The 226,736-nt window shown below is 71.8% G+C and carries 217 protein-coding genes, 1 pseudogene and 1 riboswitch (2 of these 219 only partly in view); of the genes and pseudogenes, 93 read left to right on the top strand and 125 right to left on the bottom strand.

What is annotated here, in order from left to right; genetic code table 11:
• Window positions 1–191, bottom strand: the 5' end (the start) of a protein-coding gene (locus tag HUO13_RS20770) for a GNAT family N-acetyltransferase (RefSeq protein WP_211896786.1). The gene continues 373 nt to the left of window position 1, outside the view; the window shows 191 of its 564 coding nt (coding positions 1–191); its start codon is at window positions 189–191; its stop codon lies beyond the left edge, outside the window.
• Window positions 192–377: 186 nt separating this feature from the next.
• Between HUO13_RS20770 and HUO13_RS20765 the strand changes: the two genes are divergently transcribed.
• Window positions 378–944, top strand: coding sequence for a TetR/AcrR family transcriptional regulator (locus HUO13_RS20765; protein ID WP_211896785.1), 567 nt, complete (start codon window positions 378–380; stop codon window positions 942–944).
• Window positions 945–1,002: 58 nt separating this feature from the next.
• A complete protein-coding gene (locus tag HUO13_RS20760) occupies window positions 1,003–1,893 on the top strand; it encodes a class I SAM-dependent methyltransferase (RefSeq protein WP_211896784.1) in 891 nt (296 codons plus the stop codon).
• 3 nt (window positions 1,894–1,896) lie between these two features.
• Here the strand turns inward: HUO13_RS20760 and HUO13_RS37590 are convergent, their stop codons facing one another.
• From HUO13_RS37590 to HUO13_RS20745, 3 genes are all read right to left on the bottom strand, one after another.
• Window positions 1,897–2,175: a VOC family protein gene (locus HUO13_RS37590; protein ID WP_432757759.1), complete on the bottom strand. Its 279-nt coding sequence runs from the start codon at window positions 2,173–2,175 to the stop codon at window positions 1,897–1,899.
• A gap of 231 nt (window positions 2,176–2,406) precedes the next feature.
• Window positions 2,407–2,835 carry a hypothetical protein gene (locus HUO13_RS20750; RefSeq protein ID WP_211896783.1) on the bottom strand — a complete coding sequence of 143 codons (429 nt, stop codon included), beginning with the start codon at window positions 2,833–2,835 and terminating at the stop codon, window positions 2,407–2,409.
• A gap of 129 nt (window positions 2,836–2,964) precedes the next feature.
• Window positions 2,965–3,726 (bottom strand): IclR family transcriptional regulator, encoded by a 762-nt coding sequence (locus HUO13_RS20745; RefSeq protein ID WP_211896782.1) that lies wholly within the window; start codon window positions 3,724–3,726, stop codon window positions 2,965–2,967.
• Window positions 3,727–3,803: 77 nt separating this feature from the next.
• On the opposite strand from HUO13_RS20745, the gene HUO13_RS20740 reads away from it, so the two are divergent.
• From HUO13_RS20740 to HUO13_RS20730, 3 genes are all read left to right on the top strand, one after another.
• Window positions 3,804–4,985 carry a pyridoxal-phosphate-dependent aminotransferase family protein gene (locus HUO13_RS20740; protein WP_282973970.1) on the top strand — a complete coding sequence of 394 codons (1,182 nt, stop codon included), beginning with the start codon at window positions 3,804–3,806 and terminating at the stop codon, window positions 4,983–4,985.
• A 90-nt stretch (window positions 4,986–5,075) separates the two neighbouring features.
• Window positions 5,076–8,024, top strand: a complete 2,949-nt coding sequence (locus HUO13_RS20735; RefSeq protein WP_211896780.1) for an FAD-binding and (Fe-S)-binding domain-containing protein — start codon at window positions 5,076–5,078, stop codon at window positions 8,022–8,024.
• Between the two features lie 144 nt (window positions 8,025–8,168).
• The gene (locus HUO13_RS20730) at window positions 8,169–9,479 is read left to right on the top strand and encodes an SLC13 family permease (protein ID WP_211896779.1); all 1,311 of its coding nucleotides are present in this window, start codon (window positions 8,169–8,171) and stop codon (window positions 9,477–9,479) included.
• Window positions 9,480–9,568: 89 nt separating this feature from the next.
• Here the strand turns inward: HUO13_RS20730 and HUO13_RS20725 are convergent, their stop codons facing one another.
• Both HUO13_RS20725 and HUO13_RS38115 read right to left on the bottom strand, forming a co-directional pair.
• Entirely contained in the window at window positions 9,569–10,786 is a 1,218-nt protein-coding gene (locus tag HUO13_RS20725; protein ID WP_211896778.1) for a cytochrome P450, read from the bottom strand.
• 177 nt (window positions 10,787–10,963) lie between these two features.
• Window positions 10,964–12,556 carry a tyrosine-type recombinase/integrase gene (locus tag HUO13_RS38115; protein ID WP_211896777.1) on the bottom strand — a complete coding sequence of 531 codons (1,593 nt, stop codon included), beginning with the start codon at window positions 12,554–12,556 and terminating at the stop codon, window positions 10,964–10,966.
• A 234-nt stretch (window positions 12,557–12,790) separates the two neighbouring features.
• Between HUO13_RS38115 and HUO13_RS20715 the strand changes: the two genes are divergently transcribed.
• On the top strand, window positions 12,791–13,912 hold the full coding sequence (locus HUO13_RS20715) for a hypothetical protein (protein WP_211896776.1): 1,122 nt from the start codon (window positions 12,791–12,793) through the stop codon (window positions 13,910–13,912).
• Between the two features lie 308 nt (window positions 13,913–14,220).
• Here HUO13_RS20715 and thrS read toward each other — a convergent pair whose 3' ends face one another.
• Window positions 14,221–15,438, bottom strand: a complete 1,218-nt coding sequence (gene thrS, locus HUO13_RS20710; protein ID WP_211896775.1) for a threonine--tRNA ligase — start codon at window positions 15,436–15,438, stop codon at window positions 14,221–14,223.
• Window positions 15,439–15,628: 190 nt separating this feature from the next.
• Complete coding sequence (locus HUO13_RS20705; protein WP_211896774.1) at window positions 15,629–16,258, bottom strand: TetR/AcrR family transcriptional regulator; 630 nt, start codon at window positions 16,256–16,258, stop codon at window positions 15,629–15,631.
• Window positions 16,259–16,340: 82 nt separating this feature from the next.
• Here HUO13_RS20705 and HUO13_RS20700 point away from each other — a divergent pair, with 82 nt between their 5' ends.
• The 3 genes from HUO13_RS20700 (at window position 16,341) to HUO13_RS20690 (ending at window position 18,338) form a co-directional block, all read left to right on the top strand.
• Window positions 16,341–16,976, top strand: coding sequence for an NAD(P)-dependent oxidoreductase (locus tag HUO13_RS20700; RefSeq protein ID WP_211896773.1), 636 nt, complete (start codon window positions 16,341–16,343; stop codon window positions 16,974–16,976).
• A 101-nt stretch (window positions 16,977–17,077) separates the two neighbouring features.
• The gene (locus HUO13_RS20695) at window positions 17,078–17,563 is read left to right on the top strand and encodes a GyrI-like domain-containing protein (RefSeq protein ID WP_211896772.1); all 486 of its coding nucleotides are present in this window, start codon (window positions 17,078–17,080) and stop codon (window positions 17,561–17,563) included.
• 103 nt (window positions 17,564–17,666) lie between these two features.
• Complete coding sequence (locus HUO13_RS20690; protein ID WP_211896771.1) at window positions 17,667–18,338, top strand: class I SAM-dependent methyltransferase; 672 nt, start codon at window positions 17,667–17,669, stop codon at window positions 18,336–18,338.
• Here the strand turns inward: HUO13_RS20690 and HUO13_RS20685 are convergent.
• On the bottom strand, window positions 18,311–19,486 hold the full coding sequence (locus tag HUO13_RS20685; RefSeq protein ID WP_211896770.1) for a glycosyltransferase family 9 protein: 1,176 nt from the start codon (window positions 19,484–19,486) through the stop codon (window positions 18,311–18,313). The two genes, HUO13_RS20690 and HUO13_RS20685, sit on opposite strands and share 28 nt — an antisense overlap.
• Window positions 19,487–19,585: 99 nt before the next feature.
• Between HUO13_RS20685 and HUO13_RS20680 the strand changes: the two genes are divergently transcribed.
• From HUO13_RS20680 to HUO13_RS20670, 3 genes are all read left to right on the top strand, one after another.
• Entirely contained in the window at window positions 19,586–20,224 is a 639-nt protein-coding gene (locus HUO13_RS20680) for a GNAT family N-acetyltransferase (protein ID WP_249123902.1), read from the top strand.
• Window positions 20,225–20,464: 240 nt separating this feature from the next.
• The gene (locus tag HUO13_RS20675; RefSeq protein ID WP_211896769.1) at window positions 20,465–21,337 is read left to right on the top strand and encodes a helix-turn-helix domain-containing protein; all 873 of its coding nucleotides are present in this window, start codon (window positions 20,465–20,467) and stop codon (window positions 21,335–21,337) included.
• Window positions 21,338–21,656: 319 nt separating this feature from the next.
• Window positions 21,657–22,547, top strand: a complete 891-nt coding sequence (locus HUO13_RS20670) for an NmrA family NAD(P)-binding protein (RefSeq protein ID WP_211896768.1) — start codon at window positions 21,657–21,659, stop codon at window positions 22,545–22,547.
• 33 nt (window positions 22,548–22,580) lie between these two features.
• Here the strand turns inward: HUO13_RS20670 and HUO13_RS20665 are convergent, their stop codons facing one another.
• The 4 genes from HUO13_RS20665 to HUO13_RS20650 form a co-directional block, all read right to left on the bottom strand.
• Window positions 22,581–25,715: a UvrD-helicase domain-containing protein gene (locus HUO13_RS20665; protein WP_249123901.1), complete on the bottom strand. Its 3,135-nt coding sequence runs from the start codon at window positions 25,713–25,715 to the stop codon at window positions 22,581–22,583.
• Window positions 25,716–25,735: 20 nt separating this feature from the next.
• Complete coding sequence (locus HUO13_RS20660; RefSeq protein ID WP_211896766.1) at window positions 25,736–27,154, bottom strand: carboxylesterase/lipase family protein; 1,419 nt, start codon at window positions 27,152–27,154, stop codon at window positions 25,736–25,738.
• A gap of 183 nt (window positions 27,155–27,337) precedes the next feature.
• A complete protein-coding gene (locus HUO13_RS20655; RefSeq protein ID WP_211896765.1) occupies window positions 27,338–27,688 on the bottom strand; it encodes a MerR family transcriptional regulator in 351 nt (116 codons plus the stop codon).
• 81 nt (window positions 27,689–27,769) lie between these two features.
• Window positions 27,770–28,210, bottom strand: coding sequence for an Hsp20/alpha crystallin family protein (locus HUO13_RS20650; RefSeq protein ID WP_009946872.1), 441 nt, complete (start codon window positions 28,208–28,210; stop codon window positions 27,770–27,772).
• Window positions 28,211–28,472: 262 nt separating this feature from the next.
• Between HUO13_RS20650 and HUO13_RS20645 the strand changes: the two genes are divergently transcribed.
• Window positions 28,473–29,138 (top strand): hypothetical protein, encoded by a 666-nt coding sequence (locus tag HUO13_RS20645; protein ID WP_211896764.1) that lies wholly within the window; start codon window positions 28,473–28,475, stop codon window positions 29,136–29,138.
• On the opposite strand, the gene HUO13_RS20640 is transcribed toward HUO13_RS20645, so the two are convergent.
• Entirely contained in the window at window positions 29,135–29,539 is a 405-nt protein-coding gene (locus HUO13_RS20640; protein WP_211896763.1) for a RidA family protein, read from the bottom strand. The two genes, HUO13_RS20645 and HUO13_RS20640, sit on opposite strands and share 4 nt — an antisense overlap.
• 148 nt (window positions 29,540–29,687) lie before the next feature.
• Between HUO13_RS20640 and HUO13_RS20635 the strand changes: the two genes are divergently transcribed.
• The 3 genes from HUO13_RS20635 to HUO13_RS20625 all read left to right on the top strand — a co-directional run bounded on the left by HUO13_RS20635 (window position 29,688) and on the right by HUO13_RS20625 (window position 31,915).
• Complete coding sequence (locus HUO13_RS20635; protein WP_249123900.1) at window positions 29,688–30,752, top strand: serine hydrolase domain-containing protein; 1,065 nt, start codon at window positions 29,688–29,690, stop codon at window positions 30,750–30,752.
• A gap of 123 nt (window positions 30,753–30,875) precedes the next feature.
• On the top strand, window positions 30,876–31,736 hold the full coding sequence (locus HUO13_RS20630; RefSeq protein WP_211896761.1) for a helix-turn-helix domain-containing protein: 861 nt from the start codon (window positions 30,876–30,878) through the stop codon (window positions 31,734–31,736).
• Window positions 31,733–31,915 (top strand): DUF397 domain-containing protein, encoded by a 183-nt coding sequence (locus tag HUO13_RS20625; protein ID WP_211896760.1) that lies wholly within the window; start codon window positions 31,733–31,735, stop codon window positions 31,913–31,915. Before HUO13_RS20630 ends, HUO13_RS20625 begins: the two co-directional genes overlap by 4 nt.
• A 19-nt stretch (window positions 31,916–31,934) precedes the next feature.
• Here HUO13_RS20625 and HUO13_RS20620 read toward each other — a convergent pair whose 3' ends face one another.
• Together HUO13_RS20620 and HUO13_RS20615 are read right to left on the bottom strand one after the other, a co-directional pair.
• On the bottom strand, window positions 31,935–33,143 hold the full coding sequence (locus HUO13_RS20620; protein WP_211896759.1) for a glycosyltransferase: 1,209 nt from the start codon (window positions 33,141–33,143) through the stop codon (window positions 31,935–31,937).
• A gap of 115 nt (window positions 33,144–33,258) precedes the next feature.
• Complete coding sequence (locus HUO13_RS20615; protein WP_211896758.1) at window positions 33,259–33,807, bottom strand: GNAT family N-acetyltransferase; 549 nt, start codon at window positions 33,805–33,807, stop codon at window positions 33,259–33,261.
• A 181-nt stretch (window positions 33,808–33,988) separates the two neighbouring features.
• On the opposite strand from HUO13_RS20615, the gene HUO13_RS20610 reads away from it, so the two are divergent.
• Genes HUO13_RS20610 through HUO13_RS20600 form a run of 3 tightly spaced genes read left to right on the top strand, consistent with a single transcriptional unit; the run spans window position 33,989 to window position 36,871 of the window.
• On the top strand, window positions 33,989–35,050 hold the full coding sequence (locus HUO13_RS20610) for a CPBP family intramembrane glutamic endopeptidase (protein WP_211896757.1): 1,062 nt from the start codon (window positions 33,989–33,991) through the stop codon (window positions 35,048–35,050).
• A 16-nt stretch (window positions 35,051–35,066) separates the two neighbouring features.
• Window positions 35,067–36,269, top strand: a complete 1,203-nt coding sequence (locus HUO13_RS20605; RefSeq protein ID WP_249123899.1) for a sensor histidine kinase — start codon at window positions 35,067–35,069, stop codon at window positions 36,267–36,269.
• Window positions 36,266–36,871 carry a response regulator transcription factor gene (locus tag HUO13_RS20600; protein WP_211896756.1) on the top strand — a complete coding sequence of 202 codons (606 nt, stop codon included), beginning with the start codon at window positions 36,266–36,268 and terminating at the stop codon, window positions 36,869–36,871. Before HUO13_RS20605 ends, HUO13_RS20600 begins: the two co-directional genes overlap by 4 nt.
• A 134-nt stretch (window positions 36,872–37,005) precedes the next feature.
• Here HUO13_RS20600 and HUO13_RS20595 read toward each other — a convergent pair whose 3' ends face one another.
• Entirely contained in the window at window positions 37,006–37,911 is a 906-nt protein-coding gene (locus tag HUO13_RS20595) for a helix-turn-helix transcriptional regulator (RefSeq protein WP_211896755.1), read from the bottom strand.
• Window positions 37,912–38,049: 138 nt separating this feature from the next.
• Between HUO13_RS20595 and HUO13_RS20590 the strand changes: the two genes are divergently transcribed.
• Both HUO13_RS20590 and HUO13_RS20585 read left to right on the top strand, forming a co-directional pair.
• Window positions 38,050–38,967 carry an MBL fold metallo-hydrolase gene (locus HUO13_RS20590; protein WP_211896754.1) on the top strand — a complete coding sequence of 306 codons (918 nt, stop codon included), beginning with the start codon at window positions 38,050–38,052 and terminating at the stop codon, window positions 38,965–38,967.
• A 25-nt stretch (window positions 38,968–38,992) separates the two neighbouring features.
• Window positions 38,993–40,432 carry a carboxylesterase/lipase family protein gene (locus HUO13_RS20585; protein ID WP_211896753.1) on the top strand — a complete coding sequence of 480 codons (1,440 nt, stop codon included), beginning with the start codon at window positions 38,993–38,995 and terminating at the stop codon, window positions 40,430–40,432.
• Between the two features lie 126 nt (window positions 40,433–40,558).
• On the opposite strand, the gene HUO13_RS20580 is transcribed toward HUO13_RS20585, so the two are convergent.
• Window positions 40,559–41,959, bottom strand: a complete 1,401-nt coding sequence (locus HUO13_RS20580; RefSeq protein ID WP_211896752.1) for a phenylacetate--CoA ligase family protein — start codon at window positions 41,957–41,959, stop codon at window positions 40,559–40,561.
• A gap of 150 nt (window positions 41,960–42,109) precedes the next feature.
• Window positions 42,110–43,096: a malate dehydrogenase gene (locus HUO13_RS20575; protein WP_211896751.1), complete on the bottom strand. Its 987-nt coding sequence runs from the start codon at window positions 43,094–43,096 to the stop codon at window positions 42,110–42,112.
• 184 nt (window positions 43,097–43,280) lie between these two features.
• Between HUO13_RS20575 and HUO13_RS20570 the strand changes: the two genes are divergently transcribed.
• From HUO13_RS20570 to HUO13_RS20560, 3 genes are all read left to right on the top strand, one after another.
• The gene (locus HUO13_RS20570; protein WP_211896750.1) at window positions 43,281–43,799 is read left to right on the top strand and encodes a GNAT family N-acetyltransferase; all 519 of its coding nucleotides are present in this window, start codon (window positions 43,281–43,283) and stop codon (window positions 43,797–43,799) included.
• Between the two features lie 89 nt (window positions 43,800–43,888).
• Entirely contained in the window at window positions 43,889–45,355 is a 1,467-nt protein-coding gene (locus tag HUO13_RS20565) for an AlkA N-terminal domain-containing protein (protein ID WP_211896749.1), read from the top strand.
• A gap of 13 nt (window positions 45,356–45,368) precedes the next feature.
• On the top strand, window positions 45,369–45,860 hold the full coding sequence (locus HUO13_RS20560; protein WP_211896748.1) for a methylated-DNA--[protein]-cysteine S-methyltransferase: 492 nt from the start codon (window positions 45,369–45,371) through the stop codon (window positions 45,858–45,860).
• A 126-nt stretch (window positions 45,861–45,986) separates the two neighbouring features.
• Here HUO13_RS20560 and HUO13_RS20555 read toward each other — a convergent pair whose 3' ends face one another.
• The 5 genes from HUO13_RS20555 to HUO13_RS20535 form a co-directional block, all read right to left on the bottom strand.
• Entirely contained in the window at window positions 45,987–46,988 is a 1,002-nt protein-coding gene (locus HUO13_RS20555; RefSeq protein ID WP_211896747.1) for a TerC/Alx family metal homeostasis membrane protein, read from the bottom strand.
• Window positions 46,989–47,192: 204 nt separating this feature from the next.
• The gene (locus tag HUO13_RS20550; protein ID WP_211896746.1) at window positions 47,193–47,519 is read right to left on the bottom strand and encodes a DUF6204 family protein; all 327 of its coding nucleotides are present in this window, start codon (window positions 47,517–47,519) and stop codon (window positions 47,193–47,195) included.
• 77 nt (window positions 47,520–47,596) lie between these two features.
• A complete protein-coding gene (locus HUO13_RS20545) occupies window positions 47,597–48,421 on the bottom strand; it encodes an SDR family NAD(P)-dependent oxidoreductase (protein ID WP_211896745.1) in 825 nt (274 codons plus the stop codon).
• Window positions 48,418–49,308, bottom strand: coding sequence for an alpha/beta fold hydrolase (locus HUO13_RS20540; protein ID WP_211896744.1), 891 nt, complete (start codon window positions 49,306–49,308; stop codon window positions 48,418–48,420). Before HUO13_RS20540 ends, HUO13_RS20545 begins: the two co-directional genes overlap by 4 nt.
• A gap of 85 nt (window positions 49,309–49,393) precedes the next feature.
• Window positions 49,394–51,004 carry an ABC-F family ATP-binding cassette domain-containing protein gene (locus HUO13_RS20535; RefSeq protein ID WP_211903021.1) on the bottom strand — a complete coding sequence of 537 codons (1,611 nt, stop codon included), beginning with the start codon at window positions 51,002–51,004 and terminating at the stop codon, window positions 49,394–49,396.
• Between the two features lie 207 nt (window positions 51,005–51,211).
• Here HUO13_RS20535 and HUO13_RS20530 point away from each other — a divergent pair, with 207 nt between their 5' ends.
• Complete coding sequence (locus HUO13_RS20530; RefSeq protein ID WP_211896743.1) at window positions 51,212–51,748, top strand: MarR family winged helix-turn-helix transcriptional regulator; 537 nt, start codon at window positions 51,212–51,214, stop codon at window positions 51,746–51,748.
• Window positions 51,749–51,773: 25 nt separating this feature from the next.
• Here HUO13_RS20530 and HUO13_RS20525 read toward each other — a convergent pair whose 3' ends face one another.
• Complete coding sequence (locus tag HUO13_RS20525) at window positions 51,774–52,490, bottom strand: SDR family NAD(P)-dependent oxidoreductase (protein ID WP_211896742.1); 717 nt, start codon at window positions 52,488–52,490, stop codon at window positions 51,774–51,776.
• 182 nt (window positions 52,491–52,672) lie between these two features.
• Between HUO13_RS20525 and HUO13_RS20520 the strand changes: the two genes are divergently transcribed.
• The gene (locus tag HUO13_RS20520) at window positions 52,673–53,401 is read left to right on the top strand and encodes a GNAT family N-acetyltransferase (protein WP_249123897.1); all 729 of its coding nucleotides are present in this window, start codon (window positions 52,673–52,675) and stop codon (window positions 53,399–53,401) included.
• A 92-nt stretch (window positions 53,402–53,493) separates the two neighbouring features.
• Here the strand turns inward: HUO13_RS20520 and HUO13_RS20515 are convergent, their stop codons facing one another.
• The 3 genes from HUO13_RS20515 to HUO13_RS20505 form a co-directional block, all read right to left on the bottom strand.
• Complete coding sequence (locus tag HUO13_RS20515) at window positions 53,494–54,444, bottom strand: class I SAM-dependent methyltransferase (RefSeq protein WP_249123896.1); 951 nt, start codon at window positions 54,442–54,444, stop codon at window positions 53,494–53,496.
• Between the two features lie 77 nt (window positions 54,445–54,521).
• A complete protein-coding gene (locus HUO13_RS20510; RefSeq protein WP_211903019.1) occupies window positions 54,522–55,097 on the bottom strand; it encodes an ASCH domain-containing protein in 576 nt (191 codons plus the stop codon).
• A gap of 34 nt (window positions 55,098–55,131) precedes the next feature.
• Window positions 55,132–55,707 carry an orotate phosphoribosyltransferase gene (locus tag HUO13_RS20505; RefSeq protein ID WP_211896740.1) on the bottom strand — a complete coding sequence of 192 codons (576 nt, stop codon included), beginning with the start codon at window positions 55,705–55,707 and terminating at the stop codon, window positions 55,132–55,134.
• A gap of 120 nt (window positions 55,708–55,827) precedes the next feature.
• Between HUO13_RS20505 and HUO13_RS20500 the strand changes: the two genes are divergently transcribed.
• The 3 genes from HUO13_RS20500 to HUO13_RS20490 all read left to right on the top strand — a co-directional run bounded on the left by HUO13_RS20500 (window position 55,828) and on the right by HUO13_RS20490 (window position 57,955).
• Window positions 55,828–56,367, top strand: a complete 540-nt coding sequence (locus HUO13_RS20500) for a GNAT family N-acetyltransferase (RefSeq protein ID WP_211896739.1) — start codon at window positions 55,828–55,830, stop codon at window positions 56,365–56,367.
• A 105-nt stretch (window positions 56,368–56,472) separates the two neighbouring features.
• On the top strand, window positions 56,473–57,198 hold the full coding sequence (locus HUO13_RS20495; RefSeq protein WP_211896738.1) for a 3-keto-5-aminohexanoate cleavage protein: 726 nt from the start codon (window positions 56,473–56,475) through the stop codon (window positions 57,196–57,198).
• A 118-nt stretch (window positions 57,199–57,316) separates the two neighbouring features.
• Window positions 57,317–57,955: a LysE family translocator gene (locus HUO13_RS20490; RefSeq protein ID WP_211896737.1), complete on the top strand. Its 639-nt coding sequence runs from the start codon at window positions 57,317–57,319 to the stop codon at window positions 57,953–57,955.
• 21 nt (window positions 57,956–57,976) lie between these two features.
• Here the strand turns inward: HUO13_RS20490 and HUO13_RS20485 are convergent, their stop codons facing one another.
• On the bottom strand, window positions 57,977–58,834 hold the full coding sequence (locus tag HUO13_RS20485) for a LysR family transcriptional regulator (protein ID WP_211896736.1): 858 nt from the start codon (window positions 58,832–58,834) through the stop codon (window positions 57,977–57,979).
• A 69-nt stretch (window positions 58,835–58,903) separates the two neighbouring features.
• Here HUO13_RS20485 and HUO13_RS20480 point away from each other — a divergent pair, with 69 nt between their 5' ends.
• A complete protein-coding gene (locus tag HUO13_RS20480) occupies window positions 58,904–59,908 on the top strand; it encodes an EamA family transporter (RefSeq protein WP_249123895.1) in 1,005 nt (334 codons plus the stop codon).
• On the opposite strand, the gene HUO13_RS20475 is transcribed toward HUO13_RS20480, so the two are convergent.
• The gene (locus tag HUO13_RS20475; protein WP_211896734.1) at window positions 59,826–60,230 is read right to left on the bottom strand and encodes a VOC family protein; all 405 of its coding nucleotides are present in this window, start codon (window positions 60,228–60,230) and stop codon (window positions 59,826–59,828) included. The two genes, HUO13_RS20480 and HUO13_RS20475, sit on opposite strands and share 83 nt — an antisense overlap.
• A gap of 269 nt (window positions 60,231–60,499) precedes the next feature.
• Here HUO13_RS20475 and HUO13_RS20470 point away from each other — a divergent pair, with 269 nt between their 5' ends.
• On the top strand, window positions 60,500–61,324 hold the full coding sequence (locus HUO13_RS20470; RefSeq protein ID WP_211896733.1) for a putative protein N(5)-glutamine methyltransferase: 825 nt from the start codon (window positions 60,500–60,502) through the stop codon (window positions 61,322–61,324).
• Here HUO13_RS20470 and HUO13_RS20465 read toward each other — a convergent pair.
• The 8 genes and pseudogenes from HUO13_RS20465 to HUO13_RS20435 form a co-directional block, all read right to left on the bottom strand.
• On the bottom strand, window positions 61,312–61,605 hold the full coding sequence (locus tag HUO13_RS20465) for a DUF1540 domain-containing protein (protein WP_249123894.1): 294 nt from the start codon (window positions 61,603–61,605) through the stop codon (window positions 61,312–61,314). The two genes, HUO13_RS20470 and HUO13_RS20465, sit on opposite strands and share 13 nt — an antisense overlap.
• A gap of 98 nt (window positions 61,606–61,703) precedes the next feature.
• Complete coding sequence (gene otsB, locus HUO13_RS20460; RefSeq protein WP_211896732.1) at window positions 61,704–62,561, bottom strand: trehalose-phosphatase; 858 nt, start codon at window positions 62,559–62,561, stop codon at window positions 61,704–61,706.
• A 114-nt stretch (window positions 62,562–62,675) separates the two neighbouring features.
• The gene (locus HUO13_RS20455; protein ID WP_211896731.1) at window positions 62,676–65,081 is read right to left on the bottom strand and encodes an ATP-binding cassette domain-containing protein; all 2,406 of its coding nucleotides are present in this window, start codon (window positions 65,079–65,081) and stop codon (window positions 62,676–62,678) included.
• A 115-nt stretch (window positions 65,082–65,196) separates the two neighbouring features.
• The gene (locus HUO13_RS20450) at window positions 65,197–65,607 is read right to left on the bottom strand and encodes a VOC family protein (protein ID WP_211896730.1); all 411 of its coding nucleotides are present in this window, start codon (window positions 65,605–65,607) and stop codon (window positions 65,197–65,199) included.
• A gap of 10 nt (window positions 65,608–65,617) precedes the next feature.
• Window positions 65,618–66,061 (bottom strand): helix-turn-helix transcriptional regulator, encoded by a 444-nt coding sequence (locus HUO13_RS20445; protein WP_211896729.1) that lies wholly within the window; start codon window positions 66,059–66,061, stop codon window positions 65,618–65,620.
• A 164-nt stretch (window positions 66,062–66,225) separates the two neighbouring features.
• Window positions 66,226–66,906: an enoyl-CoA hydratase/isomerase family protein gene (locus HUO13_RS20440; protein ID WP_249123893.1), complete on the bottom strand. Its 681-nt coding sequence runs from the start codon at window positions 66,904–66,906 to the stop codon at window positions 66,226–66,228.
• 910 nt (window positions 66,907–67,816) lie between these two features.
• A pseudogene (locus HUO13_RS37575) lies at window positions 67,817–68,206 on the bottom strand (CoA-transferase); the annotation flags it as partial.
• A 99-nt stretch (window positions 68,207–68,305) separates the two neighbouring features.
• A complete protein-coding gene (locus HUO13_RS20435; protein WP_211896727.1) occupies window positions 68,306–68,467 on the bottom strand; it encodes a hypothetical protein in 162 nt (53 codons plus the stop codon).
• A gap of 1,958 nt (window positions 68,468–70,425) precedes the next feature.
• Here HUO13_RS20435 and HUO13_RS20430 point away from each other — a divergent pair.
• Entirely contained in the window at window positions 70,426–70,848 is a 423-nt protein-coding gene (locus HUO13_RS20430) for a PPOX class F420-dependent oxidoreductase (protein WP_211903017.1), read from the top strand.
• A 23-nt stretch (window positions 70,849–70,871) separates the two neighbouring features.
• Complete coding sequence (locus HUO13_RS20425; RefSeq protein ID WP_211896726.1) at window positions 70,872–71,894, top strand: ABC transporter substrate-binding protein; 1,023 nt, start codon at window positions 70,872–70,874, stop codon at window positions 71,892–71,894.
• Here HUO13_RS20425 and HUO13_RS20420 read toward each other — a convergent pair.
• Window positions 71,876–72,778, bottom strand: coding sequence for an alpha/beta fold hydrolase (locus HUO13_RS20420; RefSeq protein WP_211896725.1), 903 nt, complete (start codon window positions 72,776–72,778; stop codon window positions 71,876–71,878). The genes HUO13_RS20425 and HUO13_RS20420 overlap by 19 nt on opposite strands.
• Before the next feature lie 256 nt (window positions 72,779–73,034).
• A complete protein-coding gene (locus HUO13_RS20415; RefSeq protein WP_211896724.1) occupies window positions 73,035–73,295 on the bottom strand; it encodes a hypothetical protein in 261 nt (86 codons plus the stop codon).
• 115 nt (window positions 73,296–73,410) lie between these two features.
• On the opposite strand from HUO13_RS20415, the gene HUO13_RS20410 reads away from it, so the two are divergent.
• A complete protein-coding gene (locus HUO13_RS20410; RefSeq protein ID WP_211896723.1) occupies window positions 73,411–73,707 on the top strand; it encodes a Tn3 family transposase in 297 nt (98 codons plus the stop codon).
• 197 nt (window positions 73,708–73,904) lie between these two features.
• Here the strand turns inward: HUO13_RS20410 and HUO13_RS20405 are convergent, their stop codons facing one another.
• A complete protein-coding gene (locus tag HUO13_RS20405) occupies window positions 73,905–74,504 on the bottom strand; it encodes a TetR/AcrR family transcriptional regulator (RefSeq protein WP_211896722.1) in 600 nt (199 codons plus the stop codon).
• 97 nt (window positions 74,505–74,601) lie between these two features.
• On the opposite strand from HUO13_RS20405, the gene HUO13_RS20400 reads away from it, so the two are divergent.
• Together HUO13_RS20400 and HUO13_RS20395 are read left to right on the top strand one after the other, a co-directional pair.
• Window positions 74,602–76,092, top strand: coding sequence for a carboxylesterase/lipase family protein (locus tag HUO13_RS20400; RefSeq protein WP_211896721.1), 1,491 nt, complete (start codon window positions 74,602–74,604; stop codon window positions 76,090–76,092).
• A 224-nt stretch (window positions 76,093–76,316) separates the two neighbouring features.
• Window positions 76,317–77,042, top strand: coding sequence for a dienelactone hydrolase family protein (locus HUO13_RS20395; RefSeq protein WP_211896720.1), 726 nt, complete (start codon window positions 76,317–76,319; stop codon window positions 77,040–77,042).
• A gap of 529 nt (window positions 77,043–77,571) precedes the next feature.
• On the opposite strand, the gene HUO13_RS20385 is transcribed toward HUO13_RS20395, so the two are convergent.
• The 3 genes from HUO13_RS20385 to HUO13_RS20375 form a co-directional block, all read right to left on the bottom strand.
• A complete protein-coding gene (locus HUO13_RS20385; protein WP_249123892.1) occupies window positions 77,572–78,774 on the bottom strand; it encodes a S8 family peptidase in 1,203 nt (400 codons plus the stop codon).
• A gap of 282 nt (window positions 78,775–79,056) precedes the next feature.
• Window positions 79,057–79,683, bottom strand: coding sequence for an alpha/beta hydrolase (locus tag HUO13_RS20380; RefSeq protein WP_211896719.1), 627 nt, complete (start codon window positions 79,681–79,683; stop codon window positions 79,057–79,059).
• Entirely contained in the window at window positions 79,680–80,663 is a 984-nt protein-coding gene (locus HUO13_RS20375) for a ring-cleaving dioxygenase (protein WP_211896718.1), read from the bottom strand. The genes HUO13_RS20380 and HUO13_RS20375 overlap by 4 nt, the downstream gene beginning before the upstream one ends.
• 173 nt (window positions 80,664–80,836) lie before the next feature.
• Here HUO13_RS20375 and HUO13_RS20370 point away from each other — a divergent pair, with 173 nt between their 5' ends.
• Window positions 80,837–81,328, top strand: coding sequence for a MarR family winged helix-turn-helix transcriptional regulator (locus HUO13_RS20370; protein ID WP_211896717.1), 492 nt, complete (start codon window positions 80,837–80,839; stop codon window positions 81,326–81,328).
• Window positions 81,329–81,422: 94 nt separating this feature from the next.
• On the opposite strand, the gene HUO13_RS20365 is transcribed toward HUO13_RS20370, so the two are convergent.
• The 4 genes from HUO13_RS20365 to HUO13_RS20350 all read right to left on the bottom strand — a co-directional run bounded on the left by HUO13_RS20365 (window position 81,423) and on the right by HUO13_RS20350 (window position 86,091).
• Window positions 81,423–82,016 carry a TIGR03086 family metal-binding protein gene (locus tag HUO13_RS20365; RefSeq protein WP_211896716.1) on the bottom strand — a complete coding sequence of 198 codons (594 nt, stop codon included), beginning with the start codon at window positions 82,014–82,016 and terminating at the stop codon, window positions 81,423–81,425.
• An 86-nt stretch (window positions 82,017–82,102) separates the two neighbouring features.
• Window positions 82,103–83,962, bottom strand: coding sequence for a helix-turn-helix domain-containing protein (locus HUO13_RS20360; protein WP_211896715.1), 1,860 nt, complete (start codon window positions 83,960–83,962; stop codon window positions 82,103–82,105).
• 4 nt (window positions 83,963–83,966) lie between these two features.
• Window positions 83,967–85,319, bottom strand: a complete 1,353-nt coding sequence (locus HUO13_RS20355; protein WP_211896714.1) for an MFS transporter — start codon at window positions 85,317–85,319, stop codon at window positions 83,967–83,969.
• Between the two features lie 28 nt (window positions 85,320–85,347).
• The gene (locus HUO13_RS20350; RefSeq protein ID WP_211896713.1) at window positions 85,348–86,091 is read right to left on the bottom strand and encodes an SDR family NAD(P)-dependent oxidoreductase; all 744 of its coding nucleotides are present in this window, start codon (window positions 86,089–86,091) and stop codon (window positions 85,348–85,350) included.
• Between the two features lie 401 nt (window positions 86,092–86,492).
• Between HUO13_RS20350 and HUO13_RS20345 the strand changes: the two genes are divergently transcribed.
• The gene (locus tag HUO13_RS20345; protein WP_211896712.1) at window positions 86,493–87,521 is read left to right on the top strand and encodes an extracellular catalytic domain type 1 short-chain-length polyhydroxyalkanoate depolymerase; all 1,029 of its coding nucleotides are present in this window, start codon (window positions 86,493–86,495) and stop codon (window positions 87,519–87,521) included.
• A gap of 72 nt (window positions 87,522–87,593) precedes the next feature.
• Here the strand turns inward: HUO13_RS20345 and HUO13_RS20340 are convergent, their stop codons facing one another.
• Genes HUO13_RS20340 through HUO13_RS20330 form a run of 3 tightly spaced genes read right to left on the bottom strand, consistent with a single transcriptional unit; the run spans window position 87,594 to window position 90,927 of the window.
• Window positions 87,594–88,451 (bottom strand): geranyl diphosphate 2-C-methyltransferase, encoded by an 858-nt coding sequence (locus tag HUO13_RS20340; protein WP_211896711.1) that lies wholly within the window; start codon window positions 88,449–88,451, stop codon window positions 87,594–87,596.
• Window positions 88,452–88,465: 14 nt separating this feature from the next.
• Window positions 88,466–89,530, bottom strand: a complete 1,065-nt coding sequence (locus HUO13_RS20335) for a family 2 encapsulin nanocompartment cargo protein terpene cyclase (RefSeq protein ID WP_211896710.1) — start codon at window positions 89,528–89,530, stop codon at window positions 88,466–88,468.
• Window positions 89,530–90,927 (bottom strand): family 2B encapsulin nanocompartment shell protein, encoded by a 1,398-nt coding sequence (locus HUO13_RS20330; protein WP_282973928.1) that lies wholly within the window; start codon window positions 90,925–90,927, stop codon window positions 89,530–89,532. The genes HUO13_RS20335 and HUO13_RS20330 overlap by 1 nt, the downstream gene beginning before the upstream one ends.
• A gap of 317 nt (window positions 90,928–91,244) precedes the next feature.
• Here HUO13_RS20330 and HUO13_RS20325 point away from each other — a divergent pair, with 317 nt between their 5' ends.
• Entirely contained in the window at window positions 91,245–91,433 is a 189-nt protein-coding gene (locus HUO13_RS20325; protein WP_211896708.1) for a hypothetical protein, read from the top strand.
• Window positions 91,434–91,756: 323 nt separating this feature from the next.
• Here HUO13_RS20325 and HUO13_RS37570 read toward each other — a convergent pair whose 3' ends face one another.
• Genes HUO13_RS37570 through HUO13_RS20315 form a run of 3 tightly spaced genes read right to left on the bottom strand, consistent with a single transcriptional unit; the run spans window position 91,757 to window position 93,789 of the window.
• Complete coding sequence (locus HUO13_RS37570; RefSeq protein ID WP_249123891.1) at window positions 91,757–91,948, bottom strand: dihydrofolate reductase family protein; 192 nt, start codon at window positions 91,946–91,948, stop codon at window positions 91,757–91,759.
• Between the two features lie 2 nt (window positions 91,949–91,950).
• The gene (locus HUO13_RS20320; protein WP_249123890.1) at window positions 91,951–92,352 is read right to left on the bottom strand and encodes a dihydrofolate reductase family protein; all 402 of its coding nucleotides are present in this window, start codon (window positions 92,350–92,352) and stop codon (window positions 91,951–91,953) included.
• A gap of 27 nt (window positions 92,353–92,379) precedes the next feature.
• Window positions 92,380–93,789: a phytoene desaturase family protein gene (locus HUO13_RS20315; RefSeq protein ID WP_211896707.1), complete on the bottom strand. Its 1,410-nt coding sequence runs from the start codon at window positions 93,787–93,789 to the stop codon at window positions 92,380–92,382.
• Window positions 93,790–93,922: 133 nt separating this feature from the next.
• Here HUO13_RS20315 and HUO13_RS20310 point away from each other — a divergent pair, with 133 nt between their 5' ends.
• Window positions 93,923–94,735, top strand: coding sequence for a GNAT family N-acetyltransferase (locus HUO13_RS20310; RefSeq protein WP_211896706.1), 813 nt, complete (start codon window positions 93,923–93,925; stop codon window positions 94,733–94,735).
• A gap of 7 nt (window positions 94,736–94,742) precedes the next feature.
• Here HUO13_RS20310 and HUO13_RS20305 read toward each other — a convergent pair whose 3' ends face one another.
• On the bottom strand, window positions 94,743–95,051 hold the full coding sequence (locus tag HUO13_RS20305) for a DUF6221 family protein (RefSeq protein WP_211896705.1): 309 nt from the start codon (window positions 95,049–95,051) through the stop codon (window positions 94,743–94,745).
• A 125-nt stretch (window positions 95,052–95,176) separates the two neighbouring features.
• Window positions 95,177–96,007 (bottom strand): NAD-dependent epimerase/dehydratase family protein, encoded by an 831-nt coding sequence (locus HUO13_RS20300; protein ID WP_249123889.1) that lies wholly within the window; start codon window positions 96,005–96,007, stop codon window positions 95,177–95,179.
• Between the two features lie 201 nt (window positions 96,008–96,208).
• Here HUO13_RS20300 and HUO13_RS20295 point away from each other — a divergent pair, with 201 nt between their 5' ends.
• From HUO13_RS20295 to HUO13_RS20275, 5 genes are all read left to right on the top strand, one after another.
• Window positions 96,209–97,315 (top strand): peptidoglycan recognition protein family protein, encoded by a 1,107-nt coding sequence (locus HUO13_RS20295; protein WP_211896704.1) that lies wholly within the window; start codon window positions 96,209–96,211, stop codon window positions 97,313–97,315.
• A gap of 61 nt (window positions 97,316–97,376) precedes the next feature.
• Window positions 97,377–98,345, top strand: coding sequence for a helix-turn-helix domain-containing protein (locus HUO13_RS20290; protein WP_249123888.1), 969 nt, complete (start codon window positions 97,377–97,379; stop codon window positions 98,343–98,345).
• The gene (locus HUO13_RS20285) at window positions 98,342–98,527 is read left to right on the top strand and encodes a DUF397 domain-containing protein (protein ID WP_211896703.1); all 186 of its coding nucleotides are present in this window, start codon (window positions 98,342–98,344) and stop codon (window positions 98,525–98,527) included. Before HUO13_RS20290 ends, HUO13_RS20285 begins: the two co-directional genes overlap by 4 nt.
• A gap of 28 nt (window positions 98,528–98,555) precedes the next feature.
• Window positions 98,556–98,732: a DUF397 domain-containing protein gene (locus tag HUO13_RS20280; protein WP_211896702.1), complete on the top strand. Its 177-nt coding sequence runs from the start codon at window positions 98,556–98,558 to the stop codon at window positions 98,730–98,732.
• Window positions 98,733–98,758: 26 nt separating this feature from the next.
• Window positions 98,759–98,935, top strand: a complete 177-nt coding sequence (locus HUO13_RS20275; RefSeq protein ID WP_211896701.1) for a DUF397 domain-containing protein — start codon at window positions 98,759–98,761, stop codon at window positions 98,933–98,935.
• A 34-nt stretch (window positions 98,936–98,969) separates the two neighbouring features.
• On the opposite strand, the gene HUO13_RS20270 is transcribed toward HUO13_RS20275, so the two are convergent.
• Complete coding sequence (locus HUO13_RS20270; RefSeq protein ID WP_211903013.1) at window positions 98,970–99,932, bottom strand: zinc-binding dehydrogenase; 963 nt, start codon at window positions 99,930–99,932, stop codon at window positions 98,970–98,972.
• Between the two features lie 118 nt (window positions 99,933–100,050).
• On the opposite strand from HUO13_RS20270, the gene HUO13_RS20265 reads away from it, so the two are divergent.
• A complete protein-coding gene (locus tag HUO13_RS20265; RefSeq protein ID WP_211896700.1) occupies window positions 100,051–100,455 on the top strand; it encodes a hypothetical protein in 405 nt (134 codons plus the stop codon).
• Here HUO13_RS20265 and HUO13_RS20260 read toward each other — a convergent pair.
• Window positions 100,436–103,441, bottom strand: a complete 3,006-nt coding sequence (locus tag HUO13_RS20260) for an alpha-mannosidase (protein ID WP_211896699.1) — start codon at window positions 103,439–103,441, stop codon at window positions 100,436–100,438. The genes HUO13_RS20265 and HUO13_RS20260 overlap by 20 nt on opposite strands.
• Window positions 103,442–103,582: 141 nt before the next feature.
• Here HUO13_RS20260 and HUO13_RS20255 point away from each other — a divergent pair, with 141 nt between their 5' ends.
• A complete protein-coding gene (locus HUO13_RS20255; RefSeq protein ID WP_211896698.1) occupies window positions 103,583–103,843 on the top strand; it encodes a Prokaryotic metallothionein in 261 nt (86 codons plus the stop codon).
• 732 nt (window positions 103,844–104,575) lie between these two features.
• Here HUO13_RS20255 and HUO13_RS20250 read toward each other — a convergent pair.
• Together HUO13_RS20250 and HUO13_RS20245 are read right to left on the bottom strand one after the other, a co-directional pair.
• Complete coding sequence (locus HUO13_RS20250) at window positions 104,576–105,106, bottom strand: gamma carbonic anhydrase family protein (RefSeq protein WP_211896697.1); 531 nt, start codon at window positions 105,104–105,106, stop codon at window positions 104,576–104,578.
• Window positions 105,103–105,870: a GntR family transcriptional regulator gene (locus HUO13_RS20245; RefSeq protein ID WP_211896696.1), complete on the bottom strand. Its 768-nt coding sequence runs from the start codon at window positions 105,868–105,870 to the stop codon at window positions 105,103–105,105. The genes HUO13_RS20250 and HUO13_RS20245 overlap by 4 nt, the downstream gene beginning before the upstream one ends.
• Before the next feature lie 189 nt (window positions 105,871–106,059).
• Here HUO13_RS20245 and HUO13_RS20240 point away from each other — a divergent pair, with 189 nt between their 5' ends.
• Genes HUO13_RS20240 through HUO13_RS20220 form a run of 5 tightly spaced genes read left to right on the top strand, consistent with a single transcriptional unit; the run spans window position 106,060 to window position 111,017 of the window.
• Complete coding sequence (locus HUO13_RS20240; protein ID WP_211896695.1) at window positions 106,060–107,259, top strand: CaiB/BaiF CoA transferase family protein; 1,200 nt, start codon at window positions 106,060–106,062, stop codon at window positions 107,257–107,259.
• 34 nt (window positions 107,260–107,293) lie between these two features.
• Window positions 107,294–108,259: a tripartite tricarboxylate transporter substrate binding protein gene (locus tag HUO13_RS20235; protein ID WP_211896694.1), complete on the top strand. Its 966-nt coding sequence runs from the start codon at window positions 107,294–107,296 to the stop codon at window positions 108,257–108,259.
• A complete protein-coding gene (locus tag HUO13_RS20230) occupies window positions 108,256–108,741 on the top strand; it encodes a tripartite tricarboxylate transporter TctB family protein (protein WP_211896693.1) in 486 nt (161 codons plus the stop codon). The genes HUO13_RS20235 and HUO13_RS20230 overlap by 4 nt, the downstream gene beginning before the upstream one ends.
• A 19-nt stretch (window positions 108,742–108,760) precedes the next feature.
• A complete protein-coding gene (locus HUO13_RS20225; RefSeq protein WP_211896692.1) occupies window positions 108,761–110,257 on the top strand; it encodes a tripartite tricarboxylate transporter permease in 1,497 nt (498 codons plus the stop codon).
• Window positions 110,250–111,017, top strand: coding sequence for an enoyl-CoA hydratase/isomerase family protein (locus tag HUO13_RS20220; protein ID WP_211896691.1), 768 nt, complete (start codon window positions 110,250–110,252; stop codon window positions 111,015–111,017). The genes HUO13_RS20225 and HUO13_RS20220 overlap by 8 nt, the downstream gene beginning before the upstream one ends.
• 30 nt (window positions 111,018–111,047) lie before the next feature.
• Here HUO13_RS20220 and HUO13_RS20215 read toward each other — a convergent pair whose 3' ends face one another.
• Window positions 111,048–112,268 (bottom strand): MFS transporter, encoded by a 1,221-nt coding sequence (locus HUO13_RS20215; protein ID WP_211896690.1) that lies wholly within the window; start codon window positions 112,266–112,268, stop codon window positions 111,048–111,050.
• 85 nt (window positions 112,269–112,353) lie between these two features.
• On the opposite strand from HUO13_RS20215, the gene HUO13_RS20210 reads away from it, so the two are divergent.
• Window positions 112,354–112,806 (top strand): winged helix-turn-helix transcriptional regulator, encoded by a 453-nt coding sequence (locus tag HUO13_RS20210; RefSeq protein WP_211896689.1) that lies wholly within the window; start codon window positions 112,354–112,356, stop codon window positions 112,804–112,806.
• Between the two features lie 98 nt (window positions 112,807–112,904).
• Here the strand turns inward: HUO13_RS20210 and HUO13_RS20205 are convergent, their stop codons facing one another.
• Both HUO13_RS20205 and HUO13_RS20200 read right to left on the bottom strand, forming a co-directional pair.
• Entirely contained in the window at window positions 112,905–113,738 is an 834-nt protein-coding gene (locus HUO13_RS20205; RefSeq protein WP_211896688.1) for a MerR family DNA-binding transcriptional regulator, read from the bottom strand.
• A 49-nt stretch (window positions 113,739–113,787) separates the two neighbouring features.
• Window positions 113,788–114,696, bottom strand: a complete 909-nt coding sequence (locus HUO13_RS20200; RefSeq protein WP_211896687.1) for an SDR family oxidoreductase — start codon at window positions 114,694–114,696, stop codon at window positions 113,788–113,790.
• Between the two features lie 73 nt (window positions 114,697–114,769).
• On the opposite strand from HUO13_RS20200, the gene HUO13_RS20195 reads away from it, so the two are divergent.
• Window positions 114,770–115,360, top strand: a complete 591-nt coding sequence (locus HUO13_RS20195; RefSeq protein ID WP_211896686.1) for a TetR/AcrR family transcriptional regulator — start codon at window positions 114,770–114,772, stop codon at window positions 115,358–115,360.
• 21 nt (window positions 115,361–115,381) lie between these two features.
• Here the strand turns inward: HUO13_RS20195 and HUO13_RS20190 are convergent, their stop codons facing one another.
• On the bottom strand, window positions 115,382–115,918 hold the full coding sequence (locus HUO13_RS20190; RefSeq protein ID WP_211896685.1) for a DUF1697 domain-containing protein: 537 nt from the start codon (window positions 115,916–115,918) through the stop codon (window positions 115,382–115,384).
• A gap of 133 nt (window positions 115,919–116,051) precedes the next feature.
• On the opposite strand from HUO13_RS20190, the gene HUO13_RS20185 reads away from it, so the two are divergent.
• Window positions 116,052–117,209, top strand: coding sequence for a glycoside hydrolase family 5 protein (locus HUO13_RS20185; RefSeq protein ID WP_211896684.1), 1,158 nt, complete (start codon window positions 116,052–116,054; stop codon window positions 117,207–117,209).
• A 15-nt stretch (window positions 117,210–117,224) separates the two neighbouring features.
• Here the strand turns inward: HUO13_RS20185 and HUO13_RS20180 are convergent, their stop codons facing one another.
• Both HUO13_RS20180 and HUO13_RS20175 read right to left on the bottom strand, forming a co-directional pair.
• The gene (locus HUO13_RS20180; RefSeq protein ID WP_249123887.1) at window positions 117,225–117,578 is read right to left on the bottom strand and encodes an STAS domain-containing protein; all 354 of its coding nucleotides are present in this window, start codon (window positions 117,576–117,578) and stop codon (window positions 117,225–117,227) included.
• 288 nt (window positions 117,579–117,866) lie between these two features.
• On the bottom strand, window positions 117,867–119,801 hold the full coding sequence (locus HUO13_RS20175; protein WP_211896682.1) for an aconitate hydratase: 1,935 nt from the start codon (window positions 119,799–119,801) through the stop codon (window positions 117,867–117,869).
• Between the two features lie 131 nt (window positions 119,802–119,932).
• On the opposite strand from HUO13_RS20175, the gene HUO13_RS20170 reads away from it, so the two are divergent.
• Entirely contained in the window at window positions 119,933–120,277 is a 345-nt protein-coding gene (locus tag HUO13_RS20170) for a metalloregulator ArsR/SmtB family transcription factor (RefSeq protein WP_211896681.1), read from the top strand.
• Here HUO13_RS20170 and HUO13_RS37565 read toward each other — a convergent pair.
• The 6 genes from HUO13_RS37565 to HUO13_RS20140 form a co-directional block, all read right to left on the bottom strand.
• Entirely contained in the window at window positions 120,218–120,529 is a 312-nt protein-coding gene (locus HUO13_RS37565) for a hypothetical protein (protein ID WP_249123886.1), read from the bottom strand. The genes HUO13_RS20170 and HUO13_RS37565 overlap by 60 nt on opposite strands.
• Before the next feature lie 237 nt (window positions 120,530–120,766).
• Window positions 120,767–123,157 (bottom strand): ATP-dependent Clp protease ATP-binding subunit, encoded by a 2,391-nt coding sequence (locus HUO13_RS20160; RefSeq protein WP_249123885.1) that lies wholly within the window; start codon window positions 123,155–123,157, stop codon window positions 120,767–120,769.
• Window positions 123,158–123,243: 86 nt separating this feature from the next.
• Window positions 123,244–124,653 (bottom strand): MFS transporter, encoded by a 1,410-nt coding sequence (locus tag HUO13_RS20155; protein ID WP_211896680.1) that lies wholly within the window; start codon window positions 124,651–124,653, stop codon window positions 123,244–123,246.
• Window positions 124,654–124,731: 78 nt separating this feature from the next.
• Entirely contained in the window at window positions 124,732–125,142 is a 411-nt protein-coding gene (locus HUO13_RS20150) for a hypothetical protein (RefSeq protein ID WP_211896679.1), read from the bottom strand.
• Between the two features lie 607 nt (window positions 125,143–125,749).
• The gene (locus tag HUO13_RS20145) at window positions 125,750–126,418 is read right to left on the bottom strand and encodes a phosphoribosyltransferase (protein ID WP_211896678.1); all 669 of its coding nucleotides are present in this window, start codon (window positions 126,416–126,418) and stop codon (window positions 125,750–125,752) included.
• A 98-nt stretch (window positions 126,419–126,516) separates the two neighbouring features.
• A complete protein-coding gene (locus tag HUO13_RS20140; RefSeq protein WP_249123884.1) occupies window positions 126,517–128,241 on the bottom strand; it encodes an ABC-ATPase domain-containing protein in 1,725 nt (574 codons plus the stop codon).
• 170 nt (window positions 128,242–128,411) lie between these two features.
• Between HUO13_RS20140 and HUO13_RS20135 the strand changes: the two genes are divergently transcribed.
• Complete coding sequence (locus HUO13_RS20135) at window positions 128,412–129,074, top strand: class I SAM-dependent methyltransferase (RefSeq protein ID WP_211896677.1); 663 nt, start codon at window positions 128,412–128,414, stop codon at window positions 129,072–129,074.
• A 15-nt stretch (window positions 129,075–129,089) separates the two neighbouring features.
• On the opposite strand, the gene HUO13_RS20130 is transcribed toward HUO13_RS20135, so the two are convergent.
• On the bottom strand, window positions 129,090–129,497 hold the full coding sequence (locus HUO13_RS20130) for a YybH family protein (RefSeq protein WP_211896676.1): 408 nt from the start codon (window positions 129,495–129,497) through the stop codon (window positions 129,090–129,092).
• Window positions 129,498–129,901: 404 nt separating this feature from the next.
• On the opposite strand from HUO13_RS20130, the gene HUO13_RS20125 reads away from it, so the two are divergent.
• Window positions 129,902–130,741 (top strand): lysozyme, encoded by an 840-nt coding sequence (locus HUO13_RS20125; RefSeq protein ID WP_211896675.1) that lies wholly within the window; start codon window positions 129,902–129,904, stop codon window positions 130,739–130,741.
• A gap of 60 nt (window positions 130,742–130,801) precedes the next feature.
• On the opposite strand, the gene HUO13_RS20120 is transcribed toward HUO13_RS20125, so the two are convergent.
• Complete coding sequence (locus tag HUO13_RS20120; protein WP_211896674.1) at window positions 130,802–131,956, bottom strand: LCP family protein; 1,155 nt, start codon at window positions 131,954–131,956, stop codon at window positions 130,802–130,804.
• Window positions 131,957–132,177: 221 nt separating this feature from the next.
• Window positions 132,178–133,434, bottom strand: a complete 1,257-nt coding sequence (locus tag HUO13_RS20115) for an aspartate aminotransferase family protein (protein ID WP_211896673.1) — start codon at window positions 133,432–133,434, stop codon at window positions 132,178–132,180.
• Window positions 133,435–133,564: 130 nt separating this feature from the next.
• Here HUO13_RS20115 and HUO13_RS20110 point away from each other — a divergent pair, with 130 nt between their 5' ends.
• Window positions 133,565–135,046, top strand: coding sequence for an NAD-dependent succinate-semialdehyde dehydrogenase (locus tag HUO13_RS20110; RefSeq protein ID WP_211896672.1), 1,482 nt, complete (start codon window positions 133,565–133,567; stop codon window positions 135,044–135,046).
• 327 nt (window positions 135,047–135,373) lie between these two features.
• Here the strand turns inward: HUO13_RS20110 and HUO13_RS20105 are convergent, their stop codons facing one another.
• The 4 genes from HUO13_RS20105 to HUO13_RS20090 form a co-directional block, all read right to left on the bottom strand.
• Entirely contained in the window at window positions 135,374–136,063 is a 690-nt protein-coding gene (locus HUO13_RS20105; protein ID WP_249123883.1) for a GntR family transcriptional regulator, read from the bottom strand.
• Between the two features lie 14 nt (window positions 136,064–136,077).
• Window positions 136,078–136,860 carry a maleate cis-trans isomerase family protein gene (locus tag HUO13_RS20100; RefSeq protein ID WP_211896671.1) on the bottom strand — a complete coding sequence of 261 codons (783 nt, stop codon included), beginning with the start codon at window positions 136,858–136,860 and terminating at the stop codon, window positions 136,078–136,080.
• Window positions 136,861–137,068: 208 nt separating this feature from the next.
• A complete protein-coding gene (locus HUO13_RS20095) occupies window positions 137,069–137,827 on the bottom strand; it encodes a maleate cis-trans isomerase family protein (protein WP_211896670.1) in 759 nt (252 codons plus the stop codon).
• 13 nt (window positions 137,828–137,840) lie between these two features.
• Window positions 137,841–138,335 (bottom strand): DUF3830 family protein, encoded by a 495-nt coding sequence (locus HUO13_RS20090; RefSeq protein ID WP_211896669.1) that lies wholly within the window; start codon window positions 138,333–138,335, stop codon window positions 137,841–137,843.
• A gap of 254 nt (window positions 138,336–138,589) precedes the next feature.
• Between HUO13_RS20090 and HUO13_RS20085 the strand changes: the two genes are divergently transcribed.
• Entirely contained in the window at window positions 138,590–139,567 is a 978-nt protein-coding gene (locus tag HUO13_RS20085) for a D-2-hydroxyacid dehydrogenase (RefSeq protein ID WP_211896668.1), read from the top strand.
• Window positions 139,567–140,970, top strand: coding sequence for an amidase (locus HUO13_RS20080; RefSeq protein WP_211896667.1), 1,404 nt, complete (start codon window positions 139,567–139,569; stop codon window positions 140,968–140,970). Before HUO13_RS20085 ends, HUO13_RS20080 begins: the two co-directional genes overlap by 1 nt.
• Window positions 140,971–141,003: 33 nt before the next feature.
• Here HUO13_RS20080 and HUO13_RS20075 read toward each other — a convergent pair whose 3' ends face one another.
• A complete protein-coding gene (locus HUO13_RS20075) occupies window positions 141,004–142,083 on the bottom strand; it encodes a YeiH family protein (protein ID WP_249125149.1) in 1,080 nt (359 codons plus the stop codon).
• 54 nt (window positions 142,084–142,137) lie between these two features.
• Here HUO13_RS20075 and HUO13_RS20070 point away from each other — a divergent pair, with 54 nt between their 5' ends.
• Window positions 142,138–143,037 (top strand): LysR family transcriptional regulator, encoded by a 900-nt coding sequence (locus HUO13_RS20070; RefSeq protein ID WP_211896666.1) that lies wholly within the window; start codon window positions 142,138–142,140, stop codon window positions 143,035–143,037.
• A 7-nt stretch (window positions 143,038–143,044) separates the two neighbouring features.
• Here the strand turns inward: HUO13_RS20070 and HUO13_RS20065 are convergent, their stop codons facing one another.
• Window positions 143,045–144,481 (bottom strand): gamma-aminobutyraldehyde dehydrogenase, encoded by a 1,437-nt coding sequence (locus HUO13_RS20065; RefSeq protein ID WP_211896665.1) that lies wholly within the window; start codon window positions 144,479–144,481, stop codon window positions 143,045–143,047.
• Window positions 144,482–144,584: 103 nt separating this feature from the next.
• The gene (locus HUO13_RS20060; protein WP_211896664.1) at window positions 144,585–145,862 is read right to left on the bottom strand and encodes an MFS transporter; all 1,278 of its coding nucleotides are present in this window, start codon (window positions 145,860–145,862) and stop codon (window positions 144,585–144,587) included.
• A gap of 92 nt (window positions 145,863–145,954) precedes the next feature.
• Between HUO13_RS20060 and HUO13_RS20055 the strand changes: the two genes are divergently transcribed.
• The 3 genes from HUO13_RS20055 (at window position 145,955) to HUO13_RS20045 (ending at window position 147,633) form a co-directional block, all read left to right on the top strand.
• Window positions 145,955–146,638, top strand: a complete 684-nt coding sequence (locus tag HUO13_RS20055; protein WP_211896663.1) for a GntR family transcriptional regulator — start codon at window positions 145,955–145,957, stop codon at window positions 146,636–146,638.
• 138 nt (window positions 146,639–146,776) lie between these two features.
• The gene (locus tag HUO13_RS20050; protein ID WP_211896662.1) at window positions 146,777–147,085 is read left to right on the top strand and encodes an ArsR/SmtB family transcription factor; all 309 of its coding nucleotides are present in this window, start codon (window positions 146,777–146,779) and stop codon (window positions 147,083–147,085) included.
• Window positions 147,082–147,633: an SRPBCC family protein gene (locus tag HUO13_RS20045; protein ID WP_211896661.1), complete on the top strand. Its 552-nt coding sequence runs from the start codon at window positions 147,082–147,084 to the stop codon at window positions 147,631–147,633. Before HUO13_RS20050 ends, HUO13_RS20045 begins: the two co-directional genes overlap by 4 nt.
• 57 nt (window positions 147,634–147,690) lie before the next feature.
• Here HUO13_RS20045 and HUO13_RS20040 read toward each other — a convergent pair whose 3' ends face one another.
• From HUO13_RS20040 to HUO13_RS20030, 3 genes are all read right to left on the bottom strand, one after another.
• Window positions 147,691–148,947 carry an SPFH domain-containing protein gene (locus tag HUO13_RS20040; protein ID WP_211896660.1) on the bottom strand — a complete coding sequence of 419 codons (1,257 nt, stop codon included), beginning with the start codon at window positions 148,945–148,947 and terminating at the stop codon, window positions 147,691–147,693.
• Between the two features lie 39 nt (window positions 148,948–148,986).
• On the bottom strand, window positions 148,987–149,418 hold the full coding sequence (locus tag HUO13_RS20035) for an NfeD family protein (protein WP_211896659.1): 432 nt from the start codon (window positions 149,416–149,418) through the stop codon (window positions 148,987–148,989).
• Window positions 149,419–149,492: 74 nt separating this feature from the next.
• The gene (locus tag HUO13_RS20030; protein WP_211896658.1) at window positions 149,493–150,296 is read right to left on the bottom strand and encodes a DUF3097 domain-containing protein; all 804 of its coding nucleotides are present in this window, start codon (window positions 150,294–150,296) and stop codon (window positions 149,493–149,495) included.
• 213 nt (window positions 150,297–150,509) lie between these two features.
• On the opposite strand from HUO13_RS20030, the gene HUO13_RS20025 reads away from it, so the two are divergent.
• Entirely contained in the window at window positions 150,510–151,286 is a 777-nt protein-coding gene (locus HUO13_RS20025) for a hypothetical protein (protein ID WP_211896657.1), read from the top strand.
• A gap of 164 nt (window positions 151,287–151,450) precedes the next feature.
• Here the strand turns inward: HUO13_RS20025 and HUO13_RS20020 are convergent, their stop codons facing one another.
• The 3 genes from HUO13_RS20020 to fabG all read right to left on the bottom strand — a co-directional run bounded on the left by HUO13_RS20020 (window position 151,451) and on the right by fabG (window position 154,126).
• Window positions 151,451–152,473, bottom strand: coding sequence for a ferrochelatase (locus HUO13_RS20020; RefSeq protein ID WP_211896656.1), 1,023 nt, complete (start codon window positions 152,471–152,473; stop codon window positions 151,451–151,453).
• 117 nt (window positions 152,474–152,590) lie between these two features.
• Window positions 152,591–153,358 carry an enoyl-ACP reductase FabI gene (gene fabI, locus HUO13_RS20015; RefSeq protein WP_211896655.1) on the bottom strand — a complete coding sequence of 256 codons (768 nt, stop codon included), beginning with the start codon at window positions 153,356–153,358 and terminating at the stop codon, window positions 152,591–152,593.
• Between the two features lie 63 nt (window positions 153,359–153,421).
• Window positions 153,422–154,126 (bottom strand): 3-oxoacyl-ACP reductase FabG, encoded by a 705-nt coding sequence (fabG, locus tag HUO13_RS20010; protein ID WP_282973874.1) that lies wholly within the window; start codon window positions 154,124–154,126, stop codon window positions 153,422–153,424.
• Window positions 154,127–154,320: 194 nt separating this feature from the next.
• Here fabG and HUO13_RS20005 point away from each other — a divergent pair, with 194 nt between their 5' ends.
• The gene (locus HUO13_RS20005) at window positions 154,321–157,191 is read left to right on the top strand and encodes an FAD-binding and (Fe-S)-binding domain-containing protein (protein ID WP_211896653.1); all 2,871 of its coding nucleotides are present in this window, start codon (window positions 154,321–154,323) and stop codon (window positions 157,189–157,191) included.
• On the opposite strand, the gene HUO13_RS20000 is transcribed toward HUO13_RS20005, so the two are convergent.
• Both HUO13_RS20000 and HUO13_RS19995 read right to left on the bottom strand, forming a co-directional pair.
• The gene (locus HUO13_RS20000; protein ID WP_211896652.1) at window positions 157,166–158,068 is read right to left on the bottom strand and encodes an SMP-30/gluconolactonase/LRE family protein; all 903 of its coding nucleotides are present in this window, start codon (window positions 158,066–158,068) and stop codon (window positions 157,166–157,168) included. The genes HUO13_RS20005 and HUO13_RS20000 overlap by 26 nt on opposite strands.
• Before the next feature lie 277 nt (window positions 158,069–158,345).
• The gene (locus tag HUO13_RS19995; RefSeq protein WP_211896651.1) at window positions 158,346–159,068 is read right to left on the bottom strand and encodes an MgtC/SapB family protein; all 723 of its coding nucleotides are present in this window, start codon (window positions 159,066–159,068) and stop codon (window positions 158,346–158,348) included.
• A gap of 257 nt (window positions 159,069–159,325) precedes the next feature.
• On the opposite strand from HUO13_RS19995, the gene HUO13_RS19990 reads away from it, so the two are divergent.
• On the top strand, window positions 159,326–159,577 hold the full coding sequence (locus HUO13_RS19990; protein ID WP_249123882.1) for a VOC family protein: 252 nt from the start codon (window positions 159,326–159,328) through the stop codon (window positions 159,575–159,577).
• A 13-nt stretch (window positions 159,578–159,590) separates the two neighbouring features.
• Here the strand turns inward: HUO13_RS19990 and HUO13_RS19985 are convergent, their stop codons facing one another.
• The 7 genes from HUO13_RS19985 to HUO13_RS19955 form a co-directional block, all read right to left on the bottom strand.
• Entirely contained in the window at window positions 159,591–160,187 is a 597-nt protein-coding gene (locus HUO13_RS19985) for a class I SAM-dependent methyltransferase (protein WP_211896650.1), read from the bottom strand.
• Between the two features lie 33 nt (window positions 160,188–160,220).
• Complete coding sequence (locus HUO13_RS19980) at window positions 160,221–161,201, bottom strand: VWA domain-containing protein (protein WP_211903008.1); 981 nt, start codon at window positions 161,199–161,201, stop codon at window positions 160,221–160,223.
• Between the two features lie 2 nt (window positions 161,202–161,203).
• A complete protein-coding gene (locus tag HUO13_RS19975) occupies window positions 161,204–162,151 on the bottom strand; it encodes a DUF58 domain-containing protein (RefSeq protein WP_211896649.1) in 948 nt (315 codons plus the stop codon).
• 14 nt (window positions 162,152–162,165) lie between these two features.
• Window positions 162,166–163,332, bottom strand: a complete 1,167-nt coding sequence (locus HUO13_RS19970; protein ID WP_211896648.1) for an AAA family ATPase — start codon at window positions 163,330–163,332, stop codon at window positions 162,166–162,168.
• A 513-nt stretch (window positions 163,333–163,845) separates the two neighbouring features.
• Entirely contained in the window at window positions 163,846–164,415 is a 570-nt protein-coding gene (gene mobA / locus HUO13_RS19965) for a molybdenum cofactor guanylyltransferase (protein WP_211896647.1), read from the bottom strand.
• 71 nt (window positions 164,416–164,486) lie between these two features.
• A complete protein-coding gene (locus tag HUO13_RS19960; RefSeq protein WP_211896646.1) occupies window positions 164,487–165,737 on the bottom strand; it encodes an NlpC/P60 family protein in 1,251 nt (416 codons plus the stop codon).
• A gap of 172 nt (window positions 165,738–165,909) precedes the next feature.
• Window positions 165,910–166,689, bottom strand: coding sequence for an SIR2 family NAD-dependent protein deacylase (locus HUO13_RS19955; RefSeq protein WP_211903007.1), 780 nt, complete (start codon window positions 166,687–166,689; stop codon window positions 165,910–165,912).
• 228 nt (window positions 166,690–166,917) lie between these two features.
• Here HUO13_RS19955 and HUO13_RS19950 point away from each other — a divergent pair, with 228 nt between their 5' ends.
• The 7 genes from HUO13_RS19950 to HUO13_RS19920 are packed head-to-tail and all read left to right on the top strand — an operon-like array spanning window position 166,918 to window position 176,399.
• Entirely contained in the window at window positions 166,918–168,309 is a 1,392-nt protein-coding gene (locus HUO13_RS19950; protein ID WP_211896645.1) for a nitrate/nitrite transporter, read from the top strand.
• Complete coding sequence (locus tag HUO13_RS19945; protein WP_211896644.1) at window positions 168,302–170,371, top strand: molybdopterin oxidoreductase family protein; 2,070 nt, start codon at window positions 168,302–168,304, stop codon at window positions 170,369–170,371. Before HUO13_RS19950 ends, HUO13_RS19945 begins: the two co-directional genes overlap by 8 nt.
• Window positions 170,368–171,750 (top strand): FAD-dependent oxidoreductase, encoded by a 1,383-nt coding sequence (locus HUO13_RS19940; protein WP_211896643.1) that lies wholly within the window; start codon window positions 170,368–170,370, stop codon window positions 171,748–171,750. The genes HUO13_RS19945 and HUO13_RS19940 overlap by 4 nt, the downstream gene beginning before the upstream one ends.
• Window positions 171,747–174,257: a nitrite reductase large subunit NirB gene (nirB, locus tag HUO13_RS19935; RefSeq protein WP_211896642.1), complete on the top strand. Its 2,511-nt coding sequence runs from the start codon at window positions 171,747–171,749 to the stop codon at window positions 174,255–174,257. The genes HUO13_RS19940 and nirB overlap by 4 nt, the downstream gene beginning before the upstream one ends.
• Window positions 174,254–174,577 (top strand): nitrite reductase small subunit NirD, encoded by a 324-nt coding sequence (gene nirD / locus HUO13_RS19930; protein ID WP_211896641.1) that lies wholly within the window; start codon window positions 174,254–174,256, stop codon window positions 174,575–174,577. Before nirB ends, nirD begins: the two co-directional genes overlap by 4 nt.
• Entirely contained in the window at window positions 174,574–175,731 is a 1,158-nt protein-coding gene (locus HUO13_RS19925) for a uroporphyrinogen-III synthase (protein WP_211896640.1), read from the top strand. Before nirD ends, HUO13_RS19925 begins: the two co-directional genes overlap by 4 nt.
• Window positions 175,710–176,399 (top strand): sirohydrochlorin chelatase, encoded by a 690-nt coding sequence (locus tag HUO13_RS19920; RefSeq protein ID WP_211896639.1) that lies wholly within the window; start codon window positions 175,710–175,712, stop codon window positions 176,397–176,399. The genes HUO13_RS19925 and HUO13_RS19920 overlap by 22 nt, the downstream gene beginning before the upstream one ends.
• Before the next feature lie 62 nt (window positions 176,400–176,461).
• Here the strand turns inward: HUO13_RS19920 and HUO13_RS37560 are convergent, their stop codons facing one another.
• Both HUO13_RS37560 and HUO13_RS37555 read right to left on the bottom strand, forming a co-directional pair.
• Window positions 176,462–176,629, bottom strand: a complete 168-nt coding sequence (locus HUO13_RS37560; protein ID WP_249123881.1) for a hypothetical protein — start codon at window positions 176,627–176,629, stop codon at window positions 176,462–176,464.
• Between the two features lie 48 nt (window positions 176,630–176,677).
• Window positions 176,678–176,929: a hypothetical protein gene (locus HUO13_RS37555; RefSeq protein WP_249123880.1), complete on the bottom strand. Its 252-nt coding sequence runs from the start codon at window positions 176,927–176,929 to the stop codon at window positions 176,678–176,680.
• Between the two features lie 28 nt (window positions 176,930–176,957).
• Between HUO13_RS37555 and HUO13_RS19910 the strand changes: the two genes are divergently transcribed.
• Together HUO13_RS19910 and HUO13_RS19905 are read left to right on the top strand one after the other, a co-directional pair.
• Window positions 176,958–177,146, top strand: coding sequence for a hypothetical protein (locus HUO13_RS19910; protein ID WP_211896638.1), 189 nt, complete (start codon window positions 176,958–176,960; stop codon window positions 177,144–177,146).
• Window positions 177,147–177,224: 78 nt separating this feature from the next.
• Window positions 177,225–181,595, top strand: coding sequence for a cation-translocating P-type ATPase (locus HUO13_RS19905; protein ID WP_211896637.1), 4,371 nt, complete (start codon window positions 177,225–177,227; stop codon window positions 181,593–181,595).
• A gap of 246 nt (window positions 181,596–181,841) precedes the next feature.
• On the opposite strand, the gene HUO13_RS19900 is transcribed toward HUO13_RS19905, so the two are convergent.
• Window positions 181,842–182,783, bottom strand: a complete 942-nt coding sequence (locus HUO13_RS19900; protein WP_211896636.1) for an EamA family transporter — start codon at window positions 182,781–182,783, stop codon at window positions 181,842–181,844.
• A gap of 313 nt (window positions 182,784–183,096) precedes the next feature.
• On the opposite strand from HUO13_RS19900, the gene HUO13_RS19895 reads away from it, so the two are divergent.
• Window positions 183,097–185,910, top strand: a complete 2,814-nt coding sequence (locus tag HUO13_RS19895) for an aconitate hydratase (RefSeq protein ID WP_249123879.1) — start codon at window positions 183,097–183,099, stop codon at window positions 185,908–185,910.
• Between the two features lie 113 nt (window positions 185,911–186,023).
• Here the strand turns inward: HUO13_RS19895 and HUO13_RS19890 are convergent, their stop codons facing one another.
• Entirely contained in the window at window positions 186,024–186,467 is a 444-nt protein-coding gene (locus tag HUO13_RS19890; protein WP_211896634.1) for an NUDIX hydrolase, read from the bottom strand.
• 73 nt (window positions 186,468–186,540) lie between these two features.
• Entirely contained in the window at window positions 186,541–187,560 is a 1,020-nt protein-coding gene (locus tag HUO13_RS19885) for a DNA polymerase IV (protein WP_211896633.1), read from the bottom strand.
• Window positions 187,561–187,648: 88 nt separating this feature from the next.
• Between HUO13_RS19885 and HUO13_RS19880 the strand changes: the two genes are divergently transcribed.
• A complete protein-coding gene (locus tag HUO13_RS19880) occupies window positions 187,649–188,113 on the top strand; it encodes an NUDIX domain-containing protein (protein ID WP_211896632.1) in 465 nt (154 codons plus the stop codon).
• A gap of 103 nt (window positions 188,114–188,216) precedes the next feature.
• Here the strand turns inward: HUO13_RS19880 and HUO13_RS19875 are convergent, their stop codons facing one another.
• On the bottom strand, window positions 188,217–188,876 hold the full coding sequence (locus HUO13_RS19875) for a response regulator transcription factor (protein ID WP_211896631.1): 660 nt from the start codon (window positions 188,874–188,876) through the stop codon (window positions 188,217–188,219).
• Window positions 188,877–188,917: 41 nt separating this feature from the next.
• Entirely contained in the window at window positions 188,918–190,111 is a 1,194-nt protein-coding gene (locus HUO13_RS19870) for a sensor histidine kinase (protein WP_211896630.1), read from the bottom strand.
• Between the two features lie 154 nt (window positions 190,112–190,265).
• Here HUO13_RS19870 and HUO13_RS19865 point away from each other — a divergent pair, with 154 nt between their 5' ends.
• Entirely contained in the window at window positions 190,266–191,711 is a 1,446-nt protein-coding gene (locus tag HUO13_RS19865; RefSeq protein WP_249123878.1) for an ArnT family glycosyltransferase, read from the top strand.
• Here HUO13_RS19865 and HUO13_RS19860 read toward each other — a convergent pair.
• Window positions 191,657–192,895 carry an MFS transporter gene (locus HUO13_RS19860; RefSeq protein ID WP_211896629.1) on the bottom strand — a complete coding sequence of 413 codons (1,239 nt, stop codon included), beginning with the start codon at window positions 192,893–192,895 and terminating at the stop codon, window positions 191,657–191,659. The two genes, HUO13_RS19865 and HUO13_RS19860, sit on opposite strands and share 55 nt — an antisense overlap.
• Before the next feature lie 149 nt (window positions 192,896–193,044).
• A complete protein-coding gene (locus HUO13_RS19855; protein ID WP_211896628.1) occupies window positions 193,045–194,040 on the bottom strand; it encodes a LacI family DNA-binding transcriptional regulator in 996 nt (331 codons plus the stop codon).
• A 163-nt stretch (window positions 194,041–194,203) separates the two neighbouring features.
• On the opposite strand from HUO13_RS19855, the gene HUO13_RS19850 reads away from it, so the two are divergent.
• The 4 genes from HUO13_RS19850 (at window position 194,204) to HUO13_RS19835 (ending at window position 197,204) form a co-directional block, all read left to right on the top strand.
• On the top strand, window positions 194,204–194,920 hold the full coding sequence (locus HUO13_RS19850; protein ID WP_211896627.1) for a TSUP family transporter: 717 nt from the start codon (window positions 194,204–194,206) through the stop codon (window positions 194,918–194,920).
• Window positions 194,921–195,276: 356 nt separating this feature from the next.
• Window positions 195,277–195,525, top strand: coding sequence for a hypothetical protein (locus tag HUO13_RS19845; RefSeq protein WP_211896626.1), 249 nt, complete (start codon window positions 195,277–195,279; stop codon window positions 195,523–195,525).
• Window positions 195,526–195,569: 44 nt separating this feature from the next.
• Window positions 195,570–196,286, top strand: a complete 717-nt coding sequence (locus tag HUO13_RS19840) for an SAM-dependent methyltransferase (RefSeq protein ID WP_211896625.1) — start codon at window positions 195,570–195,572, stop codon at window positions 196,284–196,286.
• 48 nt (window positions 196,287–196,334) lie between these two features.
• Window positions 196,335–197,204: a hypothetical protein gene (locus HUO13_RS19835; RefSeq protein ID WP_211896624.1), complete on the top strand. Its 870-nt coding sequence runs from the start codon at window positions 196,335–196,337 to the stop codon at window positions 197,202–197,204.
• Window positions 197,205–197,207: 3 nt separating this feature from the next.
• Here the strand turns inward: HUO13_RS19835 and HUO13_RS19830 are convergent, their stop codons facing one another.
• The 5 genes from HUO13_RS19830 to egtA form a co-directional block, all read right to left on the bottom strand.
• On the bottom strand, window positions 197,208–197,684 hold the full coding sequence (locus HUO13_RS19830) for a nitroreductase family deazaflavin-dependent oxidoreductase (RefSeq protein WP_249123877.1): 477 nt from the start codon (window positions 197,682–197,684) through the stop codon (window positions 197,208–197,210).
• A 64-nt stretch (window positions 197,685–197,748) separates the two neighbouring features.
• Window positions 197,749–198,720: an L-histidine N(alpha)-methyltransferase gene (gene egtD, locus HUO13_RS19825; protein ID WP_211896623.1), complete on the bottom strand. Its 972-nt coding sequence runs from the start codon at window positions 198,718–198,720 to the stop codon at window positions 197,749–197,751.
• Window positions 198,721–198,826: 106 nt separating this feature from the next.
• Window positions 198,827–199,585, bottom strand: a complete 759-nt coding sequence (gene egtC, locus HUO13_RS19820; RefSeq protein WP_211896622.1) for an ergothioneine biosynthesis protein EgtC — start codon at window positions 199,583–199,585, stop codon at window positions 198,827–198,829.
• Between the two features lie 10 nt (window positions 199,586–199,595).
• Window positions 199,596–200,912: an ergothioneine biosynthesis protein EgtB gene (egtB, locus tag HUO13_RS19815; protein ID WP_211903004.1), complete on the bottom strand. Its 1,317-nt coding sequence runs from the start codon at window positions 200,910–200,912 to the stop codon at window positions 199,596–199,598.
• A 44-nt stretch (window positions 200,913–200,956) separates the two neighbouring features.
• Window positions 200,957–202,189, bottom strand: a complete 1,233-nt coding sequence (gene egtA / locus HUO13_RS19810; RefSeq protein WP_211896621.1) for an ergothioneine biosynthesis glutamate--cysteine ligase EgtA — start codon at window positions 202,187–202,189, stop codon at window positions 200,957–200,959.
• 165 nt (window positions 202,190–202,354) lie between these two features.
• Between egtA and HUO13_RS19805 the strand changes: the two genes are divergently transcribed.
• The 3 genes from HUO13_RS19805 (at window position 202,355) to HUO13_RS19795 (ending at window position 206,128) form a co-directional block, all read left to right on the top strand.
• Window positions 202,355–202,945 carry a TetR/AcrR family transcriptional regulator gene (locus HUO13_RS19805; protein ID WP_211896620.1) on the top strand — a complete coding sequence of 197 codons (591 nt, stop codon included), beginning with the start codon at window positions 202,355–202,357 and terminating at the stop codon, window positions 202,943–202,945.
• Window positions 202,946–203,063: 118 nt separating this feature from the next.
• Window positions 203,064–204,449, top strand: coding sequence for a pyridoxal phosphate-dependent decarboxylase family protein (locus HUO13_RS19800; RefSeq protein ID WP_211896619.1), 1,386 nt, complete (start codon window positions 203,064–203,066; stop codon window positions 204,447–204,449).
• A 170-nt stretch (window positions 204,450–204,619) separates the two neighbouring features.
• Entirely contained in the window at window positions 204,620–206,128 is a 1,509-nt protein-coding gene (locus tag HUO13_RS19795) for an alpha/beta hydrolase (protein ID WP_211896618.1), read from the top strand.
• A 140-nt stretch (window positions 206,129–206,268) separates the two neighbouring features.
• Here HUO13_RS19795 and HUO13_RS19790 read toward each other — a convergent pair whose 3' ends face one another.
• The gene (locus tag HUO13_RS19790; protein ID WP_211896617.1) at window positions 206,269–207,750 is read right to left on the bottom strand and encodes a peptide MFS transporter; all 1,482 of its coding nucleotides are present in this window, start codon (window positions 207,748–207,750) and stop codon (window positions 206,269–206,271) included.
• A 245-nt stretch (window positions 207,751–207,995) separates the two neighbouring features.
• Here HUO13_RS19790 and HUO13_RS19785 point away from each other — a divergent pair, with 245 nt between their 5' ends.
• From HUO13_RS19785 to HUO13_RS19765, 5 genes are all read left to right on the top strand, one after another.
• On the top strand, window positions 207,996–208,583 hold the full coding sequence (locus HUO13_RS19785) for a TIGR03086 family metal-binding protein (RefSeq protein WP_211896616.1): 588 nt from the start codon (window positions 207,996–207,998) through the stop codon (window positions 208,581–208,583).
• A gap of 183 nt (window positions 208,584–208,766) precedes the next feature.
• Complete coding sequence (locus HUO13_RS19780) at window positions 208,767–210,098, top strand: hemolysin family protein (protein ID WP_211896615.1); 1,332 nt, start codon at window positions 208,767–208,769, stop codon at window positions 210,096–210,098.
• Window positions 210,095–211,144 (top strand): hemolysin family protein, encoded by a 1,050-nt coding sequence (locus tag HUO13_RS19775; protein ID WP_211896614.1) that lies wholly within the window; start codon window positions 210,095–210,097, stop codon window positions 211,142–211,144. Before HUO13_RS19780 ends, HUO13_RS19775 begins: the two co-directional genes overlap by 4 nt.
• A gap of 117 nt (window positions 211,145–211,261) precedes the next feature.
• A complete protein-coding gene (locus tag HUO13_RS19770; protein ID WP_211896613.1) occupies window positions 211,262–212,848 on the top strand; it encodes a protein kinase domain-containing protein in 1,587 nt (528 codons plus the stop codon).
• Between the two features lie 63 nt (window positions 212,849–212,911).
• The gene (locus tag HUO13_RS19765; protein WP_211896612.1) at window positions 212,912–213,826 is read left to right on the top strand and encodes a 3-methyladenine DNA glycosylase; all 915 of its coding nucleotides are present in this window, start codon (window positions 212,912–212,914) and stop codon (window positions 213,824–213,826) included.
• Between the two features lie 59 nt (window positions 213,827–213,885).
• Here HUO13_RS19765 and HUO13_RS19760 read toward each other — a convergent pair whose 3' ends face one another.
• The 12 genes from HUO13_RS19760 to HUO13_RS19705 all read right to left on the bottom strand — a co-directional run bounded on the left by HUO13_RS19760 (window position 213,886) and on the right by HUO13_RS19705 (window position 224,109).
• A complete protein-coding gene (locus HUO13_RS19760; protein ID WP_211896611.1) occupies window positions 213,886–214,653 on the bottom strand; it encodes an energy-coupling factor ABC transporter ATP-binding protein in 768 nt (255 codons plus the stop codon).
• Window positions 214,641–215,405, bottom strand: coding sequence for a cobalt ECF transporter T component CbiQ (gene cbiQ / locus HUO13_RS19755; RefSeq protein ID WP_211896610.1), 765 nt, complete (start codon window positions 215,403–215,405; stop codon window positions 214,641–214,643). The genes HUO13_RS19760 and cbiQ overlap by 13 nt, the downstream gene beginning before the upstream one ends.
• Entirely contained in the window at window positions 215,406–215,792 is a 387-nt protein-coding gene (locus HUO13_RS19750) for a PDGLE domain-containing protein (RefSeq protein WP_211896609.1), read from the bottom strand.
• A complete protein-coding gene (locus HUO13_RS19745; RefSeq protein ID WP_211896608.1) occupies window positions 215,789–216,484 on the bottom strand; it encodes an energy-coupling factor ABC transporter permease in 696 nt (231 codons plus the stop codon). Before HUO13_RS19745 ends, HUO13_RS19750 begins: the two co-directional genes overlap by 4 nt.
• Window positions 216,485–216,657: 173 nt before the next feature.
• A complete protein-coding gene (locus HUO13_RS19740; protein WP_211896607.1) occupies window positions 216,658–216,927 on the bottom strand; it encodes a HesB/YadR/YfhF-family protein in 270 nt (89 codons plus the stop codon).
• A gap of 68 nt (window positions 216,928–216,995) precedes the next feature.
• Complete coding sequence (gene gcvP / locus HUO13_RS19735; RefSeq protein ID WP_211896606.1) at window positions 216,996–219,893, bottom strand: aminomethyl-transferring glycine dehydrogenase; 2,898 nt, start codon at window positions 219,891–219,893, stop codon at window positions 216,996–216,998.
• 173 nt (window positions 219,894–220,066) lie between these two features.
• A riboswitch (glycine riboswitch) is annotated at window positions 220,067–220,170 on the bottom strand.
• A 105-nt stretch (window positions 220,171–220,275) separates the two neighbouring features.
• Window positions 220,276–220,842, bottom strand: a complete 567-nt coding sequence (locus HUO13_RS19730; protein ID WP_211896605.1) for a MerR family transcriptional regulator — start codon at window positions 220,840–220,842, stop codon at window positions 220,276–220,278.
• A 244-nt stretch (window positions 220,843–221,086) separates the two neighbouring features.
• Window positions 221,087–221,563 (bottom strand): bifunctional nuclease family protein, encoded by a 477-nt coding sequence (locus HUO13_RS19725; protein ID WP_011874172.1) that lies wholly within the window; start codon window positions 221,561–221,563, stop codon window positions 221,087–221,089.
• Between the two features lie 391 nt (window positions 221,564–221,954).
• Window positions 221,955–222,419, bottom strand: coding sequence for a glycogen accumulation regulator GarA (garA, locus tag HUO13_RS19720; protein ID WP_009947913.1), 465 nt, complete (start codon window positions 222,417–222,419; stop codon window positions 221,955–221,957).
• A gap of 116 nt (window positions 222,420–222,535) precedes the next feature.
• Complete coding sequence (gene gcvH / locus HUO13_RS19715; RefSeq protein WP_211896604.1) at window positions 222,536–222,922, bottom strand: glycine cleavage system protein GcvH; 387 nt, start codon at window positions 222,920–222,922, stop codon at window positions 222,536–222,538.
• Between the two features lie 112 nt (window positions 222,923–223,034).
• Entirely contained in the window at window positions 223,035–223,754 is a 720-nt protein-coding gene (locus HUO13_RS19710; protein WP_211896603.1) for a CDP-alcohol phosphatidyltransferase family protein, read from the bottom strand.
• A 133-nt stretch (window positions 223,755–223,887) separates the two neighbouring features.
• On the bottom strand, window positions 223,888–224,109 hold the full coding sequence (locus tag HUO13_RS19705) for a hypothetical protein (RefSeq protein WP_211896602.1): 222 nt from the start codon (window positions 224,107–224,109) through the stop codon (window positions 223,888–223,890).
• Between the two features lie 315 nt (window positions 224,110–224,424).
• Here HUO13_RS19705 and HUO13_RS19700 point away from each other — a divergent pair, with 315 nt between their 5' ends.
• Entirely contained in the window at window positions 224,425–226,305 is a 1,881-nt protein-coding gene (locus HUO13_RS19700) for a propionyl-CoA synthetase (protein WP_211896601.1), read from the top strand.
• Window positions 226,306–226,370: 65 nt separating this feature from the next.
• Here the strand turns inward: HUO13_RS19700 and HUO13_RS19695 are convergent, their stop codons facing one another.
• Window positions 226,371–226,736, bottom strand: partial view of a LysR family transcriptional regulator gene (locus HUO13_RS19695; RefSeq protein WP_211896600.1) — the final stretch only. It continues 540 nt past the right edge of the window; only the last 366 of its 906 coding nucleotides appear in the window; the start codon falls outside the window, past its right edge; its stop codon occupies window positions 226,371–226,373.

The following is a 226,736-nucleotide window of genomic DNA, read 5'->3' as shown; positions in this document are numbered from 1 at the left end:
GACTCGGCCACCCAGCACGCCTCGGGCTGTGCGTCGAAATGCGCGGCCACGCTCGACAACGACCACGAGGTGTAGGGCATCGCGGACACGTCGAAAGCCCGGAAACCCAGGTCCAGGACGCCTTCCAAGTGCGACATGCGCATCGGCACCACGCCGATCGAGCCTTCCGCGACGGCTACAGCGCCGTTCATCGTCCCACTCCCTTTCGCACCCGCCAGTAAACCAGCGACCCCGCACCCACCGCCGCGCCCCGACCTGGCCGGCACGGTTCCCGCGCCACACGACCACCGCAACCGCACGGCCGCCCCGCGCACACCCCGGCGGCTACCCTGATCGCGGGACACCGCAAGCCGATCCGGCGACGACAGGAGCGACGCATGGCGCGAGCCGGCCTGACGACCGAACGGGTGGTGCAGGCGGCCGCGGAACTGGCCGACGAGGTCGGATTCGACAACCTCACCGTCTCCGCGCTCGCCCGCCGCTTCGGCGTCAAGGACGCAAGCCTGTACTCCCACGTCCGCAGCCTGCGCGACCTGCGCACCCAGGTCGCGGTGCTGGCCGCGCGCGAGAAGACCGACCGCATCGCCGACGCCGTCGCGGGCCGCGCGGGACGCGACGCCCTGGCCGCCTTCGCCCACGCCTACCGCGAATACGCGCTGGAACACCCCGGCCGCTACGCGGCGACCCAGAGCCCGTTGGACCCCGACGCCGTCGCCATTTCCAGCGGTCACCGGCGGGCCGTGGAGATCTCCTACGCCGTGCTGCGCGGCTACGGACTCGCCGAACCCGACGCGACCGACGCGGTGCGGCTGCTGCGCAGCACCCTCCACGGCTACATCAGCCTGGAAACCAACGGCGGCTTCGCCCATGCCCGCGATCCCGCCGCCACGTGGGAACGCGTCATCGACGCCCTGCACAACGCCCTGCAGCACTGGCCTTCCTGACATTCCCGGGCCGGGAAGTCAGTGGCCCCCGCAGGCGCGCCTGGCTAGCCTCACGCCGGTGACTTACGAACACCCGCTGGCCTACCTGCTGGGCCTGGAAGGCATCGCCCTGCTTCGCGCGTTCACCGGGGAGCACGACCGCGGCTTCGTGGACGCCCGGCTCGCCGAGATCCGCCGCCTGCTCGACGATCCGGCACTGGCCCACGCCGGTGTCCAGGTCGAGCACGTCGACACCGTCGAGGGCTACCGGTTGTGGGCGCGCTCCTACGACGATCCGGCCAACGCCGCCTTCGCCCTGGACCAGCCGGTGGTCGAAAACATCATCAGCGCGCTGCCCGCGGGAACGGCTCTGGACGCCGCCTGCGGAACCGGACGCTACGCGCGGCGCCTGGCCGAGCTCGGCCACCACGTCATCGGCGTGGACAGCTCGCCCGACATGCTCGCCCTGGCTCGCAAGCACCTGCCGCACACCGACTTCCGCCACGGCGACCTGCATCGGCTGCCGGTGGACGACGCCGGCACCGACCTGGTCGTGTGCGCGCTTGCCTTGACCCACGTTGCCGACCTCACCACGGTGCTGGCCGAGTTCGCCCGTGTCCTGCGCCCCGGCGGATCCGTGGTGATCGCAGACGTGCACCCCGAAGCGGTCGCCCGCGGCTCCATCCCGGCCCTGCGCACCTGCGGTGGACAACCGGCCCGCCTGGTCACCCACCGCCACCTGGTCGGCGACTACCTGCGCGCCGCCCTGCCGACCGGGCTGCAACCGCGGCGCTGCGAAGAACCCCGCTTCACCAACACCTCACGCTCCCGACCCGACGAGCCCGGCACCCTGGACCCGTGGGAGCTGTGGCCGTGGTCCCTCACCGACCTCGTGCCCGAGGCCGCCGAGGCCGCCAACGCCGGGGTGCCGGCCATGCTCATCTGGCACTTCCAGCTCCCCGCCCGCTGACCATCAGCCGGACGGCGCGCGGCTCAGGTCGACGACGCAGAACACGTTGCCGTCCGGGTCGGCGAGCACGACGAAATCCGGGTTCGGCGGGTAGAGGCCCCAGTCGACCCGGCTCGCCCCGAGCGCCACCAGCCGCTCGACCTCGGCCTCCTGCTCCTCGGTGGTGTCGACCAACAGATCCAGGTGGATGCGCGGACGCGCCTCGGCCGGCGACTCGCTGCGCATCAGCGCCAACGCCCGACCCCGACCCGTCGGCGTGCTCGAGCGTCCGCCAGTTCTCACTGGCCCACTCCTGGCTTGCCACCAGATCCAACGCCGAAGTCCAGAACCGCACAGCGCGGGCGAGGTCGCCCACCCCGACCACCGCGAACCCGAGCCTCACCATCCGCCGAGCGTAGGGACCAACCGCCTCCGTGACTGCGCGCCTGCGGCGGAGTCATCGTTCGACACGCCGAGCCGGCCACCGCAGAACGTCGCGGGCGAGCGCGATCCTGGCGTCGCGAATCGGCTGTATCAGCGGGAACGCAGATGCCCGTACCGCTCGGCCACATCCGCCTGTTCCACACCCGAGTAGGCGGACTCCCAGGGGATGGGGCAGGGGGAGCGGTGTTCCGGATCGGGGCACACGACTCGCGTGAGCGCCTCACGCACGGAGTCCATCTCCGTCTGGGACGCATGGAGACCGACCTGGATCTCGAAGAAGTCGCGCGCACCGGCATCGGCATCGGGGTGCGTGAGCTTCCACTGGTGAGCCAGATCCGCATAGCGTTGCGCCAGCGGCATCCGCTCGTGCTCCGCGTCCTGCTCCCGGCCGACGAGGCGAAGGTCATGCGGCAGCGACCGCTCGTCGAGCAGTCGAGCGCAGCCGCTGAGCAGCCCCGCGACGTCGTCGCCGGTCGCATAGACCCCGAGCTGGATCTCGAACAGATGCGTAGAGGTCACACGTGCTCCAGGTCAGAGGCCGCTGAGCGCCCGCAGACATCAGCGGGCGCCGAAGGCGGCCACGATAGCCGGTCCGCTCAGACCCGATCAGCACATTTTTTCCGTGGTCCCGGATGAGAACGCGCCCACCTATCCGGTCAGCTCGGGACCGGCGCGGCCGTGCATCGCGCTGAGCTTGGCCGCCGCCTCGCTCACCGCCAGGCCGTAGACCTCCTCGGCGTCCCCGGCCAGCCGGCTCATCGGGATGTTCACGCTGAGGCTGGCGACCGGTTTCCCCGGCGCCTCCAGGACCGCGGCCGCGACCGAACCGACGTCGATCCTCCATTCCCCGCGGTTGACCGCGTACCCGCGTTCCCGGACCCGAGCCAGCTCGGCCTGCAGCCGGTCCGGGTCGGTGACGGTGTTGTCGGTGTAGCGCGGCAGTTCGCCTGCGAGCAGGCGGACGAGGACCTCCTGACCGCTGTTGGCCAGGACCGCCTTGCCGTTGGCCGAGGCGTGCAACGGAAGCGCGTGGCCCAGGGCCATGCTGATGCGCACCGGTTTGGAGGTCTCCAGCCGCTCGATCAGCACGACCTTGCCCTCCTCGGGAACCGTGAGGTGGATGGTCTCCTCGGTGCGCTGCCGCAGGTCCTCCATGATCGGCACGGCGGCGTCGCGCAGGCCGAGGTCAGCGCTCGCGCGGCCGCCGACCGCCAACGCCTTGGTCGTCACCACCCACCGCCGGGACTCGCCCGAGGCGGGCCGGATCCACCCTGCGGTGTTGAGCGTGACCAGCGCCCGCTGGACCGAGCTCTTGGGCATCTGCACGGCCCGGGCCAGCTCGCCGACGCCGATCGGCTGCCGTGCGGCGACCTCCTCCAGCACCCGGAGCGTGTTCACAACGTTGCGCACTGCCTTGACTCCTCCACGACCGGTCCTTACCCTCGCTGCGCTTTTATGCGGCACAGCGTGCCATATCACGGCACAGAATGGGGCTGGGTTCAGTGACCGCTCACAGTGGACGGCATTTCCTGCAGATCCCCGGACCGACGAACTTGCCCGACAGGGTGTTGCGGGCCATGGCCCGGCCCACGATCGACCACCGCGGGCCCGACTTCGCCGACATGGCACTGGACCTGCTGCAACGGGTCAGGCCCGTGTTCGCCACCAGCGGTCCCGTCCTCATCTACCCCTCCTCGGGCACCGGAGCCTGGGAGGCGGCACTGGTCAACACCCTCTCGCCCGGCGACCGCGTGCTGGCCTTCGAGACCGGCCACTTCGCGACCCTGTGGCGCGACATGGCAGAAGGACTAGGCCTGGTCGTCGACTTCGTCCCCGGCGACTGGCGCAGGGGTGTGGACCCAGCTCTCGTCGCCGAACGGCTCGCCGCCGACCCCGACCACGACATCGCGGCGGTGATGGTGGTCCACAACGAGACCTCGACCGGAGTCACCAGCCGGATCGCCGAGATCCGGGCGGCCATCGACGAGGCCGCCCACCCCGCACTGCTGCTGGTCGACACGATCTCCTCGCTGGCCTCCATCGACTACCGCCACGACGAGTGGGGCGTGGACGTCACGGTGAGCTGCTCGCAGAAAGGCCTGATGCTGCCCCCGGGCCTGGGCTTCAACGCGGTCAGCGACAAAGCCCTCGCCGCCGCGCAAAAAGCGCGGTTGCCCAAGTCGTACTGGGACTGGACGCCCATCCTGGAAGCCAACCGCCGCGGCTACTTCCCGTACACACCCGCGACGAACCTGCTCTACGGCCTGCGCGAAGCGCTGGACCTGCTCGACGAGGAGGGACTGCCCGCGGTGTTCGCGCGCCACGACCGGCACGCCGCGGCGACCAGGGCCGCCGTGTGCGGATGGGGCCTGGAGGTCCTGTGCGCCGACGAACGCGAGTACTCCAGCTCCCTGACCGCCGTGCTGCTGGGGGAGGGCCACGACGCCGACGAGGTCCGCCGGATCATCCTCGAGCGCTTCGACATGTCGCTGGGCACCGGGCTGGGCAAGCTCGCCGGACACGTGTTCCGGATCGGCCACCTCGGCGACATCAACGACCTCACGCTGGCCGGCACCCTCGCCGGCGTCCAGATGGGACTCGAGCTGGCAGGGGTGCGCGTCGACCCCGCCGGGCTCCAAGCCGCCCTGCAGGTGTTGCGCACCGAGTGAGACGCGGTGCCACGGCATCCGACGACGAGGCCGACGACCCGGCGCCGCCGACGCGCCGGCCGCGGCACGACAACGGCCGGAAGGACTTCCATGACCGCCCCCACCTCCGACGCAGCCCCCACCCACGACACCGTCAGCCCACGCCTGGAACAAGCGCTGCGTAGCGCATTGGACGGCGAGGTCGCCTTCGACGACTACACCCGCCACCTCTTCTCGCGCGATGCCAGCATGTACTCGATCACCCCGCTCGGCGTCGTGTTCCCGCGCCACGCCGGCGACGTCGCCGCGGCGGTGAAGACCGCCGGGCAGCTGGGCGTGCCGATCGTGCCCCGGGGCGCGGGCACGAGCCTGGTCGGCCAGACCGTCGGCCCCGGCCTGGTGCTCGACCTGTCCCGGCACATGAACCAGATCATCGACATCGACCCGGTCGAGCGCACGGCACTGGTGGAGGTCGGCGTCGTGCAGGACCAGCTCAACCAGGCCGCCGCGGCCCACGGGCTGATGTTCGGCCCGGACACCTCCACCAGCAACCGCGCCACGATCGGCGGGATGATCGGCAACAACTCCGCAGGCAGCGGCTCGCTGACCTACGGCATGACCATCGACCACGTGCGGGCCCTGGACGTGGTGCTCTCCGACGGATCACGAGCCCGGCTGGAACCCGTCGACGAGCAAGAACGGCAACGCCGGGCCGCCGCCGACACCCTCGAGGGCCGCATCTACCGGGAGCTTCCGCACCTGGTCACCGGCAACGAGGACACCATCACCTCCCGGATGCCGGCGTTCTGGCGCCGAGCCTGCGGCTACCGGCTCGACCGGCTGGCGGACTCCGGCACACCGTTCGACCTGGCCAAGTTCGTCGTGGGAGCCGAAGGCACGCTGGTCGTCGCCACCCGCGCCCTGGTCGACCTGGTGCCCAAACCCGCGCGCACCGTCTACGCCGTCGGCCACTTCACCGACACCGCGGGCGCCATCTCGGCCACCACCGACGCGTTGAGCTGCCACCCCCACCAGGTCGAGCTCATGGACCGCACCATCCTGGAACTGTCGCGGCAGAAGATCGAGTTCGCCGAGCTCGGCGACGTCCTGGTCGGCGACCCGGGCGCACTGCTGTTCGTGTCCTTCACCGGCGACGACGAAGCGGAGCTGACCGCACAGCTCGACCGGCTCGACGCCCTGTGGCAGAGCAACGGCCACGGATACCACACGCTGCGCGCCGTCACACCCGCCGAACAGGCAGCGCTGCTCAAGGTCCGCAAGTCCAGCCTCGGCCTGCTGATGGCCGCCGGCGAGGGCACCCGCCGCCCGCTGGCCTTCGTCGAGGACACCGCCGTCGACCCGCGGCACCTCGCCGAGTACACCGAGCGGTTCAGCAAGATCCTCGACGAGCACCGGATGGAGGCCGGCTTCTACGGCCACTGCTCGGTCGGCTGCCTGCACATCCGCCCCTTCGTCGACCTCACCGACCCCGACCAGGTCGAGCGGATGCGCGCCGTCGCCGAAGCCGTCAAGGACCTCGTCGCCGAATACGGCGGGGTGAACTCCAGCGAGCACGGCGACGGCCTGGCCCGCAGCGAGTTCAACCGGCAGATCTTCGGCGACGACCTCTACGAGCTGATGCGCGCGGTCAAGCGCCTGTTCGACCCCCGCGACGTCATGAACCCGGGCAAGATCGTCAACGCGCCCCCGATGACCGACAACCTGCGCGACCGCGACGCCCTGCCACCCGCCGCGCCGCTTCGCACGACCCTGGACTTCGAGGTCGTCGGAGGCATGCGCGCCGCCGCCGACCGATGCATGAACATCGGCGCCTGCCGCAAGTCCACCTCGGGCGTGATGTGCCCGTCCTACATCGCGACCAGAAACGAGGAGCACTCCACCCGCGGCCGCGCCAACGCGCTGGTCAAGGCGCTGTCCGAACCGGACCCGCACGCAGCCCTGGGCGACGAGCGGCTGCACGGGATCCTCGACCTGTGCCTGATGTGCAAGGCATGCAAGAGCGAATGCCCGATGAGCGTCGACATGTCCTCGCTCAAAGCCGAAACCCTCGCGCACCACCACCAGATCCACGGCGTGCCGCTGCGCTCACGCCTGTTCGCCTCGATCCGCCTGCTCAACCGGATCGGCTCGGCCACCGCTCCGCTGTCGAACCTGCCCGGACGCACCGGATTCCTGCGCCGGCTCATGCAGCGAGCCCTCGGCATCACCGCCGCCCGCCCGCTGCCGACGTTCCAGCGGGCCAGCCTGCTGCGGTGGTTCCGCCGCCACCAGCGCAACGACGCCCCGGCACCGCTGGGCACGGTCACCTGGCTCGCCGACTCGTTCACCACCTTCACCGAGCCGCACATCGGCCAGGCGGCCATCGAACTGCTGGAGCACTCCGGCTGGCGCGTCGAGCTCGCCGGAGGCGGCTGCTGCGGACGGTCCAGCCTGTCCAAAGGCATGCTGGACGACGCGAAGAAGAAGGCCGCGGCGCTGGTCGGCTCGCTTGCCACCGACACCGGACCGGACTCACCGATCGTCGGCTGCGAACCGTCGTGCGTGTTCATGCTGCGCGACGAGCACGCCGCCCTGCTGCCCGGCACCGAGGCGGCACACGCCGTCGCGGCTCGGGTCAAACAGGTCGAGGAACTGCTCACCGACGCCGTCGACACAGGACGGCTGCCCCTGCGCGCCGACTCCTGGCTCGCCGGGCGGCGCATCGTCTTCCATGGTCACTGCCACCAGAAAGCCGAGGTCGGCACGGCCGCCACGCTCGCCCTGCTGCGCCGGATCCCGGGAGCGCAGGTCGTCGAGATCGACGCGGGCTGCTGCGGGATGGCCGGCTCGTTCGGCTTCGAGGCCGAGCACTACGAGACGTCCATGACCATCGGCCGGGACCGCCTGCTCCCGGCGCTGGCCGCCGAACCGGCGGACACGATCGTGGCCGCGACCGGCGTGTCGTGCCGGCAGCAGATCTTCCACGGCGCGGGACGCACCGCGTGGCACCCCGTGGAGCTGCTGCGCGAAGCGCTGGCCACCCGCAACGCACCGTCGTAACGCCGCCGCACCCAGGAGAACCGATCCCGCAAGCGGTGGACAGCAGCACAAGCCGGATGCCCGGCAGAACCCGCCGCCACCGCCAGACACATCCGGCCAAACCCATCAAGCCCTGCGAGCCAACGTCTGCCTCGAGGAGCCTCGATGTCCACCCAAATCATCTCGATCATCGGCCTGGTTCTCATCTTCCTCTGCGCCACCCTGCGCTCGGTGAACATGGGCGCGGTCGCCTTCCTCGGCACCTTCCTGCTCGGCACGTTCGTGTTCGGCACCTCCGAGGACGACGTGTTCGCAGGCTTCCCCGGTGACCTGTTCGTCGTACTGGTCGGCGTCACCCTGCTGTTCGCCATCGCCAAGTACAACGGCACCGTCGACTGGCTGGTCCACACCGGAGTACGCGCCGTTCGAGGACGCATCGCCCTGATCCCCTGGGTGATGTTCCTGGTCACCGGCCTGCTGACGATGGTGGGCGCGGTGGTGCCCGGCGCGGTGGCGATGATGGCACCGATCGGGCTGAACTTCGCCGCCCGCTACCGCATCAGCCCGATGCTGATGGGACTGCTCATCATCAACGGCGCCAGCGCGGGCGGCTTCTCACCCATCAGCATCTTCGGCAGCATCACCAACGGTGTCGTGGAACGCAGCGGACTGCCCGGAAACCCCGTCCTGCTGTGGATCAGCTCCCTGCTGTTCAACACGCTGCTGAGCATCGTGGTGTTCTTCCTGTTCGGCGGCAGGAAACTGCTCGACCGGCGCGTCACCACCGAAGCGCTGCCGCAGGACGAGCACACCGGCGAACCAGGCGGCACGACCACCACCGCCCGCACCGGCACCGCGGTGCTGACCGAGGTCACCACCCTCAACACGCAGCGGAGCGCGACCCTCGCCGGACTTCTCGTGCTCGCCGTCGGCGCGCTGGTGCTGGAGTTCGACGTGGGCCTGCTGTCGATGAGCATCGCCACCGTCATGATCCTGCTGTGGCCGCAGACCACCAAGAAGTGCGTCGCCGAGGTCGCCTGGCCCACCGTGCTGCTGATCTGCGGCGTGGTCACCTACGTGGGCCTGATGGAAAGCGTGGGCACCATCGACCACCTCGGCAACAGCGTCGCGGGCATCGGCATCCCGCTGCTGGCCGCGTTCGTCATCTGCCTCATCGGCAGCGGGGTCTCCGCCTTCGCCTCCACCACCGGCATCCTCGGCGCCCTCATCCCGCTCGCCGTGCCCTTCCTGCACACCGGCCAGGTCGGCGCGGTCGGCCTGATCATCGCCCTGGCGATCTCCTCCTCGGTGGTCGACTCCTCACCGTTCTCCACCAGCGGCGCGCTCGTCGTGGCCAGCACCCCGGAGGACGACCGCGACGCGACGTTCAAGGGACTCATGGTGTGGGGCATGAGCATGATCCTGGTCGCGCCGGTGCTGTCGTTCACCCTCTTCGTACTACCCGGCTGGCTCTGACCGCGTCCCCGGCAGTGAACCGGCTCCTGGGCCGTTCACTGCCAGTCGTGCCGAGGCGACACGACGCGGTCGGCGCCGCCGCGTTGTGCTCAGGCCACCGGGGTGAACCGCACCGGCACGCTCGCCGGTCCGCGAGTGAACACGCCCTGCTCGACAGGGGTGGCACCCGGCTCCAGGACCGCGTCGGGCATCACGTCCAGCAGGTGGTTCACGCCGACCTCGACCTCGGTCTTGGCCAGCAGCGCGCCGACGCAGAAGTGCCTGCCCAGTGCGAACGCCAGGTGGTCGGCGGCGGCGGAGAACGCGGTCTTGGTGGGCAGATCCGTGCGGAACAGGTCGAAGCTGTCGGGGTTGGCATAGCGCTGCGGGTCGCGGTTGGCCGCCGCGATCAGGCACGTCACGGTGCTGCCCGCGGGCACCGCTCCGCCGGAGAGCTCGACGTCCTCGGCGGGCTGGCGCATGATCATGTGCACCGGCGGGGAGAAGCGCAGGGTCTCGGCGAAGGCCTGCGGGATCAGGTCACGGTCCTTGCGCACGGCGGCCATCTGCTCGGGGTGGTTCAGCAGGTTGAGCATCAGACTGGCGATGGCCTTGTCGGTCGTCTCACCGCCCGCGGCCAGCAGCAGGCTGCAGAAGGCCTTGATGTCCTCGTCGCTCATCGACGTGCCGTCGATCTCGGCCCGGCACAGGGTGGAAAGCAGATCGTCGCCGAGGTTGTTCCGGCGTTCCCGGATCACCGGGATCATGTACTCGGCGAACTCCCGCTGGGTCCGCAGGCCCGCCTCGGTCACCTCCGGGTCCTGGCTCAGGTTCGCCAGGAACGCGATGATCGAGGTGTACCAGCCGCGGAACCGGCCGCGGTCCTGCGCGCGCAGCCCGAGCATGTCGGCGATGACGTTGATCGGGAACCGGGTCGCGTAGTCGGCGACGATGTCCACGCGGCCCTGAGCACGGAAGGTGTCGATGAGCTGACGCGAGTTGCGCTCGATCACCGGCAGGAACTTCTCGTCCAGCTCCCTGCCCCTGAACGCCGGTGCCACCAGTGCGCGGCGCACGGCGTGCTCGCGGCCGTCCATCTGCAGGATCGTGCGGCCGTGCACCGGCTCCAGCTGCCAGTCGTAGTTCCGCGTGGTGAACGCGGGCTCGCGGAACGCGCGCTGAACGTCCTCGTAGCGGGAGACGACGTAGGACTGCATCGGTTCGTGCCACAACAACGGAAACTCATCACGCAGCACGCGGTACGAGGAATAGGGGTCGGCGGCGAACTCCGGTGACAGGATGTCGGGGGCTTCCGGTGCCCTGGCCATGCGGCTCCCTTTAATGGCGCGGTCCGAACCCGGTCAGGCTAGGCAACGGCTCCGAACCCGGTCCACCCGATCACCGTCGCGCCCCCCGGAGAGCCTAATCAACCCCTGTCTTGCCCCGAACGTGCCGGTGGTTGCTGCGCTCGTCGTCCAGCGCAGCGCTTCCACCCCGCTTCTCCACTAGTGCGACGACGTTGTCTCCCGGAGTCTGCGCAGCGCCTGGTGCACGCGGGGGTGCAGACCATCGGTCTCAGCCAGTCGGCCGGCCAGCGCGGTGCGGAGCTCGGCCGCGAGGGCCGGATGGTCGCTGGCGTGGCGGGCCAGCGCGTGGGCTGCGTCGAGTTGTTCCAGGGGATCGGGATCCGACAGCCGGGCCAGATCGGCGGCGAACCTGTCGGTCTCGGCGGAGGTCGGGGTGCCGGCGGCGGTGATGGCATCGGCCACGAGGTCGACAGCGCTGCGGGCGGGGGAGCGGGTGGCGTGGTCGTAGCTGCGCTGGGTGACCTCGGTGCTGGCGTGGGCGACGTCGGCGCTGACCACGTCGATGGGGGCACCGGACTCCAGGGCGGTGGTGACGTAGAAGTGGCGCAGCGCGTGCGGGTGCAGCGCGTCGGCGAGGTCGGCCAGCTCGGGGCCGGCGGTGGCGGCCAGGCGGCGTAGCAACGCCCACACGTCGCGTCGGTCGAGGAAGCCGCCGTCGCGGGTGGCCAGCAGCGGGGTGCGGCCGGCATGGACCTGGCCGGGCCGCGCGGGCAGGGCGTCGCCGGTGTCCCGGTCGCGGGCGGCGAGGTAGTCGGTGAGGGCGTCGGCGGCCAGCGCGGTGAGGTAGACGGTGTGGGCCTTGCCGCCCTTGCCCGTGTAGCGCAGGGCGCGGCGGCCGTGGGTGGTGTGCAGCGCGTCGCGGGTCAGGCCGGTGAGCTCGGAGACACGCATGCCCAGCGTGAACAGGGCGACCAGAGCCCTTGTCCGCAGCGTGTGCAGCGGGCTCTGACCTCGACGACCACGGCCGGCGGCGGCCAGCAGCGCGTGCACCTGCCGCGGAGTGAGCACGAGCGGCTTGCGGGTCTTGTGCTGCAATCCGGACAGGCCCAGCTGCGTGCGCTGGGCGCGGCTCAGCGCGGCGGGGTTGGTCGGCAGCAGCTCGCGGTCGACGAGGAAGCCGTAGAAGCTCTTGGCCGCCTTGAGCCATTTGTCCCGGGTGGCCGCGGTCATCCCGGCGCGGGTGAGCTCGATCTGCCACCGGGTGATGTCGGCGTTGATCACCCGCAACGGGTCGCGCTGCGACGCGCGGCACCAGCGCAGCCAGGCCAGGTGCCGGTAGGCACCCGGCCGTCCGGACGGGCCGCGGTCGCCCGCGGTGGGGGTGCGGTCCAGACCGAGCGCGTCGCCGTAGGCGAGGCGGGTACCGACGTTGCTGTAGGTCGTCTCCAACCAGCCCCGCACCAGCGTCTGCAACCGGTGATCACCGGAGCCGCCAGGGACCACCGCTGCGGTCTCGCACACGAACTCCGCCTCCACAGCGGAGTCGTCCGGAGGGACGGTCAGACGGAAGCGGGGAGAGGGCCGTCCTCGCCGTGGAGCCGGGACCGCATCGGCCTGCTCCGCCCACCCGGCGGCCACCAGCGTACGCAGCAACCGTCGCGCCCAATCGGCACCGACGCCGAGGTGGGCGGCCAGCTCAGCGGGAGTGAAAGCGCGGTCGGCCTGGTCCCGCCCCAGCTCGGCCAAGCGTGCCAGGTGCTCCGGGCGCACCCCGGCGACGGAATCGGACACCGAACCTTGCCTCCTGCGTCACGTGACGAAATTCAGCTGGGCTTCCTGTGCGCCATCGACTCATCTGAAGCCGGGGCGGCAGGGGTCCATGTTTTCACGGGGCGATCATGGCCGTAATTCTGGGGTTGCGGACGGACTGTCTGTTCCGTCAGCAACCCCAGAATACAAAACCCGAAATAATGGGTTTGCGTTCAAACTTGAAACTCGAAGATCGGGTTATGCTAGGATGATCACGTGACTGTTGAGGGAGAAGTTGCTGGTCAGGGCGTGATGCAGCGCGGGTGGCGAGTCTGCGAGGCGCCGGGATGCGACCGGGTCGTGCGCCGCAAAGGCTCCCGTGGGCCGGTGCCGTCCTACTGCGACCCGGCGGAATTCACCTGGCCGGACGGGCAGAGCTGCAAGGCCAAGGCCGCCGCGGACCGCGCGGCACGCCAGGCCGAGGACGACGAGCCCGGCCTGGAAGCCCTCCGCCGCAGCCAGCACGACCTCGACGCGACACTGCAGGAGTGGACCCAGCCGCTGGCCGAACTGACCCAGGCGCTCACCGCCGCTCGTGAGGAGCAGGCCGCGGTGCGTGACGGGCTGCTGGAGCGGGTCGCCGCCGCCGAACGGGACGCCCGGAACGCCCGGGACGAACGAGAGGCGGCTCTGGCAGCGCAGGCCGAGCAGACCCAGCTCGCCGCGGACGCCACCGCCGAGGCCGAACAGGCGCGCCGCGACCGAGACTCGGCGGTGGCCGAGCGCACCGAAGCCCATCGGGAAGCGGCGCGGGACCGCAGCGCTCGGGAACGGATGCAGGGCACGCTCGAGGAGGTCCGGCAGCGCGCCAGCGCCGCCGAGGCCCGCGCCGCGCAGGCCGAGCTCGACGCGGCGCAGCAAGTCGCCAAAGCCGACGCCCGCGCCACCGCCGCCGAGCGCAAGCTCACCGTGCAACGCGCCACGAGTCGCCGGCTGCAACAGCAGGTGGACGAGCTCACCGCGCGCACGGCCGCCGAGCAGCGGCGAACCCGCCGGGACGCCGAGACGACGATCAACGCGATGCGCACCCAGGCCGACCAGGCCGTCGCGGCGGCACGGGAAGAAACCCGGCGAGTGCAAGACGCGGCAGAACAACGGGCCGAACGTCAGCGTGAGCGCGACGCCGAATTCGGCAAGCTCACCGAGCGGCTCGCCGGCACCACCGAACGACTCCAACAGACCGCCCGACAGCTCGAGTCGGAGCAGGAACACAACCGCACGCTGCGGGCCGCGGTGCTTCAAGCACTCCACGGCCTCCGCGAAGGTCGGCACGATGCGGGGCAGGCCATGGCGGGTCTCGAGAAACTGCTGTACTACGCCGACGACGCGGCAACCTGACCCGGGACACCACGGGACTGTCGCGTGGATGCCGGGGCCGGTCCGTGCGGGGACCAAACTGTAGGGGCAGATGCGCTGCTGGCCGGAGCCCACACCCACGACCTGTCTCCGGCCCTGCATCGCGGCTTTCCCGCGACTGAAACCAGCCGTGAGTGCGTACACCGGCACATTTCGACGCGATCACGCACATCCAGTCACTCCGACGATCTTCGTCACGGTGACGAAATGATCAAAGCCTGGGGCGAGCCGTGCACCGCTCCTGCTGGGGGTGGCCGGGGGATCACAGCGCCCCAGCAGGAGCCGAGCCTTTACACCTGCCAGAGATCGGTGCTGAGCGCACCGACGAGGTCACCGATGCGCGCGAGCACCTCCGCCGCAGGCAGGGAATCCAGGCGGCGCCCGTCACGCAGCCGAAGTGCGACCTCGTCCACCGCGGCTTCCCTCGCGCCGATCACCGCCTGGTACGGCACGGTCCGGGCTGCGCGGATGCGCGCTGCGAGGCTTCCTCGCTCGGGACCGGCCACCTCCGCGCGCAGTCCCCGCTCCTGGCAGCGCCGCACGAGTGCGCGGGCCTGCTCGGCTTCGGCTTCCGACACCGGCAGCACCACCAGCTGGGTCGGGGCGAGCCAGGCGGGAAACGCGCCGCCGTGCAGCTCGACGAGGTGCGCCACCACCCGTTCCACGCTGCCGATGATGCTGCGGTGCACCATGATCGGCCGGTGCCGGTCGCCGTCGGCGCCGACGTAGTGCAGGTCGAACCGCTCGGGCTGGTGGAAGTCGACCTGCACGGTCGACAGGGTCGCCTCCCGGCCTGCGCTGTCGGCGACCTGGACGTCGATCTTGGGTCCGTAGAACGCGGCCTCGCCCTCGACGGACTCGTAGATCACGCCACACCGGTCGAGCACTTCGACCAGCAGCGCCGCCGCGCGCTGCCACATCCGCGGGGCGGCGACGTACTTTCCGCCCGCACCGGGCAGGGAAAGCCGGTAGCGGGCGGCCCGGATGCCCAGCGCGTCGTAGGCGCGGCGGATCAGCTCCAGGGCGGCCGCGGCCTCCTCGGCGACCTGCTCCAGGGTGCAGAAGATGTGCGCGTCGTTGAGGTGAATGGCCCGGACCCGGGTCAGCCCGCCGAGCACTCCCGACAGCTCCGAGCGGTACATCCCGCCCAGCTCGGCCATCCGCAGCGGCAGTTCGCGGTAGCTGTGGGAGCGGGAGCGGTAGATCAGCGCGTGGTGCGGGCACAGGCTGGGACGCAGGACGACCTGCTCGGCGCCCAGCCGCATGGGCGGGAACATGTCGTCGCGGTAGTGGTCCCAGTGCCCGGAGATCTCGTAGAGCTCCCGCTTGCCCAGCACGGGTGAGTACACGTGCCGGTAGCCGGCGCGACGCTCGGCGTCGCGGATGTACTCCTCGAGGGTGTGGCGCACGAGCGCGCCATCGGGCAGCCAGTAGGGCAGTCCCGCGCCGATCAGCGGGTCGCTGTCGAACAGTCCGAGCTCGCGGCCGAGCTTGCGGTGGTCGGGCATCGTGGTCTCCTCACAAGGGGCGGGTGACCACAGGCCGAAGCCCCGGGGCACTCGCCCCGGGGCTTCGGATACGAACAGTTCAGCGCGCCGGGACACTCTCCGGCGTCGTCGTCATGCCAGCGCGCTGCATGGCGGCGACAGTAGCGGGACGCCCCGCCATCGTGCACCCGAATTTCCGCCGCACACCCGCTCAGCTGTTGTCCGCGGCGATGCCGTCGAGCGCCGCGTGCACGATGTCGGCGGCGAACTGCTCGTCGTCCTGCGCGGCGGAGCTGAAGAACAGGTCGAGGAACGCACGGTGGAAGCACGCGCCGATGAGCAGCGTCGCCGCCGCGTCCGCGTTGACGTCGGCCGCGACCCGCCCCAGGCGCTGCTCCGCGCGCAGGTAGTCGGCCAGGTGCCGGGTCGGGACCTCGGGGCCGGTGCCCGGCGCGAGCTTGCGCCGGTGGGCGGCCAGCAGCTCCGGGCTGGCGAACAGCGAGGCCGCCATCGGGAACGACTCGCGGTAGAAGCCCACGGCGATCCCGACGACCTCCCGCAGGTGCCCGGCCACGTCCCCGTCGCCGGCGCGACCCGGCAGCTCGGTGACCGCCTGGGCCAGGCGCGGTGCGCGTTCGTGCAGCACCCGCACGAAGATCTCTTCCTTGTCCTGAAAGTGCTTGTACAGCGCCGCTTCCGAGCATCCCGCCGCACGCGCGATCTCCTTGGTCGTGGTGCGCACGATCCCCGCGGTGCTCATCAGCCGGGCGGCCGCGTCGAGGATGCGCGACCGCGTCAGCGCACCGCCGGTCAGCGCGGGCACAGCGGCGTCGTCAGTCATGCCCGCAACCCTACCTTGACAGGTGAGCGAACACTCACCCATAGTGGGTGAGTACTTACTCACCCTTGTGGAGCGACCTCCGATGAAGATCACCGTGCTCGGTGCGACCGGCGGCGTCGGGCAGCACCTGCTCACCCACGCCCTGTCCGACGGTCACCAGGTCACCGCCGCCGTCCGCAACCCCGCCAAGGTGGCCACCCGGCACGCCGGCCTGACCGTGGTGCGCACCGACGCCCTCGACGCCGACTCGGTGAAGTCGGCCATCGCCGGCGCCGACGCCGTGGTCTCCGGCATCGGCGCGGCCGGACGCCGCGACCCGCTCAAACCGGCCTCCACCTCGGCGCGGGCGGTGGTGGAGGCGATGACCGCGACGGAGGTCAGGCGGCTGGTCGTCGTCAGCGCCGCCCCGCTCAACCGATCGGGTGCCGGTCAGACGTGGCTCGCCCGTCGCGTGTTCTCGCCGCTGCTGTGGGCGGTCCTCGACGACCTCTACCGCGACCTGGAACGGATGGAGCAGGTGCTGCGCGACAGCGGCCTGGACTGGACGTCCGTGCGACCGCCGAAGCTGACCGACAACCCCGGCCGCGGCCACTACCGCCACACCGTCGAGACCGGCCCGCCCGGCAACGAGATCGCCCGGGCCGACGTCGCGCGCGCGATGCTGGACTTCCTCGGTGAGCCCGCCACCATCGGCCACGCGGTCGGGGTGAGCGCGTGAGGGTGCCGCGTCTTGCGCTCGGGTGGCATCTGTAGTTGCGTGGGCGGGACGGGCCGACGGCCCTGCCCGCCCACCATCGTCCCGGGGGAACGGAAAAAGCCATGTCCGAGGTCAACGCCGCCACCGAGCCGGAACTGCTCGTCGTCGAACCGGTGACCACCGCCGCGATCCGCGATGTCGTGGCGATGAGCGCGATCCGGGACTTCTTCGACAACTCCTTCAGCACCATCGCCGGTGTGCTGGCCGCCCAGTCCGTGGCTCCGACGGGCGCGGCGTTCGGCCTCTACCACCAGCCTCCGGGCGACATCCTCGACATCGAGGTCGGGTTCCCCACCGACCGCGCCGTGCAGCCCGAGGGCCCGGTCTTCGTCGGCACCCTGCCCGGCGGCCGGGTCGCCCGCACCATCCACGTGGGCGGTTTCGACGGCCTGGGCTCCTCGTGGGAGCGCCTGCGCGACTGGATCCAGCGGCAGGGCCTGACCCCCGGCCCGGTGATGTGGGAGGTCTACCTGGTCGAACCCGCCCCGGACATGGATCCCAGCGCACTGCGCACCGAGCTCAACTGGACGCTGGCCGACCAGTCCTGAGCCCGCCGGGCGCCGGGTGCCGCGCTGATAGCGTGCCGATCATGACCGAGCCGCCAGTGCCCACCGGGGCGACCGAATCCCGTGCGCTGGACCGGCGGATGCGATGACCGGCGCGCTTCTGAGGGCACTGGACCACTTCAACGCCGCACATCCGTGGGACCACAACGCCCACCACCACGCCTGGATCCTGCGGCGGCTGCCCGCGATGTTCTCCCGCGCGCTCGACGTGGGGTGCGGCAGCGGCGATCTCGCCCGGCTGCTCGCCGGGCGTGCCGACGAGGTGCTGGCGGTGGACCGGGACCCCTCGATCGTCGAACACGCCCGCAGCCTGTCCCGCGAATACACCAACATCGACTTCGTCGCCGACGACGTCACCGAGCTCGAACTCCCCGGCGACCAAGACGTGATCACGTGCGTCGCCACCCTGCACCACCTGCCGTTCACCACGACGCTGCGCCGGTTCCGCAACGCACTCGCGCCCGGCGGCACGCTGGTCGTGCTGGGCGTCTACCGCGAGCGGACAGCGGGCGACCGGATGCTGAGCGCGGCAGCGGCTCCGGCGAACCTGGTGGTGGGGTGGCTGAAAACCCGGGCACGGCGGCGTCGCGGCGAGACGGGACGCCCTGCCTCGATGACGGCCCCGACGAAACCGGCGTCGATGACCTTCACCGAGATCACCGAGCAGGCGCGGGCAGAACTGCCCGGGGCAGTGCTGCGCCGGCACCTGTTCTGGCGGTACTCGCTGGTCTACCGGGCGCCCTCGGCCGCGCGGTGACCGGATTCGGGCAGGTAGCGCACATGCACGTTGTCCACGCTGTACATGACATCGGTGCGGCCCTTGAACATGCGGTGGATGCGCGCGAAGTGGTCGGTCATGGCCGTGTCGAAGTCGGCCTCGCCGCTGAGCAGCCAGCTCGCGCCCGCCACCAGCTCGTCGAGGTCGGCCTCGATGCGTTCGGCCGACATGCTCGGTGAACGCGGTCCGTCGTCCTGCACCGGCTCGGGGTCGTTGCCGAGCATGACGTAGCACGGGAAGCGGTCGATGTCGGGAAGCACCGAGTAGAACGGCACTCCCGGGTTGAAGTAGTACTCCGCCCACTTGTTGCCGGCCAGCGCCAGCCACGGCGTCCCGACCGCCATCGCCGCGAACGCGAAACCGGTGTGCGGAGACAGCAGCAGATCGCAGCGTTGCACCGCCGCGAGCTGCTCGGCCAGCGGCACGTCCACGGCCGAACCGGTGGTCGGCACCACCGCGCTCAACTCGTCGAACTCCTCGCGGCTGAACCCCGTGGTGCTGCGCCCGTCGTCGACGAGCTTGCCCACGAAGCAGAACCGCGCCTCGGGGTGGCGCCGGGCCAGGGCCGACAGCATCCGCTTCCACGACTCCAGCGACGGATACATCCACCGCTGGTCGCTGCCGGCGGGCAGGACGGCGATGGTGGGCGAGCCGTGGGGCATCCGTGCGGCCGCGGCCGCACGGGCTTCGGCGGGCAGCTGCAACTCCAGCCGGTTGCCGGGCGTGTACGCGGGCCGGGGTGCGCCGACGACGAGGTGCTCCCGGGCGGCGCGGAAGTGCTGGGCCGCACGGTCGTAGTAGGAGGCCAGACCGGGGAAGAACTCGCGCTGCCAGTCCATGCGACCGCGCGGGTCGTCGAGCACCCAGTCCCAGTCACGCGGTACGTGTGCGAGGACGTCGGGGGACGGCTCGCCGAACACGTCGACGTCGACGGTGTAGACCTCGTCGATGAACGGGCACCACTCGGCCAGATCGACCGCGGTGTCGGCCTTGAGCACCACACCGATTCGGCGCGACGGATCGGCCCGGCGGAACCCGAGGCAGTGCTGCAACGCCTCCACCGCATGCCCGACCGGGTGGCAGTAGACGAAGTTGACCAGGACGGACTCCGCGGCATTCGCATTCATCACCGCGACTTTACGAGGCCGCGCCACCGCTTTTCGCCGATCGTGCGCAGGGAACTGCAAGACTGTGCGCGTCCGACGAGGAAGGGAGTGCCGGGCGTGATGGAGATTCGTGCTTTCGCCGAGTCCGACCGTGCGGAGCTGCGGGAGCTGTTCGGCCGCGCCGGCGAGGGGGCACCGTCGGCGTCGCTGTGGGGACACCAGGAGTCCGAGGCGGCGGTCTACCTCGACCCCTACATGGATCTGGAGCCGGAGTCGCTGCTGGTCGCCACCGCCGACGGGGCGTTGGCCGGCTACCTGGCGGGCTGCCTGGACACCGCGGCCTTTCCCAGCGAGAGCAAGCGCATGGACCAGGCCATCAGGAACCACCGGCTGATGCTGCGCCCCGCGACCGCGGGCTTCTTCGGCCGCGCACTGGTGGACATGGCCTCGGCGGCGATCCGCCGCCGGCCCACCGCAGGCGATTTCCACGACCCGCGGTGGCCTGCGCACCTGCACATCAACGTCGCACCCCTGGCACGGGGGACCGGCGCCGCCGACGGGCTGATGCACCGCTGGTTCGACCGGCTCCGCGAGACCGGCTCGCCCGGTTGCCACCTGCAGACGCTGAGCGAGAACACCCGAGCGGTCCGGTTCTTCGAACGCATGGGCTTCACCCGGCACGGACCGACACCGCTGGTGCCCGGCGTGCGCCACCACGGCGCCCGACTGCACCAGCAGACGATGGTCTGGAACCCCTGAGGGCCCTGCCCGGTCATCGGAGGTGGCTGCCCGGGATGTCAGCGGTGGCGAACTCGAGCCGCGTGCACAAGAAGCCGGAGAACGTCCGCCGCCACGAACCGTGAGAAGTGGACTGGCAGCGAGCGTCGTTGCTGCTCATACCTGGCCCTGGCCGAGTGGACGATCTGTCTGGTTGTCGGGTCGATGGGGTGGGTGTTGTGCTCCTACCCGGGGGCCGGGTGAGCTGCCTACGGTGGGTTCATGGACTCATGGGAGGCGAAGGAGCTGGACAACCCGCTGGGCGTGTTCCTGCGGGCGCGGCGCCAGCAGGTGCGTCCGGAGCAGCAGTGCATCGTGCCGGGCGGAGCCCGGCAGGTGGCGGGGCTGCGGCGCGATGAGGTCGCGATGCTGGCGGGGATCAGCACGGACTACTACGCGCGGATGGAGCAGGGCCGGGAGCGGCACCCTTCGCGCAAGGTGGTGGACGCGCTGTCGGCGGCTTTGCTGCTGGACCGCGCCTCGTCGCGGTTTCTGCGCGAACTCGCCGCGGGCGACGACGACGCCGCGGTAGGTGATCCTCTTGCAGCGGGGCGGCTGGATGCGGTCCGGCCGTTGCTCGGCTCGTTGACCGTCCCCGCGATCCTGGTGGACCGCTGGCTCAACATCGTGGCCGCCAACGCGTTGGGCGAGGTGCTTCACGAGGGACTGGAGCACCGGGAGAACTACGCCCGGATGGTGTTCCTGTCGCCGGGGGCCCAGGAGTTCTTCGCCGACTGGTCGGAGCTGGCCCGCTGCATGGTGGCGGCGTTGCGCGCCGGCGCCGGTTCCGCGGCGGGTTCGGCCCGGTTGGAGCGGCTGGTGGGGGAGCTCGCCGTGGCCAGCGAGGTGTTCAGCACCGCCTGGGCGCAGCACGACGTGTACGAGAAGGCCGTCGACCGCAAGCGGTTCCGGCACCCGCTGGTCGGCGCGCTGGTGTTCAACCAGCACGTGCTGGAACTCCCCGACAGCGACGGTCACCAGATCTGGGCTTACCACCCCACCGACGACGCCACGGAAGAAGCGCTGGTGCGTCTCGGGTCGCTTGCCACGTTGTCGGCTTCCACGTTCACCACCCGAGAAGTACGCACATCATGACGCCTCGGCGAACCGCCCTTTGGCGCACGGCACCTGGGCTCGCTGGTGGTATCGGAATAGAACTTCGCGAACAGCAAGCGGAACGTGCGGCAACTCGTCCGGGCTCGCCGCACGTCACGGAGCGACACCTTGCGCAGCTCGCGCTCGCCTGGATCTCCCATCAGGGCGATCACGTCGTCTCTCCCCGGCACCAAACGGCGTGCCTACTCGCAGGACACCCTCGCAGCCATCGGAATCAGTCTTTCCCCGGACGATCTCGCCGAGATCTCTGCAATAGCCGCACCTGATGCGGGAAACCGCTACTGACACAGGAAGAATCATGTACGTCATCACCGGAGCCAGCGGCCGCACCGGCCGCGCGGCGGCATCGCACCTGCTGGAAAACGGCCACAACGTGCGAGCAGTCGGCCGCAATCCGCGCAACCTCGCGCACCTCGCCGACCACGGAGTCCAGATCCACCAGGCCGACCAATCCGACCCCACCGCGATGACCAGCGCTCTCCGCGGAGCAGATGCCGCCTACTTGGTCATCCAACCCAACTACATCCCCGACCACCCCGACTTCGCCGCCTTCCAGGACCACGCGGCAGCCGCCCTCACCGACGCTGTCACCCAATCCGGGGTGCCCCGTGTCGTAGCGCTGAGCAGCTGGGGAGCACAACACACCAGCGGAACCGGCCCCGTTGCAGGCTTGCACCGCTTCGAGAACCGTCTTTCGAGCATTCCCGGAGTGGACATCACGTGGCTGCGCGCGGGCTACTACATGGAAAACCTCCTCGACCACCTCGACTCCGTGCGTACCCGACGTCGGATCATCGCGCCGTTCGACCCCGACGTGCCACTGCCGCTGATCACCACGACCGACGTCGGCATCGCCGCGGCCGAGGAACTGACACGACCACAGACCGGGACACTAATCCGGGAACTGCACGGTGAACGAGACGTGAGCATGAACGAGGTCGCACGGGCGATCGCAACAGCGATCGACGCACCCGTGACCTACGAACGCTGCACTGTGGAGACTTTCCACGAGCAACTGCGCGAAGCCGGTGTGTCGGACAACGTCGCCGCGATGATGGCGGAAGTCCCGCACGCTGTGAACACCGGTCACCTGCGCATGACCCAGCCGCGAACCCCGGAGACAGCCACCCCGACATCGCTGGAGACATTCATCAAGACCGAATTCGTGCCTGCACTCAACGCCTTCTGAACAGCCCTGCGAAGACGGCAGCGCCGTGCCCGGTCACAGCAGGCTCAGCTGGGTCGCGCGAGTGCGACGGCGGGCGGGCGCGGCGATGCGCTCGACGATGTCCTCGCCCAGGCCCGCCAGGAACGGCGAGGGGCGGCTGTCGCGTTCGGTGCCGTGCCGGGTGCGGCGGGCCGCGCGGGTGAGGTAGAGGTGGTCCTGGGCGCGGGTCATCCCGACGAAGAACAGCCGGCGTTCCTCGGCGATGTCGTCGTCCCCTGGTGTGGAGCCCGGCCAGTGCAGCGGCAGCAGACCGTCCTCGCAGCCCACGACGAACACCACCGGGAACTCCAATCCCTTGGCCGCGTGCAGGGTGAGCAGCGAGATGGCGTCGGCGCGCGGGTCCAGCGCGTCGACCTCGGCGCCGAGCATCAGTTCGCGGCGGAAGCGCTGCACGTCGTCGCCGCAGCGCTGCGCCAGCGGTGTGAGCAGTTCGGCGGCCGCGTGGATTTCGGCGGTCTGCTCCTGGCCGGCATCGGGCATCGCGGTCAGCACCGCCTCGGCGGCCCACCGCACCCGCTCGGGCACCGAGCCCTCCCGCGCCGGCATCAGTGCGAGCTCACGCATGAGGTGGTCGACGCCGGGGCGGGCCGAGAGCGGGTCGTGCGAGCGCTTCTGCACCGGCAGGCCGCAGCGCACCAGTTCGTCGAGCACGGCCCGCGACTGCGAGTCCGTGCGGTAGAGGACCGCGATGTCGGCGAAGCCGATGCCGCCGGGCCCGTCGCCGTCGACGCGGCCGCTGTCGAGGGAGTGGAACGAGGCGCCGCCGAGCAGCCGGTCGATGCTGCGGGCCACGAACGCGGCTTCGGCGTGCTCGTCGGCGGCCTCGTGCACGGTGATGCGCTGCGCCGGCCGGTCACCGGCGGGCAGCAGGACGCGGTCGGGCACCAGCGTGCTGGGTCGGATGGCCCGCACCGCGCCGTCGAGGATGTGTCGTCCGCTGCGGTAGTTGCGGGTCAGCTGCACCACCGGAGCCTGCGGCCAGTCCTTTTGGAAACGCAGGAAGAACCCGACGTCGGCACCGCGGAAGGAGTAGATCGCCTGGTCGGGGTCGCCGATGGCGGTCAGGTTCGCCGCGGCGGGGGCGAGTTGGCGCAGCAGCCGGTACTGCATCTCGTCGACGTCCTGGTACTCGTCGACGGTGATCCAGCGGAACCGGTCGCGGTAGGCCGCACGCAGATCGCCGTCGGACTCCAGCAGCCGCACCGGCAGCACGATCAGGTCGTCGAAGTCGATCAGGTTCCGCTCGCGCAGTGCGGTGGTGTAGCGGTGCAGGGCGGACGCGGTGTCCTCATCGGTGTCGCCGCCTCGGCGGGCGCGCGACAGCTCAGAGCGCAGCGCCCGCGCGGCGCGCTCGTCACCGGCGACCTCGGTGAGGACCTCGTGCTGCACGCTCGCGTCGGCCAGTCCGAAGTCGGCGCTGAGCCCTGCCTTGTCGTGGTGGTCGCGCAGGAGCTGGAGGCCGAAGGAGTGGAAGGTGGCCACGGTCAGCTCTGCGGCGGTGGGACCGGCCAGCGCGTGCAGCCGCTCGGTCATCTCCTCCGCGGCGCGCCGGGTGAAGGTGATGGCCAGGCACTCCCGCGCCGGGACCTGCCTTTCCAGCACCAGGTGCGCGATGCGGTGGGTCACGGTGCGGGTCTTGCCGGTTCCGGGGCCGGCGACGATCAGCAGCGGTCCGGACTCGACCGAGGCCGCGGCGCGCTGGTCGGGGTCGAGCCCGGCGAGCACACCGTCGGCGGCGTCCGGCCGGGCCGCGGGTGTTTGCGGCTCGTCGGCGGGTTCCGGTGGGTTCGGCTCGACCGTTGCGGGCCGGGTCGGCGCGGGTCGGGCCGGGGTGAACAGCGCGTCGTCGAAGAGGGCTGAGGCGTGGCCGCTGCGAAGCCGATGGAGCTCGCCCGGCTCGAACAGCCGGATCACGCCGTACTCGCCGTCGTAGCCGGACTCGCGGATGACCTGGCCGCGCCGCAACCGGTCGACCGCCTCGGCCAGCGGCTCCGAGCTGCGGCGCAGCTCGTCGAGCGGCACCTGTTCCAGGATGGACAGTTCCGGTCCGTGCGCCGCGGTGAGCCGGTCGATCTCGCTGCGGACCTTCTTGCTCTTCGGGCCCACGCCCAGGATCTCGCCGACGATCTCCGGCAGCGGGATGAGGTTGCGGTATCCGGCGGCGCCGTCCGGGCGGACCCCCGCGGGCCGGTCGGCCAGCGCGTCGACGCGGTGCAGCACCCCGACGGTCAGCGGCTTGCCGCAGCTCGGGCACCGCCCGCCGTGGGCGCGGGTGTCGCCGGGTTCCATCCGCACGTCGCACTTGCGGTGCCCGTCGAGGTGGTACTTGCCCTCCTCGGGGAAGAACTCCACGGTGCCCTCGTAGCCGGCACCGGTGCGCAGCGCGTCGCGCACGGCGAAGTAGTCGAGGTCGGTGTCGAAGACGCTGGCCTCGCGCCCCAGCATCGGCGGGGAGTGCGCGTCGGAGTGGCTGACCAGCGTGTAGCGGTCCAGCATCGACACCCGCCAGTTCATCTCCGGGTCGCTGGACAGGCCGGTCTCCAGGGCGAAGATGTACTCGGAGAGGTCGCGGTAGCACTCCTCGATGCTGTTGAACCCGGCCTTGGAGCCCAGCACCGCGAACCACGGCGTCCAGATGTGGGCGGGCACCAGGTAGGCGCCGTCGCCGCTTTCCAGCGTGATCTCCAGCAGGTCGCGGGAGTCCAGGCCCAGGATCGGCCTGCCGTCGGAACCGAGGTTGCCGATGCGCCCCAGCCGCTGGTTGAACTTCTCGGCCGCGGCGAAGTCCGGCATGTAGCACAGGTGGTGGACCTTGCGGGTGAAGTCGCCGTACTTGTAGATGGTGGAGATCTCGACCGAGAGCATGAACCGGACGTCGCCGGAGCAGGTCGGCGGCATGGTGCGGGAGAACTCGCGGTCGTGTTCCGGGCGCAGCCGGAACACCCCGGGCTCGGCGGGTTCCAGCACCTCGCGCAGGTGCGCGAACCACGCCGGGTGGGTGAAGTCGCCGGTGCCCACCAGGCTGATCCCCTTGCGCCGCGCCCACCACGTCAGGTGCTCGATGTCGCAGTCCTTGCTGCACGCGCGGGAGTACTTCGAGTGGATGTGCAGATCGGCGTAATAGCGCACCGGGCGATCCTGCCAGGAGATCACCGGAACCAGAGATCCAGGGGCGGCGCCAGGATCCGCTGCGGGTCGGCGTTGTCGACGTCCCACACCCGGACCGGTCGCGCTGCCGCGCCGAGCGGACGCCAGCCCGGGTCACCGGTCGCGGCGAAGTCCGCCCACGCCCGCATCATGCGCTGCGACAGCGCGCGGTCGGCGTCGTCGGGCGGGCCGCCGATGAGGAACTCCGCCTCGGGTGCCTCGATGTTGCCGAAGCAGAAAGGCACGTCCGCGCAATGCCACGGGTGCACCGCAGATCCGTCCGGGCGGCGGCGTTGCCGCGCGAAGCGCGCCAGGTAGGTCTGCCCGCCCGCCTCGGCGTGGCGCAACGCCAGCCGCGTGCTGTGGGCGCCGAAGATCCGGTCGCCGAACAGCGCGAGGTAGAGCTCGCGCACGGTCGCCCCGGGCATCGCATCGCGGTAGCCGGCCAGCACGGACGCGGGAATGTCGAGCGCACGGGCGAAGTCGGCGAGCGCGTCGTCGTCCTGCACGCGGGCGAGGCCGCCGACCTCGTCGAACAACCAGTACTCCCGCGTGGTGTGGCAGACCAGCAGCTCCACGGCCGGGTCGGGGCGCGGGTCGTGGTCCAGGACCGGGCCGTAGAGCACCGGGTCGTAGCCGCGACGGCCCGGCGCGGTGCCGAGCGAGGCCGCCGCGACCCGGTCGGAGGCGGCCACGAGCTGCCTCGGCGAAGTCAGGGCCGGTGCGACACCGGCCTGCGCCGCCACCTCCTGCGCGATCGTGGCGGCGAAGTCCGAGGAGAAGCAGGCGTCCGGGACGCTGTGAAGGATCGCGCGCTGGAACAGCCCCGGCGCGAGATCCATCGCGTGGTCCATCAGGCAGACGATCGAACCCGCTCCCGAGGACTGCCCGCAGACGGTGACCGCGGCAGGATCACCGCCGAAGCCCGCGATGTTGTCGCGGACCCAGCGCAGCGCAGCGGCCTGGTCGAGCAGCCCGCGGTTGTCCGGGAAGTCTTCCAGGCGCCCGAAACCATCGAAGCCGAGCCGGAAGTTGCACGTCACCACGACGAGCCCGGCTCGCGCGAGCGCGGCGCCGTCGAAGTCCGGCTGCGCTGAGGACCCGAAGCTGTAAGCGCCACCGTGGATCCACACCAGCACCGGCAGTCGCTCGGCTGGCTGCGGCGTCCACACGTTGAGGGTGAGCACGTCCTCGTCCCGCGGCGACCACACCGGTGCACCGGGAAGCCGCGCCGACTGCGGTGCGACCGGCCCGAAGCGGTGGCAGTCGCGTACCCCGGACCACGGCCGCGCGGGCCGTGGGGGCAGGAAGCGGCGAGGGCCGAACGGTGGCGTGGCGTAGGGGATGCCGAGGAACGCGGTCACGCCGGCGACCGGCCTGCCCCGCACGCGCCCTGACTCGGTGATCGTCTCCAGGTCCACTGGCGTAGCACTCTGCGCCGGGAGTGCCTGCGGCGCAAGCGGATTGCGGCACCGGACATCGGTGTCCTGGCCAGTGAGTCGAGTACCAGCCGAGGTCGAGGTGAGGACGGCCGGTGACGGGTCTGCGTCCATGCAGAACATCGCGACCGCAGTGCACTGGGAAGCAGACGCGGAGACCGAGCTTCACCGCGGCACGCGCTGGTTGTGGTCGCCGCCGCTGTCCAGTTCGGCGAGACGGGCGTGGGCGGCGGCCAGGTCGCGTTCCAGCTCGGCGATCCGGCACGCCGCGGACAGCACGGTGTGGCCCGCGTCGAGCAGCTCCCGCACCCGGGCGGCCAGGGTCAGCTCGGTGCGGCTGTAGCGGCGGTGCCCGCCGTCGGAGCGCTCGGGGGCCAGCAGCCCCGCTGCGTCCAGGCTGCGCAGGAAGTCGGGGGTGACACCGAGCATCTCGGCGGCGCGGCCCATCGTGTAGGCGGGGTAGTCGGCGTCGTCGAACGCCCTGGATGCCCGGCTGGTCGTGCGGTTTTCGGTCATACCCCGTCCTGCCTGTCGCGAACGAATGAGCGCGGGCCCAGGACCGGGAGGGAGAACGGTCCTCGGGCCCGCGCGGGATGGTCAGCCGCTGGAGCCTTCGATCACCCTGCGGCCGCCACCGTGGCCGACCTCGATCCGCCGGGGCTTGGCGCGCTCGGCCACCGGCAGGGTCACCGTCAGCACGCCGTCGGTGTAGTCGGCGCTGATGTGCTCCAGGTCGAGACCCGTGCCCAGCGACAGCTGCCGGGAGAACGCACCCCGGGGACGTTCGGTCATCAGATAGCTGACCTCGCCCTCACCGGCGGGGCGGGCGCGCCGCTCGGCCCGCACGGTCAGGGTGTTGTTCTCGGCGTCGACCTGCAGCGAGTCCGGGTCGATGCCGGGCAGGTCGAACTCCACCACGTAGTTCTCCCCGTCCCGGTAGGCGTCCATGGCCATCGCCTGCGGCGCGCGGGAGCTGCCGAGCACCTCGGTGGCCAGCCGGTTGAGATCGCGGAAGAACGGGTCGAACGCCAGCGTCATCACCCACCACTTCCTTCCAGGTGTTCGCGGACGACCAACGTGGTCGGCGCGGGCTCATCCGATGCCCGGACGCCCGCGCACCGTGTCGCGGCACTGCTGTCGACAGCCACCCCACCTCCCTGTTGTTGCTGGTAGAAGACTTGGCAGCAGGTCGGACACCACTTATTCTGTGACTGCCACCACAGATTTTCAAGCGTGGTCCGCCATGCAAATGTCACCCGTCGGTGGCGGAAGTCTTCGTCGGTGAGAGGTGGTGCCGAAGATGGCAGCGCGGCACGTGGTGTACCGGTGCGAACTGGACCGGCGGCCCCGGTGGTCGGGCTATGCGCCCGGCTGTGAAGACCTGTCCGTCCGCGCCGACACGCTCGGACGGGCCCAGCAGCTCATGGCGTCGGCGATCCCGTGCTCGCACCGGTGCGAGCACACCGAGCACTCCACCTGGGAAGGGTTGTGGGTTCGCGAGGCGCTCGATGACCGAGCCCTGGAGCGCGAGCACACCACCCGGGTGCTGCTGGAGGCCCTGGCCGATGCCCGGCTGCGTGCCCGGCTCGCGGCCCTGCCCGCTTGCCCGGCGGGCGGCGTGCCGGTGGTCGTCGGCGTACCCGGCGACAGCGTGGACTGGATCGTGAGCCAGCACGGCGGATGCGGAGCGCTGGTCGTGGCCGCGGCGCTGACCAACCACCGGCTGTGGTGGAACGCCCTGCTGCCGGCTGACCGCGCGGCCGGCACCGGACTGCGGGTCCGCGGCGACCTGGCCGGGCTCGGCCTGGACACCGCCGAAGCCACCCTCGACGACTGGATGGCCGCAAGCGACTGCGGGAACGCGACACTGCTGCTGGAACAACCCGCCGTCACCACGCCGGCAGCGATGACCGGCCCCGGCCGCCCCGTCGCTGAGCCGGCTCAGCGGCACCACGCAGGCCGCTAGTGGCCTACGGCGATCGCCTCGACCTCCACGAGCTGGTCGTCGTAGCCCAGCACGCTCACGCCGAGCAGCGTGTTCGGCGGTTCGTGCGCACCGAAGGCCTCGCGCACCACTTCCCACACCGCGACCAGGTCTTCCTGGCGCTGGGAGACCACGTACACGGTGCACTTGACGACATCGTCCAGTTCCGCGCCCGCGTCGCGCAGCGCCACCCGCAGGTTGGCCATCACCTGCCGGGCCTGGCCGACGTGGTCGCCGACGGCGACGGTGGCGCCCTCGGTGTCCAGCGGGCAGGCGCCCGCAGCGAAAACCAGGCGCGCGGTGGGGTCGACCCGCGCGGCGTAGGCGTACTCGGCTACATCGGACAGTTCGCGGCTGCGGACGAGGCTGAAGGAATCGGACACCTCCTCGACGCTACACAAGATCGACGTGCGGTGTCGGAAAGGAAATCCGCTTGATGAGCCCGGATAGCCTCGATGCGGCGAGCGGCGCTGATGGATGGCAGTCGCACGCCCCGTCGTGGACAGGGGGACGATGCAACCGCGAGGAACCGTGGAACCGCGCTTCGACCGCGTGCGCGAGGTGTTCGCCGAACTGCTGGACTCCGGCCAGGAAACCGGCGCCGGACTGTCGGTGTGGTTCGAGGGCAGGCGGGTCGTGGACCTGCACGGCGGATGGGCCGACACTGCGCGGACACGTCCGTGGCAGTCCGACACGCTCGTGCACACCTTCTCGGTGAGCAAACCGTTCGCCGCGCTGGCGACGCTGGTGGTCCTGGCCCGCAACGGCATCGCCCTGGATACTCCGGTCGCCGACCTGTGGCCGGACTACGCCGCCGCGGGCAAGGCCGCCACGACCCTGCGGCAGGTGCTCAGCCACCAGGCCGGCCAGCCCACCTTCCCCGCCACGACTGCGGGGCTGTTCGACGACGAAGAACTGCGCGCGGCGCTGGCGGCGGCCCCGCCGGAGTGGGAGCCCGGCACGGCCATCGCCGAGCACGCCCTCACCTACGGGCACCTGCTCGACGGTGTCGTGCGGGCGGTCACCGGCCGGTCCCTCGGCGCGGTCTGGCGCGACGACGTCGCCGGACCGCTGCGGATGGACGCCCACTTCGGCGTCCCGGAATCCGGCCTCGCGCGCGTCGCGGACCTCGAACCGGCCGACCCGGAGAGCTGGCGTTTCGGCAGTGACGGCAACCCCGTCGACCGCGCGCTGTCGGTGCCGCCGGACGCGCGGGAGGTGTGGGTGCTCAACAGCGAGCGGTGGCGGCGCGCGGAGTTCCCCGCGATCGGCCTGCACGCCCGCGCCGACGCGCTCGCGCGGTTCTTCGCCGACCTGCCGAGCCCGGACGGCCCGGTGGCCGCCCTGCTGGGCCGCGAACTGCACGAGGAGTTCCTGGCACCGCAGGTCAGCGGGCGCGACCTCTTCCTCGGCTACGACCTCACCTGGACGCTGGGCCTGCAACGCAGCGACACCGAGATCGCCATGGGCGGCCTCGGCGGCTGCGTGGCGTGGGTGTCGCTGCGGCACGGCTACTCGTGCGCCTACCTCACCCGCTACCTCAGCGGCCCGCACCGCATGATGGCGCTGGAGGAAGCCATCGAGTCGGCGTTCTGAGTCGTTGCGGGCCCGGCAACACGTCGTGCCTTGGGGTGGTCGGGTGCGAAATCCGGTGACGGAGGTGGATTCGGCGGCTCGGAGGCCGGGAACATGGCGGCTCCGACTCACCGCGGGAGCACCATGTCCGAACCAGACCCCACCGTCCGAGGCCAGGAACTGGGGGAAGAACTGCGCGGGCTGCGCGAGGCGAGCGGCCTGAGCCTGGCCGATGCCGCCAAGCGGATCGACGCCTCGGCCAGCAAGCTCAGCCGCCTGGAAACCGGGCGCCGCGCCATCGCGGTGGAGGACGTCGCCGCGCTGCTGGCCATCTACGGCGTCAACGGCACGCAGCGCCGGGAACTGCTGGCGCTGGCCCGCGAAGCACAGCGACGCGGGTGGTGGCAGCGCGACCGCCCGGGCTTCGCCGAACGCCAGCGCACCCTGGTCTCGCTGGAAGCCAAAGCCGACCGCATCGTCAACTTCGAGGGCATGGTCATCCCCGGCCTGCTCCAGACCGGCGAGTACACCCGGGCACTGCTGGCGGCTCGCGGGGAACTGGGCGATGAGGAGATCGAACGGCGAATGGTGGTGCGGCTTCAGCGGCACGCTGTGTTGCGCGGCGAGTTCGCGCCCCGGCTGTTGGCGGTTGTCGACGAACTCGCGCTGCACCGGATCGTCGGTGGGCGCGACGTTCTGCGCCGACAGCTGGAACACTTGGTGGAGAGCACACTGCGGCCCAACATCTCCGTGCGCGTGGTGCCGAACATCGGCACACCCGCCGCTTCGGCGAAGGCTTTCCAGATCCTGGAGCGGGCCGGCGCGCCGACCGTGGTGTTCCTGGAGAACCTGGGCTCCAGCCTGTTCCTCGAGGAGCGGCACGAGATCGAGATGTACGGCTCGCTTCTGCGCGGACTGTTGGACGTCGCCCTGGATGAGCCAGAATCGGTGACGTTCATCGCCGAGTTGGCGCGAGGTCTGGGCAGGGAAGCGAGCACCGCATGAACCGCGAGAAGCCGGAGTCTCTGAGCTGGCGCAAGAGTTCCTGGAGCACGGAGGAGAACTGCGTCGAGGTGGCGTTCGCCTCGGACCGGGTGGCGCTGCGCGATTCCAAGGACCCGCACGGTCCGGTGCTGACGGTGCAGGCAGCGGTGTTCGCCCGCTTCGTCCGCGGCCTTCGCTGAGCGCGAGACCGACCGCGGGTCAGCCCGCCGTGCGGTGTTCCTCGACGAGACCGGCCAGGTCGTCGGCCGCTGTGGTGACGTCGGGCAGGGCGAGCATGGCGCGTTGGGCGTGCCGGACGGTCGCCTGGATCTTGTCGTCTGCGAGGAGTTGTTCGCAGGCCGCGGTGATGTCGTCGGCGTCGGGTTCGCAGCGGCGGCCCAGGCCGAGGTCGGTGACGCGGTCGGCGTTGTGGGGCTGGTCGCCGAACTGGGGCAGGACCGCCATGGGGACTCCGGCGCGCACGGCTTCGCGGATGCCGTTGTAGCCGCCGTGGGTGAGGAACAGGTCGGTGGATTGCAGCAGGAGCGGTTGCGGGACGCGGTCGGTGACGTGGATGTGCGGCGGGGCGGTGACCGGTCCGGGGTCGATGCCGCCGGTGACGACGATGGCCTCGCAGCTCACCCGGGACAGCGCGGTGATGATCGTGCGTAGGAGTGTGGCGGGGTCGCTGAGGTGGTCGGGCAGTTCGACGCCGTGGTGGCGCAGTTCGGTGAGCATGGGCAGTGCGGTGCCCAGGGCCGCCAGCACCAGTGGCCGGTCGGCGGGCAGCTCGGTGACCCAGGCGGGCAGTAGCTCGTCGCGGCTGACGAGGTCGGGTTGCCGGTAGCGGCGTGCGTCGGGCATGCCGGGTTCGGTGAAGGAGTAGGCGGCGGGGATGCAGTCCAGGCGCCCGTAGCGGTAGATGGCTTCGGGTTCGACGGGGGTGGCCAGGGCGGCTTCGGCGCGTCGCCGGTCCACTGCCGGGGCCAGGCGTTCGGGGGTGAGCAGGTTGGCGTTGCCGGAGGGCACCGGCAGGTGCGGGATACCGCGGTCCTCGGCGACGAGGAAGCCGCCGAGTTCGGCGCCGTCGCGCAGCACGAGGTCCGGGGCGAAGTCCTCGGCCAGCGGCAGCAGGGCTCGTGCGGCTCCGGTGGCGTGCGGGCCGGCGGCCAGGGCGATGAGCAGTTCGGTGTGCGCGGTACGCGGGTCGGCGGAGCCCTCTTGCACCAAGTGCATCAGTTCGCGTGCTGTGGCCGCCATGTCGGGCAGCACCGCGGTGGTGCGCAGCGGTTCGCCGTCGAAGACGTGGGTCAGGTGGGCAGGGGTGGCCACCAGGACGTGGTGTCCTCGGGTGGCGAGCGCGCGGGCGAAGGGCAGCACGGCTCGGGCGTGCGAGGGCGATCCCATCGCGGTGCACAGAACGCGCACGGGGACTCCTGTCAGGACGGTGGGGACCGCGGGGTCCCGCAGGTTGCTCGTCGGAGGCCGACGCTAGCGTCCCTCGACCGGACTCGGTCGGGTGATCACCGGCGGGGAGGCTGTTTCAGGTGAGTGCGTCGGGGTTTCTGCGCTCCCACACGACCTCGACGCCGCTTTGGGAGGGGCGTTCGGGGTCTTTGGTCCGGTGCTCGGTCTCGGTGAAGCCCAGGCGCCGGGGGATACCGCTGCTGGCGGTGTTGGCGCGGTCGTGGCGGATCTGCAGGTGGTCCACGTAAGGCAGCGCGAACGCCTCGTCGACGAGTGCGGCGACCGCGCGGGTGATGATGCCCTGGCCGGTGTGGTCGGGGTGCAGCCAGTAGCCGATCTCCACGCCGCCGGGGCCGATGCGGCGCATCAGTCCGACGCCGCCGACGATGGCGCCGTCGATGGTGACGGCGTAGTCGAACTCCTCGCCGCTTTTCCAGCCGGCTTCGGCGTGGGCGAGGAACTGCTCGGCGGCGTCGAGGTCGTAGCCGTTGGCGACCCAGGGCAGCCAGGGGCGCAGGGTGTGGATGGCTTCGTTGACCGCGCGGTGCAGCCGGTCGCGGTCATCGGCGCGCCAGCGGCGCAGCGTCACCGGGCCGGTGGCCAGTTCCTCCCTCGGATGCTCCACCGGGCCATGCTCCCGCGCGGAAACGACGAGCGGCAACCGAGTTCCGTTCGGTCCACCAGGACGGATTGGGGCTTGAGCCTGGCACCCATGACATCTGTCATGCCTGACCCGTGCGGGGCACGGGGAAAACCCATGATCGGTGACACTCTGTCACGAACCCGCTCCGCCTTAGGTTCGGAGCATGAACCCCAACTACGACCGTTTCCCTTCGTCTCCGACCTCGCGATCGGCCGACGCGTTCCGCACGGCCCCGGACGTGGGAGCGGTGCGGACATCTCCGCACGCACCGGCCGATCCGGCCGTGCCGCACCCGCGCCGTCGCGGTCCGCGGCCGCTCCCGCCGGGTGTGGAGTACCACCGCGTGCTCGCCGGTGAGAAGCGCCGCATAGGGCGCGGCATCCTCGCGATCGTGCTCCTGGTGGCCGGGATGTTCGTCTTCAGCTTCATCATCGCCCAGGCGGCCGCTTCCATCGACACGCGGATGGGCAGGACCAATCCGACCCTGGGCGGCACCGACTTCACACCCCTGTACCAAGGCGCGGGTCTGTTCTCGGTCGCCCTGCTCATTCCGTGGAGCATGCTCATCCAGCGGTGGCTCTACGGCGTGCGGGGCGCCTCGATGCACTCCGTGGTATCGCGCTTCCGGTTGGACGTGTTCGGCCGGGCGCTTTTGTTCATCGGCCCCGTCTGGCTGGTCAATTCGGTCTTCCTGGCCGTCGCCATGCCCGGCAAGCAGACCTACTGGTCGTTCGCCGACCTGGTCGGCATGGTCGCCGTCACCCTCCTGCTGACGCCCGTGCAGGCGGCCGGCGAGGAGTACGGCTTTCGCGGACTCGTCTTCCGGGTCGCCGGGAGCTGGGGCCGCGGGCCGCGCACGGCGCTGATCATCGGCGTCCTCACCTCGAGCCTGGTGTTCATGGCCGTTCACCTCTCGACCGACCCGTGGCTCAACCTCTGGTACTTCACCCTCGGTGCCGGTCCGGCCGTCATCACCTGGCGCACCGGCGGCATCGAGACCGGGGTCGTCGTCCACGCGCTGAACAACACGCTCAGCCTCCTTCTCGCCACCGCCGTGCACGTCGACCTCGTCGCCCCTCTTCTGGACCGGTCGGCGGGTGCCGGGTCGCCCGCCCTGCTCATCCCCTGCCTCACCCTCGTCTCGATCACGGCGGTGGTGTGGCTGCGCACACGCACGACGGGACCCGCCCTGACCCCCGTGGACCCACGGTCCGTGCGGGTGTGACGGGACAATGACGGCCATGAGTGATTCGCCGCTGGTGGGCGCGCGCAAGTTCGAGGCATACGTGCGCTGGTCGACTTACAGCGCCGTCACGTTCCCGGTCACCACCCTCCTCGGCGCCGCGCTGATGGCCGGGCGCAGCACCGGAGCGCACGCCGCGGCACCGGCGGCGGCGCTCGGGCTCGTCCTCGCCCTGACAGCCGGGAACATCGTCGTCGTCAACTGGAGCATCGACCATATCGTCGGCCGCGCACGGCGGTTTCCCGTCGGGACGGTCGCCGTGTGGGCGCTCACGCTGGCGGCGTTCGTCGTCGTGGCCCCGCGAATCCCCCTGCCCGCGATGGGCCTGGCGGTCGCAGCGGCGATCGCCTCGGCCGCCGCGAGCTTCGTACCCGCACTCGACGCACGCCGGGCGCTCCTGCTCAACGCGGCGATTCTGGTGACGGTCGCGCTGCTCACGGGGGGCTCCGAGGTTCCGGCACTGGTGACCGGCGCGATCGTGATCAGCGCCGTCCTGTGGGCCTGCTGGTCGAGCGCGTGGATGCTACGGGTGCTACGCGAACTGCAGGCGGCGCACGAGATGCGTGCCGAGCTCGCGCTCGCGAACGAACGCCTGCGCATCTCACGCGACCTCCACGACGTGTTCGGGCGGACCCTGGCGACGATCGCGGTCAAGAGCTCATTGGCGTCGGAACTCGTCCGCCGCCGCCACGATGAACGGGCCGCGGCCGAGATCACCGCGGTGCGGCAGCTCGCCGAGGAGGCGGGCACCGAGGTCCGCCACATCGTGCGCGGCGAGCTGCGCACGACCTGGGACGGCGAGGTGTCGGGCGCGCGATCGCTGCTGGAGTCCGCCGGCATCCGCTGCACGGTGACCGGCGACCCCGTCCCCCAGGAGTGCGCGGAGGCTCTCGCGTGGGTCGTGCGCGAGGGCGTCACGAACCTGCTGCGCCACTCCGCGGCGAACCAGGTCACCCTCGCGACCGCGAACCAGGACGGGGAGGTACTCCTCACGATCGCCAACGACGGGGCCCGTCCCGCAGGCTCCGCGCAGACCAGCGAGGCCGGCGGGCCCGTTGCCGCCGACATCGGCGAGGGAATGGGGCTGCGCTCGATGTCCGAGCGGATCCGCGCGCTCGGCGGGCACGTCACCGCGCGCCGCGACGGCACCTGGTTCCTGCTCGAGGCCACGATCCCGCTTGCGAAGGAAGAGCCCGCATGACCCGCATCCTCGTCGCCGACGACGAACACCTCATCCGAAACGCCATCGCCGGGCTGCTCGAGCTCGAGGACGGCTTCGAGGTCGTCGGCCAGGCCGCGTCCGGTGACGAGGCGCTGGCCACGGCCCTGCGGGTCCGTCCCGACGTGGCCCTGCTCGACCTGCAGCTGCCCGGGCCCGACGGCATCGAGGTCGCCCGGCGGCTCGCGGCGCAGCTGCCGGAGTGCCGGAGCATCATCGTGACCTCGCACGGCCGGCCCGGGTATCTGAAGTCGGCACTCGCGGCGGGCGCGCGAGGCTTCCTGCCCAAGACCGTGTCCCCTCGGACCCTCGCGCAGGTCGTCCGCACGGTCGTGGGCGGCGGCCGCCACGTCGACCCCGAGCTCGCGGCGGAGGCGATCAGCGCGGGCGACTCCCCGCTCAGCCCGCGCGAGGCCGACGTGCTCGCCCTGGCGCGCGACGGCGCGCCCGTCGAAGAGATCGCCCGGCGCGTCTCGCTCTCCCGGGGGACCGTGCGCAACCACCTCGCGGCCGCCATCGCCAAGCTCGACGCCGCGAACCGGCACGAGGCCGCGCGCATCGCCGCCGGGCACGGCTGGATCTGAGTGAAGCCGTCCCATGGTCCAAGGATGCTCGCGGGCCGACCAGGGGCGTGGTGGTTCCGGTCGCCTCCGGCCTCGATCAGGATGCGGGGCCAGTGTCGGGGAGTCCGGTGGGAACCCGTCGGTAGTCGTCGCGGTCATCGCCAGCTCGCCGCGATGGGAGCACTGACGTTGTCGGTGCAAGGCGCTTGGCCGCTGCTCGTCTGTCGGAGTAGTGCGAGAGCCGCCTCGGAGGGGGAGTCGGCGGGGGTCGTGCACACGATCAGCACTTGTTCCGGTGAGCGGGCGATCGACAGTGTCTGCTGTGTCACGGTCACCGGGCCGACGACGGGGTGGTGCAGTTCGTAGGACGCGGCGTCGCAGGGTGCCACGCGGTGGTCGCCCCAGAGTGCGACGAACTCCGGGCTCTTCATCGTCAGTTCGCCGATCAGCTCCGCGAGCGGTGGGTCCTGCGGGTGCCTGCCGACGGTGATCCGCAGGTTGCCGACCACCGCGCGGGCCTTGCGCTTCCAGTCCGTGTACAGCTCCCGGCAGTGTGGGTCCAGGAACAGCATCCGGCTCATGTTCGGCCGCTCCGCCAGGTTGTCCGGGCTGTGGAAGTCCAGGTGGCCGGCCAGCAGGGCGTGCCCGAGGGTGTTCCACGCCAGCACGTCCGTACGCCGGCCGAGCACCAGCGCCGGGACGCCGTCCACGGCGCGCAGGAGGTCCCGCGTCTCGTCGGCGAGCTTCTCGGGCCGGGGGCGGCGGGCGCGGGGCGTGCGGCGGGCGGCCTCGGCGAGCCGGTTGAGGTGCTCGCGCTCGTGGTCGTCGAGCAGCAGGGCGCGGCCGATCGCCTCGAGCACCTCGGCCGAGGCCCCGCGGGACAAGCCCTGTTCCAACCTCGTGTAGTACGAAACGCTGACGCCCGCCAGCTGGGCCAGTTCCTCGCGCCGGAGCCCGGCCACCCGCCTGCGGGGTCCGAGGTCGCGCAGACCGACGTCTTGCGGTCGCAGCAACGCCCGTCTGGCCTGCAGGAAATCGCCGAGTGGGCCAGGTCCGTCCATGTCCTCAGTATCCGGGCCACGGCCCGGTCCCAGCCACACCCTGCGAGGGGTAGGACAACGCGGGAGTGGTTCGTGCGCGCCCGCGTGTCCAGGCTCGGTCTCATTCGGACACGTGCCTCGAACCCAAGGACGGACCACATGGAGCAGAACCCCGAGCAGATCACCCTGGGCGATGTCACCGTCACCCGCATCAAGGAGTTCTACGGCTCGGTCGAGATGACTCCGGGTGAGTTCTTCCCGGACAGTCCTGACGGCTCGTGGGACGAGCACCGTGGCTGGCTGGCGCCCGACTTCTGGAATCCTGAGGCGGACGAGTGCCATTCGGCGATCCAGTCCTGGCTGCTGCGCAGCGAGGGGCGCACGATCCTCGTCGACACCGGCGTGGGCAACCACAAGGACCGGCCGTACTCGCCGGTGTGGAGCCGTCTGGACACGAGCTACCTCGACACCCTCGCCGCCGCCGGGGTGCGGCCCGAGGATGTCGACATCGTGGTCAACACGCACCTGCACGTCGACCACGTCGGCTGGAACACCCGGCTCGACGGCCGTAGCTGGGTGCCGACCTTCCCGAACGCCACGTACCTGATGACGCGGCGGGACTTCGAGTTCTGGGACCCGTCCAACGAGAACAAGTCCGTGCTGGGCCGCGGGAACCAGAACGTCTTCGAGGACAGCGTCGCGCCGGTCCACCGGGCCGGTCTGACCCGGCTGTGGGAGGGGTCGTACCGGATCGACAAGAACCTGCGGCTCGATCTCGCTCCCGGGCATACCCCCGGCTCGTCCGTGCTCGCCCTGGAGTCCGGCGGCGACCGGGCCCTGTTCGTCGGGGACCTGGTGCACACCGCGCTGCAGATCGCGGAGCCGGAGACCAACTCCTGCTTCTGCGAGGCCCCGGCCGAGTCCCGGGCCACCCGGCACAAGCTGCTCGGCCACGCCGCCGAGAACAACGCGCTCGTGTTCCCCGCGCACTTCGGCGGCCATGGCGCCGCGGAGGTCGAGCGCAACGGGTCGAGGTTCGCGATCAAGCAGTGGGCGGCCTTCTCCCGCCTGTCCTGATACTCCCGGAAAGGAAGCGTCTCCCGTGATCCAGCATGCAGACCCGGTCGTCGAAACCTCGGCGGGCGCCGTGCGCGGCATCCTCGACGACTCCGGCGAGTTCTACCGTGCCATCCCCTACGCGGCAGCGCCGGTCGGCGCCCGCCGTTTCGCCCCGCCCGCGCCGCACCCGGGCTGGTCCGGCGTCCGCGACGGCACGCGACCCTCGCCGACAGCTCCCCAACCGGTCCGCGACTTCGGCAGGCTCGACATGGTCCCCTACTTCGGGCCGGGCTGGGTGCGGGGCGAGGAGTATCTGACCGTCGACGTCCGCACGCCTGCCACCGACGGCGGCAAGCGCCCCGTCATGGTCTTCGTGCACGGCGGCGGATTCGTCACCGGCTCAACCCGCGCCGCGCTCTATGACGGCAGCGCGTTCGCCCGCGACGGCATCGTCCTGGTGACGGTGAACTACCGCCTCGGCATCCCCGGTTTCCTCGACCTGCAGGGCGCTCCGGCCAACCGCGGGCTGCTCGACGTGCTCGCCGCGCTCGGCTGGGTGCGCGCCACAGTCGCGGCGTTCGGTGGTGATCCGGACAACGTCACGATCTTCGGCCAGTCCGCGGGCGCCACACTCGTCGGAGCGCTACTCGCGACGCCGGAGGCCAAAGGCCTGTTCCGGCGGGCGATCATCCAGAGCGGCAGCGGCACCGGCGCCTTCACCCCGGAACAGGCGCAGCGGGTCACCGCCAGGGCGGCCGCGACGCTGGGCGTCGAACCGACCGACGAAGCATTCGCCGCGATCCCGGACGAGCGCTTCCTGGAGATCCTGCCCGCACTGGCCGGACTCGACCTGCGCACCAGCACCGCCACGGACCCGCTGGCCGGCCTCAGCCCGTTCAGCCTGGTCCTCGCGGTCCAGCCCGCCGACGGTCTCGCCGATGGCCCGGCCTGCGACGTCGACCTGCTGATCGGGACCAACACCGAAGAGGGGCACCTCTATCTCGTGCCGCAGGGCAACCTGGAGTCCTCCACGACGGCAGACGTGCTCGCCATCGCCGCCAAGGTGTACGCGGACCCGGAGACCCAGGTCGCCGCGCACCGCGTGGCCCTGTCGAACGCGACACCGGGCGAACTGCGCTCTGCGGTGCTCGGGGAGGCCCTGTTCGGGGCCGGTACGGCCCGCATGGCCCAAGCCCACGCACAGATCTCGGGCGGCCGCACACACGTCTACTCGTTCGGGTATCGCTCGACGGCCCTGAACGGACGACTCGGCGCCACCCACACCGTGGAGCTTCCATTCGTCTTCGACATCGCCGACGAGCCGTGGCTGCACGGTGACACAGGCCTGCTCGGCCCCGACCCCGCCCCGGGCGGCCTCGCGGGCCGGATGCACACCGCCTGGGTCGCGTTCGCCGGCACCGGAGACCCGGGCTGGGCCGCCTACGACCCGCGACAGCCCGTGGCGGAGATCCTCGGAAGCTGAGCCTCCCCACCGGATACTCGTCCTCGGGCAGCGCGTGCGGGTGATCACCGGCTAATCGCCCCGACAGCGGGAATTCGCCCACGCACTCAGCATTTCCGAGCACTGGTCGGAAATGTCGACGGTTGTTCAGTGCAGTGCGATGAACCGACGCAGCTTTCCGGTCGCCTCGTGGCGTGCGAGGTGGTCGACCGTGCGGATGCGGACCTGCGGGTCGGGCAGTCCGTGGTGGCGCAGTGCGGCTTCGACCGAGGAGGTCAGCGCGGTCGCGTCGGGTGAGCCGACGGCGAGGATCTCGGCTCCGGCCGGGGTCTGGTGGACCTGGTACTCGGCGATGTGCGGGTCGGTGCCGAGGACGTGGCGGAACACGCTCGCGGGCACTGTGCACGCCGGGTAGTGGAAGTCGTCGTCGCGTCGTCCGGCGATGTCGGCCAGGCGTGCGAACCGGCTGCCGCACGGGCAGTCGCCGGGCAGGGGCGTGACCTCGTCGCCGAGGTCGTAGCGGATGAACGGGAACGTCCGGTTGGCCAGTCCGGTGGCCAGCGTCCGCGCTGCGGGTTCGTCGGGGGCGACCGGCGTGCCGGCTTCGTCGACCCGTTCGAGCACGACTTCGTCCTCGCACACGTGCAGTCCCTCGCCGTGTCCGCACCCGACGGCCTGGACGCCGATCTCGGTGGAGCCCCAGAGGTTGTGGACCGGCACGTTCCAGGCGTCGTGGATCGCCTGCCGGTCTTCCTCGAAGAGGGGCTCGGAGTTGGTGCTGACGCGGACCGGCTGGATGTCCAGTGCTCCTGCCGAGGCTGCGCGGGCGAGCCGTCCGATCACCGTGGCGTAGCCGACGAGGTGGGTGGGTCGGGCGGCGGCGACCGCCGCGAGGACGTCGTCGAAGGGCTCGCCGGCCGGTATCACGACGGTGTGCATGCCCGCCGCACTGGCTACGTCGAACAACGGTGTGCTGGCATGCGGTGGCTCGCCGGCTTCCAGCACGGCGAGCAGGGCCGGGCGCTGCCCACCGGCGCGGCGTTCTTCTCGTGCCTGCGTGCGCCAGGCGAGGCAGGCCAGGGACACGAACAGGTCCCAGTCCCACACGTAGACACCGCGCACGCCGGTCGATCCGCCGGAGCTGAAGATCTGCTGGCCGCCTGGGGTGTAGGAGAACCAGGGTTGTTCGGCCAGGGTGCGCTCGGCCTGGTCCCGGTCGAGGCCGGGAACGGTGACGATGGCGTCCCACTGCTCCTGGGCGTCCTGCTTGGTCATCACCGGAAGCCGAGCGAGGTCTGCGGTCGTGGCCGTGGACAGGTCCAGGCCGCGGGTTCGTGCCGCGTGGAACGGGGAGCGCTGCTGGGCGTAGGTGAGCAGGGCGCGCAGGCGCTGGTCGCGGTAGTGCTCGATCTGTTCCCGTGTCCAGTCCAGGCGCGCGGTGTGGTCTTCGAGTGCGGCGTGCACCGCGCTGAGGTGGCCGGTGCGCAGTCGCTCGTAGTCCGCTTTCGCGGTGCTGGCCTGGTCAGTGCCGCCGATGTGCTCAGACATTGCCGTCCTCCGAGCGTGAGAGGGGCGTTGTCGGGCTGGTGCGGTTCCGAGTCTTGCACGACCGGGCGGATCGGCCACTCGCGTCGGCACCGGCCGTGCACAGCACTGCGGGCCGCACCCGGTTCGGGTGCGGCCCGCAGGTCAGTGGGTTCAGAGCAGGCCGAGCTTGCGGACCGCGTCGCGCTCTTCGCTGAGCTCGTTGACCGAGGCGTCGATGCGCTGGCGGGAGAACTCGTCGATCTCCAGGCCCTGCACGATCTCGTACCGGCCGTCGCGGGCGACGACCGGGAAGGAGGAGATCAGGCCCTCGGGCACGCCGTAGGAGCCGTCGGAGACGACCGCGGCCGAGGTCCAGTCGCCCTCCGGGGTGCCGTTGACCCAGGTGTGGATGTGGTCGATGGCGGCGTTGGCGGCCGAGGCGGCCGAGGACGCGCCGCGGGCCTCGATGATGGCCGCGCCGCGCTTGGCCACGGTGGGGATGAAGGTGTCGGCCAGCCAGGCCTGGTCGACCTGCTCGGCGGCGATCTTGCCGTTGACCTCGGCGTGGAACAGGTCGGGGTACTGGGTGGCCGAGTGGTTGCCCCAGATCGTGAGCTTCTTGATGTCGTTGACCGACACGCTGAGCTTCTGCGCGAGCTGGGTCAGGGCGCGGTTGTGGTCCAGGCGCGTCATCGCGGTGAACCGCTCGGCGGGGACGTCGGGGGCGTGGGCCTGGGCGATCAGGGCGTTGGTGTTGGCGGGGTTGCCGACCACCAGCACGCGGACGTCGTCGGCGGCACCGGCGTTGATGGCCTCGCCCTGGGGCTTGAAGATGCCGCCGTTGGCCTCCAGCAGGTCACCGCGCTCCATGCCCTTGGTGCGGGGGCGCGCACCGACCAGCAGCGCGACGTTGGTGCCGTCGAAGGCCGTGCGGGCGTCGTCGGTGACCTCGATGCTCTGCAGCAGCGGGAACGCGCAGTCGTCGAGCTCCATGGCGGTGCCCTCGGCCGCCTTGACCGCCTGCGGGATCTCCAGCAGCCGCAGCCTGACCGGGGTGTCGGGCCCGATGAGCTGGCCGGAGGCGATCCGGAACAGCAGGGCGTAGCCGATCTGGCCTGCCGCGCCGGTGACGGTCACGGTGACGGGCGCTTGGGTCATCTGAATTTACTTCCTGCTCGCCGGGTGGTTGCCCTGGCGATGCTATCGGCCGTGGGCCGGTTGCCGCGCGTGCCCGCCACGGATCACAGTGGACGTGGTGCCGGACCGATTCAGCTCGAGAGCCGGGCCACACGACGGTGGCGGATTTCCGCCGCAGGGCTGCCCGGCGGGGGCCCGGGGCGCCATGATGTCGATCATGACGGTTCTGCGCTTGGGCGACCACGGAGACCTCCCGGCGATCCTGGGGATGTTCGACGAGGCCGTGGAGTGGCTGACCGGGCTGGGCAGGCAGGCCCAGTGGGGCAGCGTGCCGTGGTCGGGTGTGCCCGACCGGGTGCAGGGGGTGCGCTCGACCCTCGACAGCGGTGACCTGTGGATCGCCGAGGTCGACGGGGAGGTGGCGGGGGCGCTGGTGCTGGGCGAGCAGCCGCCGCCCTACGCGCCGGCCGCGACCGAGCCCGAGCTCTACGTGCGGCTGCTGCTGACCTCGCGGCGCTTGCGCGGGCGCGGTATCGGCACGGCGCTGCTGGAGCACGCGCGGGGGCAGGCGTCGCGGCGCCGGATCGGGCTGCTGCGGGTGGACTGCTGGGCGGGTGGTGACGGCAGGCTGGTGCGCTACTACGTCGATGCCGGGTTCAGGCCGACCGAGCGGTTCGACCGCGACGGCTGGCCGGGTCAGGTCCTCGAACAGCGCTTGGTCTGAGCCTGCGGGAGCGCGAAGAATCGCCTACGCGGGCCCATGATGTCGGATTTCTGCTAGACCGCGGTGCGCCGGCGGTGGATGCTTCTGGTGTGCATGATGATGTTGAGCGGTGCGTGCGGGCGGTGCGTTCCCGGGACGCGCGCTTCGACGGGTGGTTCTTCACCGCGGTGCTGACCACCGGGATCTACTGCAGGCCGAGCTGTCCGGTGGTGCCGCCCAAGGCGGAGAACATGCGGTTCTTCCCGACCTCGGCCGCGGCGCAGCAGGCCGGTTTCCGGGCGTGCAAGCGCTGCCGTCCCGACGCCAGCCCGGGCTCGCCGGAGTGGAACCAGCGCGCGGATCTCGTCGGGCGGGCCATGCGGTTGATCGCCGACGGCGTGGTGGACCGGGAGGGCGTGCCGGGGCTGGCCGCGCGGCTCGGCTACAGCGACCGGCAGGTCGAGCGGCAGTTGCTGGCCGAGGTCGGGGCGGGGCCGCTGGCGCTGGCCCGCGCGCAGCGGGCGCAGACCGCCCGGGTGCTGGTGGAGACGACCGCGCTGCCGATGGCCGAGGTGGCGCTGGCGGCGGGCTTCGGCAGCATCCGCGCGTTCAACGACACGGTGCGCGAGGTGTTCGCCGTGGCGCCGAGCGAGCTGCGGCGCTGTTCGCCGGGGGCGCCGGCGCCGTCGGGTCCGCTGTCGCTGCGGTTGCCCTTCCGCGCCCCGTTGTGCCCCGACAACCTCTTCGGGCACCTGGCGGCCACGGCGGTGCCGGGGGTGGAGGAGTGGCGCGACGGGTCCTACCGGCGCACGCTGCGCCTGCCGCACGGGCACGGTGTGGTCGCCCTGCGTCCGATGCCCGACCACGTCGGCTGCCGGCTTTCGCTGAGCGATCTGCGGGACCTGCCGGTGGCGATCAACCGCTGCCGCAGGCTGCTGGACCTCGACGCCGATCCGGTGGCCGTCGACGAGTTGCTGCGCTCGGATGCGCTGCTGCGGGAGCTGGTCGACAAGAATCCCGGCCGGCGGGTGCCGCGCACGGTGGACTCCGCCGAGTTCGCGGTGCGCACGGTGCTGGGCCAGCAGGTCTCCACCGCCGCGGCGCGCACGCTGGCCGCCCGCCTGGTGGTCGAGCACGGCACCGAGGTCGCCGACGCCGAAGGCGGGCTCACGCACCTGTTCCCCGAGCCCGAGGCGCTGGCGGCGGTGGATCCGGCGACGCTGGCGTTCCCGCGGTCGCGCCGCCGCGCGCTGCTGGCGCTGGTGAACGCGCTGGCCGAGGGCCAGGTCGATCTCGACGTCTCCGGTGACTGGCGGCGGGCCCGCGCGGGCCTGGCCGCGTTGCCGGGCATCGGGCCCTGGAGCGTGGAGTCGATCGCGATGCGCGCGCTGGGCGATCCGGACGCCTTCATCGCCACCGACCTGGGCGTGCGCCTGGCGGCCCGGCAGCTCGGCCTGCCGCGGACCCCGGCGGCGCTGACCGCCCGCGCGGCGGCCTGGCGGCCGTGGCGCGCCTATGCCGTGCAGTACCTGTGGGCCACCGGCGACCACGCGATCAACCGCTTGCCCGCGGCGTGAGGAGAGGAACCCCATGCGCACCCACACCGTGATCGACAGCCCTGTCGGCCCCTTGACGCTGGTGGCCACCGACGGGGTGCTCTGCGGGGTCTACATGGACCAGCAGCGCCACCGGCCCCCGCAGGAGACCTTCGGCGAACCCGACGCGGAGCCGTTCGGCGAATGCGTCCGGCAACTGGAGGGCTACTTCGCGGGGCAGCGCACGGAGTTCGACCTTCCGATGCGGTTCACGGGGACGCCGTTCCAGCAGGAAGTCTGGACCGCGCTGCGGTCGATCCCCTACGGCACCACGGTCTCCTACGGTGAGCTGGCCGAGCGCATCGGCAGGCCCGCGGCGGCGCGGGCGGTGGGCCTGGCCAACGGCAGGAACCCGATCGGGGTCGTCGTGCCGTGCCACCGCGTGGTCGGTTCCTCGGGTGCCCTGACCGGCTACGGCGGTGGGCTGGAGCGCAAGCGGCAGCTGCTGGACTTCGAGCGCGAGGTCGCCACCCGCGGCCGGCCCTGACCGGTCTGCTCTAGGGGCGGGGTCTGCGGGGCGGGTGTGCGTCGAGCAGGACCGCGCAGGTGACCAGCAGCGCGATGAGCACCAGTGCGGTGACGGCGGCTTCGACGAGCAGGGCGGTGAGCACGGTCAGCTCCCGGGGGTGGTTTCGGCGCGTCGGTTGGCGTAGAGGCTGGTGAGGGTGACCGCGGCCAGCACCAGCACGATGAACGCCAGCGACAGGAGGGTGGGGATCTCCGGCACGGCGGGCCAGATGCCGTGCGCCCAGTGCAGCACCAGCTTGACCCCGATGAAGGCCAGGATGACGGCCAGGCCGTGGTTGAGGTGGGTGAGTTTGGCCAGCGCGGTGTGCAGGACGAAGTACAGCGCGCGCAGGCCCAGCAGGGCGAAGGCGTTGGTGGTGAACACCAGGTAGGGGTCCTCGGTGATGCCGTAGACGGCGGGCACGGAGTCCACGGCGAAGACGACGTCGGTGGCGAAGACGGCCACGACCACGACGGTCAGCGGGGTCAGGGCGAGCCTGCCGTTCTGGCGGGCGGTGAGCCGGGTGTCCTGGTAGTCGTCGGTGACCGGCATCAGGCGGCGCAGCAGCCGCACCGAGCGCATCTGGGAGACGTCGCGGTCGAGTCCTTCGCCGCGCACGGCTTCGTACAGGATTTTGATCGCGGTGGCGAACAGGATGGCGCCGAAGACCAGGAACGCCCAGGTCCCGGCCTGCAGCAGGGCCGCGCCCGCGGCGATGAACACCCCGCGCAGCACCAGTGCGCCGACGATGCCGTAGAGCAGCACGCGTTGCTGGAGCTCGGCGGGGACGGCGAAGCCGGTCAGCAGGATCATGAACACGAACAGGTTGTCCACCGACAGCGACTTCTCGACCACGAAGCCGGTGATGAACTCCAGTGCCTGGTCGGTGCCGAACGCGATCCACAGCGCCGCCCCGAAAACCAGGGGCAGGGCGAGGTAGAACACCGACCAGCCCACGGCCTCGCGCAGGGAGACCTCGTGCGGGCGGCGGGTGACCACGAAGTCGACCACCAGCAGGGCGAGCAGCACGGCGATGCTGACCGCCCACAGCCAGGGGTTGCCGATCGACCCGGGTGCGGCTGCCTGCACCGAGGCGGGGGTGGGCATGGGGGCCTCCTCGAACACCGGTGGTGTCCGGGGTCTCCTCCGTCCGCGGTGGACGGTCTGCCGGGGACGCGTGCGGTGCGTCCGTCCTGACCGGGCAGACCCGTTGGAAGTACTCCCCCCGCTCCGCCGAGTATCGGCCACACCCGGCCGCTCGGCGATCCGGCGGTCAGACCCCCTGACGGTGGTTGCGGCGGCGGCGCGGGCTCAGCGTCTGCGGATTTTGATCCGGGCCATGTTGGTGGAGCTGAGCTCGAGGTCGCGGTGGCCGCAGCCGAAGGGGGCCAGCAGCGCGGTGAGCTTGGTCTCGGCGCGTCGGCGCAGGTCGTCGCGGCCGATGTCGTCGGGGGCGGGGAGCTCGCAGCGGAAGGTGAAACCCGCCAGCCGCCGGTCGTAGGTGAGGCTGCCGCGGTCGGTGAAGCGGGCGTCCAGCACGTCGTGGTCGTCGGCCTCGGCCAGCAGTGCCGAGCGGGCGTGCTGGTCGAGGCCGACGAACTTGCCGCGCAGGATCACCCGGTGCACCTGCTCCACCATCGTCGTCCCTCCTCGAAGTGGCGCATTCAGATTCAACACTGTATCTGAATACACCGCTGGTTTTCGCCGTGGCCGGGTCAGAACAGTCGTTTCCCGCCTCCGGCGAGGAGGGTCTGCCCGGTGATCCAGCGGCCCTGGTGCGAGGCCAGGAACACGGCGATGTCGGCGATGTCCTCGGGGGTGCCGACCCGGCCCAGGGGGCTGAAGGCGGCGAACTCGGTGTCCATGGCCTGGTCGATCCAGCCGGTCTGCACCGGGCCGGGAGCGATCGAGTTGACGGTGATGCCGGCCGGGCCCAGCTCCAGCGCCGCCGAGCGGCTGAGGCTTTCCAGGGCGTGTTTGCTGGCCCAGTAGGAGATCTCGCCCGGCGCGCCGGGGGCGGCGTCGGTGCTGATGTTGATCACGCGGCCCCAGTCGCCGCCGCGGCGCAGGTGACGGCGGTGCATCTCGGCCATCAGCAGCGCCGGGGCGCGGGTGTTGACCGCGTGGTGGGCGTCGATGCCCGCGGCGTCGACGGTGTCGCGGGAGCGGGTGTCGAAGGTGTCGGGCACGCAGTGGGCGGCGTTGTTGACCAGGATCTCCACCGACCCGAAGGCGGCTTCGGCGTGGTCGAACAGCCGCGGCAGCACGTCGGGGTCGGCCAGGTCGGCGGCGTGGAACTCGACGTGGGCGCCGTCGCCGCGCAGCGCGTCGCGCACCTGGCTGCCGTCGGTGGCCTTGGCCTCGGCGCAGGTGCGGGCGGCCGCGGACCCGGGGTGCTGCGGCGGCGTCTCGGGCAGGGCGGTCAGCAGCAGCCGCACGCCCTGGCGGGCCAGCGCGGCGGCGATGGCCGCGCCGATGCCCAGCGGGTTGTCGGCTCCGGTGACCAGGGCGACGCGGCCGTGCAGGCGGGGGTCGATCACGGGTGGGCTCCGATGTGGTCGGTCAGTGCGGTGACCAGCGCGGGGTGCAGTGCCGAGGGCAGGGCGTGGCCGAGTCCGGGGATCTGCACGCAGCGGGCGCCGGGGATGAGGGAGGCCAGGTGCTGCCCGTGCGGTGGCGGGTTGACGGGGTCCTCGGGCCCCTGCACCACCAGGGTGGGTGTGCTGACCCCGGCCAGTTCGCGGCCGCGGCTGGTCGGCACGGGGGTGGCGGCGGCGTGCGCGCCGGGCTGCTGGTGGGTGCCGGCGTGGTCGATGGCGGTGTTCTCCCAGCGGCGGAACTGCTCGGCGTGGAAGGGCAGTGCGGTTCCCGCGAGCAGGCGCCACTCCTCGACGCGGCGACGTAGCGCGGTTTCGCGGTCGGGTGCGGGATCGGCGCGGTGGGCCATGGCCCGCACGATCTCGGGGCTGGGTGTGGGCAGGTCGCCGGGGGCCGAGATGCCCTCGACCGCGCGGCGCATGGCGCCGGCGAAGTCGACGTCCAGTGCCGCGGTCTGCATCAGGGTGAGGCTGCGCAGCCGGTCGCGGTGGTCCAGGGCGAGCAACTGACCGAGGACACCGCCCAGAGACATGCCGGCGACGTGGGCGGTGCCGATGCCGTGGCCGTCGAGCACGGCTACGGCGTCCTCGGCCAGGTCGTGCACGCCGTAGCGGGTGGTGTCGTAGCGGGTGGAGCGGCCGGTGTCGCGGTGGTCGTAGCGCACGACGCGCAGTCCGTGCGCGGTGAGCAGGTCCACGAACTCCTGGGGCCAGCCCATCGCCGAGGCGTTGGCGCCCATGATCAGCAGCAGCGGGACACCGTCGGCAGGGCCGAGGGCCTGGGTCCACAGGCGGGTGCCGTCGGGGGTGGTGACCAGGCGTTCAGTCATCGAGCGGTCCCTCTTTGTCGGATCGGGCACGGTGGGCACGGGTCTCCTCGCAAACGGCAGTTCGATGGGAGGAGGGGTGCGTGGTTCAGGCGGTGATGCGGCCGTTGTCGACGGCCAAAGCGGGGCCGTCCCAGCGGCGCCGCAGCCAGCGGTCGTGGGTGGCGACCACGACCGCCCCGGGCGCGGTGCGCAGGGCGTCTTCGAGTTCCCCGGCCAGGGTCAGCGACAGGTGGTTGGTCGGCTCGTCCAGCAGCAGCACCTGCGGCGGGTCGGCGATCAGGGTGGCCAGGGCCAGTCGCCGCCGCTGGCCGACCGAGAGCGCGCCCACCGGCCGGTCGAGGTCGGCCGGGGCGAGCAGGCCGAGGTCGGTCAGTGCGGGCACGCCGGTGCGCTCGGCGGTGGCGGCCTCGTAGATCCGCCGCGGGGTGCGGGCGGGGTCGGGGAAGACCACGTCCTGTTCGAGCAGTCCCACCCGCACGCCGCCACGGCGCTGCACGCTGCCGGTGTCGGGGGCGAGGGTGCCTGCCAAGAGGTGCAGCAGGGTGGACTTGCCTGCGCCGTTGGGGCCGGTGACCAGCACCCGGCCGTCGCCCGCGAGGTCGAGTTCGCTGACGTGCAGCCGTTGCCGGATCGTGGCGTCGCGGATCTGCACCACGACCTCGGCGGTGTTGGTGGTGCTGGTGACCGCGGCGGCGAAGCGCAGCGGCTCGGGTGGTTTGCGCACCTGGTTGCGGGTGAGCTCCTCCAGGCGGTGGCGGGCGTTGCGCACGCGGCGGGAGATCTGCTTCTGCACCCGCGAGCCGGTGAAGTCGTAGGCCAGCTTGCTGGTGTTGCCGCGCGGGGCGAAGTGGCCGAGCTGGTGGGCGGTGACGGTGGCGGTGTGGCGCAGGTCGCGCAGCTCGTCCTGTTCGGTGGCGTAGCGCTGCTGCCAGCGCACGCGTTCGGCGTGCTTGGCGGTGAGGTAGTCGGAGAAGGTGCCGCCGTAGCGGGTGATGCCGTGCACGGCGGGGTCCAGGTCGACGATGTCGGTGCAGACCTCGTCGAGGAACACCCGGTCGTGGCTGGCCAGCACGACCACGCCCGGCAGCGCGCGCAGGTGGTCCTGCAGGAACCGGATCGCGGGTTCGTCGAGGTGGTTGGTCGGTTCGTCCAGCAGCAGCGCGCGGGGACGGCGCAGCAGCAGCACCGCCAGGCTCAGCCGCGCCCGCTGCCCGCCGGAGAGCTCGCCGACCCGCCGGTCGCGGGGCAGGCCGCCCAGGCCGAGCCCTTCGAGGACGATTTCGGCGCGGTGGTCGGCGTTCCACAGGTCGTGGTCGTGGGCCCACTCCAGCACCTCGCCGTAGTCGGCCAGCAGGGCGGTGTCGTCGGGGTGGCGGGACAGGGCCTCGGTGAGCTCGGTCAGCCGCGCTTCGGCGACGCGGATGTCGGCCAGGGCCTCGTCGAGCACCTCGCTGAGCGTGGCCCGGTCGGCGAACGGCGTTTCCTGGTGCAGGAACCCGAGGTCCGCGGGGGCGATGACCTCGCCGACGTCGGGGTCCTCGCGGCCGGCCAGCAGCCGCAGCAGCGTGGACTTGCCCGCGCCGTTCTCCCCGACCAGGCCGAGGCACTGGCCGGGAGAGGCGGTCAGCGAGACGCCGTCGAGGACGCGGCGGTCGCCGTAGGACTTGACGAGATCGCGTGCGAGCAGCGCGGAAATAGGACATCACCCACCGAGGAATTCGGAAACGATGCCCGCCGGGCACTTCGGGCGCGCGGAATGCGAGAGATCGGCGCGCGGGCCGCGGACGCGGGCGGTGCGTGATGTCAGTTCTTCATAGTGGCGCCGAGTATAGCCACAGCGCCCGCGAGGAGGTCCACCGGTTTTTCTCGGGATCGGCACGGGACGGGGTTAGGCTGAGTGACCATGTCGGACAGTGCGGTGCCGCCCGCCGAGGACGGGGTGGATCGGATCCAGCGGGCGTGGCAGCGGGAACGGCCCGGGATGCCGGTGGAGTCGATCGGGGTGATCACCCGGATCTGGCGGATCGCCAAGCTGCTCGACGACGAACGCCGCCGCACCGACGCGCGCATCGGCCTGGACGCGCCGACGCGCGACCTGCTGAGCACGTTGCGCCGCTCGGGGCCGCCCTACCGGCTCTCGGCCGGGGAGATCGCGCGGCAGTGCCTGGTCAGCGCGGGTGCGATCTCGCAGCGGCTGACCCGGGCCGAGCAGCGGGGGCTGGTGCGCCGCACGAAGGGCGGTGCCGACGGGCGTTCAGTGCAGGTCGAGCTGACCGAGCAGGGCCACCGGCTCATCGAGGACCGCGTCGATGACCTGCTGCGCCACGAGGAGACTCTGCTGACGTCGCTGGATGTGTCCCAGCGCGAGCAGCTGACGGGGTTGCTGCGGGTCCTGCTCAGCGACCTGACCGGGCGCTTCGGCGCCGACGACCGTCCGTGAGGGGTCGCCGGCGCCGCGGGGGCGCTCAGTGCCCGAGGTAGGCGCCGCCGTTGACGTGCAGGACCTGGCCGGTGATGTGCCCGGCCTGCGGTGAGGCCAGGAACCCGGTCAGCGCGGCGATGTCGGCCGGGGTGCCGGCGCGCTGGTTGCGGGTGGCGGCCACCAGTTCGTCGCGGCGCTGCTCGGGCAGGCCGTTCTGGAAGAACCCGGTGTGCTCGGTGAGCCCGGGTGCGACGACGTTGGCGGTGATGCCGCGGGGTCCGAGCTGTCCGGCCAGGTCGGCTGTCCAGGCTTCCACGGCGGCTTTGGCCGCGCCGTAGGAGCCCGCGCCCTGGCGGGCGGCGATCGAGCCGATGGTGACCACGCGGGCGCCGTCGGTCAGCCGCGGGGTCAGCGCGGCGGTGACCAGCACCGCCGAGAGGACGTTGGAGGCCAGGTTGGCCTCCCACTGCCGGGCCAGCGCGCGCAGCCCGTCGGGTTCGGGGCGTTCGAAGTCGGTGTTGGCGCCGGCGTTGTTGACCACGACGTCGACGTGGTCGGGCAGCGAGTCCAGTGCGGCCTCGACCGCGTCGGGGTCGGTGGCGTCGAAGGGCACCGCACGGGCGCCGAGGGTGTCGGCCGCGCGGTGCAGGACTTCGGCTCGACGCCCGGTGATGGTCACCGCATCACCGGAGGCGGCGAAGTGCTCGGCGATGGCGTATCCGATGCCGGTGCCCGCTCCGGTGACGACGATCTGTCGCACGAGAAATCTCCTTTAGCTCTAAAACAACTGGGTGTCACGGTAGCCCGCTCCGGGCGGCGGACGCAAGGACGCCGGCGGACCTGCAGGTCGGCCACATCGGACGGTGTTTGCCCGAAAGTGCTTGCGCGGCAGCGGCGGGTGATCCGAGAGTGTGCTGTTGTGAGCGGACCGGGAAACGCGTGGTGAGCGGCGAGCAGGTGTCGGTGCTGTCGGCCGGGGACACGACGGTGTCCTACGTCGGGGCTGGAGCCGGACGGGTGCGCATCGTGGCCGCCGACGGGCCCGCGGCGGCGGAGCTGGTGTGGTCACGGCTGGCCGACCACGCGGTCATCGCCCCGGTCGGGCTCGGCGAGGAACTGGTGGCACGCGGCGGCAGGCCGGGCAGGCGCGCGCACGGCATGCGCCGGGATCTGCGCGCCGATCCACCGCCGCCGCAGTGGGCGGATGCGACGCCGCGGCAGGGTCTGCGGCTGGTGGCCTGCGACCGTCCGGCCCACCGGCTGGTGGCGGCCTGGCGTGCGGCGTTCCCTCCCGGACATCCCGACGCCTACGTGGGAACCGACGAGCAGGTGGCGGGGATGATCGCCCCGCTGCTGGCCGGTCGGGTGCTGGGTCCGCTGCTGCCGTGCAGCGCGCTGGTCGTCGACGGCGGTGACCGGGTGGTGGCCGGCCTGGTGGTCAACGACCGTGACGGCACGCCGTGGGTCGGCGACGTTTTCCGCCTCCCGGGGCCGGAATGGGCCGGGCTCGGCGGACTGCTGCTGCGCCGCGCGATGGCCGAGCTCGCCCGCGACGGCCACGGCGCGGTCGGCCTGGCGGTGACCACGTCCAACCCGGCCCGCCACGTCTACCGCAAGCTGGGTTTCGAGATCACCGACACGTGGCTGACGGTGCTGCCGACCGGGCGCTGACCGTATGGACCGCTTTCCAGGCGGCGTTGGCGCAGGTCAGCGAGCAGACCACCACAGTCGTGGTCGTTGGCACCACGCGTGTGGTGGTCGGGTCAGTGGTGGGCTTCGACGACGTGGGCGGGTTGCCACCAGTAGTCGTGCAGCCGGTGTGCGGTGACCTCGGCGAATCCGGCGGCGCGCAGTTGTGCCGTCCAGTCCTGGATGGACTGTTCGTGGTTGGTGCGGTCGGTGGTGCCGAACTTGCCGAGCACGACGGGCAGGATGAAGCCGAGCCCGACCAGGTCGCGGTCGTCGTCGTATTCGCGCACGCCGCGCTCGACGCGCCGCAGGAACTCGCCGAACCAGTCCGGCGCCAGCGGTTCGGGGACCTCGGGTACGTCGAACTCGACCAGGACGAAGGTCCGGGTGTGCTGGGCGAGCCACTGCAGGATGGCGGGCCGTTGGTGGGGCGGGACGCTTTGCAGCGCGAACGTGGACTGCGCGAGGTCCCACTGCCGGTCGGGGTGGGCGGCGGCGAAGTCCTGGACGGTGCAGTTCCAGACCTGGTGGGAAATGCCCCGGCGGCGCAACGCATCGCGCGTGTGGGCGAGCAGGTCGGCGCTGGGTTCGACGACGTCGACGTGCGGTGCGTCGTCATCGAGGGCGGGCAGCAGGGCCAGGCCGTCGCCTGCGCCGATGTCGAGAAGCCGGTGCGGGCGGTGGCGCTGGTGGGCGTGGCGCAGTGCCGCGGAGGTCGCCTCGTAGAGCGCGATGTTGCCGCCGCCGCGGATGAAGGCCTGGAACGCCGCGGGGGAGTCGTAGACGTCGCCGGTGTCGGGCCCGGCGGTGAAGCGCACCAGCAGGCGGGCGAACTCGCTTGCGGGGTCGAGCTCCGCGGCCCGCACGGCGCAGGCGTGCGCGGTGTGCCGGTCGCCCACCGCATGGCTCCACACGGCCAGGTGCAGGGCGCTGTCGGCACCGGTGATGTGGCCGGTCATCCCGGCCGGGGTGGCGCCGTCGAGATATCCCCGGTAGATCGCGGCCATCGACTGGTCTTGCGGCACCGCCGCCTCCTCGCGTGTCGTCGGTCGTGGCTCAGCTTTGGGCGTCGGCAGGGGTGCGCACAAGATCGGCTGCGTGGTCAGGTGGGGGAGTCGAGGTAGCTGCGTCCTCGGGGCGAGAGGCGGTAGCCGACCTCCAGGCTCTCGGTCAGGCCGAGCTCCTTGAGCTTCCAGACGTCGGACTTGAACCGCGCCACGGGGCGGTTCTGCGTCGCCGCGAGCTCGGCGGCGCGCACGCCGGGGTTGTCGCGCAGCAGTTCCAGCATCCGGCGGGTCCAGGGGCCGCGCTGCGAGGAGGTGTCCATCCTGGCCAGTCGCCGATCGAGGTCGGCGCGCTCGGATGAGGACAGCTCGGCCTGCTCGCGCAGCGCGACGCGCGGGTCCGGGCCCGCGTAGCCGAGCTCGATGCGGTAGATCCGGCCGGTTCCGTGCTTGTCCAGCGAGCTGCGCAGTCCGGCGGCGGTGTCGAAACCGGCTTGCCGGGCCTCGTCGTCGGTGATCGTCTCGGGCTCGACCGCCTCGACCGCGCCGATGGCGATGACCCCGGCCGCGGTGCGCAGCCGCGAACCCGTCCTGGCCTGCGGACTGGCCCAGCGGCGGAAGGCCAGGGTGATCCGGCCGTCGACCACGCCGCGCAGGACCCGACTGCTCAACAACACCCGCCCACGCTAGCCGGTGGCCGCACGGGCCTCACTGCGGATCGGTCAGCGCCTCGCCCCGCGCGCACAGGGGGCACTGCTCGGCGCTCCACAACTCGTGCGGCCAGGTTTCGACCACCTCCAGCGGTACCGCGAGGTCCTCGGCGGTGCGCCGAGCCGCGTCGCCGAGGGCGAGCAGTCCTGCGGCGGCGACCACCTCGCCGCCGCGGTGGCGCAGTTCGCGGGTGGTCTTGGCGACCGCGGACCCGGCGTTGAGCACGTCGTCGACGACCGCGATCCGCTGCCCTGTGAGCTCGGCGTGCACACAGGCGGGGAGCCGGTAGGTGACGCGGTCGTGGTGCTGGTGGCGCTGCGCGGCGAAGAACCGCAGGTCCAGCGCCTCGGCGAGGTGCTGGGCGACGAAGGCGCCGCCGGTCAGCGGCCCGCACACCGCGGTGATGCCGTGCCGGGCGAGCCGCCCGGCCAGCGCGGCCGACAGCGGCCGCACCGCGGCGGGGCGGAGGAACAACCGGTCCAGATCCAGCCACAGCCGACCGTGGTGTCCGGACTCGAAGCGGAAGTGGCCTTCGCGCACGCTCAGCAGCTCGGCCAGTCGACTCGGTGCCATCGGCCGACCCTCGCCGCGCCGCGCCACGGCGGCAACCCGTTTTCTCGCACACGCACCTCGCGTCCGCCGCGGCGCGACTACCGTGTTGCGCCGTCACCAGCCCACCCCGAAAGGACCACCGTGGCGGTCACCCTCACCACCCCGCGGCTGCGACTGGCCGAGTGGAGCATCCACGACCACGACCTGCTGCGCACCCTGGCCGGTGACGACCGGATGGTGCGCTTCGTGGGCAACCGCCGGCCGTGGAGCCCCGAGGTGGTCGCCCGGCGCCACGCCGCGGCGCTGGCCCACTGGGCCGCGCACGGCATCGGCTGGCTGACCGTCGGCTTCCACGACCGGCCCGAGGCGGTGGGCCTGGTGTCGGTCACCCACCGCACGGCCGAGGAGTCGGCGCTCGGCGAGCCGGCGATCGAGCTGGGATGGTGGGTGGCTCCGACGGCGTGGGGCCGGGGCGTGGCCACCGAGGCGGTGCGCGCGGCCCGCGACGCCGCGTTCGGCCACACCGACCTGCTCTACGCCGCGTACCAGAGCGGCAACGACGCCTCCGGCAGGGTGATGACCAAGCTCGGGATGACCCACCGCCTGGACTTCACCGACGACGACGGCCACTCGTGCCACGTCCACGCCCTGACCCGCCAGGAGTGGCGCCGGCTGGGCTGAACCGCACCGTCGGCGCAGCCCAGGCCCCGGGCGATGATCACGAGACGCCAACGACCCCCTCCCGCGCAGTACCGCCCGGGGCCCGGATCGGGAGACAATCCGTACATGCTGCAGGTCTGCCTCAACGGCGCCCGGTCTCCCCGCGAGCACCACCACCTCCCGGTCCGCCCGGAGGAGCTCGCCGCAGCCGCCGCGGCCGCTGTCGCCGCCGGCGCCGAGGACGTCCACCTGCACCCCAAGGCGCCGGGCGGCTCCGATAGCCTCGACCCGCACATCGTGGCGGCCACGATGCGGGCGGTGCGCGCGGCGGCGCCGGGCACCCCGATCGGCATCACCACCGGCGCCTGGACCACGCCCGACCCGCAGGACCGCGTCCGCCTGATCCGTTCGTGGAGCGTGCTGCCCGACCACGCCTCGGTCAACTGGCACGAGCCCGGTGCCGAGCAGGTCGCCCAGGCGCTGCTGGACCGGGGTATCGCGGTGGAGGCCGGTATCTACTCCGGCACCGGGGCGGAGGAGCAGTTCCTGAACTCGCCGCTGCGCCACCACGTGCTGCGAGTGCTGGCCGAGGTCTCCGACCGCACCGCCCGCGGCGCCACGGGCACCGCGGAGGCCCTGCTGCGTCGGCTGCACCCCGCCCCGGCGCCGGTGCTGCTGCACGGCGAGGCCGCCGGGGCGTGGCCGGTGCTGGCGCTGGCGCTGCGCCGCGACCTGGACACCCGCATCGGCCTGGAGGACACCCTGCAGCTTCCCGACGGCCAGATCGCCGCCGACAACGCCGAACTCGTCACCGCCGCCGTCGAACGCATGCGCGCCCGCCAGTCCTCCTGAGCCTCTGTCTCCTGAAGACCGGACAGTGGCCAGGGCCGCTGGATTGGCCGTTTCCCACCCCCGTCCCCGGACCTAACGTCCTGCTCGTCCACGAAAACCACCGAACCGAGCAGGTGCGATGATCAGCATCGAGTCCCTGGCCGCGATCGCCCTGGTCGCCCTCGGCCTGGTCCTGACCCCGGGCCCCAACATGCTCTACCTCGTCTCGCGCACCCTCACCCAGGGACGCCGCGCCGGACTGGTCTCCCTGCTGGGCGTGGCCACCGGCTTCGCGGTCTACCTGGCCGCCGCGACCGCCGGGCTGGCCGCGGTGTTCAGCACCGTGCCCGCCCTGCACACCGCGCTGCGGCTCGCCGGAGCCGCCTACCTGCTGTGGCTGGCGTGGCAGGCGCTGCGCCCCGGCGGCAGCACCCCGTTCGCCCCGGCCACGCTGCCCGCCGAGCGCCCGGGCAGGCTGTTCGCGATGGGCCTGGTGACCAACCTGCTCAACCCCAAGATCGCCGTGCTCTACGTCTCGCTGCTGCCGCAGTTCATCGATCCCGCGCTCGGCGCGGTGGCCGTCCAGAGCCTGCTGCTCGGGCTGGTGCAGATCAGCGTCGCGCTCACCGTCAACGCCGCGATCGTGCTCACCGCGGGCGCCCTGGCGGCATTCCTCACCCGCCGGCCGGTCTGGCTGCGGGTGCAGCGCTACGTCATGGGCGGGGTGCTGGCCGGGCTGGCGGTGCACCTGGCCACCGACCGCGCCCGCCTCGCCTGAACCAGCCCCGCCCGATGCCGGTCAGTCCCGCTCGCGGTACAACTCGCTGAGCAGCGCCACCGCCGAGGTCGCCGCGGGATGCCGGTCGTCGCGCCACCAGATGACCCGCACGGGGATGCGCGCGGCGTCGCGCAGCGGCCGGAACACGATGCCCCGGCGCGAGTACTGGGTGACCGTGCTCTCGGTGGTGATGCCCACGCACCGCCCGGTGGCGATCACCGACAGCCAGTCCTCGACGTCCTGGGTGTGCTCGAGTCCGGGCCTGCTGCCCGGCGGCCACAGGTCCGTGGTGGTGGTGCCCGTGCGGCGGTCGATGACCAGCGTGCGGTCGCTGAACTCAGCCAGCCGGATCGAGCGCCTGCGAGCCCACGGGTCGTCGGCGGCCATCGCGCAGAACCGCCGTTCCAGTCCCACCACCACGCTTTCGAAGCGCCGCTCGTCGGGCGGCGTGCGCACCACGGCGATGTCGCAGGCCCCTTCGGCCAGGCCGCCGGTGGCCGAGTTGGTGCGCACCAGCCGCAGCTCCACGTCCGGGCGCTGCTGGGCCCACCGGCGCTGGAACTCCACGGTGTGGCGGCCCATCGCCGACCAGGCGTGCCCGATGCGCAGGCGGGCGTGCCCGCTGGCGGCCTCGCGCACCAGGTCGTCGACCTCGGCCAGCAGCCGCCGCGCCCGCGCCAGCACCTGCGTCCCGGCGGCGGTGGGCACGACCTCGCGGCTGGTGCGCCGCAGCAGCCGGACCCCCAGAGCCGACTCCAGCGAGGCCAGCGTCCGCGACACCGCGGCCTGCGAGACCCCCAGCTCGATGGCGGCGTCGGTGAACGTGCCGGTATCGACGATGGCCACCAGGCACCGCAGCTGCCGCAGCTCCAGATCCATGACTCCAGCGTATAGATGGAGCGTCTTATGCATTTTGCGGATGCACGGGCAGCCTGCACGCTCGCAGACATGCAGCAGACCCAGTGCGAGCCCCACACCCCGCACGCACGCCGCGACACCGCCCGCTCCGCCGGTGTCGCGCTGATGCTGGCCAGCGGATCGTGCAACCAGCTCGGCGCCGCCGTGGGAGCCCTGGCGTTTCCGGTGCTCGGCGCCGCCGGAGTGGTGGCCGTGCGCCAGTGGATCGCCGGCGCCGTGCTGCTGGCCGTCGGACGTCCCCGCCTGCGTTCGTTCACCTGGCGGCAGTGGCGGCCCGTGCTGCTGCTGGCGGCGGCGTTCGCCACCATGAACCTCTCGCTCTACTGCGCCGTGGACCGCATCGGGCTCGGCCTGGCCGTCACCCTGGAGTTCCTCGGCCCGCTGGCGGTGGCCCTGCTCTCCTCGCGCCGCGCACCGGACCTGGTCTGCGGACTGGTCGCCGCCGGCGGAGTGCTCGTCCTGACCCGCCCCCAACCCAGCACCGACTACGCGGGCATCGCACTGGCCCTGCTCGCGGCGACCTGCTGGGCCTGCTACATCCTGCTCAATCGCACCGTCGGGCACCGCCTGCCCGGCGCCGAGGGCTCGGCCGCGGCCGCAGGGGTCTCCGCGCTGCTCTACCTGCCGATCGGCATCACCCTGTTGGCGGTGCATCCGCCGACTCCGGCCGCACTGGCCTGCGCGGCCACCGCCGGCATGCTGTCCTCGGCGGTGCCGATGCTGACCGACATGCTCGCGCTGCGCCGGGTTCCGGCGCACTTCTTCGGGATCTTCATGAGCGTCAACCCGGTGCTGGCCGCCGGCGCCGGACTGGTGGTGCTGGGGCAGTCGCTGCACTGGAGCCAGTGGCTGGGCATCGCCGCCATCGTCATCGCCAACACCACCAGCGTGCTGCTGTCGCGCCCGCGCACCACGCAGACCGCCGTTCAACGCGGCGGCAGGGCACAGGCAGCTACTGGCCCGACCCGCTCATGTCCATGTGGACCACTTCCCACTGGTGACCGTCGAGGTCGCGAAAGCTCCGCGAGTACATGAACCCCTCGTCCATGACCTCACCCGCGGCCCGCCCGCCGGCGGCCAGCGCCGTGTCGACGAACTCGTCCACCTCGCTCCTGCTGCCCGCCGAGATCGCCATGATCACCTCGCTGGTCGCGGCGGTGTCGGCGATCTCGCGCTTGCTGAAGGACCTGAAGAACTCCTCCACCAGCAGCATCACGAACGCCTCGTCGCTGATGACCATGCACGTGGCGTTCTCGTCGGTGAAGTCGGGGTTGAACTCGAACCCCAGAGCGCTGAAGAACTCGATGGACTTGCGCAGGTCGCGCACCGGCATGTTCACGAAGGTCTGTCTGCTCATGCGGCGAAGCTAGCAGCGCCCACCGACACCGGCAGCGCGGCGAAACCGCAGCGCACAGCGGTCCCAGCGGCACGGAGCGCGAACGGCACCGGGGGAGCAGCACCCCGCGCGCCGAGCAGCGATATCGTGGCCGTGCCCGACACCGGACCGACCGAGGAGGTGAGACCCATCCCCGCACGTCCCGGCTGGGTGCTCACCACCCGCGGCCCCGCGACACGCTGACGCGGCCACCCGCAGAGCGCCCACATCGGCCATCCCGAAAGGCGCCCATGTCAGCATCCCCGCACGCCTGCACCCGCTCCGCCCTGATCACCCGCCTGCGCCACGCCGGATGCGTCTTCGCCGAAGACGAAGCCGACCTGCTGCTGGCCGCCGCACCCACCGCGGCCGACCTCGACGCGATGGCCGCCCGCCGCGCCGCCGGCCTCCCGCTCGAACACGTCCTGGGCTGGGCCGAGTTCTGCGGCCTGCGCATCGCCGTCGACCCCGGCGTGTTCGTACCCCGCCGCCGCACCCAGCACCTCGCCCGCCAAGCGGCGAACCTGACCCGCCCGCACGCCGTCGTGGCCGACCTGTGCTGCGGCACCGGCGCGGTCGGCGCCGCACTGGCCGCGACCCACCCCGGCATCCAGCTGCACGCCGCCGACATCGACCCCGCCGCCGTGCACTGCGCACGCCGCAACCTCGAACCCGCCGGGGGACAGGTCCACCACGGCGACCTCTACGAACCCCTGCCCCCCGCACTGCGCGGCCGCATCGACGTCCTGGTCGCCAACACGCCCTACGTGCCCACCGACGCGCTCGACCTGCTGCCACCGGAAGCACGCATCCACGAACCCCGCCTCGCCCTCGACGGCGGCGGCGACGGCCTCGACATCCAACGACGCGTCACCGCCCAGGCACCCGCGTGGCTGGCACCCGGTGGGCACCTGCTCATCGAAACCAGCACCGAGCAGGCACCCCACACCGCCGCCGCCTTCGCCCGCCACGGCCTCACACCACGCATCAGCCACTGCGACGAGCTGCACGCCACCGTCGTCATCGGCACCAAACCCGGCTCACCCGGCGGCGCCCACCCACCTCACGCGGGCTGATACGTCAGGCAGTCCACCGTGTTCTCGTGGAAACCCACGCTGATGCCGGGAGCCTGGCACTCCAGGTCCACGTTGTGCTGGCAGTCGCCCATGTGGCACGCACCGACATGCCCCGTCGCCGACGCGACCCCCGCACGCACCGAAGCGGTGGTGAACGTGTCGCACTGGGGATGGGTCGGCTCACCGACCGTGATCGCCAGCGCGTGACATGTGTGCTCCTGGTTGTACGCGCACGAGTCGGCAGTGCACTTGTTCACGATCGGCATGTCCGGCATGTCCATGGTGTCCTCCGCAGTCGGTTCGGTACTGGTCCCACCCTCACCAGCCCCGGAACCGACGACACGGCGGAGCCCGCACATCCACCCGATGGTGTCACCCGCTACCGCGCGGACCCGCGCACCAGCTCCACGACCCGGCCCAGCAACGCACCCAGCGACTCCGGCCCGGCCACCGCGTAGTGCGCCCACGTCGGCCGGTCACCGTGCTCACCGCTGCGCACCACCACACCCACACCGATCTCGCTGACGACGCGCAGCGCGTCCTCGTCGGTGAAGTCATCACCCACGAACACCGGCACGAACCCCTCTTCACCCACCGCGCCCAACTCATCCAGCAACCAGCTCAGCGCACGGCCCTTGTGCCAGTCCACATCCGGCAGCAACTCCGCCACGAGCCGCCCCTGCGTGATCCTCAGATGCGTCAGCTCCGCACCGACCCCGCGCACCACCGACACCACGTGATCGGCCATCCCCGGCTCGACCATCCGGTAGTGCACCGCCAACCCGAACCGCTTGCGATCGACCAGCACACCCGGCACCCCGGACAGGCTCTGCGACACCCGCCGCTGCGCCTCGTCCAGGTCACCCAGCGCCGCCTCACCCGCCGGATGCGCGAAGACCTGGTCCGCGGGCCCGGCGATCTCGAACCCGTGACTCCCGGCGTACCACAGCTCACCGATGCCGACCCGGCCACGCACGTCGTCGAGATCCCGCCCGCTCAGCACACCGGCAGGGCAGTGGCGGACGAGCTCCTCCAGGACCTCCCGAGTGCGCACCGGCAACGCCACCTCACCCGGGACATCGCCGATCGGGGCGAGGGTGCCGTCGAAGTCGAACAGCAGGACCACCCGCCCCCGCCGCAGCCGGGCAGCGAGCTCGTCCCACTGCTCCAGCGCATCGGGCACCTCCGACATCGGCCGCGCCCCCGGCTGCACACCACCGACCGAGATCTCCCGCAACGACCCCACCACCACATCAGCACCGGCACGCCACAACCGATCCTGCTCACCACCGGCCCCGACGACAAGCCCGAGACGGTGCTCATCCGGCAGACCGAACAGGGCAGCGGCCCCTCACGCGCCCACGTAAGCCGCGAGGTGCTGGCCGGTCAGAGTGGAACGGGCCGCGACGAGATCGGCGGGCGTGCCCTCGAAAACGATCCGCCCACCATCGTGACCAGCACCGGGCCCGAGGTCGATGATCCAGTCCGCGTGCGCCATGACCGCCTGGTGGTGCTCGATGACGATCACCGACTTGCCCGAGTCCACGAGCCGGTCCAGCAGACCGAGCAACTGCTCGACGTCGGCCAGGTGCAGGCCGGTCGTCGGCTCGTCCAGCACGTACACCCCGCCCTTGTCACCCATGTGGGTCGCCAGCTTGAGCCGCTGCCGCTCACCACCGGACAACGTCGTGAGCGGCTGGCCGAGGCTGAGGTAACCCAGCCCGACATCAGCCAGCCTTGCGAGGATGCGGTGCGCCGCAGGCGTGCGCGCCTCACCGCCACCGAAGAACTCCACCGCCTCGTCCACCGACATCGCCAGCACCTCACTGATGTCGCGACCGCCCAGGTGGTGCTCCAGCACCGACGACTCGAACCGCTTGCCCTCGCACTCCTCGCACGTGGTGGAGACGCCGGCCATCATCCCCAGATCGGTGTAGACCACACCCGCGCCGTTGCAGTTCGGGCAGGCCCCCTCGGAATTGGCGCTGAACAACCCCGGCTTCACCCCGTTGGCCTTCGCGAACGCCTTGCGGATCGGGTCGAGCAGCCCGGTGTAGGTCGCCGGGTTGCTCCGCCGCGAGCCGCGGATCGCGGTCTGGTCGATCGACACCACACCCTCACCCGCGGCCCCCGACTGCCGGCACAGCGACCCCTGCACCAGCGAACTCTTGCCCGACCCGGCCACACCGGTGACGACGACAAGCACCCCGAGCGGAATGTCGACATCGACATCGCGCAGGTTGTGCGTCGACGCACCACGGATCTCCAGCGCCCCGCCAGGCGTGCGCACCGCCCCCTTGAGAACCGCCCGATCGTCCAGATGGCGACCGGTGACGGTGCCGCTGGCCCGCAACCCCTCGACGGTCCCCTCGAAGCACACGGCACCACCCGCCGCACCGGCACCAGGACCGAGGTCCACGACGTGGTCCGCGATCGCGATCGTCTCCGGCTCGTGCTCCACGACCAGCACCGTGTTGCCCTTGTCCCGCAACCGCAGCAACAGATCGTTCATCCGCTGGATGTCATGCGGGTGCAGGCCCGTGGTGGGCTCGTCGAACACGTAGGTCGTGTCGGTGAGCGACGAACCGAGGTGCCGGATCATCTTGGTGCGCTGAGCCTCACCACCCGACAACGTCCCCGCGGGCCGATCGAGGCTCAGATACCCCAGCCCGATCTCCACGAACGAGTCGAGCGTGTGCCCCAACGCCGCCAGCAGCGGCGCGACCGACGGCTCCCGCAACCCCCGCACCCACTCCGCCAGGTCGTTGATCTGCATCGCACAGACGTCGGCGATGTTCACCCCGCCGATCTTCGACGACCTGGCCGCCTCGCTGAGCCGGGTCCCACCGCAGTCCGGGCACTCAGCGAAGGTCACCGCCCGCTCCACGAACGCCCGGATGTGCGGCTGCATCGCCTCCTTGTCCTTGGACAGGAACGACTTCTGGATCTTGGGAATCAGCCCCTCGAAGGTGAGGTTCACCCCCTCGACCTTCACCTTCGTCGGCTCCCGGTACAGGAAGTCCCGCATCTCCTTCTTCGTGAAGTCCCGAATCGGCTTGTGCGGATCCAGCAGCCCCGACTCGGCGTAGACCCGCACGGTCCAGAAGCTGTCGGACTTCCACCCCGGAATCGTGAACGCCCCCTCCGCGATCGACTTGGAGTCGTCGTAGAGCTGGGTCAGGTCGATGTCGGAAACCACACCCCGGCCCTCGCACCGCGGACACATGCCGCCGGTGCGGGTGAACGTCTGCTTCACGGTCCTGGCCGCACCCCGCTCGACCGTGATCGCACCACTGGCCCGGACCGACGGGACGTTGAAGGAGAACGCGTTCGGCGAACCGACGTGCGGCTGCCCGAGCCGGCTGAAGAGGATGCGCAGCATGGCGTTGGCGTCGGTGGCGGTACCGACCGTCGACCGAGGATCAGCACCCATCCGCTGCTGGTCGACGATGATCGCCGTCGTCAGCCCCTCCAGCACGTCAACCTCGGGCCGCGCCAGCGTCGGCATGAACCCCTGCAGGAACGCGCTGTAGGTCTCGTTGATCATCCGCTGCGACTCCGCGGCGATCGTGTCGAACACCAGCGAGCTCTTGCCCGAGCCCGAGACACCGGTGAACACCGTCAGCCGCCGCTTCGGGAGCTCGACGCTGACGTCCTTCAGGTTGTTCTCGCGGGCGCCCCGAACGCTGATCAGATCGTGGCTGTCAGCAGCGTGCAGCACAGGCGACTGCTCGTCGGTCCTCATGGCCTTGCTCATCGTCTCTCCATCTTGTGCGGCGAGGCCGCGTCCACGGCCCCGCCTGCATCGCGTGGCCCGATCCGACCAGATTCGAGCAGTATGTCCGGTAACCCCCGCGGTTCCGCGGGTCGACTCAGCGCAGCTCCTGGATTCGCAGCAGATTGCCCGCGGGATCGCGGACCGCGCAGTCACGCACACCGTACGGCTGCTCGGCAGGCTCCTGGACGACCTCGGCACTGCCGGCCTGCACCCGCTCGAACATGCCATCGAGGTCCTTGGTAGCCAGCAGAATGCCCGCGTAGGTCCCCTTCGCCATCATCTCGACGATCGTGCGGCGCTCATCATCGGTGATACCGGGGTCGACCGCCGGCGGGTGCAGGACGACGGACGTGCCCGGCTGCCCCGGCGGACCGACCGTGATCCAGTGCATCCCGCCGTACTCGACGTGCTTGCGGACCTCGAAACCGAGGATGTCGCGGTAGAACGCCAGAGCCGCGTCCGCGTCGTCGTGCGGGAGGAAGCTCGCGTGAATGGTGATGTCCATGACGGACACACTAGGTCCGGCCCGCTGACCGGGCTTCTCGATTCCTGACCGGTCTGGTCACCTGCTTCGACATGCACGACGGCATCCCCGCCGTCGCACCCACAGCGTCACGCCGGTAGACACTGGGCGGCACACCGACCAGCTCGGTGAAACGACTGCTGAAGGTGCCCAGCGACGCGCAGCCGACCGCGAAGCAGACCTCGGTGACGCTGAGGTCGCCACGGCGCAACAGCGCCATCGCACGCTCGATTCGCCGCGTCATCAGATACGAATACGGCGACTCTCCGTAAGCGATCCGGAACTGGCGGCTGAGGTGCCCCGCCGACATGTTCACGCCGCGGGAGAGCGCCTCGACGTCCAGCGGTTGCGCGTGCTCCCGGTCGATCCGGTCCCGGACACGACGCAGCCGCGCCAGGTCGCTCAGACGCTGGTCGGCAGCGGGTCTGCTGGTCACACGCGGGATCGTGCCACACGTCCGGACGCATTCGCCGAACCAGCGGGAGAGTGCGCCGCGCAGCGCGGGCGCGGCGGTGCCAGCGGGGCGTCAGCCGGACTGCCTGAATCGCCCCGTCGAACGGCTGCTCGGCGAGGCGATCCCGCGGGTTGGTCTCGGCAGGGCTACCGGCCCCGGAAATCCGGAACCGACTTGTTTGTGAATGCCCGGATTCCCCCGGCGAAGTCGTCTGTGCAGGAAGTGAAGCCGCTGGCGATCCCCTCGACGATGGCTGAGGGGGCGCCCGCCGCCGCAGCGTCGACGAGTTGTTTGGCCACCTGCTGGGCGATCGGCGCGGACCCGAGCAGGTCGCTGACGTACCGTTCGACCTCGGTGTCGAGTTCGTCGGCGGCGACGTCGTTGACCAGCCCCCACTTCTCGGCAGTGGTGGCGTCGATCTGGCGGCGGGTGAGAATCAGCTGCTTGGCCCGAGAGGCTCCGACGAGCTGGGTGAGGCGCTCGGTTCCTCCCCAGCCGGGGTTCGTGCCGAGTCCGACCTCGGGTAGGCCGAATCCGGCGTTGCGGCCGGCCAGGCGCATGTCGCAGGCGAGTGCGAGTTCCAGGCCGCCGCCCACGGCCAACCCGTCGACGACGGCGATGGTCGGCTGGCGCAGTCGGGCGAGCCGGTCGAACACCCGGTGCCCGTCACTGATCCAGCGACGCCACATGTCGGCGGGGGAGAGCTGGGAGAACGCGCTGATGTCGGCGCCGACGCAGAAGACCTTGGTGCCGCCGGTGCGTACCAGGACGACGCGCGCGGACGACACCGCGAGCTCGCCGAGCCGGCGTTCCAGCTCGTCGAGCATCTCCAGGGTCAGGGCATTGAGCTTCGCGGGCCGATCGATCGTGAGGGTCGCGACCAGCCCCTCGTGGCTGTGAGCAAGGGTCACCGCCCCGTTCGTCGAGGTCGGTTCCACAGCGGTTGAGGTGTCGATTCGGCCGGTCATCGGCGCTCCTGGGCGGTCGGGGCGGTCGCACCGTTGATGAGGGCAGCGACGCGCGCGTGCGGTGCGGCGGCGGCGAGGGTCGCAGCTCCAGCACGGCTCGCTCCGTCACGTAGGTGACCTTCTGGCCGTTGTCCACGGCTCGGCGTCCGGAGAAGGTCGGGGAGCTCACCTTCTTCACGAACTTGGTGTGGGAGCCGTCCTCGCGGATCTGCAGTGCCCCGTCGGCGATGCCGATATCGCGGCGCCCGGCGGTGAACGAGCCGAGGAACACGATCTCCGATGCGCAGGAGACGATGTCGGCGAACCCGCCGACTCCCGCCGTGACGTGGCGCCGCTTGGGCAGGTGGTGGACGTTCACCGAGCCGTTGGCGTCGATCTCGAGGAACGACAGCATGGTGCGGTGGAAACCGCCGCCCTGCAGCAGCGTGAACTGGTCGCTGCTCTGCATGATCGCGTCGGGGTTCTGAGCGACCCCGAAGACGAAGTCGAGCAACGGCACCCCATCGACCGCGCCCTGTTCGATCACCCAGCTGACCGAGCCGGCCAGGCCCTCCTCGACCAGGACGTGCGGCACGAGTGCCGAGATCCCGAACCCGAGGTTGACGATCTCGCCGGAGCGCAGCTCGCGGGTCGCGCGCCGCGCGGTGACCTTCTCCGGCGAGAACGGCACCGGATCGAGTGCGGACAGCGGACGGCGTAGCTGCCCGGAGATGGCCGGGTCGTAGACGGTCTGGGTGGTCTGGAGCTGGTGGGGGACCACGACCAGGGCGTCGACGAGGATGCCGGGCACCCGCACCGACTGCGGAGCGAGGCTGCCGCCCTGGGCCAGGCGCTTGACCTGGGCGATGACCACGCCTCCGTTGTTGTGCGCCGCGTAGGCGAGGTCGAGGGCCCCGGGTGGGGAGGCTTCGTCCTCGAAGGTCAGGTTGCCGTGCTCGTCGGCGGTGGTGGCGCGGATGATGGCCACGTTCGGGGTGATGGCCTGGAAGTAGAGCCACTCCTGCTTACGGGGGCCGGCGGTCTCGGCGAAGTGCTCACCGAGACCGGCCAGCACGGCGTCCGGGCATCCCAGCCCGGACGACGAGCTGACGGTGATCACGTCACCGTCGTTGATCAGGTCGGCCGCTCGGCGGGCGGTGAGGATCTGAGGTGTGTGCATGACGTGTGCTTCCTCGAAACGTCGTTGGTCTGCGGCGGGCCGTGTGCCCAGGCCGGCGTGCCGGTGCCGCGACGATGGTGGTGGTGGTGGGTCCGTCGGTCAGCCGGCGATCGGCGTGGACTCCGGGATGGCGGCCAGCGCAGCCGCGGCGGCCTGCGCGACCTGCTCGGGCGGCTGGGACCACCAGTGGTCGCTGAGCACCTCGACCTCGATCAGGCATTGATATCCCGCCCGGCGCGACAGCTCGACGAACCGCGCCATGTCGATGTGCCCCTGGGCCGGACCGCGCCAGCAACTGTCCGGGTCCGGTCTGGCATGACAAGACCGCTGGCGCGGAATCGAGACCAGCAGCCGAGTCCTCGGAACCCAGGCCACCCGCGTCGAGTCCGACGGCACCATCGAAACCAGCTACGACGCAGTCGACGACGAACAGCCCTCGCGTCGAACTCGGCCGCGTGGGATGGAGGTTGCTGCACGACAGCCTGCAAGGTCGCAGGTCCACGGAGAACTCGGTCCTCCTGCCGGCTCCGCTGATCACTCGTGCCTCAACCGGCCCTGCTCCGGCAGCATAAGAGCCTTGTCGCCCCGAGCAGGCCACAAGAGACGGTGAACAGGGGATAGGCGCCCACGCGCCTCATGAAACCCGGGTGATGGTGGTCAGCCGGCGGGACAGTGTCGCTGTGACATACGCCCACCTCTTTGCGGATTGGCCATCCGGCGAGACAGGGGAGGGATAGCGTCAGCAGCCGCCTCAGTCAAGAACACCGCCACCTCCGGGGATCCGCGGGCAATGGCGAACAACCTTGCGGCTCACACCACGCACTCCACCCAGCCCAGTCGGCCCGATATGCCCGCACCGTATTGGCCAGCAACGCCTGGTCGGCATAGGACAGCGCATAGGGACAGCAGGGGCAAGGGCCGAGGGAGTGACCGAACGAGTTACTTAACATAATGTACATTATCGGCACTCTGACGATCTGCTGAAACATCCCGGAGAGTGGCCGGCCGGCCGCCGTGTCGTCGTCGCTCGCAGCATTTGCATCGGCGCGACGCGCGGGCCGCCGCGCTGCCTGCCGAATGTCGACGCGACGTTCGCACCGGCCGGCGACGAACGACGGATGCCGTGATCCGAGCGCCGGCGCCGAGCGGTCCGGGCAGTCACCATGCGACGGCAGCGCGACCTCGGAGTCCGACCTGTGGCCAGCTTCCCCATGCAGGTCTGACGACCCGGCCGACCGCCCATTAACGTCACTGTGACGTATTGGAGCAGGGATATCCGGGGCGGTTTCCCTTGGTGCGCAAGAGCTTCGACGCGGACACGACACGTCGAAGTTGATGTTGATACCAGCCTGGGCGAAGCGCTCGTCCGGGCCGCGACCGCTCCGGACCGTGCCACGGCGACGACGATCCCAAAGCAGCACGCCGGAACGCGCCACAAGGGCGCACCGAGCTGGCGGCAAGGGTGGCGATTCAACGCCATCCCCCGGGAGTGGTCGCTACACTCCTTCGGAGACCTTTCTCCATTTGATGGATAATGCAGATTATCCATCAAACATCGTCAGCGGAGTCCACGCCGATCCGCACTAGTCGAATCGCCCTGGCTCTCTCGGCCCGCTCCGACCGTGCGGCGCCGCTTCTTCTCCGTCGCACGCTCGACGCTCTCCTGCCTCACCGCACACGATGTGTTGCCAGGCCGCCCACTCGTGCACCACTCCCCTGGGCGGTCGACTTTTCTCCCCACTGACCCGTGTCGCGGCGACGTTCAAGGACAGTTGGGCCAGCCCACCGTCGGGGGTTTCTGCCTGTGCGCCGCCGGGTAATCGGCGGGCGGTTGACGGCACTGGTCCCCCACGTCCGACGAGAGAATCACAGGTGAAGGTCGTCTGCGTCTCCTATCCCGGCGAGAGCGTTCGCGAGGAGCCCGGAGTGCTGTGGGCATGATCGGAGCGCGTACGGCGTTGCGGCTCAAGGAGTTCGACGTACGGCAACTTCAGGCACACCACGTTCGATCCGAGGCACGCGATGACGATCCACTGTTCGGGGATGACCGTCGAGGCGCGGCAGCGGATTGCGGCGGGGATCCGGGAGATGTTGGAGTCGTACCCGGCGGGTGAGCCGCTGCCGGGTGATTACGTGTTGGTGGACGGGTCCGGTAGTTGACCTGGATGTGGTTTCGCCGGGCGTTGTCCGGTGTCGACGTGCGATGAGGAGGTCTGGTGATGGCCAAGCCACCTGTGCCCGAGGAAGTCGGCCGGTTGCTGGACAAGGCGAATCCGGCGACGATCGCGACCGTCCGGCCGGATGGGCAGCCGGTGTCGGTGGCGACCTGGTACCTGTGGGAGAACGGCCGGGTGCTGGTCAACATGGATGAGGGGCGCAAACGGCTGGAGTATTTGCGGCGCGAGCCGCGGGTCACGCTGACCGTGCTTGATTCCGATGACTGGCACACCCATGTGAGCCTGCAGGGCCGGGTGGTGGAGATGGTGGACGACCCGGAGCTGGCCGATATCGACCGGTTGGCTCATCGCTACTTCGGCAAGCCCTACCCCGTGCGTGACCGCAAGCGTGTCAGCGCGTGGATCGAGGTGGAGCGCTGGCACGGGTGGGGTGCGATGGAGAACAAGGACGTCACCCACCACTGAGTGCCGGGTAGCGCGGGGGTTGGGTGGCGGTGAGCGTGCGGGCTGCTCTCGTGACGCCGTTGTCGGGGCCGTTGGCCGGGTTCGGCCGGGCGACAGCGATGGCGTTGCGGGTCTGGGCGGAGCGGTTCTCCGGTGCCGATGGGGTGGATCTGGAGGTCGTCGACGCGCATCCCGATGCGCGGATGGCGGTGCGGTCGGCTGAGCGGTCGCGGCCGGATTTGTTGTTCGGGCCGTATGGCAGTGGCCCGGCGGCCGCGGTGGTGTCGGCGACGTCTCGTCTGGTGTGGAACCACGGTGGGGCTCGTCTGGAGCCGAGGCCGAACGTGGTCAACGTGCTTGCGCCCGCGGCGAGCTATTTCCACGGTGCGTTGCGGGCGGTTCGGCGTGCTGATCGCGGTGCGCGGCGGGTGGTGCTTCTGCACTGTGCGACTGGGTTCGGTCGTGGTGTGGCGGCCGGGGCCGAGCAGGAGGCGGGGCGGCTGGGTTTCGTGGTCGAGCGTGCCGTGCTTCCCGCCGAACCGCCTGGTGGTGATGTGCTGCTGGTGGTCGGGCGGTTCGACGAGGAGGTTGCCGTCGCCCGGGGGTTGGGGCAGGGCGGATGGTCTGCGGTGGGTTTCGTCGGTGCTGGGGTCGAGGAGGTGCTGGCGGGACTGGGTGCCGGCCGCGAGGGACTGCTCGGGCCGGCCCAGTGGTTGCCCGCGACGGCGCCGCGCCCGGACGAGGGACCTGGTGCGCGGGAGTTCGTTGCCGCTTATCGCGGGTTGGCGGGCGGTGAGCCGCCCTACCCCGCTGCTCAGGCGTTCGCGGCGGGTGTTGTGGCGTTGCGTTGCCTGCGCGATGCGGGTGGTGCTGATGACGGGGCGTTGGCCGAGGCTGCGCGGGCGTTGGACTGCACGACGTTGTTCGGGCGTTTCCGGTTGTCTCCGGAGTCCGGGCAGCAGGTGGGGCATCAGGTGTTGACCGTGCAGTGGCAGGACGGTGTGCGGGTGGTGGTCTGGCCGCCGGAGCAGGCGGATGCGGGTTTGCGCTATCCGTTGGTGGGTTGAGTGGTCCTGTGGTGGTCGTCGGGTCGGCGGGTTTCGGCTGCATCGAGCGTCTCCCTCAGCCGGTCGGCGAAGGGCACGGGTTGTTCGGAAACGCCGATGTGTCCGCCCGGGAACTCGACGGGTTCGGTGCCGAGGTGGTGTGCGAGCGATGTCGCGGTGCGGTGCGGGAGCTCGTTGCGGGAGTGCTGTCCGGCGGCGAGGACGAGTTGGTGGGCGCGGGATCGCAGGGTGGGCAGGTCTGGGGTGTAGGCGGTGAACGGGCACAGGATGTGTTCCAGGAACAGGGGCAGGTTGGCGTGCATGCGGGTGAGCATCGCGTCGCGTTGGACTGGTAGTCCGGCGTCGGGTGGGATTTCCTGCTCGGCGGGTTGGCGGTCTATTGGGGCGAGACCTGCGGCGAGGGCGGCCATTGCCGGTGCGGTGCCCTGGTCGCGGTAGGTCTGGCGGACGTGGGCGAACATCGCTCGGTGCTGTGCGGCGTCGGGCAGGATTTCGACCGCGGGTGGTTCGTGGGCGATGACGGTGCCCAGCCGGTCGGGGTGCCGGGTGAGCAGGTCGAGTGCGACGAAGGCGCCGGAGCTGGTGCCGAGGACGTGTGCGGTCTCGCCCGGCGGGAGCAGTGCGTCGAGGAGGTGGTGGGCGTCGTCGCTGTGGGTCTGCACCTGCTGGTCGCCGACCGGAGTGTGGAGGTGGCTGCGGGAGAAGCCGCGGGGGTCGTAGCTGAGGACGGTGTAGCGGTCCGCCAGGTGGGTGGCGATGCCGCCGAAGATGGCGGCGTCGGCGGATCCGCCGGGGATGAGCAGCAACAGCGGGCCGGTTCCGCATGTTTCGTGGTGCAGCGTGGCGCCGGGTACCGGCAGGGTGCCGGTCGTGAACGCGGTCATGGTGGGTTTCTCCGCTCGGGGTGTTGCTGGTTGGTCAGCGGAGACAACCTAAACCTAGAGCCATTAGGTTTTCAGCTAGTTTTTCTAGATCGTTGAGTACGGGCAGGTCAGGCCCTCTTCTGGATCTTCTCGCGGCTGGCGGTCTTCTCGCGGCTGCTGCCGGAGCGGCGCCGTGACGCCGCGGGCTTGCGCCGGGAGGTGCGGGAGGACTGGGCCGGCCTCGGGGAACATCGGTACAGCGGTGCGCTGAGATTGATCATGGTCCGATCGGCGCGAGTGTGCTGACGCGGTGCTCGTACCCGCGGCGGGCCTTGCGCTGGGCCGGAACAGCCGGGACGCCCCGGCCGCCGTCGAGCGGCTGGCAGCGAGCGAGGAGCTGACGGTGCACGGCCGGGACGGCGGTGACGCGCAGGGTGTAGCCCTGGCCGCGCCGAACGGTCGTCCCTTGGCCGAGCGCGGCCCGCTCTGCGGGCTCCAGGTCGGCGGCACGGAGGAAGTCGGCGACCTTGCCCGGCATGTCGAGGGTGACCGGTAGTTCTGGGGCGGGGCGTCCGGGTCGGCGGCCGTGTGCTCGGGCAGGAGGTCGGCGACAGCCGTGCGGATGGCGCCGTGGTCGCGGGCAAGGGCAAGGTTTGGAGGATCAGCTGGGCAGTCTGGGTCTGGCGTTGAACGCGGTCATCTGGTGGAACAGCCTGTACCTGGATGCTGCTGTCAAGCACCTGCGCCAGCAGGGGTTCCCGGTCACCGATGAGATGTGCGCGCGGCTGTCGCCGATCCAGTACGACCACATCAACTTCCTGGGCGCTACGCCTTCTCCCGAGCTGATGTGGCCGGGGGTTTGCGTCCCTTCCACGACGGCGCCCACGAGAGCGGCTGAGCGTCAGTTCAGGGAACTGATCAGGAGGCCGCGCGAACATGGAGCTGGGTGAGGGTCAGTCGGTGGTTGACCGCCACGATGCATGGGGCTCGGTACGGCGGGCGTCGGCGCGGACGCTCAGGGCGTAGATGGGACGGTCGTTGCCGGGCGCGGTGCCGAGGTAGAGGTGGCCGGTCAGATGGCACCAGGCCGGGGAGCGGCCGGACTAGAGCTGATCTTGTCCCACCTGCCCCTGTGTCCGGGAGCAGGTCACCTACTCCTGAACAGCCGGTCCAGATGCACGTCGATCGCGGCGAGCGCGTCCTGGGGCTCGATCACGTCGAGTTCGATCAGGGAGGTGAAGCCGGTGAGGGCGAGGAGCAGGTTGGTCTCGGTCGCCGGGTCGCGGCCGGAGTCGATGTGCCCGTCGGCGATCGCCTGGTGGACCAGCCGCTCGACGAGGGCCCGCCCTTGGACGAGGCCGCGGCGCGCCTGCTCGTGCACGGCCTCGTCGTGCAGCGCCTCCAGGACGTAGGCGGCGCTCATCCGGCTGGTCGCGCGGGCGTCGGCATGCAGGGGGAGCATTTCCGCGAGCGTCAGTCGCAGCACGTCACGGGGGTGCGGACGGTCACCGAGCTTTTCGAGTCCCTGGTGTATGCGCACCGAGGTCTGCTCGGACGCGAAGTCCATGGCGAAGGAGAGCATGGCGGTCCGGGAGGCGAAGTAGTGCTGCAGCTGCCCGAGTGACATGCCCGCCTCCTGCGCCACCACGCGCATCGTCAGCTGTGTGACGCCGCGCTGCTCCACCACCCGCCACAGTGCGCGGGCGATCGCTTCGCGGCGTCCGCGGTGATCCACCTGTTTCGGCATCGCCGGCCCCTCCCTCGTACCCCGGGACTGTTCCAATACAGTTGACATAATACACCTGACCCATAATCCTGGGGTCCACTCGAGGGAAGGACTCGTCATGTCCGAACAGCCAAAGGTACGGACCACGGAAGGCGTGGTGCAGGGGCGCCGGCGGCAGAGGCACGCGGTGTTCCGCGGCATCCCCTACGCCCAGCCGCCGGTCGGAGCGCTCCGCTTCGCCGCGCCCGCGCCGCCGCACCGCTGGGAGGGGACGAGGCAGGCGGTCGAGTTCGGCCCCGTGGTGCCGCTGTCCCTGCCGATCGACGTGCCCCCGCAGGGCACCGACTGGCTGACGCTCAACGTCGGCACTCCGGATCCCGGCGCGGCGGGACTGCCGGTGCTGGTGTGGATCCCCGTGGGCGGCTACCTCTCGGCGGCGTCGAGCGACCCGATGTACGACCCGGCAGCGCTGGCCGAGGCGGGAGTCGTCGTGGTGACCATCAACTGCCGCGTGGGTGCGGAGGGATTCGCATTCCTCGACGACGCGCCGCCCAACCGCGGATTTCTCGACCAGATCGCGGCGCTGGAGTGGGTGCAGCGCAACATCGCCGCCTTCGGAGGCGACCCCGGCCGGGTCACCGTGGGCGGGGTGTCCGCCGGGGCGGGCTCGGTCGCCGCCCTGCTGACGATGAAGTCCGCGCGCGGCCTGTTCCGGCGGGCCATCGCCCATTCGGTGCCGGGGCTGCACAGCACCCCCGCGCTGGCACGGCAGGTCACCGCCGCGTTCGCGAATCGGCTCGGCGCGGCGGCCCCCACCGCCGAGGCCCTGCGCGACATCGACCCATGGCACCTGGCCGCCGAGCTCACCTTCTTCAACGCCGGCCTCCACGCGCATAGGGAGAGCTGGGGACGCCTCACGGACACCGGCACCGCGCTGTGCCCCGTCGTCGACGGCGAGGTCCTCCCGGAAACGCCCTGGCCCGCGCTGACCGGCGCGCGCGCGAGCGGGACCGAACTGCTCGTCGGCCACACCCGGGACGAATTCCGGTACTTCAGCGTCATGAGCGGACGGTACGGCACCTTCACCGAGCAGGACGCCCACGCAGCCCTGGAACTGCACGCCCCGCAGCCGGACGGCGCGCGGGCCTACCGTGCCGCGTTCCCGCAGGCAGGACCGGAGGAGCTGGTGGAGACGGTGTACTCCGACGCCCTCTTCCGCATGCCGTCACAGAAGCTGGCCGAGGCGAACGCCGCAGTCGGCGGCACCTCGTACCTGTTCGAACTGTGCTGGGTTGCCCCGGCCCTCGGCGGCATCCTGGGCGCCTGCCACAGCCTCGACGTGCCCCTGGCGTTCGGCACGTTGGACAGCCCCGTCGGCACCCAGCTCATCGGCGTGGAGCCCACTCCCGAGGCCGTCGCGCTCTCCCGCGAACTCCAGGAAGCATGGGTCCGCTTCGTCACCACCGGCGACGCGGGCTGGTCCGCCCACCGGCCCGGCGGGCACCTCACCCGCGTCCTGGACACCGAGTCGAAGAGTCTGCCCTACCCCGAACAGGCATCCCGCCAGATCTGGGAAGGCCACTCCCCCGCCCCCTTCGATCTCTCGTAATCGTTTGGGTCGGCTCCTACGACTGCGACGCCACCACTCACCTGCCCATCGGGGACAGCGCGAACACCCGGCCCGCCACCATGATCGCTCATGTACGTGATAAAGGTCTTCATCACGTACATGCCCTGCCCCTGGCTGCGGTACCCAGGTACCGAATGCAAGCCCTTCTCGCGTAGCGCCAGAATCCGGTCCGATTCTCCCCGAATGCATTACCGTCCAGTCGCATGACGACGGTCACAACCCGTACGGTCGAATACCCGGCCGACAACCTGACGATGATCGGATACCTCGCGCTCCCGGCCGGTGCCGAGCGCCGACCCGCGGTCCTGATCGGACCCGAGGGGGTGGGTCTCAGCGATGTCGAGCGCCGCCGGGCCGAGGCTCTGGCCGAGGTGGGGTACGTGGCGCTGGCTTTCGACCTCCACGGTGGACGCTATTTGGAAGACCCAGAGGAAATGTTGGCCCGTTGCATGCCGCTGCTCACCGACCCCGACCGGATGCGAGGAATCGGTCACGCCGCGCTCGACGTGTTGCGTGCCGAACCACGGGCCGACCCCGACCGGATCGCCGCCGTCGGCTACGGCACTGGGGGTGCGGTCGCACTGGAACTCGGTCGCGATGGTGTCGATTTGCGCGCGATTGGGACGGTCAACGCACTCACCACGGGCCGACCGGGCGAGGCGGCACGCATTCGCTGCCCGGTATGGGCCGGGGTCGGGTCGGAGGACCCGATGATGCCGCCCGCCCAACGGGACGCGTTCACCGCGGAGATGCAGGCTGCGGGCGTCGACTGGCGCCTCGTGGTTTACGGGGGAGCCCTTCACGCCTTCCACCATCCACCGGTCGACCACACCGTGCGTCCCGGCGTCGGCTACCACCCACGGCACGCACAGCGGGCCTGGCGTGACGTCGTCGCTCTGCTCGCCGAGTGCCTGCCCGTCACGGATTGATCCGATCGGCTCCTGATGCTTTGAGCGCCGTAGCGCGATCAGATCCCGGTCCGCATCGTCCAGGAAGAAGAACCGTTCCAGCTCGGGGCGGGTCGGCTCCTCGGCGAACTTCCCGTACGCCTCGGCCTGCTCATCAGTCAGAACTCCACCGGCACGAGGGGACCGTAGCCAGCGCCGCTACCTGCCCGGCGATCTTTCCGCGAACCCCGGCGGAGCCCTCAACCGGTGTGCTAGCTGACCATGATCGTTCTCAGCGGCAACGGCTGTACCGATGTTCCCCAAGGCCGTGGACCTCAGCCGCTCCCCTTTCCCCATCGTCTCGCGGTCCGGCTGCCTGGACACAGTGGACGGTGGATGGGTCAGTGCTGCGTGTTCGGGGTTGGGGCCCCTCTCCCCTGCCCGGAGTCGGGTCTGCTCGAGCAGGTCGATCAGGCCGTGGGCCAGCTCGTGGACGCGGCACACACCGTGGCCTACCCGGGGAGCCGGGTAGGCCACGGTGTGTGCCGCCAGGTGGTTCAGCGGGTGGTCGTCACCGGCCGAGCTGGGTGACGTTGAGCAGCACGTTGGGCGATCCGCTGCCCGGGCTGGTCACCACTCCCTGCTGGCCGCCGCGCACGAGGGCGTCGCGGACCTGCTGCGGCGTGGCGCTGGGGTGGGCGGCCAGGTGGATGGCGGCCGCGCCGGCCACGTGCGGGGTGGCCATCGAGGTGCCGCTCATCGAGGTGGAGCCGCCGCCGTTGCGGGTGGAGGTGATGTTGCTGCCGGGTGCGAACAGGTCCAGGCAGCGGCCGTAGTTGGAGAAGCTGGAGCGGCGGTCGGAGGAGTCGGTGGAGCCGACGGTGATCGCCTCGGCGACGCGGGCCGGGCTGGTGTTGCACGCGTCGCGGTTGTCGTTGCCCGCGGCCAGCGCGAAGCTGACGCCGGCCCGGATGGCGCCGCGGACGGCGTCGTCGACGGACTGGCTGGCGCCGCCGCCCAGGCTCATGTTGGCCACCGCGGGGGCCTCGGCGTTCTGGGCGACCCAGTCGATGCCGCCGATGACCTGGGACCACTGGCCCGAGCCCTGGCAGTTGAGCACCCGCACCGAGACGATGTCCGCCTTCTTGGCCACGCCGTACTCGCGGCTGGCGATGGTGCCCGCGACGTGGGTGCCGTGGCCCTGGCAGTCGGAGGCGTCGCTGTCGTTGTCGATGAAGTCGTGCCCGGAGCGGGCGCGGCCTTCGAAGCTGGTGTGGCGCAGGTCGACGCCGGTGTCGAGCACGTAGGCGGTGGCCCCGGCGCCGTCGTTGGGGTAGGTGTAGGCGCTGTCGCGGCGGCCGTCGATGCGGTCCAGGCCCCACGACGGCGGGTTCTGCTGGGTGCCTGCGACGTGGGCGATGCCGTCGGCCTCGACGTAGCGGACGTGGGGGTCGGCGGCCATGCGGCGGGCCTGCTGTTCGGTGGCGTTGACGGCGAAGCCCCGGAAGGAGGCCGAGTAGACGTCGCGCACCGTGGCCCCGTAGCGGTCGGCCAGGCCTTGGGCCTGGGCGCTGACCGCGGCTTCGGCCGTCGCCGACGGCGAGGCGGGGCCGGTGAGGGCGACGATGTACTGGCCGGCGACGGTGCCTGCCTGGCCGGCGTTGCGGATCTCGCCGAGGGTGTCCTGGCTCGCGGTGGCGGTGCCGGCGGCCAGGACGGTGGTGGCGACCGCGCCCAGGCACAACGCGGTGAAGCGGCTTCTGCCTGCTCTCATTCCTCTGCTCCTTGGCTTCGGGTGAACCCCTTTCCCCGTGCGGGGATGGGGTTTGTGGAGCCACCGCCGCGGTCGGGGGTTTGCTGGTCGCGGCGGTAATGCAGATCACTTTTGCGGGCGGTGGGAAGCCGAACAATCCGTGTATCGGTACGTATGGGTACTTATTCGAGGCGGGTTGCGGTGAAAGGCGTAGCGGCGGGCGTGGTCCTGGCTCGGTGGAATAGGACAGAAGGCCCCATGCCGGTGGGCATGGGGCCTGGCGGGTCCGGTGGGTGGGCGTGCTCAGGTGCGTTCGGCTGGTGCGGCCAGCCAGTTCTTCGCCGTCTCGATCGCATCCGCGGTGATCTGGTGTCCACCCGGATGGCGGTGCGTGGTGACCTCGGCGTTGCGGCGCTGGAGGGTATCGACGAGCGCCTCGGCCGATGGCAGGGGTGCCATCGGGTCCTGTTGTCCGTTGGAGAGCAGGACGCGGGTGCCGGTGAGGTCGTGGTCGGGCGGGTCCGGCAGCGGGAGCATGGCGGCGAAGGCGGCGGCCTCGCGCAGCGCGTCGGGGCGCAGCAGGGCGGTGGCGGCGGCGATGTTGGCGCCGTTGGAGAACCCGACGGCGACCAGGCGGCGCTGGTGCAGGCCGTAGTGGTCGCGGGCGGCCAGGACGAAGTCGGCGAGCTGGCCGGCGCGGGCGATGACGTCGTCGTGGTCGAAGACGCCTTCGCGCAGGCGGCGGAACCAGCGGGCCATGCCGTTCTCGCTGACCGGTCCCGCTGGGGCCAGCACGGGTGAGCCGGGGCTGAGGTGCGCGGCGAGGTCGAGCAGGTCGTCGGGGCCGCCGCCGGTGCCGTGCAGCAGCAGGAGCACGGGCTTGCCGGGTTCGTCGTCGATGAACTTGTGGTGCAGGGATGGGGTGTTCATCGGTTCTCCGCGAGTCGCTGGGCGAGTTCGGGGTTGTTCTCGTCGGGTAGGTCGAGCTGGGGCAGGGTGGCCTGGATCTGCTCGCGGTTGGGTTCCAGCCACGGCGGCAGCTTCAGCGCGCGGCCGAGTTCCAGCAGGGGTTCGTCGGCGGTGAAGCCGGGTTTGTCGGTGGCGATCTCCAGCAGGGTGCCGCCGGGTTCGCGGAAGTAGATCGAGCGGAAGTACTGGCGGTCCAGCACGGAGGTGACGCCGACGCCCTGGTCGGCCAGTTCGGCGCGCCAGGTGGCCTGGGTGGTCTCGTCGGGGGCGCGCCAGGCGACGTGGTGCACGGTGCCGGCGGCCACGAGTCCGGGCTGCGCACCGGGGGTGACCAGGACGTCGACGAACGCGCCGGGGCCGCCTTCGCCCGCGGCGAAGCGCAGTCGGTTGTCGTGCTGCTCGTGGGGGCGCAGTCCGAGGTCGGCGAGCATCGCGACGGTGGCGTCCTCGGCGGAGACCGACAGGGTCACCGAGTGCAGGCCCCGGATTCCGTGCTCGGCGGGCACGATGCCGTTGTCCCACGGTGCGCGGGGATCGCCCTGGGGGTGGGCGACGAGGCTGATCGCGAGTCCGTCGGGGTCGCGGAAGCCCAGCGCCCGCTCGCCGTCGCGTTCGGCGATCTCGGTGGTGTCCACGCCGAGGGTGTCGAGGTGCTGCTTCCACCAGCCCAGCGACTGTTCGGGGACCGAGAAGGCGGTGGTGGTGGCCTGTCCGGTGCCGCGGCGTCCGGCGGGTGCGCCCTTCCAGGGGAAGAAGGTGATGAGCGAGCCGGGGCGGCCCGCCTCGTCGCCGTAGTAGAGGTGGTAGGTGCCGGGGTCGTCGAAGTTGACGGTGGTCTTGACCATGCGCAGTCCGAGGGTGCGCAGGTAGAAGTCGGCGTTGCGCTGCGGGTCGCCCGCGATCGCGGTGACGTGGTGCAGGCCGCTGGTGGCGATGGTCATCGCGCGCTCCTTCACTGGCCGGTGCTGGCTCCTCGGTCGCCGAGCCCGGTGTGCCGCCCGACTTCCTCTTACCGGGAAGACACTACGCCCCAGTTCTCTTTCTCGCAAGAGGTTTCCTGGAAAGGGTTGCGGTGTACACTGGGCGCGCAGTCCGCACCGCGAGGAGAACGCTCTTGAGCAGCGACGCCACCAGCCCGGCAGCCGCCACCACCGACCCGCGTCCCGGCGACGACGAGATCATCACCTGGTGGGGCCTGGTCATCGAGGGCTACCACGCCACCCAGGACCGGCTGATGGGCGCGATCGCCGACCGCTTCGCGATCACCCCGGCCGCCTTCGACATCCTGCTGCGGCTGGTGCGCTCCCCCGACCACCGCATGCCCATGACCCGGCTGGCGCGCGAGGCCGCGCTCAGCAGCGGCGGGTTCACCAAGGTCGCCGACCGGATGGCCGCCGCCGGGCTCCTGCGCCGCGAACCCTGCCCGGCCGACCGCCGCGTCACCTACGCCGCGCTCACCGACCACGGTCGCACCGTCGCCGAGCAGGCCCGCGCCACCGGCGCGCAGGTCCTGCGCGACCGGGTGCTGGCTCCCCTGGGCACCGAGCAGGCCGCCGCCCTGGCCGAGGCGATGCGCACCCTGCGCGAGGCCAACACCGAGCAGTGATGCGCGGCGGCTCAAGCAGGAGTTCTTCGCATCGCCGGGGCATCCCCGGCTCAGGCCGCTGCTGACGCCCGAGTACGGCAGGGCCGTGATCGGCTCAGGCCGGTCGCCAGTCCGGGTCGCGGCCCGCCATCCCCAGCACCCGCTCCAGCTCCGGCCGGTCACGACCGACTTCCACGACCGGGCCGAACAGGCCCTGCCGGGACTCCTCCTGCCCCGGCGCCGACATGGCGGCGACGAACTCCCCGCACACCCGCAGCAGCTCCGGGTCGACGTCGAAGGGCTGCCCGCTGGCGCGGGCCAGGTCCCAGCCGTGCAGCACCAGTTCGTCGACCACCACCTGCCCGGCGACCTCACCGGGCAGGTCGATACCGCCGGCGCGGGTCATGCCCTCCCACGCCGCCGGCCGGCGCCAGGCCTGCGCCAGCGCGTCCAGGCGGCGCGGGATGCGCTCGCGCCAGTCCCGGCCCAGCCTGCTCGCGTCCGGCGAGGGCGCCCGGTCGAGCACGTCGCCGAAATCCTTGGCCGCGGCCAGGGTGAACGCCATCGCCAGGTCGTCGATGTGGCTGAGCAGATCACCCACGGTGTAGTCGCGGCACGGCGTCGGCCCGGCCAGTTGCTCGTCGCTGACAGCCCGCACCAGCCCGGCGAGCTGCCGGGTCGCGGGTTCCAGATCGGACTCGGCCGCCATGTCCCGTCCTCCCCTGTCACGAAAAGCCCGCTCCAGCCTGCGGCCACCACGCCCGGGCGGCAAGGCAGCCCAGCCGAACGGCCCCGCTAGCCGACCAGGGTGTGCAGGTGCAGCGCGAGCTGGATCTCCAGCGCGCGCTCGGGACGCTGCCAGTCCTCACCCAGCAGCGTCGCGATGCGTTCCATGCGCTGCACCACGGTGTTGACGTGCACGTGCAGCTTGTCCTTGGTGCGGCTGAGGTTCCCGCCGCAGGCGAAGTAGGCCGACAGCGTGTCGGCCAGCCGCGTCCCGCGCCGCCGGTCGTAGTCCAGCACCGGGCCGATCGTCGCCCGCACGTAGCCCGCCAGGTCGCTGCGGTCGCCCAGCAGGGTGCCGACGAACCCCAGCCCCGACATCGCCGCCCCGTGCCCGGCGCGCCCCAGCGCCAGCAGTGCCCGCAGGCAGCGCTGCGCCTCGGCGTGGGCGGCCTCCAGCGCCGCGGGCCCCCGCGCCGGACCCGCCGCCCCGACCGTGACCGCGCAGCCCAGGGCCGCGCCGAGGTCGGCGGCCAGCCGCTCGCCCAACGCGCCCGGATCGTCACCGGGAACCAGCAGCACCACCTCGTCGGCGTGCACCCCGGCCAGGCTCGCGGTGGGGATCAGCGGCGCGGTCGCCGAGGTCAGCCGACGCCGGCTGGTGCTGTCGGCGTGGGCGACCGCGACCAGGTGCGGTGCCGCCAGATCCACCCCGAGCCGCCTGCCGCGCGCCACCAGGCCGGCCGGGTCGCGCTCGGGCGCGGTGAGCAGGTCGGTGATCAGCTCACCCCGCAGCCGGTCCTCGGTCTCGGCCACCGAGCGGCGCAACAACAGCAGCAGCGCGGTGACCAGACTCGCGCGTTCGAACAACCGCTGGTCGGCCGCCGACAGCCCCGGGCGCCCGGTCAGAGCGATCCCGCCCAGCGGCTCCGGACCGGCCAGGATCGCGCACACCCACACCCCGCCCCGGCACACCGCGCGCCCGGTCGCGCGGGAGTCGGCCAGCAGCTCCGCCGACGGGGCCAGGGCCTCGCTGCCCGCACGAGCCAGCTCCGCGCCCGCAGCGTCGTGCACGACGATCCCCCCGCCCAGGATCGTGCCCAGCGCGGTGGCCACCTGCTGCACGTCACCGCCGCGCAGCACGAGGTCGGTCAGTCGGTCGTGGGCGTCCTGGGCGCGGGCCAACGCGTCGCTGTGGCCGCGGATGAGGTCGTTGGCGCGGTTGAGCTCGGCCAGCGCCCGCTGCGACTCCTCCAGCAGCCGGGCGGTGTCCAGCGCGATCGCGGCGTGGTTGGCCAGCGAGGTCAGCAGCGACACCTCGGCGGCGGAGAACTCCCGCGGCGAGCGGTTGGCGGCGAAGATCACCCCGATCACCGTGCCGCCCAGTTGCAGCGGCACCCCGAGGATGGCCACCAGGCCCTCCTCGCCGACGCCGGTGTCGATCGCGGTGGTGTGGCGGAAGCGCGGGTCGCGCGGGTAGTCGGCGGTGGCGTAGGGCAGGGCGGTCTGGGCGACCAGCCCGCCCAGGCCCTCGCCCATGCCCAGCCGCAGCTGCTGGAACACCGCCGAGGTCGACCCGTCGGTGACCCGCATGAAGGTCTGATCGGCCTCCGGGTCGTTGAGCGTGAGGTAGGCGGTGTCGGAATGCAGCAGCGTGCGGGCACGGCGCACGATCGAGCGCAGCACCGCATCGGTGTCGCGCAGCAGCGCCAGGTCGTTGGCGGTGTCGAACAGGGCGGTCAGCTCCGCCTCGCGGCGGTGGTGCTGGGAGAGCCTGCCGCGGATGCGCAACGCGGTCTCCACCGCCTGCTCGACCCCGTCGCACTCGCCCGCCCAGGTCGCGACCTGGGCGATGCGCTCCACCGGAGCACCCGAGTCCAGCAGGTCCAGCAGGTGCGCCATCGCCGAGTCCGCTGTCGTCACGGCGGTCATCGTGTCACGGAGCCGCCGGCTCGTCGGCCGGTCGCGGCGAGCTCAGCGCCCGGCCCCGCGTCTCGGCGGCCGCGGCCAGCGCCACCACCGTCAGCAGCGCTGCGCCCGCCACGTACAGCGAGACCGGCACCGACGAGCCGAAGGCGTCCAGCAGCGCGGTCGCGATCAGCGGCGCCAGACCCCCGGCCAGGATCGAGGCCAGCTGGTAGCCCACCGACGCCCCCGAGTAGCGCACCCGCGTGGAGAACAGCTCCGAGAAGAACGCCGCCTGCGGCCCGTACATCGCCGCGTGCAGCACCAGCGCCACCGTCGTGGCCACGATGATCGCCAGCGGCGAACGGGTGTCCAGCAGCGCGAAGAACGCGAAGACCCACCCGGCCATGCCCAGCGCCCCCAGCGCGTAGACGCGGCGGCGGCCGAAGCGGTCCGACAGCGCCCCGAACAGCGGCAGCGCGAAGAACTGCACCAGCGAGCCGATGAGCACCGCGTTCAGCGCGACCTGCTTGGGCAGCTGAAGCGACTGGGTCAGGTAGACCAGGATGAAGGAGGTGATGACGTAGTAGGAGACGTTCTCCCCCAGCCTCGCGCCCATCGCGATCAGCACCTGCCGCCACTGGGTGCGCAGCACCTCCACGATCGGCGCGCGTTCGGGCTCGGGCCGGTGGCGGGCGGCCTCGGCGGCGGCCTGGAACGCCGGGGTCTCGGCGATGCTGATGCGGATCCACAACCCGATGAGCACCAGCGCGCCGGAGAGCAGGAACGGGATCCGCCAGCCCCACGCCAGGAAGTCGGCCTCCGGCTGCACCGCCGCCAGCAGCGCCAGCACCGCGGTGGCCAGCAGGTTGCCGCCCGGAGCGCCGGCCTGCGGCCACGCGGCCCAGAACCCGCGGCGGCGGGCGTCGCCGTGTTCGGAGACGATCAGCACCGCCCCGCCCCACTCCCCGCCGAGCGCGAAGCCCTGCACCAGCCGCAGCAGCGTCAGCAGCAGCGGCGCGGCCATTCCGATCGTGGCGTAGGTGGGCAGCAGGCCCATCGCCACCGTCGAGCCGCCCATCAGCAGCAGGCTCAGCACCAGCAGCTTCTTGCGGCCCAGCCGGTCGCCGTAGTGGCCGAACACCAGGCCGCCGACCGGCCGGGCGACGAAGCCGATGGCGAAGGTCGCCAAGGCCAGCAGCGTGCCGGTGACCGGGTCGGCGGCGGGGAAGAACAGCGTGTTGAACACCAGCGCCGCGGCCGAGCCGTAGAGGAAGAAGTCGTACCACTCGATGGTGGTGCCGATGAGGCTGGCTGTGACCACGCGCGCGATCGACGTGCGCGGCGGGTTCTGCGCCGCAGTGGCGGCGGGGTTCTGGGTCATCTCGTGCACCTGTCTGACGAGGGGTGGGTCAGGAACTGCTCCAGGCCCCGTCCAGGGCCAGGGACGCGCCGGAGACGTAGCCGGAGTGCGGGCCGCACAGCCACCTCACCGCCGCGGCGACCTCGCGGGGCTCGATGAGGCGTTTGATCGCCGGGCGGGTCAGCAACACCCGCTCGACGACGTCGGCGGGGTCGGTGCCGTGCGCGGCGGCCTGGTCGGCGATCTGGTCGCGCACCAGCGCGGTGTCGACGTAGCCGGGGTTGACGCAGTTGCTGGTCACCCCGTGCGCGGCACCTTCCAGGGCGATGGTCTTGCTCAGCCCCTCCAGGCCGTGCTTGGCCGCCACGTAGGCCGACTTGCCGGTGCTGGCGCGCAGTCCGTGGACGCTGGAGATGTTGACCACCCGGCCCCAGCCGCGCCGGTACATGTGCGGCAGGCAGTGGCGGGCCAGCAGGAACGGGGCGGTCACCATCACCTGCTGCATCCGCACGAAGGTGTCCGGGTCGAACTCGTGCACCGGCGCGATGTGCTGCATCCCGGCGTTGTTGACCAGCACGTCGACCTCGCGCGGCAGCCCGTGCAGCTGGTCGGCCACGGCCAGGTCGGTCACGTGGGCGTGACCGCCGATCTCGGCGGCCACCGCACGGGCGGACTCGCCGTCGCGGTCCACCACGTGCACCACGGCCCCCGCCGCGGCCAGTTCCCGGGCGCAGGCCGCGCCGATCCCCGCACCGCCCCCGGTGACCAGTGCCGTGCGGTCGTCGAGATCCATCGCGTGCGCTCCTCCGCCTCGCTCCACCGACTGTGGCGGTCACGCTAATGTGATCGGCTCGACCGGAATATGTGGCACACGGCCACAAAAACCCGCACCACCATGGCGAACCCAGCTACCGGACGGGGCGTGCCGGTCACCGCGAGGACACCCGCACGACACCCCACCGGGCCTCGGCCGGCACCGAGGTGGCGCAGTTCGCCGCCACCGAAGACCTGCGCGGACGCACGCTGCCCTGACCCCCGCCGAGCGGCTGGCACCACGGCGGCACCGCAGATCCGCGGTGTTCCGGTCCACCACAGCGGTCCGCTGTTTCCTGGGGCCGGCGCACATGGCCGCCACGCGCACGAGCGTTCTAGCGTGACAACGGCCGGGGGGCTCTGCTCGACGAAAGGGACGCGATGACACCGCATCTCCCCTCGCCCACCGCGCTCGGCCGCCACCGCCGGCTCCTCGCGGCACTGGCCTGCGGACTGGCCCTGGCCGCCGCCCCACCGGCATACGCGGTCACCCCCGCGCCGGCGCAGACCGCGGTACCGCGCGCCGCGCTGACCCCCGTGCCGTCCTTCGGCGACAACCCCGGCGCCCTGAACATGTACGCCTACCTGCCCGACGGGCTGCCCGACGGCGCGCCGCTGGTGGTGCTGTTGCACGGCTGCACCCAGAACGCCACCGACTACTTCACCCACTCCGGATGGCCGGAATACGCCGACCAGCACAAGTTCGCGCTGGTGCTGGCCGAACAACCCGCCGCCAACAACCCGCGCCAGTGCTTCAACTGGTTCGAACCCGCCGACAGCGACCGCGACCGCGGCGAAGCCGCCTCAATCCGCCAGATGGTCGCCCACGCCCACGGCACCTACGGCACCGACCCCGCCCGCACCTACCTCTCCGGACTGTCGGCCGGCGCCGGCATGGCCGCCAACCTGCTCGCCGGCTACCCCGAGGTCTTCGCGGGCGGCGCACTGCACTCCGGACCACCCGCCAAGTGCGCCCGCACCGTCGCCCAGGCCTTCGGCTGCATGAGCAGCGACCAGCACAGGACACCGCAGCAGTGGGGCGAGCTCGTGCGCTCCTCCGCCCCCGGCCACAGCGGCCCGTGGCCGAAGGTCGCGATCTGGCAGGGCACCGCCGACACCACCGTCGCCCCGGTCAACGCCACCGAACTGCGCGACCAGTGGACCGACGTCCACGGCCTGTCCCAGACCCCGACCGAGACCACCACGCTGCCCGCGGGCACCACCCGCCGCACCTACGCCGACGCCCACGGCAGCACCCTGGTCGCCGAGTACTCCATCGCGGGCATGGGCCACGGCCTGCCCGTCGACCCCGGCAACGGCGAGGACCAGTGCGGCACCACCGCCACCTACTACCTCGACACCCTCTGCTCCACCCACCACACCGCCCGGTTCTGGGGCCTGACGCCCTGACCCCTGCGAACGCACGACAAGGGTTGTCCCCGGCGAGGTCCTCGCCGGGGACAACCCTTGTCGTGCGTTCGCCTAGACGCGGTCGGCGGCGATGAGCAGGTACTGAAAGCTGCCGCTGGTGTAGGCCTCGATGAAAGTCTCCTCGATACCCGTGGCCAGCGGCGACCTGGCGCGCAGGCGCCAGTACGGCACGGTCGCCTCGGTCAGGTCCACCACCGCGCACGGCACCAGCCGGTTGGCCGCCATCGCGCGGAAGTAACCCGAACGCGGATGGATGTCGCAGATGTAGTGCGCGTTGATCGTGGACACCGCCCGGGAAGGCAACCCGTAGACGTCGTTGTAGCAACCGGTGATCGTCACGTACCGGCCGCCGCGCGCCAGCAGCCGCGAGTGCTCGGCGAACAGGTCGTGCAGGTCGACGTACATGGTGGACTCGTTGTTCCAGATCGCCTGCATACCGGCGGTGTCGAACCCGGTGTCGAGCATGTTGAGCTGGTGGAAGGCGACCTTGTCGGCCACCGCGCGCTCGCGGGCCTGCGCGTTGGCGAAGTCGACCTGCTTGCGCGAGAGCGACACGCCCTCCACGCTGCAGCCGAACCGCTCGTGGGCCATGAACGACGAGCCGCCGCGTCCGCACCCGGCGTCCATGATCCGCTGCTCCGGCTCGACGTTGCCCAGGTGGTCGAGCAGGAACTCGGCCTGCAGCGTCTCCAGCCGGTGCAGCTCCCTGGTGGTGCGCTCGTGCGAGGTCGCGGCGTCGCCTTCGACCACCGACCAGTCGGGCTCACCGATGCCGTAGTGGTGGTGGAAGTAGCCGTCGACCTCGCCGAGCTCCAGGTTGACCGGATTGGCCTCCTGGTTCCAGTACTCGGCGATGCTGCCCTGGTAGACGCTGGCGGCGGTCCCGTTCTCGTGGATCGACTTGGTCATGGTCGTTGATCCCTTCATGCGCGGTGGCGTGCGGTGGTGAAGTGCCAGTGGCGGCTGCCCGCCAGCCATGACCACAGGCCCGTCAGGTAGCGGGTGAGAGCCGGGTCGGCCAGTGCGGCCGTGGCCTCTGCGGTGGCCTCTTCCAGGGCCTGGATCAGCTCGTTGTGGATCTCGCAGGCCTGGACGAACGCCTCGTCCAGAGCGATGCGCTGCTCGGCGGCGATCACCGCGGGCAGGTTGAACGGCAGGCCGTGTTCGCGGATCTCCCGCTCGCAGGAGGCCAGGTCGTTGTAGAGGGTGGCGATCAGCGTCGCCCGCGCGGTGCAGTCCTGCACCAGCGGGTGGGCGTAGAGCTGCGGCGCCAGCTCGTAGCCGTCGAGGGCGTCGGTGAGGTTCAGGCACGGGCGGAACGAGTTCATCTGCCGGTTGGCCAGGTACTGCCACACCGGCGGCAGCCGGTTGAGCAACCGCCACCCGTTCTCGGCGTTGTAGCCCAGGTAGAGCTGGGCGATGTCGTGGCGGATGCGCTGGGCCTGCGCCGGGCTGCCGATCCGCTCGAGGTCGTCGAACGCCTCGTGCTGGGCGCGCAGCACCGGGTGGTCGTCGCGGCACTTGTTCCACGACGCCTGCAGGTCCGGGGTCAGGCGCGGCGCGTCGATCGCCGACTGCGCCAGCGACAGGTTCGGCCCGATGGTCTGGTCGTTGGCGTCGCGGCGGCTGTTGGTCTCGCAGAAGTAGTCGTCCACCGCCGTCTCGGCCACGATCATCTTGCCCGCGGCCGTCATCCGCTCGACGTCCTGACTGCCGGGGTGGCACAACGTGATACCGCGACCCGGGTCGTGCTTGTAGACACCGGCGACGTTGTCCTCACCACCCAGGCCGAGCCCCTGCATCCACACCACCACGCGGCGGTTGATCTCGGCGGCGACCTCGGGGCGCTCGGGTGGCGGCGGCGGGCAGTACAGCACCGTCGTCCGCTCACCCACCCCCGGCGGAGTGCACGCGCTGGTCCCGCGCACCCCACCGGTGTGCTGCTGCTGGGAGGGAACCGGCGTCTCGTGGCCGACGAGCTCGATCATCAGGACGCCTCCCGCCCGATCTCCACGTGCTCCAGCAACCCGACCGCATCCGGCACCAGCGGCGCGACGCTGTAGTAGGCGGTCACCAGGTAGCGCAGGATCGCCTGCTCGGTGACGCCCATGAACCGCACGTTCAGACCGGGCTGCACCTCATCCGGCAACGAGGCCGGCCGCAGACCCACCACCCCCTGCTTGTCCTCGCCGCGGCGCATCGCGATGATCGAGGTGGTGTTGTGGTCGCTGACGCCGATCTTGCCCAGCGGGTAGACCGGCACGCCCCGCCACGTCAGCGCCTTGGACCCGTCGTCCAGCCGCCCGGCGTCCACGACCAGCCCACGCCGGTTGCACTCGCGCAGGAACGCCGCGATCGCCTTCGGATGCGCGAAGAACGCATCGGTCGAACGGCGCATCGACAGCAGGTCGTCCATGTCATCGGGCGTCGGCGGCCCGCCGCGGGTGGAGATCCGCTGGTCGTAGGAGGTGTTGTGCAGCAACCCGAACTCGCGGTTGTGCACCAGCTCGTGTTCCTGGGTCTCGCGGATCTCCTCCACCGCCAGCCGCAGCTGCTCCTCGACCTGGTCCATCGGGTCGTTGTAGAGATCGGCGACGCGGGTGTGCACCCGCAGGATCGTCTGGGTCAGCGACAGCTCGTACTCGCGCGGCTCGAGCTCGTAGTCGACGAAGGTCCCCGGGATCACCGCCTCGCCCTCATGACCCGCCGACAGGGCGACCTCGGCTTCACCCCGCCGGTTCTGCGGCAGCGCCCGGCGCCGCGCGAAGTCCTCCAGATGCGCACGCAGACCCGGCGCCTCGTCGAGAAGCCCGAGCAGGGCATCCCACTCCAGCACCATGACCGTGCCCGCCGTGGAACAGCGCAGCGTCGCCGACCAGCTCGGGTCGTCGACTCCCACGGCCTCGTCGCCGACCTGGTCGCCGTCGGCGATCACCCCCAGGTGGTCGACGGTGCCGTACTCCCCGGTCACCAGGCGTTCGATCCGGCCGTGCGCGACGACGAACACCTCCCGGATCCGATCGCCCTCCCTGGCCAGGACCTGCCCGGGCGTGACCTGGCGGGCCGTGAACAACCCCGCCAGCCGCTCCAGCACCTCGGTGTCGGTGTAGCCCCGCAACGCCGACAGCTCCGTGAGCGTGCCCGGGATGATGGCGACATCGGCGCCGTGCTGGAGGAACGACACCCGCCCCCGGCCCACCCTGATCTGCAGGCGCCGGTTCACCCGGTACGTGCCACTGGTGACACCGACCCACGGCAACTGCCTGAGCAGGTTGCGGGAACTGATGGACTGCATCTGCGGCGGCGTCTTCGTCGTGGTCGCCAGCAGACGAGCCGCTTGGGTTCGCAGGGACAACAACGGTTCGGCAGCGGGTGACGATGACACGTCACGAACCTCCCGGTCGATGAAACTTGCTGGTGTGCGGTGGGTTGTCACGAGTGGTCAGCAGCCGCTCGGCGATCCGGAAACGCGATCGCGGCACCGGCACCGGCGTCTGCTCACGCCGTGCGCGGCGGCTCCGGAGGAGAAGGACCGGCCGAGGATCGGCGGCGGAGACACCCGCTGCCCGCTGCTGGCGCAGGTGCCCCGCCGCCGACACCGCAGCCACGGCCCTCGGGCCGGCGGCTACGACCGGGCCCCCGATCGGCGCGCCCGCCGTCCGGCGCCTTCCGGCACATCCCGCGGACGTCGCATTCCCCGGCGTGGTTTCGGCGATTCCGACGCTGGTACCGTGCGGCGGATACCGGATCAGCGGAGACGGCCTGCCGCTGCATGAGCATGACGCGCTTTTCCTCGTCCGTTCGCAGGATGTCGATCATTCCGCTGCAGGAGTCTATGGGCCGACTTTTGCCGCCAATACAGATAAAAGGGTGGCCACCACAGGCGAGTGACCCCTCACCCGAAACGCGGCACCCCGAACAGCGCCCGCGTCCGGACACACGAGCTACTACGATTCCCCGGGCAATTTCGGTAATTCCGATAATTGTCGTTGATTCGGAGAGGCGCGATCAGTAAACGTGATCTTCCGCCCGCACGGCGGTGTCCGCATCCCCCGCCCATGCACGGGCACAAGCCCGCTCGAGTACCGGCCACGAGCCGAGCCCCGGCCGATGCAGGCCAAGAATGACCGCCACGAGCGGGTGAACACTCACCCGAACAGCCGCGCCCGAAACGGTGACGTCCCCGCCAAGTGTGCCATGGCGGGCGAAGCCGGCTATCGGACGGCGTAGGTGAGCTGCACCATGCCGTTGCCGAACCGGCGCTCGCGCGTGAGGGAAAGAGCGGTTCGAAACCCATCCGGCAGCACCGGTGTCCCCGCCCCGACGACGACGGGACAGAGCAGCAGCTCGATCACGTCGACGAGCCCGAGCCGAAGCGCACTGCGGGCCAAGGTCGGGCCCTCCACCGTCAGGTCCCCGGATGCCTCGGCCCCCGGGCGGTCTCGACCGCCTCGGCCGTCAGTTCCCGCTCCAGCCGAGTGCGCCGCGTCCACACCTCGGGCAGACCGGCCGAGAAGACGATCTTCTGAGCGGCCTGCCACGTGGTCGCGAACGCCGCCGACTCCGGCGACTGAGCAGCGACCGCCGGATCGGTCTCCCACCCCGCCATCGCCTCATACATCCGCCGCCCGTACAGGTACGTGCTCACCTCGCGGGCGTCGGCGTTGAGTGCGGCGATGACCTCCTCGTCGGGGAACGCCCAGGAGTAGTCGCCCTGGGCGTCGGTGTTGTAGCCGTCGAGAGACGACGCGACCGAGTAGATGACGCGATGCTTGGAACCACCCTTCCTGCCGGGTCCAGACGAGACCACAACGACACACCTGGACGCCTGGACTTCCTACAGCGCGCGCAGCGCCGAGCGGGCGGCGTTGAACCCGCACATGCCGTGCACTCCGGCACCGGGCGGAGTCGCCGCCGAGCACAGGTACACCCCCGGCACCCCGGTGCGGTAGGGATCCCACGTCACCCGCGGACGCAACACCGACTGCACCGGGGTGTTGGCGCCCATGATGATGTCGCCACCGGCGTAGTTGGGGTTGTAGCGGGCCATCTCCGCCGTCGAACGCGAACGCACCGCCACCACCCGCTCCCGCACTCCCGGCGCGAAGCGCTCCAGCTGCTCCAGCACCGCCGGGGTGGCGTCACCCGGATAGCCATAAGGCACGTGGGCGTAGGCCCACACCGGATGCAGGTCACCGCGGGACCGGCCCGGATCGGCCAGGTACTGCTGGGCCACCAGCACGACCGGCCGCGCCGGCATGCGTCCCCGCACGACCTCCCGCTCGGCGTGGGCGACCTCCTCCAGCGTCCCTCCCACGTGGACGAACCCGGCACGCCGGCAGTGCTCGTTGCGCCACGGCACCCCGCCCTCCACGACCAGGTCCACCTTGAACGCGCCCGGAGCACGCCGGAACCGCTCATAGGCGCGCCGCACCCGCACCGGCAGCCGGTCCCCGGCCAGCTCCGCGGCCGCCTGCGGTGACACGTCCAGCAGCACCGCCTCCGCCGCCGGCAGCTCCGCCAGCGACCGCACCCGCACCCCCGTCTCGATCCGGCCGCCGTGCGCACGCAGCATCCGCGCCAGCGCACCTGTCACCGCGCCCGACCCGCCCTCGGCCACCGGCCACCCGTAGCGGTGCCCGGCCGCGGTCATCATCAGCCCGATCGCCGCCGACACCGGCGCGTGCAGCGGGCGGAACGCGTGCGCCGCAGTCCCGGCGAACAGGGCCCGCGCCTGCGCGGTGTGCCAGCGGCGCGCGAGCACCGTCGCCGGTTGCACCGCGCGCAGCCCGAACCGCGCCAACGCCACCGGATGCGCAGGAAGGTGGGTCACCGGGCGCATGATGTCGGCGGCCACCGCGTCGAAGTCCGCCGCCAGCGGCTCGAACAACGCCCGCCACCTGCCTCCGTCGGCACCCAGCAGCGCGGCGGTGTCGGCGACCGAACGCAGCATCACCCCCGCGCTGCCGTCATCGAGCGGATGCGCCAGGTCGACCTCCGGCCACCGCCACCGCAGCCCGTACCGCTCCAGCGGCAGCATCCGCAGGAACGGCGAGCCCACACCTGTCGGGTGCGCGGCCGAGCAGTGGTCGTGCACCACCCCGGGCACGTCGAGCTCACCGGAGCGGGCACCGCCCCCGATCTCCTCGGCCGCTTCCAAAACCGTCACCGACACGCCCCGCAGCGCCAGCGCCACCGCGGCGGCCAGCCCGTTGGGACCGGAGCCGACCACGACCGCCTCGCTCATCCGCCGACCACCTCGCCCGTCGTCACCACCCGGCCATCCCCGCAGTACTACCCGCCCGACACGCCCGCACCGCGGTCCACCGCGGGTGAAAACCGCATGCCCGCAGCGGCTCGCGGTGCTGCAATGAACCACCATGACCCCACCGCAGGACAGCACCGCCGAGGCCGGACTGCCGGCCAGGATGGAGCAGAACCTCGCCGAACACGCCTGCCACCTGCACCGCCACTTACCGGACGCCACCGTCACCGACACCGGTGACCTGATCGTCGCCGACAGCGGCCTGCACGACGACACCTTCAACATCGTCGCCGCCACCCAGCTCACCCCCGCCACCGCCGCGACCAGGGTCGGCGAGACCGTGCGGGAGCTGACCGCCACCGCACGCCCGTTCTCCTGGTGGATCGGACCCGCCTCAACGCCACCGAAACTGCCCGCACACCTGCACGACGCGGGACTGTCCCCATCGGAAACCGAAACCGGCATGTGGGCCCACCTCGACCACGCACCATCGCCCGCACCCGTCCCGGACCTGCACATCCGGCAAGTCGGCACCCGCGCGGAACTCGCCGACTACGCCGCGATCCTGGCCGCCAACTGGGACCCGCCCGCGGCCACCGTCCACCGCTTCTACGCCGAAGCCGCCGGCGCGGCGCTGGCACCCGGCTGCCCCGCCCGCTACCTGGTCGGCTACGCGGCCGGACGCCCGGTCTGCACAGCAGAGGTGTTCCTGCACGCCGACGTCGCCGGCATCTACAACATCGCCACCCTGGCCACCGAGCGCCGCCGCGGCTACGGCGCGGCCATCACCCTGGCCGCCCTGCACACCGCCCGCGACGCCGGCCACCGCACGGCCGTCCTGCAGGCTTCCGCCGACGGGGAGCGCGTCTACCGGCGCCTGGGATTCCGCGCCTGCGGTCAGTTCACCGAGTACGCCATCAATCCCTGAGCTTCGCTCACGGGCGCCAGCGCTTGGCGTATCCGGGCCGGTCGGAATACGGCAGGCCCAGCAACGCGCGGGTCGTGCAGCCGCGTTCGTCCTCCGGCGGGAACGCGTCACCGACCTGGTCGCACGGCCCCGCCCCGGAACCGCACCACTGATGCGCCCGCAACAGCCGCGTCTTGAGCTCGCACTCCCGGAACCCCCGGATGACGCTGACATAGCAGCCGCGCTCGCTGCCCGCCTCGGCGTCCTCGCGGACCCAGCGCAGCAACTCGAGGTCGATGTCGATCTGCCGCCGCAGGAAGTCGGCGAATCGGTCCATGGGTCCCCATGCCCCTCACAGCCATCGCAATGCCGGATGTCTCCGCCAGTGGGACCCGGCCACGCTGCGGGCATGACGCCGTTGTGATCGCGTTGTTGCCTCGGCCATGAGGCGACCGCCGGCGCTCAGCCGTTGGCGTTGCCCGGTTCGTGGGTCCAACCCAGCACGCGACGCGCCTTGGAGCAGTCGTAGAACCCGTCGCGCCCGACCATGTCGGCGCGGATCGGCACCCCCGGGTAGTACTCGGCGGCCAGCGCCCGCGAGCCGACGTCCACGGCGGTGTCGGGGGCGACGATGTTGAACACCTCGTGGCCCCGCCACTCGGCCCGCAACGCCAGCACGAACGCCTGCGCGATCGCGTCCAGCCGCACATAACCCCACAGGTGGTTGACCGCGATCGCATCGCCGGGATCGGACACGCGGGCGGCGTCGCGGTCGGGCACCGCGCCGTGGATGCGCAGGCTCGACACCGTCAGCTGCGCGTACCGGCGCGCGAAGGAGTCGGCCTGGGCCTCGGCGATCCACTTCGACAGGCTGTAGGGATCCTCGTTGTAGGTCGGATGCGTCTCGTCGACGGGGAAGTAGTCGTAACGGGCGCGCCGCGAGAACGCCCCGCCCACCGCGTTGATGCTCGACGCCTGGCACACCTTCCAGATCCCGGCCTCCACCGCCGCCGACAGCGCGTTGAAACCGGCCGTGACGTTGGTGTTGTGCACGACGTGGCCCACGTCGTGCCACGGCGAGGGAACCGCGGCCAGATGCGCCAGACCCCGGCAGTCCTCCAGCGCGTCGCGCACCGCGTCGAAGTCGGTGACATCGGCGGCCACCGCCTCCACACCCGCCCGGGACTGCGGCAGCGAGCGGTCGATGGCCACCACCTCGTGCCCATCGCGCACCAGCGCGTCCACCACGACCCGGCCGATCCGGCCGTTCGCGCCGGTCACCGCAACCCTCACATCCGCCTCCGTCGATGATCGCCCGCGCTCACAGTAGCGCCGGGACCCGGCAGGCACTCCGCTCCGGCGCGTGATCAAGCAACCACTCGTTGGCGCTTTTTCGCCAACTATTTACTCACGCGGCCCTGGTACCTGCACGCTCTTGTTCCTAGGTTCGCCCCGACCCCGAACGTGATCAACCTGGCCGCATTGGAGACCTCCATGTCCCTTCGCCGCTCGCCGCTGGCACGCCGCTCGTTCCTCGTCGGCGGACTCACCGTCACCGCCGCCGGCACCCTCGGCCTCCCCGCACACGGCGCGCCGTTCAGGCCGGCCGCCCCGTCGATCTCCGGCTGCGACGAGTGGGGCGCGCGCGAGCCCACCAGCGCGATCGACGTCCTGGACAGCAAGCCCACCAAGATCATCGTCCACCACACCGCCTCGGCCAACGTCGACGACACCTCCCAGGCCCAGGCGTTCGCGCTCTCCCGCGCCATCCAGAACCACCACATGGACGGCAACGGCTGGAAGGACACCGGCCAGAACTTCACCAACAGCCGCGGCGGCTGGCTCACCGAAGGCAGGCACAAGAGCCTGTCGGTGCTCACCGCCGGGAGCCAGCACGTGCTCGGCGCCCACGCCGGCGACCAGAACTCGGTGTCGCTGGGCATCGAGAACGAAGGCACCTACACCAGCGCCGACGTCCCGGCCAAGCTCTGGACCACGCTGGTGGAGCTGTGCACCTACATGATCGCCCAGTACGGCATCAGCGCCAGCGCGATCTACGGCCACCGCGACTTCATGTCCACCGAATGCCCCGGCGAAGTGCTCTACGGGCGCTTACCCGAACTGCGCGAAGCCGTCGGAGCCGCCGTCGGACAACACGTCGTGCACCCGGTGACCTGGTTGCTGCTCAAGCCCGGCGCCACCGGCCCCGCCGTCACCGCCACCCAGTACCTGCTGCGCGCCCAGGGAGCCGCCGACGTGCCCGTCGACGGCGTCCACGGCCCCCAGACCCAGGCCGCCACCACGCGGTTCCTGCGCGACCACCACTTCGAGACCGCCACCTGCTACGCCACCCGAATCGAGGAACCCGGCCTGTTCGGCGGCACCGCCTGGACCGCGCTGGCACCGGTGCTCTCCGGCGACGGGCAGGGCGACGCCGTCCGCGCCCTGCAAACCCTGCTCACCTCGCGCGGGCACTACGTCCCCGCCGACGCCCACTACGCCGGCCGCACCGCCACCGCGGTCAGCGACTTCCAGGCCGCCAACGGCCTGCAGCCCACCGGCGTCGCCGACCACGAGGTGTGGAAGCGACTCCTGCGCTGAGGTAGCGCTACCGGGCGGTCGTGTCGGTGCTCGCTGCCGGCGCGACCGCCCGGTTTTTGCAGTGCTGGCAACGGTTCCTGCCTTGGGATGGTTGCTCGGCGCGGCGGCGCGACAGCGTCGGTTCGGGCGTGGTGACCATGATCAACCGACTCACCACGGGGACACCGACATGACAGACCCAGATCCCACCGTCCGAGGCCAGCAACTCGGCGACGAACTGCGCACCCTGCGCGAGACCAACGCCCTCAGCCTCGCCGACGCCGCCGAACGCATCGACGCCTCGGCCAGCAAGCTCAGCCGCTTCGAAACCGGCCGCCGCACGCTGCCCGTCGAGGACATCGCCTCACTGCTGGCCGTCTACGGCGTGAAAGGCACCCGGCGGCGCGAACTCCTCGCGCTCGCGCGAGAGGCCGAGCGCCGCGGCTGGTGGCAACGCAACCACCCGGACTTCGCCCAACGCCAACGCACCCTCATCGCCCTGGAAGCCAGAGCGGCTCGCGTCATCAACTTCGAAACGACCGTGGTGCCGGGCCTGCTGCAAACGGGCGAGTACACCAGAGCGCTCATGACCGAGTCGCAGGCCGTGCCGCCCGAAGCGGTCGAGCAGCACATGATCACACGCCTGAACCGCCACAAAGTACTGCTGCGCGAACGCCCGCCGAAGCTGCACGTCCTCATCCACGAGCTGGCGCTGCACCAGATGGTCGGTGGACGTGATGTCCTACGACGCCAGTTGGAGCATCTGCTCGAGTGCTCGGCGAGGCACAACATCAGCATCCGCGTGGTGGCCAACACCGGAGGCCACGTCGGCGCCAGCGGCGCGTTCACCCTGCTCCAGCAGCACGAAGGTCCCAGCGTGGTGTTCCTGGAGAACCTGACCTCGAGCCTGTTCGTCGAGGAACGCCACGAGGTCGACGTCTACCGCGACGCCCTCAGGAACCTGGCAGCCCGAGCCCTGTGTGAGGAACAATCAGGCGAGCTGATCGCCGAGATGGCACGACATCTGGACACGGAAGCGAGCCGGGAATGAGAGAGACCGAGCAGTCCGCCCTCACCTGGCGCAAGAGCAGCCGCAGTGGCGTCCGCGAGAACTGCGTGGAGGTCGCGTTCACCGCCACGGCGGTGGCGGTGCGGGACTCCAAGGACCCGAACGGCCCCACCCTCCGCGTAACACCGCGTGCGTTTCAGAAACTGCTTCGCGCCCTGCGTTGACACCACACCTCGTCATGGAGGAACCGGCATGCACGTGACCGACAAGCGGTCCTGGCGCAAAAGCAGCCGCAGCGTCCGCGAGAACTGCGTGGAGGTCGCGTTCCTCCCCACCGATGTAGCCCTGCGCGACTCCAAGCACCTCGGCGGGCCGATCCTGCGGGTGTCGCACAACGCGTTCAGGGCTTTTCTCCGCAAACTGCGGTGAACCCGCCCCCGACCCGGGAGTCCCAGATGACCACGACCGACCTCTCCTGGCGCAAGAGCAGCCGCAGTGGCCCGTCCGAGAACTGCGTCGAAGTCGGGTTCGCTCCGGGAACCGTTGCCGTGCGGGACTCCAAAGATCCCGACGGGCCGGTCCTTCGCCTCACCCCCGCCGTGTTCAGCGCGTTCGTGCGTTCCCTGCGCTGAACACGGCGGCGGGAGGCCCCGTCCCACGACGCTGTCAGGGCAGCAGCAGGGTTTTGCCGATGACGGCGCGGGATTCGATGGCAGCGTGGGCCTCGGCGGCCTGCTCCAGTGGGTAGGTCTGGCCGATGGTCGGGGTCAGGCGCCCCGCCGCGGCTTCGGCCAGGGCCCGCTGGACGCGGTCACGCATCCCGGTGCGCAAGGTGAACAGCTGGTCCAGCCCGAGCACGGTGACGCCGCGCCGCTGCGCTTCGCCGTCGCCGGGGGCGGTGATCGCGCCGCTGGCCGCGCCGTGGATGGAGAACCGGCCGCCCGGTGCCAGGCAGTCGAAGGCCGCGCGGCCGATCGCACCGCCCACGCCGTCGAAGACCAGCGTCGGGGGTGTGTCGCGCAGCCGCTCGGTCCAGTCCGGCTCGGAGTAGTCCACCACGACCTCGGCCCCGAGCCCGCTCACCACGTCGAGCTTGCGCTTTCCGCGCGCCGCACCGATGACGCGGGCTCCCGCCGCGCGGGCCAGCTGCACCAGCAGGCTGCCCAGTCCACCCGCCGCGGCCTCCACCAGCACCCACTCGCCCGCCTGGATCGAGGCGTTGTCGAACAGCCCGAGCGCGGTGCTGCCGTCGTGCAGCAGCGCCGCCGCCTCGGGCAGGCCCAGCCCGTCGGGCACCGACAGCAGGTCCTCCACGGCGGCCGGCGCCTGCTCGGCGTAGCCGCCGCTGTCGTCGACGGTCTCGGTGACCACCCGCTTGCCCCGCCACGCCGGGGCCACGCCCTCACCGGTGGCCATCACCCGCCCGGCGATGGCGTTGCCCGGGACGTAGGGCACCTCCGGCAGCGGCGGGCCGGGCGACTCGCCTCGGCGGATCTGGGTCTCCACGAAGGTGATCGAGACGGCCTCCACCGCCACCACCACCTGCCCGGGCCCGGCCACCGGCGCCTCGGCCCGCCCCGCCACCAGCACCTCCGGACCACCGAATCCGCTCGCCCACACCACGCGCATGTTCATCGCCTCCACGACCGCCTGCCGCCTCCGGCCGACGGTAGGACTTCCAGCGCACTGGAGATCAAGCCCGGAATCTGCGCGAGCGGTGGCCGATCCGGGCGGTTACCGTGCGGGCATGAGTGCGGTTCGGATCGATCTGGACATGCTCACCGACTTCTTCGCCGACTACGGCCAGGCGCTCAGCGACGGCGACGCGGCGACCATCGCCGGCTGCTACCGGGTCCCGGCGCTGGTGCTCTCCGACGCCGGCAGCGTGGCCATCTCGGCGGCCGAGGAGATCGAGGCCTACTTCGACGGCCACGCCGAACAGCACCGCGCCCGCGGCCTGGTCACCGCCCAGCCGTCGGTGCGCGGGCACTGGCCGCTGACCGGGCAGCTGGTGACCGTCGACGTCGTGTGGTCCTACCTCGACGCCGAGGGCACCACCCGCCAGCGCGAGGCCTACCGCTACCTCCTGCGCGTCACCGAGGACGAGGGGCCGCTGATCCAGGTCGTCGTCGTCACCGATCCCGCCTGGTGAACCGCAGCGTCACGATCTCGAACGGCCGCAGCCGCAGCTCCAGCGCGTCGGTGGCGCCCGACGGTTCGGCCACCGGACGTTCCAGCAGGTCGGTGCGGGTCACCGAGTCCGCGGCGAACGTCGTCGACAGCCGCGCCCTGGCCCGGCCTCCCCGCGACTCGTAGAGGCGGACCACCACATCACCGCTGCGGTCGTCGGCCAGCTTGACCGATTCCACCACCACCGCATCGTCGTCGACCTCCACCAGGGGCTCCACGGTGCGGGTGCCGGGCACGGTCCGCTCGGGCAGGTTGCGGCGGTAGCCCTCGCGCACCGCGTCGGCGATATCGGCGCCGACGACGAGGCTGTAGTGCAGGCGGTGCACGCCGTGGTCGGTGTCGGGGTCGGGGAACCGCGGCGCACGCAGCAGCGACAGCCGGACCGTGGTGGTCGTGCCCCCGTCGGGCCGGGTGTCGCGGGTGACGTCGTGGCCGTAGGTGGAGTCGTTGGTCACCGCGTGGCCGTAGCCGGGCTCGCCGACGTGGATCCAGCGGTGGGCGCAGATCTCGAACTTCGCCGCGTCCCAGGAGGTGTTGGTGTGGGTGGGGCGGTGGACGTGGCCGAACTGGATCTCCGACGCCGACCGGTCGGCGTGCACGTCCAGCGGGAAGGCGACCTTGAGCAGCTTCTCCGACTCGTGCCAGTCGACCTCGGTGTCGACGTCGACCCGCCGCACTCCGGCGGCCAGGCTGATCCGCTGGGTGATCGTGGAGCCTCCGAAGCTGCGGCGGATGACCACGCCGGTGTCGTCGAGGTCGATGGTGTCGAACTCGGTGAGGTCGCGGACCTGGTGGCGGTAGAACTCGTCGATGTCCCAGGCGTCCCACTCGTTGGGGTGGTCGGCGTGCAGTTGCAGCAGGTTGCCCGCCGCCCCCGGTGCCAGCGCCTCGCGTTCGGCGGTGCTGTCGTGCACCGAGGTCAGCAGGCCGCGGTGGTCGATGCTGGCGTGCACGAGGCCGTTGTCGAGCAGGATCGTGCCGTCGGGCTGGCGCGTCACGGTCGGGGCAGCACCTTCCTGCGCGGGTCCGGCGGCCATGCCCGGCACGCTGTTGCGGGCGTGCGGGGCGGCGTTGAAGGTGACCTGCTGTGCCCCTGCGGGACCGGCCAGCGCGCGCTGCGCGGCGCCGATGATCTCCTCCAGCTCCACCGCCACCTGCCGGTAGGCCGCCTCGGCCTCGCGGTGCACCCAGGCGATCGACGAGCCCGGCAGGATGTCGTGGAACTGGTGCAGCAGCACCGTCTTCCACAGCCCGTCCAGCTCGTCGTAGGGGTAGTCGTGGCCGGCGGCCACCGCGGCGGTGGCGCACCACAGCTCGGCCTCCCGCAGCAGGTGCTCGCTGCGCCGGTTGCCTTGCTTGGTGCGCGCCTGGGAGGTGTAGGTGCCGCGGTGGAACTCCAGGTACAGCTCGCCCGACCACACCGCGGGCGCGAGGTGGTCGGCGTGGGCGGCCTCGAAGAACTCCCGCGGGGAATCCAGGCGGACCTTCGGCGAGCCCTCCAGGTCGGCGGTGCGGTAGGCGCGCGCCAGCATCTCCCGGGTGGGCCCGCCGCCGCCGTCGCCGTGGCCGAAGGGCACCAGCGAGCGGGTGGCGTAGCCGTGCTCGGCGAAGTTGCGCACCGCGTGGGCCAGCTCGCCCCCGGACAGCTCGGAGTTGTAGGTGTCCACCGGCGGGAAGTGGGTGAACACCCGGGTGCCGTCGATGCCCTCCCACCAGAAGGTGTGGTGCGGGAACTTGTTGGTCCGGCTCCAGGAGATCTTCTGGGTCAGGAACCACCGCGACCCCGAGGCCGCCACCAGCTGCGGCAGGGCGGCGCTGTAGCCGAAGGAGTCGGGCAGCCACACCTCCTGGGTGTCGATGCCGAACTCCTCGAGGTAGAACCGCTTGCCGTGGACGAACTGCCGGGCCATCGCCTCCGAGCCGGGCATGTTGGTGTCGGACTCCACCCACATCCCGCCGACCGGCACGAACTGGCCGCCGCGCACGTGCTCGCGGACCCGCTCGAACAGTGCGGGGTGGTGGCGCTTGACCCAGTCCAGCTGCTGGGCCTGCGACATCGCGAAGCGGAACTCGGGGTGCTCGGGCATCAGGGCGGTGACATTGGCGACGGTGCGGGCGACCTTGCGCACCGTCTCCCGCAGCGGCCACAGCCACGCCGAGTCGATGTGGGCGTGGCCGACCGCCGACAGCACGTGGGCACTGGCGTGCGCCGGGCGCGCCAGCACCTCGGCGAGCTGGGAGCGGGCCGCCGCGGCGCTGCCGGACACGTCGTGCAAGTCCAGGGCGTCGAGCATGCGTTCCAGGGCGCGCAGGATCTCGTGGCGGCGGGGGCTGTCGGCGGGCAGCTCGCGCATGAGCTGGTCGAGGACCTCGGTGTCCTGCACCAGGTTCCACACCGTCTCGTCCAGCACCGCGAGATCGGCGCGCTCCAGCCGGTACAGCGGGTCGGGTCCGGCGGTGGCCGGGTCACCCAGGGGGGTGGGCCGGAACCCGTCGGGCCCCAGGATCAGCGGGTTGGCGGCGGCCTCGACGAACCAGGTGCGCGACTGCCCGGCGGCGTCGGGGCCCACGGGGATGAAGGTGTTGCGCGGGTTGAGCCCTTTCACCGGTGTGCCGTCCGGCAGGTGGACGAGTCCCTCGGACTGGAACCCGGCGCGGTCGTCGTCGAAACCCAGGTCGACCACGGCCTCCACGGCCAGCCCCGCCCACTGCTCGGGGACGGTGGCGCTGATGCGGAACCAGCTGGTGCCCCAGGCCGGGCCCCACCGGTCGCCGACCGCGGCGGGCTCGTAGTCGGCGGCCAGCGCTTCCTGCACCGGCACCGGTTCGCCCGGCACGTGCCACACCGCGACCTCGCACGGCGTGCTCGCGGTGTGCTGGGCCGGCCGCAGGCGTTCGGCGAGCACGCGTTCCAGTCGCTTTTCGACAATGCTGCGATCGTCGTGCATGGGCACTCCCGTGGTCGCGCTGAGAGCTCGCACGCTGCCAGGCGGGGCCGTGGCGATCAACTCCCGCCGCCGGTGCGGTTGCCGGGGCATGCACCCCACCGCATGCTTGGTTCTCCGGCGAAACTCGCAGGGAGGTCGACGATGGGCACGTGCGAAGTCTGCGGCAACGACTACTGGATGACCTTCGAGATTCACACCGTTGGCGGCGGGGTGCACACCTTCGACAGCTTCGAGTGCGCCGCGCAGCGCCTGGCGCCGCAGTGCGAGCACTGCGGGTGCCGCATCCTCGGGCACGGGGTGGAGGCCAGCGGCCGCTTCTTCTGCTGCGCGCACTGCGCGCGGCAGTCGGACATGTCGATGGCCGGGGAGCTGCGCGACACCGTCGGCGCGCACCCGGGCTGACGGCGGTGGCGTCCCCGGACTGATCGCACCGCAGTTCCGGGGATGTTTCGATCCAAGGACGATCTACGTCACACATTGGTCTGATCAGAGTCAGACGCAGGGCTGTTCGGCGGGGCGCGCATTCAACCGGCGCGCCCCGCCTTCTGCTGCGTTCAGCGCACTGTTTCAGAGAAGCAACCACTTCCGATCTTCCGTTATCTTTTCGTTATCTTTGGGTTGAAATACAGCGCCTACCAGTGGCGATGATGCGAGTGAGACCCTTCAACACCGGCGGGGCCAGCGGTCATGGGACCAAGACCCCTTAAGGCGGACGGTGGATCTCGAATTGGACCAATATGACGCAAGTGGAGGGCGCCGCAATGGCAGGTCTGGTTCGTTGGCTGGGAAGCATGGCACGTGAGATGGGACGGGCCCGCATGGTGATGCGGCACCCGGGATCCGCTGCCACCCAGAGCCGCGCGCAGGGCTGAAACACAGGCCCTGCTCACTCAGCGCCTCCCGACCGGGCGATCCCCTCGCGGAGGCGTGCTGAGCGTGGTCAACCGTCGGGTCGCGGCGCGGGGATTCCGCGCCGCCAACGCCGTGGTCCCACAACGGGGTTCGCCTCGGAAAGCTCCCTTCCCCGAGCGGAAGGGCTGTCACGTGCACAGTGCCGTGGCCACGTCTCGTGGTCACGGCACTGTCGTGTTTCGGGCCGCCACGTGTGGGTGACAGGCGGGCCCCGATCGGGTATTACCCGCCGAGGGCGTCGCGGTGGCGGGTCGCGTTCTGGACGTACTGCTGGGCCGAGATGCGCAGCCCGGCGCGTTCGTCGTCGGTGAGCTCGCGGCGCACCTTGCCCGGGGTGCCCGCCACCAGGGTTCCCGGCGGGACCTCGGTGCCTTCCAGCAGCACGGTCCCGGCGGCCACCAGCGACCCCTCGCCGACCTTGGAGCCGTTGAGCAGCACCGCGCCCATCCCGATCAGCGCGTGGTCGCCGACGGTGCAGCCGTGCAGCACCGCCCGGTGGCCCACGGTGACGCCGCTGCCCACGGTGGTGGGAAAGCCCGGGTCGGCGTGCACGACGCAGCCGTCCTGGATGTTGGTGTCGGCGCCGATGGTGATCCACTCGGTGTCGCCGCGCAGCACGGTGGAGTACCAGACGCTGGCTCCGGCGGCGAGCCGGACGCGCCCGATGAGGCTGGCGCCCGGAGCGGTCCAGGCGCCGGGGTCGATCTCGGGCTCGTGCCCGTCGATGGCCAGGGTGAAGATCTGCTGGGTCATCGTGTCTCCTGGTTCTCGCGTTGCTGCCGCAGCCACCGCAGCGCCACCTCGGTGTGGCCTTCCACTTCGGACTCGATGCCCTCCAGGAAGCTGCGGTCGCCGTGGCTGCCCAGTTCCCGCAGCACCGTATCCGGATCCCCGGTGTCCACCGCCTCCAGCAGCTGCCGGTGGCGGGCGATGTCCTCGCTCAGGGTCTCGGTGGGCTGGCGGGCCCGCCGGTTGAGCGCCATGGCCAGCATCATCTGCAGCTGCAGCGACCGGTAGGCGTCCTCCAGCCGCCGGTGGCCGGAGAGCCCGACGATGGAGACGTGGAACTCGAAGGCGCACTCGGCGTAGCGGGGTTCGTCGCCGGCGTCGGCGGCCTCGCCCATCGCGCGTAGCGCCTCGCTGCACCGCCGCAGCCTGGCCTGGTCGCGCACCGGCACTCCCAGACGCACCGCCAGCCGCTCGAACTCCGCGCGCAGCGTGAAGATCTCGTAGATGTCGTGCAGCGTCAGCGGCGTGACGATGACGCCCTTGCGGGGGACCTGGCGCACGAGACCTTCGCGCTCCAGCGTCCGCAACGCCTCCCGCAGCGGCGGCCGGCTGATACCCAGCTCGCGGGTGAGGCGGTTCTCCACGATCCGCTGACCGCAGAGCAGCTCGCCGCCGACGATCATGCGGCGCAGGGTGGCCGCGGCCAGATCCACCAGGCTCGGCGGGCCGACGATGCTGGGGGCGCGCACGCCGCTTGCGGTGCTGTCGTCCGAAGATCCGCTCACCATCGCAGTGTCCTCTCCCGCTCGCGTTCACCGCGGCGGTTTCCGGCGGATCGCGCCGCACCCCACGGTGCTCCGCCTGGAGCAACCTTGGCAGAAAAGCTGTTCACGTTCGCCTGACTGCTGTAGACAAAAGTCAGTGATCCCGATCACGTCGCAGCACCGGATGTTCCCCCTTCGTCCACGGAGCGGCGCATGACCAGTCCTTCTGCCCCACTGCACGGCGTGCGCGTGCTGGAGATCGGCGCGTTCATGGCCGCCCCCTTCGCCACGATGCAGCTGGCCGATCTCGGCGCCGACGTCGTCAAGATCGAGAACCCCGAGGGCGGTGACCCGGTGCGCCAGACCGGCCCGTTCCTCGACGGGCACTCCTCCCCGTTCGCCCGGCTCAACCGCAACAAGCGCTCGGTGGCGGTGGACCTCAAAACCGAGCAGGGCAAGGACGTGCTGCGGCGGCTGCTGGCCGAGGCCGACGTGCTGGTGGAGAACCTGCGCCCGGGGGCGCTGACGCGTCTGGGCTTCGGCTATCCCGAGGCTCGGGAGATCAACCCGGGGCTGGTCTACGTCTCGGCGTCGGGATGGGGCCAGGACGGTCCGCTGGCCGCCCAACCGGGCCTGGACATCATGGCGCAGGCCAGGTCGGGGCTGATGAGCATCACCGGCACCCCCGACGGCACGCCGACCAAGGTCGGGGTGCCGATGTGCGACCTGGTGTGCGCGCTGTACGGGGCGATGGCGGCGGTCGCCGCACTGCGGGCGCGCGAGCACACCGGTCAGGGCCAGCACATCGACGTCAACCTGCTGGAGTCCGGCGTGTCCTTCGCGGTGTGGGAGGCCGGGACCTACTTCGCCACCGGCGAGGTCGGCGCCCCGCTGGGCTCGGCGCACCAGACCACCGCGCCGTACCAGGCGGTGCGCAGCAGCGACGGCTGGGTCACCATCGGGGCCACCACGCCCAAGACCTGGCCGGCGTTCTGCCACGCGCTGGGACTGGACGAGCTGCTGGAGGACCCCCGCTACACCAACGCCTTCGACCGCCAGCGCCACCGCGACACCCTGATCCCGGCCATCGAAGCCACCACCAGCACGCGCAGCACCGAGTCGCTGGTGAAGGTGCTGGTGGAGGCCGGTGTGCCGTGCGCGCCGATCGCCACCATGGACCAGGTCTTCGGCGACGAGCACCTCAACCAGCGCGACTTCTTCTGGGACGCGCCGCATCCCGACCTCGGCGGGGTGCGCCAGATCGGCTCGCCGATGCGCTTCTCCGGCACCCCGGTCCGGCGCGGTGCGGCCGGACCGGTGCTGGGTGCCGACACCGCCGAGGTCCTCGGCGAGGCCGGTTTCGGTGCCGAGGACCTCGACCGGTTGCGCCGCGCCGGCGTGATCGGGCACTGACCACATCCGCGGCGAGGCGGCTCGAGGAGGAGCTATGCGCGAGTTGGTGCGGACGGCCGTGGCCGTCTCGTGCGCGGCCGCCCTGGCAGGGTGCGCGATGACCGAGCAGGTCGTCGGTGCGGGGGCACCGCGTCCCTCGGGGGACGTGACGATGGTCGTGCCCTTCGCCGCCGGCGGCGGCAGCGACATCGCCGGGCGGGCCATGGCGCGGGGCCTGGAGGCCGCCGAGCCGGGACTGCGTATCACTGTGGACAACCGCGACGGCGGGGCGGGCGCGGTCGGCTACTCCTACTTCCTGGCCAAGGCGGGCTCACCGGACTACCTGCTGGCCACCGAGACCTCGCTGATCTCGCTGCCCCGCAGCCAGGACGTCGCGTTCTCGCACCGCGACTTCACCCCGGTGTTCAAGCTCGGCGAGGACTACACGCTGCTGGTCGCGCGGCAGGACTCGCCGATGAACACCTGCGACCAGGCGGTGCGGCGCAGCAAGCAGCAACGGGTCCTGGCCGGGATCTCGGGCGCGGCGGGCCCGGACGCGATCGTCTTCGAGCTGATGCGGCGGCGCGAGGGCGCCGGGTTCGACCAGGTGCCCTACGAGTCCGGCGGGGAGACCCTGGCCGGACTGCTGGGCGGACAGGTCGAGCTGGCCTCGCTCAACCCCAGCGAGGTCGTCGGGCAGTTGCGGGCGGGCCGTCTCAAGGCGCTGTGCGTCTTCGCCGACACCCGCTACGACTACCCGGAGCTGGCCGCGATCCCCACCGCCGCCGAGCAGGGCGTGGAGGTCTCCTTCGCCCAGTTCCGCGGAGTGATCGCCGCGGGCCGTCTGGACCCGCGGGCGCGGGAGTTCTGGATCGCCGCCGCCCGCGAGTACGCCGCGTCACCCGGCTACGCCGAGTACGTGCACTCGGAGTACCTGCAACCGAAAACGGCGTTCGGCGTGGAGTTCGCCGAGTACCTGCGCGCCAACGACGCGCTGGTGGCGGAGGTGGTGGCGCGGTGAATCCGGCGCGACGACAGGAGATCGTGCTCTACGGCGGTCTGGTGGTGCTCGGCGTGGCCGTGGCGGTCGGCGCGGTGGGCTACGGCGTCCTGCTGCCCCGCGGCCGGGTCGGCCCGGGGTTCCTGCCGCTGGCGGCGGGCGGGCTGCTGGCGGTGCTCTCGGCGCTGCTGCTGCGGCAACGGCTGCGCGCGGCCCCACCGCCGCAGGAGCCGGAGGGCACCGACCAGCAGGGGCGTGACGCCCGGCAGCGCCGGCGCATCCTGCGCCGGGTCTTCGCACTGCTGCTGGGCGCCGTGCTGCTGATGCCGGTGCTGGGCATGGTCGTGTCCTTCGGGCTGCTGGTGCTGGTGATCTCCACCTGGCTGGAGGGCAGGCGCTGGCCGCAGGCGCTGGCCATGAGCGCCGGATGCGCGGTGGCCACCCACGTGGTGTTCGCGGTGCTGCTGCGGGTGCCGCTGCCCACCGGGCTGCTGGGTGTCTGAGAAGCCGCGAGGAGGCGTCGTGCTCGACAACCTGTGGCTGGGGCTGACCACCGCGTTCACCCCGCAGAACCTGCTGTGGTGCTTCGCCGGGGTGCTGCTGGGCACCGTCATCGGCCTGCTGCCGGGGATGGGCTCCAGCACCGGCATCGCGATCCTGATCCCGCTGACGCTGACCGTGGAGCCGGTGACCGCGCTGATCATGCTCGCCGGGATCTACTACGGCTCCCAGTACGGCGGCACGATCACCTCGGTGCTGCTGTCCACTCCCGGCGAGGCCGCCAGCGTGGTGACCACGATGGACGGATACCAGATGGCGCGGCAGGGCCGGGCCGGTGCGGCGCTGGCGATCGCGGCCATCGGCTCCTTCGCCGCGGCGATCCTGTCGCTGGTGCTGCTGGCCGCGCTGGCCCCGCCGTTCGCGGAGTTCGCCCTGCGCTTCGGCCCCGCCGAGAACCTCGCGGTGATGGTGCTGGCGCTGGTGACCATGGTGGCCTTCTCCACCGGGTCCAAGCTGCGCGCCGGCGCGATGGCCTGCGCGGGGGTGCTGCTGGCGTGCGTGGGCATCGACGCGGGCGGCGGGCAGGCCCGCTACACCTTCGGCAACGTCAACCTGCTGTCGGGCATCCCCTACGTCGAGGTCGTCATCGGCCTGTTCGCCGTCGGCGAGGTGCTGCACCAGATCCACGCCGGGGCCGCCGAACCGATCCGCGCCCGTTTCCGCGACCTGTCGCTGCGCCGCTCGGAGCTGCGGGAGTCGGCCGGTGCGATCGGCCGCGGCAGCGTCCTGGGTTTCCTGCTGGGCTGCCTGCCCGGCGCCGGGTCCACCCTGGCCTCCTTCATCGCCTACGGGGTGGAGAAGCGGGTGTCGAAGAACTCCGCGCGCTTCGGCCACGGCGCCATCCAGGGCGTGGCCGCGCCCGAGAGCGCCAACAACGCCGCCGCCAACGCCAACTTCATCCCGACCCTGACCCTGGGCATTCCCGGCGGGGCCACCACCGCGGTGCTGCTGGGCGCGCTGACCGTCTACGGCTTGCAGCCCGGTCCGCTGCTGTTCGCCGAGCAGCCGGAGCTGGTGTGGGGGCTGCTGGTGTCGTTCTTCATCGGCAACGTGATCCTGCTGGTGCTCAACCTGCCGCTGGCGCCGGTGTTCGCGCAGCTGCTGCGGATCCCCTACGGCTACCTGTACCCGATCATCCTGGTCACCAGCTTCGTCGGCGCCTTCGCCATCGACAACAACGTCTTCAGTGTGTGGCTGGTGCTGGTGTTCGGGGTCATCGGCTACGGGATGAAGCGCTTCGGGCTGCCGATGGCGCCGCTGGTGGTCGGCGTGGTGATCGGGGCGCTGTTCGAGAAGGCGCTGGTGCAGACTTCGGCGATCCAGGACGGCAACCTGTTGCTGGTGTTCACCCGGCCGATCGCGGTGGTGATCCTGGTGCTGGCCGCCGCGCTGGTGGCCGGGCCCGCCGTGCTGCGGCGCCTGCGTTCCCCGCGCACCGATGAGGAGATCCATGTCTGACGAGCTGATCATCACCCGCCAGGGCCCTGCCCTGCACGTGCTGTTCAACCGGCCCGCCCAGCGCAACGCCCTGACCTGGGCGATGTACGACGGGCTGGTGGAGGCCTGCGAACGCGCCGACGCCGACGAGCAGGTGCGCGTGCTGGTGCTGCGCGGTGCCGGGAACGACGCGTTCGTGGCCGGCACCGACATCGGCCAGTTCACCGAGTTCGGCTCCGGCGAGGACGGCATCGCCTACGAGCGGCGGGTCGAGCGGGTCCTGGACCGGTTGGAGACCACTCGGGTGCCCACGGTCGCGGCGATCTCGGGCTACTGCGTGGGCGGCGGGCTGGCCGTGGCCGCGGTGTGCGACCTGCGGGTGTCCACGCCGACGGGCCGCTTCGGGGTGCCGGTGGCCCGCACGCTGGGCAACTGCCTGGCGATGAACACCTACTCCCTGCTGGTGCACCACCTCGGGCCCGCCCGCGCGCTGGACGTGCTGCTGCGCGCCCGGATGCTCACCGCCGAGCAGGCCCACGCCGCGGGCTTCGTCGCCGAACTGACCGACGACCTCGATGCGACGGTCGAGGCCGTGGTGGGCCGCCTGGCCCAGCACGCGCCACTGACGATGTGGGCCGCCAAGCAGGCCGCGCGACGGCTGCGCCTGGCGAACCTGCCCGACGGCGACGACCTGGTGCGCGCGGTGTTCGGCAGCGAGGACTTCCGCCACGGGGTGCGCTGCTTCCTGGACAAGGAAAAGCCCCGCTGGACCGGCCGCTGAGCGGTAAGCGAGGCACTGGAGCACGCGACTTCAGAGGTCAGCGGACGTAGTTGATGCGGACGCACTCGGTTGTTGCGCACGCGGTAGGGCGTTGAAACGTCGGGTCGAGATGGCGACGAGGAGTCCGAGTGCGGCATAGGTTGCGCCGAGCAGGCTGGCGGCCGACCATCCCGCGGCGCTGTAGGCCCAGGTGGTGCTGATCGCACCGAGCGCGGAGCCGAGGGAGTAGAAGGCCATGTAGGCGCCGATCACACTGCTGTTCTGGTCCGGGTGGGCGGTGGTGAGCAGGTGCTGGCTGCTGACGTGGACGGCTTGCACGGCGAAGTCCAGGACGATGACGCCGATGATCAACAGCCACAGCGATGCCTCCGCTTGGACGATCAGCAGCCATGAGGCCGTGAGCAGGGCCAGCGACCAGCCGGTGACCGCGGGCGCCAGGCCGCGGTCGGCCCATCGGCCGGCCCGGGCCGCGCCCAGCGCCCCGGTCAGCCCGGCGAGTCCGAACAATCCGATCTCGGTGGTGCCCAAGTGCCACGGCGCGTCGCCGAGCGGGAGCGCCAGTCCGCTCCACAGCGTGCCGAACGAGGCGAACAGGAAGAACGCGACCAGCCCGCGACTCAGGAAGAGCCGGTCGCCGACGAGCAGACGACCCAGCGATGGCAGCAGCTGCCCGTACCGCGCTCGGGGGCGGCGGAGGTCGGCCTCGAGCGTGAACCGGGCGGCGAGCGCGAGCATCGCGCACAGCCCGGCGAGAACGAGGTAGACCATGCGCCAGCCGGTCAGCTCGCCCAGCGTGCCGCCGACCACCCGCACTCCGAGGATCCCGATGACCACGCCCGAGGTGACCGCCCCGATGTTGCGACCACGCTCGCCGGTCGGTGAGACGGCGGCGACGTAGGCCACCGTGACCTGCACGACCACGGCGAACAGTCCGGCCAGGGCCAGGCCCGCGATCGCGATGCCGGCACCGTGAGCGGCGGCGGCCACCCCCGCACCTGCCGCTGTGAGCAGCAAATGCACCGTGATGAGTTTGCGGCGGTCGAGCAGGTCACCAAGCGGGACCAGCAGCACCAGCCCCGCGAGATAGCCGATCTGGCCGGCGGCGACCAGCCACCCCAGTGCTCCTTCCCCCAGACCCAGGTCCTCGCCCGCGGCCTCGATGACCGGCTGGATGCCGTAGATGGTCGACACCGCCACCGCGCACACCAGCGCGAGCACACCCCGCTGCCTCCCGGTCAGTCCTGGCGGCATATCACCCTCCAATAGGTTTCAAAATAAAACCCATTGGAGGCTAGGGCATACTGGTTTCAGATTGCAACTCACCACGGAGGGGCCAGTGGACGTCTCACTCGCCGCAGGAAGCGCTTGGACCGACCCGGCCTGCCCGGTCGCACGGACCGTCGACCTGATCGGCGACCGGTGGAGCCTGCTGATCATCCGCGACGCGATAGACGGGGCGACGGCCTTCACCGAGTTCCACCAGCGGCTGGGCATCGCCCGCAACATCCTCACCGACCGGCTCCGCAAACTCGTCGAGCACGGCATCCTCGACAAGAGCGCCGCCACCGACGGCAGGCGACACACCTACCGGCTCACTGAAGCCGGGCAGGACCTGTTCACGGCCGTGGTCGCTCTCCGCCAATGGGGCGAGCGCCACGCCTTCGCCCCGGGCGAGCCGCGCTCCGTTCTCGTCGACGACCGGGGGCGGGAGCTTCCCGAACTCCACCCGCTCGACCACGACGGCGCGCCGCTTTCCGCCGAGGCGTCGCACGTTCGCAAAACCGCCTGAGCCCGGCCGCACAGAACCCGCCCCTCGGTGCCCCGCACTCCCCGCCGGTGACAATCACGGAGCGCGCACGGCAACGCGTCGTCAGCCATGTGCCCCGATCACGGCTGGAGGGCCAGCGGGATGCAGACCTCCACACCGACGTTCTCGCCGTCCTCGAGCAGGCCGCCCTGGCGCAGGCGGGTCACGTCGAGGTCCACCCCGCGCGCCTCGGCCCGCACCAGCAGGGCGAGCACGGCGGGGTGGGTGGCGCCGTCAATGGCGGGCACCGGGTCGTCGTGGCGCCAGCCGACCACGAGTTCGGGACCCGCGGGCAGCCGCCCGGTCTCGACGCGGTGCCCGGGAAGCGACCAGTCGTCGGGCAGCGGACGGGCGATCGGCCAGCAGCACAGCAGCTCGACGGCATCGGGCTCCTGCGGCGACACCCGCATCGAGGTCCAGAACGCGCCGGTCGGGGCGTTGCCCTCGGCGGCCAGAGCCCGCCACAGCGCGGCGAAGGTCTCGTTGGCGTGCTCGGTGGCGGCCTCCTCGTCCTCGGGTTCGCCGGTCTCGGTGAGCACCACCCCCACCCAGTACCGCGCCGGGGCGTGGCGCTGCTGGACGTCGAAGTCCTGGGCACCGCTTCGCAGCAGGGACTCGGCGGCCTCCAGCGCCTGGTCCTGGCGGCGTCGTTCGGCCTGCACCGCCTCGCGGTGTTCAGCCAGGACCTCGGCGGCCGCGGCCGGACCGGTCAGCGCGCGCTCGGCCTCGGCCAGCCCGACCCCGGCCGCGCGCAGCGCCTTGAGCCGCACCGCGGTGTCCAGTTGCGGCGCCGAGTACCGCCGGTAGCGCGACCATGGGTCGACCACGGCGGGCCGCAGCAGGCCCTGCTCGTCGTAGCGGCGCAACGCCTTGATGCTCAGACCCGTCAGCTGCGCGAATTCTCCGATGTTCATCACGCCGGCCAGTCTGCGGTCTCCCCCGGGGGCAGGGTCCAGCCGCGGCTCACAGCGGCTCGCCCAGCGGCCCAAACTCGTTCTGGAGAGCGACGGCCCAGTAGGCGGCGAAGTCGGGCTGGGTGCCGTCGGCGTCGGTGAAGCCGTACTCGGGGTAGAGGCCCGCGGTCGACAGCGCCCGGCCGCTCTTGTCCATCACCCGGGGGTCGGCGGCCAGCGCCGCCACGGCGCGTCCGAGGTAGGCGGGGGTTTCGGAGTGGGCGAAGTGCGGGTCCTGCGACACCGCGTCGCGCCAGTTGTCCTCGGTGACGCCGAAGTGGTCCAGCACGGCCTCCGAACGCAGGAACCCCGGTGTGATCGCCACCGCCGCGACCCCGTGCGGGCGCAGTTCGGCGGCCTGGGCCTGGGCGAGCCGGATGACCGAGGACTTGGCCAGGTCGTAGAACACCGTGCCCCGGTAGCGGGCGGTGTTGCCGTCGGTGACCTCCACGACCAGGCCGCGGCCGCGCGCCACCATCAGCGGCAGGGCGTGGCGGCTGGTGACGACGTGGGTTTCCACCGCCTGGCGCAGCAGCTTGATGCCGGTGTCGAGGTCCTGCTCCCACAGGGGGTGCTCCCAGTCCACCAGCGGGTCGCCGCCCCAGACGGCGTTGACCAGCACGTCGAGCCTGCCGTCCTGTTCGGTGGCGATGCGTTCGGCCAGGGCGCGCACCTGACTCCGGTCGCTGTGGTCCACCCGCACCGCGATGCCGGTGCCGCCGGCCGCGCTGACGCGGTCGGCGGTGTCCTCGATGGTCTCCGGGCGTGCCATCTCCGAGGCCCCGGCGCGGCTGGTGCGCCCGGTCACGTAGACCGTGGCGCCCGCGGCGCCCAGCTCGACGGCGATGCCGCGCCCGCCGCCCCGGGTGGCTCCGGCGACCAGTGCGATGTGGCCTTGCAACGGCTTGTCGGTGTTCACTTGCGCCCCTTCTCCGAGTTCGACCAGGGGATAGTAAATATGTGTTCATTTATTAACAAGTAGAGTGCGTCGCATGAGCCCACGCCCGCAGGCCTTCACCGACGACGAGCTGCTCGACGCCGCCGCCGCGACCGTCGACGACCTCGGCCCCACCCGGCTGACTCTGGCCGACGTGGCCGAGCGCACCGGCGCCTCCCCCGCCACCCTGGTCAAGCGCTTCGGGTCGAAGAAGGGACTGCTGGCCGCCCTGTCCGCCCGGGGCGCCGACGCGCTGCCCGAGGTGTTCGCCCGAGCCCGCGCCCGTCGGCAGCAGCCGCTGGAGGCGCTGGTCGAGGCGCTGTCGGAGCTGGCCGCGGGCATCCGCACCCACCAGCAGATGGCCCACCACGTCGCGTTCCTGCTGATGGACCTGTCCGACCCCGACCTGCTGGCCCGCGCCCGGGACTTCGCGGCCGGCCTGCGCACGGCAGTGGGCGGCCTGCTCGCCGAGGCCGCCGATACCGGGGACCTCCGCTGCGAGGACCTAGCCGGGCTGACCGCGGCGGTGGTCACCGCCTACCACGGCACGATGATCGCCTGGGCGATCGAACCCGAGGGCGTACCCGCGCAGCGCCTCGGCGAGCGGCTGCGCTTCACCCTCGCCCCCTACCGCACCACGCCATGAGCCCTGGGGTCGCTGGCCGGCTCAGGACGGGGCGGCCATCTCCGCCAGCGCCAGCACCGTCTTCCAGTTGCGCGCGGTCGCCGAGACCCCGAGCTGCTTTTCCAGGTAGGCGTTGGTGAAACGGCTGCGGCCGGCCCCGTCGGGGTAGTGCAGGTACAGCTCGCGCCCGGCGAAGCGGAACTGCTCGCGTCCCCCGCCGGGCACCTCGAGCCCGGCCTGCCGCCGGGATTCGGGCACGGCGTCGAGGAAGACCACGTGCAGCTTGACCAGGTCGGCTTCGCACTCCAGGAACGGATGCCCGGCGGCCACCCGCGCGATCTCCTCGGCCGAGCGGGTCTGCACGAGCGTGCTGACCCCGAGTCCGGCGGCGACGCGCTCGCGCACCTCGGCGGCGACCCCGTCGGGATCGTCGGCGGAGAATACGACGTTGCCGCTGCGCAGGTAGGTCGCCACGTGGTCGCAGCCCAGCTCCTGGAAGACCGCGCGCAGGTCGGCCATCGCGATATTGGTGCGTCCTCCCACGTTGATGCCGCGCAGCAGCGCGATGTGGGTGTTCATCCTCGTCGTCCCCCTCCTCAGGCGACTGCGCAGTGTAGAAGCGGCCCCCGACAGCGGCGGCGTGTGCCGTCACTCCCCCAATTACGCGAATCTTCTTCACATTCGTGGGGTGGGGTGGCTACGGTCCACGACGATGACCCTCCGGCGCTGGATCACCGCGTTCGCCGCGCTCGCCCTGCTGCTGGGACTCGCCACACCCGCGCAGGCAGCCCAGGACCCGCCCCCGCTGACCGACCTCGACGGCACCCCGCTGGTCCCGCGCGGGCTCAACAACGGCCACAGCGCCAAGGAGTCGGCCGACGCGATGGCCTGGACCGGGCCCGCCGACATCGCCGCCGAAGCCGGCAGGATCGGCTCCAACTCCACGCGGCTGCTGGTGTTCTGGTCCCGCCTGGAGCCCCGCCCCGGCCACTACGACGAGCACTACCTCGACGCCGTGGCCCAGCGCGTGGCCTGGTACGAACGAGCCGGCATGCGCGTCGTGCTCGACATGCACCAGGACATGTGGGGTCCGGCCGTGGCGGGCTCCTCGCCCAACAACGGCGCCCCGGTCTGGGCCACGCACTTCGACGGCCTGCCTGCCGGCGTGCAGGACCCGTGGCCGCTGACCTACCTGCAGCCCGGCGTGACCCGCGCGTTCGACCACTTCTGGGGCACCACGGGCCGCCACCCCGAGCTGCGCGAGCACTTCACCGCAGCCTGGCGCCACCTCGCCCAGCGCTTCGCCGCATCGCCCGCCGTGCTCGGCTACGACCTGTTCAACGAGCCCTGGGGTGGCAGCGTGCCGTGGCCGCTGTTCGAACGCGACCTGCTCGGCCCGCTCTACCAGCGCCTCATCACCGAGATCCGCGGCGTCGACCAGCAGCACTGGATCTTCGTCGAACCCCAGGCGCTCGGGGTCAACCAGGGACTGCCCTCGGCGCTGCCCGAGCTGCACGACCCCCGACCGGGCGCGCCGCGGATCGCCTACGCCCCGCACTTCTACCCGACCCTGCTCGGCGCCGGGCAGACCTACACCGGCGCCACCAAGACACTCGTGCGCAACACGATGCGCTGGTGGTTCGACGCCAACGCCGCCACCGCGCGACGGCTGGGAGCACCGATGGTGGTCGGCGAGTTCGGCCTGGACGCCACCCAGCCCGGAGCACTGGAGTTCGTCGACGACGTGCTGGCCGAGGCCCGCGGGCGGGGCGTGGGCTGGTGGTACTGGTCCAACGACCCCGGCGCCTGGGGACCCTACGCGCCGGGTGGCGGCTGGGCGCCGCTGGCCGACCACCTGGCCTCGGGCTGAGCCCGGCACCACCGCTCAGCGGCGGGCTTCGGCGACGGCCTCGGCGGCCGTGTCCCGGCAGGTGAAGTGCCCGAGCATGCCGGTGAGTCCCAGCAACCTGCGCACCGGTCCGGTGCCCGGCACCACGTACAGGTCGATGCCCCGGTGCTCGGCCCGGCGCTGGGCGTGGATGAGCAGCTCCAGGCCCGAGCTGCTGGAGTAGGTGACGCCGGAGAGGTCGAGCACCACCGCACGCAGCGATGCCGCGGTCATGCGCTGGCGGATCAGCTCGGTGAGGCGGGGCACGCAGGCCAGGTCGATCTCGCCGTGCATGGCCACCACCACGACGCCCGGCGACGGCCACTCCACCGACAGGCGCAGGGTCGCCATCGCGCAGCTGTGGCGCATCGGTGGGTCACTGGCCGAGCGAGGTGCGGCGATCAGTCCGAGACCGGGTGACCACCCGGCGGGCGAGCGAGGCGTGCCGGATCTGAAGACGATCACGCTACCTCCACGGATTCGGACTACCGCTGGCGCGGCTGCGGAGCGAGCCGCCCTGCTGGACTCCCGACCTCCCTCACCGCTTCCGCGACAGGGGTCCCTGCTCCGCTGCTGCCTCCCACCGTAGGAGCACCTACGACTCCCAACAAAGACTCGCCACTTTCGTGTGACACGCAGTCACGGCCGAGTGGCGATCAGCGGAATCACGCCTCCCGCGAGTACAGCCTCCACCTGCCGGGGTGACAACCGGTGCGAAGCACGGATGACCAGGTCGCGGCTGGTGTCGCGGATCGTGATCTCGTTGTCGGAGAGCCCGCGGCGCAGGTCCGACAGCTCCAGGACGTCGCCGACCTCGATCCGCTCGTACTCGCCCGGGTCGTCGAACTCCAGCGGCACGATGCCGAAGTTGGCCAGGTTCTGCCAGTGGATGCGCGCGAAGGACCGCGCCAGCACCACCCGCAGCCCCAGGTAGCGCGGGGCGATCGCGGCGTGCTCGCGCGAGGATCCCTGGCCGTAGTTGTCGCCGCCGACCACCGCGTGCCCGCCCACGGCCTCCCGCGCCCGCGCCGGGTAGTCGGAGTCGACACCGGCGAAGCTGAACTCCGCCAGCGCCGGGATGTTGGAACGAAGCGGCAGCGCCCGCGCCCCCGCCGGGGAGATCTCGTCGGTGGAGACGTCGTTTCCGGCCTTGAGCAGCACCGGCAGCTCCATCCGGTCGGGAAGCGCGTCGAACTCCGGCAACGCCGAGACGTTGGTGCCCTTGACCAGCTCCACCTCGCGAGCCTGCTCCTCCGGCAGCGGCGGCTCCAGCATCGCGGTGTTGACCGACGCCTTCTCCGGCAACACCGGCTCCGGGTACTCGATCCCCAGGTCGCGCGGGTCGGTGATGACACCCATCAACGCCGAGGCCGCAGCGGTCTCCGGCGAGCACAGCCACACCGAGTCCTCCCGCGTCCCCGAACGGCCGGGGAAGTTGCGCGGGAAGGTCCGCAGCGAGTTCTGCCCCACCGCGGGCGCCTGCCCCATCCCGATGCAGCCCATGCACCCCGCCTGGTGGATCCGAGCCCCGGCGCTGATCAGGTCGAACGTGGCCCCCATGCGGGTCAGGTCGGCCAGGATCTCCCGCGAGGTCGGGTTGACGTCGAAGCTCACCGCCGGATCGGTCTGCCTGCCGCGCACCATCGCCGCCGCGATCGCGAAGTCGCGCAACCCCGGATTGGCCGAGGACCCGATGACCACCTGCCCGATCGCGGTGCCGGCGACCTCGCGCACCGGCACCACCTTGTCCGGCGCCGACGGCTGGGCGATCAGCGGCTCGACCTCGCAGAGATCGATGGTCTCCTCGACGTCGTACTCGGCGCCGTCGTCGGCGGTGAGCACGGTGAAGTCCTGCTCACGCCCCTCGGCGCGCAGGAACTCCCACACCGCCGAATCCGACGGGAACACCGTCGTGGTGGCCCCCAGCTCGGCACCCATGTTGGCGATGACGTGGCGGTCCATCGCCGACAGCCCCGCCAGCCCCGGCCCGTGGTACTCGATGATGCGGTGCACCCCGCCGGAAACCCCGTGGCGGCGCAACATCTCCAGGATGACGTCCTTGGCCGACACCCACGGCCGCAGCGAACCGGTCAGCCGCACGCCCCACACCTGCGGCATCCGGATCCGCAGCGGACGTCCGGCGATCGCCATCGCCACCTCCAGCCCGCCGACCCCGATGGCCAGCATGCCCAGGCACCCCGCCGCGCAGGTGTGGGAGTCCGAACCGACCATGCTCGCCCCCGGCACCCCGAAGCGCTGCATGTGCGTGGGGTGCGAAACCCCGTTGCCCGCCTTGGAGAACCACAGCCCGTAGCGCCGGCAGGCCGAACGCAGGAACCGGTGGTCCTCGGCGTTCTTCTGGTCGGTCTGCAGCAGGTTGTGGTCGACGTACTGCACGCTGGTCCGAGTGCGCGCCCGGTCCAGCCCGAGCGCCTCCAGCTCCTGCATCACCAGCGTGCCCGTCGCGTCCTGGGTCAACGTCTGGTCGATGGCCAGGGCGATCTCGCGCCCCGGAACCATCTCGCCTTCCACCAGGTGCGCCCCGATGAGCTTGCGGGCGAGTGAACGCGGCATTCCCGGCCTCCCTGCAGCCGAACCAGTCCCCACTGCGAACTACCCGCGCCACCCCGCCCCGAAACGATCTGCCGGAGCCGACGCCAGAGAATCCTCCCCAAACGCGTAACCAGTAGGTTGCGGTTTCCGATGTGGACGAGGTTGCCGCCGCCATCGCCGACCCCGTGCGCAGGGAAATCCTGCTCCTGCTGCGCGACAACGACCTGACCGCCGGCCAGATCGCCGCGCACCTCCCGATCAGCCGGCCCGCGATCAGCCGCCACGTGCGAGTGCTGCGCGACAGCGGTCTGGTCCGCGACCAGCCCACCGGCCGAACCCGCGTCTACACCCTGCAAACCGCACCGCTGACCGAAATCGCGCACTGGATCGCCCGCTTCGACACCACCGCGGACTGGCAACCCCGCACTGGTCGGCCTCTACCGGACTTCGACGACTACGACCCCGCCCAGAAACCCCGCTTCGAACAACTGCGCTGACCTGCCCTCACCCGGCCGCCCGCGCGCGGACGAACACCTGCGGCTCCACCGCGAAGGCCGGTCGGACTCGCACACGACCTCCACCTCGCGCAGCTCCTCCACCACGAACCCCGCGCCGGAGACCACCTCGCCCAACGCGCGCGGCGAGTACGCCCTCACCGCGTCGAAATCACCGAGCCCGGCATCCAGCGTCCGCATGTCACCGCGCACCAGCCGGGCCCCGGGAACGCGCCGCGCAGCCAGCTCCAGCATCCGCGGCGACTCGTCGCCCCCCCACCACCTCGACACCGGCGCCGTCGAGCTGCTCAGCGGCCGGAAAACCCGTCCCGCACGCCAGATCCAGCACCCGCGCACCCGCGCGGGCAACCGGTCGATCACTCACTGCCCGGCCGGGCGCTGCTCGCGCAACTCCCGGGCCTCCTTCACATACCGCTCACCGAACGCATCGAAAGCAGCCTCCGCCACGGCTCCGGACTGCCGGCTCGCGGCTCAGCCGAACACGTGCTCACCCATCGGCGCGGCGTGCCGCCCGCCCGAGGACTCCCACTCCACCGACACCTCCAGCACGAGATCCTCGTCGACGGCGTCGACCAGCACCCGGTGGCCCGACGAGAGCTCCCCGTCGATCACCATCGCCGCCAGCCGGTTGTCCAGCTCCCGCTGGATCACCCGCCGCAACGGCCGCGCCCCGAACTCCGGCTGGTGGCCCCGCTCGGCCAGCCACGCCACCGCGGCCTCGGTGACCTCCATGCCGATGCCCCGGGCCAGCAGCTGCTCGTAGGTCCGCTCCAGCAGCAGCCCGGTGATCTCCCGCAACGCCGCCCGGCCCAGCGGCTGGAACACCGTCACGTCGTCGATGCGGTTGATGAACTCCGGGCGAAAGAACGACCTCAGCTCCTCCAGCAGCTCCAGCGCCGAGTCACCGGCCGCGCCACCGGCGTCGAGGATGCGGTCGGCACCGATGTTGGAGGTCATGATCACCACGACGTTGCGGAAATCAACGCTGCGCCCCTGCGCATCGCTCAACCGCCCCTCGTCGAGCAGCTGCAGCAACGTGTTGAACACGTCCGGGTGCGCCTTCTCCACCTCGTCCAGCAGCAACACCGAGTACGGCTGCCTGCGCACCCGGTCGGTCAGCTGCCCCGACTCGCCGTAGCCGACATAGCCCGGCGGCGCCCCGATCAGCCGCGACACCGTGTGCTTCTCCTGGAACTCGCCCATGTCGAAGCGGATCAACCGCTGCGCGTCACCGAACAGCGCCCGCGCCAGAGCCCGCGCGAGCTCGGTCTTGCCGACCCCGGTCGGCCCCAGGAACAGGAAACTGCCGATCGGCCGCTCCGGATCGGCCAGGCCCGCACGCGCCCGCCGCACCGCCTCGGCCACCGACCGCACCGCCGCGTCCTGCCCGATCACCTTCGACCGCAGTACCTTCTCCAACCCCAGCAACCGCTGCTTGTCCGCCGCGGTCAGATCCGACACCGGGATCCCCGTCCGCCGCGACACCACGTCGGCCACGTCGTCACGACCCACGCTCGGCTGGTCGTCGGCAGACGAACCCGGATCGCTCGGCGAACCACCCCGCAGCAACCGCACCCGCGAGCACGCCTGGTCCAGCAGGTCCACCGCCTTGTCCGGCAGGAACCGGTCGGCGATGTAGCGCTGCGACAACCGCGCGGCGGCCACCAGCGCGTCGTCGGCGATCACCACCCGGTGGTGCAGCTGGTAGCGATCCCGCAGCCCACGCAGCACCGCGACCGTGTCGCCCACCGAAGGCTCGGCCACCAGGATCGGCTGGAACCGCCGCTCCAGCGCCGGATCCTTCTCGATGTGCTTGCGGTACTCCTCCACCGTCGTCGCGCCGACCACCTGCACCTCGCCGCGCGCCAGCGCGGGCTTGAGCATCGTGCCCGCGTCCATCGTGCCCTCACCGGCGCCGACGATGCCGTGGATCTCGTCGATGAACACCAGCACCTCGTCGCGGTGCTGGCGGATCTCGTTCATCAGGTCCCGGAACCGCTGCTCGAACTCTCCGCGGTACTTGGCCCCGGCCACCATTCCGGCCAGGTCCAGCGACACGACCCGCCTGCCCGCCAGCGACCACGGCACCGCGCCGTCGACGATCCGCTGGGCCAGGCCCTCGACGATCGCCGTCTTGCCCACGCCCGGATCACCGATGAACACCGGGTTGTTCTTGGTGCGCCGCCCCAGCACCTCCACGGCCTGCTCGACCTCCTGCGAGCGGCCCACCACCGGATCGAGCCCGCCCGCCCTGGCCAGCTCGGTCATGTCCATGCCGAACTCGTCCAGCTTCGGCGTTGTACTCAGCACCGAGGGCCGCCCGTGCGGCCGCCCCCGCTCGCTGCGCTCCATCGCCCGCGCCAGCGCCCGCCCGGCCACCGAGTCCGCGTCGGTGGCCAGCCCGAGCAGCACGTGCCGCGCCCCCACCGCGTCGGCACCTTCGCTCAACGCCTGCTGGTGCGCCCCCAGCAGCGCCCGCCGCGCCGACGACGACAGCACCGGCTTGCCCTGCGCCTGACCGCCCAGCGCGTCGTAGGTGCCTGCCACCGTCCGCACCGCCGAGGCCAGCTCCTCCACGCGCACACCCGAGTCGGCCAGCATCCGCGCCGTCGGGCCCACCTGCGTCACCGCCCACAGCAGGTGAGCGCTGTCGAGCTCCCGGCTGCCCCACTCCACGGTCGCCCGGATCGCCTTCGACACCACCTCGTGGGCCTGCTCGTCCAGCAGGTTGCCCAGCTCCAGCCCGCCCGGCCCGGGCGCAGGCTGCGACACCGCCGGACCACCGGCGGAATGCACCTCGAACAACTCGCTGAGCAGCGAGTCGAAGGCGGCAGAGGAATCTCCGGCACTGCCGCGACTCACGACCTGACCTCCACGCACACCGCGGGCCGCGATCACCGCCGCCCGCGTCCGTCCACACCTGACGCGACCAGTGCGCCACCGGGAGGTCACCGCCGGACCCGGCCACCCGCCAGTCCGGCCAGCGCGCCCACCAGCAGCACCGCACTGATCACCGCCACGACGGTACCCAGCCGGTGCATGCCCGGGTCGGACGCCGTGCCCGCGAAGCACAGCTCGATCACCGCCGCCGCGATGTTGGCACCAACATACTGAGAGGTCCGGTACAGCCCGGAGGCGATCCCGGCATCGGCGGAGTCGGCCTGCCGGTACAGGGCCGTCTGGTTGCCGATGTTGTTGAACCCGTTGGGGATGCCCAGCACCGCCGCGACCAGCACCAGCACCGCCACCGCGCTGCCCGCGTGCAGCCCGGTCAGCAGCAGGCCCCCGACCAGCAGCGCCGCCGAACCGGCGAGCAGCACCGGCCAGTGCCCGATCCGGCGCAGCAGCCGCGCCGCACCGGCCACCGACACCATGGCCGTCAGCGCGATCGGCAGCACCACCAGCCCGACCTGCGCCGGATCCAGCCCTCGCGAGCTCTCCAGCCACATCGGGAAGCCGTAGAACACCACGTAGAAGGCCACGTAGGTCAGTGCCGTGCGCAGGTAGGTCCCGGTCAGCGGCCGGTTGCGACCCAGCACCCGCACGTCGACGAACGGCCTGGGCGCCCGCAGCTCGTAGGCGGCGAACCCGGCCGTCAGCAGCACCCACACCGCGAGCAGCCACCACCGCGGCTGCTCGGAGAGCGACAGCAGGAACAGCATCAGCACCGCGATGACCGCGGCGAACAGACCGGCACCGACCAGGTCCAGCCTGCGCAGCACCGACTCGCCGCGTGGTCCCGGCCGCTGGTCGCGCGGCAGCCACACCAGCGCCAGCACGACCCCGATCAGCCCCAGCGGCAGGTTGACCAGGAAGATCGCGGGCCAGCCCCAGTACTGCACGAGCACTCCGCCGATGACCGGGCCGGCGGCGATCATCACCTGCCCGCCGATGGCCAGCGCGCTCAGCGCGCCCGCGGGCAGCGGCAGGCCGAGCCGGTCGGCCTCCTGGCGCAGCAGCGCCACCCCCGCCGGGTAGGCCGCGCAGGTCCCGATGCCCAGCAGCACCCGGAACGCGATCAGCCACCCCAGGCTCGGCGAGAAGGGCGCGGCCACCGAGGCCAGCACGGTCAGCGCGAGGGAGCACAGGAACACCCGGCGCGGACCGAACAGGTCGGCCAGCCTGCCGGCGGTGGGCGAGCCGACCGCGGTGGCCAGGTAGAGGCCGGAGATCAGCCACGAGGTGGCCGCACCGGCCTGGAACTGCTCGCGGATGTCGACCATCGCCACGGCCATGGTCGAGGCGTTGAGCGCCTGCAGCATCGCACCGAAGGCGATGGTGAGCACCAGACCGCGCGAGAGCCGGGCCGCGCGCTGCCGCGGCGCGGTGTCCTGGGCACGGGAGAGGTCTGCGGTCACCTCGGCAGTCTATGTTGTTAGCTAAACTAACCTCAAAGGCCGTACGGAGGACCCCGCTCCTCCACGGGAGCCATCACTTCAGTTGGTGCTCTGCCGCGCCTGCTCGATCGCCTCGGCCAGCCTGGTCAGCTCCTTGCTGACGTGCGAGAGCCGGTCGGCCATGACGCTCGCGTGCCCGGACAGCGGGCCGACGTGCCCGGCCGCGCGCAGCCACTCGGTGACCCCGCCCATGCCCTCCGACATCCCGTCGGCCACCGCGGAGAACCCGCGCGCGACCTCCTCGATCTCGGCCACGGAGTGCGCCACCGCCGGATCGCCCAGCCGCGCGCCCAGCTGCGCGGCGGCCTCGCCGAGCTGTGCGGCGACCTCCGCGGAGTACCCGGACTCGGCCTCGCCGCCCTCGGCACTCCGTCTGGCACCGGCCCGTCGCGGCGGCGAGTGCCGTCCGGTGTTGGTCCGTTGCTTGTCGGAATGTCCAGCGGCAGTCATAACCAACCAGCCAACCCGAGTCCCATTCTCGTATCTACCCCGACTCGCCCAAAGCCGCTCGACCGGTGCGGAAAACCACCCGGTTACCGGCTCGTGGGCATTCTTGCTTGGCGAGGAGGCTATCGGCTCCGGAGCCGGAAGTGGAGGTTTTTGGTCTGGACTATTTATTTCGGTCAACACTGAAACAATAGACGGTAACAAAACAAGAGGTCGGTAGCGGTACCACCGCTGGAATGAGAGCCGCTGATCAGGATGTGGGATTTCGCACCGGCGCTGTCCGGCCTCCTCCGCGAGGCCGGACAGCAGAGCCGGCGCTGGCTCCGACGGCCACCCGCGTTCGGCGCTGTGGACCTCCCGCCGCTGGTCCGGTTGGTCGGCCGCGGCGCCCGCTCCCCTACCGGCCGGCTACCGGGTCCGCCATGAGCGGGTCAGCGCCACTCCACAGCTCGGCGGACTTTGAACCGTTCTGCCCCCTGGCCCGGCGCCCCGACATCGCTGCCTCATCGGCCGGCGCGCGGACCTGGCTCTGGCGGCATCGCCCGCCGGGGCCAGTGGTCACGACCCCACTCCCCCGCGGTCGGGATCTGAGCGCTCGGCGCCGGCCCGCTCAGCCGGTGCCGACCTCGTCCAGCGCCTGGAAGATCTCCTCGTCGGTGGTCGCGCGGAAGTTGCGGTACCACTGCCCCACCGCGGCGAAGGCGACCGGCTGGAGCACGCACACCACGGTGTCGGCCTCCCGCCGCAGCGCGGCCACCGCGTCGGGCGCTCCGACCGGGACGGCCAGCACCACCGAGCGCGGCGAGGACTCGCGCAGCATCCGGACCGCGGCGCGGGCCGTCGCGCCGGTGGCCAGCCCGTCGTCGACCAGCACGACATCGCGCCCGGCCAGCGGTAGCGGCTCGCCCTTCTGGTAGGCGCGCTCCCGCCTCCTGGCTTCCTCGCGTTCGCGTTCGCAGTCGGACCGCAAGGCCTGTTCGTCGAGGTGGAACGAGCGCAGCAGCCGCGGGTCGTAGGTGGCGGGCCCGTCCGCGGTCACCGCGCCCAGCGCCAGCTCCGGCTGGCCCGGCGCTCCGATCTTGCGGGCCACGGCCACCCGCAGCGGCGCGTCCAAGGCCGTGGCGACCTCCGCGGCCACAGGCACCCCTCCCCTGGCCAGGCCCAGCACCACGGGATCCACCATTTCCAGCTCCCGCAGCCGTTCCGCCAGCAGCCTGCCGGCGTGTCTGCGATCCTGGAATCCTTCCCGGGCCTGTGCGGCGAATCCGCTGCGTGACATCGCTGGCCTCCCTCCGCCGCGCGTGCGCACGCGCACGACGTCGAGTCGTGAGGGTCACCCCACCGAGATGCCCGCCTGCCGGGCGGCGCCAAACCCCGTCAGGCCAACCGCGACACGCGCAGTGTCCGCAGCCGGTTGAGGGCCGCGGCGAGCTCGAACGTCCGCGGCACGGCGAAATCGCCCACGTACCGGTCGTCGACGGCGTGCACGCCGCGCTCGGCGACCTCGGCGGCGAAGGCATCCAGCACCTCGGCCACCGTGCGATCGCCGTCGAGCAGACCACGGCGCACGCAGGTCACCAGCGCCAGCCCGATCCCGGTGACCTGCGAGGGGTCGACGATCTGCTCCACCGCGCGCAGTTCCACTGTGGATTCGCCGAGGGTCAGGGCGTCCACGCCCCGTGCCCGGACCTTGGGCCGCTCGGTGTCGACCGAACGCGGGTCGGGCACCCTGGCCCGCAGCGCCGGGAAGCCGTCGGCCTCCGAGTGGCGCCCGGTCGGGTTGGCCGCCAGCTCCCGCGCCCGCTCGGTGACGTCGAGCGCCCGGTAGGCGTCCATCATCAGCACCCGGTCGGCGACGTCCATGTAGTCGCCGGAACCGCCCATCACCAGCACCGTGGACACCCCGCGCTGGCGCGACAGCGGGCGGATGAGGTCCACGAACGGCGTCAGCGGTTCGGAGTCCTTGGCGACGAGCTCCTGCATCCGGGCGTCGCGGATCATGAGGTTGGTCGCCGCGGTGTCCTCGTCGACCAGCAGCACCCCGGCCCCGGCCTCCACCGACTCCGAGATCGCCGCGGCCTGCGAGGTGGAGCCCGAGGCGTTGTCGGTGGAGAAGTCGGCGGTGTCGGCGCCGGTGGGCAGGTGCGAGACGAACGGGCTGACGTCGACCCGGTGCACGCGGCGGCCGTCCTCGGCGCGGATCTTGACCGTGTCGTCGCGGCAGACCACCAGCTCGCGGCCGTCGCCGGGCACGTGGTCGTAGATGCCGTACTCCAGCGCCCTCAGCAGCGTGGACTTGCCGTGGAAACCACCGCCGACGATCAGCGTGATGCCCTCGGGCACGCCCATCCCCGTGACCTCGCCGCGGTTGGGCACCCGCATCGTCACGCGCAGCGACTCCGGTGACCGGAACGGCACCGCGTCGGTGAGCGGGTGGTCGTCCACGCCGCTGCGGCGCGGCAGGATCGAGCCGTCGGCGACGAAGGCCACCAGGCCGTGCTCGGTCAGTCCGCGCCGCAGGGCGTCGGTGTCCTCGATGGAGTCGACGAACTCCCGCAGCCGGGTCTGCTCGGCGGTGGCGAAGCGCAACGCCTGCTCCACCACCTCGGGCAGGTCCTCGCACAGCGCGCGCTCGGCCTGCGTGCCGTCGATGGTGCGGCCCCGGCCGGGCAGGTCGATGCCCAGGCGCAGCACGACCTCGCCGTCGACGACCTGGCAGGCGCTGCGGTCCAGCACCTGCTGGCGGCCCGCGTCGACCCGCAGCCTGCTGTCGCGCAGCCGCCGGTGCGCGGCGCGCACCAGGAACCCGGCCAGCGCGCGGGCGCGCACCTGGTTGTGCCACAGCTCCCGCGGGAAGTCGGCCACCTGCGCGGGCACCCGCACCTCGCAGCGGCTGGCGGGCGCGAACGGGTCGGGCTGAACCCGCTGGACCTCGAGGGTGAACCCGCCGAACGACCACGAGCCGCGCAGCGCCTTGTAGCGCCCGTAGCTCGTGCCGTGCATGTTCCTGAGCTCGTCGCGGAGCCCCTGCTCGTCCCGCCGCCCGCTTGCGGCCTGCGGTTGCCGCCGGTCGCCGCGGCGCGGCCCTGTTCGCTGTGCCATGTCCCGAGACGTACCCGACGTACCGGGGTTTCTCCACCCGGACATATCGGTCACCCTTGGTCGCGGTCGGCGAGCAACCGTTCCGGGAGACCGGCGCCACTCCGCGGCTAGGGCCCGCCGCCGGAGGGAGTCACGGCACGTCCTGCCCGGCCGGCCCGCCGCTGGTCGCTATGTTCGGGGACGTTCCTGCCCACCCACCGGACGAGGTGATCACACTGCGGGCGCACCGGTTCTTCGCCGCGGTCTACGACCGGATGATGAGTCCGCTGGAACGGCGGGCGCTGGCCGCGCACCGGTCGCGGCTGCTGGCCGAGCTGCCCGGTCAGGTCCTCGACGTCGGCTCGGGCACCGGGGCGAACCTGCCGTTCTACCGCCGTGCGGAGCGGGTCGTGGCCAGCGAGCCCGACCCCGCGATGCGCGAGCGCCTGGCCGCGCGGGCGGCGTCGGCGGAGGTGCCGGTCACCGTCAGCGACGCCTCCGCCGAGGCGCTGCCGTTCGATGCGCACAGCTTCGACACCGTGGTGTTCACCCTGGTGCTGTGCACGGTCGACGATCCCGACCGGGCGCTGCGCGAGGCGCGACGCGTGCTCAGACCGGGCGGGCGGCTGGCCGTGCTCGAACACGTGCGCAGCCCCGGCCGGCTCGGCCGCTGGCAGCAGCGGCTCACCCCGGTGTGGACCCGCGTCGCCGCGGGCTGCCACCTCGACCGCGACACGGGTGCAGCCGTCGAGCGGGCGGGTTTCCGGCTGGAGCACGTGGAGCGCTTCCGGCCGTTGCCCCGCATGGTGCCGGTGCGCGACTGGCTGCACGCCACCGCCGTCGCCGACGGCTGAGCGGCGCGCGGCGGTTCAGTCCGCGGCCACGGAGTGGTGCTCGTGCACGACGCTCCACTGCCCTCCTCGCCTGGCCAGCCCCATCGTGAGCCGCACGTCGAGCTGTTCGGCGGGATCGGCGTCCGGTCCGCTGCCCGCGCAGCGCACCACGCAGTGGCAGAAGGCCGTCTCGGGCCCCGCGGTGACCTCCAGCTCGTCGAGTTCGAAGAGGCCGGAGTCGCCGAACCAGGGGAAGAACTCCTCCCCCCACGACCGGCGGTAGGCGTCCAGTCCCCGGAAGCGGCCGGGCTCGGGGACGTCGTAGAACACCAGGTCCGGGCTGTGGTGAGCCAGGATGCCGTCCAGGTCGCGGTCGCGGACCGCCCTGGCCCAGCTCTCGACGAGCTCCCGGACCTGGGCGGTGTCGTCTGCCTGCTGCGCCATGAGCCCACTCCTCGCTGATCGGGGCGGCTGCGATCCTCCCAGGCTATGAGCGGTCCTCGCGACACGCCGTCCGGCGCGTTTCACGCCGCCTGGCGACACCTCCACGCGTGCGACGCGGCGCATCAACCCACTATCGGATGAGCGCGGAGCGCGACGGTGCACGCAGCGCGATTTCCTTGCCCCAGCGGGGGAAATTCGAATCACACTCATGCGATCACACTCCGGTGTGGTGGACGGAGCCGGGTGTGGCGTTGCGGATTCTTCGGGCCGCCGCGGAGGAACAGGATGGTCCCATGTGGACAGCACCGACGTGGCGACCGGATTATTCTGCGTTGCGCGCAAGACCGCTCACCCATGCCGTGCCGCGGGCTCGCGGCGCCGCCGTAGCGAGGAGGCGAACCGCAGTGGCCCCATCTCGCATCGCACGCTCTCACCGGTACCACCCGCGCAGGTTGCTGGTCTGCGCGCTGGCAACAGCGCTGACCGCGCTCGCTCCGGGCGCCTACGCCGCCACCGCGCAAACACCCCGGCTGGACGCCGGCGATCCGAACGGAGCGTGGGCCGGCTACAGCCTCGGCCGGAGCTCCGAAGGCTCCGCGCCGCGCTACGCCGCTCCCGCCGGGAGCGTTGCGGGCATGGACGTCAGCGGCCACCAGGGCGTGGTCGACTGGCGGGCGGCCTGGGATGCCGGGGCCCGCTTCGCCTACGTCAAGGCCAGCGAGGGCGTCGGCTTCCGCAACAAGCACTACCCCCAGCAGTACGACGGCTCGCGCGGCGTGGGCATGGTCCGCGGCGCGTACCACTTCGCGCTGCCCGACCGCTCCAGCGGCGCCGAGCAGGCCCACTTCTTCGTCGACAACGGCGGCGGGTGGGTGCCCGACGGCCACACCCTGCCCGGGGCGCTGGACGTCGAGCACAACCCCTACGGCGACGCCTGCTACGGGCTGCCGCCGGAGGGGATGTCGCGGTGGATCGCCGAGTTCAGCGACACCTACCGGGCGCGCACCGGCCGGTTCCCGGCGATCTACACCACGACCCGCTGGTGGCAGCAGTGCACCGGCGGCAACCCTTCCTTCGGGGCGAACAACCCGCTGTGGCTGGCCCGCTACGCACCCGAGCCCGGTCCGCTGCCCGCGGGCTGGACGTTCCAGACGATCTGGCAGTTCGCCGACCGCGGTGTGTTCCCCGGTGACCAGAACACCTTCAACGGCGGACCCGAGCAGTTGACCCGTTTCACCTCCTGACAACAGCGGGAAGGGGGCGTGCCGACCGTTCGGCACGCCCCCTTCCCTTGTGGAGGACCGCTAGTTGTCGAGGATCTCCGGGGGGATCGGCTGGTCCTTGGCGATCGCGTCGAACATCGCCGCGGCGCGCTCCTTGTCCCACTGGATCACCGACTGGCCGTTGACCTTGCCGAAGCCGCCGAAAGGCACGCTGGTGGTCACGCCCTGACCGCCGCTGAGATCGCCCATGGCCAGTCCCAGCGAAGCCAGGTGCCAGACGTGGTCGCCGTTGTTGACGGTGAAGGTCTTGCTGGCGCTGGAGGCCAGCGGCACCAGCCGGAACGGGTTGAACAGCGTGGCCGGACTGCTCGCCTTGTCCACCAGCGCGCCCAGCAGCTTGCGCTGGTTGGCCGCGCGGCCGATGTCGCCGTCGGCCAGCGCGTAGCGGGCCCGCACGAAGCCCAGCGCGTTGGGGCCGTCGAGCTCCTGGCACCCGGCGGGCAGGTCGATGTGGGCCATGTCGTCCTTGATCGGCTGGTCCAGGCACACGTCGACCCCGCCGACGGCGTCGACCAGGTCGGCGAAGCCGCCGAAGCCGATCTCGGCGTAGTGGTCGATGTGCACGCCGGTGACCCCTTCCAGGGTCTGGGCCAGCAGCTGCGGTCCGCCGTAGGAGAAGGCGGAGTTGAGCTTGTCGCGTCCGTGGCCAGGGATCGGCACCGAGGAGTCGCGGGGGAGGCTGATCATGGCGGGCTGGCCGCCGCTCTCGGGGATGTGGATCAGCATCATGCTGTCGGTGCGCCGCCCGGGGGCGTTGCCCGCCGAGAGTTCCTCGCGCTGCGAGTCGTCGAGTCCCTCGCGGCTGTCGGAGCCCACCAGCAGCCAGTTGGTGCCGGGGGTGTCCTTGGACTCCCGTCCCGGATAGTCCAGCGCGTCGGTGCGCTGCAGCATCGAGTCGAAGTAGAACACCAGACCGCCGGCCAGCACCACCAGCACGAGCAGCGCGATCCCGATGCGCCTGCCCCACCGCTTCGGCTTGCGCTGCGGGGGCAGGGGCCTGCCGCCGTCGTCGGACGGCCCGGGCCCGCCGGGACGCCTCGGCGGCGGCCCGGCCGGGGGCGGTCCCGGCGGACGGGGAGCGGCGGGCCGCTCGCGGCCGCCACCGTAGTAGTCGTAGGCGTCGCCACTCCGCGGCCTTCGGCCCTTCGGCGGTGGGCCCGCCGACCAATCACTCATGACCTCACACCTGCGCCAGTCGACTCACCGGTGCGCCCGGGCGCACCGGTCCCTTCGGCGTGCAGCATTCCAGACACCTGATCGGAAGGCACACAGCGCTACCGAACAGTGATCAGTCGTCACCTGTTCTGGTGCCCCGAGGTGCAGGACCGGCCACTCTGTGCGTCAAGAAGCGGTGGTGGCGGAGCGCGGTGCCGACCCCGCCACCACCGCTGTGGTGATCAGCCGGAGACGGCGTCCTTGACGGCTTCGGACCACAGCGAGACCGCCTCGTCGACCTGCTGGGAGCTGACCACCAGCGGCGGGATCATCCGCACCACGTTGCCGTGCGGACCGCAGGTCAGCAGCAGCAGACCGCGCTCGGCGGCGGCCTTGTGCGCCCGGGTCGCGGTGGCGGTGTCGGGCCGGCCGTCGCCGGTGGTGAACTCGTTGCCCACCATCAGCCCCAGGCCCCTGACATCGCCGATGACCGGGTGCTCGGCGGCGACCTTGGTCAGCCCCTCCTTCAAGCGGGCGCCCTGCTCGGCGGCGTTGTCGACGAGGTTTTCGTCACGTACGACGTCGAGGGTGGCCAGCGCGGCGGCCGCGGCCACGGCGTTGCCGCCGTAGGTGCCGCCCTGCGAGCCGGGCCAGGCCTTGCTCATCAGTTCCTGGCCCGCCGCGATCGCCGACAGCGGGAAGCCGCTGGCCAGGCCCTTGGCGGTGATGATGATGTCGGGGCGGATGCCGGCGTGGTCGTGGCCCCAGAACTTGCCGGTGCGCCCGACGCCGGTCTGCACCTCGTCGACGATGAGCAGGATGCCGTGGCGGTCGGCGCGCTCGCGCAGTCCCTCCAGGAACTCCGGCGGCGCCGGGATGTAGCCGCCCTCGCCCAGCACCGGCTCGATGATGAACGCCGCGGTGTCGGCGGGCGAGGTGACGGTGACCAGCAGCTGGTCGAGCTCGCTCAGCGCGAAGCGCACCGCCTCGGCCTGCGACCAGCCGTGCCGGTAGGTCTCCGGGAACGGGCTGAAGGCCACCCCGGGCATCATCGGCCCGAGGCCCGCGCGGATCTTGACCCCGGAGGAGGTCAGCGCGCCGGCGCCCATGGTGCGGCCGTGGAAGCCGCCCTCGAAGGCCACGATGTTCTGCCGCCCGGTGGCCTGGCGGGCCAGCCGCACCGAGGCCTCGACGGCCTCGCTGCCGGAGTTGACGTAGAAGACGCGGTCCAGCCCAGACGGGAGCACCTCGCCGAGCCGCTCGGTCAGCCGCAGCAGCGGCCGGTGCATCACCGTCGTGTACTGGCCGTGGATGAGGGTACCCACCTGGCGCTGGGCGGCTTCCACCACGCGCGGGTGGCAGTGGCCGGTGCTGGTCACCCCGATACCGGCGGTGAAGTCCAGGTAGCGGCGATCGTCCTCGTCGAAGAGGTAGACGCCTTCCCCTCGGGCGGCCAGCACGGGCGTGGCCTGCTTCAGCACCGGCGAGAGCTCAGCCATGATCGACTCCAAACGACGGGGGAGGAAAGATCCCGTTCAGGCTGTAGGATTGTTGACAATCTCGTGTGACATGCAACCATCACGCAGCGTCGGTGTCCACCGTCTCCAGACAGAAGGGTCTGCCACTGCCATGACTCGCTCAACCGAACAGAACCCACGCGAGAGCACCGTCGTCGAGGCGGCCCCCAAGCAACTGCTCATCGGCGGGAAGTGGCGCCCCGCCTCCGAGGACCGCACCTACGAGGTCGAGGACCCCTCCACCGGCAGGGCGCTGTGCCCGGTGGCCGACGCCTCCCCCGAGGACGGCCTGGCCGCGCTGGCCGCCGCCCACGAGGCCCAGCACGACTGGGCCAAGCACCCGCCCCGCGAGCGCGGTGAGATCCTGCGCCGCGCCTACGAGCTGATCACGCAGCGCCACGAGGACCTGTCGCTGCTGATGACGCTGGAGATGGGCAAGCCGCTGACGGAGTCGCGCGCCGAGGTCACCTACGCCGCGGAGTTCTTCCGCTGGTTCGCCGAGGAGGCCGTGCGCATCGGCGGCGACTACGCCGTCGCGCCCAACGGCAAGGGCCGGTTCCTGGTGATGCGCCAGCCCGTGGGGCCCGCGCTGCTGATCACGCCGTGGAACTTCCCGATGGCGATGGGTACCCGCAAGATCGGCCCGGCCATCGCCGCGGGCTGCACCTCGGTGATCAAGCCCGCCCACCAGACGCCGCTGTCGATGCTGGCGCTGGCCGACATCCTCATCGAGGCGGGGCTGCCCGACGGCGTGCTCAACGTCGTCACCTCGCGCAGCGCGGGCAAGCTGATGGAGCCGATGATCCGCGACGGCCGCGCCCGCAAGCTGTCTTTCACCGGCTCGACCCAGGTCGGGCGCAAGCTCATCGAGCAGTCGGCCGAGCAGGTGCTGAAGGTGTCGCTGGAGCTGGGCGGCAACGCCCCGTTCATCGTCTTCGACGACGCCGACCTCGACGCCGCCGTCGACGGCGCGATGCTGGCCAAGATGCGCAACATCGGCGAGGCCTGCACCGCGGCCAACCGCTTCTACGTCCACGCCGACGTGGCCGAGGAGTTCGGCAGGCGGCTGGCCGAGCGTATGGGGTCGCTGCGCATCGGCCGCGGCGTGACCGACGAGATCGAGGTCGGCCCGCTGATCGACTCCGACCAGCTGGGCAAGGTCACCGAGCTGGTGCAGGACGCCCTGGACCACGGCGCCGAGGTCGTCGTGGGCGGCTCGCCCCGCGAGGGCGACGGCTACTTCTACCAGCCGACCGTGCTGACCGGCGTGCCGGTGTCGGCGAGGCTCAACCGGGAGGAGATCTTCGGTCCGGTCGCCCCGATCACCACGTTCACCGACGAGCAGGCGGTCGTCGACCAGGCCAACGACACCGAGTACGGACTGGTCAGCTACCTCTACACCCGCGACCTGCAGCGGGCTCTGCGGGTGTCGGAGGCCCTGGAGTCGGGCATGATCGGGCTCAACCAGGGCATCGTGTCCAACCCGGCGGCCCCGTTCGGCGGGGTCAAGCACTCCGGCCTGGGCCGGGAAGGCGGCAAGGTCGGCATCGACGAGTTCCTGGAAACCAAGTACGTCGCTGTCGGCGGTCTGTGACCAACCGGGGTGGGTCCTCGCCGGCTCGGCGAGGACCCACCCCGTCAAATTCTTCGTTCGGAGCTGGTTTGCGGGTTGTCAGCGCCAACCCGTCGGCGCAGTTGTGCGGCGTGAGCCGGAACCAGCGGGCCGGCTCGACGGCGAAGGCGTGGTGTCGGTGCCCGGCGCCGCCAGCGGCGGGACGCAACACCTGCTCGCCGCACGCTGAACGAGAGCCCGGGAAGCGGTGACCGGGACGGCCGAGCGCACCGGCCCTCCGCGACCCGAACGGCTCCGGGCCCCTGCTCCGGTGGGGAGCAGGGGCCCGGGATGACGGTCAGCGGCCGCTCAGTGCGCCATCGAACCGTTGAGGCGTTCCAGCGCGTCGTTCATGTGCGCTTCCAGACGCGTCAGCAGCAGCGCCTCGTCGCCTGCCTCGATCGCGTCGACGATGCCGCGGTGCTCGTCCAGCAGCGCCTGGGCGTCGGCGTGGTACTTGTCCTGCAGCGCCGTCAGGCACATCCGCTTCTCCACCAGCAGGGTCTGGGCCATGCGCCGCAGCCGGGGGCTGCCGGAGGCCCGCACCAGCGTCTCGTGGAACTCCTGGTCGGCGTCGGCGAGCTCGATCGAGTCGCCCTTGGACACCGCGGCCACCATCCGACCCTGCGCCGCGGTGAGCTCGGCTACCGCCTCCAGCCGGTGGTGGCGCACGATCTGCTCGCAGGCCGCGCGCTCCACCGCCAGCCGCGCCAGGTAGATGTCGCGGACGTCGTCGGCGTCCAGCGTGGTGACGAAGAGCCCGCGATGCGGCTCGCTGCGCAACAGGCCTTCGGCCACCAGCCGCTGCATCGCCTCCCGCAGCGGACCCCGGCTCACCCCGAGCCGGGCGGCCAGCTCGGCCTCCCCCATCTGGCTGCCCGGTGCCAGCGAGCCGTACATGATCGCCGAGCGCAGCTGGTCGGCCACGATCGCCGCGGTCGACTTGCGCTGCACCGGCTCTAACTCACCGGGCTGGTTCTGCTCGTCCAGTCCGAGCACGACACACCATCTCCTCAGTTCGGGGAACTGCCGCGTTCCCCTCCCTCTTTCTCTCCAGCCTGCGCCGGTGCCTGCCGGAACAGGGTTCCCAATCCTTCTCGGGCCGCGCGGTCCCCGGCCAGGCGCAGCCCTTCCCACGCGCTGACCTGGTTGGCGGTGAGCACCGTCTTGCCGAGCCGCTGCTCCAGCTCGTCCAGCCACGCCACGCTGTGCAGCGCGGTGTCGGGCATCAGCAGCGCCTGCGCGCGGTCGTCGTCGTTGGCCGCGGCGAACTCCAGCACCTGCTCGCGACCCAGGGTGCCGACCTCGGCGGCGGTGATGATGCCCCGGCTGGAGAGCCGGACCACCTCGATGCCGGCCACGTGCAGGAACTCCACGAACCGCTCGGCCACGTCGGCCGGGTAGGTCGCGGCCACCGCCACCCGCCGCAGTCCGAGGCGGGCCGCGGCGTGCACGAACGCGAACGAGGTGCTGGAGGTCGGCAGGCCGGTGACGGCCTGCAGCTTCTCCACCTGGTCGCGCGCGCCGTCCCAGCCGAAGACGAAGCTGCCGCTGGTGCAGGCCCAGATCACCGACTGCACCTCGTGTTCGAGCAGCTTGCCTGCCCCTTCGGAGAGCACGTCCTCCGAGCCGACGTCCAGCAGGGCGTCGACGCGGTGGGCGTCCTCGCGCATGAGGGTGTGCACCAGCGGGAGGCGCACGCCTCCGCCGAGCAGGCCCTCCAGGGTCGGGTAGTCGTCTTCGGCGCTGTATCCGGGGTACAGGATTCCTGCGGTGTGCGACACCGGGGGCTCCATCCTTCGTCGTCGCCGGTGGCCGGGGCCACCGGATGTGCTCGGACCCGCGGGTGCGGGCAACGGCGTTCGGCGGACGGCGGTCGGCACCTCAACCCCGATGAGCGGACCCGGGCGGCACCCGGCCCGCCGATCATCGGTCGATTGTTGACAATGTTACCGCACGGTCCGCTGCGGACCGTTTCGTGCATGTGCATTCGTGACGCGATCGTCACGCGGCGGGCAGGTCGACGGCCTGCACCAGCCGCTGCTCCGGCGCGACCGCCTGCAGACCCATGGCCCGCAGCGCCGCCCAGATCGTGACCTGGTTGGCGGTGAGGACCGGTTTGCCCAGCTCGGCCTCCAGCGGGCCGATGATGTCGTAGGTGGGCAGGTTGGTGCAGCTGATGAACATCGCCTCGGCCTCGGGGCGGTCGGCCGAGCGCACGATGTCGATCACCTGCCGGTAGCCGACCTTCCAGATCTGCTCCTGCAGGCCGAGGCCGACGCTGGTGACCACCTCGACCCCGTGCTCGTCGAGGTAGGTGTGCAGCCGCTCGGTCACCGCCGCCACGTACGGCGTGGCGACCGCGACCCGGCCCACCCCGAGCGTCTCCAGGGCCTGCACCAGCGCGCCCGCGGTGGTGACCGCCGCGGGCGCCCCGGCCTCCTGCATGACCTCGATCAGCGCGCGCTCGCCGGTGGCGCCGTTGACGAAGCTGCCCGAGGTGCAGGCGTAGGCCACCACCTCCGGCTCGGGCACCAGCAGGTCGCGGGTGGCGCTGTGCACCGCGGCCTCGTCGCTGACCAGGTTGGCCATCTCCACCGTGACCGGAACGGGCACGAACGGCGTCCTGGTCAGGTAGAGCGAGACGCTGGCGGGTACCCAGCGCCACAGCTCGCGGTCGAGTGCGAGGTCGAACGGAACGATCAGGCCGACGCCGCGCTGCGGCTCCGGCCCCAGCACCGCCCCGAGGAAGTCAGGCGGCATCCGTCTCTCCCCGTCAACCGGCGTGGCGTTCGTAGACGAGACGCTCGCCGACGCTGCCCGAGCGCCAGATGTCGTTGCACGCCTCGGCCATCCGGTCCAGGCCCTCCACGATGGTGGCGTAGACGTTGCCGGGCACCCAGCCGACGTCGCCGTTGAGCAGCAGGTTGTTGCGCCCGTAGAAGATGGCCAGGTCGATCACGCCGGGCAGCTCGTGGATGTTCTTCTCCTCCTTGAACTCCCGGTCGAGCATGCCGCCGTGGAAGGAGAAGTACACGACGTCGCCGGGGATCGGGGTCACCGTCGGGTTCTCCTGCCCGGGTTCCCGGTCGGCGAAGTGCGGCACCATCGTGTAGATCTCGTTGCGCGCGTACTTGGCGTGGTGCACCGGCCCCGCCTGCGGCAGCGCCTGCCACACCGCCTCGCAGGTGCGCGGGGCGTCCTTGTCCAGCAGCTCGGCCACGCAGGAGACACCGCGCTTCTCCAGCGTGATCGACATGTACCTGGGCATCGTGAAGTCCGTTTCGCGTGAGGGGCTTGGAAGATGAACTGCGTTGCCACCGGCGGGTCCCGGCCCGTCACGCCACTCGAGCCAGGACGGCGCCGGTCGCGACCGGGCCGACCCGCCGGCCGGCGCACCCGCGGATTGTTGACAATCCTACGAGTGCTTCATAGCGTGTCAATGCTTCCTCCGGCGCTTGTTCTTGCATTCGTGTTACAGCGATCTCGGCACCGAACAACCCCTCATTCCCTCCAAGGCAGGTCATGACCAAGCAACCCACCGTCGTCGTCCTGCACGGCGGCACGACTCCGTCCGCGACGTCCGAGATCGAGCGGGTCGCCGAGGTCCGCTACGCCACCGGGGAGCAACTCGCCGACGCGCTGCCGGGCGCCGACGTGATGTTCGTCTGGAACTTCCGCTCCGACGCGGTGCGGGAGGCCTGGCCTGCCGCGGACTCGCTGCGCTGGATCCACGCCGCCAGCGCCGGGGTCGACCGGCTGCTGTTCCCCGAGATGCTGGACTCCGATGTCGTGCTCACCAACTCCCGCGGCGTCTTCGACCGCCCGATGGCCGAGTACGTGCTGGGCGCGGTGCTGTCGTTCGCCAAGGACCTGCACACCAGCGTCCGCTTCCAGGACCGCGAGCACTGGCAGCACCGCGAGACCGAGCGCATCGAGGACAAGAAGGTCCTGGTCGTGGGCACCGGGCCGATCGGGCGCACGATCGCCGGGCTGCTGGGCGCCGCGGGCATGGCCGTCAGCGGCGCGGGCCGGGTTGCCCGCAGCGGGGACCCCGACTTCGGCGACGTGCACGCCTCCTCCGAGCTGGCCGGGGTGCTCGGCGAGTTCGACTACGTCGTGCTCGCCGCTCCCCTGACCGAGCAGACCAACGGCCTGATCGACGCCGACGCGCTGGCCCGGTTCAAGCCGACCGCGCGCCTGATCAACGTCGGCCGCGGTGAGCTGGTCGTGCAGGACGACCTGGTGCGGGCGCTGCAGGACAAGCGGCTGGCAGGCGCCGCGCTGGACGTCTTCGAGACCGAGCCGCTGCCGGAGTCCTCCCCGCTGTGGGAGATGCCCAACGTGCTGGTCTCACCGCACATGTCCGGCGACACGGTGGGCTGGACCGACGAGCTCGTGCACCTGTTCCTGAGCAACCTGCGCGGCTACACCGAGGGCGGGCAGCTGCGCAACGTCGTGGACAAACAACGCGGCTACGTCAGCGGATCGGAGCGCAACTGATGGTCAACACCACCCGGACAGCAGCCGACCTCACCGCCACCGAGATGCTGGCCTCCTACGCCACCGGCGAGCTGTCGCCGGTGGAGGCGACCGAAGCCACCCTGCGCCGCATCGACGAGGCCGACGGCCCGGTCAACGCCTTCTGCCTGGTCGACGCCGACCGCGCGCTGGAGCAGGCGCGCGCCTCCGAGCGGCGCTGGCAGCGCGGTGAGCCGGTCGGCAGGCTCGACGGTGTTCCGGCCTCCATCAAGGACATCTTCCTCACCCGGGACTGGCCGACGCTGCGCGGCTCCCGCACCGTCGACCCCGACCAGCGCTGGAGCGTCGACGCCCCGACGGTGGCGCGGCTGCGCGAGCACAACGCGGTGTTCGTCGGCAAGACCACCACCCCGGAGCTGGCGTGGAAAGGCGTCACCGACAACACCCTCGACGGCATCACGCGCAACCCGTGGGACACCACCCGCACCCCGGGCGGCTCCAGCGGCGGCGCTGCGGCGGCGGTCGCGCTGGGCATGGCGCCGCTGGCCATCGGCACCGACGGCGGGGGCTCGGTGCGCATCCCGGCCTCCTTCTGCGGGATCTTCACGATCAAGCCCACCTACGGCCGCGTGCCGCACTTCCCCGCCAGCCCGTACGGCACGATGGCCCACGCGGGTCCGATGACCACGACGGTGGCCGAGACCGCGCTGATGATGGACGTGCTGTCCGAGCCGGACAGCCGCGACTGGTCGGCGCTGCAGCCGATGACCACCTCGTTCCTGGACGGCCTCGACGACGGGGTGCGCGGTCTGCGCATCGCGCTGAGCCCCGGGCTCGGCTTCGCCACCCTGGACCCCGAGATCGCCAAGTCGGTGTCGGCCGCGGCGAAGGTCTTCACCGACCTGGGCGCCATCGTCGAGGACGCCGATCCGGGCATCACCGACCCGGTGGAGGACTTCCACGTCCTGTGGTTCTCCGGGGCGGCCAAGTCCGTCGAGCACCTCACCGCCGAGCAGCGCGAACTGCTCGACCCGGGTCTGCACGAGATCGTCCGCCAGGGGCTGACCTACTCGGCGCAGGACTACCTGGAGGCCACCAACACCCGCATGCTGCTCGGCCAGCGCATGGGCGCCTTCCACGACACCTACGACCTGCTGCTGACCGCCACGGTGCCGATCCCGCCGTTCGAGGCGGGTGTGGAGGTGCCGTCGGGGTGGCCGCAGCCGCGCTGGACGAGCTGGACGCCGTTGACCTATCCGTTCAACATGACCCAGCAGCCCGCCGCCAGCGTCCCGTGCGGCTTCACCTCCGAGGGCCTGCCCATCGGGTTGCAGATCGTCGGGCCGCGCCACTCCGACGCGCGTGTGCTGCGGGCGGCCCGGGCCTTCGAGCAGGCCCGGCCGTGGAGCCGCCCGGCCCGCTGAGCCATCACCGCCGCGCTGACCTGGGCACCGCGTTCAGGTCAGCGCGAACATGCTCGCCAGCGCGACCGCGGTGACCAGTGCGGTCGAGCACGCGCCCAGCGCGAAGGCCCGCGGCCCGGTGCGCAGCAGCGCGCGCAACCGCACCGCGCTGCCCAGCGCGAACAGCGCGCCGGCCAGCAGCACCGTCGTCACCTGCCGGGCCACGTCGAGCACCGGCTCGGGAACCATCCCGATGCTGCGCACCGCCACCGCGGCCAGGAACCCGACGACGAACAGGGGCACCAGCGGCGGACGCGTGCCGGCGGCCTGGCCCGCCGCGCGGCGCCGCACGAGGCTGACCCCCGCCACCAGCGGTGCGAGCAGCACGACCCGGCTCAGCTTGACCACGACGGCCACCGCCACCGCCGCCGCACCCATCGGCGAGGCCGCCGCCACCACCTGGGCGACCTCGTGCACGCTGGCCCCGGCGATGCGCCCGTAGTCCGCCGGCGGCATGCCCGTCGCGGTGGCCAGCAGCGGGAGCAGCACCATCGAGGCACTGCCGAACACCGTCACCAGCGCCACCGCGGATGCCACGTCCTCGTCCTCGCGGTCGACCACGCCCTCCACCGCCGCGATCGCCGAGGCACCGCAGATCGAGAACCCGGTCGCCACCAGCAGCGACAGCCCCCGCGACACCCCCAGCCAGCGCCCCAGCACCAGCGTCCCGGCGAAGGTCAGCCCGACGACGAGCACCACCGCCACCACCGTGCCCGCGCCCAGGCCGAGCACTTGCCCCACCGCCAGTTGCAACCCCAGCAGCACGACACCCGCGCGCAGCAGCCTGCGTGTGGCCCAGGCCAGCCCGGGCCGCACCCGCGCCGGCACACCGGGCACGTTGCCCGCGACCACGCCCAGCACCACCGCCGAGGTCAACGCGCTCACCGACGGCACGAGCCCGGCCAGCGCCAGCGACAGCGCCACCCCGCCGCCGGTGAGCGCCAGCCCCGGCCACAACGAGCCCTCCACGAGCGCGTCGCGGTGTTGCAACGTCCCAGCCACGAACCCAGCCTCACCGCGATGACCGGCCGCGCGTAGCCGTCGACCGCGCAGGACGTCATAACCGCAGTGCATGCCGACGACCACTCGTGGCGGTTCCCAGTCCCCGCGGCGACCTATCCTCGGGGCATGACCCCGCCCGATCCCGAATCGCTGCGCCTGCTGGTGCTGGTCGCCGAACTCGGCAGCATCGGAGCGGCCGCGGTCGAACTGCGGGTCAGCCAGCCCTCGGCGAGCAAACGCCTCAGCAGCCTCGAACGCGGACTGGGGCTGGAACTGGTCGAACGCAGCAGGCAGGGCTGCACTCTCACCCCCGCCGGAGTCATCGTCGCCGACTGGGCCCGCCAGGTCCTGGCGCAGGTCGACGGGCTGATGAACGGCGTGCGCGCCCTGCGCGCCCAGCAGGAGCCGCGCCTGCGGGTCTCGGCGAGCATGACCGTCGCCGAGTACCTGGCCCCGGCCTGGATCAGCCGGCTGCGCCGCGCCCTGCCCGAGACCCACCTCGAGCTCGACGTCACCAACTCGCTGGCCGTGGCCGAGGCGGTCCGCCACGGCCACGCCGACCTCGGCTTCATCGAGACGCCCCTGGCACCCGAGGGCGTCTCGATCCGCCACGTCGCCCGCGACCGGATGGTCGTGGTCGTCCCGCCCGATCACCCCTGGGCCCGGCTGCGCAGGCCCCTGACCCCGGTCGAGCTCGCCGCCACGCCGCTCATCGTCCGAGAGGAGGGGTCGGGCACCCGCGAGACCCTCTACCGCGCGCTGGCCGAAGCCGGCGCCGACCCCGTCGCACCGCTGCTGGAGCTGCACTCCACCACCGCGGTGCGCAACTCCGTCGTGGCCGGCGCGGGCCCCGCGGTGCTGAGCACCCTGGCGGTGGGCACCGACCTGGCCGAGCAGCGGGTCACCGAGGTCGGCGTCACCGGGCTCGACCTGCGACGCCCCCTGCACGCCGTGTGGCGCTCGGGACTGCGGCTGACCGGCCCGGCCGCGGCGCTGCTGGCCATCGCGATGCGCACCCCGGACTGACCGGCCGTCATTCCTCCACGTAGGACATGACGTGCTTGATCCGGCTGTACTCCTCCAGCCCGTAGCGCCCGAAGTCGCGCGCCGAGGCCGAGTGCTTGAAACCGCTGTGCGGCATCTCCGCGGTGAAGGGGTGGTGGGTGTTGATCCACACCGTGCCCGTCTGCAGCTTGCGCGACAACCGCATCGCCCGCGAGTGGTCGCGGGTCCACACGCTGGCCACCAGCCCGTAGCGCACCCCGTTGGCCAGCTCGAGGGCCTCCTGCTCGGAGGCGAAGCTCTGCACCGTCAGCAGCGGCCCCAGCACCTCGTTCTGCACCAGCTCGTCGTCCTGCTCGGCCCCGGTGACCACGGTGGCCTCGAAGAAGTAGCCCCGCTCCCCCTTGCGCTGGCCACCGGCGGCGATCCGGGCGTGCTCGGGCAGCCGCTCCAGGTGCGCCTGCACCGACTCCAGCTGCCCGAGGCTGTTGAGCGGCCCGAAAGCCGCGTCCAGGTCCTGCGGCGGCCCCGGGCGCATCGCACCGGCGAGCTCGCACAACCGCTCCACGACCTCGTCGTGCACGTCGGCGCTGACCAGGACCCTGCTGGCCGCGGTGCAGCTCTGCCCGGCGTTGCCGAAGGCCGCCTCGGCGATGCCGCGCACCGCGCGGTCCAGGTCGGCGTCGTCGAACACCACCGCGGGCGCCTTGCCGCCCAGCTGCAGGTGCGCGCGCTTGAGGTCGGCGGCGGTCGACCCGGCGACCTCCATGCCCGAGCGCACGGTCCCGGTGATCGAGAACATCCCGGGCACCTCGTGGGCCACCATGGCCCGGCCGCTGTCGCGGTCTCCGCAGATCAGGTTGAACACCCCCGGTGGCAGCACCTCCGAGGCGATGTCGGCCAGCAGCGACGAGCTCAGCGGCGTGGTTTCGGCCGGTTTGAGCACCACCGTGTTGCCCGCGGCGATCGCGGGCGCGAACTTCGCCGCGGCCAGCAGCAGCGGGTGGGTCCAGGAGGTGACCTGCGCGCAGACCCCGATCGGCTCGCGCCGGGCAAAGGAGGTCCGCGACGGCTGGTACTCGGCGGCCGCACCGGTCTCCTGCACCCGGGCCGCCGCCGCGTAGAAGCGGATCAGGTCCACCGCCGTGGGCAGCTCGTCGTCGCGCACCACCGCCCGCGGTTTGCCGGTGTTGCGGCACTCGGCGGCCACCAGCTCCTCGGAGCGCTCCTCCATCGCGTCGGCGATGCGCAGCAGCAGCTGCTGGCGCCGCCGCGGCGTGGTCTGCGACCACGACTCGAACGCCGCCGCCGCGACGCCCATCACCGCATCGACGTCCATCCACCTGGTCAGCGGCGAAGTCCCGAACTCCTCGCCGGTGCTGGGGTCCACCAGCGGCAGCGAATCGCCCGCCAGGGTCCCCACCCGCTCGCCTCCGACGACGTTGTGCAGTTCCAGCGCCGTGGTCACAGAACCTCCATCGCGCCACCGGTGGGCCGGCCACCGGCCGAGCGTGTGCAACGTTGGTCCCGACCCTATCCGTCCCGCCGCGCTCGGGGAGACGGCTCGCCGGTCAGCTCGCGCGGTGCTGCCTGCGCGACGCCTGCGCGAGGGTTCCCAGCACCAGCAGCACCAGCACCGGCGCGAAAGCCCACCGGTAGGCCGCGGCGGCGGGCAGCCACGCCACCGCCTGCAACACCACGCCCACCAGCAGCTGGATCAGCACGGCCGCGGTGAACCCGCCCATGTTGACCACGCCCGAGGCCGCACCGGAGCGGTGCGTGGCGTTGGCCGCGCGCGCACCGTCGAAGGCCAGCATCGCCCCACCGCCACCGATCCCGATGACGACCAGCGCCGCCACCAGCACCGGCATCGGCAGCGTGCCCGGCCAGAGCACCAGCAGCGCCCACACCGCGACCACGGCCACCGACAGCCCCAGCGTGAAACGCTCCCGCCGCAGGTGGCGGCCGGCCATGTACTGGCCGGCGAACCAGGTTCCGGCGATGAAGCCGAACACGCACAGCATCAGCAGCGTGCCCACCTCGGACTCGCCGTGGCCCTGGGCGTCGGTGAGCCACGGCGAGCCCCACAGGGTCGTCACCGCCACGAACTGCGCCATCAGCACGAAGTGCACCCAGAACGAGTGCCTGGTACCGCGCTGGGCCACGACCACCTTCAGGGTGTGGCCGATGCCTTCGGCCTGTCCGGTCACCTCCGGTGCGTAACCGGCGGGGCGGTCCCGGATGACCAGCCACCCGGCCAGCGCCAGCACCAGCGTCAGCGCCGCCGCGCCGAGGAAGGTTCCCACCCAGCCGAAGGTGTGCAGCGAGGTGCCCAGCGGCAGCGTGGAGAACACCTGGCCGAGGCCACCCGCCAGGCCGGTCAGCGCCGCGACCCTGCCGAAGCGGTCGGCGGGGAACCACTGCGCGGCCAGCCGCAGGACGTTGGTGAACATGAACGCGTCGCCGAAGCCGATGAGCACCCGGCCCGCGATGCCGCCGAGCACCGAGCCGCTCACCGCGAACACCGCCGAGCCCACCGCCAGCGCCAGCACTCCCCCGGTGATCACCCGGCGCGGACCGAGGCGGTCGGCCAGCAGTCCGGAGGGCACCTGCAACGCCAGGTAGACCCCGAGCTGCAAGGCCGAGAACAGCGCCAGCACGGCCGGCCCCGTGTGGAAGCGGTCGAGCGCCTCCGGGGCGACCACGCCCAGACTCGCGCGGTGGAACAGCGCGGCGAAGTAGCACACCGCGGCCACGCCCCACACCAGCCACGCCGAGCGCAGCGGCCGTTGCCGCCGCTGAAGCCGCTGATCTCCGACCGGCTCCACCGCCGGCGCCGACACCTGCACACGAACCTCCAGAACAACGCTCGTATGCACCTTAGATACAAGACTGGCCCCAGTACGATGTGCGCGTGTCGAGCGCAACACCACACGAGCCCGTGTCTCCTGCCACAACGGCCGCCCCCGAGGCGCCGGCGGCCGATCGGGCCTACCGCCACGTCAAGACCGGCCTGCTGGACGGCTCCTTCCCCGACGGCCACCTGCTGTCGGAGGGCGAGATCGCCGGCGCGCTGCGGATGTCGCGCACCCCGGTCCGCGAAGCCTTCCTGCGCCTGCAGACCGAAGGCTTCCTCAAGCTCTACCCCAAGCGTGGTGCCCTGGTGGTCCCGGTGACGCCGACCGAGGCCCGCGCGCTGGTCGAGGCCCGGCTGGCGCTGGAGAGCTTCGCCATCGACAAGCTCGCCGCGCTGGGCACCGAGACGATGACCGAGGTCGGCGAGGAGCTCATCAAGCACCCCGCCTGCGATGCCGGCGGCCTCACCGACGCCGAACTGCACGAGGTCGACCGCGCCTTCCACGCCCGGCTGGTCGCCGCCTCCGGCAACCCCGTCGTCGACGACCTCTACAACGCGCTGCGCGACCGGCAGATGCGCATCACCGCCACCGCCCGCACCCACACCCGGCGCGCCCGCATCACCCACCAGCACGCACTGCTTGCCGAGGCCGTCCGCGACGGCAACGCCGAACTGGCCAAGTCCCGCCTGCGCGCGCACCTGCTCGACACGGTACGGGCGCTGGACGTCTCGGGCGGCCCCCTCTTGGAGCAGGCCGGCGAGAGCTGAGGCTCCGTGCTGTTTGTCTCGGTGTCTGCTCTACGGGCGTTGATTTCATTCAGCACTGAAGATTTTTCATATATTGATCGGATCGCGGACCACGCTAGATTCCTTGACAGGCATATAACCTTCGGGGAATATATCGGGGTGGATGCCTTCGCCGTGCTCGCCGAGCCGTCCCGACGCCGGATCCTCGACGAGCTGCGGCACCGCGAACGCACCGTCGGCGAGCTCGTGGCGGCGCTGGCGGCCAGCCAGCCCGCCGTCTCCAAGCACCTGAAGGTGCTGCGGGAGGCCGGGTTCATCTCGTGCCGGACCGACGCCCAACGCCGGGTCTACCGGATCGAGCCGGCGGCGCTGCAGGCCGTCGACGCGTGGCTGGCCCCCTACCGGCGACTGTGGACGCGGCATCTCGACGCCTTGGAAGACCACCTCGACACCGTGGAGGAACCATGAGCCCGCAGCCGTTCGAACCGAGCCCGCCCTCCGATGTGGACTGCGCCGCCGAGTCCGGGGGCTGGACCCTGGTCATGGTGCGCGAGTTGCGGCACTCACCGCACAAGGTGTGGGCCGCGCTGACCGATCCGGAGCAGCTGGCCGCGTGGGCGCCCTACACCGCTGACCGCGACCTCGGCAGCACCGGCGCGGCGACGCTGACGATGATCGACGGTGAGACCCCGCAGGACCTGCCGTCGACGGTGCGGCGGGCCGAGCCGCCGTGGCTGCTGGAGTACGCGTGGGGCACCGACCTGCTGCGCTGGGAACTGGCCGAGACCGCGACCGGCACCCGGCTGACGTTGCGCCATACCGTCGAGGACCGCGACTGGGTGCCCAAGGTCGCCGCGGGCTGGCACCTGTGCCTGGACGTGGCCGAGCACGTGTTGGCGGGCGAGCCGGTGGAGCCGATCCGGGGCGCGGATGCGATGAACCACGGCTGGGGCAGGCTCAACGACGCCTACGCCGAGAAGCTGGGCATTCCCAACACCGGTGCGCCGGAGCTGTGACAACGCGCGAGGCCCCGGCGCAGCCGTGCTGCCCCGGGGCCTCGCGGTGGTGGGATTTCAGCCGTTCTGCTCGGGTTCCTGCCGCTGCTGCTCGGGCCGCACGGCCGGCGGCTGACCGGAGGCGGGCGGCTGCGCCAGCGCGCCGGGCTCGCCCAGCGCCCCGACGTTGCCGGTGAGCGCTCCCGGCGTGCTCCCGCCGATGCTGGCGGGGCCGGGCACCTCCTTGCGCGCCACGGCCTCGGCGGCCCGCACTGCCTCGGCGACCTCGGGGTTGGTGGAGACGTCGAACCAGGACTGGACCGACTCCTCCTCGTCCTCCGGGCGGGCCGAAGGCGGCTCCTCCTGCGGCGGCTCGTAGCGGAACACGCCGTCCTCGCCGGGAGCGCCGAGCATCCGGGCGAAGCCTTCCAGGGACTTGCCGAAGTCGCTGGGAACGACCCAGACCTTGTTGGCGTCGCCCTGCGCCATCTGCGGCAGCGTCTGCAGGTACTGGTAGGCCAGCAGCTCCGGGGTGGGCTTGCCGCGCTTGACCGCGGCGAAGACCTTCTCGATCGCCTTGGCCTGGCCCTGCGCCTGCAGGTAGCGGCTGGCCCGCTCGCCCTGGGCGCGCAGGATGCTGGACTGGCGGTCGGCCTCGGCACCCAGGATCGCGGCCTGCTTGGAGCCCTCGGCGGCCAGGATCTGGGACTGCTTCTGGCCTTCGGCGGTCTTGATCGCCGCCTCCCGCTGGCCCTCGGCGTTGAGGATCATGGCGCGCTTCTCCCGGTCGGCGCGCATCTGCTTCTCCATGGAGTCCTGGATGGAGGGCGGCGGGTCGATGGCCTTGAGCTCCACCCGCGCGACGCGGATGCCCCAGCGCCCGGTCTCCTGGTCCAGCACCCCGCGCAGCTGGGTGTTGATCTGGTCGCGGGAGGTCAGCGTCTCCTCCAGGCTCATGCCGCCGACCACGTTGCGCAGCGTGGTGGTGGTGAGCTGCTCGACACCGACGATGTAGTTGGAGATCTCGTACACCGCCGAGCGGGAGTCGGTGACCTGGAAGTACACCACGGTGTCGATGGAGACGGTGAGGTTGTCCTGGGTGATGACCGGCTGCGGCGGGAACGACACGACCTGCTCGCGCAGGTCGATGCGGGCCCGCACCCGGTCCAGGAACGGCATCAGGAAGTTCAGCCCCGGCGAGGCGACGGTGCGGAACCGTCCCAGCCGCTCGATCACCGCCGCCTGCGCCTGCGGCACCACCAGCACGGACTTCACCGCGATCACGATCACCAGCAGTGCCACGACCGCCAGCACGATCAGTCCGGTCGGGTCCACATCAGCCTCCTAGGTTCCTGGCGGCGGGGCGGAGCCTCGTCACGGTTCCGCCCACACGACGGCGGTGGCGCCGGAGATCTCCATGACCGTCACCGTCTGGCCGCTGTGCATCACTTGCGTCTCGTCGAAGGCCCTCGCCGACCACAGCTCGCCGCCGATGCGCACCCGTCCACCGTGGGCATCCACAGTGGACTCGACGACGGCCTTGCGCCCGACAAGGGCGTCCACATTGGTCTTGAGCTCGCGCTCGACGCGCATCCGGCGTTTGAGCGCGGGGCGGGCCAGGAAGATCAGTCCCAGCGACAGCGCGGCGAACACCGCGGCGTCCAGTCCCAGCGGGACCCCCAGCGCGGACGCGCCCGCCGCCGCCAGCGCACCGGCACCGAGCATGACCAGCACGAAGTCTCCGGAGAGGACCTCGGCGGCGATCAGCACGACCCCGGCGATCAGCCACAGCAGGGCGGGAACCATGCCTCCATGGTGGCAGAACGGCCACCCCCGGTGGGGTGGATTCGCCGATGTGATCGACGTGTGACCAAGCCGCTTCAGTCCTGGTCGACGGTGACGAAGTCGATCAGCTGCTCGACCGCCGAGAGCAGCGGCGCCTCGATGTCGCGGAAGGTCGAGACCTTCGCCAGCACCCGCCGCCAGCCGTCGGCGGGTTCGCCCCAGCCCAGTTCGGCGCACACGCCCTGCTTCCAGTCCTGCCCGCGCGGCACACCCGGCCAGGCCGGGATGCCCAGCGCGGCGGGTTTGACCGCCTCCCAGATGTCGACGTAGGGGTGGCCGGTGACCATCACGTGGGGGTCGGTGATGCGCTCGACGAGCCGGGACTCCTTGCTGCCGGGGACCAGGTGGTCGACCAGCACGCCGACCTTGCGGCCGGGGCCCGGTGCGAACTCGGCGAGCATCCCGGCCAGGTCGTCCACGCCGTGCAGGGGTTCGACCACCACGCCCTCCACACGCAGGTCGTGGCCCCAGACCCGCTCGACGAGCTCGGCGTCGTGCACGCCCTCGACCCAGATGCGGCTGCCGCGGGCCTGGCGGGCGCGCAGCCCGTCGACGCGCAGCGAGCCGGAGGCGGAGCGGGCCGGCCGGGCGGGCTCGAGGGCGGCGGGCGCGACGAGCGTGGCGGGCTTGCCCTCGAACAGGAACGCCGCGGGGCGCATCGGGAACAACCGCTGCCTGCCGTGGCGGTCCTCCAGGACGACGTTGCCCTTCTCCAGCCGGATGACCGCGCCGCAGAAGCCGCTGGCCGGATCCTCGACGACCAGGCCGGGCTCGGCGGGCACCTCGGGAACCGCGCGGCGCCGCGGGCCGCCGGCGAGCACGTCCTTGCCGTAATGCATGTGTCTCTTCCTGCCTGCGCTGAGGTCGGGACCGCCGACGCTCCCGGCGAACCCGGTCCAACCTACCGGCCCGCGGGCACGCGACCGCAAGATCGGCGCCCGGTGGCGCACGGGCGGGTCGCGCTGGATCTGGATCACATCCACCGCACCCCCGCCCGCGCGGGCGCGCCCGAATCCGTACCCTTGTCAGCCGTGCCTTGCCCAAGCGCAACGATGGTCGTATGGACATCCGCGTGGCTGCATGGTGCGGCCGCCTCGGACGACGTGCTCGATGCCCTGCAACCCTGGGGCGAGTCGCACGAGGTGCGCGCCGCCGACCAGGACCTCGCGACCCGGCTGGACCTGCCCGGCCCCGATGAGCCCGCCGCGGGCCCCGCCCTGCTGCTGGCCGCGCTGCGCAGATCCGGCGCGTCCGGCGGCGAGCTGGTGCTGCCGGTGCCGGGCGACGTCCGCGGCCTCGGCGGCGCCAACCCCTTCGCGCGCCTGGCTCTGCGCACCGGGGAGGCCGCGGTGCTGCGCGAGGCGGGCCTGGGCCTGGTCCCCCAGAAGGTGGCCGAGGGCGTCGTGCGCTGGACGGTCTTCGAGCTCTCCGACGAGCTCGCGCCCGCCGAGCACCTGGCGATCGGGGAAGCCGAGCACGGCATGTCCTCGGCGATGCGCGAGGCCGCCAGCACCCTGGTCGACCTCGACATCGCCAAGCACCGCCCCGGGGTGCGCGAGGAGATCGCCAAGACCGTCTCCTCGCGCCCGCAGCCGCCGTGGCCGCAGGACGTCCCGCAGCGTCCACTGCGGATCCTGCAGCGCGCCTCGGAGGTCGAGGCGATCCTGTGGGTGGCCACCGACGACGCGCCCGGCGGGGCGCTGTCGGCGTCGGCGACCCGAGCCCGCACCGAGGCGCTGCGGCCGCTGTTCGACTCGGTGCGCGCCGCGCGCCAGGCTTCGGTGGCCGAGATGGTGCGTGTGCTGGCCGACCGCGCCGGCAAGCACTGAGGCACCGCCGGAAGAACTCCCCCGTCAACGACAGGAGGCGCCGCCCAGTTCGGGCGGCGCCTCCTTTGCCAGGTGGACGTTCATGCGGTCGGCGATCCCGGAGCCGGCAGGCTTTCGAGGTTCCGCCGCCCGCACCGCCACGCAAGTCACTCCCGGAACATTCCCTAGCAGCAGCCGGGCGCGCAGGTCTCGCCGTTGGTGCTGCAGCCGGCGGCGGCCAGCAGCGACAGCTTGCGCGGCGGCTGACCGCTGAGGTGCTCGGCGGCCAGCTCGACGATCATCTTCGCGAAGCGGGGGTCGGTGCCCGCGGTGTCGGCCCGCGCGAAGCCCATGCCCAGCTCGGCGGCCTTGTCCTTGGCCTCGTTGTCCAGGTCCCAGATGACCTCGAGGTGGTCGGAGACGAACCCGATCGGGCTGACCACGACCGCCGGGGTGCCCTGGCCGTGCAGCGCCTCGATGTGGTCGACGATGTCGGGCTCCAGCCACGGCACCTGCGGCGGGCCGGAGCGGGACTGCCACACCACGTCGTAGTCGGTGACGCCGGCCGCCTCGGCCACCAGCTTGGAGGCCTCGGCAACCTGGCGGGAGTACCACTGCGGCCTGCCGTCGGCGCCGGGCTGCTCGTCGGCCTTGAGCGGAACGGAGTGCGCGGTGAACACCAGCCGCGCCCGCTCGGCCTGGCCGGGCTCCAGCGCGGCCAGCGCGCGGCGCACGGCGTCGGCGTTGGCCGCCACGAACTCGGGGTGGTCGAAGAACTGCCGCAGCTTCACCAGCTCCGGAGCCCGCTCGCCGACCGACTCCCGGGCCCGCACGATGTCCTCGTGGTACTGCTTGCAGCCGGAGTAGCCGCCCCACGCCGAGGTGGCGAACACCAGTGCGCGGCCGACCCCGTCCTCGGCCATCCTCGCCACGGTGTCCTCGACCATGGGGTGCCAGTTGCGGTTGCCGAAGTACACCGGCAGCTCGATGCCGGCGTCGGCCAGCTCGGTCTCCAGCGCCTTGATCATGTCCCGGTTGAGCCGGTTGATCGGTGACACGCCGCCGAAGTGCAGGTAGTGCTCGGCGACCTCGTCGAGTCTCTCGGGCGGCACTCCCCTGCCCCTGGTGACGTTTTCCAGGAACGGCCGGACGTCCTCCGGGCCTTCCGGTCCTCCGAACGACAGGAACAGCAACGCGTCAAAGCTCACCGGTCCATCATGGCCCCGCAGCGCGGTGGCCGCGCAGCCGGGGTGCGCCAGTGCCCGGCCGCGGAAAAGCCCCCGCACCCGTGGGGATGCGGGGGCTTCGCGCGCAGGTCCGCGGGCTCACTCGCCCAGGGCGTGCACCCCGCCGTCGACCATGATCATCGAACCGGTGGTCTTGGGCAGCCAGTCCGACAGCACCGCGCACACCGAGCGCGCCACCGGCGTCGGGTCGTTGACGTCCCAGCCCAGCGGCGCCCGGGTGCCCCAGCTCTCCTCCAGGTCGCTGAAGCCCGGGATCGACTTGGCCGCCATCGTGCGCACCGGGCCGGCCGAGACCAGGTTGACCCGGATGCCCCTGGGGCCCAGCTCGCGGGAGAGGTAGCGGTTGGTCGACTCCAGCGCCGCCTTGGCCACGCCCATCCAGTTGTAGGCAGGCCAGGCCACCCGGGCGTCGAAGTCCATGCCCACGACCGAAGAGCCCTCGCCCAGCAGCGGCAGCGCCGCGGTCGTCAGCGACTTCAGCGAGTACGCCGAGACCTCCAGGGCCACCGAGACGTCCTGCCACGGCGCGTCCAGGAACGGCGCGCCCAGGCAGCTGGCGGGGGCGAAGCCGATGGAGTGCAGCACGCCGTCCAGTCCGTCGGCGTGCTCGCGCACCTTGTCGGCCAGCCCGTCCAGGTGCTCCTGGTTGGTGACGTCGAGCTCGATCACCGGCGCCGGCTCGGGCAGCCGCTTGGCGATACGCTCGACCAGCCCCAGCCTGCCGAACCCGGTCAGCACGACCTGGGCGCCCTGCTCCTGGGCGACCTTGGCGGCGTGGAAGGCGATCGAGGCGTCGGTGATCACACCGGTGATCAGCAGCCGCTTGCCTTCGAGCAATCCGGACACGTACATCCTCCGCTTGCGTTGGAAATCTCGAGAAGAAAGGTGTGAGAGAAGTGACCGGGGTGGTCAGTGCCCCATGCCCAGGCCGCCGTCGACCGGGATCACCGCACCGGTGACGTAGGCCGCCGCGTCGGAGGCCAGCCACTGGACGGTGCCCGCGACCTCGTCGGTGGAGGCGAACCGGCCCAGCGGGATCTGGCCGAGGATCTCCTTCTTGCGGTCCTCTTCCAGCACGTCGGTCATGTCGGTGGTGACGAAACCGGGCGCGACGACGTTGGCGGTGATGCTGCGCGAGCCCAGCTCGCGGGCGATGGAGCGCGCCAGGCCCACCAGGCCCGCCTTGCTCGCCGCGTAGTTGGCCTGGCCCGCGCCGCCGGAGAGCCCCACCACCGAGGAGATGAACACGATCCGGCCCCGGCGCAGCCGCAGCATGCTGCTCGCCGCCCGCTTGGCGACCCGGTAGGACCCGGCCAGGTTCGCCTCGATGACGCGGCCGAACTGCTCGTCGTCCATCCGCAGCAGCAGCCCGTCGTCGGTGATGCCCGCGTTGGCCACCAGCACCTCCACGCGGCCGTGCGCGGCCTCCACCTCGTCGAAGGCGGCCGTGACCTGCTCGGTGTCGGTGACGTCGCAGCGCACCCCCAGCAGCCCCTCCGGGGCACCCGATCCGCGGTGGGTGACCGCGACGTTGTCCCCGGCGGCCTGGAACGCCCTCGCGATGGCCAACCCGATGCCGCGGTTCCCGCCGGTCACCAGTACGGACCGTGCCACTGTCGATCTACCTCCACATGCGAGCCTGCGCGAATCCATGATTCGCTCTCAACCAGCCGCGACACTATCGGCTGAGCACCGGGCCGCTCTCATCGCACCCATACAGAAATCCGGCCCCCGTGTCGTGGTTCACCTACAGTGCCGATCACCGGCACACTGCGCGGTGCCGTACCCACCACGCCTCGGGAGCGCAGATGCAGACCACCACGCAGGACTTCGCCGCCGACCTGCGCGCGGCGCTGCGGGGCCCGGCCCGGTTCGACCCGGGCACCCGGGCCCTGTACTCCACCGACGCCTCCAACTACCGGCAGGTCCCGGTGGCGGTGGCCTACCCGCGCGACGAGGACGACGTCGCCGCCGCGGTGGCGGTGGCCCGCGCGCACCTGGTGCCGGTCACCGGCCGCGGCGCGGGCACCAGCATCGCGGGCAACGCCGTGGGCCCTGGCCTGGTGCTGGACTTCTCCAAGCACATGAACCGGATCCTCGAGCTCGACCCCGAGCGCCGCCTGGCGCGAGTGCAGCCCGGCGTAGTGCTGGACTCGCTGCGGGCGCAGGCGGCCCCGCACGGGCTGACCTTCGGCCCCGACCCCTCCACCCACAGCCGCTGCACGCTCGGCGGGATGATCGGCAACAACTCCTGCGGCACCCACTCGGTGGCCTGGGGCAAGACCGTCGACAACGTCCGCTCGCTGGACGTGCTCCTCTCCGACGGCACCCGCCTGCAGACCGGCCCCACCTCCGACGACGAGCTCACCGCGCTGTGCGCGCGGGGCGACCGCACCGGACGGCTCTACCAGGACCTGCGCGCCCTGCGCGACGACCTCGGCGAGCTGGTCCGCGGCTCCTTCCCCGACCTGCGGCGCCGGGTGTCGGGCTACAACCTCGACCAGCTCCTGCCCGAGAACGGCTTCGACCTCGCCCGCGCCCTGGTCGGCACCGAGGGCAGCTGCGCGACCGTGCTCGGCGCCACCGTCCCGCTGGTCGAGACACCGGGCGCCCGCGCCATGGCCGTCCTGGGCTTCCCCGACAGCTACGCCGCCGCCGACCAGGTCACCGACCTGCGCGGACTGGACGCGCTGGCCATCGAGGGCCTGAGCTCCGAGCTGGTCGAGGTCGTCGGCCAGCGCAACCCCTCCTCCCCCGCCCTTCGGCTACTGCCCGGCGGGCGCAGCTGGCTGCTGGTGGAGGTCGGCGGCGCCGACCGCGCCGAGGCCGAAGCCGCCGCGCAGCGCATCGCGCGCGCCATGGGCGAACGCGCCGAGACCGTCGTGCACGTCGAACCCGCCAGGATGGCCGCGCTGTGGAAGATCCGCGAGGAGGGCTCGGGCTACTCCACGCGGCTGGCCGACGGCACCGAACGCTGGTCGGGCTGGGAGGACGCCGCCGTGCCGCCCGAGCACCTGGGCACCTACCTGCGGGAGTTCGACGCGCTTCTGGAGCGCTTCGGCCGCCGCGGCGTCACCTACGGCCACTACGGCGACGGCTGCATCCACGTGCGCATCGACTTCGACCTGATGAGCACCTCCGGCGCGGCCGACTACCGGGCGTTCCTGGAAGCCGCGGCCGACCTCGTGGTCTCCCACGGCGGGTCGGTCTCCGGCGAGCACGGCGACGGCCAGGCCCGCTCGGAGCTGCTGTCACGGATGTACCCGCCGGAGATCATCCGCGGCTTCGAGCGCTTCAAAGCCGCGTTCGACCCCGACGACCTGTTCAACCCCGGCCAGATCGTGCGCCCTCGCCCGCTGGACTCCGACCTGCGCGTGCTGGTCGCGCCCCCGCGCATCCCGACCCGCACCACGCTCGCGCTGCACGCCGACGACGGCGACCTCGCACCGGCCTCCCGCCGCTGCGTGGGCATGGGCAAGTGCCTGAACACCACAGGTGGGGTGATGTGCCCGAGCTACCGCGCCACCCGCGAGGAGAAGCACTCCACCCGCGGCCGCGCCCACCTGCTGTTCGAGATGCTGGCCGGACGCCTCATCACCAGCGGCTGGCGCTCACCCGAGGTCCGCGAGGCCCTGGACCTGTGCCTGTCGTGCAAGGGCTGCAAGACCGACTGCCCGGTCGGGGTGGACATGGCCACCTACAAGGCCGAGTTCCTGCACCACCACTACCGGTACCGCCCCCGCCCCGCCTCGCACTACTCGATGGGCTTCCTCCCGCTGTGGCTGGCACTGGGCCAGCACACGCCCCGGCTGGCCAACCGGGTGCTCACCAGCAAGGCCGCGGGCCCGCTCAAGCGGGTCGGCGGCATCGCCCCCGAACGCGCCGTCCCGCCGCTGGCCGCGCAGACGCTGCGCGCCTGGTGGTTCGAGCGCGGCCGCCGCCTGGAACAACCGTCGGTGGTGCTGTTCCCCGACACCTTCACCAACCACTTCGACCCGCACGTCGGCCAGGACGCGGTGACCGCGATGGAGGCACTGGGCCACACCGTGGACCTGCCCCGGCGCCAGGTCTGCTGCGGCCTGACCTGGGCCTCCACCGGCCAGCTCGGCATCGCCCGGCGCATGGTCCGCCGCAGCGCCCGCGCCCTGCGCTCCCAGGTCCAGGCGGGACTGCCGGTGGTCGGCCTGGAACCCAGCTGCACGGCGTTCCTGCGCAACGACGCGCTCGAACTGGCCCCGCACGACCCCGACGTCACCGCGCTGGCCGAAGCGACCAGGACCTTCGCCGAATGGGTCGAGCCGACCCGCTCCCAGTGGACCCGCGAGGCCGGCAGCGCCCCGGAGTCACTGGTGCAGGTGCACTGCCACCAGTACAGCGAGCTCGGCTTCGACGCCGACCGCGCCGCCCTGGAGGCCACCGGCACCCGCGCCCGCGTGCTGGACTCCGGCTGCTGCGGCCTGGCGGGCAACTTCGGCTTCGAACGCGGCCACTACGAGGTGTCGATGGCCTGCGCCGAACACGCCCTGCTGCCCGCGGTGCGCGCCGCCGAACCCGGCACCGACATCGTCGCCGACGGCTTCAGCTGCCGTACCCAGCTGCGCCAGGCCACCGGCACCGAACCGGTGCACCTGGCCACACTGGTCGCCCGCGCGCTCACCGCGGATACGCCACCCCGTTGAAGTTGACCCGCAACGCATACACCGACGAGCTCGCCGTGATGAACAGGTGGTTGCGCTTGGGCCCGCCGAAGACCAGGTTCGACACCACCTCCGGCAACAGCAGCTTGCCCAGCGGCGTGCCGTCGGCGTCGAAGCAGTGCACGCCGTCGTGGGCCGCCGCCCACACCCGGCCCAGCGCGTCCAGCCGCAACCCGTCGAAGCTGCCCGCGTCGCAGGTGGCGAACACCTCGCCACCCGACAACGCGCCGTCGTCGGCGACGTCGAACAGCCGGATGTGCTTGCGCCGGGTGTCGGCGACGTAGAGGCATTGCTCGTCGGCAGAGAACGCCAGACCGTTGGGGCGGTCGAAGTCCTGCGCGACGGCACGCACCTCGCCGGTGGCCGGATCGACGCGGTAGACGTGGCAGGCACCGATCTCGCTCTCGGCGCGATGCCCCTCGTAGTGGCTGTCGATGCCGTAGCTGGGATCGGTGAACCACACCGACCCGTCCGCCCGCTCGACCACGTCGTTGGGACTGTTCAACCGCCTGCCGTTCCACCGCTCGGCCAGCACCGTCACCGAGCCGTCGTGCTCGGTGCGCGCGACCCGCCGGTGCCCCTGCTCGCAGCTGACCAGCCGGCCCCGCCGGTCGACGGTGTGGCCGTTGGTGTACCCGGCGGGCGCCCGGAACACCCCGACCGCGCCGGTGGTCTCGTCCCAGCGCAGCAACCGGTCGTTGGGGATGTCGCTGAACAGCAGGTAGCGGCCCGCCGCGAAGTACACCGGGCCCTCCGTCCAGCGGCAACCGGTGCACAGCCGCTCGACCAGCCCGTCCCCGCCAACCCCGGAAAAACGCTCGTCCAAGACCTCGAACCGCGCCTCGATGTACTCCGACAACGCACACGCCCCCGTTCCACCCGGCCACCGCTTCCGCGCCGATTCTTCCCGCACGCGACCCGCCGAACCAGGCGGTGACGGGTTCCGGTCACATCCGGCCGCGCAACCACCCGGCGAACGCCTCCAGCGCCGACCTGGGATCGCTGCACCCCGTGCGCGCCAGAAATCGGGCAAACGCGGTCACGACCGGTTCCTCCGGTCCGCCAGCCCCGACAACAACGCGTACACAGTGGACCGGCGCTGGATCACCTGTACAAGCTGGACGATCAGTCCAGGCTCAGAAGCCGGCCTCCACCGACTCCCCCGCCGCCGCGTGCAACACCCCCGGCAGCACACCCACCTCACCGACCAGCGACGACACCGGCTCCTTGCCGCTCACCCGGATCGCCACCACCGCCACCCGCTGCTGCTGGTCGTCGGTGTCCTCCCGCTCCACCTCCAGATCCAGCACCCGCCAGCCCCGGCTCGTGCACAAGGTCAGCACGCTGCGCAGCACGCCGTGCCCGTCGAGGTAGCCGATCCGCATCACCTGCGGCTCCCGCAACGACCGCCGCACCAGCCGCAGCAACCGCGGATAGCCCAGCACCACCGCGAAATGCGCCGCCGTCGTCGCCGCCGCCAGCAGGAACAGCCCACCACCGCAGGCCATCCCCACCGCGGCCACCACCCACACCGTCGCCGCCGTCGTCAGCCCCCGCACCGCATCCCGCCGCACGAAGATCAGCCCACCACCGATGAAACCGATCCCCGAAACGATCTGCGCCGCCACCCGCGACGGGTCGAACGACACCCGGTCGAACACCAGCAGATCCCCGAACGCGTACTTCGACACCAGCATGAACACCGCCGCACCCACACCGACCAGCGCATGCGTGCGCATCCCGGCACTCTTCGCCCGGATCTCCCGCTCCAGCCCGATCAGGCTCGACAGCAGCAGCGCCGCACCCAGCTCCACCAGCAGGGGCACCTCGCGAAACCCGGAGACCACGGCGTCAGGCATCCCCGCAACGTAACCCCGCCACCGAGGACACGACAATCAGCCGCCGCCCACCGCCGATGAGTCATCCACCACGCAACACCCGGAAAACCACTACACAATGGACAACCAGAACCACACCGGACAGCATGGCCGGACACGGACACACGAGGAGCCGACATGCCCATCCAACACCTGCTGGCCGTCGTCCCGGTGTCCGACATCGACACCGCCGAACCCTGGTACGAGCGCCTGTTCGACCGCCCCCCCACAACCGCCCCATGGACGGACTCGTCGAATGGCGGATCACCACCAACGGCTGGGTCCAGGTCTACCGCGACCCCACCCGCGCGGGCACCGCCCTGCTCAACTTCGCCGTCGACGACCTCGACCGGCACCGCACTGCACTCGACAGCCGCGGCCTGACCACCGGACCCGTCGAAACAGCCAGCAAGGACGTCCGGCTCTCCACCATCACCGACCCCGACGGCAACCGGATCACCTTCATCGGCAACTTCCGCACCGACTACTGACCCGGAACGGACCTCACCGCGGCCGGCGAGCCAGGTACACCAGCGCCGGCGGCACGTTGCGCCACACCGTCCGGCTGATCACCGTCTCCTCGAACGTCGCCCGCAGATCCCGCAACTGCCGCCGCGCAGGCGGCGCCCACCGCGTCCAGGTGTAGGCGAACTGCGTGAACGCCCCCTCCGGCACCAGCACATCAGCCACCAACCGCACCAGCGGCACCCCGTCCACCGCAGTGTGCGCAGCCCACGGCAGACCGCTGACAACCACATCCGCCCGCAACCCGCGCTCGGCCAACAGCTCCGGCAGCGCACGCGCGTCCGCGCACACCGTCTCCACATCCGGGAACCGCCGCCCGAGATCAGCCGCCCACCGGGCGTTGAGCTCCAACGCCAGATGACGACCACGACCACCCAACCGCTGCTGGATCGCCGCGGTGAACGCACCCGTCCCCGGCCCCAGCTCCACCACCACCGGCTCACCACGACCCGGCACCGGAGCCACCATCTGATCGGCGAGGAACCGCGAACTCGGCCCCACCGCCGCCGTCGTCGTCGGCGACTTCACGAACTCGCGCAGGAACTCCGCAGCGCCCGCAGGACCCGAACCGCGCACGGTCGACCACTCCCGGGTGTGTCGAGGCAGTGTCTAAGGAAGCCGGCGGCCCAGGAACAGACCCACCCCGGCCGCCACGATCGCGGCAAGAGTACCCAGCACCAACCACGGCTTGCTGGCATCTGTGTGCTTGATCTCGTAGCCGATCTGCTCCCCGAGCGTCGCGTAGACCTCCCGCAGCTGCTCGGCACTGGCCGCCTTGTGGAACTCCCCGCCCGACAACCGCGCGATCTCCTGCATCGCCTCGTCGTCGACCTCGACGAACTCCTGCTCACCCTCGATCTCGATGCTGCCGTGCTTGGTGCCGAACGAGATCGTCGAGATCGGGATGTTGGCCTTCTTCGCCTCCTGCGCCTTGGTGTAGGCACCCCGCGGCGCGTCCAGCTCCCTCGGAATCGTCTGACCGCCATCGGCCATCAGCACGATCCGCGCGGGCGGCGCACCCGACGGACCACCCACCATCTTCCCGAACGAGTCGATCGCCGACATCGCCGCGTTGATCCCGTCACCGGTCGCCGTCGCCTCCGACAACTTCAGGTTGTCGATGGCCTGCTTCACGCTCGCCCGGTCGGTCGTCGGCATCACCAGCACCGTCGCGGTACCCGCGAACGACACCAGACCCAGGTTGATACCCGGCGTCAGCTGGTCGGCGAACTCCTTGGCCGCCACCTTGGCCGCCTCCAACCGGTTCGGCTCCACATCGGTGGCCTTCATCGACAACGACACGTCCACCGTCAGCATCACCGTCGCCCGGTTGCGCGGAATCCGCTGCTCGGCCGTCGGCCCCGCCAACGCCACCGTCAGCAGGATCAACGCCACACCCAGCAACGCCGCGGGCACGTGCTTGGACCACCCCTGGCCCTTGCCCGCCACCCGGTCCAGCACCTCCAGATTGCTGAACCGCAGCGTGTCCTTGCGCCGCCGGCGCTGCGCCCACAGGTAGCCACCGACCAGACCGACGACGACCACCAGCAGCAGGAACCACCACGGGGCCGCGAAGCCCGACAAACTCAACATCAAGCCGCTCCCCCGGACCAACCCCGCTTGCGCGCCACCACGAACCGCACGACATCAGCGATCCAGTCCGAGTCCGTCCGCAACACCAGGTGCGCACAGCCCGCACGCCGCAGCGCAGCCGCCACCTCCTCGCGGTGCGCCGCCGCCGCGGCGGCGAACTCCTTGCGCAACACCGGCGTCGTCCGCACCTCTCGTTGCTTGCCCGTCTCCGGATCCGACAGCAGAACCGTGCCCACATCCGGCAGCTCCACATCCCGGGGATCGAGCACCTCGATCGCCAGCAGCGAATGCCGGGTACCCAGCCCCCGCAACGCCCGCTGCCACTCCAACGGCCCCAGGAAGTCCGAGATCACCACCGCCAGCCCGCGCCTGCGCGGCGGACGCCGCAGCGACTCCACCAACCGCGCCAGATCACCACGCGTGCCCTCCTCGGCCCGCGGCATCTCCACGACCTTCTTCAGCAACGCCCGCGCATACGCCGAACCACCACGCGCCGGCATCCGCGCCAGCCGCTCGCCGTTGTCGATCACGGCACCGATCCGGTTGCCGCCACCGCTGGTCAGGTGCGTCACCGCCGCCAGACCGGCCACCGCCAGCTCGCGCTTGTCGCACGCCGCCGAACCGAAGTCCAAGCTCGGCGACAGGTCCAGCGCCACCCACGTCTCCAGCTCCCGATCGGCGACCGTCTGCCGGATGTGCGGCTCGTTCATCCGCGCCGTGACCGCCCAGTCCATCCGGCGCACGTCGTCACCGGGCTGGTAGATCCGCGCCTCCCCCGGCTCGGTGCCGGGACCCGGCACCAGACCCAGGTGGTTGCCCTGAAGGAGCCCGTCGAGCCTGCCTCGCACGGTCAGCTCCAGCGACTTCAACGCGGCCTGCAACCGCCCGCTGTCCAGCGACGGCGGCGCCCAGCTGGGTCGCCCCTCGTCGCGGGCTGCCCCCGGCACGACCTGCCCTCCCCTCACTGGTGCTGGGTCGGACCGAGCGGCCCCTGCCCGTAGGCGGGCCCGCCACCGGGCGGCGGCACGTGACCGGGACCCGACGGCCCCTGCGCGTGCGCCCCCACCGGCGCGGGCGGACCGCCCTGCGGACGCGCGGAGACCTGCGGCAGCGGCACGGTCTGCAGCACCCGGTTCACGATGTGGTCGACCGGGATGCCGTCGGCCAGCGCGTCGTAGGACAGCACCAGGCGGTGCCGCAACACGTCGGGCACCACGTCCACCACGTCCTGCGGCAGCACGTAGTCGCGGCCGCGCACCAGCGCCAGGGCCCGCCCCGCGGCCACGATGCCCAGGCTGGCGCGGGGCGAGGCGCCGTAGGAGACCCAGCCCGCGATGTCGGAGAGCCCGTGGTCGTTGGGCGTCCGGGTCGCCAGCACCAGACGCACGACGTAGTCGACCAGCGCGTGGTGCACGAACACCTTCGAGGCGACGCCCTGCAACCTGGTCAGCTCGTCGGGGTCCAGCACCGGGTTCGGCTCCGGCGAGGCCACGCCCATCCGGTAGACGATCTCCCGCTCCTCCTCGGCCGAGGGGTACTCGACCTGCAGCTTGAACAGGAACCGGTCGCGCTGCGCCTCCGGCAGCGGGTAGACGCCCTCGTTCTCGATCGGGTTCTGGGTGGCCAGCACCAGGAACGGGTTCGGCATCGGGAAGCTCTCGCCGCCGATGGACACGTGGCGCTCGGCCATCACCTCCAGCAGCGCGGACTGCACCTTGGCCGGGGCGCGGTTGATCTCGTCGGCGAGCACGAAGTTGGCCAGCACCGGTCCCAGCTCGACGTCGAAGCGCTCGCTGCCCTGCCGGTAGATCCGGGTGCCGAGGATGTCGGCCGGCACCAGGTCGGGGGTGAACTGCAGCCGCGAGAAGGAACCGCCGACGACCCTGGCGAAGGTCTCCACCGCGAGGGTCTTGGCCACGCCGGGCACGCCTTCGAGCAGGATGTGGCCCTTGGCGAGCAGCCCCACCAGCACCCGCTCGACGAGCCGGTCCTGGCCGACGATCACCCGCTTGACCTCGAAGACGGTGCGCTCCAGCAGCTGCGCGTCGCGCGCGGGCGTGTTCACCTGCTCCGAGGCGCGAGCCGGCGCTCCCGCGGTCCCGCCCTCACCGTTGCCGGGCTCGGTCACTTCTGCAGCCTCCTGTTCTCGCCCGCGTCGTCGGCCCACGCACGGGCACCTCCGTCCGGCCGGTACGGCCGACCAAGATCCTGGCACGCCACCGCCCCGCCCACGCGCGGGGGCAACAGCCCGACCTCAGCCAATCGCACGGCCGGTGTGACCACTGTGAAGAACGCACGCCGCATCGGCACGGCGACCGGCGGGCCGGCAGCAACAGCGCCGATGGCCCACTCGCGCTCGATGGGCAGCCCGCCCAATCCCCGCCTGTCGGGTCCGGCCTCCGTCCTCGCCAGTCTGTTCGTCTTCCGCTCAGGCGATTCGTTTCGGTCTTCACTGAAATCACAGTCGTAATTCACTCGAAGAAGGCATCTTTTCCCAGGCCAAAGGCCCGTGGAACCGTGATCACCACGGCCGTGGTGATCACGGTTGGAGACTTGTGGTGATCACGGGCGTGGTGCCCAGGCGCATCCAGGCCGCGGCGACGCCGGTTCCGGCGTCAGGCCGGGCCCGCCCCAGGCCGGGTCAGGAACGGGTGCGGGTCCGGGCCCGGTGCAGGTCCTCGGGCGTGTCCACGTCCGACGCCTCGGCGCCGAGCGCGGGAACGAGCACCGGTCCCAACTCCTTGAACACCGCTCGCGCGGAAAGGTTGCGCACCTGCGCGGGCATCGCCGCGCGCAGGGCCGGCACCCGCCACACCCCCAGCAGCCACTGCGGCATGCCGTCGGCGTCGGTGAGCACCGCACCGTCCGCCGAGCCGATGGCGCCGAGCAGCCGCTCGACGGTCGCCGAGGTCAGATGCGGCTGATCACCTGCGAGCACGGCGACCAGCTCGACGCGCTCGGGCAACACGTGCAAACCCGCGCTCAGACCGGCCAGCGGTCCTCCGCCGGGCGGGTCCTCGCGTGCCCAGACCACCTCGGCCGCGGTGGCTCGGCGCGGCCCGACCACCACGAGCGGGTCGGCCTCCGCGACCGCGTCCAGCGTGCGGTCCAGCATCGAGCGGCCGCCGACGGCGAGGCCGAGCTTGTCCACTCCGCCGAGCCGCCGCGCGCTCCCACCGGCCAGCACCACCGCAGCGAACGCCAACGTCATGCCGCTGATGCTCGCAGCATCGCGGAAGCAGTGCCCAGCCCGGTCACGACAGCCCGGTCACGACGGCGCGGTCAGAACATCCGGACCGCGAACGGGGCGATGCCGCCGTAGCGGACGTCGGTGACGCGCACCCGGGCACCCGAGTACGGCGCCTCGACCATCCTGCCCCCGCCGAGGTAGAGCGCGACGTGGTGCGTGCTGGCACCGTCCTGCCAGAAGATCATGTCGCCGCGGCGCATCCTGTCCAGCGGAATCTTGCGCCCGGACTCGTACTGGTAGCCGCTGTAGTGGTCGAGCTCGACGCCGACCGCGGCGAACGCGTAGAGCATGAGGCCGGAGCAGTCGAAACCGACCTTGGCGAAGTCGCCGTTGGCGTCGGCCACGCCGCCGTCGCGGATGCCCTTGGTGGGGCCCGACGCGTTCCCGCCGCCCCACGCGTAGATCACGCCGAGCTGGGAAAGCGCCCGGCGGATCACCGCCTCCACCTTCGGGTCCGCCGTCTCGCCGTCGGCGTAGCCCTCCCCCAGCGCCATCCCGAGCGAAGCGGACCACCCGGCGTGCGCACCGAGCCGCCCGGCGAGTCCGGACGTCTGCGCCCGCGCGTCAACCAACTGCGCCTCGACGGCGGTCCGGTCGGCCACCAGCCGCTCCACCAGGCCCAGGTGCCTGGCCTGGGCCTGGATCGCGGTCCGCTCCGCGGCCTCGGCGGCGCGGCGCGCCCGCTCTGCGGCCGCCCGCTTGCGCTCGGCGTCGGCCGCCGCCCCGCGGGCCAGCGAGTCGCGGTTCACCTTGTCCGCCCGGACTCGTTCGAGGCGTTCCAGCACGCCCAGCTCCGAGCGGCTGATCACGTCGAGGAACTCCGCGCGGGCCAGCAACTCCTCCGGACTCCCGGTGCCCGCGAAGGCGGTCACCGAGCCGAGCGCGCTGCCCTGCCGGTAGCTGCTCGCGGCGAACTCGTCGATCCTGCGGCGCTGGCGCTCGATCCGCTCCGCGGCGGCGTCGGCCTCGGCCCGGGCGACCGCCGCCGCCCGCCGGGCATCGCGCGCGGCGCGCTCGGCGCGGGCCAGGTCGACCCGCGCCTTGTTGGCGTCCTCCATCTTGACCTCGACCTCGGCCGCCAGAGCCACCAGCTTGGCGTCGGCCGCCGCGAGCGTGCTGGCCAGCTCCCCCACCCGGCCCGCTTCCGATGTGGCCGCGGGCGGGCCGGGCGGAGGTTGTTCGGGGGCGGCCGCGGCGGGGCCGGGAACGGCCAGCACGAAGGCGGTCACCGCGGTGAGGACTCCGGCGCCGGCTCTGCTGGTCGCGCGGGACAGCTGCACCACGGCCACCTCCTCCTGCCGCCCTCGACGCGCCTGTTCGTACGAGGCGGCGAGCTGACTGGAGTCTCACCGCTCGGGGTGCAAGCTGCCACTTTTGCAACGGGAAGGCTCACACGTCCCACGTACAACACACCGGCGCGTCAGCCGGTGGTGGAAGGCGGCCGGCGGTGGCCGGTCAGCTCCAGGTGCTGGGGTCGCCCCAGGTCCGAAGGGGTCGCCGCGCGTCGTCCGAGGCGACGGCGGCCAGTTCCGGCAACACCTCGATCAGGGGACCCCGCAGGACGGCCGCGGCGAGGTCGTCGTAGGGGGTCGGTTCGGCGTTGCAGATGACCAGGTCGGCACCCGCCTTGGCGGCCAGCTCGGCGAACCCGGCGGCCGGGTACACCGTCAGCGAGGTGCCCGCGGCCAGGAACAGGTCGCAGTCCAGCGCGGCGCGGCGCCCCTCGCGGACGACGTCAGGGTCGAGCGCCTGCCCGAACGACACCGTGGTCGACTTGATGATGCCCCCGCAGGCTCGGCACGGCGGGTCCTCCTCGCCCTCGGCCACCCGTTCCAGCGCCGCCTTCATGGACCCGGTCGAACCGCAGTCCATGCACACCGTGCCGAACATCGAGCCGTGCAGCTCCAGCACCTTCTCCCCCGGCAGACCGGCGCGCTGGTGCAGCTCGTCGATGTTCTGGGTGAGCAGGACTCCGAGCCTGCCGGAGCCGGCGAGGTCGGCGAAGGCCCGGTGCGCGGCATTGGGCTCGGCGCTCCACGCCGGGTGCCGTGCCCGGTTCCGCCACGCCTGCCTGCGGACCTCGGGGTCGCCCAGGTAGCTGTCGATGTCGCTGAGCCGCTGGGCCTGCGGGTTCCTGGTCCACACCCCGTTGGGTCCCCGGAAGTCGGGGATGCCGGAGGCCGTCGAGACCCCGGCCCCGGTGAGGGCGGTGATCCGCCGTGCCGCGCCGAACAGCTCCCGCGCCCGCCGCCACTCCGCGGCGGCGTCGCCACCTCGTCCTGTCACCCCTCCACCGTCCCACACCCGTCGCCCGGCGCGGCGGGCGTGACCTGCGTCGCACGCCTCACACAGGCGGTCGCCGATCTTGTGAAGGCCGCTTTGCATCTCGGTAACGCGAGCGGCCGGTCCTGGAAACACCCCGTTCCTAAGGTCGGCCCAGCACGACGCGAGGAGGTACGCCAGGTGAGCACGACACGTTCCCCCGGAGCCGGTTCCAGACGCTGGATCGAGGGCTGGGACCCCGAGAACGAGGAGTTCTGGGAGCGCGAGGGCAAGTACGTGGCCCGCCGCAACCTGTGGCTGTCCATCCTGTCCGAGCACATCGGATTCTCCGTCTGGAGCATCTGGTCGGTCATGGTGCTGTTCATGTCGCCGGCCATCGGCCTGGGCTTCTCGCCGAGCGAGAAGTTCCTGCTGGTGACCACGCCCGCGGCGGTCGGCGCGCTGCTGCGGATCCCCTACAGCCAGGGCATCACCCGCTTCGGCGGTCGGAACTGGACGATCTTCTCCACCTCGATCCTGCTGGTGCCGACGGGACTGACGTTCTGGTTCGTGCAGCAGCCCGGGACGCCGCTGTGGGTGTTCCTGGTGATCGGCGCCCTGACCGGCGTCGGGGGCGGGAACTTCGCGTCCTCGATGACCAACATCACGACCTTCTTCCCGCAGCGCCACCAGGGCTGGGCGCTGGGGCTCAACGCAGGCGGCGGCAACATCGGGGTCGCGGTGATCCAGGTGGTCGGACTGCTCGTGATCGCGACGGTCGGCAGCACCAGCCCCGCCTACATCGCCGGCCTGTACCTGCCGCTGATCGTGGTCGCGGCCCTGCTCGCCGCACTGCGCATGGACAACGTCGACGCCGTCCGCCGGGAACCGGGAATGCTGCGCGCCGCCGCGGGCAACAAGCACACCTGGTGGATCTCGTTCCTCTACATCGGCACGTTCGGCTCGTTCATCGGATACGGCTTCGCGTTCGGCCTGGTACTGCAGAACCAGTTCGACTTCACCCCGCTGCAGGCGGCGACCTACACCTTCATCGGCCCGCTGCTCGGCTCGCTGTCGCGGCCCGTGGGCGGCTGGATGTCGGACCGCTGGGGCGGCGAGCGCGTGACGCTGTGGAACTTCATCGGCATGGCCGCGGGCACCGGGATGCTGCTGGTGGCCTCGTCGGTCGACTCGTTCCCGCTGTACCTGGGTTCGTTCGTGGTGCTGTTCGTGCTCACCGGCATCGGCAACGGCTCGGTGTACAAGATGATCCCGGCGGTGTTCGCCCGGCAGGCCGAGCAGACCATCACCGAGGGCGGCGACGCGGTCGAGGCTTTCGCCTGGGTCCGCAGGTTCTCCGGGACCGTGATGGGCATCGCCGGCGCGGTCGGCGCGCTCGGCGGGGTGTTCATCAACCTCACCTTCCGCGCCTCCTTCGGCGGTGCCGCAGCGAGCGGGGACGCCGCGCTGCTCACCTTCCTCGCCTTCTACGCGGCGTGCGTGGTCGTCACCTGGGCGGTGTACCTGCGTGGCGCGGCCGCCCGGGAGGCGTCGGCGACCCGGCTCCCGGCCAAGGTCGGCGCCGATGCCTGAGCTCCGCACCGTGGCGACTCACTGCCCGTACTGCGCCCTGCAATGCGGCACCCGGCTCTCCCGCGAACGCGCGGGTGTGACCGTGCGGCCGTCGGACTTCCCGGTCAACAACGGCGGGCTTTGCCAGAAGGGCTGGACCGCGCCGGCGCTGCTGGACACCCCCGACCGGCTGCGCAACCCGATGGTGCGCGGCACCGACGGCAGCCTCACCGCGGTCGACTGGGACACCGCGCTCGACGTGGTCGCCGGTGGGCTGCGGCGGATCCGGGACGAGCACGGACCGGACGCGGTCGGCGTCTTCGGCGGTGGCGGACTGACCAACGAGAAGGCCTACCTGCTGGGCAAGTTCGCCCGGCTCGCGCTGCGCACCAGCCAGATCGACTACAACGGCCGGTTCTGCATGTCGTCGGCCGCCGCGGCGGGCACGGCCGCCTTCGGCCTCGACCGCGGGCTGCCGTTCCCGGTCACCGACCTGGCCTCGGCCGACGTGGTGCTGCTGGCGGGGGCGAACCCGGCCGAGACCATGCCGCCGCTGATGCAGCACCTGCGGCAGGCGGAGCTGGTCGTCATCGACCCCCGCACCACCGCGACCGCCGAACAGGCCGCGCTGCACCTGCAGCCCGCTCCCGGCACCGACCTGGCGCTGGTGCTCGGGCTGCTGCACGTCGCGGTCGTCGACGGCTGGATCGACACCGACTACGTCCGCACCCGCACGACCGGCTTCGACGCCGCGTGGCAGCGGGCGCTGGCATGGTGGCCGGAGCGGGTCGAGCGGGTCACCGGTGTCGCGGTCAGCGCGCAGCGCACCGCGGTCCGCATGCTCGCGGAGGCCGGCCGCGCCTACGTGCTGACCGGTCGCGGCGCCGAGCAGCACAGCAAGGGCGTCGACACCGTCGCGGGCTTCGTCAACCTCGCGCTGGCGCTGGGCCTGCCCGGGACGGAGGGCAGCGGCTACGGCTGCCTGACCGGGCAGGGCAACGGGCAGGGCGGCCGGGAGCATGGCCAGAAGGCCGACCAGCTCCCCGGCTACCGGATGATCACCGACCCGGCGGCGCGAGAGCACGTCGCCGGCGTCTGGGGAGTGCCGCCGGAGTCGCTGCCGGGCCCCGGCCGCAGCGCGTACGAGCTGCTCGACGCCCTCGGCACCGACGGCGGTCCGCGTGCGCTGCTGGTGTTCGGGTCCAACCCTGCGGTCTCGGCACCCAACGCGGGCCACATCACCGAGCGGCTGTCCTCTTTGGACCTGCTGGTGGTGGCCGACTTCGTGCCGTCGGAGACCGCGCGGATGGCCGACGTGGTGCTGCCGGTGACCCAGTGGGCCGAGGAGGACGGCACCATGACCAACCTGGAGGGACGCGTCCTGCGCCGCCGCAGGCTGCAGGTCCCCCCGAGGCATGCGCGCAGCGACCTGGAGGTGCTGCACGGCCTGGCCACCCGCCTCGGTGAACCCGGCCACCGCTACCCCACCTCGCCGCGCGAGGTCTTCGACGAGCTGCGCCGCGCCTCGCGCGGTGGCCGCGCCGACTACTCCGGCATCAGCTACGAGCGCCTCGACAACGGCGAGGCCCTGCACTGGCCGTGCCCCGGCCCCGAGCACCCGGGCACCCCGCGGCTGTTCCTCGACGGCTTCGCGCACCCCGACGGCCGGGCGCGGTTCGGCGCGGTCGACCACCGCGACCCCGCCGAGACGCCGAGCGAGGACTACCCGCTGCGCGCCACCACGGGACGAGTCCTGGCCCAGTACCAGTCCGGCGCGCAGACCCGCCGGGTCCCCGACCTCAACGCCGCGGCACCGGAGTCGTTCGTGGAGATCCACCCCGACACCGCCGACCGGGCCGGGCTCAGCGACGGCGGTCTCGCCCGCGTCAGCTCGGCTCGCGGGCACACCGTGGCGCGCGTCCGCCTGGTCGGAACCATGCGCACCGACACGGTTTTCCTGCCCTTCCACTTCCCCGACCAGGCGCGGGCCAACCTCATCACCGGCGACGCGCTCGACCCGCGCAGCCGGATGCCCGAGTTCAAGGTCAGCGCCGTGCGCATCCAGCCGGAGGTGACCCGATGAGCCGCATCGTCGTCGTCGGCAACGGCCCCGCCGCGCACCGCTTCACCGAGCGGATGCGCCACCACGGTCACAGCGGGCCGATCACCGTGCTCGGCGCGGAGGGCCACGCCGCCTACAACCGCGTGCTGCTCGGCTCGGTGCTCGACGGCTCGCTCACCGCCGACGGCATCGCGCTGCCCCCGCTCGACGCCGACGTCCGGCTCGGGGTGAGCGCCACCGGCATCGACCGCGCCGGACGCGAGGTGCACACCGACACCGACGGTCCCCACCACTACGACGAGCTGGTCCTGGCCACCGGGGCGCGCCCGCGCCTACCCGACGTCCCCGGGCTGCGCGACTGCGGGAACGTCCGCACCCTGCGCACCCTCGCCGACTGCGCCGAGCTCCCCCGCGGGCGGGTCGCGGTGCTGGGCGGCGGGATCCTCGGCGTCGAGGCGGCGCGCGCGCTCGCCGGTCGTGGTGCCGAGGTCGTCCTGGTGCACCCGGGCAGGTATCCGATGGACCGCCAGCTCGACGCCACCGCGGGCAAGCTGCTCGCCGAACGGCTCGGCACGCTCGGCGTGGAGGCGCGGCTCGAGCGCAAGGCGGTCGAACGGCAGCCGGGCAAGCTCGTCCTCGACGACGGCGAGGTCCTGCCGGCCGACGAGGTCGTGGTCTGCGCAGGTGTCGAACCCGAGACCGGGCTCGCGCGGCGCGCCGGGCTGCGGGTCGAGCACGGCGTCGTGGTCGACGACGGCATGGCCACCAGCGACCCGAACGTCCACGCCATCGGCGACTGCGCCGAACACGGCGGAACGGTGTCCGGGCTCGTCGCCTCCGCCTGGGAGCAGGCCGAGGCGCTGGCTCAGCGGCTGACCGGTGCGCGCAGCCGGTACCGCGGCACCAAGACCGTCACACGGCTGAAGGCCCGCGGCATCGACCTGGTCTCGATCGGTTCCCGCGAAGCGCTGGCCAGCCTCGACGCCGAAGTCGTCACGCTGTCCGACCCGGCGCGCGGCCGCTACGCGCGGATCGCGCTGGCCGACGAACGCGTCGCGGGCGCGGTCCTGTTCGGCTTCCCGCAGGCGATCGCCTCGGTGACCCAGCTGCACGACGGCGACCTGCCGGTCCCGTCGGACCGGCTCGGTCTGCTGCTCGGCACGGCGGCGGCCACCCGCACGACCCCGGTCGAGCTGCCCGACGACGCCGTGGTCTGCCGCTGCAACAACGTCACGAAGAAGGCGCTGACCACCGCATGGCAGGGCGGAGCGCGCAGCGTGGCCGACATCGCCCAGGCCACTCGCGCGACCACCGGCTGCGGTGGCTGCGCCGACGACGTCCGCCGCATCTGCGGCTCACTACGCACCCGCACCGAAGAACAACAGGAGGGCGCCGCATGACCCGCACCCTGATCGTCGTCGGCCACGGCATGGTCGGTCACCGCCTCGTGGAGGAGGTCCGGGCTCGCGACGCGGCCGGGACCTGGCGGATCGTCGTGCTCGGCGAGGAGTCGCGCCCGGCCTACGACCGCGTCGCGCTGTCGTCCTACCTGGACGGCAAGAGCGCCGAGGACCTGAGCCTGGTCACCCACGAGTTCCTCGACGACCCGCTGGTCGACCTGCGGCTGGACACCGGCGCGGCGTCCGTCGACCGGCACGCCAGGACGGTGTCCACGACCGACGGCGCGGTGCTCGGCTACGACGCGCTGGTGCTGGCCACCGGATCGCGCCCGTTCGTCCCGCCGGTGCCCGGCCACGACCTCGACGGCTGCTTCGTCTACCGGACACTGGACGACCTGGACGAGATCCGCGACGCCGCGACCGAGGGCAAGCCCGGCGTGGTGATCGGCGGCGGTCTGCTCGGGCTGGAGGCGGCCAACGCGCTGCGGCTGCTCGGGATGCACCCGCACGTGGTCGAGATGGCACCGCGGCTGATGCCGTTGCAGGTCGACGAGGGCGGCGGGCAGGTGCTGTCGCGCCTGGTCGGCGACCTCGGGCTCACCGTGCACTGCGGCGCCGCGACGCAGTCCGTCGACGCCGACGAGCAGGGCCGGGTGCGCGGCGTGACGCTGGCCGACGGCACCACCATCGACACCGACGTGGTGGTGTTCTCCGCCGGCGTGCGGCCGCGCGACGAGCTCGCCGAACCGGCCGGGCTGGAGCGGGCCGAGCGCGGCGGGATCCTGGTCGACGACCGGTGCCGCACCAGCGACGAGCACATCTACGCCGTCGGCGAGTGCGCCGCGGTCGAGGGACGCTGCTACGGGCTGGTCGCGCCCGGTTACACGATGGCCGAAGTGGTCGCCGGACAGCTCGTGGACGCCGCCGGTGACGGCTTCCCGGGTGCCGACATGTCCACCAAGCTCAAGCTGCTCGGCGTCGACGTGGCCAGCTTCGGCGACGCCCACGGCACGACCGGGGGCGCGCTGGAGGTCGTCTACGCCAACAACGCGGCGGGCACCTACGCCAAGCTCGTGCTCAGCGACGACGCGCAGGTGCTGCTCGGCGGGGTGCTCGTCGGCGACGCCGGCGCCTACTCGGTGCTGCGGCCGCTGGTCGGGCGCGAGCTGCCCGCGCCGCCCGAGCAGCTCCTGCTGCCCGCGGGCAGCGGCGTCGACGCCGGCGCGCTGCCGGGCGATGCGATCGTCTGCTCCTGCAACAACGTGTCCAAACAGGACATCACCACCGCCATCACCGAGCAGGAGCTCACCGACGTCGCCGCCGTCAAGGGCTGCACCAAGGCGGGCACCAGCTGCGGCTCGTGCGTGCCGATGCTGAAGAACCTGCTCTCCGAATGCGGCGTCAGCACCTCCAACGCGCTGTGCGAGCACTTCCCGCAGTCCCGCTCGGAGCTGTTCGAGATCGTGCACGCCACCGGCATCCAGACCTTCTCGGAGCTGATCGGCAGGCACGGCAGCGGACGCGGGTGCGACATCTGCAAGCCGGCCGTGGCCTCGATCCTGGCCAGCCTCGGCCGCGGCCACGTCCTCGACGGCGAGCACGCCGGCCTGCAGGACACCAACGACCGGTTCCTGGCCAACCTCCAGCGCAACGGCACGTACTCGGTGGTGCCCAGGATCCCCGGCGGCGAGATCACCCCGGACAAGCTCATCACGATCGGCGAGGTCGCCAGGGACTTCGGCCTCTACACCAAGATCACCGGCGGTCAGCGCATCGACATGTTCGGCGCGCGGGTGGAGCAGCTGCCCGAGATCTGGCGGCGGCTGGTCGACGCCGGTTTCGAGTCCGGCCACGCCTACGGCAAGGCGCTGCGCACCGTGAAGTCCTGCGTCGGCAACGACTGGTGCCGCTACGGCGTGCAGGACTCGGTGGCCATGGCCATCCGGCTGGAGCTGCGCTACCGGGGCCTGCGCTCGCCGCACAAGCTCAAGTCCGGGGTGTCGGGTTGCGCGCGGGAGTGCGCCGAGGCCCGCTCGAAGGACTTCGGCGTGATCGCCACCGACAAGGGCTGGAACCTCTACGTCGGCGGCAACGGCGGGTTCACCCCGCGCCACGCCGAGCTGCTGGCCGCCGACCTCGACGACGACGGCCTGGTGCGGCTCATCGACCGGTTCCTCATGTTCTACGTGCGCACCGCCGACCGCCTGCAGCGCACCTCGGCCTGGATCGAGTCGCTCGAAGGCGGGCTGGAGCACGTGCGCGAGGTCGTGGTCGAGGACTCGCTGGGCATCGCCGCCGACCTGGAGGCGGCGATGGCCGCACACGTCGGCAACTACAGCGACGAGTGGGCCGGCGTGCTGCGCGACCCGCACAAGCTCGCGCGGTTCGTGTCGTTCGTCAACGCCCCGGACGCACCCGACCCGACCATCAGCTTCACCGAGGAGCGCGGGCAGATCCGCCCGGTCTCCCTCCCCATGCCGTCGATCCGACAGGAGGTCCGAGCGTGAAGTGGCAGCAGATCTGCGCGTACGAGTCGCTGAGCCCCGAGTACGGGGTGCCCGCGCTGCTGGGTGAGCACCCGGTCGCGTTGTTCCGCACCGGTGACGGCGAGCTGTTCGCCGTCGGCAACGTCGACCCGTACTGCGGTGCGGGCGTCATCAGCCGCGGCATCGTCGGCGACCGCGAGGGCGAGCCCACCGTCGCCTCCCCGATGCTCAAGCAGGTGTTCTCGCTGCGGACCGGCGAGTGCCTGGACGACCCCGGCACGCGGCTGCCGACGTTCGCGGTGCGCCGCAAGGACGACGTGGTGGAGATCGGGCTTCCGTGACCGCCTCGCTCGAACTGGCCGGGTTCACCGTCGGGGTGACCTCGGCCCGCCGCGCCGACGAGCTCGGCACCCTCCTCGAACGCCGCGGAGCGCGGGTGCTGCACGGCCCCGCGCTGCGCATCGTGCCGCTGGCCGACGACACCGAGCTGCGGCGCGCGACCGAGGAGTGCATCCAGGCACCACCCGACGTGGTGGTCGCCACGACGGGCATCGGCTTCCGCGGCTGGGCCGAGGCCGCCGAGGGCTGGGGCGTCGGCGAAGACCTGCGGAGCGCGCTGCACGGCGCGCGGATGCTGGCGCGCGGGCCGAAGGCCAGGGGCGCGATGCGCGCGGCGGGTCTGCCCGACCCCTGGTCACCGGAGTCGGAGTCCTCCGCGGGGGTGCTCGAGATGCTGCTCTCCGAGCCGCTGGCCGGACGGCGCGTCGCGGTGCAGCTGCACGGCAGACCGCTGCCGGAGTTCACCGCGGCGCTGCGCGCGGCGGGCGCGCACGTCGTGGAGCTGCCGGTCTACCGGTGGTCGGCGCCGACCGACGTGACCGGTCTGGAGAACCTGCTCGACGCCGCATGCGCGCACGAGCTCGACGCGGTCACCTTCACCAGCGCGCCCGCGGCGGGCAATCTGCTGGCGCTCGCGGGCGAACGAGGCCGCCTGGACCGCCTCGTGTCGGCGTTGCGCGGACCGGTGCTCGCGGCGTGCGTGGGACCGGCGACCGCCGCGCCGCTGGCCGAGCACCGCATCGCCGTGGTGATGCCGGAGCGCTACCGCCTCGGCGGACTGGTGCGCGCGCTGTGCGAGTCGTTGCCCGCACGGGCGCGTGTGCTGCCCGTCGCCGGGCGCCGGTTGCAGCTGCGAGGCCACGCGGCGGTGGTCGACGGCCAGCTCAAACCGCTCTCCCCCAGCGCGAAAACACTGCTGCGCGCTCTGATGGAGCAGCCCGGCCGGGTCATCGCGCGCCGCGACCTGGCCGGAACCCTCAACGCGGGCCAGCCCGCGCAACGCGCGCTCGACGAGCACGCCGTCGAACAGGCCATCGCCCGGTTGCGCGCCTCGCTCGGCGCGCCCGAGCTCGTGCAGACCGTGATCAAGCGCGGATACCGGATTCCGCTGGAGCCGACGGAGGACCAAGCACCATGCGCCCGACCGCGACCGTGAACACACCGCTGCTGCTGGTGGCCCACGGCACCAGGAACCCTTGCGGTCCCCGCGAAATCGACCGCATCGCGCAGGCAGCGCGCGAGGTCCTCGACGTACCGGTGCACGTGGCCTACGTCGACGTCATCGGACCGACAGTGGGCGAGGCACTGCGCGCCGTCGGCGGCCCGGCCGTCGTGCTGCCTGCGTTCCTGGCAGCCGGGTACCACGTCCGCACCGACCTGCCCGAGCAGCTCGGACCCGATGCCGAGGTGGCCGTCTGCCCTCCGTTGGGGCCCGCACCGGAACTCGCCGAGGCGATGCTCGACCGGCTCCGGGACGCCGGATGGCGGCGCGGCGACCGCGTGCTGTTCTCCGCCGCGGGTTCCTCCGACGCACGTGCACTCGACGACGTGCGCACCGCCGCGCAGCTGCTCGGCCGCCGGTGCGGTCAGCGGCTGCGACCCAGCTACGTCACCACGGCGCGCCCGCTGACCGCCGAGCTGTGCGGCGATGGCGCGCGCACGTTCGTCGCGCCGTACCTGCTGGCGCCGGGTCTATTCCACCGGACGCTCGCGGAGCTGCCGGTCGCGGGTGTCGCCGAACCGATCGGCGCGCATCCCCGCGTCGTCGAACTCGTCGCCCGCCGCTACCGCAACGCATTGGAACGCGACGCCAGCGCCGCATGACCGAACACGTCTGGAGCCCTCCACGTTCAGGAGAACATTGCTCCGAACGGTTCATCATCCGTTCACCCTCTCGTAGGCTTGGCATTACGAGTACCTGCGAAGGGGGTCCTGATGGCTACCACGACCAGCTCCAGGCAAACCAGGCAGTCCAGCACGCGGCGCGGCGGTTCGACCGCCAGGAAGTCCGGGCAGTCCCGGGGCAGCACCAGCAGTAGCAGTAGCAGCGGCACCAGTCAGTCGACCTCGCGCTCGAGCGCCGCCAGGAAGTCCGCCACGGGTCAGACCAGCACCTCGGGCGGGAGCAGCGCGCGCCGTTCCACCAGCACGCGCGCCAAGTCCACGTCCACGCGATCCCGCACCGGAGGATCCACGCGTTCGACGCGCTCGACCTCCGCGCGGTCCACTTCGGCGCGGTCCAGCGCTGCGCGGACGAGCACCGCCCAGACCAGTTCGGCACAGACGAGCACCGCGCGCGCCGGCGGCGGCAGCAGCACGGCGCACGGCGCGACCGTCAACCTGCCGTTCGTCACCGCGCGCTTCCACACCCCGGACGTGCACATGCCGACCCGGCAGGACGTCAGCTCCGCCGCCAGCACGGTGCGTTCGAAGCTGCCGTCCCCCGGCCAGGCCGCCTTCTACGGCGCGCTCGGCCTCGGCGCCGCGCTGTCGGTGATCGAGTGGCCGGTTGCGCTTGCCGTCGGTGCCGGCACCGCGCTGGTGCAACGCGGCAGGTCCGCGTCGAAGTAGGGGCTCCCGCGGCTCCCTATGACCGCTCTCCGTCGGTGAAACCTGCGATGCACCGCGAACTCGGCAGGAGTGTGATACATGGCGCTTGGCCGCCTGTTCTCAGCAGCTTCACAACTCGCGTGCCCGGTGTTGGACGCCGTCCGCACCGTGGTCGCCTCGCCTTCCCGGCGACGCATGTTCGCCGCGGAGGACCGCACGCACCTGGATGTCAGGGGTCTGCACCGTCCTGGCACCGACGCGCTCGCGGGAAAGCTGGAAGAACTGCTGCAGGGCATGCCCGGCGTCCGTTCCGCCGAAGTCAACGGGGTGCTGGGTCGCATCGCGATCACCTACGACCCCGAAGTGGTCACCCCGCACGAGCTCGCCGACGCCATCACCGACTTCGAACAGCGCCACGACCTCGACGGCCGCCCGGCCCACGGCGTCAAACACCCCGGTGACGCCGGGCTCCTGCTGCGCGAGGTCGGCGCTGCCGGCCTCGGCGTCGCGGGGCTCGGTTACGCCATGGCCACCTCCGCGCTGCCCGTGCGCGCCCTGCCGTCGCTGGTACCGGTCACCTTCTCACTCGTCGGCAGCGTGCCGTGGATGCGTTCGACGGCGGAGAAGGCAGTCGGCCGCACGTTCCTGGACACCTCCCTGACCGCGGCGGGCATCACCGCGCAGGCGCTGGCCCAGCGGCCGCTCAGCCTGTTCACCGACACCTGCGAGCGGGTGTGCACCGCGCGCGAGTACCTGGCCCGCCGCGAGGCGTGGCGGCGCTGGGAGCAGAACGCCGCCGCGGGTGCGCACCGCAGCGCACCGGTCGAGGTCGCACCGCGTCCGGTACCGCTGCCCGACGGCGCGGTGGAACGCGTCGCCAACAGCTCCGGTGCGCTCGCCCTCGGCGGCTTCGGAGCGGTGCTCGCGATCTCCCGGCTCCCCCAGCGCGCGTTGGCCACCCTCACCGCGGGCGTGCCCCGCGCGGGCTCGGCCGGGCGCGAGGCGTTCGCCGCGCAGATCGCGAGCGCCCTGTCGCACCGGGGAAACCTCGTGCTCGACCCCGACGCGCTGCGCCGGCTGGACCGGGTCGACGCGGTGGTCTTCGACGCGGCGGTGCTGCGCACCGGACGCGACGTCGTCGACACCGTGCTCGGCGTCGACCCCGACGCCGACATCACCACGTTCGTCGAACGCGCCAACGAACTCATCGACACCGCCGACCCCCGCGAACGCAAGCAAAGCGGCGCCTGGTCGACGATGCCGCTGGCCGACTGCAGAGCAGCGCTGCCGTCGCACGTCCGCGACGCCGCCCGCGAGGAGAACCGCCGCGGCGGCACCATCGTGGTGCTCCTGCACAACTCCGAACCGGTCGCCATCGCAAGCGTCGCCCCGGAGCTCGACCCGCTGGCCGAGGCGCTCCTCGACGCGGCGCGCGGGGTCGGCACCGTGGCCGTCGCCGGCATCGGCGGCAGGCTCGGGGAGCGGCTCGAAGCCGACCAGATCGTGGCGGGCGGCAACCGACTGGCGCAGTCGGTGCGCGACCTCCAGGCCGACGGGCGCGCCGTCGCGGTGGTCTCCGCTCGGGCGCATTCGGCGCTGCTCGCCTCCGACGTCGGCATCGGGCTGCCCGACGCCGAGGGCAGGGTGCCCTGGGGCGCGCACGTCTCCTGCGTCAACTCGGCCGAAGCGCACACCCTGCTGGCCGCGGTGCCCTACGCCCGCCGCGCGAGCAACTACAGCGCCGCGCTGTCGGTGGCCGGATCCTGCGCGGGAGCCGCGTTCGGTGCACTCGGCCCCGCCGCGACCGCCCCTTCCCGGGCGTCGATGCCCGTGCAGGCGGCCACGCTGTGCGCCCTGGGAACCGGGACGTGGACGGGCATCCAGGTCACGCACCTGCCCCCGCCGTCCGCGCGGGCGCGCACGCCCTGGCACGCCCTGCCCGTGCAGGCGGTGCTCGCGCTGCTGGGCACTTCGCCCCGCGGGCTCGACGAGCCGGAGGCGGCCCGCCGCAAGCAACCGGTGCAGGCCGACCACACCGAGGTGGGGGTCGCGACCGCGACCGTCGAAGGACTGATCAACCCGATGACCGCGGTGCTCGGTGTGGGTGCGGCGGTCTCGGCGGGGCTCGGCTCGTTCCTCGACGCCGGCATGATCATGTTCGTGCTCGGCGCCAGCGCGGTGGTCGACGGCGTGCAGCGGGTCAGCACCAACCGCGAGCTGTCCAAGCTGCTCTCGGCCGGGCAGCTGCCCGCGCGGTTGCGGCGCGACGGCACCACCCAGACCGTGCCCGCCGACCAGCTCGTGCCCGGTGACATCGTCGAGCTGCACGCCGGTGACGGTGTGCCCGCCGACTGCCGGGTGCTGGAGGCCGAGGGCGTCGAGCTCGACGAGTCCAGCCTCACCGGCGAGTCGCAGCTGGTCGCCAAGTCCCCGCAGGCCACCGGCGCGGCGATGATCGCCGACCGCACCTCCATGCTCTACCAGGGCACAGTGGTGGCCAGCGGCCGCGCAACGGCCGTCGTGGTCGCGACCGGCTCCCACACCGAGCTCGGCAGCACCACCGCCCAGGAGGACGGCGGCGCCGCCTCCGGCACCGGTGGCGTCGAGGCGAGGCTGAGCGCGCTGGCCAAACGCACGATCCCGATCTCGACGGGTGCCGGCGTGGCGCTGGCGGTGGCCGACATGGTGCGGGGCAACCCGGCGGGCCAGGCCATCAGCCGCGCCGTGGGGCTGGCCGTGGCCGCAGTACCGGAAGGCCTGCCGTTCGTGGCCACCGTCGCCGAGACCGCGGCGGCCCGGCGGCTGGCCGGCCGCGGCGTCCTCGTGCGCAGCCCGAAGACGATCGAGGCGCTGGGCCGGGTCGACGCGCTCTGCTTCGACAAGACGGGAACCCTCACCCAGGGCCGGATCAGCCTGCGGGAGGTCTCCGACGGCCGCTCCAGCCGCGCCGTCGAGCACCTCGACCCGTGGCTGCGCCAGGTCATCACCACCGCCGTGCACGCCAGCCCGGAGCAGGAGGACGACCGGCCGCTGGCGCACCCCACCGACCAGGCCGTCGTCGACGGCGCGCAGCGTGCCGGGATCGGCATCGCCAACGGTTTCAAGGTGCTGGCCGACCTGCCGTTCGAGCCCTCGCGCGGCTACCACGCGGTGCGCGCCGCCGGCCCCGAAGGCCACCGCGTCAGCGTCAAGGGCGCCCCGGAGGTCGTGCTCGACCGCTGCGTCCGGTGGCGGGGACAGGACGGGGAGCGGCCGTTCGACCGCGACGCGCGGGTGGAGATCGAAGACGAGGTCGAGCGGCTCGCCCAGCTCGGCTACCGGGTGCTGGCGGTCGCCGAACGCTCCGCGAGCACCAGGCCCGAGCTGGACGACGACGACGTCGCGGACCTGGACTTCTACGGCCTGCTCGCGCTGGCCGACCCGGTGCACCCCACCGCCGCCGAAGCGGTCGGCAGGCTCTCCCGCGCCGGCGTCGACGTCATCATGATCACCGGCGACCACCCCAGCACCGCGGAGGCGATCGCGGTCGAGCTGGACATGCTGCGGGGCAGGCGCGTGGTCAACGGCGCCGAACTCGAGGCGATGGACGACGACGACCTGACCTCCAACCTGCCCAAGATCGCGGTGTTCGCCCGGGTCAGCCCGGCGCAGAAGGCCCGCATCGTGCGCAGCCTGCGCCAGGGCGGCCGCGTGGTGGCGATGACCGGGGACGGCGCCAACGACGTCCCGGCGATCAAGCTCGCCCAGGTCGGCATCGCCCTCGGCTCGCGCGCCACGCCCGCCGCCAGGGAGGCCGCCGACCTGGTCATCGCCGACGACCGGATCGAGACGATCACCGACGCGATCGTCGAGGGCCGCGGGATGTGGGCCTCCGTGCACGACGCGCTGTCGATCCTGCTGGGCGGCAACCTGGGCGAGATCGGCTTCACCCTCGGGGCCGGGCTGCTGGGCACCGCCGCCGCGCCCAACACCCGCCAGCTGCTGGTGGTCAACCTGCTCACCGACGTGCTGCCCGCCCTGGCCATCGCCGTCCGCCCGCCGCCGGGCGCCACGCCCGAGCAGCTGCTGTCGGAGGGGCCGGAGGTGTCGCTGGGCGCCGCGCTGAACCGCGACGTCTACGTCCGCGCGGTTGCCACCGCCGGTGCCGCCGCGGGTGCGTGGATCCTCACGCGGCCGCTGGGCACCGCGGGGCAGGCCCGGACCGCGGGGCTGGTGGCCCTGGTGTCGGCCCAGCTCGGCCAGACCATGGCCATGCGCGGCAGGACACCGCTGGTGCTGCTGGCAGGCGCGGCGTCGATGGTCGTGCTCGCCGCGGTCGTGCAGGTGCCGGGTGTGAGCCAGTTCTTCGGCAGCAGCCCGCTGCTGGCCCACCAGTGGCTGGCCGCGCTCACCGCCGCGGCGGTGACGACGGTAGCGGTCTGGATCTGGCAGCTCCAGAACGGTGGCAAGGGGTCCGCAACCGGCCGGTGACACGGGCGTACCGCCTGCCGGAGACGACTGTTAGCAGGCGTTTTACCTGCCCGTCACGTTGCGCCCACCATCGGCTCACCTCGTCCGTTCACCGTCGACGGTGCAAGGTTGGTTCCCGAGCGAAGAGAACGAGCACCATGAGCTTCCTGACGACCGTTCTGACCGGTGTGGCCATCGCGCTGATCGAGACCCTGGTCATCAGCCTGGCCAAGTCCGCGTTCCGCCGCGTCGCCGCCTGAGCGGCCCTCACACGCCGAGCAGCTCCCGCTCGCCCGGCTTGTCCGGTGCGGTGCGCTGGGCGATGAACGCGCCGGCGAGGATCAGCGCGCCACCCACCAACTGCACCGGGCCGAGGTGTTCGGCCAGCAGCGACCACGCGAGCACGGTGGCCACCACCGGCTCCAGGAACGCCACCGCGCCCGCCACCGGCGCCGACAGCCGCCGCACCGCGACGATGCCGGTCAGGTAGGCCAGCACGGTGCCCACCAGCACCACCCACGCGGCGCAGACCAGCGCGGGAACCGCGTACCCGGCGAGCTGGACCTGGCCTGCCAGCCGCGACCACTCGATCTCCCACGGCCGCGCGATGACGGCCACCACCAGCGCGCCGACGAGCAGGCCGTAGGAGGTCAGCGCCCTGGGATCGGCCTCGGCACGGCTGTCGGAGAGCACGAAGTATGCGGCCTGGCAGGCAGCCGCGGCCAGCCCCAGCAGCAGGCCGAGCGGGTCGAAGGTCAGGCCGGACCAGACCTCCACCACGCACGCCAGCCCGGCCAGCGCGACGACCACGCCGACGGCGGCCGACCGGCTCACCGGCCGCCGCTGGACGAACCTGATCCAGCCCAGCACCAGCACCGGCCCGAGGAACTCGATCAGCAGCGCCACGCTGACCGGGATGCGGGCGATCGCGGCGAAGTAGCAGGCCTGCACGCCCGCGACGGCGAAGACGCCGTAGCCGAGCAGCAGCTTCGGCTCGCGGCGGACCACCGCGGCGTGGCGGACCGCGAACGGAAGCATCAGCAGCGCGCCGCCCGCCAGCCGCAGCCAGGCGACCTGCAGCGGCGGGATGCCGGCGTTGATCAGCGGCTTGGCGAACGGACCGGAACCGCCGAAGCAGAAAGCGGAGGCGACCGCGACGGCGAGGGCACCGGAGCGGGGATGCTGGAGGAGGCTGCGCACGGTCGACATGGAAGCATGTTGGCCTGACCAATTCCGAGCCGGTTTCCGGCCTTCACCGGCGCCACCGAGCGCGAGCCAGGTCAGGGCAAAGATCGACACCTTGCACGAAGTGATCCGCTTCCGCGCTTCATCTCCAGGAAATTCGGCATATCTTGCCTGGTGGAGAAGATGTGATCCAACTTTGTGCCCCCTGCCTTGAGGGCAAATACAGGACAAGCGTACTGTTAGTGACGAGACACCGGGTCCACGCGCATGCTCGGCCGACGTGCGCGAGACTCGCTGTCGTTCCCGAACTTGCGCCCGTCGCGAGATGGAGTTGAACGTGACTGCACCTGCGAGCAAGGACAGCTTCGGCGCCCGCGGCACGCTGAAGGTCGGTGACGCCTCCTACGAGGTGTTCCGGCTCAACGCGGTCGACGGGGCGCAGCGCCTGCCCTACAGCCTCAAGATCCTGCTGGAGAACCTGTTGCGCACCGAGGACGGTGCCAACATCACCGCCGAGCACGTGCGCGCCCTGGCCGGCTGGGAAGCCAAGGCCGAGCCCTCGACCGAGATCCAGTTCACGCCCGCGCGGGTCATCATGCAGGACTTCACCGGAGTCCCCTGCGTGGTCGACCTGGCCACCATGCGCGAGGCCGTGGCCGATCTCGGCGGTGACACCTCCAAGGTCAACCCGCTGGCCCCCGCCGAGCTGGTCATCGACCACTCGGTGATCATCGACGTGTTCGGCAAGCCCGACGCCTTCGAGCGCAACGTCGAGTTCGAGTACGGCCGCAACAAGGAGCGCTACCAGTTCCTGCGCTGGGGCCAGGGCGCCTTCGACGAGTTCAAGGTCGTCCCGCCCGGCACCGGCATCGTGCACCAGGTCAACATCGAGCACCTGGCCCGCACCGTGATGTCCCGCAACGGCCAGGCCTACCCCGACAGCTGCGTGGGCACCGACTCGCACACCACCATGGTCAACGGCCTGGGCGTGCTGGGCTGGGGCGTCGGCGGCATCGAGGCCGAGGCCGCGATGCTGGGCCAGCCGGTGTCGATGCTGATCCCGCGGGTGGTCGGCTTCAAGCTCACCGGGGAGATCCCGGCGGGCGCCACCGCCACCGACGTCGTGCTCACCATCACCGAGATGCTGCGCAAGCACGGCGTGGTCGGCAAGTTCGTCGAGTTCTACGGCTCGGGAGTGGCCTCGGTGCCGCTGGCCAACCGCGCCACGATCGGCAACATGAGCCCGGAGTTCGGCTCGACCTGCGCGATCTTCCCGATCGACGACGAGACGATCCGCTACCTCAAGCTGACCGGCCGCGACCAGGCCCAGGTCGACCTCGTCGAGGCCTACGCCAAGGAGCAGGGCCTCTGGCACGACCCGAGCGTCGAGCCGGACTACTCCGAGTACCTGGAACTGGACCTGTCCACCGTGGTCCCGTCCATCGCCGGCCCGAAGCGCCCGCAGGACCGCATCGCGGTCTCGGCGGCCAAGCCGTCGTTCCGCAAGTCGCTGACCGACTACGTCACCGACACCGGCACCGCTGACGACGCGGCGCTCGACGAGGCCGGCCGCGAGTCGTTCCCGGCCAGCGACGCCCCGTCGGTCACCCACCACGGCGAGGGCGACAAGCCGCTCGTGCACTCGGCGGCCAACGGCTCCAACGGCCGCCCGTCGAACCCGATCCTGGTGAAGTCCGAGGAGTACGGCGAGTTCGAGCTCGACCACGGCGCCGTGGTGATCGCCTCGATCACCTCCTGCACCAACACCTCCAACCCGTCGGTGATGCTGGGTGCGGCGCTGCTGGCCCGCAACGCCGTCGACAAGGGCCTGACCCGCAAGCCCTGGGTGAAGACCTCGATGGCCCCGGGTTCGCAGGTCGTCACCGACTACTACGAGAAGGCCGGTCTCTGGCCGTACCTGGAGAAGCTGGGCTTCCACCTGGTCGGCTACGGCTGCACCACCTGCATCGGCAACTCCGGTCCGCTGCCGGAGGAGATCTCGGCCGCGGTGCAGGAGAACGACCTGTCGGTGACCTCGGTGCTGTCGGGCAACCGGAACTTCGAGGGCCGGATCAACCCCGACGTCAAGATGAACTACCTGGCCTCGCCGCCGCTGGTCATCGCCTACGCCCTCGCGGGCACGATGGACTTCGACTTCGAAAACGACCCGCTGGGCGACGACACCGAGGGCAACCCGGTGTTCCTGCGCGACCTCTGGCCGTCGCCGCAGGAGGTCCAGCAGACCATCGACTCGGCGATCACGCAGGAGATGTTCACCAAGGACTACTCCGACGTGTTCAAGGGCGACGAGCGCTGGCGTTCGCTGCCCACCCCCGAGGGCGAGACCTTCGACTGGGACGCGGACTCCACCTACGTGCGCAAGCCCCCGTACTTCGAGGGCATGGGCATGGAGCCGGCGCCGGTCGAGGAGATCGCCGGCGCGCGGGTGCTGGCGCTGCTGGGCGACTCGGTCACCACCGACCACATCTCCCCTGCCGGTGCGATCAAGCCGGACTCGCCCGCGGGCAAGTACCTCAGCGAGCACGGCATCGAGCGCAAGGACTTCAACTCCTACGGTTCCCGCCGCGGCAACCACGAGGTGATGATCCGGGGCACCTTCGCCAACATCCGGCTGCGCAACCTCCTGCTGGACGACGTGCAGGGCGGCTACACCCGCGACTTCACCCAGGAGGGCGGCCCGCAGTCGTTCATCTACGACGCCGCGCAGAACTACGCCGCGCAGGGCACCCCGCTGGTGGTGCTGGGCGGCAAGGAGTACGGCTCCGGCTCCTCCCGCGACTGGGCGGCCAAGGGCACCCGGCTGCTGGGCGTGCGCGCCGTCATCGCCGAGTCCTTCGAGCGCATCCACCGCTCGAACCTCATCGGCATGGGCGTCATCCCGCTGCAGTTCCCCGAGGGCTCCTCGGCGAAGTCGCTGGGGCTGGACGGCACCGAGACCTACGACTTCTCCGGTATCACCGAGCTCAACGACGGTGAGACCCCGGAGACGGTGAAGGTCACCGCCCGCAAGGCCGACGGTTCCACTGTGGAGTTCGACGCCAAGGTGCGCATCGACACCCCCGGTGAGGCCGACTACTACCGCAACGGCGGCATCCTGCAGTACGTGCTGCGCAAGATGATCCGCTCCTGATCTCCCGCCGATCCGGCGGGGAACCGCGGACGGGGCCCGCGCGCCACAAGCGCGCGGGCCCCGTTCTTCTTTCGCGGACCGGGCAGCGCGAGCAGACGCCGGCGGATCCGGCCTCAGCCGAAGTGGGCGCTGATCAGCTTCTTCAGGTTGTCGCTGACCGGGTGATCCTGGTCGGCGCGCACCCAGGTGTAGGCGTCGTGCTCGGTGAGGCGCACGTCGTCGGTGCCGTCGACGGTGACCGACCAGGTGTGCTGGCGGTTGTGCCTGCCGGTTCGGGAGGTGTAGTCGAAGGCGCCGAGGTAGCCGGTGATCTTCGAGATCGTCAGCGCGGTCTCCTCGGCCACCTCCCGGTGCAGCGCGGTGATCAGGTCCTCGCCCGGCTCGACCTTGCCCGACGGGAACTCCCAGGCCCCGCCCCGGAAGTCGGCGGGCAGGCGCCGCAGCAGCAGGATCTCACCTCCGTGGTCGACGATCGCCCCGACGATCTGCTGCTGCACACCGTCCTCTGTGTCCTGCCGGGCCAGCTCGTGGACGTCGGGCAGATCGGGCAGATTCATGCGAACACCCCTCCTCGGTCGGCTCACCGCCGAATGTATCGGGCGCATCGCAGGCCCCAACCGGTGCGGGCGGTCACCGGATCTCGGCGCGGACGCCGAGCAGCCGGATCGGGCGGTCCAGGTCGAACGCCGACAGCGCGAGCAGCGCCGCGGCTTCGATCGCCTCGGGTTCCCGCGTCGGGAATTCCAGGCCCCGGCCATGGGTGTGCGTGCTGAACGGAGCGTGGCGCACCTTGACCACCACGCGGCGCGCGAGCTCCTCACCGGCGGCGAGGTCGGCCGCGACGCGGTGGGCGAGCCTGGTGATGTTCGCTCGCACCTCGCCGGGGTCCACGAGGTTTCGTTCGAAGGTCTCTTCCCTGCCGTGCGAACGGGCCAGGTACGGCTCGTCGGTCACCGGCGTGGGGTCGTAGCCGCGGGCGAGCGCGACCAGCCAGGGACCGGTGTTGGGGCCGAACCGCGCGGCCAGCGCCGCGGGGTCGGCGCCGGCCAGTTCGCGCACGGTCGAGATGCCGAACTCGGACAGGTACGCCGCGGTCTTCTTGCCGATGCCCCACAGCGCCTCCGGCGGACGTTCGCCCACGACCTCCCACCAGTTGTGGGTGTCGAGCCGGAAAACACCGGCCGGCTTGGCGAAGCCGGAGGCCAGCTTGGCGCGCAGCTTGTTGTCCCCGATGCCGACCGAGCACGCCAGGCCCGTCCGCTCCCGCACCGCGGCCTGCACCAGCAGCGCGCTCTGCCGCGCGTCGTCGGTGTCCAGCAGCATGAACGCCTCGTCCCAGCCCGCCTCCTCGACGATCCCGCCGCCGGTGCGGAGCACGTCGACGAACTCGGCCGACACCGCGAGGTAGGCGTCGCGGTCGAGCGGCAGGAAGACCGCGTCCGGGCACCGCGCGGCCGCCGTGCGCAACGGCGTGCCGGAGCGGACGCCGTGCTCGCGCGCCTCGTAGGACGCGCCCGCCACCACCCCGCGCCGCGTGGGATCGCCGACGCCACCGACCAGGACCGGACGCCCGCGCAGCTCGGGGCGCCGAAGCAGCTCGACCGCCACGATGAACTGGTCGAGGTCCACGTGCAGCACGATCCGCTCCACCCGCCCAGGGTCCCCGATCCCGCTCCGCGCGGCACTCCGGCGATCGCGCGACCTATCCTCAGGCCGTCGGCGAGACCGGGAGGCGCCAGTGGGCAAGCGCAGTGCGGGGGTAGTGCTGTACCGGGTCCGGGACGACGAGCTCGAAGTCCTGCTCGTGCATCCGGGCGGGCCTTTCTGGAAGAACAAGGACGAGGGCGCCTGGTCGATCCCCAAGGGCGAGTACGAGGAGGGCGACGACCCGCGAGCCGCCGCAATCCGCGAGCTGTGTGAGGAGACCGGACTGGTGCTGTCCGACGAGGAGCTCATCGAGCTCGGCACCGTCAGGCAGAAGTCCGGCAAGGTCGTGGTCGCGTGGGCTGCCGAGGGCGACTTCGACGTCTCGCGGCTGACCAGCAACGAGTTCGAGATGCAGTGGCCGCCCCGCTCCGGCAGGACCCAGCGCTTCCCCGAGGTCGACCGCGCGGAGTGGTTCGCCCCCGAGACCGCGCGCCGCAAGCTGGTCCCGGCACAGGCCGAGTTCCTCGACCGCCTCAGCAGTCGCGCGACGCGCTGACGGCACCGAGCTTGTCCGGTGCTGGTCGCGCAGCGCGTGCAAGCCAGCCTGCCGCTGCCTACCGCCGCACGTTCCAGGCGCGGTGAGCCCCTGACCGCGTCGGTCAGACCAGGCCGGCGTCGTGCACGAGCAGGGCGACCTGCACGCGGTTGTTCAGGTCGAGCTTGGCCAGCACCCGGGTGATGTGCGCCTTGACCGTGCCCACGCTCATGTACAGCTCGCCTGCGATCTCGGCGTTGGAGCGGCCCATCCCGATCGCGACCGCGACGTCGCGCTCCCGGTCGCTGAGCTGGTCGAGCCGTTCGCGGGCGCGTCGCCGCTGGTCGCGCACCGGCCCGCCGCTGACCTGGTCCATCAACCTGCGGGTCACCGCCGGGGACAGAGCCGGGTCGCCGCGCGCGACGCTACGGACCGCCTGCACGATCTCGGCGGGTGCGGTGTCCTTGAGCACGAAGCCGCTCGCTCCCGCGCGCAGGGCGCGCAGCACGTGCTCGTCGGCGTCGAAGGTGGTGAGCACGATGACCTCCGGGGCATCGGCCCTGGCGCGCAACGCCTCGGTCGCGGCCAGACCGTCCACTTTGGGCATCCGGATGTCCATCAGCACCACGTGCGGGCGGTGCCGGTCGACCGCGGCGCCGACCTCGCTGCCATCGGCGGCCTCGGCGACGATCGTGATGTCGTCCAGGCCACCCAGCATCATCGACAGGCCGGCGCGCACCAGCGCGTCGTCATCCACGACCAGCACCCTGATCGCCTCGGTCATCGCACTCCCCATCGGCCTCCGGCCGGTGCGGCCGGGTCCGGTCACGCCGGCGGATCGCCTTCGCCTTCCGCTTCCGGTGAACCGTCGAACGGCAGCCATGCCGACAGCCGGAACTCGCCGTCGGCGGTCACACCGTGCTCCAGACTGCCACCCGCCAGGTTCGCGCGTTCGGAGAGGCCGACCAGACCGGTGCCGGAGCCCGGTATCCCGCTCACCCGGCGCGCCACCGGATTGCGCACCTCGATCCGGATCCCCGGACCCGGCTCACCGCTGACCCGCAGCCGCACCGGTCGCCGCGGTGCGTGCTTGCGGGCGTTGGTGAGCGCCTCCTGGACGATCCGATAGGCGTTGCGGCCCACGGTGTCGGGCACCTCGCCGAGGTCGGCGAAGCGGAAGTCCTCGTCCACGCGGGCACCCGCTTCGCGGGCGCTGTCCACCAGCTCGCCGAGGTCGGCGAGTCCGGGTTGCGGGCGGTCGGGATTCTCGTCGAGATCTCCCTCCCGCAACACGGCCAGGACGTCGCGCAGGTCCCGCAACGCCTGGTGGGAGCTCCTGCGGATGACCCCCGCCGCCCGCGAGATGTCCTCGGCGGGCGCGTCCGGCCGGAACTCCAGGGCACCGGCGTGCATGCTCAGCAGGGAGATCCGGTGCGCGAGCGTGTCGTGCATCTCGCGGGCGATCCTGGTCCGCTCGCCGCGGCGGGCCTGCTCGATCCGCAGCCGCTGCTCGGACTCGGCGCGGCGGGCCCGCTCGGCCAGCGACTCCACCAGCTGGCGCCGGGCGCGCACCCACATCCCCCACGAGATCACCACGGCCGTCCCGAAGAGGGTGAACACCGGAGGCACCCACCACGGGTACCGTTCGTCGGGTTCGAACAGCATCCGGAGCAGCGGGGTGAGCAGGTTCACCACGGCGACCGCCGCGACGGTGCCTCCTCCCCGGTGCACGGCGACCGTGAAAAGCGCTGCGGCGCAGGCGGGATCGGCCGCGGGCGAGAACACCGAGATCGTGCTCAGCGCGACCGCGATGTGCACCGGCCAGCGCGTGCGCCACCACAGCGCCACGCATGCCGGCACGCCCAGCCCCAGGTCCAGGACGTGCGACCGCGTCATCGGCGCATCACCGCCGAACCAGCCGGAGCTCAGCACCGGCCCGGCGCCCAGGACCAGCACGAACAACACGGTGTCGACCACCCAGTCCCTGGTGGATCGTCCCGGCCGGCAAGCCCTGCGCATGCCCCGACACCAGGGCCGCCCGGCCGGCCGGGGCATCCGACCTCCGGCCGGCAGCGATCGACTTCGGTCCAGTCCTCCTCGCCGGTGGACCGATGTGCCGTCGCCGCCGGACCGGCCAGGCTCGGCCACCGGAGCCGAGGACGAGGAGATGGTGATGCGGTCGGTGGTGGAAACGTCCGGGATGCGGCGAGCGGAGCTGCCCGCGCCGGAACGTGTTCCGGTGCTCGCGATGGCGGGCGTGGTCGGGGTGGTGCTGCTGGCGACGAGCGCCGTCGGCGGCTACTGGTTCGACGAGCTGTACTTCGTGGCGGCCGGACGGCATGCGGCCTGGGGCTACGCCGACCAGCCGTGGCTGGTCCCGGTGCTGGCGGCGGGGTTGGACGCCCTGGTGCCGGACTCGCCGGTGCTGCTGCGCCTGCCGGCGACCCTCACCGCCGCGCTCGGCGTGGTGGTGACCGCGCAGATCGCCCGCGAGCTCGGCGGCGGCCGCCGGGCCCAGGTGCTCGCCGCGGGCGCGTACGCGGTCTCGCCGTGGCTGGTGTCCTCGGCTCACTGGCTGGCCACCTACACGCTGGACCCGTTCTGGTGGCTGGTCATCGGCTGGCTCGTCATCCGGTGGACCAGGTTGCGGGAGCAGGGCGCCGATGACGACCGCCCCCTGCTGTGGGCGGGGATCGTCACGGCGTTGGCGCTGCAGACCAAGTTCCTGGTGCCGCTGCTGTGGATCGGGCTCGGCGTGGCCGTTCTCGCGTGCGGACCGCGCGACCTGCTCCGGCGTCCGCTGCTGTGGGTCGGAGCCGGAATCGCCGTGCTGGTGACGGTTCCGACCCTGGTCTGGCAGGCGCTCAACGGGTGGCCGTACCTGGAGTTCACACAGGTCGTCGGCGCCGAGGCGAACCGGCTGGACCTCATCACCGCCATGCCGGTGCACGCGGGACTGGTCGGATCGTTCTTCCTCGGCTACGCGCTCTGGCGGCTGTCGCGTTCGGACACGCTGCGGCCGTACCGGTTCCTCGCCGTGGCGTTCGCCGCGGTCCTGGTGCTGTGCCTGGTCGTGGACGGGCGCTCCTACTACACCGCGGGGATGTTCGGCCCGCTGTTCGCGGTGGCCGCGGTGGAGCTCGCCCGCCGCGACCTCGCCAGGTGGTGGCGGTGGGTCGCGTGGCCCTGCTACGCGCTTTCCGCGGCAGCCACCGCCGGGATGCTCGCCCTGATCGTCGCCAGCAGCGGTGCGGTCACCACGCGCCCGGCGGTGGAACCGGTCGCGGCCGCCTACCACGCGCTGCCACCGCAGACGCGCGACCGCACGGCCATCGTCACCGAGATCTACCCGACCGCCGCGACTCTCGACCACTACGCCGAGGAGCTCGGCCTGCCCGGCTCCTACAGCCCGCACCGCGGGTACTGGTACTTCGGGGCTCCACCGGAGAGCGCCGAGAACGTCCTCTACGCATCGGCAGGCGACGCCGACCGGCTCCGCCCCTACTTCGCCCGGTCTCGTCCGGTGGACCCGGCCGTGCAGCTGTGGCTGTTCGAGGACCGCACTCAGCCCTGGTCGGTGGTGTGGCCGCAGGTCCGCTTCGGTCTGTCGACCAACTGAGCACCGGGCCGCGGGCGACGGACGTCCGCGGTCCGCCACCAGATCCACCAGACCACGGCCAGGCACAGCCCGTTGACGCCGAAGAGGGCGACCGGCGCGGAGACGGGCGTCCACAGCTCGATGAGCTTTCCCAGCAGCGGCGGGAAGAGCACCCCGCCGACCATCGAGGCCGCCACGACGTGGGCGCCTGCTCCCGCGGCTCCCGGCGTGCTGCGGTAGAGCCACGGGAGGCCGGTCGGGAACACCGGCCCGATGAACAGGCCCACCCCCGCGTAGGCCCACGGGCTCAACGCGGGTACGACCGCCAGTCCCAGGCACAGCGCCATCCCCGCGCAGCAACCCGCGACGATCGTCGCCTCGGACAGGCGCAGGGTCAGCGGCACGACCAGGAACCGGCTCACCGTCATCATCAGCCAGAACACCGCCGTCGCCAGCGCGGCCGACTCCGCGGTGTAGCCCGCGAACTCCAGGTGCGTCGGTTCCCAGCCGCCCACACCGGCTTCGACGCCCACGTTGAGCACGTAGAGCACGACGAAGGCGACCACCATCACCAGGCTGCGGCGCAGCGCGCCGGAACGCGGCGTCCCCGCCTCGACGTGGGACTCCGGCTGCCAGCGGTCGCCGACTCCCCCCAGCGCGAAGACCAGCACCGCCGCAAGGACGGCGAAGCCGGCGAACACCGGCGCGTAGTTCTCGGCTCCGGCGACGGACAGCAGCGCGGGTCCCAGCACCGAGCCCACGCCGAAGAAACCGTTGAGGACGTTGAGCATCGCCGTGCCGCGTCGCTGGAAACCCAGCGCGAACAGGTGGTTGAGGCCGTAGTCGACACCGCCGTAGCCGAGCCCGGCCACCAGCGCGCCGACCAGCGCCAGCGGCCAGGACGGCGACAGCACGAAGCCGACGATCCCCACCGCCATCGCCGCGTACGAGGCTCCGAGCAGGAGCCGGTTGCCGTGCCTGCCGAACGCGCGGTGGAACAGCAGCACTCCGGCCAGGCCGCCGACGAAGTGCGCGCTGAGCGCCAGGCCCGCCGCGGCGGGGCCGAGGCCGTAGTCGTGGCGCAGCGCCGGGATAGCGGGGCCGTATAGCGCCTGCAACGCGCCGATCAGGGCGAACCCCGCGCACGCCGCGACCACGTCGGCGGGTGTGAACAACCGCCGGTCGGCGGCGACTTCGGTCGGCATGGGTCGGCAGTCGCTCCGTGAACGTTCACGTGAACGTTCACAGCATTGCCCGCAGCCCGTTGGGCTGTCAATGACATAAGCGCGCTGGGCCCGCTGAAGGACCATGCCTGTTCCCGAGCGGACTCAGCCCCGGTGGGGGCCCGATCGCGTCAGGCCGACTCGCGGACCACCAGTTCCGGCGTGAGCACGGGCCTCGGTTCCGAGGTCTTCGCCGACGGGTCTTCCAGCAGCCTCCCGATCTCCCGCATCGCCAGCTCGCCGAGGCGGTTCTTGTCGATGCGCACCGTGGTGAGCCTCGGTTCGACCCAGTCGCCCAGCGCCAGGCCGTCGAAGCCGAGCACCGCGCAGTCCTGCGGCACGCGCAACCCGCTGGTGCGCAACGCCCGCAACGCGCCCACCGCCACCAGGTCGTTGAACGCGAACACCGCGGTGATCTCGGGGTGCCTGGCGAGGAGCCGCCGAGCGGCGGCGGCTCCTCCGTCGGCCGACTGCTCGCCGCGTTCGACGTAGGTTTCCGCGCCGCCGGTACCGCGCTCGCGCAGCACGTCGAGGAACGTCCGCCGGCGTTGGCTGCGGTCGCAACCCGCGTCGCAGTCGATCATCCCGATGACGTCGTGGCCGGAGTCGAGCAGGTGCCCGAGACCCGCCCGCACGCCCGCGTCGACGTCCACCGCGACCGCCCCCGACCCGGCGACCGGGTGCTCCTGGTCCAGCAGCACCAGCGGCACCCGCGCGGTCCACTCGTCGGTGTCGGTCCGGTCCAGGTACCCCACCACCGCGTCCACCTGCGCGGTGAGCGAGCTCAGCAGCCGCGCGCCCTGCTCGGGCCTGCCCTCGCCGCTGACCACGACGACGTGCCAGCCCCGCCGCGACGCTGCGCCGATCACGCCTGCGATGACCTCGGGGAAGAACGGGTTGCCCACGTCGGGCACCACCAGGCCGAGGGTGGTGGAACCCGGGTTCACCAGACCGCGGGCGAACCGGCTGGGCCGGTAGCCGAGCGCGTCGGCGGCCGCCAGCACCCGCCGCTTGGTCCGCGGATCGATGTCGGCCTTGTCGTTCATCGCCCGCGAGACGGTCTGGTACGAAACTCCGGCGGAGCGCGCCACGTCCTTGATCGTGGGCCTCCGGGGCGCCTGTTCCATGCGGCCATTGTCGCCGTTGGTCCGGGCGGCGGGACGCCGGACGCGACCCTTAGCGGCGCGAAACAGCAGGTGTAGCCTTGATCCACCGGTCGCGCACCGGCGGCACCTCCCCCTGTCGCCGCGGGTGTGCGACCGGTCCCGTCCCAGGTGAGGAAGGACGTCGGTGTCCCCGGTGGTGATGTTCGGCCTGGCCGGACTGGTCGTCCTCGTCGGTGCCGTGGTGCAGGGCGGTGCCGGGCTGGGGATGAACCTGCTCGCCGCGCCGCTGCTGACGCTGGTCGACCGGGCGCTGGTCCCGGTGCCGCTGCTGGTCGCCTCGCTGGTTCTGGCCCTGATGGCCATGCGCCGCGAGTTCGGCCACGTCGACTGGCGCGGCACGTCGTTCGCCGTGGCCGGCCGGCTGCCGGGCACCGCGCTGGGCGTCTACGCCGTCGCCGCGCTCCCGGTGCGGGGGTTCTCGATGACCATCGGCGTGCTGGTACTGGTGTGCTTGGTCCTGTCGGTCGTCTCGTGGCGTCCGAAGCCGACGCCCGCCGCGCTGCTGGCCGCCGGGTTCGCGGGCGGCGCGATGGGTACCGCCTCGTCGATCGGCGCGCCTCCGGTCGCGCTGCTCTACCAGCACGAGAGCGGGCCCCGGATCCGGGCGACGCTGTCGGCCTACATCGTCTTCGGCAGCGTCCTGTCGCTGGTGGCGCTCGGGCTGGGCGGCCAGATCGGCAGCCCGCAGATCTTCGGCAGCCTGCTGCTGCTCCCGTTCATGGCCGCCGGCTTCGCGCTCTCCGGTCCGCTGCGCCGCCACCTCGACGCCGGATGGATGCGCCCGTGCGTGCTGGCGCTCGCGGGCGGGAGCGCGGTGCTGCTGATCGTCCGTTCACTCTGACGAGACCGCGCGTCCGGTTCAACGGGTGACTGCTCCGGACGGAGCGTGCGAGACCGGGCGCAACAACCGAGTGCGCTACGCCGAACGGGTCTAATCCGACTGATTCTCGCGTCATGCCGTGTTGGTGGTCGCGCCCCGCCGTCGGAGGCGGAAACAATGGTCCGGTTCATCGGCCGCGTCCGAACGGCCCATCGCAATCGTCCCCCGGTGGCACTTCCGGGAGCGCACCGCCCAGGAGCAGAGATCACGTCCTCACCGAGCACGCCCGTGCCCGCCGCCGGGCGCACTGCACCCCCGCCGCCGGCACCGCACCCGCGGTGGCTGGGCGATCCTCGTCGCGTCGGCGAGGTGGCGCGATGAGCCGCACGGTGTCGGTCCGCTACGCCGCGGGCGTCGTGGGAGAGTCACGTCGCCACGCGCACCTGTCGGTCGCGCCTCCGGACGGCGTGCGGCCTGCCGCGTGGCCCACCTACTGCGGCCTGGAGATCCCCGCCCACCTCGCCGAGGTCGCCCACCAGCCGGCGGGCATGCCGTGCTTGCGGTGCCTGTCCGGGTTCACCGCGATGACGCCCGAGCTGGACGCCGAGGGCACGTCCGAGGGCTGACCGGCGGGCGGGCGACCACCGCGCCGGGGATACGGTGCTGACCCGTGGCAGACGTGAACTACTACTCGGTCGTGGAGAGCACCCACGACGTCCAGAACCCGGCCAGCAAGGAGAAGTTGCGGCTGGTGGCCGACTACCTCGAGGTCTCGCCCGGGGACCGGGTCCTCGACGTCGGCTCCGGCCGCGGCTGGTGGAACGTCGAGCTCGCCGCCCGGGGCGCCGACGTGACCGGGCTGGAGATCAACGAGGACTTCGCGGCCGCCGCCGTCCTGCGGGCTGAACAGGCGGGTGCCGCCGTGCGCACCGTCATCGGCCCCGCCGCGGAGTTCGAGGCCCAGGCGGGCGCCTACGACGTCGTCACCTGCATCGGCGCCAGCTTCGCGCTGGACGGCTACCGGCCGGCGCTGGGGTGGATGTGCGACGCCGTCCGGGACGGCGGGCGCATCGCGATCGGCGAGGTGCACCTCGACGACGGCGAACCCGACGAAGAGGTCCCGAGCCTGGTCGAGCTGGTCCACATCGCCGAGGAGCACGGCGTGGAGGTCACCGGGCTGGTCTCGGCGAGCGTCGACGACTGGGACCGCTACGAGTCCGGGCACTGGGCCAGCGCGCACCGCTGGGCCAGGGACAACCCCGACCATGCGCAGCGGCAGGAGATCCTGGCCCAGGCCCGCGCCAACCAGTCCGCCTACCTCACCCGGACGCGGGGACTGCTGGGCTGGTCGATCCTGGTCGGCGTCGTCGGCGGCCCCAACCGGTAGGCCGATTCGTTCAATACGCCGCGGGCACCGAGGCGGTCGAATGGGCGCATGCGCGAACCTGACATCGAGGCGGCGGAGAAGTTCATCGGTGCCCAGGCCCGGGTCCTGGACCGGAGGCGCTTCGAGCGCCTGTTCCGGGACGGGCCGGCCGGAGCCGTCCGGGACGCCGTCGCCGCGTACCGCAACTCCGACTGCGGCTTCGGGCACGCCCTCGAACCCGACGGCCGCTGCCCGCACACCCAGCCCGCCGCGATCGCGATGGCCCTGCGGACGCTCGACGAAGCCGACGCGTGGGACGCCGAGCTGGTGGCGGGCGCCTGCGGCTGGCTGGAGCGCAACGCACCCGGGGAGGGCGGCGCCACGTTCGTCGATCCCGGCATCGAGGGCTGGCCGCACGCCCCCTGGTGGATGCCCGAACCCGGGCTGCCGGCCTCGCCGGTGTCCACCGGCCAGATCGCGGGCGTGCTGCACTCACGCGCGACGACGCACCCGTGGCTCGACCGGGCCACCGACCTGATGTGGTCCCGCGTGGAGAACGCCGGTCCCCAGGTCAACGCCTACGAGATGTTCGGCATGCTCGCGTTCCTCCAGCACGTCCCCGACGTGGAGCGCGCGCACAAGGCCTTCCGGTCGGTCGGGGCGCTGCTGCTGGAGGGTGGCCTGGTCGACCTGGATCCCGATGCCGCGGGAGAGGTGCACGGACCACTGGACTACGCGCCCCGTCCGGACTCCCTCGCCCGCGAGCTGTTCGACGACGCGGTCGTCGCCGCACACCTGGACCGCCTCGCCGCGGCGCAGCAGGACGACGGCGGCTGGAACTTCGACTTCCTCTCCTGGTCCCCGGTCGCCCAGGCGGAGTGGCGCGGCAGCGTCACCGTTGACTCGCTGCGGCTGCTGCGTGTCAACGGACGGCTCTAGACCTCATTCGGTGCGGGAAAGCACGAAGACCCGGATGTCGCGGTCCGCGGCCCGCTTGGCGTACTCGTCGTAGGCGGGCCAGGTGTCGGTGATGACGCCGCGCCACAGGCGCTCCCGCTCGTCACCGGTGACCAGCCGGGCGCGGACCCGGATCTCGCGCCCCCGCGCCTGCACCGTCGCGTCCGGGTTGGCCAGCAGGTTCGCCGACCACGCCGGGTGGTGCCGCTGCCCCCAGTTCGACCCGACGACGACGAACTCGTCGCCGTGCGGGGCGTAGAGCAGCGGGACCGACCTGGGCTGCCCGCTCTTGCGCCCGGTGGCGGTCAGCACCAGGTAGGGCAGTCCGGCGGCGCGCAGCAGGCTGATCCGGCCGCCGGTGCGCTTCTGCACCGCGAGGTCGGCCGGCACCAGCCTCTTGCCCATGTCGGCGAACCACTGCTGCTTGCCCAGGGACTTCGCGAGCTTGCTCAACGGATTCACGCCGCCGATCCTCCCAGCGGAGGCGACCGCTGAGAAGATCACCGGCAGAGCCGGCCGCGCCGGGTCATCTCGCGACCGCCAGCGACAGTCCGAAGTCGCCCGCGTCGTCGGTCCACCAGCGGTGCAGGCCGAAGCCCGCCACCTCCAGCTCGTCGCCGACCCGCTCCCGGCGGAACTTCGCCGAGACCTCGGTCCGCAGGTCCTCGCCTTCGGTGAAGTCCACATCCAGGTTCAGCTCGGCGACGCGGACCCGCATCTCGCGGGTGGCCCGCAGCCGCATCTCGATCCACTCCTGCTCGGCGTTCCAGAGTGCGACGTGGGCGAAGTCCTCCGGGACGAAGTCGGCCCGCAGCTCCCGGTTGAGCACCCGCAGCACGTTGCGGTTGAACTCGGCGGTGACGCCCCGCGCGTCGTCGTAGGCGCGCACGACGCGTTGCGGGTCCTTGACCAGGTCCGTGCCGAGCAGCAGCCACTCCCCCGGCCGCAGCGCCGCGCGCACCGCGGCGAGGAACTCGGCCCGCTCCGAGGGCAGCAGGTTGCCTATGGTGCCGCCCAGGAACGCGACCATCCTGCCGGTGCCCGCCCGCAACGCGGCGAGCTCGGTGGTGAAGTCGCCGACGACGCCGCGCACCGTCAGCTCCGGGTGGTCGATGGCGATCGCGGTCGCCGCCGCGCGCAGCGCGGACTCGGAGACGTCCAGCGGGACGAACTCGCGCAGCGTTTCGGTCTTGCGCAACGCCTCGAGCAGCAACCGGGTCTTCTCCGAGGACCCCGAACCGAGCTCGACCAGGGTGGCGGCACCGGTCAGCTCCGCGATCTCCACCGCGTGGCGGCGCAGGATCTCCTGCTCGGCCCTGGTCTGGTAGTACTCCGGCAGCTCGGTGATCCGCTCGAACAGCTCGCTGCCCTCGGCGTCGTAGAACCACTTCGGGGACAACCACTTCGGGCTGTCGGTGAGCCCTGCGCGGGCGTCGGCCCGCAGCTGGCGGGCGGCGTCGGCCTCGGTGAAGTGGACGGTCAGTTCGGGCTCGCTCATCGCGGAACTCCAATCTGGACGGTGGCGCCGTCCGTGGCGCACCCGCGTCTCCCCCGCGGGCGGGATGTCGTCGAAGGCGGCGGGCGGTGGTTGCCCGCCGCGGTGCTCAGCAGACGTCGAGCTCGGATAACGGGATCACGCGGGCACCGGTGGTGTCGGCGACGACCAGGCTGCGGTCCGGAACCTCCGTCCAGTCCTGCTGGGGCCCGAACGGCTCGGAGGACAGCGTGACCGACTCCCCGGCCTCCCGCACCCACAGCGAATGCCACCAGGTGGTGGCGATCAGCGCGGTGCCGTCGGTGAGCAGCAGGTTCATCCGCGAGCCCGGGGACTCGGCGAGGACTTCCCCCATCAGCCGCGCGACGGCCTCCTCCGGCTCGTGCCCGCGGCGCAGGCGTTGCCGCAGCAGCGCCCACAGCACGGCCGAGTCGGTGGGGGCGTCCAGCGTCATCAGGTCGACGACGTCGAGCTCGGCGGCCGGCTTGGCCAGGGTGTCCGGCCAGCCGTCGACCCGTCCGTTGTGGCTGAACAGCCAGCGGTCACCGGTGAACGGCGCGCACGCGGTGTCCACCACGGGCATGCCGACGGTGGCCGAGCGCACCGCGGCCAGCACCGCCCCGCTGCTGACCTCGCCCGCGAGCTCGGTGAACGAGGTGTCGGTCCACAGTGGTCGCGCGGTGCGGTAGCGGGCCGGTTCCGGGGCGGTGTCCCGGTACCAGCCCACGCCGAAGCCGTCGACGTTGATCGTCCCGCCGGAGCGCATGTCGCGTGGTGCCCAGCTCTGCTCCAGCAGCGAGTGCTCCGGGCTCAGCAGCAGCGCGTCGAGCGAGACAGGCGGGCCCAGGTATCCGATGTGGCGGCACATGCTGACCGCCTCACCGGGTTTCGCCCGCGCGCGGCGTCCGCGCGCAGCGGAAGCCCGCGAAGATCTGCCGCCGGATCGGGTAGTCCCAGTTGCGGAACGTGCCCCGGCAGGCGGCCGCGTCGGTGCCGAACGAGCCGCCGCGCAGGACCTTGTAGTCCGGCCCGAAGAAGACCTCCGAGTACTCCCGGTACGGGAACGCCGAGAAACCCGGGTACGGCAGGAAATCCGTCGCCGTCCACTCCCACACGTCGCCGATCAGCTGCCGCGCACCGCACGGCGCCGCACCCGCCGGGTAGGCGCCGAGCGCGGCCGGCTGCAGGTGGCGCTGACCGAGGTTGGCGTGCTCGGGCGACGGCTCGTCGTCGCCCCACGGGTAGCGGCGCGACCGCCCGCTGCGCGGGTCGAAGCGGGCGGCCTTCTCCCACTCCTGCTCGGTCGGCAGCCGCTTGCCCGCCCAGGTCGCGTACGCCTGCGCCTCGTGGAAGCTGACGTGCACGACGGGTTCGCGCGCGGGCACCGGCTCCACGTGGCCGAACCTGCGGCGCAGCCACCGGTCGCCGTCACGCTCCCAGAACCGCGGCGCGCGCAGCTCGGCGCGGCAGCGGTAGGCCCAGCCCTCCGACGACCACAGCTCCGCGCGGTCGTAGCCCCCGTCGTCGATGAAGTGCAGGAAATCGCCGTTGGACACCGGGGTGGTGTCGATGAAGAAGGCGTCGACCTCGACCTGGTGCGCGGGCCGCTCGTTGTCCAGCGCCCACGGCTCGGTCGAGGTGCCCATCAGGAACGGCCCGCCGGGGACCAGCACCTCCGGTGGCAGCGACTCGGCGTCAGCGGCGACCGGCGGCGGGTCGGCGGTCAGCACCGGCGCGCCGGTGCGCAGCTGGTGGGTGGCCAGCATGGTCTCGTCGTGCTGCTGCTCGTGCTGCACGATCATGCCGAAGGCGAACGCCTGGTCGACCAGCCGCCTGCCGTCCAGCCGCACCCGGTCGAGCAGGTCGAAGACCTTGTCCCGCACCGTGCCGACGTACTCCCGGGCCTCGGCCGGGCCGAGCAGCGGCAGCTCCGGCCGGTCCTTGCGGCAGTGCTTGAACGCGTCGTAGAGGTCGTCGATGTCGGGCCGGATGGCGGGCGCGCCGCCGACGTCGCGCACCAGCCACAGCTCCTCCTGGCTGCCCACGTGCGCCAGGTCCCACACCAGCGGCGACATCAGCGGTGAGTGCTGCTTGATCAGGTCCTCGTCGTCAACCGAGTCGGTCAGGACGGCACTGCGCCGCCTGGTGCGGGCCAGTTCGCCTGCCACGTGCGCCCGCAACTGCTCCACGCCCATCTCGGCGGGGTTGTTCCTCGTCTGCACTGGTCATACCTCCAGCATCAAGGCCTGCGGTTGCCTGCGATCCGCCGCGCCACGTGCGCCGAGAGCCGGCCGGGCAGGTCCGGCGGGCAGTCGACGTGGTCCATCCGGCGCAGGGCCAGCCCGAATACCGCCTCGGCGGTGCTCGCCAGCACCGGGTCGGCCAGGCCGTGCCGGGCCGCGTGCATCCAGCGGCCCGCGGTCCGGGCCGTCAGGCGCAGCACCTCGTCGACCGTGGACTCCGCATCGAACAGGGCGATCAGCGCGGCAGCGGGCAGCATCCAGTCGTCGCCCGGCTGCGCGTCGAGGTAGCGCACCTCCAGGTAGCCGCGCGGGCGCACCGGGGGGAACACCGTGGTCATGTGGTAGTCGAGGTCGTCCATGGTCGGCGGGCGCGCCAGGGCGCCGCTGATCCACTCGGCGAAGCTGATGCCGCCGGGGACCGTCCAGTCCGCGCCGTCGCGGCGCAGGCACACCAGCGCGGTGTCGAGCATCCGCCGCGCCCAGCCCATCGCCGGGTCGGGGCTCACCGGGCCGGGCCTGGTGCGCGGCGGGTCGGTCCGGAGCACCGCGCGGGTCCTGGTCGACAGCCAGCCGGTGTCGTGGCCGAAGAGCTTCGGGGAGTTGGCGAAGGTCGCGAGCATCACCGGGCCCAGCGCGTGCAGCGCGGCCCAGCGCGGGGCCACCCGGTGCGGTTCACCCGCGTCGAGGCACACCTGCACCCCGGCCGTGCTGCACATCATCAGCCTGCCGTCGATGCCGATGCGGTCGAACGCGCTCTCCATCGCCGCGTAGCGGGGGACCTCGAGCACCCGCCGGGGGTGCCGCCACGGGTCCGTGCCCTGCTCCCCCAGGGACAGGCCGCTGCGCCGCAGCAGCCGCCGGAGGTGGTCGGCGTCGGCGGCGACCACGTCGAACAGGGAACGCACGGAGGGCGAGGGAAGACTGGAGACCTCGACCTGGCCACCGGGTTCGACGGTGAGCGAGGACCCGTTCGGCAGCGGTCGGTGCGGGCTGCCGGGGACCAGGGAGGGAGGGGAGTGCGGGCCGAGGGCGGAGATCAGCACCTCGGGCTCTAGCGGTCTGCTGGGGTCGTCGTCGTGGTGCACGGTCCATTCGAGCTCGATGCCGTGCAGCCTGGGAGGTCCGGTCTTGAAGCACACCGTCGCCACGTAGGCCTCCGCCTCCGCGCGGGTGCGGAGGCGGGACGTGGGGAAATCGGCGGCGCTGGGGTCGATCGACAGGGTCACCATGATCACCACCTGTGTGGGCTGGACTTTCGAAGCTACTGCCCTGCCGCCGCGCTCGCACCCCTTGTACTGGCGAGACGGATTTGCTAATGACATCTCGCGGGACACGCCGCCGCAAAACGTACGTACGGATTGCAATCAGCGGGCACCGCCTGCCACGATCGGCTCATGCCCCGGGTCAGTCAGGATCACCTCGATGCCAGGCGCCGTCAGATTCTCGACGGCTCCCGGTCCTGCTTCGCGCGCCACGGCTACGAGGGAGCGACCGTCCGCAGGCTGGAGGAGGCCACCGGCCTGTCGCGCGGGGCGATCTTCCACCACTTCAAGGACAAGGAGTCGCTGTTTTTGGCCCTGGCCGAGGACGACGCCGGGCGGATGGCCGACGTCGTCGCCGAGCAGGGTCTGGTGCAGGTCATGCGCAACCTGCTCGACGAGCCGCGCGACGGCACGAGCACGCCCGGCGCGGACTGGCTCGGCACCCGCCTGGAGGTCTCGCGCCGGCTGCGCACCGACACCGACTTCCGGCAGCGGTGGGCGCAGCGCTCCGAACAGCTGACCGCCGCGACCAGGGCGCGCCTGCAGTGGCAGCGCGACGCGGGCAACCTGCGCGACGACGTCGACGTCGACGTGCTGACCGCCTATCTCGAACTGGTCCTCGAAGGACTCGTCTCGCACCTGGCGATGGGGCTGCCCGCCGACGACCTCGGGCCGGTGCTGGACGTGGTCGAGGAGAGCGTGCGCCGCCACCGCGGGCTGTAGCGGCGCGCCGTCGGAGTCCTCAGCGGACCGGTCCAGAGTGCGCGGATTGGACCGCGCCGTCCGCACCGCGCCGGTCTAGGGTCGGATCCGCCGCCCGCCCACCGACTGGAGCACCACGTTGGACCCGATCCTCGCCGCCGACCTCGAACGTTTCCCCGAACTGCTGTCCGACGCCCGCGACCGGGCCGTCCGCGCGCTGGCCGGACTGCCGACCCGGCCGGTCGGCGTCTCGCCCACCACTCCGGAGCCCGCGGCGCTGCCGGTCGAGGGAATCGGCGCCCAAGGCGCCGCGGCGCGCTTCCACCAGCGCTGGGAGCCGGGGTTCTCCGGCAGCGCCGGACCCCGCTACCTCGGATTCGTCACCGGTGGAACCACGCCCGCAGCTCTCGTGGGCGACTGGCTCACCGGCACCTACGACCAGAACGCCGTGAGCGCGCAGGACTCGTCGGCCGCGGAACTCGAACGCGAGACGGTGCGGTGGCTGGGCGAGCTGTTCGGTCTCGGCACCCACCACCGGGGCACGTTCGTCAGCGGTGCGACCATGTCCAACTTCACCGGACTGGCCATCGCCCGCGAATGGGTGGGCGAGCGCATCGGCGTCTCCCCCGCAGAGTCCGGTGCCGCGGCGCTCGGCGACGTCCCGGTGCTCTCCGGCAGTCCGCACTCCACGATCTACAAGGCACTCTCGATGCTCGGGCTCGGCCGCGGTGCGGTCCACCTGGTGCCCACGCTGCCCGACCGCGAGGCCGTCGACGTCGAGCGGCTCGCGGCCGCGCTGGCCGACCTCGGTGGACGGCCCGCGATCGTGGTGGCCAACGCGGGCACCGTCAACAGCGTCGACTTCGACGACCTGCGCGCGATCGCCGAGCTGCGCGAGCGCTTCCCGTTCTGGCTGCACGTCGACGGCGCCTTCGGTGCCTTCGCGGCGCTCTCCCCTGCCCACGCCCACCTCGTCGACGGCATCGCCGAAGCCGACTCGGTGTGCGTGGACCTGCACAAGTGGCTCAACGTGCCCTACGACAGCGCCGTGCAGTTCAGCACGCGACCGGACCTGCAGGTCCGCATCTTCCAGAACTCCGCGGCATACCTCGGTCTTCCCGGCGAGAACCCCGACTTCGTGCATCTGACGCCGGAGAGCTCGCGCCGGTTGCGGGCACTGCCCACGTGGTTCGCGCTCACCGCCTACGGGAACGTGGGCCACCGGGAGATCGTCGAGCGCACCGCCGGGCTGGCCCGCTTCCTCGGCGAGCGCATCGCCGCGCTACCGGGACTGCGGCTGCTCGCACCGGTGCGCTTCAACGTCGTGTGCTTCACGCTGGAGGACGACCCGACCGAGGCCGCGGTCGCCGCGCTGGCGCGCGCACTCGCCGAGACCGGCGAGCTCTTCCTCACCCCGACCGTCTACAAGGGAGTACCGGCGCTGCGGGCGGCGTTCAGCAACTGGCGCACGACCGAGCAGGACGTGGAGCGCGTCGCCGAGGCGATCGCGCGGGCCCGCGCGTAGCGCCCGGGTGCCCGCCTCTGCTCTCGACGTCCGCAAGCCCGCGCCTAGCACATTTTCCCTCGTTCGCGCACCCGACACGCGGGTGCGAACCACCTTGAACGAGCACCGGACCTCCTAGGCTCGACGAAAGTCCACTTTCGACAGTTCGCGAGTTCAGCTAGGAGTGATCGGTGAAACGATCGATCGCGCTCGGCCTCGCCGGTTCCGCCGTGGTCGCGACCACGGCGGCCGGCCCGGTCGCGCACGCCGAAGGGCCGGCCTGGGGGCCGTGCCCGGAGGACGTCAGCCGCCCGTACCCGGACATGCGGTGCGCGCCGCTGGACGTACCGCTCGACCACGACGATCCCGACGGCGCGACGGTGCGGCTGACGGTGTCGAAGCTGCCCGCCCGCGACCCCGCCGCCCGGCGCGGATCGCTGCTGGTGAACCCGGGCGGCCCCGGCGGCCCCGGAGTCGCCTTCGCGGGCGGGCTCTCCCTGTCGCTGCCACCGGAGGTGCTGGCCCACTACGACATCATCGGCTTCGACACTCGGCACACCGCGCACAGCACCCCGATCACCTGCGTGGATCCGGCCGCGTACTGGAAGAACCCGCTGCCGGACCCGGATTCGCCGCACACCCGCGAGCTCAACTGGCAGCGCGCCGACGAGTACGCCGACGGATGCGCGCAGCGCGCCGGGCAGTACCTGCCCCATCTGACGACACCGTCCAACGCCAAGGACATGGACCGAATCAGGCAGGCCCTGGGCGAGGAGCGCATCAGCTTCCTCGGCTACTCCTACGGCACCTACCTCGGCGCGGTCTACGGCGAGCTGTTCCCGCAGCACGTCGACCGGATGGTCCTGGACAGCGCGGTCAACCCGGACATCTCGGCGGTCTGGTACCGCAACAACCTCAGCCAGGACATCGCCGCGCAGCACCGGCTGGGGCTGTACTTCGACTGGATCGCCCAGCACGACCACGTCTTCCACCTGGGCACCGACCGCGCCGCGGTCAGCGGGGCGTGGGAGGCCATCCTGCACGGGCTGCGCGCCCAGCCGCGCGGCCCGCTCGGCCCGGCGGAGTTCATCGGCATGACATTCGACGCGCTCTACGGCGAGCACGGCTGGACCGGCCTGGCGCACGGGTTCAGCGCCATGCGCCACCACAACGACGACCGGGAGCTCGTCGGGCGCGTCCTGCCCAAGGACGAGGCCGCCGAGAACAGCAACGCCATCTACAACGCCGTGGAGTGCGCGGACGCGCCGTGGCCGACGCGGCGGGAGCAGTGGGAGCGCGACTCGGCCGCGATCGCGCGCGAGCACCCGTTCGCCGCCTGGTACAACTCCTGGACCGTCGCGCCCTGCGCGAGCTGGCACGCCCCGCGCCGGCGGCCGCTGCACATCACCGGACGGGGCCTGCCCCCGGTGCTGATCTTCAACTCCGAGGGCGATGTCGCCACGCCGTACGAGGGTGCGCTGCGAATGCACCGCTCAATGCCTTCCTCGGTGATGGTGACCGAGAAGGACGCAGGCGGGCACGGGGTGTTCGCTCTGGGCAGCAACGCCGAAGCCGACCGGATCGGGGTGGACTACCTCGTGCACGGGACGGTTCCCGCCGACGACGTCAGCGTTCCCGGCCACCCGCTGCCGGACCCGACCAAGCCGCAGCCGGAGCCGAAGGCCGCCCGCCTGCGCTAGGAAGTGTTCAGATGTGGCTTGCGTAGTGGGTCGAGTCCCACACCGCAAGCGGCTCCGCCGCTTGTGAAACAGAACCTGGCCCATGACAGCGCGAAGCCGGTCCCGGCAAAGTCCGGGACCGGCTTCGCGCTTGTGACGCGTCAGTTCACGCCGTGCATGTACTTCTTGATGCTCTTGGCACCCAGGGCGAGCAGCACCGCGCAGCCGATGGTCGCCAGGCCCACGATCCCGAAGTAGAGCTGCTGGTTCTGCACCGAGTACAGCTTCACGACCTGCGCCCCGAGCCCCTGCCCCATCGCGGGGGCGAGGAAGTACAGGCCCAGCGTCTGCGAGGCGAACACCTTCGGGGCCAGCTTCGTGGAGGCCGAGAGCCCGACGGGCGAGAGCATCAGCTCACCGATGGTCATGATCACGAAGACCGTCGCGAGCATCAGCGCCATGTGCTTGCCGTCGTCGCCCGCCGCGCTCTTGGAGAGCACGACCCACAGGAACGCCAGACCCACGAACAGCAGGCCGCCCACGAACTTCTGCGGGGTCGACGGCTGCCGCTCACCGAGCTTGATCCACAGCGCCGCGAACACCGGTGCCAGCACGATGATCGCCAGCGAGTTGATCGACTGGAACCACGACGCCGGGATCTCGTAGCCGAGGACACCGAGCTGGGTGTCGGCCTCGGCGAGGTTGGCCAGCGTGTTCGGCTGCTGCTCGAAGAGCAGGAAGAACAGCGCGGTCGCCAGGAACAGCGGGATGTAGGCGACCAGCCGGTCCCGCTCGATCCTGGTGATCTGCTTGCTGCTGAGCATCACCGCGAAGTAGACGACCGGCAGCACCGCCGAGAGCAGGCTGATCAGGTTCACCATGCCGTCGAGCCCGATCACCCCGCCGAATCCCAGCGCCGCGATCCCGCCGACCACCAGCACGGCGATGGCGACGGCACGGCCGAGCACGCGGCCCTTGTGCTCGGCGGGCAGCGGGTTGACCGGTTTGAGACCGGCGGTGCCGAGGTTCTTGCGGCCGATGACGTACTGGATCAGGCCCAGCGCCATGCCGACCGCGGCCGCGCCGAAACCGAGATGCCAGTTGACCTTCTCGCCGAGCCAGCCGCACACCAGCGGGGCCAGGAAACCGCCGATGTTGATGCCCATGTAGAAGATCGAGAACCCGGCGTCGCGGCGGGTGTCGTGCTCGCCGTAGAGGCTGCCCAGCATGCCGGAGATGTTCGGCTTGAGCAGGCCGGTGCCGATCACCAGCAGCACGAGGCCGCCGACCACTGTGGCCACACCGCCGGGCAGGGCCAGGCTGATGTGGCCCAGCATGATGACGAGCCCGCCGTAGAACACCGCCCACTGGGCGCCGATGATCCGGTCGGCGAACCAGCCGCCGAAGACGCCGCTCATGTAGACCGAGGCACCGTAGACACCCACGACCGAGAGCGCCGTGGACTCGGGGATGCCGAGTCCGCCTTCGGCGACGGCGGTGTACAGGTAGTACCCCAGGATGGCGCGCATCCCGTAGTAGGAGAAGCGTTCCCACATCTCGGTGAAGAACAGCGTGGACAGTCCGCGGGGGTGCCCGAAGAAGCCCCGCTGCGGCGCGTCCGCAACCGTGGCCGTTGAACTCACGATCACGTCCTCTCGTACGTATCTTTACGCGGCGGTAGCCGCCAACTCTGCGGCAGGCTACGCCCTCGTGCGGTGGTCTGGGCCACCAGTCGCAAAGGCGCCCCTGGCGAATTCCGCCACCAGCGGCGACCTGCGGAGATGCCGGTCACACCAACCGCGTGACCAGGCCTTCCGCCCCCAGTTCAACTCTTGGGCCAATAGTGCGTGAGCATGCTCACATCCGCCTTCCGAGCCACGATGGACGCATGCGACTGCTGCACGCCCACAGAAGGGCGATGACCGAGTTCGACACCCGAGTCCGCGCGATTCGCGACGACCAGTGGGACAACGGCACACCGTGCGCGCAATGGTCCGTGCGCGATCTGGTGCAGCACCTGGTGTCCGAGCAGCTGTGGGCACCGCGACTGCTCGACGGCGCCACGCTCGAGGAGGTCGGGGACCGGTTCGACGGGGACGTGCTCGGCACCGACCCGAAGCGGGCTTGGACCGAGGCCAGCACGGAGGCGCGGCGGGCGTGGGACCGGCCGGCCGCGGCGACGGGTGAGGTGCACGTGACCGGCGGGGTGATCCCGGCCGAGGACTACGGCTGGCAGATGACCCTGGACCTGGCCGTACACGCCTGGGACCTCGCCTGTGGAGTCGGTGCTGACACCCGCCTGGACCCCGACCTCGTCGCGGTGGTTCGCACGGTGTTCGAGCCACAGGTCGCGTCCTGGCAGGACATCGGCATCTTCGACCCGCCGCTACCGGTGCCCGGCGAGGCCGACGAGCAGACGCGCCTGCTGGCGATGCTCGGGCGGGACGCCCGCGAACAGGGACGTGCCCGGCGGTGATGTCGATGTTGTTACCCGGGCACTGCTCCGACCGGGATATACTCGTGCCGTATTTTTCGCTTTCTGTTGAGGAGTGACCTCTTCCGTGCCACAGGCACAATCACCTGACGGCAGTACCGAGCCGGGACGAAGTCCCGGCTTTCCGCAACACGCGCCCGGCGCCCGCTTCCGAGGTGGCCGGTGATGGAGATCCTGCTGTCGGCCCTCGGCCTTCTGTTCGTGGCGTTGCTCACGCTCGGCACCGGCCTCGCCGTCGCCGCCGAGTTCTCCCTGACATCCCTGGAACGCAGCACGGTCGACGCGCACGTCGCGCAGGTCGGCGACCGGCGCGCCCAGAGCGTCCAGCGGGCGCACCGCACGCTGTCGTTCCAGCTCTCCGGCGCCCAGGTCGCAATCACCCTGACCACGCTGGTGACCGGTTACGTCGCCGAGCCGCTGATCGGTGAGCTGCTGCGCCCAGGCTTCACCGCGCTCGGCGTGCCCGACACGGCCGCGGGCGCGCTCTCGCTGGCGCTGGCGATCCTGCTCGCCACGACGCTGTCGATGGTCTTCGGCGAGATGGTGCCCAAGAACCTGGCCATCGCCCGGCCGCTGGCCACCGCGCGCGCGGTCTCCGGCTACCACGCGGGTTTCTCGCAGGTCTTCCGCTGGCTGATCGACGCGATGAACAACAGCGCGAACTGGGTGGTGCGGCGCTTCGGCGTGGAACCGCAGGAGGAGCTGCGCTCGGCGCGCTCCCCCGACGAGCTCGGCTCGATCGTGCGCTCCAGCGCCGAGCACGGCACGCTCGACGAGGCGACCGCCGAGCTGATGGACAAGTCGCTGCGCTTCGGCGACCGCACCGCCGACGAGCTGATGACCCCGCGGATGCGGGTGGAGTCGCTGTCGGCCGACGCCACCGTCCTGGACCTGCTCCAGCTCGCGCGGCGCACCGGTTTCTCGCGGTTCCCGGTGCACGGTGGCGACCTCGACGACGTGCACGGCGTCGTGCACGTCAAGCAGGCGTTCGGCGTCCCGGCCGACCAGCGCGACACCACGCGCGTCGGGTCGCTGTCGCGCCCGGTGCCGACCGTGCCGGAAACCCTCGACGGCGACTCGCTGCTGAACCGGCTGCGCGGCTCCGGCCTGCAGCTCGCGCTGGTGGTCGACGAGTACGGCGGGACGGCCGGGATCGTGACGCTGGAAGACGTCGTGGAGGAGATCATCGGCGACGTCCGCGACGAGCACGACGGACGCGAGGCCGCGGCCGTGCGGCCGCTGGCGCGCGACTCCTGGATCATCTCGGGCCTGCTGCGCGCCGACGAGCTCGCCGACGCCACCGGCTTCGCGATGCCCGAGGGCGACTACGAGACCGTGGCCGGCCTGGTGCTGGCCGAGCTCGGCCGGATCCCCAGGACGGGTGAGCAGGTCGAGCAGGGCCACTGGGAGCTGGTGGTGACCCGCATGGACCGGCACCGCGTCGCCGAGTTGCGCTTGACCCGCCGGGTCGCCGAGCACGAGGAGGTGTCCCGGTGAGCGACTCGCTTGCCATCTTCCTCGGCATCGCGCTGCTGCTGCTCAACGCGTTGTTCGTCGGCGCGGAGTTCTCGCTGCTGTCCTCGCGGCGAGACCGGCTCGAAGCGCTGGTCGACCAGGGCGTCGCACGCGCCAGGACCGTCATCCGGGCGAGCCAGGAGGGCTCGCTGATGCTCACCAGCGCCCAGCTCGGCATCACGCTGTGCTCGCTGGGCCTGGGACGGCTGGGCGAGCCCGCGGTGGCGCACCGGCTGGAGGTGCTGGTCGCGCCGTTGCAGATCCCGGGCCCGGTGCTGCACGCCGTGGCGTTCACCATCGCCCTGGCGATCGTGGTGGTGCTGCACGTGCTGATCGGCGAGATGGTTCCCAAGAACCTCGCGATCGCCGACCCGGAGCGGCTGGCGCTGTGGCTGGTGCCGTTCCTGGTGGGCTTCGTCAAGCTCGCACGCCCGCTCATCGCGCTGTTCAACATGATGGCCAACGCGGTGCTGCGGCTGCTCAAGGTCGAGCCCAAGGAAGAACTGGAGACCGCCTACACCTCGACCGAACTGGCCGAGCTGCTGGTGGAGTCCCGGCGCGAGGGCCTGCTGGAGCAGGCCGAGCACCGCAGGCTCGCCCAGACGCTGTCCTCTGTGGAGCACGTCGTGCGCGACGTGCTGGTGCCGCTGGACGAGCTGACCACGCTCCCCGGCGACTTCACCCTGGGCGACGTGGAGCGCGCGGTGTCGACGACCGGCTTCTCCCGCTTCCCGGTCCGCGGCCAGGACGGGACCCTGCTGGGCTACCTGCACATAAAGGACGTGCTCGACAAGGCGGGCGAGGACCCGTCGACCCCGGTCGACCCGGTCCGCGTGCGCCGGCTGCCGACGGTCCCGGCCGACGCCCGGCTCGACGAGGCGCTGACCTGGCTGCGCCGTGCCGGCAGCCACCTGGCGACCGCCGTGGACGCCACGGGCGAGCCGCTGGGTGTGGTGGCACTGGAGGACCTGGTCGAGGAGTACGTCGGCACCGTCCGCGACGGTACCCACGTCCGCACCGCCGGGTGACCCGTCCCGCTCCCGCCGCGACCGCCGGCGGGAGCGGGCTGTCACGTGTCGGCATCACAATCCGTCCGATCGGCGGAGGATTTCACGCGACGGTGTGTCGTAAGAGATGATCGGCCGGTGTTCGTCCCGAATGACCTCACGTCCACCGGCGGCATCCGGACGATCGCCGGTCGATACCGGATGGACTCCAAGATCGGCACCGGCGCGATGGGCGCGGTGTGGGCGGGAACCGACGTGCTCCTGCACCGCCCGGTGGCCGTCAAGGAAGTCCGGCTCTCCCCGCGGGTGCCGGAGGAGGAGGCGGCCGAGTTCCGCGAGCGGGCGCTGCGCGAGGCCCGCTCGCTGGCCGTGGTGACCCATCCCAACGTCGTGATGCTCTACGACGTCGCCGACGACGCGGGCGGGCCGTTCGTGGTGATGGAGCTGGTGCCCGCGGAGAGCCTGTCGAGCGTGCTCAAACGCACCCGGCTGAGCCACGAGCAGCTCGCGGTGTTCGTGGACGGGGTCGCGGCGGCGTTGCAGGCGGCCCACCGCGTCGGCATCGTCCACCGCGACGTCAAGCCCGGAAACGTGCTGCTGGGCAAGCACGGGCAGGTCAAGCTCGGCGACTTCGGCATCTCGCGCAACGCCGCCGAGTCGACGCTGACCCGCACCGGGACCGTGCTCGGGACACCGGCCTACGTCGCGCCGGAGATCGCCCGGGGCGAGACGCCCGACCCGGCGTCCGACCTGTGGAGCCTGGGCGCGACGCTCTACGCCGCGGCGCACGGGCGGCTGCCCTACGAGAGCGACAGCGACCCGCTGATCACCCTCAGCGCGATCATCCACGGCCCGGTTCCGCAGCACCAGCTGAGCGGGCCGGTCGGCGAGGTGCTGAGCGGGCTGATGGTCAAGGACCCGGCTCGGCGGATGCCGCTGCACGAGGTCCGCCGCCGGCTGACGGGCCTGGCGCGCGATGCGGGGGAAGCTCCCTTCGACGCCGTCCTGGACCCCGCGGCGCCCGCCCTGCGCACGCTGACGGCCCAGCCGGGCTCCGCGGAGCAGCCGCCGGGCTCGTCCGAACCGACCTCCCCGAGCGCCACCGCGACGACCGTCCCGCAGGAGCACTCGCGCCGGATGCGGCCGTGGGTGGCCGCCGCGCTCGGCGCGCTGGCCGTCGTGCTCGTGGTCGCGGCAGCAGGGGCGGGCTTCCTCCACGGGCGTTCCGGGGCGCCCGGGTTCCCTACCGGCAACGGCCAGCCGGGCCAGCCCGCGGTGCCCGACGAGCCGGACTCGGTCCCCGAGGCCGGAGATCCGTCCGATCCCTACGCCGGGCTGGAGGCCGAGGCGAGCTCCGCGCAGTCGCGCACACTGCCCGTCGCCGCGGCGCGCGACCCGAGCACCGGTCGGTACGTCGGCTCCGTCGGGGACGGGGACTGGCTGCGCTTCGACGACGTCTACTTCGGCAGCTCGCCGGCCAGGGAGGTCTCGGCGCGGCTGGCGTCGTGGACCTCCGACGGCGCGAAGGCCAAGATCGAGATCAGGGTCGACGACTACAACGCGCCACCGGTCGCCAAGATCAACGTGACCCCGTCCGGCGGTGCCTGGAAGTCGGTGCCGGTCGAGATCCAGCCGCTGTCCGGCGTGCACGACGTCTACCTCGTCTTCTCCTCCGAGCAGGAGGGCGGGCTCATGAACCTCGACTGGGTCCGGTTCGTCGGCTGACCGCCTGCGGCGCCTCCCGGCGCCCGACCGGCCGCGCAGCGCCCTGCACTACCCTGGCCTGCGATGGTTGTGCTTTCCGAGGCGGAGTGGCGGGCCCGCGAGAGCGCCCACCGGGACCGCGTCCGCCAGTGGACGGGACCGCACCGGCAACGGCGCCACGACGGCCGCAAGCACCCGGTGCTGGACTTCCTGTTCACCTACTACTCGTTCCGCCCGTCCCGGCTGGAGCGCTGGCAGCCGGGCTTCGGCGTCGTGCTGGCCGGCGGTGAGCGGTTCCTCTCCCGTCGCGGGTACACCGAGACCGGCGACGGGGTGGCGTTGAGCCGCGATGAGTTGACCGGTGCCCGCCTGCGCACCGCGGAGTTCGTGCTCGGCCTGCTCAGCGCCACCGCCTCGCGGCAGCCGCGGCTCGGCTGCTTCGGGCTGCACGAGTGGGCGATGGTCTACCGGACCTCGCCCGAGCAGATCCGCCACTCCGGCTGGCCGCTGCGGCTCGGGCACGCGGGCACCGACGAGGTCGTCGAGTCGTCGAACCTGAGCTGCACGCACCACGACGCGTTCCGCTTCTTCACCCCGCAGGCGCGCCCGCTCAACCCGCTGCAGCCCGAGCGCGCCGACCAGGTGCGGCTGGAGCAACCCGGCTGCCTGCACGCGAACATGGACCTGTTCAAGTGGAGCTACAAGCTCGACCCGTTCGTGCCCGCCGAGCTGGTCGCCGACTGCTTCGACCTCGCCGTCCGCGTCCGGGAGCTGGACATGCGCGCCAGCCCGTACGACCTGAGCGAGCTGGGCTACTCCCCGGTCCCGATCGAGACGCCGAACGGCCGCGCCGAGTACGTGCGGTTGCAGCGCGAGTTCGCCGAGGAGGCCGCGGTACTGCGGCAACGCGTGATCGAGCTGTGCCGGGACCTGCTGCGGTGGGGCGAGAGTGCAGATCCCGACGTAGGGGCGCACGTCCACGAGCCGATGCACCGGTGACCGCCGGCGGCCTGCTCGCCCACAGTGGATGACATCGACAGTCCGATGTGGACCCCGCGCTAGTCGAGGCGGAAGCCGAAGGGGAGCTCCAGGCGGTGCGCGGCGAGCAGTTCGGTGTCAGCCAGCAGTTCCCGAGTCGGCCGGTCGGCGACCACGACGCCGTCGTCGATCAGGACGCTCCTCGGGCACAGCTGCAGGGCGTAGGGCAGGTCGTGGGTGACCATCAGCATCGTCCTGCCCAGGCCGAGCAGCAGCTCGGCGAGCTCGCGCCGGGCGACCGGCTCGAGGTTCGACGACGGTTCGTCGAGCACGAGGATCTCCGGGTCGCACGCCAGGACGGTCGCCAGTGCCACCCGCTTGCGCTGACCGCCCGACAGGTGCAGCGGTGATCGTCCCGCGTGCTCGGCCATGCCGACCGCCGCCAGCGCGTCAGCGACGCGCTGCTCCAGCTGCGCACCGCGGAATCCGAAGTTCAGCGGTCCGAACTCCACGTCCTCGCGCACCGTGGGCATGAACAACTGGTCGTCGGGGTCCTGGAACACCACGCCGACGCGCCTGCGGATCTCCCGGACGTGGCGCTCGGTCAGCTCCAGCCCGCCGACCGACACCCGTCCCGCGTCGCCTCGCAGCACCCCGTTGAGGTGCAGGGTCAGGGTCGTCTTGCCCGCTCCGTTCGGCCCCAGCAGCGCGACCCGCTCGCCGTGCGCGATGCTCAGGTCCACCCCGCGCAGGGCCTCGTGCCCGTCCGGATAGCTGTAGCGGAGACCTTCGACCCGCAGCGCGGTCGTGGCCCTGGTCTGCGTCGCCCCGTCGGTCACGCGGTCCACAGCGCCGCTCCCAGCACCAGCACGGCAACGGCGGGAGGCACCATACCCAGCGCCCACGCGGCGGCCGGGGTGCGGCCCACCCTCGCGTCCGGCACGGCACCGCTCCAGCCGCGCGAAAGCATCGCGAGGTGCACCCGTTCACCTCTCTCGTAGGACCGGATGAACAGGCTGCCCACGCCCCGCGCCGTGGCTCCGACCTGCCACAGGAACCGCGGATCGTGGCCACGGGCGATCCGAGCGACCCGCATTCGCCGGGCCTCCCCCACCACCACCTCGGCGTAGCGCAGCATCAGCGAGGCGATCGTCGTGAGCAGCTTCGGTGCGCGCAGCCGCCGCATGCCCAGGAGCAGTTCGTTCGGCGCGGTCGTCGCGGCCAGCAGCAACGACGTCGCCAGCCCGAGCGTCCCCTTGGCCAGCACGTTCCACCCCGCCAGCAGCCCCTCCACCGACAGCGCCAGCCCCAGCACCTCGGTGCGGGGCCCTGCGGCGGTGAACGGCAGCAGGAACGCCAGCACGACGAACGGCAGCTCGATCAGCAGGCGGCTCGACAGCCAACGCATCGGCACCGCGGCCAGCCTGGACAGTCCGAACAGCAGGACGGCGTAGCAGGCGAACGCCCAGAACGCGTGCCTGGGCGTGGCCACCACGCACACCACGACGAGCAACGCCGCCACGATCTTGACCTCCGGCGCCGCGCGGTGCACGCGGGAGGAGCCGGGCAGGTACAGGGCGCTGACGTGACCCGCGCCCACTCAGTCCTCCCCAGGCGTGTCCCCGGCCTCCCCTTGGCCGCCGGTCCCCCGGCGCCGCAGTCCCCAGAACAGGGCGCCCGCGGCCCCCAGGGTCGCGACCACACCGATGGCGCCGGCGACGCCGGTCAGCCGGTCGTCCCCGCCGACGGTGTAGTCGGCCAGTGGACCATCGGCCAATGGGTGGTCGGTGCCGTTCTGGGCGATGCAGTGCCCGTCGAGCCGTTCGCCCTGCTCGGTCTCGACCGCCGTGCAGCCCTGCCGGGTGACCGCGTCCAGCCCGTCGGGATCGGAGTCGGCGAAGTAGGACAGCGCCGCCGCGATCAGCAGGGCGACCAGGCCGAACCCGACCAGGAAACCCGCGCCGCGCTTGCGCGCCACAGCCGTCATCGCGCCTTCTCCTCCACTGCTCGTGGCCGGGCGGTGCGCAGCAGGTGGACCAGGTCGGGCCGTGCGGCGGCCACCGCGCCCACGGTCGCCGCGGTGATGACGCCCTCGCCGATGCCGATGAGGCAGTGCACGCCGATCACCGCCAGCGCCGCCGTGCCGGTGCCGTACCCGGCCGCGCCACCGATCGAGTACTCCAGCACGAACCCGCACGAGGCGGCGACGGTGTTGACGAACGCGGCGACGAAGGCCGTCACCAGCAGACCCTCCCTGCTGCGCACGGCGAGCCTGCGCAGTGCGAGGGCGACCAGGTACCCGGTGGCCGTGCCGATCAGCGCCATGTTGGTGATGTTGGCGCCGAGCATGGTGATCCCGCCGTCGGCGAACAGCAGCGCCTGCACCACCAGCACGATCGACACGCACAGCGCCCCGACCCACGGTCCGGCCAGGATCGCGGCCAGCGCACCCCCGAGCAGGTGGCCGCTCACGCCCGGCAGCACCGGGAAGTTGATCATCTGCGCGGCGAAGACGAACGCCGCGACCAACCCCGCCATCGGCGCTGTCCGGTCGTCGAGATCGGCGCGCGCCCGCACCAGCGCCAGGCCCACACCCGCGATGGCCACCCCGCTGAACAGCAGCGACGTCGGCGCGTTGAGCAGCCCGTCGCTCATGTGCATGGCCAGCGTCGCGGTCACGCCCGCATCCTCCCCGCTCACCGGCCGCCCACGTCGGACAGCCGCCGGCCGAGGATAGTTGCCAACGAGAGGTTCTGGCCAATTGCTGGCAGCAACCCGGCTCGCGGCACCGGCCCGCGAAAGCGAACCGCCCGCCCGGATGGGGTCCGGGCGGGCGGTCGAGTCCTATCGCGTCAGTCGCGGACGGCCAGGCTCAGCTCGCCGTTGTCGTCCCGCTCGGCGTCGAGCGTCTTGTCGTCCAGCAGGGACGCGGCCTGCTCCGGCAGGAACACCCGGACCCCGGACTCCTCTACGACCTGGTCACCGGCTTGCGGTGCCTCGGCGATGGCGGCCTGCAGGCCGTCGCCCGCCGGGGCGATCCGCAGACCGGACCCCTCCGCCGAGTCGCCGCCGGCGAGGACGACCTTGATGACCTCTGCGGCGCTCTCACTGATTGCGAGCATTGCTTTCACTCCTCTCGGAGGTGGTCACGTAAGTGACCCACCGTAGTGCATGCCTCCGAGATCGGCAGTCACCCCTCGTAGGCCGACAGGGGTGGGCAGGAGCACACCAGGTTGCGGTCGCCGCGGGCCCCGTCGATGCGCCGAACCGGCGGCCACACCTTCGCCACACGGGTGCCCAGCGGGTAGGCCGCCACGTCCCGGCCGTAGGCGTGCTTCCACTCCCCGACCAGCGACGCGGCCGTGTGCGGGGCGTTGACCAGCGGGTTGTCGTCGGCGGGCCACTGCCCCGCCGTGACCTTGTCGATCTCGGCGCGGATGGCGATCATCGCCTCGCAGAAGCGGTCGAGCTCGGCCAGGTTCTCGCTCTCGGTGGGCTCCACCATCAGCGTGCCCGCGACCGGGAACGACATCGTCGGGGCGTGCAGGCCGTAGTCGGCCAGCCTCTTGGCGACGTCGTCCACCGTGATACCGCTGGACTTGGTGATGGGCCGCAGGTCCAGGATGCACTCGTGGGCCACGAAGCCGCCCGAACCGGTGTAGAGCACCGGGAAGTACTCGTCGAGCCTGCGGGCGACGTAGTTGGCGGCCGCGACGGCGGTCAGCGTCGCCCTGCGCAGGCCGTCGGAACCCATCATCCGCACGTAGGCCCACGAGATCGGCAGGATCGACGCGCTGCCCCACGGCGCCGCGCTGATCGGTCCCACCCCGGTCGAGGGGCCCGCCGCGGGCTGGAGCGGGTGGTTCGGCAGGAACGGCGCCAGGTGCGCGCGGACACCGATCGGGCCGACGCCCGGCCCGCCGCCGCCGTGCGGGATGCAGAAGGTCTTGTGCAGGTTCAGGTGCGAGACGTCGGAGCCGAACTTGCCCATCCGGGCCAGGCCGATCAGCGCGTTGAGGTTCGCGCCGTCGACGTAGACCTGCCCGCCCGCGTCGTGCACCAGCCCGCAGACCTGCTGCACGGTGTCCTCGTAGACGCCGTGCGTGGACGGGTAGGTGATCATGATCGCGGCAAGGTCGTCCTTGTGCTCCTCGACGACCTCGCGCAGGTGGTCCATCTCGATGTTGCCCTGGTCGTCGCAGCGCACCACGACGACGCGCAGACCGGCCATGATGGCGCTCGCGGCGTTGGTGCCGTGCGCGCTGGCCGGGATGAGGCAGACGTCCCGCTCGGCCTCACCACGGCTGTGGTGGTAGGCGCGGATGGCGAGCAGACCGGCGAACTCGCCCTGGCTGCCGGCGTTGGGCTGCAGGCTCACCGCGTCGTAGCCGGTGATCTCGGCCAGCCAGCCCTCCAGGTCGGAGACGATCCTGAGCAGCCCCTCGGCGTCCTGCGCGGGCGCGAACGGGTGCAGCCCGGAGAACTCCGGCCAGGTGATCGACTCCATCTCGGCGGTCGCGTTGAGCTTCATCGTGCACGAGCCCAGCGGGATCATGCTGCGGTCCAGCGCGACGTCCTTGTCCGAGAGCTCGCGCAGGTAGCGCAGCAGGGAGGTCTCCGAGCGGTGGGTGTGGAACACCGGGTGCGTGAGGTACTCCGAGGTGCGCAGGAGACCGGTGGGCAGCGCGTCCGGGGTCTCGGCGTCGAGCTCCTCGACATCGGGCTGCTCGGGGAGCCCGAACGCCTTCCACACCGTGGCCAGCCGGGCGCGGGTGGTGGTCTCGTCGCAGCTCACGCCGACGTGGTCGCCGTCCACGCGGCGCAGGTTCACGCCCTCCCGGCGGGCGGCGGACACGACGTCGTCGGCCTTGCCGGGCACTCGAGCGACGAGCGTGTCGAAAAACTCCCGGTGCACGACCTCGACGCCGCCGCGGCGCAGCCGCTCGGCCAGCACGGCGGCCATCCGGTGCGCCCTGGTCGCGATCGCCTTCAACCCGGCCGGACCGTGGTACACCGCGTACATCGACGCCACGACCGCCAGCAGGACCTGCGCGGTGCAGATGTTGCTGGTGGCCTTCTCGCGGCGGATGTGCTGCTCGCGGGTCTGCAGCGCCAGCCGGTAGGCCTGGTTGCCGTCGCTGTCGACGCTGACGCCCACCAGCCGGCCCGGCAGCTGGCGCTCGATGCCCTTGCGGACCGCCATGTAGCCGGCGTGCGGGCCGCCGAAGCCCATCGGCACGCCGAAGCGCTGGGTGGTGCCGACGACGACGTCCGCGCCGATCTCACCGGGCGCGCGTAGCAGCGTCAGCGCGAGCAGGTCGGCGGACACCACCGCCATCGCCCCGCGCTCGTGGACCTCGGCGACGACCGCCTCCTGGTCGCGCAGCGCGCCGGAGGCGCCCGGGTAGGCCAGCAGGGCGCCGAAGAACTCACCCTCGGGCAGGCCGGAGGCTCCCTCGGACAGGTCGGCCACCACGACCTCGATGCCCAGCGGCTCGGCGCGGGTGCGCAGCACCTCCAGCGTCTGGGGCATGGTGTCGGCGTCGACGACGAACCGCGGCGACTTCGACCGCCCGGCCCTCCGGACCAGGGTCATGCCCTCGGCGGCCGCGGTCGCCTCGTCCAGCATCGAGGCGTTGGCCACCGGCACACCGGTCAGGTCGGCGACCATCGTCTGGAAGTTCAGCAGCGCCTCCAGGCGCCCCTGCGAGATCTCCGGCTGGTACGGGGTGTAGGCGGTGTACCAGGCGGGGCTCTCCAGCACGTTGCGCAGGATCACCGGCGGGGTCACGGTGCCGTAGTAGCCCAGGCCGATCATCTCGGCATGCGGGCGGCACCGCCCGGCCAGCTCACGCAGCTCGGCCAGGGCCTGCGCCTCGGTCGCGGGCTCGGGCAGCGCCAGGTGCAGGTCGCGCTCGCGGATGCCCTCCGGGACCGCGCTCTGGCCCAGCTCCTCCAGCGAGCCGACCCCGATCACGTCCAGCATGCGGGCCAGCTCGGCGGGAGCGGGACCCACGTGGCGGTCGGCGAACGGGGTGCCGTGCTCCAGTGCGGCGAGCGGGATGCGGTCATGGGTCACGTCGGTCATCGCCAAACCTCGATTTTTCGCGGCGGACACAGGGCTCGGCAGCACGGCGGGTGCTGCCCTCCCCCTCTGTCAATGTCCGCTGCGCGAACGCCTGAGAGCTTCACCCGGATCGCACCGGGCTTGCACCGTCGGCGGGGTCACCACTGCCGTGACGACCCGCTTTCCAGAGGTATCTCGCCCGCGCGGTCCGGTTGGCCTGAGAGGTTGTCGGGGAGTGGTTGCTCCTTCGGCGCCGCACCGGTGCTCTGACCGGCGCGGACTCTCCCGCGCGGGGTCTGCGATGCCGCGTAGCCTACCTGATCTGGAGGCGCGGGAGGACCCTCGCACCGCGCCCGGCCGGCCACGCACCGCATCCATCCGGCCCATCCGGCTCAGCCGGGTGTCAGCCGGTCTGGCGGTCCCGGCGGCGGCGCGCCAGCTCGTCGGTCACGGATGCGGTGACCTCCACACCGTCGGCGCGCTCCGCGGGGAACTCGTGGATGGTTCCGCTGATTTCGCGCATCGCGCCGCTGACGGCGATGCCGAAAACCCCCTGGCCGCCCTGCAGCAGGTCGACCACCTCCTCGGCGGAGGTGCACTCGTAGACGGTCGTGCCGTCGCTGAACAGCGTGATCCTGGCGAGGTCCTGCACGCCCCGGTGGCGGAGGTGGTCCACGGCGACGCGGATGTTGTGCAGCGAAACACCGGTGTCCAGCAGTCGCTTGACCACCTTGAGCACCAGGATGTCCTTGAACGAGTACAGCCGCTGGGAGCCCGAGCCCGCCGCACCTCTTATGGACGGCCCCACCAGCTTGGTGCGCGCCCAGTAGTCGAGCTGGCGGTAGGTGATGCCCGCGATCTGGCAGGCTGCGGGGCCGCGGTAGCCGACGAGCTCGTCCGGTACCGAGGCGTCCGGGAACAGCTCACCCTGCTCCGCGGCAGCATCCCGGTTGGGTGCCTCCTCGACCACGCCTGCCTCCCCTCGTCCGGCATGATGCCGACCGACCGCCAAGGCCCTGGACCGTGCGTGACTCAGGGCTGCGAACGCCCGCCGCCGCACGAGCAGGTCGCACGGGAATCACAAGCGGGCAATTCGCGTGTCTTCGACGGTAAGCCCGCCCAGGGGGGAGGTCAACGCGACGCGCGGGGAGACGACGAGGCCCCCGGCGCGACCGCGCGCCGGGGGCCCGTCCAAGCCCGCAACGGGCGCCGGCTCAGGTGTCGGCGCCGCGGAAGTCCTCCGGCGAGACCGAGTCCAGGAACTCCCGGAACTTCTCGACCTCGTCCTCCTGTTCGTCCGGGATGATCAGCCCGGCCTCGTCCAGCACCGACTCGTCGGCGTGGATCGGCACACCCACCCGCAGCGCCAGCGCGACCGAGTCGCTCGGCCTGGCCGAGACCCGCACGTCACCGTCGAAGACGAGCTCCGCGTAGAACGTGCCCTCCTGCAGGTCGGTGATGCGGACCTGCTCCAGGTCCCGCCCCAGCGCCCCGATGACGTCCTTGAGCAGGTCGTGGGTCAGGGGTCTGGCGGGGCGCACGCCCTGCTGCTCCAACGCGATTGCGGTCGCCTCCACCGAGCCGATCCAGATCGGCAGGTAGCGCTCGCCCTCGGTCTCGCGCAGCAACAGGATCGGCTGGTTGGCTGGTAGTTCCACTCGCACGCCGACGACGCGCATCTCGCTGCTCATCGTCAAATCGCCTCCTCCAGCGCGCCGGGGCGTGACGTCCTCGTCGAGGATCTCGCACCGGCGTCTCCGACGCTACCCGCGATACGGCGGACACGCCCATCCCTCGGCTGTCGATCAGCCACCGTTTTCCGCGGCCTGGCGCGCTCGGCAGGCCGAGAACCGATACCTGAGCTCACCATTGAGCAACACTCAGCACGATACACCGCCGACCGGTCCCGTAGGGGCGGTCGGAAGACCCCGAAACTCAACTGCAAACACGTGATTCGCCTGGGGTCCCGGTGCATCCGCGGGCGGTTCCGGCCGGGTCGCCGCGCGGGTGCGCGCAGTACCGCGAACGACCGGGGCGGCGCCGGTTGCTCGGCGCCGCCCCGATGCCCGCTCCTCATGCCGCCTAGCGGCCTTGTCCCCCGTCGATCGGGCCGGTCAAAAAGACCAACCGGAACTTCCCGATCTGCACCTCGTCGCCGTTGGCGAGCACCGAGGTGTCCACCGGCTCGCGGTTGACGTAGGTGCCGTTGAGGCTGCCCACGTCGACGACCACGAAGTCGTTGCCCTCCCGGCGGAACTCGGCGTGCCGCCGCGAGACCGTGACGTCGTCCAGGAAGATGTCGCTGTCCGGATGGCGTCCGGCGCTGGTGGTGTCCCGGTCGAGCAGGAATCGCGAACCCGCGTTCGGGCCGCGCTTGACCACCAGCAGGGCGGCCCCCGCGGGCAGCGCGTCGACCCCGGACGCGGCAGGCTGCTCCGCGGGCGCGCTCTCGGTGCTTTCCGGCTCCGAGAGGAAGGGCCTGAAGACCGAGGTGGTCTCCGGTGACTGCTCCGGCGGAACGTCGCCGGAGCCGCTGTTGTGGCTCACCTGAGCTCTCCTCTACGCGGATAGATCGTGCGAAGTGTCTTCCAACGTACCGTGTCGTCAACGGCGAGTTGCGCGCGAGTCCCGACAAAGGCCGAGGACACCGCCGAGATCGACGATCAGTCCTGGTCGGTCAGCTGCTGGTAGGCGTTCTCGTCGAGCAGCTGGTCGAGCGCGGCCGGGTCTGCCAGCCGGATCTCGACCATCCAGCCGTCGCCGAACGGGTCCGTGTTGACCAGGTCCGGCTCGTCGCCCAGGCGCTCGTTGCCCTTGACGACCTCTCCCTCGACCGGGGCGTAGAGCTCCGAGACGCTCTTGGTCGACTCGACCTCGCCCATGCTCTCGCCGACGCTCACCTTGCTCCCCTCGTCGGGGAGCTGGACGAAGACCACGTCGCCGAGCTGGCGCTGGGCGTAGTCGGTGATTCCGACGCGAACGGTGTTCTCACCGCTGGGCAGAACCCACTCGTGCTCGCTGGTGTACCTGATCCGTTCGGGGGCCGTCACCTGGTCCCGCCCTTCCTGTGTTGCCAGAGCCGTGTACTCCCGCCGGGTGAAGATCGCCTGACGGGTCCGGCGAGCGTATTTCGCCGACAGCGCGGGCCGCAAGGAGGCCGGGTCAGGTGCGGGCCGTCCTGCGGGCGACCCGGACCGCGGCCACGACCTGGGACAGGTAGAGCACGCCCGCCCACAGGTAGAGCGCGCCGCCCCAGCACGTGAACGCGTAGGCGATCGGGCGGACCACCGCGGAGAAGGTGAAGTCGCCCTGCACGAGCAGCAGCAGCGGGAAGGCGTACATCAGGCAGAAGGTGGCCGCCTTGCCCAGGTAGTGCACCTCTGGGGGCTCGTAGCCGTGGTAGCGCAGCACCGGCAGGCACAGCGTGAGCACGACGTCGCGTCCGATGAGCGCCACGGCGACCCACCAGGGCACCACGTCGCGCATCACGAACGCGACCAGGGTGGCGACGATGTAGAGGCGGTCGGCGGCGGGGTCCAGCAGCTCTCCGACCCGGCTGTACTGGTTCAACCAGCGGGCCAGCTTGCCGTCCAGCCAGTCGGTCGCTCCGCTGAGGACGAGGACCAGCAGCGCGAGCAGGTCGTTCTGCGGGCCGAGCAGCAGCCACAGGAACAGCGGCACGCCGGCCAGGCGGAGCGCGCTGAGCAGATTCGGGATCGTCAGCCAGGGATCGTCCCAGATTCCGGCGGCGGCTTCCTTGATCCGGGCGAGCCCGGGGTCGGCCGCCTGCTCCGCTCCGGCAGGCCGCGACCGCCGCGGTTCCGGCTCGGAGCCGGTTCCCCGCGCGGTGTTCTCCGTGGTGCCGTCGGCGTCCTGCACCACGAACCCCTCCCCGAAACGGTTGTACGAACTACCCGCATCCGGATGCAGCCATGCGCATCCGGTACCGGTCAGGGTGCCACACACCTCGGACAACGGTCCTGGCGGCTGGGGCTGTTCGTCCCCCGGCCGGGTCTCAACGTGGACGGTGGCTCCAGCCCCGGCGGCGGAGGTCGGCGTCGGTCAGGAAACGGGCACGGCGGCGGTCGTCGACGCCGGCCCAGCGGGCGCCTCTGACACCTTCGAGTACGTAGGAGTGGCCGCCGCTCCAGACCACGCTGCGCGGCGCGGTGGGCAGGTCGGCCTGGCCTGCTCCGCTCGAATCGGTTTCCGTCGTCGTCGACGTGTCCGTGCTCATCTCCGGTCGCACCTCCATACCGGTTGTCGGTCCACACCGGTGTGTCGTTAGCCCGAATCCCCGGCCTGCAAAGGATTGTGTTCGATCGATCACGCGCTGTCGCGCCGATTCGGCCCCTCTGGCGACAAGTGGACGGGGGTGGTCGCCGAAGTGACCGCCGGTGGTCTCAGCGCGCACCCGCCGGGCTGAAGTCCGCCGACCGCTCGGCGCTCGCTCGCGGGCCACCGCCGCCGGGGAGCCGTGGTGGTGCCGAGCGCGCGAGTGCGGTAGGACACTCACGGTCAGCAGTCCGGCACGCGCGGGAGGTACATCGTCATGGGCGCATACGCCGACGCCTACCAACGGAGTTCGTCCGACCCGGAGGGATTCTGGCTGGACGCGGCGGCCGCGATCGACTGGGAGCGGCGCCCGAGCCGGGCGCTGGACGACTCGCGGGCGCCGTTGTACCGGTGGTTCCCCGACGGGGTGCTCAACACCTGCTTCAACGCTCTCGACCGGCACGTGCGCGACGGCCGCGGCGAGCAGGACGCGCTGGTCTGGGACTCCGCGATGACCGGCACCGTGTCGCGGTGGACCTACCGGGAGCTGCTGGATCGGGTGTCGGTGTTCGCGGGCGCCCTGCGCGCCCAGGGGGTCGAGCGGGGCGACCGGGTGGTGATCTACCTGCCGATGATCCCCGAGGCGGTGGTGGCGATGCTGGCCTGCGCCCGGATCGGCGCCGTGCACTCGGTGGTCTTCGGCGGCTTCGCGCCCCGGGAGCTCGCGGCCCGCGTGGACGACGCCCGCCCGAAGGTGATCGTGGCGGCCTCGTGCGGGCTGGAGCCCAACCGCGTCGTGGAGTACAAGCCGATCGTCGACGAGGCGCTGCGGCTGTCCGAGCACCGGCCCGACCGGGTCATCGTGCTCCAGCGGGAGCAGGCCACCGCCGAGCTCGGCGAGCGCGACCTCGACTGGGACGACGCCGTGGCCGGGGCCGAACCGGCGGAGTGCGTGCCCGTGGCGGCGACCGACCCGCTCTACGTCCTCTACACCTCCGGCACGACCGGCCGGCCGAAGGGCGTGGTCCGGGACAACGGCGGGCACGCGGTGGCGCTGCGCTGGTCGATGTCGGCCATCTACGACATCGGGCCGGGCGAGGTGTTCTGGACGGCCTCCGACGTCGGCTGGGTCGTCGGCCACTCCTACATCGTGTACGGGCCGCTGCTGGCAGGCGCGACCACGATCGTCTACGAGGGCAAGCCGGTGGGCACGCCCGACTCCGGTGCGTTCTGGCGGGTGATCGCCGAGCACGGGGTGAAGTCGCTGTTCACCGCGCCGACGGCGTTCCGGGCCATCAAGCGGGTCGACCCCGACGCGGCCGAGCTGGCCAAGCACGACGTCTCCAGCCTGCGCACGCTGTTCCTGGCCGGGGAGCGGCTGGACCCGGAGACCTACCAGTGGGCCGTGGACAAGCTCGGCATCCCGGTCGTGGACCACTGGTGGCAGACCGAGACCGGGTGGCCGATCTGCGCCAACCTGCGCGGGCTGGAGCCGATGCCGGTCAAGCCCGGTTCGCCGACCGTGCCGGTGCCCGGCTACCAGGTGGAGGTCCTCGACCAGTCGGGCGAGCCCGTTCCCACGGGACGGGACGGCGCGATCTGCATCCGGCTCCCGCTGCCCCCCGGGACGCTGCCGACGCTGTGGAACGCCGACGACCGGTTCCGCGCCGAGTACCTGGAGCGCTACCCCGGCTACTACCTGACCGGCGACAGCGGGCACGTCGACGAGGACGGCTACGTGTTCGTCATGGGCCGCACCGACGACGTGATCAACGTCGCGGGGCACCGCCTCTCGACCGGTTCGATGGAGGCCGTGCTGGCGGAGCACCCCGCGGTGGCCGAGTGCGCGGTGATCGGCGTGCACGACGCGCTGAAGGGCCAGGTCCCGCGAGGCTTCGTGGTGCTCAAGGCCGGTGTGGAGGTAGACGAGGAGCAGCTGCGGGCCGAGCTGGTGGCCGCCGTCCGCGACCAGATCGGCCCGGTCGCGGCCTTCCGGGACGTCAGCGTCGTCGACGGGCTGCCCAAGACCCGCTCCGGCAAGATCCTTCGCAAGTCGATGCGCGAGATCGCCGACACCGGGCAGACGAAGGTGCCGTCCACGATCGAGGATCCGGCGGTGCTCGACGCGCTGCGTCCGGCTCTGCGCGCGGGAGGCTGAGGGGCCCGCTGCTGAGGGCGGACGGGCCGGCGGCTGAAGGCGCGGACCGACCGCGTGGTGATGGATCAGCCGCTCGACACCTGGTGGGCGGCCTCCTCCAGCGCCGCCATGACGACGGCGATGGCAGGTTGCGCCCGGCTACCCCGGCGGACGCAGGTCAGGACGCTGCGCGCCGGGGCCGCTTCGCCGAGCAGCGGGATCCGCACGAGCCCGCGGTGGGCGGCGACGTCGGCGAGCCCGGGCAGCAGGCACACGCCGAAGCCGCGTTCGACGAGGCTCAGCACGCAGCTCCACTCGGCTGCCTCGTGCACCACTCGCGGGGCGAAGCCCGCGGCGGCGCAGGCGACCCTGATCAGCTCGTGCTGGTCGTGGTGGGGTGCGATCCAGTCCTCGCTCGCGGTCTCGGCGAGCTCGACCGCGTCGCGGCCGGC

This window comes from Saccharopolyspora erythraea (genome assembly GCF_018141105.1).
In the GTDB taxonomy this organism is placed as follows: domain Bacteria; phylum Actinomycetota; class Actinomycetes; order Mycobacteriales; family Pseudonocardiaceae; genus Saccharopolyspora_D; species Saccharopolyspora_D erythraea_A.
This window is presented reverse-complemented; position numbering and strand designations above follow the sequence as displayed.

Coding starts and splice junctions, on each gene's coding strand:
- HUO13_RS20140 (WP_249123884.1), bottom strand. CDS start 128,241: ATGGCACAGCGAACAGGGCCGCGCCGCGGCGACCGGCGGCAACCGCAG.
- HUO13_RS20580 (WP_211896752.1), bottom strand. CDS start 41,959: ATGTCTGAGCACATCGGCGGCACTGACCAGGCCAGCACCGCGAAAGCG.
- HUO13_RS20450 (WP_211896730.1), bottom strand. CDS start 65,607: ATGGACATCACCATTCACGCGAGCTTCCTCCCGCACGACGACGCGGAC.
- HUO13_RS20185 (WP_211896684.1), top strand. CDS start 116,052: ATGACCCTCCGGCGCTGGATCACCGCGTTCGCCGCGCTCGCCCTGCTG.
- HUO13_RS19780 (WP_211896615.1), top strand. CDS start 208,767: ATGGAGATCCTGCTGTCGGCCCTCGGCCTTCTGTTCGTGGCGTTGCTC.
- HUO13_RS20075 (WP_249125149.1), bottom strand. CDS start 142,083: ATGCACTGCGGTTATGACGTCCTGCGCGGTCGACGGCTACGCGCGGCC.
- HUO13_RS20435 (WP_211896727.1), bottom strand. CDS start 68,467: ATGGCGCGGTTCGTCGAGCTGTCGCGCCGGGCGGGATATCAATGCCTG.
- HUO13_RS20310 (WP_211896706.1), top strand. CDS start 93,923: ATGACCCCACCGCAGGACAGCACCGCCGAGGCCGGACTGCCGGCCAGG.
- HUO13_RS19910 (WP_211896638.1), top strand. CDS start 176,958: ATGCCGACCCGGCAGGACGTCAGCTCCGCCGCCAGCACGGTGCGTTCG.
- HUO13_RS20560 (WP_211896748.1), top strand. CDS start 45,369: ATGCGCACCCACACCGTGATCGACAGCCCTGTCGGCCCCTTGACGCTG.
- HUO13_RS19945 (WP_211896644.1), top strand. CDS start 168,302: ATGCCTGAGCTCCGCACCGTGGCGACTCACTGCCCGTACTGCGCCCTG.
- HUO13_RS20350 (WP_211896713.1), bottom strand. CDS start 86,091: ATGGATCTCGACGACCGCACGGCACTGGTCACCGGGGGCGGTGCGGGG.
- HUO13_RS20145 (WP_211896678.1), bottom strand. CDS start 126,418: ATGTCACGCAGCGGATTCGCCGCACAGGCCCGGGAAGGATTCCAGGAT.
- HUO13_RS20215 (WP_211896690.1), bottom strand. CDS start 112,268: ATGCCGCCAGGACTGACCGGGAGGCAGCGGGGTGTGCTCGCGCTGGTG.
- HUO13_RS19900 (WP_211896636.1), bottom strand. CDS start 182,783: ATGTCGACCGTGCGCAGCCTCCTCCAGCATCCCCGCTCCGGTGCCCTC.
- HUO13_RS20255 (WP_211896698.1), top strand. CDS start 103,583: ATGGGCACGTGCGAAGTCTGCGGCAACGACTACTGGATGACCTTCGAG.
- HUO13_RS20490 (WP_211896737.1), top strand. CDS start 57,317: ATGATCAGCATCGAGTCCCTGGCCGCGATCGCCCTGGTCGCCCTCGGC.
- HUO13_RS20120 (WP_211896674.1), bottom strand. CDS start 131,956: ATGAGTGATTGGTCGGCGGGCCCACCGCCGAAGGGCCGAAGGCCGCGG.
- HUO13_RS20405 (WP_211896722.1), bottom strand. CDS start 74,504: ATGCCGAAACAGGTGGATCACCGCGGACGCCGCGAAGCGATCGCCCGC.
- HUO13_RS20190 (WP_211896685.1), bottom strand. CDS start 115,918: ATGAACACCCACATCGCGCTGCTGCGCGGCATCAACGTGGGAGGACGC.
- HUO13_RS20570 (WP_211896750.1), top strand. CDS start 43,281: ATGATGTCGATCATGACGGTTCTGCGCTTGGGCGACCACGGAGACCTC.
- HUO13_RS20480 (WP_249123895.1), top strand. CDS start 58,904: ATGCAGCAGACCCAGTGCGAGCCCCACACCCCGCACGCACGCCGCGAC.
- HUO13_RS20610 (WP_211896757.1), top strand. CDS start 33,989: ATGAACCCCAACTACGACCGTTTCCCTTCGTCTCCGACCTCGCGATCG.
- HUO13_RS20220 (WP_211896691.1), top strand. CDS start 110,250: ATGTCTGACGAGCTGATCATCACCCGCCAGGGCCCTGCCCTGCACGTG.
- HUO13_RS20295 (WP_211896704.1), top strand. CDS start 96,209: ATGTCCCTTCGCCGCTCGCCGCTGGCACGCCGCTCGTTCCTCGTCGGC.
- HUO13_RS20530 (WP_211896743.1), top strand. CDS start 51,212: ATGTCGGACAGTGCGGTGCCGCCCGCCGAGGACGGGGTGGATCGGATC.
- HUO13_RS20280 (WP_211896702.1), top strand. CDS start 98,556: ATGCACGTGACCGACAAGCGGTCCTGGCGCAAAAGCAGCCGCAGCGTC.
- HUO13_RS20245 (WP_211896696.1), bottom strand. CDS start 105,870: ATGGTGAGCGGATCTTCGGACGACAGCACCGCAAGCGGCGTGCGCGCC.
- HUO13_RS20340 (WP_211896711.1), bottom strand. CDS start 88,451: ATGACCAAGTCGATCCACGAGAACGGGACCGCCGCCAGCGTCTACCAG.
- HUO13_RS37565 (WP_249123886.1), bottom strand. CDS start 120,529: ATGCTGGAGCTGGCTGCGCGGCGCGTTCCCGGGGCCCGGCTGGTGCGC.
- egtA (WP_211896621.1), bottom strand. CDS start 202,189: ATGGTGACCCTGTCGATCGACCCCAGCGCCGCCGATTTCCCCACGTCC.
- HUO13_RS20395 (WP_211896720.1), top strand. CDS start 76,317: ATGACGACGGTCACAACCCGTACGGTCGAATACCCGGCCGACAACCTG.
- HUO13_RS20600 (WP_211896756.1), top strand. CDS start 36,266: ATGACCCGCATCCTCGTCGCCGACGACGAACACCTCATCCGAAACGCC.
- HUO13_RS20740 (WP_282973970.1), top strand. CDS start 3,804: ATGGGGCTGGGTTCAGTGACCGCTCACAGTGGACGGCATTTCCTGCAG.
- HUO13_RS20695 (WP_211896772.1), top strand. CDS start 17,078: ATGTCCGAGGTCAACGCCGCCACCGAGCCGGAACTGCTCGTCGTCGAA.
- HUO13_RS20725 (WP_211896778.1), bottom strand. CDS start 10,786: ATGGCCAGGGCACCGGAAGCCCCCGACATCCTGTCACCGGAGTTCGCC.
- HUO13_RS20440 (WP_249123893.1), bottom strand. CDS start 66,906: ATGCTCGACGAGCTGGAACGCCGGCTCGGCGAGCTCGCGGTGTCGTCC.
- HUO13_RS20700 (WP_211896773.1), top strand. CDS start 16,341: ATGAAGATCACCGTGCTCGGTGCGACCGGCGGCGTCGGGCAGCACCTG.
- HUO13_RS20110 (WP_211896672.1), top strand. CDS start 133,565: ATGACTCGCTCAACCGAACAGAACCCACGCGAGAGCACCGTCGTCGAG.
- HUO13_RS19860 (WP_211896629.1), bottom strand. CDS start 192,895: ATGCCGACCGAAGTCGCCGCCGACCGGCGGTTGTTCACACCCGCCGAC.
- HUO13_RS20705 (WP_211896774.1), bottom strand. CDS start 16,258: ATGACTGACGACGCCGCTGTGCCCGCGCTGACCGGCGGTGCGCTGACG.
- HUO13_RS20555 (WP_211896747.1), bottom strand. CDS start 46,988: ATGCCCACCCCCGCCTCGGTGCAGGCAGCCGCACCCGGGTCGATCGGC.
- HUO13_RS20135 (WP_211896677.1), top strand. CDS start 128,412: ATGTTCGGGGACGTTCCTGCCCACCCACCGGACGAGGTGATCACACTG.
- HUO13_RS20345 (WP_211896712.1), top strand. CDS start 86,493: ATGACACCGCATCTCCCCTCGCCCACCGCGCTCGGCCGCCACCGCCGG.
- gcvP (WP_211896606.1), bottom strand. CDS start 219,893: ATGACCGACGTGACCCATGACCGCATCCCGCTCGCCGCACTGGAGCAC.
- HUO13_RS19855 (WP_211896628.1), bottom strand. CDS start 194,040: ATGGAACAGGCGCCCCGGAGGCCCACGATCAAGGACGTGGCGCGCTCC.
- HUO13_RS19920 (WP_211896639.1), top strand. CDS start 175,710: ATGCGCCCGACCGCGACCGTGAACACACCGCTGCTGCTGGTGGCCCAC.
- HUO13_RS20240 (WP_211896695.1), top strand. CDS start 106,060: ATGACCAGTCCTTCTGCCCCACTGCACGGCGTGCGCGTGCTGGAGATC.
- HUO13_RS19995 (WP_211896651.1), bottom strand. CDS start 159,068: ATGCCTGACGCCGTGGTCTCCGGGTTTCGCGAGGTGCCCCTGCTGGTG.
- HUO13_RS20590 (WP_211896754.1), top strand. CDS start 38,050: ATGGAGCAGAACCCCGAGCAGATCACCCTGGGCGATGTCACCGTCACC.
- HUO13_RS20025 (WP_211896657.1), top strand. CDS start 150,510: ATGGTCGTATGGACATCCGCGTGGCTGCATGGTGCGGCCGCCTCGGAC.
- HUO13_RS20415 (WP_211896724.1), bottom strand. CDS start 73,295: ATGCCGGGCAAGGTCGCCGACTTCCTCCGTGCCGCCGACCTGGAGCCC.
- HUO13_RS20470 (WP_211896733.1), top strand. CDS start 60,500: ATGTCAGCATCCCCGCACGCCTGCACCCGCTCCGCCCTGATCACCCGC.
- HUO13_RS20115 (WP_211896673.1), bottom strand. CDS start 133,434: ATGGCTGAGCTCTCGCCGGTGCTGAAGCAGGCCACGCCCGTGCTGGCC.
- HUO13_RS20540 (WP_211896744.1), bottom strand. CDS start 49,308: ATGACTGAACGCCTGGTCACCACCCCCGACGGCACCCGCCTGTGGACC.
- HUO13_RS20625 (WP_211896760.1), top strand. CDS start 31,733: ATGAACCGCGAGAAGCCGGAGTCTCTGAGCTGGCGCAAGAGTTCCTGG.
- HUO13_RS20455 (WP_211896731.1), bottom strand. CDS start 65,081: ATGAGCAAGGCCATGAGGACCGACGAGCAGTCGCCTGTGCTGCACGCT.
- HUO13_RS20360 (WP_211896715.1), bottom strand. CDS start 83,962: ATGACCGCCGTGACGACAGCGGACTCGGCGATGGCGCACCTGCTGGAC.
- HUO13_RS20315 (WP_211896707.1), bottom strand. CDS start 93,789: ATGAGCGAGGCGGTCGTGGTCGGCTCCGGTCCCAACGGGCTGGCCGCC.
- HUO13_RS20765 (WP_211896785.1), top strand. CDS start 378: ATGGCGCGAGCCGGCCTGACGACCGAACGGGTGGTGCAGGCGGCCGCG.
- HUO13_RS20485 (WP_211896736.1), bottom strand. CDS start 58,834: ATGGATCTGGAGCTGCGGCAGCTGCGGTGCCTGGTGGCCATCGTCGAT.
- HUO13_RS19805 (WP_211896620.1), top strand. CDS start 202,355: ATGCCCCGGGTCAGTCAGGATCACCTCGATGCCAGGCGCCGTCAGATT.
- HUO13_RS20195 (WP_211896686.1), top strand. CDS start 114,770: ATGAGCCCACGCCCGCAGGCCTTCACCGACGACGAGCTGCTCGACGCC.
- HUO13_RS20420 (WP_211896725.1), bottom strand. CDS start 72,778: ATGACCGCGTTCACGACCGGCACCCTGCCGGTACCCGGCGCCACGCTG.
- HUO13_RS20045 (WP_211896661.1), top strand. CDS start 147,082: ATGAGCCCGCAGCCGTTCGAACCGAGCCCGCCCTCCGATGTGGACTGC.
- HUO13_RS20335 (WP_211896710.1), bottom strand. CDS start 89,530: ATGATCGAGCTCGTCGGCCACGAGACGCCGGTTCCCTCCCAGCAGCAG.
- HUO13_RS20355 (WP_211896714.1), bottom strand. CDS start 85,319: ATGACCCAGAACCCCGCCGCCACTGCGGCGCAGAACCCGCCGCGCACG.
- HUO13_RS20680 (WP_249123902.1), top strand. CDS start 19,586: ATGGAGATTCGTGCTTTCGCCGAGTCCGACCGTGCGGAGCTGCGGGAG.
- egtC (WP_211896622.1), bottom strand. CDS start 199,585: ATGTGCCGCCACATCGGATACCTGGGCCCGCCTGTCTCGCTCGACGCG.
- HUO13_RS20305 (WP_211896705.1), bottom strand. CDS start 95,051: ATGGACCGATTCGCCGACTTCCTGCGGCGGCAGATCGACATCGACCTC.
- HUO13_RS20690 (WP_211896771.1), top strand. CDS start 17,667: ATGACCGGCGCGCTTCTGAGGGCACTGGACCACTTCAACGCCGCACAT.
- HUO13_RS19940 (WP_211896643.1), top strand. CDS start 170,368: ATGAGCCGCATCGTCGTCGTCGGCAACGGCCCCGCCGCGCACCGCTTC.
- mobA (WP_211896647.1), bottom strand. CDS start 164,415: ATGACGTTGGCGTTCGCTGCGGTGGTGCTGGCCGGTGGGAGCGCGCGG.
- HUO13_RS20655 (WP_211896765.1), bottom strand. CDS start 27,688: ATGACCGAAAACCGCACGACCAGCCGGGCATCCAGGGCGTTCGACGAC.
- HUO13_RS20430 (WP_211903017.1), top strand. CDS start 70,426: ATGGCCAAGCCACCTGTGCCCGAGGAAGTCGGCCGGTTGCTGGACAAG.
- HUO13_RS19765 (WP_211896612.1), top strand. CDS start 212,912: ATGGTTGTGCTTTCCGAGGCGGAGTGGCGGGCCCGCGAGAGCGCCCAC.
- HUO13_RS20090 (WP_211896669.1), bottom strand. CDS start 138,335: ATGCCCAGGTACATGTCGATCACGCTGGAGAAGCGCGGTGTCTCCTGC.
- HUO13_RS20400 (WP_211896721.1), top strand. CDS start 74,602: ATGTCCGAACAGCCAAAGGTACGGACCACGGAAGGCGTGGTGCAGGGG.
- HUO13_RS20575 (WP_211896751.1), bottom strand. CDS start 43,096: ATGACCCAAGCGCCCGTCACCGTGACCGTCACCGGCGCGGCAGGCCAG.
- HUO13_RS20380 (WP_211896719.1), bottom strand. CDS start 79,683: ATGAACACCCCATCCCTGCACCACAAGTTCATCGACGACGAACCCGGC.
- HUO13_RS20235 (WP_211896694.1), top strand. CDS start 107,294: ATGCGCGAGTTGGTGCGGACGGCCGTGGCCGTCTCGTGCGCGGCCGCC.
- HUO13_RS20475 (WP_211896734.1), bottom strand. CDS start 60,230: ATGAGCAGACAGACCTTCGTGAACATGCCGGTGCGCGACCTGCGCAAG.
- HUO13_RS20265 (WP_211896700.1), top strand. CDS start 100,051: ATGAGTGCGGTTCGGATCGATCTGGACATGCTCACCGACTTCTTCGCC.
- HUO13_RS20070 (WP_211896666.1), top strand. CDS start 142,138: ATGACCCCGCCCGATCCCGAATCGCTGCGCCTGCTGGTGCTGGTCGCC.
- HUO13_RS19740 (WP_211896607.1), bottom strand. CDS start 216,927: ATGCTCGCAATCAGTGAGAGCGCCGCAGAGGTCATCAAGGTCGTCCTC.
- HUO13_RS20275 (WP_211896701.1), top strand. CDS start 98,759: ATGACCACGACCGACCTCTCCTGGCGCAAGAGCAGCCGCAGTGGCCCG.
- HUO13_RS20495 (WP_211896738.1), top strand. CDS start 56,473: ATGCTGCAGGTCTGCCTCAACGGCGCCCGGTCTCCCCGCGAGCACCAC.
- HUO13_RS20175 (WP_211896682.1), bottom strand. CDS start 119,801: ATGCCGCGTTCACTCGCCCGCAAGCTCATCGGGGCGCACCTGGTGGAA.
- HUO13_RS19835 (WP_211896624.1), top strand. CDS start 196,335: ATGCGCGAACCTGACATCGAGGCGGCGGAGAAGTTCATCGGTGCCCAG.
- HUO13_RS20675 (WP_211896769.1), top strand. CDS start 20,465: ATGGACTCATGGGAGGCGAAGGAGCTGGACAACCCGCTGGGCGTGTTC.
- HUO13_RS20270 (WP_211903013.1), bottom strand. CDS start 99,932: ATGCGCGTGGTGTGGGCGAGCGGATTCGGTGGTCCGGAGGTGCTGGTG.
- HUO13_RS20285 (WP_211896703.1), top strand. CDS start 98,342: ATGAGAGAGACCGAGCAGTCCGCCCTCACCTGGCGCAAGAGCAGCCGC.
- HUO13_RS20595 (WP_211896755.1), bottom strand. CDS start 37,911: ATGGACGGACCTGGCCCACTCGGCGATTTCCTGCAGGCCAGACGGGCG.
- HUO13_RS20080 (WP_211896667.1), top strand. CDS start 139,567: ATGGTCAACACCACCCGGACAGCAGCCGACCTCACCGCCACCGAGATG.
- HUO13_RS20180 (WP_249123887.1), bottom strand. CDS start 117,578: ATGGCGACCCTGCGCCTGTCGGTGGAGTGGCCGTCGCCGGGCGTCGTG.
- HUO13_RS19870 (WP_211896630.1), bottom strand. CDS start 190,111: ATGCGCAGGGCTTGCCGGCCGGGACGATCCACCAGGGACTGGGTGGTC.
- egtD (WP_211896623.1), bottom strand. CDS start 198,720: ATGAGCGAGCCCGAACTGACCGTCCACTTCACCGAGGCCGACGCCGCC.
- HUO13_RS20095 (WP_211896670.1), bottom strand. CDS start 137,827: ATGCCGCCTGACTTCCTCGGGGCGGTGCTGGGGCCGGAGCCGCAGCGC.
- HUO13_RS20085 (WP_211896668.1), top strand. CDS start 138,590: ATGACCAAGCAACCCACCGTCGTCGTCCTGCACGGCGGCACGACTCCG.
- HUO13_RS19750 (WP_211896609.1), bottom strand. CDS start 215,792: ATGACGGCTGTGGCGCGCAAGCGCGGCGCGGGTTTCCTGGTCGGGTTC.
- HUO13_RS20035 (WP_211896659.1), bottom strand. CDS start 149,418: ATGGTTCCCGCCCTGCTGTGGCTGATCGCCGGGGTCGTGCTGATCGCC.
- HUO13_RS20030 (WP_211896658.1), bottom strand. CDS start 150,296: ATGCATTACGGCAAGGACGTGCTCGCCGGCGGCCCGCGGCGCCGCGCG.
- HUO13_RS19725 (WP_011874172.1), bottom strand. CDS start 221,563: ATGAGCAGCGAGATGCGCGTCGTCGGCGTGCGAGTGGAACTACCAGCC.
- HUO13_RS20100 (WP_211896671.1), bottom strand. CDS start 136,860: ATGGAGCCCCCGGTGTCGCACACCGCAGGAATCCTGTACCCCGGATAC.
- HUO13_RS20365 (WP_211896716.1), bottom strand. CDS start 82,016: ATGGCGGCCGAGTCCGATCTGGAACCCGCGACCCGGCAGCTCGCCGGG.
- HUO13_RS19875 (WP_211896631.1), bottom strand. CDS start 188,876: ATGACCGAGGCGATCAGGGTGCTGGTCGTGGATGACGACGCGCTGGTG.
- HUO13_RS19700 (WP_211896601.1), top strand. CDS start 224,425: ATGGGCGCATACGCCGACGCCTACCAACGGAGTTCGTCCGACCCGGAG.
- HUO13_RS20465 (WP_249123894.1), bottom strand. CDS start 61,605: ATGGACATGCCGGACATGCCGATCGTGAACAAGTGCACTGCCGACTCG.
- HUO13_RS20250 (WP_211896697.1), bottom strand. CDS start 105,106: ATGACCCAGCAGATCTTCACCCTGGCCATCGACGGGCACGAGCCCGAG.
- nirB (WP_211896642.1), top strand. CDS start 171,747: ATGACCCGCACCCTGATCGTCGTCGGCCACGGCATGGTCGGTCACCGC.
- HUO13_RS19890 (WP_211896634.1), bottom strand. CDS start 186,467: ATGAATCTGCCCGATCTGCCCGACGTCCACGAGCTGGCCCGGCAGGAC.
- HUO13_RS20550 (WP_211896746.1), bottom strand. CDS start 47,519: ATGGTGGAGCAGGTGCACCGGGTGATCCTGCGCGGCAAGTTCGTCGGC.
- HUO13_RS20605 (WP_249123899.1), top strand. CDS start 35,067: ATGAGTGATTCGCCGCTGGTGGGCGCGCGCAAGTTCGAGGCATACGTG.
- HUO13_RS20130 (WP_211896676.1), bottom strand. CDS start 129,497: ATGGCGCAGCAGGCAGACGACACCGCCCAGGTCCGGGAGCTCGTCGAG.
- thrS (WP_211896775.1), bottom strand. CDS start 15,438: ATGCCCGACCACCGCAAGCTCGGCCGCGAGCTCGGACTGTTCGACAGC.
- HUO13_RS19865 (WP_249123878.1), top strand. CDS start 190,266: ATGCGGTCGGTGGTGGAAACGTCCGGGATGCGGCGAGCGGAGCTGCCC.
- HUO13_RS19990 (WP_249123882.1), top strand. CDS start 159,326: ATGGACGGACTCGTCGAATGGCGGATCACCACCAACGGCTGGGTCCAG.
- HUO13_RS19845 (WP_211896626.1), top strand. CDS start 195,277: ATGAGCCGCACGGTGTCGGTCCGCTACGCCGCGGGCGTCGTGGGAGAG.
- HUO13_RS20205 (WP_211896688.1), bottom strand. CDS start 113,738: ATGAACATCGGAGAATTCGCGCAGCTGACGGGTCTGAGCATCAAGGCG.
- HUO13_RS20260 (WP_211896699.1), bottom strand. CDS start 103,441: ATGCACGACGATCGCAGCATTGTCGAAAAGCGACTGGAACGCGTGCTC.
- HUO13_RS20150 (WP_211896679.1), bottom strand. CDS start 125,142: ATGACTGCCGCTGGACATTCCGACAAGCAACGGACCAACACCGGACGG.
- HUO13_RS20505 (WP_211896740.1), bottom strand. CDS start 55,707: ATGGCACCGAGTCGACTGGCCGAGCTGCTGAGCGTGCGCGAAGGCCAC.
- HUO13_RS20685 (WP_211896770.1), bottom strand. CDS start 19,486: ATGAATGCGAATGCCGCGGAGTCCGTCCTGGTCAACTTCGTCTACTGC.
- HUO13_RS20630 (WP_211896761.1), top strand. CDS start 30,876: ATGTCCGAACCAGACCCCACCGTCCGAGGCCAGGAACTGGGGGAAGAA.
- HUO13_RS19905 (WP_211896637.1), top strand. CDS start 177,225: ATGGCGCTTGGCCGCCTGTTCTCAGCAGCTTCACAACTCGCGTGCCCG.
- HUO13_RS20730 (WP_211896779.1), top strand. CDS start 8,169: ATGTCCACCCAAATCATCTCGATCATCGGCCTGGTTCTCATCTTCCTC.
- HUO13_RS20375 (WP_211896718.1), bottom strand. CDS start 80,663: ATGACCATCGCCACCAGCGGCCTGCACCACGTCACCGCGATCGCGGGC.
- egtB (WP_211903004.1), bottom strand. CDS start 200,912: ATGGGCGTGGAGCAGTTGCGGGCGCACGTGGCAGGCGAACTGGCCCGC.
- HUO13_RS20645 (WP_211896764.1), top strand. CDS start 28,473: ATGGCAGCGCGGCACGTGGTGTACCGGTGCGAACTGGACCGGCGGCCC.
- HUO13_RS19785 (WP_211896616.1), top strand. CDS start 207,996: ATGCGACTGCTGCACGCCCACAGAAGGGCGATGACCGAGTTCGACACC.
- HUO13_RS20385 (WP_249123892.1), bottom strand. CDS start 78,774: ATGAGAGCAGGCAGAAGCCGCTTCACCGCGTTGTGCCTGGGCGCGGTC.
- HUO13_RS20005 (WP_211896653.1), top strand. CDS start 154,321: ATGCAGACCACCACGCAGGACTTCGCCGCCGACCTGCGCGCGGCGCTG.
- HUO13_RS19705 (WP_211896602.1), bottom strand. CDS start 224,109: ATGAGCACGGACACGTCGACGACGACGGAAACCGATTCGAGCGGAGCA.
- HUO13_RS20670 (WP_211896768.1), top strand. CDS start 21,657: ATGTACGTCATCACCGGAGCCAGCGGCCGCACCGGCCGCGCGGCGGCA.
- HUO13_RS20735 (WP_211896780.1), top strand. CDS start 5,076: ATGACCGCCCCCACCTCCGACGCAGCCCCCACCCACGACACCGTCAGC.
- HUO13_RS20650 (WP_009946872.1), bottom strand. CDS start 28,210: ATGACGCTGGCGTTCGACCCGTTCTTCCGCGATCTCAACCGGCTGGCC.